Source organism: Bradyrhizobium sp. GW821-FHT13H06, from assembly GCF_058803975.1.
The window spans coordinates 224783-447598 of record NZ_JBXAPN010000002.1 but is presented as its reverse complement, the minus strand read 5'-3'; the positions used below and the strand labels follow the sequence as shown (position 1 = coordinate 447598).

General features: G+C 64.9%; 219 protein-coding genes and 1 tRNA gene (2 of these 220 only partly in view). 126 read left to right on the top strand and 94 right to left on the bottom strand.

Features of this window, described 5'->3' with window-relative positions; all coding sequences use genetic code 11:
- Positions 1-326: the beginning of an AsmA family protein gene (locus tag AC1RQP_RS08970; RefSeq protein ID WP_492937123.1), read on the bottom strand. Its footprint begins 1603 nt before the window's first position; the window shows 326 of its 1929 coding nt (coding positions 1-326); its start codon is at positions 324-326; its stop codon lies beyond the left edge, outside the window.
- 272 nt (positions 327-598) lie between these two features.
- On the opposite strand from AC1RQP_RS08970, the gene AC1RQP_RS08965 reads away from it, so the two are divergent.
- Both AC1RQP_RS08965 and AC1RQP_RS08960 read left to right on the top strand, forming a co-directional pair.
- A complete protein-coding gene (locus tag AC1RQP_RS08965; protein WP_028178645.1) occupies positions 599-1306 on the top strand; it encodes a CoA transferase subunit A in 708 nt (235 codons plus the stop codon).
- A 68-nt stretch (positions 1307-1374) separates the two neighbouring features.
- Positions 1375-2025 (top strand): CoA transferase subunit B, encoded by a 651-nt coding sequence (locus AC1RQP_RS08960; RefSeq protein WP_239627049.1) that lies wholly within the window; start codon positions 1375-1377, stop codon positions 2023-2025.
- Positions 2026-2156: 131 nt separating this feature from the next.
- Here AC1RQP_RS08960 and AC1RQP_RS08955 read toward each other — a convergent pair whose 3' ends face one another.
- From AC1RQP_RS08955 to AC1RQP_RS08935, 5 genes are all read right to left on the bottom strand, one after another.
- The gene (locus AC1RQP_RS08955; RefSeq protein ID WP_492936655.1) at positions 2157-3803 is read right to left on the bottom strand and encodes an ABC transporter permease; all 1647 of its coding nucleotides are present in this window, start codon (positions 3801-3803) and stop codon (positions 2157-2159) included.
- Between the two features lie 55 nt (positions 3804-3858).
- The gene (locus tag AC1RQP_RS08950) at positions 3859-4884 is read right to left on the bottom strand and encodes a Fe(3+) ABC transporter substrate-binding protein (protein ID WP_239627045.1); all 1026 of its coding nucleotides are present in this window, start codon (positions 4882-4884) and stop codon (positions 3859-3861) included.
- 91 nt (positions 4885-4975) lie between these two features.
- The gene (locus tag AC1RQP_RS08945) at positions 4976-5932 is read right to left on the bottom strand and encodes an SUMF1/EgtB/PvdO family nonheme iron enzyme (protein ID WP_492936654.1); all 957 of its coding nucleotides are present in this window, start codon (positions 5930-5932) and stop codon (positions 4976-4978) included.
- Between the two features lie 57 nt (positions 5933-5989).
- The gene (gene nirK / locus AC1RQP_RS08940; RefSeq protein WP_239627042.1) at positions 5990-7087 is read right to left on the bottom strand and encodes a copper-containing nitrite reductase; all 1098 of its coding nucleotides are present in this window, start codon (positions 7085-7087) and stop codon (positions 5990-5992) included.
- 392 nt (positions 7088-7479) lie between these two features.
- Entirely contained in the window at positions 7480-7680 is a 201-nt protein-coding gene (locus AC1RQP_RS08935) for a hypothetical protein (protein WP_239627041.1), read from the bottom strand.
- Positions 7681-7847: 167 nt separating this feature from the next.
- Here AC1RQP_RS08935 and hemN point away from each other — a divergent pair, with 167 nt between their 5' ends.
- Together hemN and AC1RQP_RS08925 are read left to right on the top strand one after the other, a co-directional pair.
- On the top strand, positions 7848-9200 hold the full coding sequence (gene hemN, locus AC1RQP_RS08930) for an oxygen-independent coproporphyrinogen III oxidase (RefSeq protein ID WP_492936653.1): 1353 nt from the start codon (positions 7848-7850) through the stop codon (positions 9198-9200).
- Positions 9201-9311: 111 nt separating this feature from the next.
- Complete coding sequence (locus tag AC1RQP_RS08925; RefSeq protein ID WP_131873994.1) at positions 9312-9509, top strand: DUF1858 domain-containing protein; 198 nt, start codon at positions 9312-9314, stop codon at positions 9507-9509.
- Between the two features lie 107 nt (positions 9510-9616).
- On the opposite strand, the gene AC1RQP_RS08920 is transcribed toward AC1RQP_RS08925, so the two are convergent.
- On the bottom strand, positions 9617-10327 hold the full coding sequence (locus AC1RQP_RS08920) for a Crp/Fnr family transcriptional regulator (protein ID WP_492936652.1): 711 nt from the start codon (positions 10325-10327) through the stop codon (positions 9617-9619).
- 130 nt (positions 10328-10457) lie between these two features.
- On the opposite strand from AC1RQP_RS08920, the gene AC1RQP_RS08915 reads away from it, so the two are divergent.
- On the top strand, positions 10458-11669 hold the full coding sequence (locus AC1RQP_RS08915; RefSeq protein ID WP_492936651.1) for an NnrS family protein: 1212 nt from the start codon (positions 10458-10460) through the stop codon (positions 11667-11669).
- Positions 11670-11671: 2 nt separating this feature from the next.
- Here the strand turns inward: AC1RQP_RS08915 and AC1RQP_RS08910 are convergent, their stop codons facing one another.
- A complete protein-coding gene (locus AC1RQP_RS08910) occupies positions 11672-12700 on the bottom strand; it encodes an AraC family transcriptional regulator (RefSeq protein WP_492936650.1) in 1029 nt (342 codons plus the stop codon).
- Positions 12701-12904: 204 nt separating this feature from the next.
- Between AC1RQP_RS08910 and AC1RQP_RS08905 the strand changes: the two genes are divergently transcribed.
- Positions 12905-13525 carry a response regulator transcription factor gene (locus AC1RQP_RS08905; protein ID WP_061880802.1) on the top strand — a complete coding sequence of 207 codons (621 nt, stop codon included), beginning with the start codon at positions 12905-12907 and terminating at the stop codon, positions 13523-13525.
- A 174-nt stretch (positions 13526-13699) separates the two neighbouring features.
- Positions 13700-15376: a mucoidy inhibitor MuiA family protein gene (locus AC1RQP_RS08900; protein WP_492936649.1), complete on the top strand. Its 1677-nt coding sequence runs from the start codon at positions 13700-13702 to the stop codon at positions 15374-15376.
- A gap of 157 nt (positions 15377-15533) precedes the next feature.
- Here the strand turns inward: AC1RQP_RS08900 and AC1RQP_RS08895 are convergent, their stop codons facing one another.
- The 4 genes from AC1RQP_RS08895 to AC1RQP_RS08880 are packed head-to-tail and all read right to left on the bottom strand — an operon-like array spanning position 15534 to position 18576.
- The gene (locus tag AC1RQP_RS08895) at positions 15534-16334 is read right to left on the bottom strand and encodes a heme ABC transporter ATP-binding protein (protein ID WP_492936648.1); all 801 of its coding nucleotides are present in this window, start codon (positions 16332-16334) and stop codon (positions 15534-15536) included.
- The gene (locus tag AC1RQP_RS08890) at positions 16331-17416 is read right to left on the bottom strand and encodes a FecCD family ABC transporter permease (RefSeq protein ID WP_492936647.1); all 1086 of its coding nucleotides are present in this window, start codon (positions 17414-17416) and stop codon (positions 16331-16333) included. Before AC1RQP_RS08890 ends, AC1RQP_RS08895 begins: the two co-directional genes overlap by 4 nt.
- Complete coding sequence (locus tag AC1RQP_RS08885; RefSeq protein WP_492936646.1) at positions 17413-18366, bottom strand: heme/hemin ABC transporter substrate-binding protein; 954 nt, start codon at positions 18364-18366, stop codon at positions 17413-17415. The genes AC1RQP_RS08890 and AC1RQP_RS08885 overlap by 4 nt, the downstream gene beginning before the upstream one ends.
- 6 nt (positions 18367-18372) lie before the next feature.
- On the bottom strand, positions 18373-18576 hold the full coding sequence (locus AC1RQP_RS08880) for a hemin uptake protein HemP (protein ID WP_492936645.1): 204 nt from the start codon (positions 18574-18576) through the stop codon (positions 18373-18375).
- A 263-nt stretch (positions 18577-18839) separates the two neighbouring features.
- On the opposite strand from AC1RQP_RS08880, the gene AC1RQP_RS08875 reads away from it, so the two are divergent.
- From AC1RQP_RS08875 to AC1RQP_RS08850, 6 genes are all read left to right on the top strand, one after another.
- Positions 18840-21191, top strand: a complete 2352-nt coding sequence (locus AC1RQP_RS08875; protein ID WP_492936644.1) for a TonB-dependent hemoglobin/transferrin/lactoferrin family receptor — start codon at positions 18840-18842, stop codon at positions 21189-21191.
- A gap of 98 nt (positions 21192-21289) precedes the next feature.
- Positions 21290-21625 (top strand): heme-degrading protein HmuQ, encoded by a 336-nt coding sequence (hmuQ, locus tag AC1RQP_RS08870; RefSeq protein ID WP_028182336.1) that lies wholly within the window; start codon positions 21290-21292, stop codon positions 21623-21625.
- 30 nt (positions 21626-21655) lie between these two features.
- Positions 21656-22162 carry a heme utilization cystosolic carrier protein HutX gene (gene hutX, locus AC1RQP_RS08865; RefSeq protein WP_492936643.1) on the top strand — a complete coding sequence of 169 codons (507 nt, stop codon included), beginning with the start codon at positions 21656-21658 and terminating at the stop codon, positions 22160-22162.
- Between the two features lie 27 nt (positions 22163-22189).
- Positions 22190-22954 carry a tonB-system energizer ExbB gene (exbB, locus tag AC1RQP_RS08860; RefSeq protein WP_492936642.1) on the top strand — a complete coding sequence of 255 codons (765 nt, stop codon included), beginning with the start codon at positions 22190-22192 and terminating at the stop codon, positions 22952-22954.
- 3 nt (positions 22955-22957) lie between these two features.
- Complete coding sequence (gene exbD / locus AC1RQP_RS08855; protein WP_492936641.1) at positions 22958-23404, top strand: TonB system transport protein ExbD; 447 nt, start codon at positions 22958-22960, stop codon at positions 23402-23404.
- On the top strand, positions 23404-24234 hold the full coding sequence (locus tag AC1RQP_RS08850) for an energy transducer TonB family protein (protein ID WP_492936640.1): 831 nt from the start codon (positions 23404-23406) through the stop codon (positions 24232-24234). The genes exbD and AC1RQP_RS08850 overlap by 1 nt, the downstream gene beginning before the upstream one ends.
- A gap of 189 nt (positions 24235-24423) precedes the next feature.
- On the opposite strand, the gene AC1RQP_RS08845 is transcribed toward AC1RQP_RS08850, so the two are convergent.
- Positions 24424-25779 carry an esterase-like activity of phytase family protein gene (locus AC1RQP_RS08845; protein ID WP_492936639.1) on the bottom strand — a complete coding sequence of 452 codons (1356 nt, stop codon included), beginning with the start codon at positions 25777-25779 and terminating at the stop codon, positions 24424-24426.
- Between the two features lie 149 nt (positions 25780-25928).
- Positions 25929-26933, bottom strand: coding sequence for an alpha/beta fold hydrolase (locus AC1RQP_RS08840; protein WP_492936638.1), 1005 nt, complete (start codon positions 26931-26933; stop codon positions 25929-25931).
- A gap of 359 nt (positions 26934-27292) precedes the next feature.
- Here AC1RQP_RS08840 and AC1RQP_RS08835 point away from each other — a divergent pair, with 359 nt between their 5' ends.
- A complete protein-coding gene (locus tag AC1RQP_RS08835) occupies positions 27293-28186 on the top strand; it encodes a LysR family transcriptional regulator (protein ID WP_492936637.1) in 894 nt (297 codons plus the stop codon).
- Here AC1RQP_RS08835 and AC1RQP_RS08830 read toward each other — a convergent pair whose 3' ends face one another.
- From AC1RQP_RS08830 to AC1RQP_RS08805, 6 genes are all read right to left on the bottom strand, one after another.
- Positions 28187-28369, bottom strand: a complete 183-nt coding sequence (locus AC1RQP_RS08830) for a hypothetical protein (RefSeq protein WP_492937153.1) — start codon at positions 28367-28369, stop codon at positions 28187-28189. It lies immediately after the preceding gene.
- A 90-nt stretch (positions 28370-28459) separates the two neighbouring features.
- Entirely contained in the window at positions 28460-29431 is a 972-nt protein-coding gene (locus tag AC1RQP_RS08825) for an MBL fold metallo-hydrolase (protein WP_492936636.1), read from the bottom strand.
- Between the two features lie 126 nt (positions 29432-29557).
- Positions 29558-30454, bottom strand: coding sequence for a carbohydrate ABC transporter permease (locus AC1RQP_RS08820; protein WP_061880788.1), 897 nt, complete (start codon positions 30452-30454; stop codon positions 29558-29560).
- On the bottom strand, positions 30447-31403 hold the full coding sequence (locus tag AC1RQP_RS08815) for a carbohydrate ABC transporter permease (protein WP_492936635.1): 957 nt from the start codon (positions 31401-31403) through the stop codon (positions 30447-30449). Before AC1RQP_RS08815 ends, AC1RQP_RS08820 begins: the two co-directional genes overlap by 8 nt.
- 175 nt (positions 31404-31578) lie before the next feature.
- The gene (locus AC1RQP_RS08810; RefSeq protein ID WP_492936634.1) at positions 31579-32931 is read right to left on the bottom strand and encodes an ABC transporter substrate-binding protein; all 1353 of its coding nucleotides are present in this window, start codon (positions 32929-32931) and stop codon (positions 31579-31581) included.
- An 86-nt stretch (positions 32932-33017) separates the two neighbouring features.
- Positions 33018-34061, bottom strand: coding sequence for a C-terminal binding protein (locus tag AC1RQP_RS08805; protein WP_239626983.1), 1044 nt, complete (start codon positions 34059-34061; stop codon positions 33018-33020).
- Between the two features lie 259 nt (positions 34062-34320).
- On the opposite strand from AC1RQP_RS08805, the gene AC1RQP_RS08800 reads away from it, so the two are divergent.
- Positions 34321-36006, top strand: coding sequence for a methyl-accepting chemotaxis protein (locus AC1RQP_RS08800; protein ID WP_492936633.1), 1686 nt, complete (start codon positions 34321-34323; stop codon positions 36004-36006).
- Positions 36007-36263: 257 nt separating this feature from the next.
- On the opposite strand, the gene AC1RQP_RS08795 is transcribed toward AC1RQP_RS08800, so the two are convergent.
- Entirely contained in the window at positions 36264-37241 is a 978-nt protein-coding gene (locus AC1RQP_RS08795; RefSeq protein WP_492936632.1) for a Bug family tripartite tricarboxylate transporter substrate binding protein, read from the bottom strand.
- A gap of 203 nt (positions 37242-37444) precedes the next feature.
- Entirely contained in the window at positions 37445-38380 is a 936-nt protein-coding gene (locus AC1RQP_RS08790; RefSeq protein ID WP_454643611.1) for a DMT family transporter, read from the bottom strand.
- A gap of 105 nt (positions 38381-38485) precedes the next feature.
- Here AC1RQP_RS08790 and AC1RQP_RS08785 point away from each other — a divergent pair, with 105 nt between their 5' ends.
- On the top strand, positions 38486-38875 hold the full coding sequence (locus AC1RQP_RS08785; protein WP_492936631.1) for a DUF1330 domain-containing protein: 390 nt from the start codon (positions 38486-38488) through the stop codon (positions 38873-38875).
- A 181-nt stretch (positions 38876-39056) separates the two neighbouring features.
- Here the strand turns inward: AC1RQP_RS08785 and AC1RQP_RS08780 are convergent, their stop codons facing one another.
- Complete coding sequence (locus AC1RQP_RS08780) at positions 39057-39989, bottom strand: DMT family transporter (RefSeq protein ID WP_239626974.1); 933 nt, start codon at positions 39987-39989, stop codon at positions 39057-39059.
- A gap of 425 nt (positions 39990-40414) precedes the next feature.
- Here AC1RQP_RS08780 and AC1RQP_RS08775 point away from each other — a divergent pair, with 425 nt between their 5' ends.
- Positions 40415-41707: an adenylosuccinate synthase gene (locus AC1RQP_RS08775; RefSeq protein WP_492936630.1), complete on the top strand. Its 1293-nt coding sequence runs from the start codon at positions 40415-40417 to the stop codon at positions 41705-41707.
- 37 nt (positions 41708-41744) lie between these two features.
- On the top strand, positions 41745-43340 hold the full coding sequence (locus AC1RQP_RS08770; protein ID WP_492936629.1) for a hypothetical protein: 1596 nt from the start codon (positions 41745-41747) through the stop codon (positions 43338-43340).
- A 208-nt stretch (positions 43341-43548) separates the two neighbouring features.
- Here the strand turns inward: AC1RQP_RS08770 and AC1RQP_RS08765 are convergent, their stop codons facing one another.
- The 3 genes from AC1RQP_RS08765 to AC1RQP_RS08755 form a co-directional block, all read right to left on the bottom strand.
- Positions 43549-43824 carry a hypothetical protein gene (locus AC1RQP_RS08765; protein ID WP_210343535.1) on the bottom strand — a complete coding sequence of 92 codons (276 nt, stop codon included), beginning with the start codon at positions 43822-43824 and terminating at the stop codon, positions 43549-43551.
- A gap of 248 nt (positions 43825-44072) precedes the next feature.
- Entirely contained in the window at positions 44073-44303 is a 231-nt protein-coding gene (locus tag AC1RQP_RS08760) for a hypothetical protein (protein WP_492936628.1), read from the bottom strand.
- Positions 44304-44339: 36 nt separating this feature from the next.
- The gene (locus AC1RQP_RS08755) at positions 44340-44585 is read right to left on the bottom strand and encodes a hypothetical protein (RefSeq protein WP_492936627.1); all 246 of its coding nucleotides are present in this window, start codon (positions 44583-44585) and stop codon (positions 44340-44342) included.
- Between the two features lie 149 nt (positions 44586-44734).
- Between AC1RQP_RS08755 and AC1RQP_RS08750 the strand changes: the two genes are divergently transcribed.
- Positions 44735-45160, top strand: coding sequence for a DUF5413 family protein (locus AC1RQP_RS08750; RefSeq protein ID WP_061880775.1), 426 nt, complete (start codon positions 44735-44737; stop codon positions 45158-45160).
- A 58-nt stretch (positions 45161-45218) separates the two neighbouring features.
- Positions 45219-45761, top strand: a complete 543-nt coding sequence (locus tag AC1RQP_RS08745; protein ID WP_492936626.1) for a DUF4112 domain-containing protein — start codon at positions 45219-45221, stop codon at positions 45759-45761.
- Between the two features lie 215 nt (positions 45762-45976).
- Here AC1RQP_RS08745 and AC1RQP_RS08740 read toward each other — a convergent pair whose 3' ends face one another.
- The 11 genes from AC1RQP_RS08740 to napE form a co-directional block, all read right to left on the bottom strand.
- On the bottom strand, positions 45977-46270 hold the full coding sequence (locus tag AC1RQP_RS08740) for a hypothetical protein (protein WP_027560969.1): 294 nt from the start codon (positions 46268-46270) through the stop codon (positions 45977-45979).
- Positions 46271-46479: 209 nt separating this feature from the next.
- Positions 46480-46644 (bottom strand): DUF3309 family protein, encoded by a 165-nt coding sequence (locus AC1RQP_RS08735; protein WP_239626961.1) that lies wholly within the window; start codon positions 46642-46644, stop codon positions 46480-46482.
- Between the two features lie 106 nt (positions 46645-46750).
- On the bottom strand, positions 46751-47170 hold the full coding sequence (gene msrB / locus AC1RQP_RS08730) for a peptide-methionine (R)-S-oxide reductase MsrB (protein ID WP_239626959.1): 420 nt from the start codon (positions 47168-47170) through the stop codon (positions 46751-46753).
- A gap of 24 nt (positions 47171-47194) precedes the next feature.
- Positions 47195-47899: a peptide-methionine (S)-S-oxide reductase MsrA gene (gene msrA, locus AC1RQP_RS08725; RefSeq protein ID WP_492936625.1), complete on the bottom strand. Its 705-nt coding sequence runs from the start codon at positions 47897-47899 to the stop codon at positions 47195-47197.
- 195 nt (positions 47900-48094) lie between these two features.
- Positions 48095-49450, bottom strand: coding sequence for a twin-arginine translocation signal domain-containing protein (locus tag AC1RQP_RS08720; protein ID WP_492936624.1), 1356 nt, complete (start codon positions 49448-49450; stop codon positions 48095-48097).
- 101 nt (positions 49451-49551) lie between these two features.
- Complete coding sequence (locus tag AC1RQP_RS08715) at positions 49552-50667, bottom strand: ATP-dependent DNA helicase (RefSeq protein ID WP_492936623.1); 1116 nt, start codon at positions 50665-50667, stop codon at positions 49552-49554.
- An 87-nt stretch (positions 50668-50754) separates the two neighbouring features.
- On the bottom strand, positions 50755-51396 hold the full coding sequence (locus AC1RQP_RS08710; protein ID WP_210337824.1) for a NapC/NirT family cytochrome c: 642 nt from the start codon (positions 51394-51396) through the stop codon (positions 50755-50757).
- Positions 51393-51863 carry a nitrate reductase cytochrome c-type subunit gene (locus AC1RQP_RS08705; protein ID WP_239626943.1) on the bottom strand — a complete coding sequence of 157 codons (471 nt, stop codon included), beginning with the start codon at positions 51861-51863 and terminating at the stop codon, positions 51393-51395. Before AC1RQP_RS08705 ends, AC1RQP_RS08710 begins: the two co-directional genes overlap by 4 nt.
- Positions 51860-54373 carry a nitrate reductase catalytic subunit NapA gene (napA, locus tag AC1RQP_RS08700; RefSeq protein WP_492936622.1) on the bottom strand — a complete coding sequence of 838 codons (2514 nt, stop codon included), beginning with the start codon at positions 54371-54373 and terminating at the stop codon, positions 51860-51862. Before napA ends, AC1RQP_RS08705 begins: the two co-directional genes overlap by 4 nt.
- A 16-nt stretch (positions 54374-54389) precedes the next feature.
- Complete coding sequence (locus tag AC1RQP_RS08695; RefSeq protein WP_239626941.1) at positions 54390-54719, bottom strand: chaperone NapD; 330 nt, start codon at positions 54717-54719, stop codon at positions 54390-54392.
- Positions 54720-54745: 26 nt separating this feature from the next.
- Positions 54746-54928 carry a periplasmic nitrate reductase, NapE protein gene (gene napE / locus AC1RQP_RS08690; RefSeq protein ID WP_239626939.1) on the bottom strand — a complete coding sequence of 61 codons (183 nt, stop codon included), beginning with the start codon at positions 54926-54928 and terminating at the stop codon, positions 54746-54748.
- Positions 54929-55187: 259 nt separating this feature from the next.
- On the opposite strand from napE, the gene AC1RQP_RS08685 reads away from it, so the two are divergent.
- Together AC1RQP_RS08685 and AC1RQP_RS08680 are read left to right on the top strand one after the other, a co-directional pair.
- Positions 55188-56393, top strand: a complete 1206-nt coding sequence (locus tag AC1RQP_RS08685; protein ID WP_492936621.1) for an LLM class flavin-dependent oxidoreductase — start codon at positions 55188-55190, stop codon at positions 56391-56393.
- 220 nt (positions 56394-56613) lie between these two features.
- Positions 56614-57396 carry a helix-turn-helix transcriptional regulator gene (locus tag AC1RQP_RS08680; protein WP_492936620.1) on the top strand — a complete coding sequence of 261 codons (783 nt, stop codon included), beginning with the start codon at positions 56614-56616 and terminating at the stop codon, positions 57394-57396.
- Between the two features lie 123 nt (positions 57397-57519).
- On the opposite strand, the gene AC1RQP_RS08675 is transcribed toward AC1RQP_RS08680, so the two are convergent.
- Positions 57520-57936 carry a RidA family protein gene (locus AC1RQP_RS08675; protein WP_492936619.1) on the bottom strand — a complete coding sequence of 139 codons (417 nt, stop codon included), beginning with the start codon at positions 57934-57936 and terminating at the stop codon, positions 57520-57522.
- 298 nt (positions 57937-58234) lie between these two features.
- On the opposite strand from AC1RQP_RS08675, the gene AC1RQP_RS08670 reads away from it, so the two are divergent.
- Positions 58235-59599, top strand: coding sequence for a metal-dependent hydrolase family protein (locus AC1RQP_RS08670; protein ID WP_492936618.1), 1365 nt, complete (start codon positions 58235-58237; stop codon positions 59597-59599).
- Between the two features lie 205 nt (positions 59600-59804).
- On the opposite strand, the gene AC1RQP_RS08665 is transcribed toward AC1RQP_RS08670, so the two are convergent.
- Positions 59805-62303 carry an autotransporter outer membrane beta-barrel domain-containing protein gene (locus AC1RQP_RS08665; protein WP_492936617.1) on the bottom strand — a complete coding sequence of 833 codons (2499 nt, stop codon included), beginning with the start codon at positions 62301-62303 and terminating at the stop codon, positions 59805-59807.
- A 620-nt stretch (positions 62304-62923) separates the two neighbouring features.
- Entirely contained in the window at positions 62924-63349 is a 426-nt protein-coding gene (locus AC1RQP_RS08660; protein ID WP_239626923.1) for a hypothetical protein, read from the bottom strand.
- 451 nt (positions 63350-63800) lie between these two features.
- Here AC1RQP_RS08660 and AC1RQP_RS08655 point away from each other — a divergent pair, with 451 nt between their 5' ends.
- The 10 genes from AC1RQP_RS08655 (at position 63801) to AC1RQP_RS08610 (ending at position 71828) form a co-directional block, all read left to right on the top strand.
- A complete protein-coding gene (locus tag AC1RQP_RS08655; RefSeq protein ID WP_239626922.1) occupies positions 63801-64205 on the top strand; it encodes a VOC family protein in 405 nt (134 codons plus the stop codon).
- Between the two features lie 368 nt (positions 64206-64573).
- Complete coding sequence (locus AC1RQP_RS08650) at positions 64574-65434, top strand: L,D-transpeptidase (RefSeq protein ID WP_239626920.1); 861 nt, start codon at positions 64574-64576, stop codon at positions 65432-65434.
- A gap of 91 nt (positions 65435-65525) precedes the next feature.
- Complete coding sequence (locus tag AC1RQP_RS08645; protein WP_492936616.1) at positions 65526-66692, top strand: cytochrome P450; 1167 nt, start codon at positions 65526-65528, stop codon at positions 66690-66692.
- A 360-nt stretch (positions 66693-67052) separates the two neighbouring features.
- Complete coding sequence (locus AC1RQP_RS08640) at positions 67053-68003, top strand: sulfonate ABC transporter substrate-binding protein (RefSeq protein ID WP_492936615.1); 951 nt, start codon at positions 67053-67055, stop codon at positions 68001-68003.
- Positions 68004-68005: 2 nt separating this feature from the next.
- A complete protein-coding gene (locus tag AC1RQP_RS08635; RefSeq protein WP_256439327.1) occupies positions 68006-68128 on the top strand; it encodes a hypothetical protein in 123 nt (40 codons plus the stop codon).
- A 10-nt stretch (positions 68129-68138) separates the two neighbouring features.
- The gene (gene ssuD / locus AC1RQP_RS08630) at positions 68139-69302 is read left to right on the top strand and encodes an FMNH2-dependent alkanesulfonate monooxygenase (protein WP_492936614.1); all 1164 of its coding nucleotides are present in this window, start codon (positions 68139-68141) and stop codon (positions 69300-69302) included.
- Positions 69299-70105 (top strand): aliphatic sulfonate ABC transporter permease SsuC, encoded by an 807-nt coding sequence (ssuC, locus tag AC1RQP_RS08625; RefSeq protein WP_239626913.1) that lies wholly within the window; start codon positions 69299-69301, stop codon positions 70103-70105. Before ssuD ends, ssuC begins: the two co-directional genes overlap by 4 nt.
- Positions 70106-70126: 21 nt before the next feature.
- Positions 70127-70963: an ATP-binding cassette domain-containing protein gene (locus AC1RQP_RS08620; protein ID WP_492936613.1), complete on the top strand. Its 837-nt coding sequence runs from the start codon at positions 70127-70129 to the stop codon at positions 70961-70963.
- A gap of 33 nt (positions 70964-70996) precedes the next feature.
- Positions 70997-71578, top strand: a complete 582-nt coding sequence (locus AC1RQP_RS08615) for a flavin reductase family protein (protein ID WP_028182092.1) — start codon at positions 70997-70999, stop codon at positions 71576-71578.
- Positions 71579-71672: 94 nt separating this feature from the next.
- Entirely contained in the window at positions 71673-71828 is a 156-nt protein-coding gene (locus AC1RQP_RS08610) for a hypothetical protein (protein WP_492936612.1), read from the top strand.
- Positions 71829-71945: 117 nt separating this feature from the next.
- Here the strand turns inward: AC1RQP_RS08610 and AC1RQP_RS08605 are convergent, their stop codons facing one another.
- From AC1RQP_RS08605 to AC1RQP_RS08565, 9 genes are all read right to left on the bottom strand, one after another.
- Complete coding sequence (locus tag AC1RQP_RS08605; RefSeq protein ID WP_492936611.1) at positions 71946-73094, bottom strand: M20 family metallopeptidase; 1149 nt, start codon at positions 73092-73094, stop codon at positions 71946-71948.
- A gap of 311 nt (positions 73095-73405) precedes the next feature.
- Entirely contained in the window at positions 73406-74791 is a 1386-nt protein-coding gene (flbD, locus tag AC1RQP_RS08600; RefSeq protein ID WP_492936610.1) for a sigma-54-dependent transcriptional regulator FlbD, read from the bottom strand.
- Between the two features lie 49 nt (positions 74792-74840).
- A complete protein-coding gene (gene fliN, locus AC1RQP_RS08595) occupies positions 74841-75191 on the bottom strand; it encodes a flagellar motor switch protein FliN (RefSeq protein ID WP_239626907.1) in 351 nt (116 codons plus the stop codon).
- A 3-nt stretch (positions 75192-75194) separates the two neighbouring features.
- Positions 75195-75818 carry a FliH/SctL family protein gene (locus AC1RQP_RS08590; protein WP_492936609.1) on the bottom strand — a complete coding sequence of 208 codons (624 nt, stop codon included), beginning with the start codon at positions 75816-75818 and terminating at the stop codon, positions 75195-75197.
- On the bottom strand, positions 75818-76909 hold the full coding sequence (gene fliG / locus AC1RQP_RS08585; RefSeq protein WP_239626903.1) for a flagellar motor switch protein FliG: 1092 nt from the start codon (positions 76907-76909) through the stop codon (positions 75818-75820). The genes AC1RQP_RS08590 and fliG overlap by 1 nt, the downstream gene beginning before the upstream one ends.
- A 45-nt stretch (positions 76910-76954) precedes the next feature.
- On the bottom strand, positions 76955-78571 hold the full coding sequence (fliF, locus tag AC1RQP_RS08580; RefSeq protein ID WP_239626902.1) for a flagellar basal-body MS-ring/collar protein FliF: 1617 nt from the start codon (positions 78569-78571) through the stop codon (positions 76955-76957).
- A 181-nt stretch (positions 78572-78752) separates the two neighbouring features.
- Complete coding sequence (sciP, locus tag AC1RQP_RS08575; protein ID WP_002714638.1) at positions 78753-79028, bottom strand: CtrA inhibitor SciP; 276 nt, start codon at positions 79026-79028, stop codon at positions 78753-78755.
- Between the two features lie 390 nt (positions 79029-79418).
- Entirely contained in the window at positions 79419-80126 is a 708-nt protein-coding gene (locus AC1RQP_RS08570; protein WP_028180686.1) for a flagellar hook assembly protein FlgD, read from the bottom strand.
- Positions 80127-80139: 13 nt separating this feature from the next.
- Positions 80140-81741, bottom strand: a complete 1602-nt coding sequence (locus AC1RQP_RS08565) for a flagellar hook-length control protein FliK (protein WP_492936608.1) — start codon at positions 81739-81741, stop codon at positions 80140-80142.
- Between the two features lie 350 nt (positions 81742-82091).
- Between AC1RQP_RS08565 and mnmA the strand changes: the two genes are divergently transcribed.
- From mnmA to AC1RQP_RS08545, 4 genes are all read left to right on the top strand, one after another.
- Positions 82092-83273 carry a tRNA 2-thiouridine(34) synthase MnmA gene (mnmA, locus tag AC1RQP_RS08560; protein ID WP_492936607.1) on the top strand — a complete coding sequence of 394 codons (1182 nt, stop codon included), beginning with the start codon at positions 82092-82094 and terminating at the stop codon, positions 83271-83273.
- Between the two features lie 131 nt (positions 83274-83404).
- Positions 83405-84043, top strand: coding sequence for a class I SAM-dependent methyltransferase (locus AC1RQP_RS08555; RefSeq protein ID WP_492936606.1), 639 nt, complete (start codon positions 83405-83407; stop codon positions 84041-84043).
- Positions 84044-84089: 46 nt separating this feature from the next.
- Positions 84090-84446, top strand: a complete 357-nt coding sequence (locus AC1RQP_RS08550) for a hypothetical protein (RefSeq protein ID WP_239626895.1) — start codon at positions 84090-84092, stop codon at positions 84444-84446.
- A 265-nt stretch (positions 84447-84711) separates the two neighbouring features.
- Positions 84712-84788 (top strand) — tRNA-Met (locus AC1RQP_RS08545).
- 148 nt (positions 84789-84936) lie between these two features.
- On the opposite strand, the gene AC1RQP_RS08540 is transcribed toward AC1RQP_RS08545, so the two are convergent.
- Together AC1RQP_RS08540 and AC1RQP_RS08535 are read right to left on the bottom strand one after the other, a co-directional pair.
- On the bottom strand, positions 84937-85659 hold the full coding sequence (locus AC1RQP_RS08540; RefSeq protein ID WP_492936605.1) for a response regulator: 723 nt from the start codon (positions 85657-85659) through the stop codon (positions 84937-84939).
- Between the two features lie 1217 nt (positions 85660-86876).
- Positions 86877-88223, bottom strand: a complete 1347-nt coding sequence (locus AC1RQP_RS08535; protein ID WP_492937122.1) for a glycosyltransferase — start codon at positions 88221-88223, stop codon at positions 86877-86879.
- 407 nt (positions 88224-88630) lie between these two features.
- Here AC1RQP_RS08535 and AC1RQP_RS08530 point away from each other — a divergent pair, with 407 nt between their 5' ends.
- From AC1RQP_RS08530 to AC1RQP_RS08520, 3 genes are all read left to right on the top strand, one after another.
- Complete coding sequence (locus AC1RQP_RS08530; RefSeq protein ID WP_492936604.1) at positions 88631-88765, top strand: winged helix-turn-helix domain-containing protein; 135 nt, start codon at positions 88631-88633, stop codon at positions 88763-88765.
- A gap of 180 nt (positions 88766-88945) precedes the next feature.
- On the top strand, positions 88946-89662 hold the full coding sequence (locus AC1RQP_RS08525; RefSeq protein WP_239626886.1) for an SDR family NAD(P)-dependent oxidoreductase: 717 nt from the start codon (positions 88946-88948) through the stop codon (positions 89660-89662).
- Between the two features lie 42 nt (positions 89663-89704).
- Positions 89705-90796, top strand: a complete 1092-nt coding sequence (locus AC1RQP_RS08520) for an NAD(P)H-dependent flavin oxidoreductase (protein WP_492936603.1) — start codon at positions 89705-89707, stop codon at positions 90794-90796.
- Here AC1RQP_RS08520 and AC1RQP_RS08515 read toward each other — a convergent pair.
- On the bottom strand, positions 90766-91059 hold the full coding sequence (locus AC1RQP_RS08515; RefSeq protein WP_492937121.1) for an aldo/keto reductase: 294 nt from the start codon (positions 91057-91059) through the stop codon (positions 90766-90768). The genes AC1RQP_RS08520 and AC1RQP_RS08515 overlap by 31 nt on opposite strands.
- A gap of 650 nt (positions 91060-91709) precedes the next feature.
- Here AC1RQP_RS08515 and AC1RQP_RS08510 point away from each other — a divergent pair.
- The 4 genes from AC1RQP_RS08510 to AC1RQP_RS08495 all read left to right on the top strand — a co-directional run bounded on the left by AC1RQP_RS08510 (position 91710) and on the right by AC1RQP_RS08495 (position 96793).
- Positions 91710-92474, top strand: coding sequence for a response regulator (locus tag AC1RQP_RS08510; protein ID WP_492937119.1), 765 nt, complete (start codon positions 91710-91712; stop codon positions 92472-92474).
- A gap of 169 nt (positions 92475-92643) precedes the next feature.
- The gene (locus AC1RQP_RS08505; RefSeq protein ID WP_492936602.1) at positions 92644-93345 is read left to right on the top strand and encodes a DUF1127 domain-containing protein; all 702 of its coding nucleotides are present in this window, start codon (positions 92644-92646) and stop codon (positions 93343-93345) included.
- A complete protein-coding gene (locus AC1RQP_RS08500) occupies positions 93342-94286 on the top strand; it encodes a cytochrome-c peroxidase (RefSeq protein WP_492936601.1) in 945 nt (314 codons plus the stop codon). The genes AC1RQP_RS08505 and AC1RQP_RS08500 overlap by 4 nt, the downstream gene beginning before the upstream one ends.
- Entirely contained in the window at positions 94283-96793 is a 2511-nt protein-coding gene (locus AC1RQP_RS08495; RefSeq protein WP_492936600.1) for a two-component system VirA-like sensor kinase, read from the top strand. Before AC1RQP_RS08500 ends, AC1RQP_RS08495 begins: the two co-directional genes overlap by 4 nt.
- Positions 96794-96898: 105 nt before the next feature.
- Here AC1RQP_RS08495 and AC1RQP_RS08490 read toward each other — a convergent pair whose 3' ends face one another.
- The 4 genes from AC1RQP_RS08490 to AC1RQP_RS08475 all read right to left on the bottom strand — a co-directional run bounded on the left by AC1RQP_RS08490 (position 96899) and on the right by AC1RQP_RS08475 (position 101896).
- Entirely contained in the window at positions 96899-97714 is an 816-nt protein-coding gene (locus tag AC1RQP_RS08490; RefSeq protein WP_492936599.1) for an IclR family transcriptional regulator, read from the bottom strand.
- Between the two features lie 113 nt (positions 97715-97827).
- On the bottom strand, positions 97828-98922 hold the full coding sequence (locus AC1RQP_RS08485) for an extracellular solute-binding protein (RefSeq protein ID WP_492936598.1): 1095 nt from the start codon (positions 98920-98922) through the stop codon (positions 97828-97830).
- Between the two features lie 26 nt (positions 98923-98948).
- Complete coding sequence (locus AC1RQP_RS08480) at positions 98949-100745, bottom strand: ABC transporter permease subunit (RefSeq protein ID WP_492936597.1); 1797 nt, start codon at positions 100743-100745, stop codon at positions 98949-98951.
- A complete protein-coding gene (locus AC1RQP_RS08475; RefSeq protein ID WP_492936596.1) occupies positions 100742-101896 on the bottom strand; it encodes an ABC transporter ATP-binding protein in 1155 nt (384 codons plus the stop codon). The genes AC1RQP_RS08480 and AC1RQP_RS08475 overlap by 4 nt, the downstream gene beginning before the upstream one ends.
- 242 nt (positions 101897-102138) lie before the next feature.
- On the opposite strand from AC1RQP_RS08475, the gene AC1RQP_RS08470 reads away from it, so the two are divergent.
- The 9 genes from AC1RQP_RS08470 to AC1RQP_RS08430 all read left to right on the top strand — a co-directional run bounded on the left by AC1RQP_RS08470 (position 102139) and on the right by AC1RQP_RS08430 (position 110511).
- Positions 102139-102951 (top strand): CoA transferase subunit A, encoded by an 813-nt coding sequence (locus AC1RQP_RS08470; RefSeq protein WP_492936595.1) that lies wholly within the window; start codon positions 102139-102141, stop codon positions 102949-102951.
- Entirely contained in the window at positions 102951-103709 is a 759-nt protein-coding gene (locus AC1RQP_RS08465) for a CoA-transferase (protein ID WP_492936594.1), read from the top strand. The genes AC1RQP_RS08470 and AC1RQP_RS08465 overlap by 1 nt, the downstream gene beginning before the upstream one ends.
- Positions 103706-106018, top strand: a complete 2313-nt coding sequence (locus tag AC1RQP_RS08460; RefSeq protein WP_492936593.1) for a molybdopterin-dependent oxidoreductase — start codon at positions 103706-103708, stop codon at positions 106016-106018. The genes AC1RQP_RS08465 and AC1RQP_RS08460 overlap by 4 nt, the downstream gene beginning before the upstream one ends.
- Positions 106019-106032: 14 nt before the next feature.
- On the top strand, positions 106033-106602 hold the full coding sequence (locus tag AC1RQP_RS08455) for a peroxidase-related enzyme (RefSeq protein ID WP_239626867.1): 570 nt from the start codon (positions 106033-106035) through the stop codon (positions 106600-106602).
- Between the two features lie 126 nt (positions 106603-106728).
- On the top strand, positions 106729-107385 hold the full coding sequence (locus AC1RQP_RS08450; RefSeq protein WP_492936592.1) for a hypothetical protein: 657 nt from the start codon (positions 106729-106731) through the stop codon (positions 107383-107385).
- Between the two features lie 23 nt (positions 107386-107408).
- Positions 107409-108101: an L-fuculose-phosphate aldolase gene (locus AC1RQP_RS08445; RefSeq protein ID WP_492936591.1), complete on the top strand. Its 693-nt coding sequence runs from the start codon at positions 107409-107411 to the stop codon at positions 108099-108101.
- Positions 108102-108132: 31 nt separating this feature from the next.
- Complete coding sequence (locus tag AC1RQP_RS08440; RefSeq protein WP_492936590.1) at positions 108133-109095, top strand: carbohydrate kinase family protein; 963 nt, start codon at positions 108133-108135, stop codon at positions 109093-109095.
- A gap of 52 nt (positions 109096-109147) precedes the next feature.
- Positions 109148-109894 carry an SDR family NAD(P)-dependent oxidoreductase gene (locus AC1RQP_RS08435; RefSeq protein WP_492936589.1) on the top strand — a complete coding sequence of 249 codons (747 nt, stop codon included), beginning with the start codon at positions 109148-109150 and terminating at the stop codon, positions 109892-109894.
- A gap of 455 nt (positions 109895-110349) precedes the next feature.
- Positions 110350-110511 (top strand): DUF2934 domain-containing protein, encoded by a 162-nt coding sequence (locus AC1RQP_RS08430; RefSeq protein WP_080659892.1) that lies wholly within the window; start codon positions 110350-110352, stop codon positions 110509-110511.
- Positions 110512-111089: 578 nt separating this feature from the next.
- On the opposite strand, the gene AC1RQP_RS08425 is transcribed toward AC1RQP_RS08430, so the two are convergent.
- Entirely contained in the window at positions 111090-112880 is a 1791-nt protein-coding gene (locus AC1RQP_RS08425; RefSeq protein ID WP_239626861.1) for a peptide ABC transporter substrate-binding protein, read from the bottom strand.
- Positions 112881-113338: 458 nt separating this feature from the next.
- Here AC1RQP_RS08425 and AC1RQP_RS08420 point away from each other — a divergent pair, with 458 nt between their 5' ends.
- From AC1RQP_RS08420 to AC1RQP_RS08380, 9 genes are all read left to right on the top strand, one after another.
- Complete coding sequence (locus AC1RQP_RS08420) at positions 113339-114121, top strand: MetQ/NlpA family ABC transporter substrate-binding protein (RefSeq protein ID WP_239626859.1); 783 nt, start codon at positions 113339-113341, stop codon at positions 114119-114121.
- A gap of 128 nt (positions 114122-114249) precedes the next feature.
- The gene (locus AC1RQP_RS08415) at positions 114250-115284 is read left to right on the top strand and encodes a putative FMN-dependent luciferase-like monooxygenase (RefSeq protein ID WP_492936588.1); all 1035 of its coding nucleotides are present in this window, start codon (positions 114250-114252) and stop codon (positions 115282-115284) included.
- Between the two features lie 38 nt (positions 115285-115322).
- On the top strand, positions 115323-115937 hold the full coding sequence (locus AC1RQP_RS08410; RefSeq protein WP_239626856.1) for a CMD domain protein: 615 nt from the start codon (positions 115323-115325) through the stop codon (positions 115935-115937).
- Positions 115934-116509: an alkylhydroperoxidase domain protein gene (locus AC1RQP_RS08405; protein WP_492936587.1), complete on the top strand. Its 576-nt coding sequence runs from the start codon at positions 115934-115936 to the stop codon at positions 116507-116509. The genes AC1RQP_RS08410 and AC1RQP_RS08405 overlap by 4 nt, the downstream gene beginning before the upstream one ends.
- A gap of 58 nt (positions 116510-116567) precedes the next feature.
- Positions 116568-117725, top strand: coding sequence for an ABC transporter substrate-binding protein (locus tag AC1RQP_RS08400; RefSeq protein ID WP_492936586.1), 1158 nt, complete (start codon positions 116568-116570; stop codon positions 117723-117725).
- A 56-nt stretch (positions 117726-117781) separates the two neighbouring features.
- Positions 117782-119605, top strand: a complete 1824-nt coding sequence (locus AC1RQP_RS08395) for an ABC transporter permease (RefSeq protein ID WP_492936585.1) — start codon at positions 117782-117784, stop codon at positions 119603-119605.
- Positions 119605-120453 carry an ABC transporter ATP-binding protein gene (locus AC1RQP_RS08390; protein WP_492936584.1) on the top strand — a complete coding sequence of 283 codons (849 nt, stop codon included), beginning with the start codon at positions 119605-119607 and terminating at the stop codon, positions 120451-120453. Before AC1RQP_RS08395 ends, AC1RQP_RS08390 begins: the two co-directional genes overlap by 1 nt.
- Positions 120450-121190 (top strand): ABC transporter ATP-binding protein, encoded by a 741-nt coding sequence (locus AC1RQP_RS08385; protein ID WP_492936583.1) that lies wholly within the window; start codon positions 120450-120452, stop codon positions 121188-121190. The genes AC1RQP_RS08390 and AC1RQP_RS08385 overlap by 4 nt, the downstream gene beginning before the upstream one ends.
- 130 nt (positions 121191-121320) lie before the next feature.
- On the top strand, positions 121321-122409 hold the full coding sequence (locus tag AC1RQP_RS08380; protein ID WP_492936582.1) for a HoxN/HupN/NixA family nickel/cobalt transporter: 1089 nt from the start codon (positions 121321-121323) through the stop codon (positions 122407-122409).
- Positions 122410-122419: 10 nt separating this feature from the next.
- On the opposite strand, the gene AC1RQP_RS08375 is transcribed toward AC1RQP_RS08380, so the two are convergent.
- Both AC1RQP_RS08375 and AC1RQP_RS08370 read right to left on the bottom strand, forming a co-directional pair.
- Entirely contained in the window at positions 122420-123934 is a 1515-nt protein-coding gene (locus tag AC1RQP_RS08375; protein WP_492936581.1) for a helicase HerA domain-containing protein, read from the bottom strand.
- Positions 123935-124039: 105 nt separating this feature from the next.
- Positions 124040-124858 carry a YkgJ family cysteine cluster protein gene (locus AC1RQP_RS08370; protein WP_492936580.1) on the bottom strand — a complete coding sequence of 273 codons (819 nt, stop codon included), beginning with the start codon at positions 124856-124858 and terminating at the stop codon, positions 124040-124042.
- Positions 124859-125324: 466 nt separating this feature from the next.
- Here AC1RQP_RS08370 and AC1RQP_RS08365 point away from each other — a divergent pair, with 466 nt between their 5' ends.
- Positions 125325-125909: a LysE family translocator gene (locus tag AC1RQP_RS08365; RefSeq protein WP_492936579.1), complete on the top strand. Its 585-nt coding sequence runs from the start codon at positions 125325-125327 to the stop codon at positions 125907-125909.
- Positions 125910-125935: 26 nt separating this feature from the next.
- Here the strand turns inward: AC1RQP_RS08365 and AC1RQP_RS08360 are convergent, their stop codons facing one another.
- On the bottom strand, positions 125936-127000 hold the full coding sequence (locus AC1RQP_RS08360) for a ketopantoate reductase family protein (protein ID WP_492936578.1): 1065 nt from the start codon (positions 126998-127000) through the stop codon (positions 125936-125938).
- Between the two features lie 576 nt (positions 127001-127576).
- Here AC1RQP_RS08360 and AC1RQP_RS08355 point away from each other — a divergent pair.
- Positions 127577-128818: an alpha/beta hydrolase family protein gene (locus tag AC1RQP_RS08355; protein ID WP_492936577.1), complete on the top strand. Its 1242-nt coding sequence runs from the start codon at positions 127577-127579 to the stop codon at positions 128816-128818.
- An 80-nt stretch (positions 128819-128898) separates the two neighbouring features.
- Here AC1RQP_RS08355 and AC1RQP_RS08350 read toward each other — a convergent pair whose 3' ends face one another.
- Positions 128899-129378, bottom strand: a complete 480-nt coding sequence (locus AC1RQP_RS08350) for a MarR family winged helix-turn-helix transcriptional regulator (protein WP_061877151.1) — start codon at positions 129376-129378, stop codon at positions 128899-128901.
- Between the two features lie 532 nt (positions 129379-129910).
- Here AC1RQP_RS08350 and AC1RQP_RS08345 point away from each other — a divergent pair.
- A complete protein-coding gene (locus tag AC1RQP_RS08345) occupies positions 129911-131452 on the top strand; it encodes a porin (protein ID WP_239626837.1) in 1542 nt (513 codons plus the stop codon).
- 1115 nt (positions 131453-132567) lie between these two features.
- Here the strand turns inward: AC1RQP_RS08345 and AC1RQP_RS08340 are convergent.
- The 4 genes from AC1RQP_RS08340 to AC1RQP_RS08325 form a co-directional block, all read right to left on the bottom strand.
- Entirely contained in the window at positions 132568-133203 is a 636-nt protein-coding gene (locus tag AC1RQP_RS08340) for a MarR family winged helix-turn-helix transcriptional regulator (RefSeq protein ID WP_239626836.1), read from the bottom strand.
- 809 nt (positions 133204-134012) lie between these two features.
- The gene (fliI, locus tag AC1RQP_RS08335; RefSeq protein ID WP_194392159.1) at positions 134013-135353 is read right to left on the bottom strand and encodes a flagellar protein export ATPase FliI; all 1341 of its coding nucleotides are present in this window, start codon (positions 135351-135353) and stop codon (positions 134013-134015) included.
- Between the two features lie 42 nt (positions 135354-135395).
- Positions 135396-136124: a flagellar basal-body rod protein FlgF gene (flgF, locus tag AC1RQP_RS08330; protein WP_239626833.1), complete on the bottom strand. Its 729-nt coding sequence runs from the start codon at positions 136122-136124 to the stop codon at positions 135396-135398.
- Between the two features lie 3 nt (positions 136125-136127).
- Positions 136128-136916, bottom strand: a complete 789-nt coding sequence (locus tag AC1RQP_RS08325) for a DUF1217 domain-containing protein (RefSeq protein ID WP_492936576.1) — start codon at positions 136914-136916, stop codon at positions 136128-136130.
- Positions 136917-137058: 142 nt separating this feature from the next.
- On the opposite strand from AC1RQP_RS08325, the gene motA reads away from it, so the two are divergent.
- The 37 genes from motA to AC1RQP_RS08140 all read left to right on the top strand — a co-directional run bounded on the left by motA (position 137059) and on the right by AC1RQP_RS08140 (position 167777).
- Positions 137059-137955, top strand: a complete 897-nt coding sequence (motA, locus tag AC1RQP_RS08320; RefSeq protein ID WP_239626830.1) for a flagellar motor stator protein MotA — start codon at positions 137059-137061, stop codon at positions 137953-137955.
- The gene (locus tag AC1RQP_RS08315; protein ID WP_061877144.1) at positions 137952-138893 is read left to right on the top strand and encodes a flagellar motor switch protein FliM; all 942 of its coding nucleotides are present in this window, start codon (positions 137952-137954) and stop codon (positions 138891-138893) included. The genes motA and AC1RQP_RS08315 overlap by 4 nt, the downstream gene beginning before the upstream one ends.
- The gene (locus AC1RQP_RS08310; protein ID WP_035670167.1) at positions 138874-139188 is read left to right on the top strand and encodes a hypothetical protein; all 315 of its coding nucleotides are present in this window, start codon (positions 138874-138876) and stop codon (positions 139186-139188) included. Before AC1RQP_RS08315 ends, AC1RQP_RS08310 begins: the two co-directional genes overlap by 20 nt.
- 76 nt (positions 139189-139264) lie before the next feature.
- Complete coding sequence (fliN, locus tag AC1RQP_RS08305; protein ID WP_061877142.1) at positions 139265-139639, top strand: flagellar motor switch protein FliN; 375 nt, start codon at positions 139265-139267, stop codon at positions 139637-139639.
- A gap of 2 nt (positions 139640-139641) precedes the next feature.
- Positions 139642-140682: a flagellar motor switch protein FliG gene (locus AC1RQP_RS08300; protein WP_035670173.1), complete on the top strand. Its 1041-nt coding sequence runs from the start codon at positions 139642-139644 to the stop codon at positions 140680-140682.
- Positions 140683-140695: 13 nt separating this feature from the next.
- Positions 140696-141781, top strand: a complete 1086-nt coding sequence (gene flhB, locus AC1RQP_RS08295; RefSeq protein ID WP_492936575.1) for a flagellar biosynthesis protein FlhB — start codon at positions 140696-140698, stop codon at positions 141779-141781.
- Positions 141782-141845: 64 nt separating this feature from the next.
- Positions 141846-142247 (top strand): flagellar basal body rod protein FlgB, encoded by a 402-nt coding sequence (gene flgB, locus AC1RQP_RS08290; RefSeq protein ID WP_492936574.1) that lies wholly within the window; start codon positions 141846-141848, stop codon positions 142245-142247.
- Positions 142248-142258: 11 nt separating this feature from the next.
- Positions 142259-142675: a flagellar basal body rod protein FlgC gene (gene flgC / locus AC1RQP_RS08285; protein WP_239626825.1), complete on the top strand. Its 417-nt coding sequence runs from the start codon at positions 142259-142261 to the stop codon at positions 142673-142675.
- Positions 142676-142677: 2 nt separating this feature from the next.
- The gene (gene fliE, locus AC1RQP_RS08280; RefSeq protein WP_061877139.1) at positions 142678-143007 is read left to right on the top strand and encodes a flagellar hook-basal body complex protein FliE; all 330 of its coding nucleotides are present in this window, start codon (positions 142678-142680) and stop codon (positions 143005-143007) included.
- 18 nt (positions 143008-143025) lie between these two features.
- Positions 143026-143814: a flagellar basal-body rod protein FlgG gene (gene flgG / locus AC1RQP_RS08275; protein WP_035670189.1), complete on the top strand. Its 789-nt coding sequence runs from the start codon at positions 143026-143028 to the stop codon at positions 143812-143814.
- 13 nt (positions 143815-143827) lie between these two features.
- On the top strand, positions 143828-144304 hold the full coding sequence (gene flgA, locus AC1RQP_RS08270) for a flagellar basal body P-ring formation chaperone FlgA (protein WP_492936573.1): 477 nt from the start codon (positions 143828-143830) through the stop codon (positions 144302-144304).
- Positions 144301-145431 (top strand): flagellar basal body P-ring protein FlgI, encoded by a 1131-nt coding sequence (gene flgI / locus AC1RQP_RS08265; protein WP_370120191.1) that lies wholly within the window; start codon positions 144301-144303, stop codon positions 145429-145431. The genes flgA and flgI overlap by 4 nt, the downstream gene beginning before the upstream one ends.
- Positions 145432-145498: 67 nt before the next feature.
- On the top strand, positions 145499-146269 hold the full coding sequence (locus AC1RQP_RS08260; protein WP_492936572.1) for a MotE family protein: 771 nt from the start codon (positions 145499-145501) through the stop codon (positions 146267-146269).
- A complete protein-coding gene (flgH, locus tag AC1RQP_RS08255) occupies positions 146270-146977 on the top strand; it encodes a flagellar basal body L-ring protein FlgH (RefSeq protein ID WP_239626819.1) in 708 nt (235 codons plus the stop codon). It begins immediately after the preceding gene.
- A 39-nt stretch (positions 146978-147016) separates the two neighbouring features.
- On the top strand, positions 147017-147460 hold the full coding sequence (locus AC1RQP_RS08250; RefSeq protein ID WP_194394079.1) for a flagellar basal body-associated FliL family protein: 444 nt from the start codon (positions 147017-147019) through the stop codon (positions 147458-147460).
- Positions 147457-148197 (top strand): flagellar type III secretion system pore protein FliP, encoded by a 741-nt coding sequence (gene fliP, locus AC1RQP_RS08245; RefSeq protein ID WP_239626817.1) that lies wholly within the window; start codon positions 147457-147459, stop codon positions 148195-148197. The genes AC1RQP_RS08250 and fliP overlap by 4 nt, the downstream gene beginning before the upstream one ends.
- A gap of 265 nt (positions 148198-148462) precedes the next feature.
- On the top strand, positions 148463-149371 hold the full coding sequence (locus AC1RQP_RS08240) for a flagellin N-terminal helical domain-containing protein (RefSeq protein ID WP_239626816.1): 909 nt from the start codon (positions 148463-148465) through the stop codon (positions 149369-149371).
- 277 nt (positions 149372-149648) lie between these two features.
- Positions 149649-150563: a flagellin N-terminal helical domain-containing protein gene (locus AC1RQP_RS08235; protein ID WP_239626814.1), complete on the top strand. Its 915-nt coding sequence runs from the start codon at positions 149649-149651 to the stop codon at positions 150561-150563.
- A 304-nt stretch (positions 150564-150867) separates the two neighbouring features.
- Complete coding sequence (gene fliF / locus AC1RQP_RS08230) at positions 150868-152493, top strand: flagellar basal-body MS-ring/collar protein FliF (RefSeq protein ID WP_239626812.1); 1626 nt, start codon at positions 150868-150870, stop codon at positions 152491-152493.
- Positions 152490-153188 carry a hypothetical protein gene (locus AC1RQP_RS08225; protein ID WP_492936571.1) on the top strand — a complete coding sequence of 233 codons (699 nt, stop codon included), beginning with the start codon at positions 152490-152492 and terminating at the stop codon, positions 153186-153188. Before fliF (AC1RQP_RS08230) ends, AC1RQP_RS08225 begins: the two co-directional genes overlap by 4 nt.
- A gap of 6 nt (positions 153189-153194) precedes the next feature.
- Positions 153195-154505, top strand: a complete 1311-nt coding sequence (locus tag AC1RQP_RS08220) for a MotB family protein (RefSeq protein WP_492936570.1) — start codon at positions 153195-153197, stop codon at positions 154503-154505.
- Positions 154502-155680 (top strand): chemotaxis protein, encoded by a 1179-nt coding sequence (locus AC1RQP_RS08215; RefSeq protein WP_492936569.1) that lies wholly within the window; start codon positions 154502-154504, stop codon positions 155678-155680. Before AC1RQP_RS08220 ends, AC1RQP_RS08215 begins: the two co-directional genes overlap by 4 nt.
- A complete protein-coding gene (fliK, locus tag AC1RQP_RS08210; protein ID WP_492936568.1) occupies positions 155677-157029 on the top strand; it encodes a flagellar hook-length control protein FliK in 1353 nt (450 codons plus the stop codon). The genes AC1RQP_RS08215 and fliK overlap by 4 nt, the downstream gene beginning before the upstream one ends.
- Entirely contained in the window at positions 156980-157561 is a 582-nt protein-coding gene (locus AC1RQP_RS08205; RefSeq protein ID WP_492936567.1) for a transglycosylase SLT domain-containing protein, read from the top strand. Before fliK ends, AC1RQP_RS08205 begins: the two co-directional genes overlap by 50 nt.
- 90 nt (positions 157562-157651) lie before the next feature.
- Positions 157652-158884, top strand: coding sequence for a flagellar hook protein FlgE (locus AC1RQP_RS08200; RefSeq protein WP_239626801.1), 1233 nt, complete (start codon positions 157652-157654; stop codon positions 158882-158884).
- A 34-nt stretch (positions 158885-158918) separates the two neighbouring features.
- Positions 158919-160394: a flagellar hook-associated protein FlgK gene (gene flgK, locus AC1RQP_RS08195; protein ID WP_492936566.1), complete on the top strand. Its 1476-nt coding sequence runs from the start codon at positions 158919-158921 to the stop codon at positions 160392-160394.
- Between the two features lie 3 nt (positions 160395-160397).
- Positions 160398-161444, top strand: coding sequence for a flagellar hook-associated family protein (locus AC1RQP_RS08190; protein WP_492936565.1), 1047 nt, complete (start codon positions 160398-160400; stop codon positions 161442-161444).
- A gap of 69 nt (positions 161445-161513) precedes the next feature.
- On the top strand, positions 161514-161858 hold the full coding sequence (flaF, locus tag AC1RQP_RS08185; protein ID WP_492936564.1) for a flagellar biosynthesis regulator FlaF: 345 nt from the start codon (positions 161514-161516) through the stop codon (positions 161856-161858).
- Positions 161858-162268 carry a flagellar biosynthesis repressor FlbT gene (gene flbT, locus AC1RQP_RS08180; RefSeq protein ID WP_492936563.1) on the top strand — a complete coding sequence of 137 codons (411 nt, stop codon included), beginning with the start codon at positions 161858-161860 and terminating at the stop codon, positions 162266-162268. The genes flaF and flbT overlap by 1 nt, the downstream gene beginning before the upstream one ends.
- Positions 162269-162283: 15 nt before the next feature.
- On the top strand, positions 162284-162706 hold the full coding sequence (gene flgD / locus AC1RQP_RS08175; RefSeq protein ID WP_492936562.1) for a flagellar hook assembly protein FlgD: 423 nt from the start codon (positions 162284-162286) through the stop codon (positions 162704-162706).
- Positions 162703-162969, top strand: coding sequence for a flagellar biosynthesis protein FliQ (fliQ, locus tag AC1RQP_RS08170; protein ID WP_027572776.1), 267 nt, complete (start codon positions 162703-162705; stop codon positions 162967-162969). Before flgD ends, fliQ begins: the two co-directional genes overlap by 4 nt.
- Before the next feature lie 76 nt (positions 162970-163045).
- A complete protein-coding gene (gene flhA / locus AC1RQP_RS08165; RefSeq protein WP_239626792.1) occupies positions 163046-165127 on the top strand; it encodes a flagellar biosynthesis protein FlhA in 2082 nt (693 codons plus the stop codon).
- Positions 165124-165876: a flagellar biosynthesis protein FliR gene (fliR, locus tag AC1RQP_RS08160; RefSeq protein WP_035670248.1), complete on the top strand. Its 753-nt coding sequence runs from the start codon at positions 165124-165126 to the stop codon at positions 165874-165876. Before flhA ends, fliR begins: the two co-directional genes overlap by 4 nt.
- A gap of 7 nt (positions 165877-165883) precedes the next feature.
- Positions 165884-166303, top strand: coding sequence for a hypothetical protein (locus AC1RQP_RS08155; protein ID WP_239626790.1), 420 nt, complete (start codon positions 165884-165886; stop codon positions 166301-166303).
- Positions 166300-166770, top strand: a complete 471-nt coding sequence (locus AC1RQP_RS08150; RefSeq protein WP_239626788.1) for a rod-binding protein — start codon at positions 166300-166302, stop codon at positions 166768-166770. The genes AC1RQP_RS08155 and AC1RQP_RS08150 overlap by 4 nt, the downstream gene beginning before the upstream one ends.
- Before the next feature lie 39 nt (positions 166771-166809).
- On the top strand, positions 166810-167322 hold the full coding sequence (locus AC1RQP_RS08145) for a flagellar biosynthesis protein FlgN (protein WP_239626786.1): 513 nt from the start codon (positions 166810-166812) through the stop codon (positions 167320-167322).
- Positions 167319-167777, top strand: a complete 459-nt coding sequence (locus tag AC1RQP_RS08140; RefSeq protein WP_035670256.1) for a hypothetical protein — start codon at positions 167319-167321, stop codon at positions 167775-167777. The genes AC1RQP_RS08145 and AC1RQP_RS08140 overlap by 4 nt, the downstream gene beginning before the upstream one ends.
- Before the next feature lie 185 nt (positions 167778-167962).
- Here AC1RQP_RS08140 and AC1RQP_RS08135 read toward each other — a convergent pair whose 3' ends face one another.
- Complete coding sequence (locus tag AC1RQP_RS08135) at positions 167963-168733, bottom strand: winged helix-turn-helix transcriptional regulator (RefSeq protein WP_492936561.1); 771 nt, start codon at positions 168731-168733, stop codon at positions 167963-167965.
- 819 nt (positions 168734-169552) lie between these two features.
- On the opposite strand from AC1RQP_RS08135, the gene AC1RQP_RS08130 reads away from it, so the two are divergent.
- Positions 169553-170515: a hypothetical protein gene (locus AC1RQP_RS08130; protein ID WP_492936560.1), complete on the top strand. Its 963-nt coding sequence runs from the start codon at positions 169553-169555 to the stop codon at positions 170513-170515.
- 8 nt (positions 170516-170523) lie between these two features.
- Here the strand turns inward: AC1RQP_RS08130 and AC1RQP_RS08125 are convergent, their stop codons facing one another.
- On the bottom strand, positions 170524-171102 hold the full coding sequence (locus AC1RQP_RS08125) for a MarR family winged helix-turn-helix transcriptional regulator (protein WP_124162937.1): 579 nt from the start codon (positions 171100-171102) through the stop codon (positions 170524-170526).
- A gap of 657 nt (positions 171103-171759) precedes the next feature.
- On the opposite strand from AC1RQP_RS08125, the gene AC1RQP_RS08120 reads away from it, so the two are divergent.
- Positions 171760-172647: a dienelactone hydrolase family protein gene (locus tag AC1RQP_RS08120; RefSeq protein ID WP_492936559.1), complete on the top strand. Its 888-nt coding sequence runs from the start codon at positions 171760-171762 to the stop codon at positions 172645-172647.
- 60 nt (positions 172648-172707) lie between these two features.
- Here the strand turns inward: AC1RQP_RS08120 and AC1RQP_RS08115 are convergent, their stop codons facing one another.
- Positions 172708-173973, bottom strand: coding sequence for a serine hydrolase domain-containing protein (locus tag AC1RQP_RS08115; protein WP_239626779.1), 1266 nt, complete (start codon positions 173971-173973; stop codon positions 172708-172710).
- Between the two features lie 119 nt (positions 173974-174092).
- Positions 174093-174941 (bottom strand): SDR family oxidoreductase, encoded by an 849-nt coding sequence (locus AC1RQP_RS08110; RefSeq protein WP_239626777.1) that lies wholly within the window; start codon positions 174939-174941, stop codon positions 174093-174095.
- A gap of 170 nt (positions 174942-175111) precedes the next feature.
- On the opposite strand from AC1RQP_RS08110, the gene AC1RQP_RS08105 reads away from it, so the two are divergent.
- Positions 175112-175846: an HAD family hydrolase gene (locus tag AC1RQP_RS08105; protein ID WP_492937118.1), complete on the top strand. Its 735-nt coding sequence runs from the start codon at positions 175112-175114 to the stop codon at positions 175844-175846.
- A gap of 46 nt (positions 175847-175892) precedes the next feature.
- On the opposite strand, the gene AC1RQP_RS08100 is transcribed toward AC1RQP_RS08105, so the two are convergent.
- Both AC1RQP_RS08100 and AC1RQP_RS08095 read right to left on the bottom strand, forming a co-directional pair.
- A complete protein-coding gene (locus AC1RQP_RS08100; protein WP_239626775.1) occupies positions 175893-176300 on the bottom strand; it encodes a nuclear transport factor 2 family protein in 408 nt (135 codons plus the stop codon).
- 128 nt (positions 176301-176428) lie between these two features.
- Positions 176429-177118 carry an aspartate/glutamate racemase family protein gene (locus tag AC1RQP_RS08095; protein WP_492936558.1) on the bottom strand — a complete coding sequence of 230 codons (690 nt, stop codon included), beginning with the start codon at positions 177116-177118 and terminating at the stop codon, positions 176429-176431.
- A 218-nt stretch (positions 177119-177336) separates the two neighbouring features.
- On the opposite strand from AC1RQP_RS08095, the gene AC1RQP_RS08090 reads away from it, so the two are divergent.
- Positions 177337-178083 (top strand): metallophosphoesterase family protein, encoded by a 747-nt coding sequence (locus AC1RQP_RS08090; protein WP_492936557.1) that lies wholly within the window; start codon positions 177337-177339, stop codon positions 178081-178083.
- Positions 178084-178095: 12 nt separating this feature from the next.
- On the opposite strand, the gene AC1RQP_RS08085 is transcribed toward AC1RQP_RS08090, so the two are convergent.
- Positions 178096-178218, bottom strand: coding sequence for a hypothetical protein (locus tag AC1RQP_RS08085; protein WP_492936556.1), 123 nt, complete (start codon positions 178216-178218; stop codon positions 178096-178098).
- Between the two features lie 124 nt (positions 178219-178342).
- Here AC1RQP_RS08085 and AC1RQP_RS08080 point away from each other — a divergent pair, with 124 nt between their 5' ends.
- From AC1RQP_RS08080 to AC1RQP_RS08065, 4 genes are read left to right on the top strand one after another with little or no spacing between them, the layout of a single operon-like run.
- Positions 178343-180004, top strand: a complete 1662-nt coding sequence (locus AC1RQP_RS08080) for a thiamine pyrophosphate-binding protein (protein ID WP_492936555.1) — start codon at positions 178343-178345, stop codon at positions 180002-180004.
- Between the two features lie 4 nt (positions 180005-180008).
- Positions 180009-181274, top strand: coding sequence for an NAD(P)/FAD-dependent oxidoreductase (locus AC1RQP_RS08075; protein ID WP_492936554.1), 1266 nt, complete (start codon positions 180009-180011; stop codon positions 181272-181274).
- 9 nt (positions 181275-181283) lie between these two features.
- A complete protein-coding gene (locus tag AC1RQP_RS08070) occupies positions 181284-182027 on the top strand; it encodes an aspartate/glutamate racemase family protein (RefSeq protein ID WP_492936553.1) in 744 nt (247 codons plus the stop codon).
- Positions 182028-182066: 39 nt separating this feature from the next.
- The gene (locus AC1RQP_RS08065) at positions 182067-182846 is read left to right on the top strand and encodes an SDR family NAD(P)-dependent oxidoreductase (RefSeq protein ID WP_492936552.1); all 780 of its coding nucleotides are present in this window, start codon (positions 182067-182069) and stop codon (positions 182844-182846) included.
- Between the two features lie 123 nt (positions 182847-182969).
- Here the strand turns inward: AC1RQP_RS08065 and AC1RQP_RS08060 are convergent, their stop codons facing one another.
- Genes AC1RQP_RS08060 through AC1RQP_RS08050 form a run of 3 tightly spaced genes read right to left on the bottom strand, consistent with a single transcriptional unit; the run spans position 182970 to position 186740 of the window.
- The gene (locus tag AC1RQP_RS08060; protein WP_239626764.1) at positions 182970-183764 is read right to left on the bottom strand and encodes an IclR family transcriptional regulator; all 795 of its coding nucleotides are present in this window, start codon (positions 183762-183764) and stop codon (positions 182970-182972) included.
- Positions 183765-183783: 19 nt separating this feature from the next.
- Positions 183784-185517 (bottom strand): FAD-dependent oxidoreductase, encoded by a 1734-nt coding sequence (locus AC1RQP_RS08055; protein ID WP_239626762.1) that lies wholly within the window; start codon positions 185515-185517, stop codon positions 183784-183786.
- Between the two features lie 8 nt (positions 185518-185525).
- Entirely contained in the window at positions 185526-186740 is a 1215-nt protein-coding gene (locus AC1RQP_RS08050) for an ABC transporter substrate-binding protein (RefSeq protein ID WP_239629384.1), read from the bottom strand.
- A gap of 371 nt (positions 186741-187111) precedes the next feature.
- Here AC1RQP_RS08050 and AC1RQP_RS08045 point away from each other — a divergent pair, with 371 nt between their 5' ends.
- From AC1RQP_RS08045 to AC1RQP_RS08025, 5 genes are all read left to right on the top strand, one after another.
- Entirely contained in the window at positions 187112-188413 is a 1302-nt protein-coding gene (locus tag AC1RQP_RS08045) for an MFS transporter (protein ID WP_492936551.1), read from the top strand.
- A gap of 220 nt (positions 188414-188633) precedes the next feature.
- Positions 188634-189095, top strand: coding sequence for an Hsp20 family protein (locus AC1RQP_RS08040; RefSeq protein ID WP_239626759.1), 462 nt, complete (start codon positions 188634-188636; stop codon positions 189093-189095).
- 77 nt (positions 189096-189172) lie between these two features.
- Positions 189173-189664 carry an Hsp20/alpha crystallin family protein gene (locus AC1RQP_RS08035; protein WP_492936550.1) on the top strand — a complete coding sequence of 164 codons (492 nt, stop codon included), beginning with the start codon at positions 189173-189175 and terminating at the stop codon, positions 189662-189664.
- Positions 189665-189750: 86 nt separating this feature from the next.
- The gene (locus AC1RQP_RS08030; RefSeq protein ID WP_492936549.1) at positions 189751-190086 is read left to right on the top strand and encodes a hypothetical protein; all 336 of its coding nucleotides are present in this window, start codon (positions 189751-189753) and stop codon (positions 190084-190086) included.
- Positions 190087-190250: 164 nt separating this feature from the next.
- Positions 190251-191357 carry a trypsin-like peptidase domain-containing protein gene (locus AC1RQP_RS08025; protein ID WP_492936548.1) on the top strand — a complete coding sequence of 369 codons (1107 nt, stop codon included), beginning with the start codon at positions 190251-190253 and terminating at the stop codon, positions 191355-191357.
- 240 nt (positions 191358-191597) lie between these two features.
- Here AC1RQP_RS08025 and AC1RQP_RS08020 read toward each other — a convergent pair whose 3' ends face one another.
- Entirely contained in the window at positions 191598-191774 is a 177-nt protein-coding gene (locus tag AC1RQP_RS08020; protein WP_492936547.1) for a hypothetical protein, read from the bottom strand.
- Positions 191771-191992, bottom strand: coding sequence for a hypothetical protein (locus tag AC1RQP_RS08015; protein ID WP_492936546.1), 222 nt, complete (start codon positions 191990-191992; stop codon positions 191771-191773). The genes AC1RQP_RS08020 and AC1RQP_RS08015 overlap by 4 nt, the downstream gene beginning before the upstream one ends.
- A 361-nt stretch (positions 191993-192353) precedes the next feature.
- On the opposite strand from AC1RQP_RS08015, the gene AC1RQP_RS08010 reads away from it, so the two are divergent.
- The gene (locus tag AC1RQP_RS08010) at positions 192354-192737 is read left to right on the top strand and encodes a hypothetical protein (RefSeq protein WP_492936545.1); all 384 of its coding nucleotides are present in this window, start codon (positions 192354-192356) and stop codon (positions 192735-192737) included.
- Positions 192738-192801: 64 nt separating this feature from the next.
- On the opposite strand, the gene AC1RQP_RS08005 is transcribed toward AC1RQP_RS08010, so the two are convergent.
- Both AC1RQP_RS08005 and AC1RQP_RS08000 read right to left on the bottom strand, forming a co-directional pair.
- Positions 192802-193653, bottom strand: coding sequence for an HpcH/HpaI aldolase/citrate lyase family protein (locus AC1RQP_RS08005; RefSeq protein WP_492936544.1), 852 nt, complete (start codon positions 193651-193653; stop codon positions 192802-192804).
- A complete protein-coding gene (locus AC1RQP_RS08000; RefSeq protein ID WP_492937117.1) occupies positions 193653-194156 on the bottom strand; it encodes a MaoC family dehydratase in 504 nt (167 codons plus the stop codon). The genes AC1RQP_RS08005 and AC1RQP_RS08000 overlap by 1 nt, the downstream gene beginning before the upstream one ends.
- A 176-nt stretch (positions 194157-194332) precedes the next feature.
- Between AC1RQP_RS08000 and AC1RQP_RS07995 the strand changes: the two genes are divergently transcribed.
- The gene (locus AC1RQP_RS07995) at positions 194333-195499 is read left to right on the top strand and encodes an acyl-CoA dehydrogenase family protein (RefSeq protein WP_061877093.1); all 1167 of its coding nucleotides are present in this window, start codon (positions 194333-194335) and stop codon (positions 195497-195499) included.
- Between the two features lie 33 nt (positions 195500-195532).
- On the opposite strand, the gene AC1RQP_RS07990 is transcribed toward AC1RQP_RS07995, so the two are convergent.
- From AC1RQP_RS07990 to AC1RQP_RS07980, 3 genes are all read right to left on the bottom strand, one after another.
- Positions 195533-197107 carry an AMP-binding protein gene (locus AC1RQP_RS07990; protein ID WP_492936543.1) on the bottom strand — a complete coding sequence of 525 codons (1575 nt, stop codon included), beginning with the start codon at positions 197105-197107 and terminating at the stop codon, positions 195533-195535.
- A gap of 33 nt (positions 197108-197140) precedes the next feature.
- On the bottom strand, positions 197141-197776 hold the full coding sequence (gene upp, locus AC1RQP_RS07985) for a uracil phosphoribosyltransferase (protein ID WP_061020773.1): 636 nt from the start codon (positions 197774-197776) through the stop codon (positions 197141-197143).
- 68 nt (positions 197777-197844) lie between these two features.
- Positions 197845-198585, bottom strand: a complete 741-nt coding sequence (locus AC1RQP_RS07980; protein WP_492936542.1) for a crotonase/enoyl-CoA hydratase family protein — start codon at positions 198583-198585, stop codon at positions 197845-197847.
- Positions 198586-198671: 86 nt separating this feature from the next.
- Between AC1RQP_RS07980 and AC1RQP_RS07975 the strand changes: the two genes are divergently transcribed.
- Complete coding sequence (locus tag AC1RQP_RS07975) at positions 198672-199253, top strand: TetR/AcrR family transcriptional regulator (protein WP_239626743.1); 582 nt, start codon at positions 198672-198674, stop codon at positions 199251-199253.
- Between the two features lie 324 nt (positions 199254-199577).
- Here AC1RQP_RS07975 and AC1RQP_RS07970 read toward each other — a convergent pair whose 3' ends face one another.
- The 7 genes from AC1RQP_RS07970 to AC1RQP_RS07940 form a co-directional block, all read right to left on the bottom strand.
- Entirely contained in the window at positions 199578-199955 is a 378-nt protein-coding gene (locus AC1RQP_RS07970) for a hypothetical protein (RefSeq protein ID WP_492936541.1), read from the bottom strand.
- 47 nt (positions 199956-200002) lie between these two features.
- Positions 200003-200191: a hypothetical protein gene (locus AC1RQP_RS07965; protein ID WP_492936540.1), complete on the bottom strand. Its 189-nt coding sequence runs from the start codon at positions 200189-200191 to the stop codon at positions 200003-200005.
- 112 nt (positions 200192-200303) lie between these two features.
- Positions 200304-200702: a hypothetical protein gene (locus AC1RQP_RS07960; protein ID WP_492936539.1), complete on the bottom strand. Its 399-nt coding sequence runs from the start codon at positions 200700-200702 to the stop codon at positions 200304-200306.
- A gap of 24 nt (positions 200703-200726) precedes the next feature.
- Positions 200727-201644 carry a 4-hydroxy-tetrahydrodipicolinate synthase gene (gene dapA / locus AC1RQP_RS07955; RefSeq protein ID WP_492936538.1) on the bottom strand — a complete coding sequence of 306 codons (918 nt, stop codon included), beginning with the start codon at positions 201642-201644 and terminating at the stop codon, positions 200727-200729.
- 24 nt (positions 201645-201668) lie between these two features.
- Positions 201669-201923, bottom strand: coding sequence for a hypothetical protein (locus AC1RQP_RS07950; RefSeq protein ID WP_454644033.1), 255 nt, complete (start codon positions 201921-201923; stop codon positions 201669-201671).
- A gap of 139 nt (positions 201924-202062) precedes the next feature.
- On the bottom strand, positions 202063-202341 hold the full coding sequence (locus tag AC1RQP_RS07945) for a hypothetical protein (protein ID WP_239626731.1): 279 nt from the start codon (positions 202339-202341) through the stop codon (positions 202063-202065).
- Positions 202342-202363: 22 nt separating this feature from the next.
- On the bottom strand, positions 202364-202831 hold the full coding sequence (locus AC1RQP_RS07940; protein WP_492936537.1) for a hypothetical protein: 468 nt from the start codon (positions 202829-202831) through the stop codon (positions 202364-202366).
- 616 nt (positions 202832-203447) lie between these two features.
- On the opposite strand from AC1RQP_RS07940, the gene AC1RQP_RS07935 reads away from it, so the two are divergent.
- From AC1RQP_RS07935 to AC1RQP_RS07910, 6 genes are all read left to right on the top strand, one after another.
- Positions 203448-203537: a K(+)-transporting ATPase subunit F gene (locus tag AC1RQP_RS07935; RefSeq protein WP_239626727.1), complete on the top strand. Its 90-nt coding sequence runs from the start codon at positions 203448-203450 to the stop codon at positions 203535-203537.
- Between the two features lie 113 nt (positions 203538-203650).
- Positions 203651-205354, top strand: a complete 1704-nt coding sequence (kdpA, locus tag AC1RQP_RS07930; RefSeq protein WP_492936536.1) for a potassium-transporting ATPase subunit KdpA — start codon at positions 203651-203653, stop codon at positions 205352-205354.
- Between the two features lie 24 nt (positions 205355-205378).
- The gene (gene kdpB / locus AC1RQP_RS07925; protein ID WP_492936535.1) at positions 205379-207496 is read left to right on the top strand and encodes a potassium-transporting ATPase subunit KdpB; all 2118 of its coding nucleotides are present in this window, start codon (positions 205379-205381) and stop codon (positions 207494-207496) included.
- A gap of 108 nt (positions 207497-207604) precedes the next feature.
- Positions 207605-208210: a K(+)-transporting ATPase subunit C gene (locus tag AC1RQP_RS07920; protein ID WP_492936534.1), complete on the top strand. Its 606-nt coding sequence runs from the start codon at positions 207605-207607 to the stop codon at positions 208208-208210.
- Positions 208211-208250: 40 nt separating this feature from the next.
- A complete protein-coding gene (locus AC1RQP_RS07915; protein WP_492936533.1) occupies positions 208251-210974 on the top strand; it encodes a DUF4118 domain-containing protein in 2724 nt (907 codons plus the stop codon).
- Entirely contained in the window at positions 210971-211660 is a 690-nt protein-coding gene (locus AC1RQP_RS07910; protein WP_239626719.1) for a response regulator, read from the top strand. The genes AC1RQP_RS07915 and AC1RQP_RS07910 overlap by 4 nt, the downstream gene beginning before the upstream one ends.
- Before the next feature lie 135 nt (positions 211661-211795).
- Here AC1RQP_RS07910 and ku read toward each other — a convergent pair whose 3' ends face one another.
- Complete coding sequence (gene ku / locus AC1RQP_RS07905) at positions 211796-212680, bottom strand: non-homologous end joining protein Ku (protein WP_061877081.1); 885 nt, start codon at positions 212678-212680, stop codon at positions 211796-211798.
- A gap of 117 nt (positions 212681-212797) precedes the next feature.
- On the opposite strand from ku, the gene ligD reads away from it, so the two are divergent.
- Positions 212798-215482, top strand: coding sequence for a DNA ligase D (gene ligD, locus AC1RQP_RS07900; protein WP_492937116.1), 2685 nt, complete (start codon positions 212798-212800; stop codon positions 215480-215482).
- A 100-nt stretch (positions 215483-215582) separates the two neighbouring features.
- Here ligD and AC1RQP_RS07895 read toward each other — a convergent pair whose 3' ends face one another.
- On the bottom strand, positions 215583-215747 hold the full coding sequence (locus AC1RQP_RS07895) for a DUF3309 family protein (RefSeq protein ID WP_074117325.1): 165 nt from the start codon (positions 215745-215747) through the stop codon (positions 215583-215585).
- A gap of 180 nt (positions 215748-215927) precedes the next feature.
- Between AC1RQP_RS07895 and AC1RQP_RS07890 the strand changes: the two genes are divergently transcribed.
- A complete protein-coding gene (locus AC1RQP_RS07890; protein WP_061877079.1) occupies positions 215928-216245 on the top strand; it encodes a polyhydroxyalkanoic acid system family protein in 318 nt (105 codons plus the stop codon).
- Between the two features lie 2 nt (positions 216246-216247).
- Here the strand turns inward: AC1RQP_RS07890 and treY are convergent, their stop codons facing one another.
- The 3 genes in view from treY to glgX are tightly spaced (at most 1 nt apart) and all read right to left on the bottom strand, a layout consistent with a single transcriptional unit that may run on beyond the window.
- Positions 216248-219034, bottom strand: coding sequence for a malto-oligosyltrehalose synthase (gene treY / locus AC1RQP_RS07885; protein ID WP_492936532.1), 2787 nt, complete (start codon positions 219032-219034; stop codon positions 216248-216250).
- Between the two features lies 1 nt (position 219035).
- The gene (gene treZ, locus AC1RQP_RS07880) at positions 219036-220784 is read right to left on the bottom strand and encodes a malto-oligosyltrehalose trehalohydrolase (protein ID WP_492936531.1); all 1749 of its coding nucleotides are present in this window, start codon (positions 220782-220784) and stop codon (positions 219036-219038) included.
- Positions 220781-222816, bottom strand: partial view of a glycogen debranching protein GlgX gene (glgX, locus tag AC1RQP_RS07875; RefSeq protein ID WP_492936530.1) — the 3' portion only. Its footprint extends 43 nt past the window's final position; 2036 of the gene's 2079 nt are visible here — the last part of the coding sequence; its start codon lies beyond the right edge, outside the window; the stop codon is at positions 220781-220783. The genes treZ and glgX overlap by 4 nt, the downstream gene beginning before the upstream one ends.

Below are 222816 nucleotides of genomic sequence, written 5' to 3'. Positions count from 1 at the left end.
ATCAGGTCGGCGATCTCGAACCGCTGCAGCAGCAGCGGCAGCAGCCGCAGATTTGCGGTGAGCACGTCGACCTGGAGCGCTGGCGTGCTGGTGCCGCCGCCCTTGAGGCCGACGTCGTGGAAGGAGATGTAGCTCGCCGGCAGCACCGAAATGTCGATGCTGCCTGCGACATTGAGCTCCAGCCCGGTGACGTCGCGGATCTGCGCTTCGACCGCCTTGCGCAGCGCGTCGCGGTTGATGAGCCAGGAGGTCGCGATCAGGGCGATCAGCGCGATGCCGAGCAGCGCCGCGATCGGCGTCCCGAGGCGCTTCATTCCTTGGGCCATGGTCAATGGCATGTCCTGATCGGGTTGGTCGTTGGAGCCAGAGGGCGGGCCGGGAAGCCTGCGCGCCCACACCCAACCCCCGCAACTTGATGGGTTTTCTTGACGCTTTCAAGGCCGCTGCACGGTTATGCCCACGGCGTGGGCAGCTTCTACCACCCAGCGGCGCAGCGGAGAACCCCGTATCATTGACGGCTTCGGACGATTTCGCCTAATAATCGCCGCCAATAAGGCGCGACGGCCAGCAAGCCGAAGGTTCAGTCGAGGTTTTTTGCATGAACAAGGTCTATCCCGACGCCAAGTCGGCGCTCGACGGCATTCTAAAAGACAACATGATGATCATGTCGGGTGGCTTCGGCCTCTGCGGCATTGCCGAGGAGCTGTCGGACGCGATCCGGGAGTCCGGTGTCAAGGGCCTGACGGTGGTCTCCAACAATGCCGGCGTCGACGGCATCGGCCTCAGCCGCCTTCTCGAAACCCGTCAGATCAAGAAGATGATCTCGTCCTATGTCGGCGAGAACAAGCTGTTCGCCCAGCAATTCCTCGCCGGGGAGCTGGAACTCGAATTCAATCCGCAGGGCACGCTGGCCGAGCGCATCCGCGCGGGCGGCGCCGGCATCCCGGCCTTCTACACCAAGACCGGCGTCGGCACGCTGATCGCCGAAGGCAAGGAAGTGAAGGAATTCGACGGCGAGAAGTACCTGATGGAGCGCGGCCTGTTCGCCGACCTCGCCATCGTGCACGCCTGGAAGGGCGACACCGCCGGCAACCTCATCTACCGCAAGACCGCGCGCAATTTTAACCCCATGATGGCGACCGCCGCGAAGATCACGGTGGCCGAGGTCGAGCATCTGGTTCCGGCCGGTGAACTCAATCCCGACCACATTCACACGCCCGGCATCTTCGTGAAGCGCATCGTCGAGGTCGGCACGGCCAAGAAGCGCATCGAATTCCGCAACACCCGCCCGCGCCCGAGCGCATGATCCGGAAAAGTGGACACCGGTTTTCCGATCAGATCATGCGCCGCTAAAGAATTGACAGGAGCACAACGATGGCCTGGACCCGTGAACAGATGGCCGCGCGCGCCGCGAAGGAGTTGCGCGACGGCTATTACGTCAATCTCGGCATCGGCATCCCGACGCTGGTCTCGAACTACATCCCGGACGGCATGGACGTCAGCCTGCAGAGCGAGAACGGCATGCTCGGCATGGGGCCGTTCCCGTATGAGGGCGAGGAAGACGCCGATCTCATCAACGCCGGCAAGCAGACCGTGAGCGAGCTGCCCTCGACCTCGTATTTCTCGAGCGCAGATTCCTTCGGCATGATCCGCGGCGGCCACATGGACCTGTCGATCCTCGGCGCCATGCAGGTGGCCCAGAACGGCGATCTCGCCAACTGGATGATCCCCGGCAAGATGGTCAAGGGCATGGGCGGTGCGATGGATCTCGTCGCCGGCGTCAAGCGCGTCATCGTGGTGATGGAGCATTCGGCCAAGGACGGCCCGAAGCTCTTGAAGAAGTGCAATCTGCCGCTGACCGGCGAGCGCGTGGTCGACATGGTCGTCACTGATTTGGCCGTCTTCACCATCGACAAGCATGGCAGCGGCGGCATGGCGCTGATCGAGCTCGCCGAGGGCGTCTCGCTCGACGAGGTCAAGTCCAAGACCGAAGCGGAATTCCGCGTCGCGCTGAAGAACACGTAAGCGGGAAACGCTGGGGGCGCGCAACACAATACGGTCTGCGCGTCCTTACGATTTTTGTTCAGCGATCAGGTCGGGCGACGACACTCGATTGGTCGAAGCACCACGGGTGCTCGGACGATGTGCCCATGCCTTCAAGCGGGGCCGCTCGGCACCTCGGAGAACCGGGTCAACCAGACAACCGGGCCGATGCTGGCGGCGATGATCAGCAGGGCCGCGAGCGCGCCGTCCTCGAAATTGCCGCGGCTTGCGAACTGGTAGATCGACGTCGACAGTGTTTCGACGTTGAGGGGCCGCAAGAGCAGCGTTGCCGGAAGCTCCTTGAGGCAGTCGACGAACATGATGATCACGGCGCCAAGCATCGCCGGCCTGAGCAACGGCAGATAGATCTGGCTCAACATGATCGCCTGGCCAGCGCCGACCGAGCGCGCGCTCTCGTCATAGTCGCGCGGAATGCTGTCGAACCCGGCCTTGATCATGCCGACCGGCACGGCCAGGAAACGAATCGTGTAGGCGATGACGACGGCCGTCCCGGAGCCGACCAGGATCAGCCCGGGCAGCGAACGTCCCGTCCAGGCCGCGACCGCGCTCAGCGCGTTGTCGACCGCCAGTACGGGGGTCAGCAGGCCGAGGGCAATCACGAGACCCGGCAGCGCGTAGCCGGTCTGCGCGATGCTCATCGCCACATATCGCAGAGGATCCGGCCGAAAGCGGTGCGCGATCGTCGTGGCGAGTGCAAGCATCAGCGCCATGAGCGTCGCGAGCGCTGCATAGGCAAACGAATGGAAGGTGTGGCGCCACAGGAGCGGGTCGAAATTTGCAAGCAGTCCGCGACCGAGAGCCTGATGCGCCAGATAGAACAGCGGCACGACGAAGCCGATCAGCACCGGCAGCACGCAGACCGCGAACGCGATCCACGCTCTTGCGCCCGAAAGCGGGGTTCGCTGCCTCACATGCGGGCTTTCGGCCGAGAATTCGGCGTTGGCGTTGCGACGGCCGTAACGTTCCATCGCGATAAGGCCGGCGACGATCGCAAGCATCAGGCATGCGAGTTGCGCCGCCCCGGCAAGGCTGCCGCGGTTGAGCCAGGTGGTGAAGATCGAGACCGTCAGCGTGCGGATGCCGAGATATTCGCTGGCGCCGATGTCGTTGAGCGTTTCCAGCGCGACCAGCGCCACGCCGACCGCGAGCGCCGGCCGCGCCATCGGCAGTGAAACCCGCCAGAAAACGGTCCATCGGCCGGCCCCCAGCGTCGTAGCCGCCTCGGCGAATTCGGCAGACTGAACCTGAAACGTCGCGCGCGCCGACAGATAGACGTACGGATAGAGCACGAGCCCGATCACGAAGATGGCGCCCGGCAGCGAGCGCAGGTTGGGCAGATGGCCGAGGGCATCGCGCAGCGGCAGCCAGATCGTCAGGGTGCGATGCACCAGGCCGAGCGGTTCGAACAGGTCGGCATAGACGTAAGCCGCAAGATAGGTCGGAATCGCCAGCGGCAGCGGCATCAGCCACAGGAGCATGCCCCGGCCGGGAAAATCGTGGCGCGATATCACCCATGCGGTGCCGGCGCCGATCAGAAGGGTGAGCGCGCCGACCCCAACGAGCAGAAGGGCGGTGTCCAGGAGGGCGGCCGGCAGCACGTAGTTGATCAGGTCGTGCCACACATCGGGCGCCGGCTGCAAAGCCAGCGAAACGATCGAGATCACTGGCGCCGCGACCAGGATCGCGGTTGCGATCGCGATTGCGGTCGCGGCGCGCCCGGCGTGGGCACGGCCTCTCAAACGAGGCCGTGCGCCCGAAGCTTCTGCCAGTTTGAGTGACGAGGGCCGCCAGAGATCAGTTGTCAAAGCCGACCTTGTCCACCAGCGAGGCCGCAGCCTTGCGGTTGGCGGCGATCTTTGCGATCGGCAACGGATCTGGGCCGAGCTTGCCGTAGCCCGCGATGGTAGAGTTGATGGCGACACCGTCCCGAACCGGATATTCGTAGTTCTGGTCGGCATACATCTGCTGCGCCTGCTCGCTAACGAGCCACTCGATCAGCTTGATGCCGTTGGCCTTGTTGGGCGCGTGCTTGGCGAGCAGCACGCCGGAGAGGTTGACGTGGGTGCCGCCGCCCTCGAAGGTCGGCAGGATGACGCGGGTCGCCTCCGCCCACGGTTTCTTCTCGGGATCGTTGTTGATCATCAGCGCCCAGTAATAGGTGTTGCCGATGCCGATGTCGCACTTGCCGGCGGCAACGTCACGGGCGGCTTCGCGATCGCCGCCCGACGGCTTCTGCGCGAGATTGGCCTTCACGCCGCGCAGCCATTCCTCGGCCTTGGCCTCGCCGTGCTTGGCCGTGTAGGCCGCGAACAGGGCGTTGTTGTAGATGTGCTGGCCCGAGCGAATGCAGATCTTGCCCTTCCACTTGGGATCGGCGAGCTCCTCATAGGTGATCTTGTCCTGCTTGACGCGATCCTTCGAGGCATAGATCACGCGCGCGCGCATGGAGATGCCGGCCCAGTGTCCGTCCGGATCGCGATACTGCGCCGGCACGACCTTGTCGACCACCTCCGACTTGATCGGCTGGGTGACGCCGGCCTGCACGGCCTCGTCGATGCGGCCGATGTCCACCGTCAGCAGCACGTCGGCCGGACTGTTGGCGCCTTCCGCCTTCATGCGCTGCTCCAGACCGGAGCTTGCGGAGACGACATTGACCTTGATGCCCGTATCCTTGCTGAAGGCGTCGAACAGCGGTTGGATCAGCTTGGTCTCGCGATAGGTATAGACGTTGACCTCGCCGTTAGCGGCTGCCTTCGACGCGAAGGACGAGGTCAGGCTCAACACCGCCGCGGACGCGACGAGGACGCGAAGATTGATCATAAGGGCTGCTCCAGGCGCGCGATTGAACGCCCGATTGAGTAGCGCAGGCGATGCGGCAACGTCAGCGACGCGATGTCGCGAGGGCCATGACTTAGAGGGATTCCAATATTGTCTTTAGATCGATTCTAATTAATGGATGGAGGCGTTGATTGGAAAATGATGCGCGCCGCTTTGATCTTGCCGGCCGCGTCTTGCTCAGGCGCTGCGACACGCTGACCAGCCATGATGTCTCCTCGCGCACCAGGCGGAAGCCGAGATTGGCGGGCGGCACGCCTTGGGCGCAGCCGCCGGCGCGGGCGTCGCGGATGAAATCGGTGACATAGGCGCGGTGGGCGCCTTCGGCGATACGCACCCCGCAGTTCACGGTCGGGCGGCCGGCATTTCCGGCGTCGTCGACGCGCGAGCGCACGAAACAGCTCGAGGTCCACTCCCAGACGTTGCCGGCGAGATCTTCGACGCCGTGCTCGTTCGGGCCGAATTTGCCGAACGGATAGGCCGTGGTGTCGGTGAGGCCGCGTTCGGATTCACGCTCATAGCGGCTGATCCAGCGCTTCGAAGGGTCGCTTGCATCGACCGGCACACCATCATCCCTGAACCTGGAGCCGGCGGCAAATGCCCATTCCTCGTCGCTTGGCAGGCGGTAGTGCCGGCCGGTCTTGCGCGACAGCCAGCCTGCATAGGCTTCGGCGTCGTGCCAGCTCACCTGCACCGCGGGGCGATCGGGGGCGATCGCCACGTCACGGTCGAGCGCACGGCAGGCGCCATCCTTCACGCAAAGCTGATAGTCGGATGAGGAGACCTGATTCCGCATGATGTGCAGCGGACGGTCGATCCGGATCGTGCGCAGCGGCGCTTCCGCCTGCTGCCCGCCGCGGGTGAAGTCGCCGGCCTCACGATATGAGAAGCTGCCGGGGACGACCTCGACCATGGCCGGCTCGCCTCCCGCATTATGCGTCGCCATCTCGGAAACCAGAGGCGCAACGGCCAGCGGCCCCGCAAGCCCGGCCGCGCAGGCGAGCACCAGTTTGAGCTTGAATGCGATCAGCATGATGATCCCCCCGAAGGAAGAAGGGGCCGGTGATCAATCACCGGCCCCTTGTCGCGTCTAGTTGGTGCTGGCAGGCGGTATTTCGGCAGGGGCCTTCACCTGGGTCATCAGATCGTCGTTCCACTTGCCTTCGACCTTGAAGTGCGCGGTGGCGCCGAGATTGGCCGCCTCGATCAGATTGTGCGTGACATAGGCGTAGATGCCGGGCTGCTGGAATTTGTACAGCGCAGCTCCCGCCGACCCGCCGCGGATGAACCAGGTCTCGAGCCCGACCTCCGGTGCATTGCCGAACTTGCCGGTCTCCCAGACATAGTCGCCATGGCCGCCGATCAGATGCGGACGGCTGTCGCGGTTGGCCTGCGAATGCACGATCAGCACGTTCTCCCCGACCTTGGCGGTGAGCGCGTTCTTGCCGGTGAGCGCGCCGACCTTGCCGTTGAAGACGACATGGGTGGGGATCAGCTTGTTCATCACCTCTTCGGTCTCGGTGAAGGCTTCGCCGGGCGATTCGTAGGACTTGAAGTTGCCCTTCTCGTCGCGCGGCACGTACATGTCCTGCTCGCCGATATAGTAGACCTTGTCGTATTTCAGCGCTCGGCCCTTGCCGTCGTTCAGCCCGTCGCGCGGCAGCACCATCACGGCACCGTTCATGCCGGAGACGACGTGCCAGGGGATCATCGGGCCGCCCGGTGCGCAGTGATAGACGAACACGCCGGTCTTGGTCGCCTTCCAGCGCAGCACGACCTGTTCGCCGGGGTTGATGAGCGTGAGTTCGCCGCCGCCGAGCGCGCCGGTCGCGGAATGGAAGTCGATGTTGTGCGGCATGGTGTTGGTGGCGGGATTGACCAGCGTCAGCTCGACATAGTCACCCTCGTGCACGACCATGAGCGGTCCCGGCATCGAGCCGTTGAACGTCATCGCCTGGAAGGTGGTGCCCTTGTCGTCGATGACGACCTTCTTCTCCTGGACCGTCAGCTTGAACTCGACGATCTTGGGCCCCTGCGTCGTGGCCTGCTCGTGCGCGTGCACGAAAGGCGGAGCGACCAGCTCTACCTTCTGACGCGGCAGCTTGAGATCGCTGGCGGCGAAAGCCGGGGTCGCCAGCATCAGGGCGGTTGCGGCGGCGCTGATCAATGCGGCTCTGCGGGTGAACATCGGAAGCATCCTTCATGAAAAGGTTTTGATGACGGAATGCAGTGTGCGCCGATCGCGGCAAGCGTGGTTGCGCTGCGACAAGCTCCCGCCGGATTCACCTCCGCAACAGTACTTAGGTGCTCAGCGGAGCAGGATCGGTGACGCCACACGGATTGGCGGGCGTGACCGCAACCGCATCGGAGCTCAGCGGCAACTCGTTCGCATCTTGTACGTGGATTGCGATCCCGGCGGGACCGGCGTGTCCGGGCAGGGATGTCGGGAGGACCGCACCGGCAAAGGCCTTCGCGAAGAGGCGGCTAAAGCATGACCCGGAAAAGTGCGCGGCGGTTTTCCGAAAAGATCATGCTTGAACAATAACCCAAAGCGCGATGACGGTTCATCCTAATCGCACTTTAGGGGAGATACATGGCAAGCCCGACCGTTCCCCAGATCGCCAGCGACAGCACGACGAAGACGGCGATTGCTGCGGCCAGGGCGCGCACCACGCCGCTGGCGGCTGGTGTAGCCGGGGCCGGCCGGAAGTCGTCGAAACGCGGGATATGGCCGCGGACGTCGAGCAGGGAGAGAATGAGTTCGAGTGCAAGAAGCCTCATGGCTAGCGCTCCGGATGGCGACGCGAATTTCTCAAATCATGGCCGGGAACCGGCCGCCGCGCTTTGCGCGAGCGCAAAGTCGTTTCCGCGCATCCGGGTTAATTAACACGCATTCCGTGATTTGCCGTGATGTCTGCGCGCGGCAGAAATTTACGAATGGATAAGACATGAGAGCTGATCTTGCGGCGGTCTACGGCGAGGAACGTCTGCCACGCTACACGAGCTATCCGACCGCACCGCACTTTTCGCCCGCGATCGGTCCAGATACCTATGCTCGGTGGCTGGCGGAACTGCCGGCGGGCGCCAGCGCGTCGCTTTATCTGCACGTGCCGTTCTGCCGGGAGATGTGCTGGTACTGCGGCTGCCATACCCAGATCGTCCGCCGCGACGATCTCGTCGCCGGCTATCAGCGGACGCTGCGCAGCGAGATCGCGCTAACCGCCGAAACCATCGGCCGCCGCATCAAGGTCGAGCACATCCATTTCGGTGGCGGTACGCCGACGATCATGGCGCCGGAGGCTTTCGCCGAGTTGATGGCGACGATGCGCCAGAAATTCTTCGTGCTGCCTTCGGCCGAGATCGCGGTCGAGATCGATCCTCGCACATTGTCCGGCGACATGGTCGAGGCCATGCGGCTCTCCGGCGTCAACCGCGCGAGCCTTGGCGTGCAGAGCTTCGATCCCGTGGTGCAGAGGGCGATCAACCGCGTGCAGAGCTTTGAGCAGACCTCGTCCGTGGTCAACATGCTTCGCGGCGCGGGCATCGAGGGAATCAATTTCGACCTGATCTACGGCTTGCCGCACCAGACTGTCGCCTCGTGCCTGGACACCGTGCGGCGCAGCCTCGCGCTCGCGCCCAACCGCTTCTCGGTGTTCGGCTATGCTCATGTGCCTGATTTCAAGAAGCACCAGCGCATGATCAACGAGGCCGTGCTGCCCGACGGCCTTGCGCGCCACGACCAGGCCTGCGCGATCGCGAATGCCCTGAAGGAGGCCGGTTACGTGCAGATCGGGCTCGATCATTTCGCACGGCCCGACGATTCCATGGCCGTGGCGCTCGAGCAGCGGACGTTGCGGCGCAATTTTCAAGGCTATACCACCGACAAGAGTGAAGTCCTGCTCGGCTTCGGCGCGAGCGCGATCGGACATCTGCCCCAGGGCTATGTCCAGAACGAGGTGCAGATCGGCGCCTATGCCCAGAGCATCGCCGCCGGCCGCTTCGCCACCGCGAAGGGCTATGGGCTCACCGACGACGACCGGCTGCGCGCCGACATCATCGAACGCATCATGTGCGAGTTCGGTGCCGATCTCGGCGACATCTGCGCCCGTCATGGCGCAGAGGCCGGCGCGATGCTGAAATCGGCGGCCCGTCTGAAGCCGCTGATCTCCGACGGCGTCGTGCGATTGGACGGCGACCGACTCGCAGTCGCCAAGGATTCGCGCTTCCTGGTCCGCAGCGTCGCCGCCGCATTCGATGCGCATCTGGATCCCGGCAAGCAACTGCACAGCCGGGCGGTTTAGTTGCGCGAACCGCGAGCCCCGGGATGATGGCGGCGGAACTGGCAACAGCTTGCGCTTCAACAAAGAGGCTTCCGCTAGCTCCGCTATCGTCAATTCGGAACGGAGTTGTCCATGCCCTTCGGATCCGACGATCTGGTCGATGACATCATGCGCACGGCGCCGCACACGATCCGCGTGTTTCTCGCCTTCAGGATGGCCTGCGTCGGCTGTCCGATCGCGACCTTCCACACCGTGGATGATGCCTGCCGCGAGCATGGCATCGAGCGCGACAAATTCCTCGCTGCATTGAGCGATTGCGTGCCGGCGTGAAACGGTCTGGAATCGCGCGGGCGCGCGCGTTCCCGGATGAGGGAGCGTTTTCGCCGTAAGCGGAAGCGCCCCTCATCCCTTCAGCGGAGGCATCCCGGCGTCGGCTCTCACGCCGCGCCGCCGTCGGCATTCCGCTCCGCCAGCACGACGATCTTGTGCGGCTCGCGCAGGATGATGCGCTGGCGGCCGCTCTCCACGAGGCCTTGGCTCTCCCAGCCGCTCAGGATGCGGCTGACGGTGTGCAGCGTGGTGCCGGTCATCTGCGCGATGTCCTGGCGGCTGATCGGGAAGTCGATCTCGATGCCGTGGTCGAGCTTCTTGCCGGACTGCTTGGCGAGGCGAAGCAGCGCGTGCGCGATGCGCTGCTCGACCTGCTGGGTCGACATTTCCAGAATGCGGGTGTGACTCTCCTGAAGCCGGGTGCCGACGGTCTGGAGCGTGTTGGCGGCAAGCGCCGGAAACCGCTCGATCAACCGAGGCCAGGCCGAGGTCGGCCAGATCAGCACCACGCTGTCGTCGACCGCCATCGCCGTCGCCGGATAACGCGCGGCTCCGATCGCCATCGCGAGCCCGAATGTTTCGCCGGGCGCGACATAGCGTACCACGATCTGCTCACCGGTCGGCGTGGTCTTGGCCGCGCGGACATGGCCGTGCAACAGCAGGAAGAAGGACTGCGCGTCGGCCCCCTGCTCGAAGATGGCACTGTTCTTGGAAAAGCGGGCCGAGCGGGCCTCACGCAGGATCTCGTCCAGAGCTTCCGGCGTCATCCCCGCAAACAGCGGCAAATGCGCAACCAGCGATGTGTCGACCTTGGCCATTCTGCCTCCTTGGCGCTCGGGAGTGTGATGGCACCTGCAATCGTCCTGGTGTTTGCGGTAACGCAAAACGGGCCGGGTCGGGCGGCGGTATTTTTCCAAACAACGATCTGAATTGATTGGAGTTGACGCCATGGCTGGCGCCCGATCCCGTAACTTTGCGGGCTGGCCGCTGTTCGCGAACAGCTTTCGGCCCTTTTTCCTGCTCGCCGCGATCCAGGCGGCGCTGTCGATCCTGGCCTGGCTGCCGATGTTCTATGGCGAATTGTCCGTGAGTTCCGCATTCGGGCCACGTGACTGGCACATCCACGAGATGCTCTATGGCTTCCTGCCGGCCGTCATCACCGGGTTCCTGTTCACGGCCATCCCGAACTGGACGGGGCGGCTGCCGATCCAGGGCATGCCGCTGGGGGCGCTGCTGATGGTCTGGCTCGCCGGGCGCATCGCCGTGACGATGTCGGCCGATATCGGCTGGGCGTTTGCGCTGATCGTCGATGCCGCCTTCCTGGCATTGGTCGTCGCGGCCGCGATGCGCGAGATCATCGCAGGCGGCAACTGGCGCAACCTGCCCGTGGTGGGGCTGGTGCTCGTTCTGCTCGCCGGCAACGTCGCTTTTCATGTCGAAACGCATGAGCAGGGCGCGGCCGATGTCAGCATCCGCGTCGGCATCAGCGTGGTCATTCTTCTGATTACGTTGATCGGCGGCCGCATCATCCCAAGCTTCACCCGTAACTGGCTGGTCAAGTTCAATCCCGGCCGACTGCCCGTGCCGTTCGGACGCTTCGACGGCGCCGTGATCGGATGTAGCGCGGTCGCGCTCGTCTCATGGATCGTGGCGCCGTCGAATGCCGTCACGGGTGTCCTGATGGCACTTGTCGGTGGGCTGCACTTGGTGCGGCTTGCACGCTGGGCCGGAGATCGCACCTTCCGCGAGCGGCTGCTCGTGATCCTGCATGCCGGCTACGTCTTCGTGCCGTTCGGTTTCATCCTGCATGCCCTCGCGGTTTTCGGTGTGCTGCCGCCAAGCGCCGGCATCCACGCCTGGATGGCAGGTGCGGCGGGAACCATGACGCTCGCGGTCATGACCCGCGCGAGTCTCGGCCACACCGGACAGGCGTTGACGGCTTCGCCGGCGATCCAGGGCATCTATGCTGCGATCATCATCGCGGCTCTGGCCCGGATCGCCGCCGTCGTGTTGCCCGCACATGGCGATGTGTTGTTGCACATCGCCGCCTGCGGCTGGATCGTCGCTTTCCTCGGATTTGCCATCGCGTTCGGCCCGCTGCTCGCCGGCAGCCGGTGGCGTGGCCTCGCCACGATGGGCGTGCCCGCTCCCGCACGCTGAACTCAAGCTGCAGTCGCCGTGGGCGCTGCCGTGACGGGCCGGACGCCCTTGCGCCACTCGGTGATGGTGCAGCCGAACCGGCTGCGGAACCAGCGCGCCATGGCGCTCTGCGCGGAGAAGCCAAGCTGCATCGCGATGTCAGCCAGCCGCCGGCCGGGAGCGTCGATCAACTGGATCACGAGATCGGCGCGTTGCGCGTCCAGGATGGCCGAGAAGCTGGTGCCCGATGCTGCGAGGCGGCGGTGGATGGTGCGGCGGGTGCAGGCGAGATGCTCGGCGACGCGCTCGATCGTGCAGTCGCCGCCGGCAAGGAGGAGACGTACGACCTCGTCGACCTTCTGCTCCCAGCTTGCGGGCCGTGTTTCGATCGCCTCGATCCGCTTGCGGAGATAGCTCGCAATCAGCGGATGCGCGCTCGGGATCCGACGTTCCATATCATGCGCGGACAAGACGATCGCGTCATCCCTCGCGTTGAAGATCACGCGGCAGCCGAAGAATTCGCGATAGCGCTTGCGATCGTGCGGCGGCGGATGATGCAGGTGCACCTCCCGCGGCCGCCAGTCATGCCCGAACAGCGACTGGATGGTGCGGTGGACGCTGCCGAGCGCCACGTCGATCGACTGCCGCGGCGCGCTCGGTTTCCGGCCGCGCAGATGCATCGTGATGGTCACGGTCTGCTTGCTGCGCGCAACGTCCAGCCGCATGCCATCGTGATGGATATGGATGAAGCGCGAGAACGCATCGATCGCCTCGCCGACGGTCGCTTGCTCGCGCACGATCAAGCCGACCGTGCCGAAATTGGTCAGGCCGCCGCGCTCGGCGAGACGCAAGCCGAAATCTTCGGCGCCGGACGCCTCCGCGGACGATTCGAGCAGACGGCGCAGGCCGGCGACGGCAATGGGCGTGTCGGGCTTGTCGAGGCAGGCTGGCGGCAGCCTGGCCTTGCGCATCATCTGCCTGGGGTCGAGCCCGACCGACCGGGCGACCTCCGGATAATAACTCAGGCTCGAGCTGCGAATGAGGTCGGTCATGCGAACCGTTCCTGCCAGCTGCTCCCGCAGATGTCCCGAAATGTAAAATTTCTGTCCCGGTCCGTCAAATCCAGGAACCCTGCGGAACATACATAGGGGAAACCGAAGCACGGGCGTGAATGCCGTGTTTACGACGGCGTGGCAGGGCGATGGAGCCCGCTACCGTCTCAGGCCTTTTGACCAAGACATTGCTGGATCGGGATCATGCCGGGAAACATGCTTTCCAAGGGTGAGATATTCGTCATCGACACCGACGCTGCCTCCCGCGAACAACTTTCGACCGCGCTCCAGCAGAACGCCTACGAGGTGATCTGTTTCGCCGACGGTGCATCCCTCTTGTCCGCCGCGAGGGCGCGGATGCCGGCCTGCGTGCTGCTGGAGCTGCCGCCCGATCGGTCCGGCCTCGACGTGCTCAAGCGGCTGCGCGGGGAGAACTGCATGGCGCCCGTGCTGGTGACGTCGGCGAACGGCAGCATTGCCATGGCCGTCGACGCCATCAAGAGCGGAGCGGCCGATTTCATCGAAAAGCCGTTCCGCACCCACGACATCGTCGGCCGGATCGATGCCGCCATCGACGAATTCGCGCAACCCGGCGCGAGCCGGCAACGCTGGCTGACAGGCTGCGAGCCCCTGACCGCGCGCGAGGGCGACGTGCTCGAGCATCTCGCCGCCGGCCTCACCAACAAGGAGATCGCCCGGCGGATGCATCTGAGCGCGCGGACGGTCGAGGGCTACCGCGCCAGCATCCTGAAGAAGGCCGGCGCCCGCAACGTGACCGATCTGCTCCGGCGCATCTTCGGCCAGGGTTCACCCACGCAGGCCTGAGGCTCCGCCGAGGCCGCGCGTCGATGCGTTCCGCGGCCATGCTGCTGCCGCGGCTGCGCCCCAAGGAAACCCCAATCGAACCAGTTCCTTCCCCGCCGCGTCTCATCACGATGGCGAGGCATTTCATCGCGCGCGTCCGGCTGGCGGCGCGGCGATACCGGCAGGAGGGACTTTATGCGCATCACCGCAAAATGGTTGGCAACCACGAGCCTGGTCCTGGTGACCACGGCCGTTGCATCGTCGTCATGGGCGGCCAACGTGGACGCCACGTCGGCGATCGATACGGTCACCGTCTATCCCGACGGCGCAACCGTCACCCGCGTCATTTCGTTGGATCTCGCCTCCGGGGACTCGACGCTGGTCGCCAGGGATTTTCCGCTCTCGCTCGATCCGTCGTCCCTCCGGGTCGAAGGCGAGGCGGGCACCAAGCTCACGATCGGCACGATCGACGCGCGGCCGCCAAGGGCGGCGCAGCCGGCCAACCTCCCCGAGCTCGACAAGCGCATCGAAGCACTGAGAGATCAGCGGGCCGATCTGCAAGGTGCGATCGACTCTGCCGACGCCCGGCGTAAATTTGCGCAGCATTTTGCTGAAGCCTCCCCGGCCGGCCTCGGCGAGAAGGGCGAGGCGCGGCCGATCACCGAATGGCGGGCGGCGTTTGCGGCGGTTGCCGAGGAGATTGCGACCGCTGACACCGCAATCCGCGATGCCACGCGAAAACAGCGCGAGATCGATCGACAGATCGCGCAACTGGAAGCCGAGCGCTCGGCCAAGCCGCCGAGCAAGCTGGAAGTGCGGATCGACGTCGCCTCGGCGGCTGCGACCAAAGCGACATTGCGGGTGACCTACGCCGTGCGCAACGCGCGCTGGGTGCCGCTCTACGACGCCCGGCTCGACACCGGCGCCAAGGATCGCAAGCCGCAGCTCGAGTTCGTCCGCCGCGCCGAGGTCACGCAGTCGACCGGCGAAGACTGGTCGAACGTGACGCTCGGCGTCTCCACGGTCCGCATCGGCCGCGGCGGCAGCGCGCCGGAGCTGAACTCGCTGGTCGCGCAATATCCGCAAGTGCCGAGGCCCCTTGCGCTCGGCAGCGCCTCGGACCTGGCGCGGCCCGCGCCAACCGCCCGCCAGCGTTCGGCACAGTTCGAGCCCATGTCCAAGGTCGCAGAGGCGACCGAGCGCGCCGACGAGCAACAGGCCGTCGCCGAGATCGGCGATTTCCAGGCCACCTTCAGAATTCCCGGCCGCGTCAGCCTCGGCGCCGCCGAGGGTGCCAAGAGCCTGCGCATTGCTTCCATGACCGTGCCCGCCGATCTCGCGGTTCGCGCGGCCCCGGTGATGGATCCGACCGCCTTCCTCGAAGCCAGCTTCAAGCAGACCGACGATGCCAGTCTCTTGCCGGGCAAGGTCGCGATCTACCGCGACGGCACCTTCGTCGGCCGCGGCAAGATCACGGCGTCCGCCAAGGACGACATCGTGCGGCTCGGCTTCGGCGCCGACGACAAGGTCAGAATCGAGCGCGCCGTGCTCAAGCGCAACGAGGGCTCGGCCGGCCTGCTCGTGACGACGTCGAAGACCGACGAGCGTTCGTTCAAGACCACGATCCGCAATGGCCATGATTTCCCGATCAAGGTCGCGATCGAGGATCAGCTGCCGGTCAGCGAGAACGAGGACATCGTCGTCGAGATGCTGCCCTCGAGCACCCAGCCGACCGCGAGCAACATCCGCGACAGGCGCGGCGTGCTGGAATGGTCGTTCGACGCCAGGCCCGGCGAGGTCAAGGACATCAACTTCGCCTGGCGCATCCGCTGGCCCAAGGACAAGAGCATGGTGATCGTGCCGGCGGGGTGAGGCGGAAGGACCGTGCCGCGGTCTCTCTTAACCTCTCCCGCCTGCGGGAGAGGTCGGCGCGAAGCGCCGGGTGAGGGTTCTCTCCTCTTGGGGCTTCTCGCGTGCGGAGACACCCTCTCCCCGGCCCTCCCCCGCAAGCGGGGGAGGGAGCGTACCTTCACCGCGAGGGCGAGCTCGCCCGCATCGACTGCGGCAATACAAATGGCACGCCATCGGCCTGATGGACGACGGCGTCGATCTCGAAAATATCGCGGATGATCTCGCGTGTGACGACCTCCGCGCGCGGCCCGTCGGCGACGAGCCGGCCGCCATTCAGCACGATCAGCCGGTCGGCGAAGCGGATCGCGAGATTGAGATCGTGCAGGATCGCGATGACGGCGGTGCCGGCCGCCGCGCGGCGGCGCGCCGCTTCGACGAGGTCGATCTGGTGACGCAGATCGAGGCTCGAGGTCGGCTCGTCCAGCAGCAAAAGCCCGGGGCCGTGCTCGGCCTCGCCGCAGGCGAGCTGCACCAGCACGCGGGCGAAATGGGCGCGCTGCTGCTCGCCGCCTGACAGCGTCGGCAATTGCCGTTCGCGGAAATGTGCGAGGCCGACCTCGTTCAGGGCGGAGTCGACGAGTGATCCAGTGTCGCGCAGGCTGCGCTCGCCTGCTCCCATCAGCACGATCTCCTCGACCGTGAACGGGAAGGTGACGTTGATGTGCTGGGACAGCATCGCACGGCGCGCGGCAAGCTCGCGCGGCGTGAAGCTGCCGATGTCGCGCTGCTTCAGGCGCACCTCGCCTGCGCTCGGGCGAAGATCGCCGGAGAGCAGCCGCAGCAGCGTCGACTTGCCGGCGCCGTTCGGGCCGATGACGGCGACCATCTCGCCCGCCGCAACCGTCAGGCCGACGCCATCGAGCAGCGTCGCGCGGCCGGCGCGCTTGCCCAGCGCTCGTGCCTCGATCACCGCGTTCATAGCGAGCCGAGCCCGCGCTGCCGCAACAGGATGAAGAGAAACACGGGTGCGCCGATGGCGGCGGTCAGGATGCCGATCGGCATCTCCGCCGGCGCCACGATGGTGCGCGCCAGCGTGTCGGCGCCGACCATCAGGATGGCGCCTGATAGCACCGAGGCCGGCAGCAGCAGGCGATGCGCCGGCCCGATCACGAGGCGGAGCAGATGCGGCACGACGATGCCGACGAAGCCGATGACGCCGCTGATCGACACCGCGACGCCGGTCATGGCGGAGACCATGACGATCGAGATCCGCTTCAGGCGCTCGACGTCGACCCCGCCGTGGAAGGCGTCGGCCTCGCCGAGCACCAGCAGATCGAGACCGCGCGCGATGAAGGCGCAGGCGGCCAGCCCGATGACGAGGATCGGCGCGAGGACGGCGGCCTTGGTCCAGGTCGCGCCGCTCATCGAGCCGAGCATCCAGAACGTGATGTCGCGCAGCTGGCGGTCGTCGGCGATGAACACCAGGAGGCCGATGCCCGCGTTGGCGATCGCGGTGATGGCGACGCCGGCGAGCAGGAAGATCGCAATCGAGGTCCGCCCCGATCGGCCGGAGATGCCGTAGAGGATTGCGGTGGTCGCCAGCGATCCCGCGAAGGCTGCGATCGGCAACAGTTCGGTCTGGAGAAAGCGCAGCGCCTCGCCGAAGCGTGAATCGGTGAAGACGATCGCGCTCGCGGCTGCGAGCGCGCCGCCGCTGGAGACGCCGACCAGGGCGGGATCGGCGAGCGGATTGCGAAACAGCCCCTGCATGATCGCGCCGGCCGCGGCAAGCAGGCCGCCGACCATCGCGGCTGCCGCGATCCGTGGAACGCGGATCGACCACAGAACGAGCTGGTCGCGAACCGTCATGGCAGTGCTTTCGCCGGCAAGGCCCAGCGCCGCAGGCAGGCGGGAGAGGGGGATACCCGCGGCGCCGACGGTCAGCGCGACGATCGCCGTCACCGCGAGCACCGCGATCAGGACAGGAATCGCGAAGGATGCAGACCGCCGTCTGGCGCTTCGTCGCGGGCTCCGTGCGTCGATCCGGACCGCCAAGCTCATTGCCGGCAGTTCGCCGCCGACAGGGCCGACGTGAACGCGCCGCCCTGGTCGGCCAACGCCGGATAGAGCTTGACGGACAGATCACGCGCTGCCGCCGCCGTCCGCGGCCCGAAGCCGAGCAGATAGAGCCCGTCCATGGTGATGAAGCTCTTGCTGGCCGCGACCGGCGTCAGCGCAAAACCGGGATGGGCATAGACCGCGTCGGCCTGAAGTGACTCCTTGCCGCGCTCGATCGACAGCACGAATTCGGGCCTGGCCGCCACGATCGCCTCGTCGCTGATGATCTTGTAGCCGTCGTAATCGTCCACCGCATTGGTCGCGCCCGCGAGCTGGATGATCTCGTCCGCCGCGGTCTTGCGGCCGGCCACCATCGCCCGCCCGTTCTGGAGCGACATCACGAACATCACGCGCACCGGCTTCGTCACCCTGGCGCGCAGTGCGCGGAGCTGCGCAAGGTCGGCGCCGACAGCTGCGCTCAGACATGCGGCACGCGCATCGACACCCATGGCGTGGCCGACCAGCTTGATTTTTTCGATCAGGCCTTCCTCGGAGAAGGTCTCAGGCACCAGCACCAGCGGCACCTTGGCCGTCTCCAGGATCTCCATGGTCTCGCGTGGACCCGATCCCTGGATCGCCAGGATCAGGGTGGGGTTGAGGCCCAGCACGCCTTCGGCCGAGATCTGGCGCATGTAGCCGACATTGGGTTTGTCGCGCAGCGCCGCCGGCGGATAGAGACTCGTCGTATCGACGCCGACCAGCCGGCTCTCCAGCCCGAGTGCATAGAGGATCTCGGTGATGGCGCCGCCGATCGAGACGGTGCGCGCGAAGTCGTTCACGGCGACCTCGCGATTGCGCGCATCATGTACGGTGATGCCGGCCTCGTGCGCGGCAGACGCGAGCGCGATCGTGCCGGCGAGCAGGACATGAGCGAAAGTGCGACAAAATGCCATTGCGCTTCACTTCGTCAGGATCAGCTTGTTCTGCGAGGTCAGGCGCAGGCGATAGCTGTCCTCGCCATGCGCGATGATGATCTCGCGCTCGGCCGCAAACAGCTCGCGGCTGTCGATCCGGCTCCCTCGCATGGTGAGGGTTCTCGTTGTTGCGGAAGGGCTTCCTGCCGGCCCTGCCGCGCCGCCGCTGTCTCCGGATGATGCTGACATTGTCGTCGTGGTGCGCTTTCGAAGTTTCAGATCTAGCTTGTCCTGTATAAGCGGCGCGAGGCGCATTCCAACGGCGGCAATTTACAATCGATATAAACTGCAATCAGTTGTCATTGACCGTCGGAGTGTTGCCACGTAACCAATTGTGGCAGCGGGGTGACGTCCCCGCGGTTTGAGAAGATCAGCCAGCCAGTCGTTCGCGTTGCGAACGCGCGCCAGCCAAGAGACTCCAAAATTAAAGCGAAGGGCAGGCTGGGGCTGATATGGCTGACGGGGCTAGGTATTCGCGCGCCCTGATTTTGGGCGCGTCGGTGGTTTCATTTGCAGCATTGGTGACGGAGAGCAGTCTCGCGCAGACCGCATCGCCGCAAGCCGAAAGCGCCTCGTCGGAGCGGCCGAAGCAGGCAAAGCGCAAGCTGGCCAAGCCGCAGGCGGCGCAGCAGGCAACGCCAGACGTCATGAATGCGCACGCGCAAGCGGGCGGTACTCCACCCGTGCAGACGCTCGATACCATCACGGTCGCCGCGACCAAGACCCCGGAGCGGGCGATCGATGCGCTCGCGCCCGTCAGCTCGATTTCGCTGGACAAGATCCAGGGACTCCAGCCGAACCGGCTGTCGGACATCTTCTACGCCATTCCCGGCGTGTCGTTTCAGGAGCGCGGCGACGATCCCGCGACCGTCATCAACATTCGCGGCTTGCAGGATTTCGGGCGCGTCGCAGTCGTCGTCGATGGCGCGCGGCAGAACTACCAGCGCACCGGCCACAACGCCAACGGCTCCTTCTTCCTCGATCCTGAATTGATCGGCGGGGTCGACGTCGTGCGCGGACCGACCGCCAACATCTACGGCTCCGGCGCGATCGGCGGCCTGGTCTCGTTCCGCACCAAGGACATCAACGATGTGCTGCGCCCCGGCGAGCGCTGGGGCGTCGATCTCTCGGGCTCCTACGGGTCCAACAACAATCGCGGCCTCGGCTCGGTGTTCGGCGGCGTGCGCGCCACGCCCGACGTCGATATCTTCGGCGGCGCTGTCTACCGCACGCAAGGCAATTACAAGGACGGCAACGGCACCGAGATCGGCAACACCGGCAACCAGGTCGAGGCCGGGTTGATGAAGCTCACGGTGCGGCCGGCCCTCGGTCACGAGGTCAAGTTCGGCGCCGTCTTCCAGGACTATCAATACGATATCGGCCAGTTCAACCGCGGTCCGGTGGTAACAGCGGCGCAGCGCGCGCTCTATCAGGGCTCGTCGGTCTACGCCTCCGATGCGAAGAACTACACCGGGACCATCACCTGGAACTATTCGCTGCCGAGCGACAATCTGTTCGACTGGCACATGTCGATCTACGGCAATCGCGTCGACAACGACCAGACCAAGACCTATCACTATTCCACGTCCGGCGGCGCCTATTGCGGGACGGGCAATTTCGGCAACAACATTTCGGGCTGTGTCGGCGACAAGCGCGGCTATGTCCTCGATACCTACGGCATCGACGTCAACAACACCACGCGCTTCAATGTGGGCGACTGGCGCAACGCAGTCACCTGGGGCATCGACGCCTTCCAGGACGACGTGATCACGACCGACAGCCGCGGCAATTCCAACATCACGACGCCGAGCGGCATACGCACCGTCTCGGGCGGTTTCCTTCAGCTGAAGCAGAACTACGGCACCTGGTTCGAGGCGGTGAGCGCGATCCGCTATGACCGCTACGACCTTGATTCCGGCAGGACCAGCGCCGGCGGCGACCGCTTCTCGCCGAAGATCACGCTCGGCGTCACGCCGGTTCCGGGCTTCCAGCCCTATGTCAGCTACGCCGAGGGCTATCGCGCGCCGTCGATCACCGAGACCGTGATCTCCGGCGCGCATGCGACGGGTGGCGGGCCGGCTTTCTTCCCCTGTCCTGACGGCACCGTCGGCCTGTTCTGCTTCCTGCCCAACCCGAACCTTCGTCCCGAGGTCGGCAAGAACAAGGAGGTCGGCTTCAACCTGAAGTACGACAACATCTTCAGCGCCAACGACTCGTTTCGCGGCAAGATCAATCTCTTCCGCAACGATGTCAGCGACTACATCGACCTCGTCGCTTCGGCGCCGGTCGCGGTGCCGCCGTTCGGATCGTTCAGCCAGTACTATCAGTACCAGAACATCGCCAATGCCCGCATCGAGGGCTTCGAGGCGGAGACGATGTACGATGCCGGCAGCTGGTTCATCGGCGTAGCGGGGCACTACATCAAGGGCAAGAACGTCCAGACCAATATCGGGCTCGCGACCATCACCCCGACCAAGGTCGTCACCACCGGCGGCGTCCGCCTGCTCGATCGCGCGCTGATCCTGTCGGCGCAGTGGGCGTCGTACGGCCCCAACAACGACGTGCCGGCCAACTATATCCGCTCGACCGGCTACGATCTCGTCAATTTGTACCTGACCTACAATGCGACCAGGGACATCGTGATCTCGGCCTCGATCGACAATCTCTTGAACCAGTACTACCGGCCTTACGCCATTCCCGGCAGCTCGACCGACGGCACGTCGCAGAACGACGTGCTGTGGTCGAGCCCGGGTCCGGGCAGAGTCTACAAGGCCGGAATGAAGATCCACTTTGGAGGTGCGTAAGCCGGCCGGCCCCGCAGCTCCACAACCTCCGCCGGGCTGCGCTGATGTTCCAGCGCGGCATCGGCGCGTTTTCGTCTTGATAGCAAGGAGAGACCTTTATGTTCATCGCTATGAATCGCTTTCAGGTGAAACCCGGCTCGGAAGCCGCGTTCGAAACCGTCTGGCGGACGCGCGAGTCCTATCTCGGCAGCATGGCGGGCTTCGTCGAATTCCATCTGCTCAAGGGGCCGGTCGCCGAGGACCACACGCTGTATTCCTCGCACACGGTGTGGATCGACAAGGCTGCCTTCGAGGCCTGGACGCGCTCGGAGGAATTCCGCCGCGCCCATGCGCGGGCCGACAACAAGACCGGCGAGAGCCTCTATCTCGGTCATCCCAAGTTCGAAGGGTTCGAGGTCATCATGACCGAGCGCAAGGCGAGCGCGGCCGCCTAGATCGCGGCCGATCACAAAAGGGAGCCGGACATGCCGAGCACCGATCTCAAGGCGTATATGGCCGACAATCCCGGCGCGGTGATCGAGGACGTCGCGCGCGAGCGCAAGGTCACCCCGCGCGCGGTGATCGAGGCGCTGCCGTCTGCCATGATGCGCATCGGGGGCGGCGAGCACTTTGCGGCCGTCATGCAGGACATCGCGGCATGGGGCGAGGTCACCCTCATCGTGCACACGGATGATGCGATCTTCGAGTTCACGGGCCCAATTCCCGCGGGGGAGATCGGCCGCGGCTATTTCAACCTGATGCAGCCGAAGGGATTGCACGGCCATCTCCGCCACGAGCGGTGCGCGGCCGTTGCTTTCGTCGAGCGCCCCTTCATGGGCAAGACGTCCGCCTTCGTCGCCTTCGTCAACGCCGATGGCGGCATCATGTTCAAGGTGTTTGTCGGCCGGGACGAGACCCGGGCGCTACGCGGAGACCAGTTGGCGCGGTTTCGGCAACTTGCGGACCGGATCGCGGCCGCCGCAGCGGCGTAGCTCGCCTCAATTCGTCGGGAGATCGGGATGCTGTGCAATTCCAGGCTTCGGCATGCAATCCTAGCCATCGCGCTGGCGCTAGCGCCGGCACCCGCCTTCGCGATCGAGCAGGCCCTGTTGCCGCGCAATCTGTCGCCCTGGGGCATGTTCGTCAGCGCCGACATCATCGTGAAGACGGTGATGGTCGGGCTCGCCATCGCCTCGCTGGTGACGTGGACGGTGTGGCTCGCCAAGACCATCGAGTTGCGCCGCAAGGGCTCGCTCGCCCTGCGGCGGACGCGCGGCCTCGAGGGCAACATGACGCTGGCCGAGGCATCCGCAAGAGCTGGCGACGCGCGCGACGCTGTTGCTCAGCTCATCCAGTCCTGCGCCAGGGAAGCGGAGCTCTCGGGCGACGGCCTGCAGGAGCGCGTCGCGCTGCGGCTGGAGCGGGTCGAGGCGGCGATGTCGCGGCAGATCGCGCGCGGCACCGGCGTGCTCGCGACCATCGGCGCCACCGCGCCGTTCGTCGGCCTGTTCGGCACTGTCTGGGGCATCATGAATTCCTTCATCGGCATCTCCGAGAGTCACACTACCAGCCTTGCAGTGGTCGCGCCGGGCATCGCGGAAGCGTTGCTCGCGACCGCGCTCGGTCTCGTCGCCGCTATCCCGGCGGTCGTGATCTACAATCATCTCGTCCGCGGCATTGCCAATTACCGCGCCCTGCTCGGCGACGCCTCGGCGCAGCTCATGCTGCTGGTCAGCCGCCAGCGCGACCACGGCCATCTCCGCCTGGCGCGGGCTGCGGAGTAGGCCATGGTCACCAAGCTCGGCGCACGTTCGCCATCGCTGCTCGCGCGCGGTGACTCGGGCGATCTCGACGTTACCCACGAGATCAATGTCACGCCGTTCATCGACGTGATGCTGGTGCTCCTGATCATCTTCATGGTGGCGGCTCCGCTTGCCACCGTCGACATCGGCGTCGATCTACCGGCCACCGCGGCCGAACCGGCGCCGCGGCCCGACAAGCCGGTCTTCGTCACCGTCAAGCCGGATCTTTCGATCGCGGTGGGTGAAGATATCGTGGGTCGCGACGCGCTCGGCAGCTCGCTCGATGCTGCCACCAAAGGCCGCAAGGACGAGCGCATTTATCTGCGCGCCGACAAGGCCGTTTCCTATGGCGACCTGATGGAGGTGATGAACGCCTTGCGCAATGCCGGCTATCTCAAGGTCGCGCTGGTCGGCCTCGACGGACGCAGCTGATGGCCGCGAACGCCTTCGCCCTGCACGAGCCGCTCGGCGAGCACGAGGGCGCGCGCTGGGGTGTCTCGGCGGCCGTGATCGTGGCGTTGCACGTGGCTGCCGCGCTGCTTGCGGCGAGCTGGCTCAAGTCGCAGCCCGAGCAGGGCGTCAGCCTGCCCGCGATCATGATCGACATGGCCCCGGTGACCTCGGCGCCGCAGCCGACGCAGGACGACCTCGCCCCGGGGCCGGTCATGCAAGAGGCCGACGCCTCACCGCCCGAACCCGTCCAGCAGCAGGCCGTCGAGGAGACGATCGCGCCGACGCCGCCGCAGGAGCAGCCGGATGTCGTGGCGCCGCCGGAGCGGAAGCTGGAGCCGACACCGGCCAGGCCCGAGCCGGCGAAGATCGTGCCGGTCGAAACGCCTGCCGCAGTGAAGCCGAAAGTGGTTCGCCGCGAGGCGAAGAAGCCGTCGGAGGCGACGCCCGCGCCGCGCAACAGTGCGCCGCCGCGCGCCGAGCGCGAGGCGCCGATGGCATCCGCCATGAGTGCGGGCGCAATGGCCTCCGCGATTGCATCCTACAATCAACGCGTCCGCGCGCACCTGATGCGCTTCCATCAATATCCGTCAGGTGGGGGCGGCCAGCGCGGCGTCGCGAGGCTGAGCTTCACCCTCAGCCGTAGCGGGCAAGTCACGTCCAGCCGCCTCGGCGGCTCGTCCGGCGTCGCCGCCTTCGACGCGCAGGCCATGGCGATGATCCGCCAGGCCTCGCCGTTCCCGCCGATCCCGGACGAGATCAAGAACGGTTCGATGAGTTTTACGATTCCGGTGGAGTTTACGGTGAGGTGACGTGCCATCCCCGCAAACTCAGCCGTCGTCCCGGACAAGCGTCAGCGCAGATCCGGGACCCATGGCACGGGGCGTAAATTGACGAAGATCGGAGACTCCGATCTCGTGCGGCAACTGCTCCCTGTGGCTGGGTCCCGGCTTTCGCCGGGACGACAGCGGGCTTGTTGCGTCTGAAGAGCAAGCGATCTGCTACTTCGCCTTCAGGAAATCCGCGACCTCGAGCAGCACGAACTCGTTGTCGTCGGCCTTGTTGGGATCGCGGCTGGAGGAGAACGGCAGGTTGTTGTCGTTGCCGACGATGATATGGGTGTCGTCGACGCGATCGACGTTCTCGATGGTGAAGAACGGGAAGGTGTAGACGCCGTCGTTGAGCGGCTTCCGCGCCTTCTTGTCGGGATCCCTGATCTTCATCAGGTCGATATAGCCGATCTTGCGCACGGGCTTGCCGACATTGGCGTCGGAGAGCTCGATCTTGTAGACGCGCTTGAACTTGGCGAGGTCAGGGAAGCAATTCTCGCCGCGGGTGCCTTGCGGGCAGGCCTTGTCGGCCGTGCCTTCGCCATTGTCGCGCTCGATGATGAGGCCAGAGGCCTGATCGATCATGTTGAAGTCGCCGATGGCGTTACCGTTCTGCTCGAACACATACTGCCAGTAGCGGCCGGTGAACTTCTCCGCGGCGACGTCGAACTCGAGGATGCGGGCGGCCTCCTTGCCGTCGACCTTCTCCCAGTCCTTCTTCTCGGCATCCCACAGCGGTCCTTCGAGCAGGCCGTAGAGGAACTTGCCGTCTTTCGACGAGGCGAAGCCCTCATAGCCCTTGGAGCGGCGGAGATTGACGTTGGTGTAGGTCGCGCCCGGCGCACCCGGCGTCGCGACGGCCCAATTGTCCGGCGAGCGCACCGGCTTGCCGTCGGCAACCGTATCGAACACGCCGAGGATCTTGCCCGACTTGTCGGCCTTCAGGATATAGGGGCCGAACTCGTCGCCGATCCAGAAGGTGTCGCCGACGATCTGGAAGCCTTCGGTGTCGAAATCGGAGCCGGTGAGATAGCGCTTCTGGCTATCCTCATGCACGATGCGGAAGGGCACCTTCTTGTCGGGATCGTGCAGGAAGATGGTCTCCTGTCGCTCGATCTTGCCGCTCGCCCAATCCATCTTGTAGCGGTTCAGGTACAGCATCGAATCCGGCGAGTTGGCGCGCGCGCCCATGCCGTTGTCGGTGATGACCCAGAAGCTACCGTCGGGCATGGTCTTGATGCCCGAATTCCCCTGGAGCGGCTGGCCCTTGAACGGCAGCGACACGCCGGTCGGTCGCTCGTAGGATTTGCCCATGACGGTGCCAAGCGCGTCGACCCGCTTGCCGGTGGTATATTTGCCCGGGGTCTTGAGATCGGCGGGTGCGTCGGCCGGCGCGTCGATGAACGACTCGGCCGGCATCACCACGTGGCCGGCGAGCTTGGCCGGGAATTCGCCTTCGCCCTGCGCCATCGCAGAACTGGCGGTGAGAATGATCGTTGCGACGGTGCTGAGAAAAGTCGCGCGCATGTGCGTCTCCTGTTGGTGGACGCACGCCTTATGCGGACGGCACGTTGCAGTTTTGTGAAGCCGGGCCAAAGGCCGCAGGCCCGGCTACTGCTTGGCGGCGAGGAGATCGGAATCGGGTTCGGTGACACGTGATCCGATCTCGTTGCGCCTCAGGCCATCTTGCGAGCGAGGAAATCGCGGATCAGGGGCGTTACCTCGTCGAACCTGTCCTCGAGCAGGAAGTGGCCGGAGTTGATGAGATGAAACTCCACCTGGGGAAGGTCGCGCTTGTAAGGATGGGCGCCGTCGGCCGGAAAGATGAAATCATTCTTGCCCCACACGATCAGCGTCGGCGGCTTGTGCTTGCGGAAGTAGGCCTGCACTGCCGGGTATAGCGGCAGATTGGTCCGGTAGTCGTAGAACATGTCCAGTTGGATCTCGTTGTTGCCGGGCCGGTCCAGCAGCGCCTGGTCGTGGACCCAGTTGTCGGGCGAGATGCGGCTTACGTCGGACATGCCGTCGGTGTACTGGAATTTGGTCGTCTCCAGCGTCAGCAGCTTCATCAGCGCCTGACGGCTGCTGTCTGACCCGTCGGCCCAGTATTGCTTGATCGGATTCCAGAACTCCTTCAGTCCTTCGTCGTAGGCGTTGCCGTTCTGGACGATGAGGCCGCTGATGCGCTCGGGATGTTTGAGCGCCAGCCGCCAGCCGACTGGCGCGCCGTAGTCCATGACGTACATTGCGTAGCGCTTGACGCCAAGCTGGTCGAGCAGACCATCGACGAGCTCGCCGAAACGATCGAACGTATACTTGAATGTCGCGCGCGGCGGCATGTCGCTTTGCCCGTAGCCCGGGTAGTCGGGCGCGATCACGTGGTACCGGTCGGCCAGCGCCGGAATCAGGTTGCGGAACATGTGCGACGAAGTCGGAAAGCCGTGCAGCAGCAGCACCACGGGTGCATCCTTCGGCCCTGCCTCCCTGTAGAAGATCTTGATCCCGTCGACGGTCCTGGTCCGATGGTACGTGACCGGATAGCCCGCGGCTCCGGCGTGATCGCGTTGCGGTTTCGCCGCGGCAGCCGGCGTAGCCGCGGCCACGGCAACTCCGGACAAGCCAAGGACGAGGTGTCGGCGATCGAGGCCGGCTGATGGGCGTGTGATGTTCTCGGTACTCATGTCGATCTCCCAGTCAAAATCGGTGATGATTGTATTCGTCGGTATCCGCAGGCCCGGCGCAGCATTCTGCGATGACGTCGTCAAAGCGGCCGGCGGACTTGTGCTCGGCGGCTTGTGGCTGGTGCGCCGGAGGATACCGAAGGCAGATCCAAATCCACGCTGTCTTCGCGCGTGAGGCCGAGATGCCGGAATTGCGAGCAGCCGAATGATGTCCGGCGTTCGTCGAATGATCGTTTTCCAGGCACCTTCCAGCCGTCCATTCCAAAGTCCGCAGCAAGCTTCGGGTAGCCGATTGCGACCGCCGGGATCAGTCCATATGATCGAGAAGCAACTTCTCAGGTTACGGAAAGACGCGTCTGATGGACCGGCTGGAGGCGATGTCGGTGATCATCGCCGTCAATGAAACAGGAAGCTTTTCGGCAGCCTCCCGGCGTCTCAGGATGCCGGTCGCAACGGTCAGCCGGACGGTTGCCGAGCTGGAGGCGCGGCTGAACGCCCAGCTGTTTCAGAGGTCGTCGCGCCAGATGACGCTGACCGATGCGGGACGATCCTATATCGAGGCCTGCAAGCGGATCATCGAGCAGGTGGACGATGCCGAGAGGGAGGTCTCCGGCGAGTACAGAAGTCCGAGGGGCGATCTCGCGGTGACGGCGCCGTGGGGACTGGGCCACATGCACCTTCTGCCGATCGCGCTCGAGTTCATGGAGGCTTATCCCGAGATCGCGCTGCGGCTCGTCCTTACCGATCGCATCGTCAACACCGTCCACGAGAATATCGATGTGTCGATTCGTATCGGCAGTCTGCCGGACAGCAACCTGATCGCGACGCGGGTCGGCTCGGTCCGGTTCGTGCTCTGCGCCAGTCCCGGATATCTCGCGAAGCGGGGGCACCCGAGCGAGCCCGCCGATCTCGCGTCGCACGATTGTATCGGCGTCGACAGCCATGCGGCGCAGAAGAGCTGGAAGTTCGTCAAGGACGGCAGCGAAGTCACGGTGCCGATACGGTCGAGATTGACGGTGAGCGACTCGGAAGCGGCGGTCGAAGCTGCCGTCGCAGGTGCCGGCGTCACGCGCGTGATGTCCTACAAGATGGAGGCTGCGCGACGTTCCGGCAAGCTCGTCCTCATGCTGGAGGAATTCGAGCAGGCGCCCTGGCCGGTGCATATCATCTACGCGGAGCGAAAGCCCGCTCCGCTCAAGCTCCGCGCCTTTCTGGATTGGGCCACGCCGCGCCTCAAGGCGCGGCTGGCCTAGTTATTCCTTCACCGCGCTTGGGGCCTTGAGATCGGCTGGCGCGTCAGCCGGCGCGTCGATGAACGACTCGGCCGGCATCACCACGTGGCCGGCGAGCTTGGCCGGGAATTCGCCCTCGCTCTGCGCCTGCGCAGAACTGCGGTGAGAATGATCGTTGCGACGGTGCTGAGAAAAGTCCCGCATGTGCGTCCGCCTCTTGGCGGACGCACGCCTTCGGACGGCACGTTGCAGTTTTGTGAAGCCGGGCCAAAGGCCGCAGCTGCCCGCAGCACGTCACACGCCTTCGTAGACCAGCCTGGTGAAATAGCCGGGATCGACGACGAACTGCCCCCATTTCGCGTCGAACGCTGCGGTCGGCTTGGCAGCAACGGCCTCGTCCCTCGTCTTTCCCTGCTTCTTGAGGTTGCCGACATTGTCGCGGATGGCAACGAGCATGTCGCGGAATTCTTGGAGTTCGGCCTTGTTGCTGACGGGCTTGCCGTGGCCAGGAATGATGATGGTATCGCTCTTGGCCGCGGCGAGATTGGCGTCGGACGCCGAGATCATGCCATCGATGCTGCCGCCGGTGGAATAGTCGATGAAGGGATAGATGCCGTTCCAGTAGGTATCGCCCGCATGCAGGATATTGGCCTCGGCGAACGAGACGGAAACGTCGCTATCGGTATGTGCGGGTCCATAGTGCTTTAGCGAAATCGATGCGCCGTTGAGCTTCAGCCTGTGCTCCTGGGCGAAGACCTCGGCCGGCAGGGCCCCGGCGGGAGCGGGGAGGAAATTGTAGTCCCAGTCCTCGACTCGCTGGATGCCAGAGAGATGCTTGCGGGTGTTCTCGTGCGCTACGATCTTCGCACCCGCCGCATGCAGCCACTCATTGCCGTCGGCATGGTCGAAGTGCCAGTGCGTGTTGATCAGATGCGTGACCGGCTCGCCGCCGAGTTCGGCCAGCGCCTTGCTCAGCTGCGGCCGTGATACGCCGATTCCGGCATCGATCAGCACCTTGCCGTCTGGCCCGGTCAGGACGGCAATGTTGCCCCCGGACCCCTCAAGCACGCTGATGTTGTTGCGCAGCTTGTAGGTCGTGATGGGCGCTGTTGCCGCGCTGTCCTTGATCAGGCTGACGATGCCTCGGGCCTCGGCATAGGCCTGGCGCGGTGTGAGCCAGCCCGCGGTGGCCGCGAACGCTGCGCCGCCGACGCAACACAAGCAGAAGCCTCGTCGGGACAACGAATCGAGTCTTGGCGATGCCATGCAATTCTCGCTTTCGCGCGATCATCGACGGCGCCAACGATCGACCCCGCCTTCCGCGTGGCAGGTGGGGCCGAAACAGTGGAGCGGTCTATCACGATCGCACGATCGCTCGCGCGAAGCCGCCGTCTATTCCTTCACCGCACCGGTCAGCGACGAGACGTAGTAATCCACGAACAGCGAGTAGAAGATCGCGACCGGCAGCGAGCCGAGCAGCGATCCCGCCATCAGCGCGCCCCACTGGTAGACGTCGCCGGTGACGAGCTCGGTCAGGATCGCGACCGGAACGGTCTTGTTGGCGCCGCTCTGGATGAAGGCGAGCGCGTAGATGAACTCGTTCCAGGACAGCGTGAAGGAGAAGATGCCGGCCGAGATCAGGCCGGGCACCGCGAGCGGGAGCGTGATCCGCCGCAGGATCTGGAGCCGTGTCGCGCCGTCCACCAGCGCGCATTCCTCGAGCTCGTAGGGGATCGACTTGAAATAGCCGATCAGGAGCCAGGTGCAGAACGGCACCAGGAAGGTCGGATAGACCAGGATCAGGGCAAGCGGCGAGTCGAACAGGCCGAACTGCACCACGACGGTGGCGAGCGGAATGAACAGGATCGACGGCGGCACCAGATAGGCGAGATAGATGCCGAGGCCGACATAGGGGCTGCCGCGGAAGCGCAGCCGTTCGATGGCGTAGGCGGCCAGCGTGCTCGCGATCAGCGATAGCGTGGTCGAGCCGACCGCGACCAGCATCGTCGTCGTCAGCCAGCGCGGATAGGCGGTGTTGAACAGCAGGTGCTTGATGTGGGCGAGCGTCGGCGAGGAGATCCAGAACGGGTTGTTGTCCTTGTAGTTCATCAGCTCCGCGTTCGGCTTGAACGAGGTGATCGCCATCCAGTAGAACGGAAACAAGAGGATCAGCACGAAGCAGCCGAGCGGCAGGTAGATCATCATCAGCCGCCGCAGCCCGGAATCCCAGGCCATGGTGTCGGGCGCGGCTTTGGCGTCCGCGGTCGGTTGCGCGACGGTGTCAGTCATTGGCCTCTCCCTGCTGCCATTTGCGGCGCGCCAGGCCGAAATAGGAGAACAGCGTCGCGAACACCAGGAACGGGATCATCGAAACCGCGATCGCCGCGCCTTCGCCGAGCTCGCCGCCGGCGATGCCGCGCTGGAAGGCCAGCGTCGCCAGCAGATGCGTCGAGTTCACCGGGCCGCCGCGGGTGATGGCGTAGACCAGCTGGAAGTCGGTGAAGGTGAAGATGATCGAGAAGGTCATGACGATGGCGAGGATCGGCATCATCATCGGGAAGGTGATGTAGCGGAAGCGCTGCCAGGCGCTGGCTCCGTCGAGCATCGCGGCCTCGTAGAGCGAGGGCGAGATGGTCTGCAGGCCCGCCAGCAGCGAGATCGCGACGAAGGGAATGCCGCGCCAGATGTTGGCGGCGATCAGCGAGAAGCGCGCCGGCCAGGGCGAGCCGAGGAAGTCGATATTGCTCGACCGCCAGTGCAGCACGTCGACCAAAAGATACGAAATGATCGAGAACTGCGGATCGTAGATCCACCAGAACGCCAGCGCCGAGAGCACCGTCGGCACGATCCACGGCAGCAGGATGATCGCACGCAAGAGGCTCTTGAACGGAAAATGGTTGTTGAGCAGGAGCGCCAGCCAGAAGCCGAGCGCGAACTTCCCGAAGGTCGCGACTCCCGTATAGAGCACGCTGTAGAACACTGCGTTCCACCACAAGGGATCGGTGAGCAGATACTGGAAGTTTTCCAGGCCGACATAGGTGCCGCGCCGGCCGATCGTGGTGTCGGTGAAGGCGAGCCAGATGCCGAGTCCGAGCGGATAGGTCAGGAACACGGTGAGCAGCCCGATCGCGGGCGCGAGGCACATCACGATCAGGAACGGCTTGTAGTCGAACAATCGCACGATCCAGTTCGGCTGCCGGGCCAGCGCGCTGTGCGTTGAAAGAGCGGTTACGGACATCGGACCTTTGTCTCTTCAGGGCTCCAAGCTCATTCCGGGGCGATGCGCAGCATCGAACCCGGAATCTCGAGATTTCCCGGTGCGCATTTGCGCACCTGAGGTCTGGTGCTTGCGCACCATCCCGGAATGACGGCTCGTCATTGCTCCTCGCAATGACGGCCGCATTATCGGGACGTTACTTCGCGGCTTGCCGCCGGAAGTACCGCTTGCAGCGCTGCTCGGCCTCTGCTGCGGCGGCCTCCGGAGTGGCAGCGCCGGTTGCGACGGACGCGAACATCTGGATCAGCACGTAGTCGGCGCTGACGGCACCCGTCGCCGTCGAGATCGGGCCCTTGTAGCCGTCGTAATAGGTGCTGTTCATGGTGTCCTTGAACAGCTTCACCTTGGGATCCTGCGACCACACGGCAGCCTCGGCATAGGCGGCCAGCGGCTGGGACCAGTAGCCGGAGTTGGCATTGAGCCACGGCTCGTACTGGTCCTTTTCCAGCATGTATTGCAGGAAGGCTTTGGCGGCGTTGGGGTACTGGCTGTGCTTGAACGCCATGGCGTTCAGGGTCAGGCCGGCCATGGGCGAGATCTTTGCAACCCCCTTGGGCAGCAGCTGATGCTCGCTGTCCTCGGCAATCGCCTTGGTTGCCGGGTCGTTCTTCAGCGAGAAATACAGCGAGACGCCGTTGGCGGTCAGCGAGATCTCCTGCGAGGAGTAGGCGCGGTTGTTGCTGACGTCGTTCCACGACGGCGTGCCGGCGATGAAGGTCGGATAGAGCTGCTTGACCCAGTTCAGCGCGGCGATCGTCTCCTTGCTGTTGATGACGACGTTGCCTTCCTCGTCGAGCAGGGAGCCGTTGTGCGACCATAGCGCCCAGTTTGCGAAGCCGTTGCCGTCGCCCTTGGCGTTGCCGAGCGCGAAGCCGGCCGGTTTGCCGGCCTTGTGCAGCTTCTGGCACAGGTCGAGAATCCCGGCATGGTCTTCCGGCACCTTGTCGAAGCCGACCGATTGCAGGATCGACTTGCGGTAGATCAGGGGGCCCGCGGTGGCACCGAACGGTAGTCCGATCCAGGCGTCGCTCTTGTTCTTCTTGCCATAGCGTTGCGCCAGCGGCAGCCAGCCGCCATACCGCTTGCCGACATAGTCGGCGACGTCGGTCAGCTCGATCAGCTTGTCGATGTAGATGTGCGGCGCATCCGAGAAGCCGATGATGATGTCGGGACCGGCGCCGGAATTGGCGGTCACGGCGGTCTGCTGGTTGATGTCTTCCCAGCCGACGAAGTCGACCTTGACCTCGACCCCGGTCTCCTTGGTGAACTTCGCCGCGTTGGCGCGGAACACGTCCTCGTCGGCCTGGACGAAGCGTACCGGGCGCAGCATGCGCAAGGATGCGCCCTTTTCGATGTCGCGCTTGGGTGCCGGCACGTCGGCGGCCTTGATCGTCGACGACTGTGTTTGCGCTGCAGCACCGGTGGCTGCGAGCGTTGCAGCGGACAGGCCCAGCGCCAAGGCGTCACGACGTGTGATGTCGTTCCTCATCGGTTCCTCCCTATGATGTCTCCCTTCCCGGCGTTGATCGCCGGTGAAGGGCCGTTTCGGTCGTCGGCGCGTTCTACGCCGCCCGCCTAGCTGTTCGGTCCCCGGTCCATGCTGACGGGCTGCCAGCGGCGGAGCGCGGTGTTCTGCAGCACCGACGGATTGACGCAGCTTACCGGCCACATGCCCTGAAGCACCAGTGACAATTCGTAGCCCACGCGGCGCTTGCGTGCCTCGTCAAACCGTGCCGAGGCCGACGCCACATGGGCGGTCAGGGTCACGTTCTCCATGCCGAGCAGCGGATTGTTGTGCGAGGGCGGTTCCTTCTCCAGAACGTCGAGGGCGGCGTGCGCGATCCAGCCCTCTTGCAATGCCTTGATCAGGCTCTCCTCGTCCACGGTGGCGCCGCGACCCGTGTTGATGAAGATCGAACCCTTCTTCATCTGCCGAAAATGCTTCTCCGTCAGCATGTGATGCACCTCGGGGCGGGCCGGTGCGTGCATCGACACAAAGTCGGATTGCGACAACACCTCGTTCAGCGTCGCCGGGATCACGCCGTGGTCGTACATCAGGGTTTCCTGGATGAACGGATCATAGGCCATCATGCGCAGGCCGAACGGCGCCGCGCGCTTCGCAACTGCACGCGCCACGCGGCCGAACGAGATGAAGCCGAGCGTCTGGCCCATCAGCCTCGGGATCTTGAGCAGCGCCGGCCGGCCCTCGGCCCAGCGGCCGCTGCGCACCATCCTGTCCTGCTCGACCAGGCGACGGAAGCCCGCGAGCAGCAGCATCATGGCGTGGTCGGCGACCTCCTCGATGAAGGTGTCGGGGATGTTGGTGACGGGAATGCCGCGCGCGGTGGCGGCCTTGACGTCGACACTGTCGACGCCGACCGAGCCGAGGGTGATGACCTTGCAGCTCTCGAGCGTGTCGATGATCGACTTGGTGATCGGGATGCCCTTGGCGTAGATGGCGTCGGCATTCTTCGCGGCGGCGATGAACCCGGCCTCGTCGGCGGGCGCCTCGACGATCTCGGCATCGATCGGATCGAGCGCCTCGCGCTCATAGGAGTAATCGCTGCCCGCGACGGTGAAGCTCGCACCCTTCGGCGTCACCACCCTGTATTTCGGCATTTTCCGCTCCCGATTTGGTTTGTCGGTTCTTGTTGTGACCCGCCTCCGCGGGCAGGCCTGTGCGTCTTTTACGCGAAATCGATGCCGTCGCGTACAATTCACGGTTGTCGGGGGAGATAAATCTGCCGTTTCCGGCGACTGCGTCAGGGTTTCTACGGAGGCACGTAAGTAAGTTGCTAAGGGCTCCCGCACTAAAAGTTGATTCGATTTTAGTCGTTCTCGTCGCGCGCCCGTATCCCATCATTGCCGGAGCCAAACCGTGAAATTGAGTAATCTGAAGATCGCCCCGAAGCTCGGCATTCTCGTCGGCGTCACGCTGTTGGGGCTCTGCTTCTCCGGCGTCCTCGCCGGCTACCTGATGAAGCAGGAGATGGTGAGCGCACGCATCGACCAAGCCAAGGCGATCGTGGAGATGGCGCGCAACTATGCTGCCGCGCTCAAGAAGCGCGTCGACGCCGGCGAGATGACGAAGGACGCGGCGATGGCCGAGCTTCGCCGCTACGGCAACGCGATGACCTACGACAACGGCGCCGGCTACCTGTTCGGCACCTCATACGACGGCATCACCCAGCTCGCGCCCGATCCGAAGGTGATCGGCGCGAACCGCATGGACGTCATGACCAACGGCCGCAGGCTGTCCGTCGAGCTGATGGACGGCGTCAAGGCCAACGGGTCGATCCTGCTGCATTATGAATATATGAAGCCCGGTCAGGAGAAGCCGATCCGCAAGATCGGTTACGCGGTCGCGGTGCCTGGTCTCGACATGTATCTCGGCACCGGCGCCTATCTCGACGACATCGATGCCAAGATGGGGCCGGTCTACTGGATGCTCGGCATTGCAATGCTCGGCATCGTCATCGTTGCCGGCGGCGTCGCCTGGCTGATCGGTCGCGGCATCAGCAGCCCGCTGGCGCTGCTCGGCGCCCGCATGAAGGACCTCGCCGACGGCAAGCTCGAGGGCGACATTCCGGGCGTCGGCCGCGGCGACGAGGTCGGCGCGATGGCCTCGACCGTGCAGATCTTCAAGGACAACGCGGTTCGCATCCGCGCCCTCGAGAAGACCGAGGCCGATGCCAAGGAGCGCGCCGCGGCGGAACGTCGCAGCGCGATGGAGGAGATCGCCAACGACTTCGAACGCAGCGTCAACGGCATCGTCCGCTCGGTCTCCTCGGCCGCCGCCGGCATGCAGACGACGGCGCAGTCGATGACGGCAACCGCCAGCGACGCCTCCTCGCGTGCCGCGACGGTCGGCGCTGCCTCGCAAAAGGCCTCCGGCAATGTCGGCACGGTCGCGGCGGCCGCCGAAGAGCTGTCGAGCTCGGTTGCGGAAATCTCCCGCCAGGTCACCCGCTCGACCGAGGTCGCGAGCCGCGCCGTCAGCGACGCCGAGCGCACCAACGCCACCGTGCAGGTGCTCTCGACCGGCGCCGAGAAGATCGGCGAAGTCGTCAAGCTGATCCATTCGATCGCCGCGCAGACCAACCTGCTCGCGCTTAATGCCACCATCGAGGCGGCACGTGCCGGTGATTCCGGCCGCGGATTCGCGGTCGTCGCCTCCGAAGTCAAGGCGCTCGCCAACCAGACGGCGAAGGCGACCGAGGAGATCTCCGCGCAGGTCGCGGCGATGCAGACCTCGACCAGCGACGCGGTCACGGCCATCTCCGGCATCACCCAGACCATCGCCGAGATGAGCGAGATCACCGCGGGCATTTCCGCATCGATCGAGCAGCAGGGCGAGGCGACCCGCGAAATCGCCCGCAACATCCAGTCGGTCGCGGCCGGATCGAACGAGATCAACGCCAATATCGGCAGCGTCACCTCGGCTGCGGAAGCAACCGGCACGGCGGCAACCGACGTGCTCACCAACGCCCGCGAGCTGGACAGCCAGTCCGGCGCGCTGCGCAGCGCGGTGGACGGCTTCCTCGCCAAGGTGCGCACGGCGTAAGCTCAACACGAGAGCCTTGCCATCAACTCCGACGTCATGCCCGGGCTTGTCCCGGGCATCCACGTTCTCGGGCACCGCGCGCGGATATCCGTGGATGGCCGGGACAAGCCCGGCCATGACGGAGAATGCGGAGTACGCTGAACTCGTACGGTGGGCAAAGACGCGAAGCGTCGTGCCCACCTCTTCTTTTTGAGCTCGTCGAGATGTCGGTGGGCACGCTACGCTTTGCCCACCCTGCGAGAGCCGTGCCGTGGACTCTACTGCTTCTCGATCTTCGCGTTCGTGATCAGCTTCTCCCACAGCACGAGCTGCTCGTTCACGAACGTGCCGAGCTGTTCCGGCGTCCCCGAGAACGCGTCCATGCCGAGCGTGGCGAGCTTGGCCTTGATCTCCGGATTCTCGACGATCTTCCTGATCTCGGTGTTGAGCCGGGTCACGATCTCCTTCGGCATGCCGGCCGGCCCGAAATAGCCCTGCCAGGACGAGATGTCGAAGTCGGGCACGCCGGCCTCCTGCATCGAAGGCAGGTGCGGCACCAGCGGCGAGCGATCCTTGGTGGTGACGGCGAGCGCGCGCAGGGCGTTGCCGTTGACGTGGGGCAGGCCGGTCAGGATGTCCACGAACATCATCGAGACGCGACCGCCCATGACGTCGTTGAGCGCCGGCGGCGAGCTCTTGTAGGGCACGTGCAGGAGGTCGAGCCCGGCATTGTGCGCGAAGGTCGCGCCCGAAACGATCGCCGACGACGAGCCCGAAGCGTAGCTCAGCTTGCCCGGATTGGCCTTGCCGTAGGCGACGAGCTCGGCGACGGACTTGGCCGGCACTTCCGGATTGATGACCAGCATGAACGGCAGGTCGCCGGTGCGCGCGATCGGGGTGAAATCCTTGACCGGATCGTAGGTGAGGCTCTTGAGCAGATAGGGATTGGCGGAATGCGTGGTGTTGGTCGTCACCAGCAGCGTGTAGCCGTCGGGAGCGGCCTTCGCGACATAGGTCGCCGCGAGCATGCCGTTGGCGCCGGCCTTGTTCTCGATCACGATGCCGACGCCGAGCGCCTGCGACAGATGCTGCGAGATCAGACGCGTCGTGGTGTCGGTGCCGCTGCCGGCCGCGAACGGCAGCACCAGCGTGATGTTGCGGCTCGGATAGTTGTCGGCCTGAGCCGCGGATGTTGCGGCGAGGCAAAGTACGGCCGCGCCGACGGTCCGCAGGTTTCGAATCAACGCTGAAATCATATTTGGTCGTTCCCTCTTTTTCGTTGGCGGGGAACCTAGCGTCTCTACGTTGAAATCGGAAGACGGGAGTTTGTCTCGTGCCCCGGACGCTGCGCAGCACGAAGTGATGCGCTGCAGAGCCGGGCCATGCTGCGGCGAACTGGGTCCCGGGTCTGCGCTTCGCTTGTCCGGGACGCGAGAGCGCTCACGTCCGTCACGCGGAATTACTTCACTGCCGAGCCCTGGCGCGATGCGATCACGACGCCGGCGAGCACCAGCACGTAGCCGATCAGGTGAAACGCTTGCAGCTTTTCGCCCAGCAGCAGGATCGCCATCGCCGAGCCGAACACCGGCACCAGATGGAAGAACGGCGCCGCCCGGTTCGGCCCGATCAGCGCCACCCCGCGGTTGAAGAAGAGGTAGGCGAGGGTGGAGGGAAAGATCAGGATGTAGCCCAGCGTCGCCAGCGTGATCAGGTCGAATTGCAGCACGCGGCCGCTGGCGGCCTCCCAGATCGCCGTCGGCAGCAGCATCGTCGCGCCGCAGCAGGTGGTGAAGGACAGGAAGGAGAGCTGATGGATCTTCGGCCGCCGCGGGATGAAGGCGGAGTAGATGCCGAACGCCACCAGCGACGAGGCGAACATGATGTCGCCCCTGTTGAAGCTGATGCTCTTGAGCGCGGCGAGATCGCCGCGGAGGATGATGATCAGCACGCCGAGAAGCGAGATCGCGATGCCGCCGAGCTGCGCGCCCGTCAGCCGCACGCCGAACAGCACCAGCGACCACAGCGCCACGAACAGGGGGCCTGCCGACTGGATCAAGAGCGCGTTCAGCGCCTCGGTGTATTGCATCGCCCAGTACGAGATCGCGTTGTTGAAGGCAAAGCCCACCAGCGACAGGAACAGCATCAGCGGCAGGCTCCTGCGCAGGGCGGGCCAGTCGCGCTTCAGATGCGGCCAGGCGAACGGCAACAGGATCAGGAACACACCGTACCAGCGGATCGTGGTCACCGTCAGCGGCGGCACATGCGCGCCGACATGGCGTGCGAGCACGATGTTGCCGGCCCAGAACAGCGAGGTCAGGCTGAGCAGCAGATAAGGCTGGTTGTTGAGCCAGCTGGCCGGATTCGAGGCCGGTGGCGCGGGCGAAGCGGTCGTCATTGGCGTTGCATGCGAGCTTGCGCCGGTTTGTCGTTGTGACACAAGTCACAGAGCCGCAATGCTACAATGCAGGCATGACCCGAGGAGGTGCCATTGGCGGTCAATATGTTGAACATTGAGGGCCTGGAGCAACTCGATGCGCAGGCGCCGGTGGTGATGCTGAACCTGATGCGTTTCCATGCGCGTTCGCGCGACGGCGACGGGTCCGGCTGGGATGCTTATCTTCGCTACAGCGCGATCACGGTGCCGATGATCAGGGCACGCGGCGGCACGCTGCTCTGGACCGGCGAGGCCAAGACGGTCGCGCTCGGTCCGCACGACGGCAACGAATGGGACTTTGTGGCGCTGGTCTATTATCCGACGGTCGCGGCCTTCCTCGACATGATGACGTCGGAGGCTTACGAGCGCGAGGCCGATCCGCATCGCGTCAACGGCTGCGCCGAGCATGTCATCATCGCCACCAGCGAAGCCTACAGCAAGTTCAAGGTGAGGTAGGCTGTCCGTCGCGCGGCGCGCTTCTTCCCCACTCCCCTTGTGGGAGAGGGTGGCTCGCCGCGAAGCGGCGAGACGGGTGAGGGGTTTCTCTGTGCGAGTCCAACTCTCATTGGAATGTGCGTGTGGATACCCCTCATCCGGCGCTTCGCGCCACCTTCTCCCACAAGGGGAGAAGGAAGAGCTATGTCGCCTGCTTCCTTGACGCTGCGAACACGCCCGCCAGCACCAGGGCGAAGCCGATGAAGTGGAACGCCTGCGGGTGTTCGCCCAGAAACGCCATTGCCATGATCGAACCGAACACGGGCACGACATGGAAGAACGGCGCGGCGCGGTTGGCGCCGATCAGGCGCACGCCGCGATTGAAGCAGAGATAGGCGAGCGCCGAGGGGAAAACGGCGACGTAGAACAGGGTCAGCAGGTTCGGCCCGTCGAGCTTCATGACCGGGCGTGCGGACAGTTCCCAGATCTCCAGCGGAATGAGACAGGCGGCGCCGCAGCCGAAGGTGAAGGCGAGGAACGAGAGGCCGTGCATCGGCGGCCGCTTCAGCGTCAGCACCGAATAGAGCGCGAAGATCAGGAGCGCGAGGAGGAAGATCAGGTCGCCCTTGTTGAAGTCGATGTTCGACAGCGTGGTGAAATCGCCATGGAGCAGGATGGTCAGCACGCCGCACATCGACAGCAGCACACCGAAGGCCTGCGCCGCGGTGAGCCGGATGCCGAGAATGACCAGCGACCACAGCGCCACGAGCAGCGGCGCGGCCGATTGCAGCAGCAGCGTATTGAGCGCCTGGGTATGCTCCAGCGCCCAATATTGCAGCGTGTTGAAGGCGCCGATGCCGGTGACCGAGAGCGTGATCATCAGGCCGAGCTTGCCGCGGATCGCCGGCCAGTCCTGCACGAGGTGCTTGAAGGCAAACGGCAGGACCAGCAGGAAGGCGAAGAACCAGCGCAGGAACGACAGCGTGACCGGCGGAATGTGGCCGGCGGCGAGCCGTCCGACGATGGCGTTGCCGGCCCAGCACAGCGCGGTAATGCTGAGCAGCAGATAAGGCTGGTTGGCGATCCAGCTGTGTCCGGATGTTTCCGCGCTCGTGGTGTGGCCGGTGGCGGACATGTGGCTGTTGGGGCCCCGCGTGGAATACGCCGAAGCCTCCGGCCCGGCGAGACCCGGGCCGGCTGATCACCCGGCGCTGTCCAAAGACACGGAAATCGAGGTTGCATCAATGGGGCGCGGACGCATCGCGACCATGCAGCGGCGAAGGCGGCCTCTCGCGCTTTGGTCGAAGCCATCGCGCCGGCCCGGAAGGTTTCTGGATTTTCGGGGGATATCAAAGGCTTGGAGTGCGCGTTGAGCCTGAAAAAAGCCCCGTTCTTGCTTGCCTAGAGGGGCTGCTTCCTTTATCCGGTTGGGCTGCCTCGCGTGCGAACGGCCTCGGCCGGGAATTGGGCTGGGCGCAGGCATGATCCCGGAAAAGTGGATCCCGGTTTTCCGTTCGGATCATGCCACTTACAGAGAAATCTTCGAAGGATTACCCGCGCATGGCCAATGTTGTCGTCGTCGGCGCCCAGTGGGGCGACGAAGGGAAGGGCAAGATCGTCGACTGGTTGTCGGAGCAGGCGGATATCGTCGTCCGCTTCCAGGGCGGTCATAACGCCGGCCACACGCTGGTGATCAACGGCAAGACCTACAAGCTCGCGCTGCTGCCCTCCGGCGTGCTGCGCGAGGGCAAGCTGTCGGTGATCGGCAACGGCGTGGTGTTCGATCCCTCCGCCTTCCTCGACGAGGTCACCAAGCTCAGGGCGCAGGGCGTTGCGGTCTCTCCGGACAATCTGCGCGTCGCCGAGAACGTCACGCTGATCCTGCCGCTGCACCGCGAACTCGATGCGCACCGCGAATCCGCCAGCGCCGCGACAGCGATCGGCACCACCCGTCGCGGCATCGGGCCTGCCTATGAGGACAAGGTCGGTCGCCGCGCCATCCGCCTGATGGACCTCGCCGACCTCGACACGCTCCCGCACAAGATCGACCGGCTTCTTGCCCACCACAACGCATTGCGCCGCGGGCTCAATCTGCCGGAGTTCGACGGCAAGGAGATCCTGACGGAACTGACCGCGCTGGCGCCGCAGCTGCTGCCCTATGCCGAGACGGTGTGGCGGCTGCTCGACATCAAGCGGCGCGAAGGCAAGCGCATGCTGTTCGAGGGCGCACAAGGCGCGCTGCTCGACGTCGACCACGGCACCTATCCTTACGTCACCTCGTCCAACACGGTGGCGGCGCAGGCCGCGACCGGCGCCGGCCTCGGGCCGGGCGCGGTCGGCTACGTGCTCGGCCTGTGCAAGGCCTACACGACCCGCGTCGGGCAGGGCCCGTTCCCGACCGAGCAGGACAACGAGATCGGCCGCAAGATCGGCGAACGCGGCCGCGAGTTCGGCACCAATACCGGCCGTCCGCGCCGCTGCGGCTGGTTCGACGCCGTGCTGGTCCGCCAGGCGGTCCGGACCTGCGGCATCAACGGCCTCGCGCTGACCAAGCTCGACATCCTCGACGGCTTCGATTCGATCGAGGTCTGCACCGGCTACAGGCTCGACGGCAAGGAGATCGACCATTTCCCGGCCGGCGAGGGCGCCCAGGCCCGGGTCGAGCCGATCTACGAGACCATCGAGGGCTGGAAGGAGCCGACCGCCAGCGCGCGGTCCTGGGCCGACCTGCCCGCTCAGGCCATCAAATATGTCCGGCGGATCGAGGAATTGGTGGGGTGCCCGGTCGCGCTGCTTTCCACCAGCCCCGAACGCGAAGATACTATCCTCGTGCAAAATCCGTTTGAGGCTTAACGATATCTTACCGGGACGCGCGTATAGTTGAGTAGAAATGGCTGATTACTATCCGCTGATCGCCCGTGCTATTGCCGCCTTGGACCCCAACGCTCCCGGCGAAAGCCGTCGCGCGCTCTATGAGAGGGCACGCACGGCCCTGATCGCGCAGCTGCGGAGCGTGCAGCCGCCGCTTTCCGAATCCGAGATCACGCGCGAACGGCTGTCGCTGGAAGAGGCCGTTCGCAAGGTCGAATCGGAGGCCGCCCAGCGTGCCCGCGAGGCCTCTCGCCCGGGTGGTGGTGCCCGTAGCAGCGGTGATGCCTTCCGCCGGGCCAGCGCCCGCGCCGGCGAGGGTAACGCTCCCGCATCTCAGCCGGCTCCGCCGCGCACGCGACCGGCCCCGACGCCGCCGCGGGCCGACCGCCCGTCAATCAGCGTCGATGAGCAGGGCGAGGCCCCGCGCCCGCCCCGCGCTCCCCGTTTCGACGCCCCGCGCCCGCCGGGACCGTCCGCCCCCCCGCCGCCGCCGGAGCCGCCGCCCGCCGGGCGCGATCGCGCGGGGGCGCGCCGTCCGCCCGACGTCGGACCCCCGCCGCCGCTGCCGCCAGCACCGGGCGTGCGCGGCTTCCGCGACATCACGGCCGATGCCAACGATCTCGGCGGCGCAGCCGCGCAGGCCAGCCGCGCCGCGCGCCGCACCTATGCCAACGTGCCCTCGCCCTCGCCGGAATTCGACCGGCTGGAGCCGAGCCTGGAAAACCGCACCGCCGAGTCCGAGGCGCCCTATTCCTACGATGAAGCGATCGAGGAGGCCGAGCGCTACGCGCCGCCGTCGCCGCGTCCGCGCGCCGCGCCCGAGCGCGAGGCCAAGAAGCGCGTCCGCACCGGCTCGGCATTTCCGTTCAAGAGCGCGATCGCCGTTGGCATCGTTCTGATCCTGGTCGGCGCCGGCATCCTTTGGGGCAAGCAGGCCGTTCAGATCGTCAACGGCTTTCTCAAACCGTCCGCGACTCAGGTCGCGGAGACGCCGAGCCCGGCGCAACCGCAGAGCAAGCCGAAGATTCCGGATCGCGTCGGCCAGCCCTCGGCCAGCGACCAGCCTGTCGCGCCGGTGGCGCAGAAGGTCGTGCTCTATGACGAGGATCCGTCCGATCCGAAGGGCAAGCAATATGTCGGCTCGGTGGTCTGGCGGCTCGAGCCGATCAAGGCCTCGGGCAACCAGAAGGCCGACGTCGCCGTGCGCGCCGACATCGAGATCCCCGACCGCAAGTTCAAGATGACGATGTCGTTCCGCCGCAACACCGACTCCTCGCTGCCGGCGAGCCACACCGCGGAGCTGACCTTCATCCTGCCGCCGGATTTTCCGGGCGGCAGCGTCTCCAACGTGCCCGGCATCCTGATGAAGTCGAACGAGCAGGCGCGCGGCACGCCGCTCGCAGGCCTCGCGGTCAAGGTCACCGACGGCTTCTTCCTGGTCGGCCTCTCCAACGTCGATGCCGATCGCGCCCGCAACGTCCAGCTCCTGAAGGAGCGCTCCTGGTTCGACGTGCCCCTGGTCTACGCGAACCAGCGCCGCGCCATCATCGCCATCGAGAAGGGCGCCCCCGGCGAGCGCGCCTTCAACGACGCCTTCGCGCAATGGGGCGACTGAGCTCTTCACCTCTCCCCAACGGGGAGAGGTCGGATTGCCTCGGCGATGCGAAGCATCGTCCGGTGCAATCCGGGTGAGGGGCCGCATCATCTTGTGAGACCGCAACCCCTCACCCGGATCGCATCTATCGATGCGCTCCGACCTCTCCCTACGGGAGAGGTGAAGCAAGCCGTCTCGCGGTCAGTGACCTAGTCGAAATTGAACCGTTTTACCGCGCCGCCGCTTCGCGCTTGCGCGATGCCGCGGCGGCGGCGTGCTCGCGGTCCATTACGGCGCGGCAGCCGGGGCTGACCTGCGACTTGTTCCTTACCATGCAGGCGGTGATCCGTGGAATGTCCGGGATCTCGCTGGAGCACAGCCGCATCGCGTCGCCCGAGCACATCTGCTGTGCTTCGGACGAGAAGGCGAGGCCAGGTGATGTCTGGAGTGCGAGGCTGGTGACGGCGAAAGCAAAGAGCGAAGCGATCGTCTGATGGCGTGTCATGCGGATGGGTCCCCGATTTCCCTAGGGCTTGAGCCACTTGGTTCTTGGGGCGCCGCACGCGGCTTGATCTGCCGTACGTCACAGCCTTCACGCCGGGAACTCTGGTCCCGCATGTGGTCGCTCGATTTCTTGATGCTCGAATCGAAAGTGCTGCGCCGCCCGAGCGAAGTATGCGCCATTGGCACGCGGCTGCAATGGCCGGCGCAAAGGAATTCGCAATTGTTGCGCGCGAGTCACGTCGCGCGCGATCAGATCAGCCGATCGGAGGATGCGCCCGTTTGTTCCGCATCGCTCACGCCGAGAGCGGCAGCGTGTTCCTCGACGGCGGTGACGCCCTTCGCCGTGAGCTCGAACAGATCGCCGTCCTTCATCACGTAGCCGTCGGCGATCAATTGCCCGACCTTGCCCTGCCGCTCGTCGGCAAAGGCAACGGATTGGCTGATGTCCCGCAGGATCGAGAGTTGTTCGTCGCGCAACATGGCATCACTCTCCGTTCGCGGGATGGGTTCCGATCCTCACATGCCGTGGCTCTGAAAGACCTTGCTGCAAGCGCGCGACAGCTTGGCGCGGTTGGCCTGCAGGCAGCCCTGCACGGCCATGTCGTTGCCGAGCTCCTTGCGGCAGAAGCGCGATGCATCCCGCGAGCAGGCCTTCTGCTCCTGCGGCGTGCCCATGTGGCCTTGGGCGAATGCGGGGACACTTGAGAGGCCGCCCAGGGCTGCCAGCAGCATGATTGTCGCCAGAACGAGTTGAGGGGACATCGGCGGCTCCAATCTGCCAGGGTCAAGTTCAGGTCCAGCATGAACTCGTCGCCTTGCCACTTGTTCCGCTCGGGTGAGGACCCCGGGCGCCCCGCTGTTCAAGGTTCCCGCTGCGCTGCTATAATATTGGCGAAGGATGAGGGTATTTGATGAAACGCTATCTGGTGTTTGCGCTGGTCGGCCCGTTCGTGGGCGGGTTCCTGCTGCTGCTGACGACGACCTATCAGTCCGGCTATTGGGCCCAGACCAGCCTCGGCGAGGTCGGCAAGCTGTTCGCGGTGTTCTTCAAGACCCTGCAATACAGCTATCTGTTCGGCTTCCTGCCCGCGCTGATGATCGGCGCGGTCGACGACATCCTGATCCATATCCGCCGGATCGGTCCGGGCCTGCGGATGCTCCTGGTCGGCCTGTTCGCCTTCGTCCTGGCGTCGCTCACCTACAGCTCGCGCGGGCCGGATTCGGGCGCGGTGCAGTTCATCCTGTATGGCCTCGTCGGATTCGTGCCGGCGGCGATTTCATCCTGGCTCGTGCATCGCTATGTCGAGGAGCCGCAGGCAGCGGCGGCGCCGACCTGACGCGCGGCATTCGATCGCGGCGGCAACCTCCGTCGCCGCGGCGCGTTGTCCAGAGACCATGACCATGTCCGACGATGACATCCTTGCTCCTCGCAGATCCCGTACGGGGAGCAGCTCGCGTGCGCCCTTTTCCGGCAAGGAGGCGCGCGGGCCGATCATCGACCAGGAAGGCCACGAGATCAGGCCCGAGAGCCTGGAGCAGGGATTTCGCGAGTTTCGCTTCGAGTTCGGGCAAGGGAGTCCGTTCGGCAACCTGACGCGCGAGCAGCGGATCGCGCGTATCGAGGCGATCGCGAAGCTGCTCGACGTCGCCTTCGTCCTGCCCGGCACCAACATCCGCTACGGCATCGACGGGCTGATCGGCCTGATCCCCGTCGTCGGCGACATCATCACGACCGCGATTTCGTTGTGGCTGGTGCGCGAGGCCCGCGCGCTGGGCGCGCCCTGGTACATCACCGGGCGCATGCTCGGCAATGTCGCGCTCGACGGCGTGGTCGGCCTGGTGCCGTTCGCGGGCGACGCCTTCGACGTGATGTTCCGTGCCAACATGCGCAACGTGCGCCTGCTCCGCCGCTGGCTGGAGAAGCAGCCGCGGATGTAGGATCGCTCCTCTCCGCAATTGATGCATATGCTCGAACGGTCGTCATGCCCGGGCTTGTCCCGGGCATCCACGTTCTTTGTGCCGCGGCGCGAGGCGTGGATGGCCGGGACAAGCCCGGCCATGACGCTGTGGAAGCATGAAAGCCCCAAACGCAAAAAGCGCGACGGCCTTTCGGCCATCGCGCTTTCTGCGCACATCGGAGGCTTGCGAAAAGCTTACGCCGCGTCGGCGTCGGTCTCCGCGGCCGGCGCGGGCTTGGGCCGACGGGGCAGCGGGAAGGCTTCGCTCTCGTACAGCGAGCGGATGCCGTTCTGGTCGAAGCGGGCTTCCTCGACCTGGAGATAGGCGCCGTTCAGCGAATCCGTCGGCAACTGCTCCATAGCGAACTGCACGGCCTCGGCCGCGGTGCCGAACCGGCGATAGGTGAAACCTGCGCGCTTCTTCTTGCGGATCGCGGCGGGAAAGAGTTCGGCGGAGGTGTTGAAGTTGAACGGACGCAGTGGACGCATGGTCAAAGACCTCGTGATCTTCTCTGGGGCTTTAAGCGCGTGGGGTTGGGGAGGGCAGGAGCCGCCAGGCGGGCCCGCCGCATGTCATTCTCGTCCACTAATATAGGCCGATTTGACAGAAATGCGACCCCTGCGACGCGAGATGATGAATCCACGCATGGCAGCTCCGCGAGCGAAATAAATTGAATTATTTCAATAACTTAGATGGTTTACATCTTGCCAAGAAGCAGCAGCACGACCAGTACCACCAGCACGACCCCGCCGATGCCCATGCCGGAATGGCCCAGACCATAGCCGTAGCCGCCGAACCGGCCGGACAGGCCGCCGAGCAGATAGATGATCACCAGGATGATCAGGATGGTCCCAAGCGTCATGGCATCCTCCCTGGCGGCCGCCGAATGCGCTGATCGGCCGCACCGCCAAGGAAGAAAAGCACATCACACCGCCGGGTTCCACCGGGGAACCCGGCAGCGCCCAAGGTTATTTGGGCTCGAGCTTCAGCGCCGCGGAATTGATGCAATAGCGCAAGCCGGTCGGCCCGGGGCCGTCGGGGAAGACATGGCCGAGATGACCGCTGCATTTGGAGCAGAGCACCTCGGTGCGGATCATGCCGTGACTCGTATCCCGCTCCTCGTCGATATGGCTCTCGACCGCGGGCTGGGTGAAGCTCGGCCAGCCACAGCCGGAATCGAACTTGGCGTCGGACGCGAACAGCACATTGCCGCAGCCGGCGCAGACATAGGTGCCGGCGCGCTCGTCGTGCTCATATTCGCCCGAGAAGGGACGCTCGGTCGCCTTCTCACGCAGCACCGCGTACTGCATCGGCGTCAATTCGCGCCGCCACTGCTCTTCGCTCTTGATGACCTTGTCGTCCGTGATCTTCGTCTTGGTGTCGGGCATGGGTCTCCCGTTTCTCTCTTGCGATCAGTTGGTGGCCTTGCTGGCATTCACCAGCGTCGGCTTCTCAATGTAGTTGTCCGCGAACAGCTTTTTCAGGTTCTCGACCTTCGGGATGTCGTTATAGGCGATGTAGGGCTGGTTCGGGTGCAGCGTCAGATAGTCCTGGTGATAGGCCTCCGCCGGATAGAACGCCTCGAGCGCGCCGAGCTTGGTCACGATCGGCTTTTTGAAGACCTTGGTCGCGTTGAGCTGGGCGATGTAGGCCTCGGCCACCTTCTTCTGCTCGTCGGAGGTGGTGAAGATCGCCGAGCGATATTGCGGGCCGACGTCCGGGCCCTGGCGGTTGAGCTGGGTCGGGTCGTGCACCACCGAGAAGTAGATCTGAAGGATCTTGCCGTAGGAGATCTTCCTCGGGTCGTACTTGATCTCGACCGACTCGGCGTGGTCGGTGCGCCCGCTCGAGACGGTCTGGTAGTCGGCGGTCGCCTTGGTGCCGCCGGCATAGCCGGAGACCGCGTTGACGACGCCCGCGGTGTGCTGGAAGACGCCCTGCACGCCCCAGAAGCAGCCGCCGGCGAGGACGGCGGTCTGGATGCCGTTCGCGGGCGCAGCGTCTACGGTGGGGGCGGGGATCACGACCGCATCCTCCGCGGCCCGGGACGGCATCGTGAAAGCCAGCGTCAGGGCGGTGGTTGCGGCGAGCAGGGAGGCGATGGCGGTTCGGCGCATGGCAATCCTCTTTCGGAAGGGCTGACAGTCTAGGGCGGCCGGCAGCAGGCGAACAGCCCGCTCGGCCGCGTTTTCGTATCATCCGAGATACGGACGCAGCCGCCGATTGTTACGCCGGGGCGGACACGAGATCGTGACGGCGCGATCGCCCGGCGGCGCGGGCGACGTCAGCACGCCACGCTTGCTCGCGCCCGCTCACGCCAGCGAATTGAACCAGTCGAACGCGGTCGACCGTCCGCTCAGGACGTCCGCCTCGCCATAGAGGCTCGACAGGAACGTGTCGCGATGGCTTGCGCCCTTGACCGGAACGCCCTCCGCGAAATGTCCGCCGGCGGCGATTGCGGGCCGCACCAGGCGTGGATGCAAAGCCTCGTCGGCCAGCCCGTAATAGAATCTGATCGGGGAATCATAATCCCAGAAGGTCGCGCTGTTGGCGCCGAGGCGGCGCTGGAGGGCGCTGTTCGCATCGCTGGTGAAGCGATCGAAGAAGCCATCGACGAGGAAATCGCCGGCGGGAGGAATCCTCTTCGCGATCTCGCCTTCGAGGCTGTAGTCGGACCAGTACGTCTCCGCGAACGCCTGATACTGCGGCTTGATCGCCGTCTTGAACAAGCCGTTCAGCCCGTAATAGCGCCGATAGCTGCCGAGCAGGACGATCATGCAGGGCGTGATCCAGGCCGGCGGCATCGGATACGAGCTGTCCGAAGCCGGAATAAAAGCGGCGGGGTTCGCCCAGTAGTGAAAGCTCTCGGCGAGATTGTTGAACGGACTCTGTGTCGCGGTCGCACGCACCTTGATGCCGCGGCGCTGCATCTCCTGCTTCAGCCACTGCGTGTTCAGGGCGCCCTGCGACCAACCGTTCAGGAACAGGGAGGACTGGCGCAGGCCCAGTATCCGCAGCTCGAGCAGCCCCGCCTTCAAGATGTCGAGGCAGCATTGCACGGTCGCGCCCTTCACGGCATAGGCTTCGCTCCGGCCATTGCGATAGGGGCCCTTGCCGACATAATCGGCCGCGACGACCGCGTAGCCGTTGCCGGCGAAGCGCTGCACGTTGAACAAGGTCTCGATCGAATCGACGTTGTCGCGCAGCTCGTATGTCTCGTCCTCCAGCCGCAGCAGGTTCGAGGGGACCTGGTCGAACGACAGGATCGTGCCGTGCTGCCATGACAACACCGGAACAGCGCCGCGCGCGCCGGCCGGGACGGCAAGCAGGCCGCTGACCTTGACGCGTTCTCCCGTCTCCGGGATGCGCGTGAAGGTGACGATGCGCCTCAGCTCCACGTCATGGCGCGCCGCATATTTGTCGGCAAAGCTCGCCGGCAGAATATTGCCTTCGTTGAAGACGGCATAGAATTTTGCCGCCAGCGTATTGAGCCGCTCCTTCGAGATTCGCACCGATCCGCCGGACGCCGCAAGGGCAATCCCTGGAGCAGTGATCGACAGCGCGAGCGAACCGGCTGCCGCGCTCGCCGATTTCAGGAAGTCCCGACGGCTCGCCGTGAGACCATCGAGATCGGTATGGGGATGCTCAGGCCTTGTTGCGCGCGCCATCTTCGCTCCACTGCAATGCGGTTTTCGTACGGATACATCGCAAAGCCTAGCGGGCAGTGAATGCATCTCGGTGAAGCCGCTCACCCGGAGATCGGCGAGTTCTACACCACCACGCTGAGCCGCTTCGCCGCCCGCGTGATGCCGGTATAGAGCCACCGGGCCCTGGACTCCTGAAACGCAAAGCTCTCGTCGAACAGCACGACGTCGTCCCATTGCGAGCCCTGCGACTTGTGCACGGTCAGCACGTAGCCGTAGTCGAACTCGTCATAGGGTTTGCGCTGCTCCCAGGCGATCTGCTCGATGCCGCCCTCGAAGCAATCGGCACGCACCGAGACCTTCGTCACCTTGTGGCCGAAATCCTCGTCGGGCGAGAGCCGCATGCTGAGGATGCGCGATTTCGAGCGCGAGGTATTGCGCGACTTCACGCGCCACAGGCCGCCGTTGAACAGGCCCTTCTTGCGGTTGTTGCGCAGGCACACCAGCTTGTCGCCGGCGACGGGAAAGGCGTCCTCGATGTTCTGGCGCTGGCGCACCCGCATGTTGTAGGCGCGCCTTGTGTTGTTGCGGCCGACCAGCACCTGGTCGGCGCCCATGACGCGATCGGGATCGAGCTCTTTCCGCGACACCACCTCGCTCTCGCCATAACGGCCGATATCGAGCTCGCGTCCCTCGCGGACGTCCATCGACATCCGCACGATCGGGTCGTCCTGGGCCTGGCGGTGCACCTCGGTCAGCATCGCATCCGGTGTGGTGTTGGTGAAGAAGCCGCCGCCCTGGATCGGCGGCAGCTGCGCGGGATCGCCCAGCACCAGGAGCGGGCAGTCGAACGACATCAGGTCGCGCCCCAATTCGGCATCGACCATCGAGCATTCGTCGATCACGATCAGCTTCGCCTTCGATGCCGGCGCGTCGTCCCACAATTCGAAGCTCGGTTGCTCCTCGCCGGATTCGCGGGCGCGGTAGATCAGCGAGTGGATGGTGGACGCGTCGTCGCAGCCCTTGTTGCGCATCACCAGCGCGGCCTTGCCGGTGAAGGCGGCGAACTTCACCTCGCCATCGACGCCGTCGGCGATGTGCCGCGCCAGCGTGGTCTTGCCGGTGCCGGCAAAGCCGAACAGGCGGAACACGGGCGGCGTGCCGTTGCGGCCCGGCTTGGCCTTGAGCCAGTCGCCGACGGCCTTGAGCGCGGCATCCTGATGCGGGGTGAAAGTGGCCATGTCTGTCTTGAGGAGGGGCGAAAGAGGCGATTCGCCATCCCCCAAAACTAACCATTCGCCCCGCCGGTTCAAGCGGGACTGCCGGTCCTACTGCCAGCCGGGAACGCCGCGCATGTCGGGCAGCTGGTGGGCGATGCCCTTGTGGCAGTCGATGCAGGTCTTTTCCTTGGTGAACAGGAAGCGCTGGTGCGCGACCGATGCCCGCGGCGATTGCTTGGTGATGTCCATGGAATCGGCGCTGTGGCAGTTGCGGCATTCCAGCGAATCGTTGGCCTTGAAGCGCGCCCATTCGTGCGCCGCCAATTCGAGGCGGTGATCCTGGAATTTCTCCCTCGTGTCGATCGTGCCGAAGATCTTGCCCCAGACCTCCTTGGAGGCCTGCATCTTGCGTGCGATCTTGTCGGTCCAGTTGTGCGGCACGTGGCAGTCCGGGCAGGTCGCGCGCACGCCGGAGCGGTTAGAGAAGTGGATGGTCGACTTCAACTCGGCGTAGACGTTGTCCTTCATCTCGTGACAGCCGGTGCAGAACTTCTCGGTATTGGTCAATTCCAGCGCGGTGTTGAAGCCGCCCCAGAAGATCACGCCGGCGACGAACCCGGCCAGCACCAGGGTGCCGAGAGCGAACACGGAGCTCGGCCGGGTCAGCACCTGCCAGAGCTCGCGGGCGAAAACCCAGCACCGCGCGATGAAGCCGCGTTTGACTTCGGGCTCGTCAGCGGTCGTCGTCATCGGCGGCCACCCGGGCTTGCGCGCGACAGCAGCGTGTCGATGTCGATGAAGTCGTTGCTGACCGGCGGATTGGCGGTGTTCTGCGGCACGTGGCACTCCGTGCAGAAGAAGCGTCGCGGCGAGACCGAGCCCAGGAACTGGCCGTCGCGGTCCATGAAATGCGTGATCGACACCATGGGTGCCTGCGATTCAGCGGTGCGCGCCCGCGCATGGCAGGACAGGCATTTGTTGCCGTTGAGGTCGACCTGGTAGCCGTCGATACTGTGCGGGATGACAGGCGGCTGCTCCGGATAGTTGCGCACCTCCCTCTCGGAGGTGTTGCGGTTCGGCAGCATCGGCGGCGCCGGGCCCTCGTCGTTGAGCGGGGTCGGGCCGCGCAGGCCCGACGTCACCGTCTGCGCGGTGAGCGAGCTCGCGCCGGCTGCGATCGCGAAGGCGAGCAGGGCGATTGCGGATCGTTTCATCATGACATGTTCACCCGCTCGATGCGCACGGCGCATTTCTTGAAATCGGTTTGCAGCGAGATGGGATCGGTGGCGTCCAGCGTCACCTTGTTGATCAGCTTGGATTCGTCGAACCACGGCACGAAGACGAGGCCGCGCGGCGGCCGGTCGCGGCCGCGGGTCTCGACACGGGCGCGGATGAAGCCGCGGCGGGAGACCACCTTCACCTCATCCCCGCGGCGGAGCTTGGCTTCCTGGGCATCGTCCGGATGCATGAAGCAGACGGCCTCGGGGAAGGCCTTGTAGAGCTCGGGCACGCGGCGCGTCATGGTGCCGGAATGCCAGTGCTCCAGCACGCGGCCGGTCGAGAGCCAGTAGGGATATTCGTTGTCGGGCGATTCCGCCGGCGGCTCGTAAGGCAGCGCGAAGATGCGCGCCTTGCCGTCGGGATGGCCGTAGAACTGCACGTCGGTGCCCTGCTTGACGTAGGGATCGCTGCCCTCGCGGAAACGCCACCTTGTCTCCTGGCCGTTGACCACCGGCCAGCGCAGGCCGCGCTCGCGGTGATAGGTGTCGAACGGCGCGAGGTCGTGGCCATGGCCGCGGCCGAACTGGGCATATTCCTCGAACAGGCCCTTGTGCACGTAGAAGTCGAACGCCTTGGACTCGTCGTTGAGATAGCCCGGCTCGATGTCGGTGACAGGGAATTTGTCGACTTGGCCGTTCCGGTAGAGCACGTCGAACAGCGTCTTGCCGCGAACGTCGGGCTTCTTGGCGATCAGCTCCTCGGGCCAGACCTCCTCGATCTTGAAGCGCTTGGAGAATTCCATGAGCTGCCAGAGGTCGGATTTCGATTCACCGGGCGCGGAGACGAGCTGATGCCAGAACTGGGTGCGCCGTTCGGCATTGCCATAGGCACCTTCCTTCTCCACCCACATCGCGGTGGGCAGGATCAGATCGGCGGCGAGCGCGGTGACCGAGGGATAGGCGTCCGAGACCACGATGAAATTGTCGGGGTTGCGGAAGCCCGGATAGATTTCCTCGTTGATGTTGGGGCCGGCCTGCAGGTTGTTGTTGACCTGCACCCAATAGGCGTTGATCAGGCCGTCCTTCAGCATCCGGCTCTGCAGCACGGCGTGGGCGCCGTTCTTGTCGGGAATGGTGCCTTCGGGCAGCTGCCAGATGTGCTCGGCGTGATCGCGATGCGCCTTGTTGGTGACGACCATGTCGGCGGGCAGGCGGTGCGAGAAGGTGCCGACCTCGCGCGCGGTGCCGCAGGCCGAGGGCTGGCCGGTCAGCGAGAACGGGCTGTTGCCGGGCGCGGAGATCTTCCCGGTCAGCAGGTGGATGTTATAGACGAGGTTGTTGCACCAGACGCCGCGGGTGTGCTGGTTGAAGCCCATGGTCCAGAACGAGACCACTTTCGTCTTGGGATCGGCGTAGAGCTCGGCGAGCGCTTCGAGACGGTTGAGCGGCACGCCCGACATTTCGGCGGCCTTCTCCAGCGTGTACTCGGAGACGAACTTGACGAACTCGTCATAGCTCATGTCGGTGGCGTCGTTGGGCTTCGCTGCGCCCGTCGCCTTCTTCTGCAGCGGATGCTCGGGCCGCAGGCCGTAGCCGATGTCGGTCTGGCCGCGCTTGAACACGGTATGCTTGGCGACGAAGTCCTTGTTGACGCGCCCGGTCTTGATGATGTGGTTGGCGATGGCGTTGAGGATGTAGAGATCGGTCTGCGGCTTGAACACCATGCCGATGTCGGCGAGGTCGAACGAGCGATGCTCGAAGGTCGAGAGCACGGCGACGCGGACATGCGGCGCAGAGAGCCGGCGGTCGGCCAGGCGCGTCCACAGGATCGGATGCATCTCCGCCATGTTGGAGCCCCACAGCACGAAGGCGTCGGTGGCCTCGATGTCATCGTAGCAGCCCGGGGGCTCGTCGATGCCGAAAGTGCGCATCATGCCGGCAACCGCCGAGGCCATGCAGTGGCGGGCATTGGGATCGATGTTGTTGGTGCGGAAGCCGGCCTTGAACAGTTTGGAGGCGGCATAGCCTTCCCAGATCGTCCACTGGCCGGAGCCGAACATGGCGACGCCGTTCGGTCCGCGCTTCTTGATCGCCTCCTTCCACTTCAGTTCCATGATGTCGAAGGCTTCGGTCCAGGTGACGGGCGTGAACTCGCCGTTCTTGTCGTACTTGCCGTTCGTCTTGCGCAGCAGCGGCTGCATCAGGCGGTCGTGGCCGTACATGATCTTGGAGAGGAAGTAGCCCTTGACGCAGTTGAGGCCGCGATTGACCTCGGACTTGGTGTCGCCATGGGTGGCGACGACGCGGTTCTCCTTGGTCGCGACCATCACCGAGCAGCCGGTGCCGCAGAAGCGGCAGGCGGCCTTGTCCCACTTCATTTCGCTGATGTTCCGCTCGGCGACGAGATTGGCGGCGAGCGCCGGAGCGGGCATGCCGGCGGCGGCCGCCGCGATCGCGGCCGCCTCCAACTTCAGCATCTGGCGGCGGTCGAGCTTGGGCGATGTCATGATGGCTCTTCCTGACTCAGGCGGTTTCGATGGCGTGGAAGACCAGCGCCGCCGAATAGACGTTTGGCAGCGACTGGATGGTGTTGAGCAGGGTGCCGAGGCTGCCGGAGTCGGGCGCTTCGGTCACGACGACGAGCTTGCCGCGCGCGTCGCGGCCGTAAATCTCGCAGCCGGGCAGCGCGGTGATCTCGGCTTCGAGCTCGGCGAGACGTTCGGGACGCGCCTGCACCAGGATGCTGGCGATCTCGGCGCCCGGGGGCGGGATGATGCGATCGGCGCTGAGCACCCGGCCGGTGATCAAGGCTCGTCGGTTGAGTGTGGCTCTGTGGGGGGCGGCTTGGGCCATGATGCCTGTCTTTCGCTTCGGGGGAATCAATGTCGGGACGGCGGGCCGGGAGGGCCGGCAAACATCTGGTAGATCCAGACCCCGAGCCCGTAGCTGCCGACGGTTCCGACCGCGAGGGCGGGCATCACGACCGCGGTCAGGAACAGGAAGGCGAAAATCTCCATGCGCTTGCGGCGCACGCGCGAAGTCGCGTCGTCTGGGGCCGACATATTCGGTCTCATCTGAAATGTGGGGATTGGGACGGCATCCGGGCCGTTGCCTTGCTGCACTTCTGATGCAATCGGGCCTTCGCGGCGTTGATCTGGATCAATCCGCCGGTTTGCGCGGATGTCGCAGCGCTGCGTCGCGGCGGTGCGATATGCCATGCACGGGTGTGGGATCGTTCTCCCGCACGACGGAATTGCCGCTCCGTAGACAGCGCCGCCTCACCCACTAAGATGCGATCAATAACAATAAACGGGAGGCGTCATGAAGTTCGGCATCTTCTACGAGCTGCAACTGCCACGGCCCTGGGTGCCCGGCGACGAGCTCAGGCTCTACCAGAACGCGCTCTCGCAGATGGAGCTCGCCGACAGTCTCGGCTACGACCACGCCTGGGTCGTCGAGCATCACTTCCTCGAGGAATATTCGCACTCGCCCTCGCCGGAATCGTTCCTGGCCGCAGCGAGCCAGCGCACGAAGAACATCAGGCTCGGCCACGGCATCCTGCAGCTCACCACCAACCATCCGGCGCGTGTCGCCGAACGCGTCGCGGTGCTCGACCTGCTCTCGAACGGCCGCTGCGAATTCGGCATGGGCGAGAGCGCGTCCATCACCGAGCTGACGCCGTTCGGACGCGACATGGAGACCAAGAAGGAGGTGTTCGAGGAGGCGGTCGCCGCGATCTTCCCGATGTTCAGGGATGCGGGCAGCGAGCACCACGGCAAGTATTTCGACATCCCCTTGCGCAACGTGGTGCCGAAGCCGGTGCAGAAGCCGCACCCGCCCTTGTGGATGGCGTGCTCGCAGCTGCCGACGATCGAGCGCGCCGGCCGCCACGGCTTCGGCGCGCTCGGTTTCCAGTTCGTCAGCGCCGATGCCGCGCACGCCTGGGTGCACGCCTATTACAACGCGATGACCAAGCGGCTGCACAAGCTGGCCGATTACGAGATCAATCCGAACATGGCGCTGGTCTCGTTCTTCATGTGCGCCAAGACCGACGAGGAGGCGCGTTTGCGCGCCGAGGGGGCCACCTTCTTCCAGTTCGCGCTGCGCTTCTACGGCGCCTCGCAGAACCGCCAGCGTCCCGCGCCCTACACCGTCAACATGTGGGACGAATACAACAAGTGGAAGCGCGACAATCCGGAAGCTCAGGAGGCGAGCTTGCGCGGCGGCCTGATCGGCTCGCCCGAGACCATCCGCAGGAAGCTGAAGCGCTTCCAGTCCTCGCACATCGACCAGGTCATCCTGCTCAACCAGGCCGGCAAGAACAGCCACGAGCACATCTGCGAATCGCTGGAGCTGTTCGGCCGCGAGGTGATGCCGGAGTTCCAGAACGATCCGGCACAGGCCGAATGGAAACGAGGCGTGATGAGCGGCGAGATCGAGCTGGAGGAGATCGACACGGAGGCTTTTACGGACCGCTACGGCAAGCTCGCGATCAACGTCGCGCCGGCGAAGGCTGCGGCGGGGTAGGGCTCGCACCTGGCCGCATGGGCCCCGGCTCAGCAGCGCATCGTTGCACGCTGCGCTGCGTCCGGGGCACGAGACTGTCGATCGACTCGCTCCTCTCGTGTCCCGGACGCGCTGCAGCGCGGAGCCGGGACCCGGAGGCGTCGTGAACCGCCGTCTCCGGCTTTCGGCAACATCCCGCGCCTGCTATCCTCCGCTAAAAGAACTTCGGTGGAGGAAACCAATGCGGCCCCAAGGGATGGTCTCAAATCCTGCGGCCGGCGATGTCACGCCGGCGGTGCTCGCCATCGGCCGGCCTGACTTTCCGAACATCCTCATCGACACGCTGCGCCGGCAGGCCGGGGTCGGTCATTGCATGGTGTTTGCGCTGACGCGTGCGGGCGCGGCCCGTTGTTTGCTGGACGCCGGCAACATCCCGATCGGCGGCGATCTCGGCGCCGCCTATGCCGGCCAGTTCCACGAATCCGATCCGAACCGCGATGCGCTGTTCGAGGCCGGGGGCGATGCGCCGATCATGCTCCCGGCGTTCGCCCCGCGCATGTATGGCGCGCGCTATCGCAAGATCTTCTTCAACGATTCCGGCATCGTCGACAAATGCGCCACCGCGATCTGGACCGGCGACACCTGCTTCTATGTCAACTTCTACCGCATCGCGGCGCAGGGCCGCTTCGGCGACGAGCAGCGCCGACGGCTCGAGGCCATCGCACCGGCGATCGCGGCGAGTGTCGCCCGCCATTTCCAGGCAAACGCAACGCCGGACCAGACCCTCGCCGCGCTGTTCGCGACGCGCGCGCCGCTCGCCGATCTCACGCCGCGCGAGCAGGACGTTTGCCGGCGTATCTTGTCCGGCTTCAGCTCCGAAGCGATCTCGCAAGCACTCGGCATCAGCCTGCATTCGACACTGACCTATCGCAAGCGCGCCTATGAGCGGCTCGGCATCTCCTCGCAGAGCGAGCTGTTCGCGATCGCGCTCCGCTTGCTCTCGGGACCTCACAGCCTGAACTGAGGGACACTGGGTTCGCGATATCTGCTTCCGGGAGCTAAGCGGACACGCAGTCTGGCCGCCATGATCGTCGCCTTTTGGACCCGGAGCTGACGTTGTCGGGCAATGCGCGTGACGTTTAATCATCTAGGCTTTTGCAAGATAAACTACAGATGGTTCCACCTCGACAAGAAATTCATCGTTCGCGAGGCTTGGCACTGCAATCCATGTAGCACACGGCGGATCGTCACCGAACGTTGCTCTGAGTGCGCCACTGATGGCCTCGCCCTCGTGCATATGGCTTTGCTTTATGTAGAGCCGCAATGCACCGACCTGATCAAGTTTTGCGCCTACCGATGCAAGTGCGACAGCGAGGTTCTCCAAGCTCTTTCGGAGTTGGCGCCCGATATCTCCCGCGCCAACGACCTTTCGATCGGCGTCCCAGGCGACTTGACCGGACACGTGCACGGTGTCACCGAAGGGCGTCGGGACAACCACCACTTGCGCGAATCCATAATGTAGGCTGTCAAAGATTCCGGTCGGAGAATGTACCCGTCGGCTCATGGGCGCTCCTTAGTCAGGGTGGCCCAATCAGCGACGCCACCGCTCTGCAAATAGACCACATGAATATATAAGGGAAACTTCGGCTTTTGACCCTTCGCTGCCGTTAAAGCGGTGCCGCTACATGACGGTTCAGAGGGTAGACCGGAAGTCTGCAGCCGAGCGCTGGACTGACGCTTTGACCCATTTTGGACATCAGCTGCAAACCCACGCCCAGCCTCGTTGAAACGTGCTGGCCGAGCTTGTATGCTCAACGCAAAATTGTGAAGGCTCGGAGACATCGGTCGGGAGGGCGCGCAAAATGAATCCAATCTCCCGAAGGATTATTGTCGCCACGCTTCCGCTTGTAGCAATTGGGCTTGCGGCCGCCGCTCGCGCGCAAGGCAGCCCGTCAGCCAATACTGGTGCGACGTTGTTCCAGAATGTGCGCATCTTCGACGGCAAGGGCGCTTCACTCTCCGCATCGTCCAATGTGTTGGTCAGAGGCAATATCATCGAGCGCATCTCGACGGAGCCGATCGCCGCAGACCCAGGCGTATCTGTGATCACCGGGAACGGACGAACCCTTATGCCCGGCCTGGTCGACGCCCACTGGCATGCGATGCTGATCCGGCCAAATCCTGCCCAGGCGATAGCCGGTGACGTCGGATACAACAATATTGCCGCAGCCGTCGAGGCGACCGACACGCTGATGCGTGGTTTCACCACCGTCCGCGACGTAGGCGGTCCCGTATTTGGACTGAAAGCCGCCATCGATGCGGGATTGGTGGCAGGGCCCCGCATCTATCCCTCGGGGGCAATGATCACGGTGACCAGTGGACACGGGGATTTTCGCCAGTTGTCGGAGCTGCCGCGAACGATCGGCGGCATGCTCAGCCGCATGGAGCAGATTGGCGGCAGCGTGGTCGCCGACAGCCCCGACGAAGTCCGCGTCCGCGTCCGCGAGCAACTCATGCAAGGTGCCTCGCAGATCAAGCTGACGGCCGGCGGCGGTGTTTCCTCGCCGTTCAGTCCCATCGACGTTTCGACTTTCACGGAACTGGAACTGCGGGCGGCCGTTGAAGCGGCCGACAATTGGGGCACTTACGTCACTGTCCACGCGTTCACGCCTGCAGCAATCCAGCGGGCGATTGCTGCCGGCGTGAAGTGCATCGAACACGGCTTCCTCATGGATGATGCCACCGCCAAACTGATTGCCGAAAAAGGTATATGGCTCAGTACGCAACCTCTCCCGGAGGAATTGAGGGAAGGCTTTCCGCCAGGCTCCGTCCAGCGAGCCAAGGCGGATGAGGTCTGGCCCGGCATAGCCAGATCCTACGAGCTGGCGAGGAAGTACAAGATCAAGACGGCGTGGGGCACCGACGTCCTGTTCTCTGCAGCGCTGGCGCGCCAACAAGGGGCCATCCTGGCCTCACTCGCTCGCTGGTACACGCCCGCCGAAGCGCTGACCATGGCGACATCGACAAACGCCGAACTGCTGGCGCTGTCGGGCAAGCGGGATCCTTATCCCGGCAAGCTCGGCGTCGTGGAACAGGGCGCACTCGCGGATCTGCTGCTCGTCGACGGAAATCCCCTGGACAATATCGGCCTTCTTGCCGACCCCGCCAAGAATTTCAAGATCATCATGAAAGATGGAATCATCTACAAGGATGCGCTTGCCCGTTAGCAGCAACGTCATCGCGCTGTTCGATGGACAAGGTCGCGCTCGATTCCAGGGCAAGTACCAACCGGGCCGGGCAATTCGGCTTGTAGCCCGTTCGAGACATCCAGCGATATCCGCTCTGTGGCCGCTATCGGGGGAAAGCGGAAGTCCCCCGGCGCGCGCAATTTTGGGCGCAGACTGGCACGGCTATCCAGTTGCCGCGGGTCGGTTACCGGCTTCTCGCACGAGCGTTCGCGCGCCATCGCTCGGGGAGGCTCTGCGGCGAGGCGGCCGGTTTCCACTGCAGGGACACGACCCAGTTGTCGAAGACCGTGTTGAAACTCCCGGACTGGTACGAGAAGTTCTCGCCCGCCGGCCAAAAGTAGCCGGCATCGGCTGCGTAGGTAAAGAGCGTCCAGGTATGGGGCTTCTTCCAGAACGCGTTGCCGCCGTCCGGGTCCCCGTCGAGGGCGCTGAAGTCGAGGAAGAGCCAGAGAGGTGCATTCTTGGTGCCGAGGTTCGTATCCGGCGAGTTGAACTGCAGCGCGTTCCAGTAGATCCCAGGTCCGGCTCCGGGATCAGCATCGTCCACGAGCTTCTGCAGCCGCCAATAGAAGCTCGCGTCGCCGGTCATAGTGGTCTCGCCGGTGAACGTGATCAGGCCAGCCTGCGGGCCTGACTGGATGATGCCGCTGATGGAGGTGGTCCCGCTGATTGTTCCGCTCCCTTGCAATATGCCGCCGGGAGCAGGCGTATCGGTGCCGGTCGCTGCAATGGTGACCGGGCCCGAGACCGTCCCACCGTTCATGAACAGTGTGCCCGACTCGCCGACAACAACCGCGCCGGTCACCGTGCCGGCGACCTCCAGCGTCGCCGCGTAGGATACCAGCACCTCGCCGGCACCCGTTGCTGATCCACCGGTACCGCCGGCAATCAGCGTACCCCCATTGACCCTGATCAGACCGGAAAGCGTGCCGCTGCTGTCTGCACTCAGGGTCAGCGTGCCGGGACCGAAGATCGTCAGGCCCGCCGATCCCTCGATGGCGGCTGCGATCTGCGAACTACCGCCGCTGGCATTGGTGTAGATCAGGCCTTCTGCCGCGCCGAACGAAAGGCTCGCAGTAGCGATGCTGCCGCCGTTCATGATGAGGCCCGCGGCGTCGCCGCTCGCCTGGCTTCCGACCAGAATGCTCGCATCGCCGCCCGAAATCGCCCCGCCGTTCACTTCGAGCGCCGCCACCTGCGGCACACCGCCGCTCTCGACCGCCTGGCTGTCGACGACCTCGTAGACGGCATCGGCGGGAACGTCGTTGATGCTGACATCCGTCGACGACACGGTCGCCGCGCTCGCGAAGCCCTCGGAGGGCGAATAGGTCAGGAACTTGCCCGAACTGGCCGCGTCGTCGTCCTCTCCGAGAATGTAGGGAGCGACGATCCCGTTCGTGATGATGGGCAGGTTTGCTCCCGTTCCTGCCACGAACACCTGTTGCGTCAGCCCAAGCTGGGCCATGCCGCCGCCCGGCACGATAACAAGAGTTCCGCCGGAGTTGCGGACAATGTTCGTCAGGGTACCGTCGTCATTGCCCCCGATTACGACGCGATAGTTGCCGCTTCCGGAAAGCTGCAAGGCGCCTCCTGTAGAGCCGATGACGAACGTCGCCAGAGATCCCGAGGCGATCTGCACATCGACCGTCGCGCCGTCCGAACGAAGCTCGAGTATTCCGCCGTTCGTCACCATCACCCTGAAGCTGCCAAATGGTGTGCCGGATGTCCGGGTACTTGCCAGCGTCCCAGCGCCTACGGTGTTGTGTCCCATCAGCTGGTTCGTGTTGGTGAGCAGGAGCGTGCCTTCGCCGTATTTGTGGAGGCCGCCCAGCCCGGAGATCGGCGCGACGACGGTCAGCGTGCCGCCGTTCGTGTTGATGACCTTAGGCTGGTTGATCGTCCACGTGCTGGGTTCATATCCGGATGTCGAGGGCAGCGCCGACGGCGAGATCGCCCAGGCTTGCCCCTGCCAGAGCACGGCGTAGACGCCCCACCCGGTGAGCGCGTCGGTGACGACCTGGCTGTAGTCTTCGGAGGGTAGCGGCAGATTTTCCAGCGTCCATCCGCTGGGCATCTGCGCGATCTGGACGGTCTGCGGATTGCTGGACGGGAGGTTGGGTACGTTCTCGAACGAGGCGGGGAAAGCGTTGTTGATGGTGATCGTGCCGCCCGTCAGGTTCACCGTGAGCGGCGCGAGGACATGGCCGCCGTTATTTTCCATGTATCCCTTCGTCGTCTGGGAAACGGAATACCAGCCAACCGCGAAATTGGCCAAGACGATCGTCTGCGGACTCTCGGACACGTTCGGGGCCAACTGATCGGCGAGCCACGCGAGGTCCGGATTGGAAGTGCTCGTCAAATGATAGAGATCAGGCCCGATTCCGCAGGCCGACAGATAGTCGGCCATCCCGCTGGTCATGCCGTCCACGAAGCTGCCGCTCTCGCTCGACGTCCGCATCAAGCCTGCGACCACCCTTTCCAGGTTGATCGCCACGGGGTCGTCCTCGCCGTTGTAGACCGCAGGAGCAACCTGCGTGAAGCCGTTTGCCGACAGCCAGTAAAGGCCCATGACCATCGACGTCGGGCCGCAATAGGCTTCACCGTCCCCCGGCAGGCTCTGCCCGAAGGGCCCGAAATCGGTCTGGATGATCGAAGGCGTGCTCTTGATGGGGTCTTTCCACATGGGGCTGGTCCACTCCTGTCCGACAAGGCCACGGTACGCGCTTGAGCCGCAGGTTAATGTCCCGTCAATTGCGGGACACAACTTGTGGATACTTTAGTTGGTCGATACCGTCTAAGAGTGTAGAGCGGAATCTTGAAAGTAGGCAAGCTGGGTCTCCAGCTTGGCCGGGCAGGGACGGCTCAGGAGTTCAAGCGCGGGCCGCCGAGCGGCAGCATGTTCGTCGTGAGTGGCGCATATCTGCCACCAGCGGCGATGTCCTGCGGCAGGGCCTGATAACAGGTGGTGTCGCGGCCGTCCGCGTAACGCGAACGTCTACTTCTGAGGCGTGCTGCGAATCCTGGAAGTGGCACCTTTGAGATATGGCGACCGGCTCTGAAGATGTCCGTTCATTGGGGCAGACCGGACGTATCCGACTGACTGCTCAAACGGCGCCTTTGACCCGAAGCCGACCTTTTCGGTTGAACTCCTCAGAGGTCAATCAGATATTCAATGAGGGCAGAACCAACGACGGCCCGGTATTCGGAACCAAGGAAGCAGCCCCCTCTCGGTGTTCTTAGATCAGGGCGGTCACGGGGGTAGGCAGGCCCGAGTAAGCTTCGCGCAAGCTGCGAGGCTGGCGGCTAGATTACGAACGTCGTGCTAAGGTTGAGGACCGCCTTTATCACCCACTGGCCCCTGATCGTAAAGGTCATCGGATCGGGGTTGGGTATCTCGAAATTGAAAAAGACGCTTCCATTCTTGTTAAGTGCCACGCCCGACAGCGCATTTGGCAAAAATGACACGTTTTGAGTGACGTCGCCACGATGTCCCTTTATGTCCTTCAATGACCATGGACCGCTGAAATTGCGCACAAGTTGGCTATCTAATTGGAAGTCTGTGTCCGAAACACCGGATCCAGAAATTGCTCCGGAGCAGCCTAATAATGCTGCGATGTTGGCTATTCTGCTGCCAATCTTAAACGATATCGAAGCGGCACCCGATTCCGTGCGTATCCTTAGTACGTGCGCAGCAATAAACCAATCGTCTGCTTTTGTGTCTACCGCCAACACTGCCTCCCCAGGTTTACAGCCTTGATGTTAGTGCAATACGCATGTGAGGAGGTTCATGCTCGCTTGCGGGCCGTAGGGTGCCCAGCTGTGCAGCGGCATTGAGCAGAGGTGCAATAGCGATGGCACACCAGCGGCACCTCCCCCCGACCTTCGGACACGCATTCGGCATTCCTGCTCCGGTCGTATCTCCCAGCGAAAATGATATTCTGATCAGGAAGCCAAGCAGGGAATGTCTGTATTTGGCCGTGCCTGACCTTGGCCCAAAGCGCCGCAAGGTCCGCTTCCTTTAGCTGACCCGAACAGCGCGATGCGAGCGGGCAAAGGCGGACCCACTACGGTCATTGTTGTGAGCAAAAGTGGAACTTCCATCGAACCAGGCGGTGTCGTCGATCCCTAGTATCAATGTGTATGGAGACGACCGCGCCTAAGACTTGGGAGGAGAGCGGGCATGCTAATAAACGCCAAGGTGGCAGCCAGGCTTCCCGCCCGGGACCTGAATCGGGCGCGGGCGTTCTATTCGGAAAAACTTGGGCTTGATCCGGTCGAACAGCGTGAGGGTGGGCTCCGCTACGTCTGTGCGGGCGGTGAGTTTGCGATCTTCGTCTCGGCTGGAATGCAATCCGGCACGCACACGCAGATGGCCTGGGAAGTCGAGGACATCGAGACAACCGTGCGCGAGCTTCGTGCCCGGGGAGTTGAGTTCGAGGAGTATGACCTGCCAGGACTGAAGACCGTTGATGGGATCGCAGAAATTACCGGGAATTATCCCAGCAAGGGTATCGGTGAGAGGGGCGCTTGGTTCCGCGACAGCGAAGGCAACGTGCTGGGAATCGGGCAGCCAATCCGATCATAAGGTACGCTCCGCACGTCTGCAGTGGGCCCGAAGGCGAAGATTGTGATGGCGTCTGGCCGCGTCAGCGGTCGAGGTTAGATCGGACTTGGCAGAACCCAAGCCAAATCGACGCGATTGGCCCCGAAGCCGCGGTTCATGAAGGGCGGCGTGTCCGCTCCGCCGGGCGATTCAAATCTCGACTCGTTCCACGACGAGAAGCGCGCGTTCATGCCGCGGCCTGAATAGCAGACGGTACTCCCGGTTCCTGTGTTGCCGAACAGGAGTTCAGCGTTAACCACAGCTAACGGTTCCGGTCTGAGCGAAATCGCTTGGAAGTTTCTTAAATTTTGCTGGGTACCTCTCTTGGGCATGGTGACCTGGGGAGAGACGTGAGCAAGCGGGCCAAACGTGGAAAGGCGGAGACGCTCGCGCTGCCGATGGCCGCGAGAGTTGCCATGGGCGCGGTGGCCGTCGCCGCATTGGGCTACGGTTTGCTGTCCCGTCCGGCGAGCGTGCAGCAGGCGAAGAAGCCGTCCGCACCACAAGCCCAGGCATCGTCAACGCCCGTTTACGTGGCTACCCCGGTTCATGCATCAGCGCCGGCTCCGGCTCCTGCTCCGATTCCGGCCCCGGCGCCTCTGGTCGAACCGCCAAAAGCCGCTGAAGGTCCCGGAGCATTCGTTCGGCAGGTGGTCGACTATGCCAGCCGCCAGCCGCCGGGCACCGTGATCATCGATACCAAGAACACATTCCTTTATTTCGTTCTGAACGACGCGCAGGCGATGCGTTATGGCATCGGTGTCGGCCGCGAAGGTTTCACATGGTCCGGTGAGCAGACTGTGGCCCGCAAGGCCGAATGGCCGGATTGGCATCCGCCTGCGGAGATGGTGTCACGTCAGCCTTATCTGCCGCGGTTCATGGCAGGTGGCCCCGGCAATCCGCTCGGCGCCCGGGCGATGTATCTGGGCGAGACCGAATATCGAATTCACGGCACCAACAATCCCGCGACGATTGGTAAGAAGGTGTCGTCTGGCTGCATCCGGCTGACCAACGAGGACGTCACGGATCTCTACGAGCGGGTGAAGGTCGGAGCGAAAGTGATCGTGCTTCCGGCGACCGCTGCCCGTCGTCCGGGAACGCCGCCCGATGCCGCGTTCCGATTGCCGGATCCGGCATCGCCGTCGAAGCGGCCCCTGGCGGCCAACGCGCAGATGCCGTCATCCGGACCGAAGATCGCCGAGGCCCGGTAGCTCCAAATGCCGCCCGTCCCTATCGTTAGGGACAGACGCCGGCGTCGGACCTCGCTAGTCTCCTGGAAACGAGACTCCAGGAGGGACCGCCTTGAGCACCGCGCCGCGCATCGACATCGACCCGGCCGCCTTCTGGGCCGATCCCTATCCGATGCTCGCGAAGAGGAGGCGAGAGGCGCCGATCGCGTTCGTGCCGCAGCTCGGCTCGACGCTGCTGACGAGCCGCGACGACATCTCGATCTCCGAGAAGCAGATCGACGTGTTCTCCTCGCACCAGCCCGCCGGCCTGATGAACCGGCTGATGGGCCACAACATGATGCGCAAGGACGGCGAGGCGCACCAGGTCGAGCGCCGCGCGATGTTTCCGACGGTCTCGCCGAAGACGGTGAAGGCGCACTGGACCGCGCTGTTCCAGGCCCATGCCGACCGCATCATCGACGCAATCGAACCTGGCCGGATCGACTTCATGCGCGACTTCGCGCTGCCCTTCTCCGGCGAGTGCCTGAAGTCGATCACCGGCCTCACCAATATCGGCTTCGAGGCCATGGATGCGTGGTCGCAAGGCATGATCGAGGGCATCGCCAACTATGCCGGCGACCCCGAGGTCGAGGCGCGCTGCCATGCCGCGACGTCGGGCATCGATGCCGCGATCGACGACATGCTGCCGGTGATGCGCAAGCATCCCGACCAGAGCATTCTCGGCGTGCTCCTCGCCTCGGGCATGCCGATGGAGAGCGTGCGTGCCAACGTCAAGCTCGCGATCTCGGGTGGCCAGAACGAGCCGCGCAAGGCGATCGCCGGCACGGTGTGGGCGCTGCTCACCCATCCCGAGCAACTCGATCTCGTGCGCAAGGGCGAGGTGTCCTGGCTGCAGGCCTTCGAGGAATATGCCCGCTGGATCTCGCCCATCGGCATGTCGCCGCGGCGGATCGCAAAGCCCTGGAGCATCCACGACGTCACCTTCGAAACCGACGAGCGCGTGTTCCTGATGTTCGGCTCCGCCAACCGCGACGAGAAGCACTTCGAGCGCGCAGATGCGTTCGACGTGAGACGAGACGCCTCCAAGAGCGTCGCCTTCGGCGCCGGCCCGCATTTCTGCGCCGGCGCCTTCGCCTCCCGCGCCATGATCGCCGACGTCGCGCTGCCGACCGTGTTCGCCCGCGCCAAACGGCTCGAATTGGCCGATGACGAGGAAGTGCGGATCGGCGGCTGGGCATTTCGTGGGCTGCTCAATCTGCCCGTGAGATGGCAGCACTAGCTGCCGAGGGCCTGCCTGCTCCTCCTGCCGCACGATGACATTCTGCCACTGTATTGCCCGACGGGTCAAGCGGATTTCGCTAAATGCGAAATTCGTTTCGTGACAAGACCTTGGCTACTGTGCATGGGGTTGTTTTCGCATTTTCATGGTGCTGGGGCGCCGTGCGTTCCGATTGTCACATTCGCGTGCGGAAAAATTCGCTCTGCATTCGCTCCGCGGATTGAAAGATTAATCATGCCCCGCGCCTCGCGCGCAGTGCGCGCATCGCTATTTTTCCGCACGTCTCGACACCTGCCATAAGCCGCACCATCATTCGGGCAACGCGAATGAATGGCGGCCGCATGCGGCCGGGAGTGTGGAATGCGGCGTCGAGACTTTCTGAGACTTTCGGTCGGAACTGCGGCCGTCGCCGCGTTCGCCTCGCGCGTCAACGCGCAAGGCGCGGTGAAGGAAATTCGTATCGGCTACCAGAAGAACGGCGTGCTGGTCGTCGCGCGCCAGCAGGCCGCCCTGGAAAAACATTTCGCGCCCCAAGGCATCGAGGTGAAATGGGTCGAATTCTCCTCGGGGCCTCCGATGATGGAGGCGATGAACGTCGGCAGCGTCGACTACGGCGCGGTCGGCGATTCCCCGCCGGTGTTCGCCCAGGCCGCGGGCGCCGCGATCGTCTATGCCGCCGGCCAGCCCATCACCAACGGCCAGGGCATCCTGGTGCCGAAGGAGTCGCCGATCCGCACCATCGCCGAATTGAAAGGCAAGCGCATCGGCTTCACCAAGGGCTCCAGCGCGCACAACATCGTGGTGCAGACGCTGGAGAAGGCCGGCCTCACCTATGCCGACATCACGCCGGTCTACCTGACGCCACCTGACGCCGGCCCTGCCTTCGCCAATGGCAGCATCGAGGCCTGGGCAATCTGGGATCCTTACTTCGCGATCGGCGAGACCAGGCAGAGCGGCCGCATCCTGATCAATGCGCGCGAGGTCACCAAGACCAATTCGTTCTACATCGCCAACCGCGACTTCGCGAAGAACCACGGCGCGATCCTGCAACAGATCGTCGACGTCACCACCGCGACCGCCAGATGGGCCGAGCAGCACCGCGACGAGGTCGCGAAATCGCTCGCTGCGGTCACCGGCATTCCCCTCGAAATCCAGACCATCGCCGCGAACCGCTCGTCATTCGTGGTCGGCCCCGTCACCGACGACATCGTCGCGACCCAGCAGGGCGTCGCCGACCGCTTCCACAAGCTCGGCCTGATCCCGAAGCCGATCGTGATTCGCGACATCGTCTGGCGCAACCCGGCAGCCTGATCGTGCCGACCGGCCTTCCCATCCACAAGGGTTTGAACATGAGACGTATCATTCAGCGTCTGATCGCGGCCATCGTGCTCTCGATCGGCATCGTCGCCGCCGCGGTCGGCACGACCTACGGTTAGGAGCACATCCATGAGCCAATCCAAGAGCAATATCCTCTGGTTCCTGCCGACCCATGGCGACGGGCGCTATCTCGGCACCGGCATCGGCGGCCGCGAGGTCGACTTCAACTATCTGCGCCAGATCGCGCAGGCCGCCGACCAGCTCGGCTATTTCGGCGTGCTGATCCCGACCGGTCGGTCGTGCGAGGATTCCTGGATCGTCGCCTCGAGCGTGGCGCCGTTCACCGAGCGGCTGCGCTATCTGGTGGCGGTCCGTCCCGGCCTGCAATCGCCGAGCGTGGCGGCGCGCATGACGGCGACGCTCGATCGCATCTCGAACGGCCGGCTTCTCGTCAACGTCGTCACCGGCGGCGATCCGGTCGAGAACAAGGGCGACGGCGTCTTCCTCGGCCATGACGAGCGCTACGAGGTCACCCGCGAGTTCCTGGGCGTCTACAGCGACCTGCTCGCCGGCAAGACCGTCAATGTCGAAGGCAAGCACATCCGTGTCGAGGGCGGCAGGCTGCTGTTTCCTCCGGTGCAGTCGCCGCGGCCGCCGCTCTATTTCGGCGGATCGTCCGGTGCCGGCATCGACGTCGCCGTGGACACCGTCGAAAAATATCTCACCTGGGGCGAGCCGCCGGCGCAGGTCGCCGAGAAGATCGCGAAGGTGAGGGAGGTCGCCGCCGCGCGCGGCAGGAAACTCTCCTTCGGCATTCGCCTTCATGTGATCGTCCGCGAGACCAATGAAGAGGCCTGGAGCGCCGCGAACGAGCTGATCAAGCATGTCAGCGACGAGACCATCGCGCTGGCGCAGAAGAACTTCGCCCGCATGGATTCCGTGGGCCAGCAGCGCATGGCGCAGCTTCATGGCGGCAGGCGCGACAAGCTCGAGATCGCACCGAACCTGTGGGCCGGTGTCGGCCTCGTGCGCGGCGGCGCCGGCACGGCGCTGGTCGGCGACGCCCGGACCGTCGCGGCCCGCATCAGGGAGTATCAGGATCTCGGCATCGATACCTTCATCATGTCGGGCTATCCGCATCTGGAGGAAGCCTATCGCTTCGCCGAGCTGGTGTTCCCGCTGCTCTCGCTGGAGCAGCCGAGCAACGTGACGAAGCTCCATTTCAACGGCGGTCCGTTCGGCGAGACGGTCGGCAGCGATCTCCGTCCGCAGCACCGGGTGTCGCAGTTATGAGCCTGATCGACAGCGTTTCGCTTCCGCGCAGCCTGCGCCTGCCGCGCCTCGACGGCCTGATCCAGTGGATCGTGCCGCTCGCCATCATCGCGATCTGGCAGGTCGCGAGCGTCACCGGCTTCGTGCCGACCCGCGTGCTGCCGGCGCCGAGCGACGTCGTGCTGGCCGGCTGGAAGCTGCTGCTCTCCGGCGAGCTCGTCCGCAACATCTGGGTCTCGTTCTGGCGCGCCTCGATCGGTTTTCTGATCGGCGGCAGCATCGGTTTTGCGTTCGGCCTCGCCAACGGCCTGTCGCAGCTCTCGGCAAGGCTCACCGACACCACGCTGCAGATGGTGCGCAACGTGCCGCATCTGGCGCTTATCCCGCTCGTCATCCTCTGGTTCGGCATCGACGAGAGCGCAAAGCTGTTCCTGGTGGCGCTCGGCGTCTTCTTCCCGATCTATCTCAACACGCTGCACGGCATCCGCACGGTCGATCCCCAGCTGATCGAGATGGGGCGCATCTACGGCATGACCGACGGCGAATTGTTCCGCCGCGTGATCTTCCCTGGCGCGCTGCCCTCGATCTTCGTCGGCATCCGCTTCGCGCTCGGCATCATGTGGCTGACCCTGATCGTCGCCGAGACCATCGCGGCCTCCTCGGGCCTCGGCTACATGGCGATGCAGGCGCGCGAGTTCATGCTGATCGACGTCGTCGTGCTCTCGATCCTGATCTACGCCCTGCTCGGCAAGCTCGCCGACAGCGCCTCCCGCGTGCTGGAGCGCCTGACGCTCTCCTGGCACCCCGCCTTCCAGAAACGTTGAGCAAGAAATACTGGGAATCACATGCAGACAGCGCTTCGTACCTCTCTTCCCGAGACCGAGCTTGCCAGCCGCGCCAATTTCGTCCCTCATGCGCGTGTCGTGCACGAGGAGCGTCCGGTTCACACCGGCGGCCGGCCGCTCAGCATCCGCGGCTTGCGCAAATCCTTCGGCGCCAACGAGGTGCTGCGCGGCATCGATCTGCACATCCCGGCCGGCCAGTTCGTCGCGATCGTCGGCAAGAGCGGCTGCGGCAAGAGCACGCTGCTGCGTCTGATCGCCGGCCTGGACGAGATCGACGCCGGCAGCATCAGCTTCGGCGGTGACGTCCAGCCCGAAGACATCCGCGTGATGTTCCAGGAGCCGCGGCTGCTGCCCTGGGCCCGCGTTCTCGCCAATGTCGAGGTCGGCCTCGGCCGCGATCGTGCCTCCAGCGATGCGCATGCGCGTGCCGAGAAAGCCCTGGGCGAGGTCGGTCTCGCCGACAAGCGCGACCAATGGCCCTCGGTGCTGTCGGGCGGCCAGAAGCAGCGCGTCGCGCTCGGCCGCGCATTGGTCTCGCGCCCGCGCGTGCTCGCCTTCGACGAGCCGCTTGGCGCACTGGACGCACTGACCCGCATCTCGATGCAGCGGCTCCTGGAACGCGTCTGGCGCGACCAGGGCTTTACCGCGATCCTGGTGACCCACGACGTCTCGGAAGCCGTCGCCTTGGCGGACCGGGTGCTGGTGATCGAGGAGGGCCGGATCGCCCATGACGTCACGGTCAACGCGGCCCGGCCGCGCCAGCGCGGCTCGGCCGAGCTCGCAAGCCTTGAAGGCTCGATCCTGAGCCACCTTTTGTCGGCGGACGATCGTACCTAAATAAGAGGGATCCCCGCTTCGGGGAGCAATGCCATGAATGTAGTGCCCCGCGATCTCATGACCGAAATCCCCGTCTCGTCCGCCGATTTTCGCGGCGCCATGCGCCATCTCACCGGCGGCGTCAGCGTCATCACCGCCGGGCGGGGCAAGGATATTACGGGCATGACGGTGACCTCGGTCACCTCGCTGTCGGTCGAGCCGCCGACGCTGCTCGTCAGCATCAACCGCGATGCATCGTCCTTTCCGCTGATCAAGCGCCACGGCGCCTTCGGCGTGAACATCCTCAATGCCGACCAGCTCGAGATTGCCGAGCGCTTTTCCGGCAAGGGCGGGTTGAAGGGCGCCGATCGCTTCGCAGGCGCCAAATGGGTGACGGCGGTCTCGGGCGTTCCCCTGCTGTTCGGCGCATTGTCCGCCTTCGATTGCGAGGTCGAGGAGATCGTCGAACGCCACTCGCACGGCATCGTCATCGGCCGTGTCAGGGACATCAGGAGCTCGGCCCGCACTGCGGCTCTTGCCTATTGGCACGGCCAGTATGTGGCGGTCGACCAGGACGAGGACGCGGCCAGGCTTGCGGATGTCAGCCTTCCCGCGCGCGGCCGGCGCGGCATTTGATCGCCGCGCGTGTCGGCGCGGAAGGCTGGCCTTTTCCCCGTCGTCGCTCTAGAAGCGCCTGAACCCCCATGCGGGACGGCAATGGAGCGGATCGATGAAACGCGTTGCGACCTGGGCCTTCTACGCCGTCGGCGTGCTTGCGATCACCTATCTCGCGCTCTACGCCTATGCGATGTTCTCAGGCTCTCCGATCGTGCCGGGCGATCCCATCCACATCTTCCGCAAGCCCGACGCGCCGAGTTATTCGTAGAACTTGGTCGGTCTCGTAGAGTGGGCAAAGGCGCCCTTGCGCCGTGCCCACCATCTTTCCCGCAGGTGACGGAAGTGGTGGGCACGCTTCGCTTTGCCCACCCTACGGCAGCTGCATTCACCCCCGCAAGATCGCCAATGCCAGCGCCTGCGCGCGCGGCACGATGCTGTCGAGCTCGAGATATTCCTCCGGCGTGTGCGCGAGCCCGCCGACCGGGCCGAGGCCGCAGATGGTCGGCGTGCCGACCGCGGCCGTGAAGCCGGAATCGGCACAGCCGCCGGAGAATTCGCCCTGGAGCGTGGTGAGGCCGACCTGTCTTGCGGCGGCCTGATAATTTTCGAACAGCGCTTTCGAATCCGGGCTCTGCACCACCGGCACGAACTCGCCCTTGATCGTCAGCGTTGCACTCGTGCCCGGCACGTAGGAGGTCGCGACAATCGTCTCGATTGCGGCCATCACCCTCGCGCGATGCGCCGGATCGACGTAACGCAGGTCGATCTGGCCCTCGGCGTAGGGCGCCGTGGTGTTGACGGACTGGCCGCCCGAGACGAGGCCGACATTCAGCGTGATGCCCTTGTCGAGATCGGTCAGCGCATGGATCTGCACGATCTTGTGTGCGAGCTCGCCGATCGCGCTGATGCCGGCGGCGAAATTGGCGCCGGAATGGGCGGCCTTGCCGGTGATGCCGAGATGCATGAAGATGCCGCCCTTGCGGCCGGTGACGATATTGCCGGTGGGGCGGCCCGGCTCGGAATTGAACACCGCGCGCGCGGCGCGTCCTTCACGTTCGATCACCGGGCGCGAGGAGGGCGAGCCGATCTCCTCGTCCGAGGTGATCAATACCTTGATCGGGTGCGGTGAGCCGCCGAATTTGTGGAAGGCGGTTGCCACGAACACGTTCATGACGAGGCCGGACTTCATGTCGGCGACACCCGGTCCATAGGCGCGGCCATCTCTGATCGTGAACGGACGCCGTCCGGCTTCGCCCTTGCCGAACACGGTGTCGCGATGCCCCATCAACAGCACGGGCTTCTCGTTGCTGCCGGGCTTTGCCACCTCGGCATGAATCGCATCGCCGAAAGTGGCGTTGGCCTCGCGCCGGAACGGAATGCCGTGCTCGGCAAAGTGCCGCTCGAACCGCGCACCGACCGCATCGACGCCTTCCTTGTCGTAGGACCCGGAATCGATGTTCACGACGTCGCGGAGCAGTTCGATCATCGCCTGCCGCTGCGACGCCAGCCAATCCGTGATTTGAGCTTCAGACATGTGGTCCCTCGCGTGGTTTTCGGGCGTGGTTATAGGGCGTTGTGCGGGCTTGACCTAGTCGCCGAATGCGGCTCCCCTTTGCATTCGAAGCAGCCGAAGTTCTCTCACCGTCACCCTGAGGTGGCCGCTTCTTCAGCGGCCCTCGAAGGGCGACGGCCCGGCTGTGGCCGTTCATCCTTCGAGGCTCCGCACGCGATGCGTTCGCATCGCGCTTCGCACCTCAGGATGACGGGGTGAGTATTGGTGCGCGCCAAACAAAAATGCCCGGGACTGAGCCCGGGCATTTGCATCCTCGATGTTCGGCAGGAGCGCTACGCCCCCATCATCGGCATGCGCGGATACTCGCCCGGCGTTCCCGCGGGCGGGATCGGGATGCCGCCGTCGGCATATTCGTTGAGCTTGTTGCGCAGCGTGCGGATCGAGATGCCGAGGATGTTGGCGGCATGGGTCCGGTTGCCGAGGCAGTGCTTCAGCGTCTCCAGGATGAGGTCGCGCTCGACATCGGCCACGGTGCGCCCCACCAGCGCCCGCGTCACCTGCTCGGCGGCCATGGTGGCATGCGCCACCGCCGGCGGCGTCCTGGCGAGGTCGAGGCGGTCGCCGTCCGGCGTGATGATGGCGTCGGGTCCGATCTCGTCGCCGTGCGCCATCAGCACCGCGCGGTGCATGGTGTTTTCGAGCTCGCGGACGTTGCCCTGCCAGCGGTTGCCGGAGAGCACGCGGCGGGCTTCCGCCGAGATCGGGCGCAGCGGCACGCCGTTGGCCTCCGCATACTTCTTCACGAAATGCTGGGCGAGCTCCAGGATGTCGGCAGGGCGCTCGCGCAGCGGCGGGATCTTCAGATTGACGACGTTGAGGCGGAACAGCAGGTCCTCGCGGAACGTGCCCTCGCGCACGGCTTCGACGAGGTTGCGGTTCGAGGTGGCGATGATGCGGATGTCCACCGGCACCGGCTTGGTGCCACCGACGCGGTCAATCACGCGCTCCTGGATGGCGCGCAGCAGTTTCGATTGCAGGCGGACGTCCATCTCCGAGATTTCGTCGAGCAGCAGCGTGCCGCCGGTCGCTTCCTCGAACTTGCCGATCCGGCGCGCGACTGCGCCGGTGAAGGCGCCCTTCTCGTGGCCGAACAGCTCGGACTCCAGGAGGTGTTCGGGGATCGCGGCGCAGTTGATGGAGATGAACGGGCGTTTGGCGCGCGCCGAGCGGGTATGGACGTAACGGGCCAGCACCTCCTTGCCCGTGCCGGATTCCCCCGTGATCATCACCGATGCGTCGGAGCCGGCGATCTGCTGGGCAAGCTTGATCACCTTCGCCATCGCCTCGTCGCGATAGACCAGCTCGCGGGAATCGTTGGCGACCGCGGCGAGCACCGCGGCGATCAGTTCCGGGTCCGGCGGCAGCGGGATGTATTCCTTGGCACCGGCGTGGATCGCGGCGACCGCGGCGCGGGCGTCGTTGGTGATGCCGCAGGCGACGATCGGGGCGTGGATGTGCTCGGCCTCCAGCCGCAGCACGAGGTCGCGGATGTCGAGGGCGACGTCGACCAGCAGGAGGTCGGCGCCCTTGCCGCCGCGCAGCACGCGCATCGCCTGCTCGTGATCCTCGGCATGGGTCACGGTGGCGCCGTTCTCCATCGCGATCTTGGTAGCGGTGGTGAGCTGGCCCTTCAATGTGCCAACGATGAGAAGCCGCATGTCAGTCTCCTGTCCGTCTGTTCGCGCTGCCGCGCGTCATGTCCTTGTGCTAGCCGCGTTCGGCCTTGATGATTTCCGTCATGGTGACGCCGAGCTTGTCCTCGACCAGGACGACCTCGCCGCGGGCGACCAGCTTGTTGTTGACGTAGATGTCGATGGCTTCGCCGACGCGCCGGTCGAGCTCGAGCACGGTGCCTGGTCCGAGCTTCAGGAGCTCGCCGACGTCCATCTTGGAGCGGCCGAGCACGGCCGAGACCTGCACCGGCACGTCGAACACCGCTTCGAGGTCGGCGGCGGCACGCGCCGCATATTCGTCCTCGCTGTAGCCGACGTCGGTGCCGGTCGGCGGCATCGGGCCGTTGAGATCGGGCAGCGGGACCTGTCCGTCTGTTTCGCTCATGGCTTAATTCCCCCTGCGGGACGCGATATAGCGCCCGACCATTTCGTCGATCTTGGCCGCGATGGCGCCGCGCTCCAGCACGACGCCGCCATCGGCCCATTCGATCCGGCAGTCGCCGGTGGCGATTTCCGGCTCGGCCAGGATCACCAGGCGGCCCTCGAAGCCGCTCTGCTTGGCGAGCCGCTCGATCTTCTCTCGCGCGGCATCGTAAAGCGCATCGTTGATGCGGACGACGAGATGCGGCGTCGCGACCAGATGCGAGAAGCAGTCCTTGACCAGCGCTATGACCTCGCCGAGCGGCTCGGCGGCGACGAGATCAGCGCACAGCTTGCGCGCCACCGCGACCGCGACCTCGACAGCCTCGGTCTCCATCCTGGTCTCGATGTTGCCGATGCCGGAGGCGACGCCCCGAATTGCGATGTTGATCTCCTCCATGGCGAGCGCGACGCGGCGGTCGCTCTCGGCCTTGGCCTCGTGCTGGCCGGCGGCAAAGCCCTGCTGGTAGGCGCGCGCCTCGGCTTCCGCGATCTTCTGGGCGATCTCGGCTGCGGTCGCGGCCTTCTCGCGCGTCGTCCGCTCGGGCGCCGCGAAGTCGGTATCGAACAGGAATTTTGCCGGAGCGGCCATCAGTACACCAGCTCGTCGTCGGCGCGGTTCTTGGTCAGCATGATCTCGCCCTTGGCGGCGAGATCCTTGGCGAGATTGACCAGAAGCGCCTGCGCTTCGTCGACGTCGCGCAGGCGCACCGGGCCCATCGCCGCCATGTCGTCCTGGAGCATCTTGGCCGCGCGCGAGGACATGTTGCCGAAGAAGAAGTTGCGGACGTCCTCGTTCGCGCTCTTCAGCGCGACGCCGAGCTTGTCCTTGTCGACGTTGCGCATCAGGGTCTGGGCGGAGCCGGAATCGAGCTTCACGAGGTCGTCGAAGGTGAACATCAGCGCCTTGATGCGCTCGGCCGATTCGCGGTTGTCCTCTTCCAGCGAGGTGATGAAGCGGGTTTCGGTCTGGCGGTCGAAATTGTTGAAGATCTCCGCCATCACCTCATGGGCGTCGCGGCGGCGGGTCTGCGACAGGTTGGACATGAATTCGGTGCGCAGCGTCTTCTCCACGCTCTCGATCACCTCCTTCTGCACCGCCTCCATCTTCAGCATGCGGTTGACGACGTCGAGCGCGAGTTCCTCGGGCAGGATGCCGAGCACGCGCGCCGCATGCTCGGACTTCAGCTTCGACAGCACCACGGCGATGGTCTGCGGATATTCGTTCTTGAGGTAGTTGGCGAGGACCTCTTCCTGCACGTTGGAGAGCTTCTCCCACATGTTGCGTCCCGCGGGGCCGCGGATCTCATCCATGATGCCGTTGACGCGCTCCGGCGGCAGATATTGCTGGAGCAGGCGCTCGGTGGCGTCGAAATTGCCCATCAGTGCGCCGGAAGCCGACATGCGCGAGACGAATTCGAGCAGCATGTCCTCGACGGTTTCGACCTCGACGGTGCCAAGCGTCGACATCTCCAGCGAGAGCTGGCGCACCTCGTCGTCGTCGAGCAGGCTCCAGATCTTGCCGCCATATTGCTCGCCCAGCGCCAGCATCAGGATCGCAGCACGCTTCGGCCCGGCCAGCGCCTCGGACTTGCTGCCCCCGCGGCTGCCGGCGCGCTGGCCCAGCGTGGAGATCACGCTGGTGATGTCATTCGAATTGGCGTTTTGCAGGGAGGCGGCCATGTCAGATCACTTCTTGATGCACTTGGCAGAGTTGCGTGGCTTGGGTTATTTCGCGGGTTCGGTAAGCCATTGGCGGATGATGGCGACGGTTTCGTTGGGGTTGCGCTCGGCGAGCTCGCCGACGCGATGAACGGACTGGGCGTGGACCTGGCCCTGGATGGTGGCGACGTCGATGGCGCTGGCGGCGCCGCTCGGCAGCAGCGGCTGGCCGGAGGCCGGCGCGGCCTCTTCCGACGCGGCGGGGCCCGTCAGCACGCCGGAGATGGCGGCGGCGACCTCGTCGGAGGCGAGGATGCGCTTGACCAGCGGGCGGATCACCAGGAACAGCACGACCAGGCCGAGCAGCATCATTACGCCGAGCTCGACGAAGTACATGACGTCGTCCTTGGTGAACTGGAGCATGCCGAGGAAGCCTGAGGACTCGCCGACCGGCGCGGTTGAGGGCGCGTCGGCAAAGCGCAGATTCACGACCTCGACCTGGTCGCCGCGCTTCTGGTCGAAGCCGATCGCCGAGCGCACCAGGGTGGCGATGCTGTCGAGCTGCTCCTTGGTGCGGTCCTGATAGGCCAGCTCGCCCTTGTCGTTCTTGCTGTAGATGCCGTCGACCAGCACCGCGACCGAGATGCGGTTGACCCGGCCGGCTTCGGTCACCTCGGTCTTGGTGGTGCGGGAGATCTCGTAATTGTTGGTCTCTTCGGACTTCTTGCTCTGGTCCTTGGCGACGGCGGCGGCGTTGTTCTGCTGGTTGCCGGGCAGCTCGTTGTTGACGGTGACCTGGCCGTTGTTGTCGGCGGTCATGCTCTGCTCTTCGCGGGTCTGGCTCGAGCGCAGCACGCGGCCTTCGGGGTCGAACTTGTCCGAGGTCTGGGTGATCTTGTTGAAGTCGAAATCAGCGGAGAGCTGCACGCGGGCGCGGCCCGAGCCGACCACGGAGGACACGATGTCCTCGACCTGCTTGCGCATGCGCTTTTCGAAGGCGATGCGGCGCTCGTCTCCGACCGTCTGCTCCGGATCGGTCGCCGCGCCGTCGGCGAGCAGCTGGCCGGCCTCGTCGACGATCGAGACCCGCTGCGGCTTCAGCCCGTTGACGGCGGAGGCGACCAGATGGCGGATGGCGCGGATCTGCTGGGCTTCCAGCGAGCCGCGGACGCGGACCACGATCGAGGCCGACGGCTCCGGCGCCTCGCGCGCAAACAGCGGGCGCTCGGGCAGCACCAGATGGACGCGCGCGGCCTGGATGCGGTCGATGGCGCGGATGGTGCGGGCGAGCTCGCCCTCCAGCGCGCGGAGATGATTGATGTTCTGGACGAAGGAGGTGGTGCCGAGTGCGTCCGACTTGTCGAACACCTCGTAGCCGACGCCGCCACCCTTGGGCAGGCCGCCCTCGGCGAGCTTCATCCGCAGCCGCGTGACCTTGTCCTTGGGCACCATGATGATGGAGCCCTCATTGCGGATCTCGAACTGGATGCCCTGGCGTTCCAGGTCCTTGATGATGCTCGAGGAATCCTCGACGCTGAGGTCCGTGAACAGCGTCGTCATCTGCGGCGTGGTGACGCGCATGATGACGAAGGCGAAGAAGCCGATGAGCGCGGCAGTGACCGCGATCATCGCCCCGAACCGGGCGGCACCGATACTCTTCAGAAAGTCCGCAAGCCCTTGCAAGCAACCGCCCCAACAGATTCGGCCGCTTTCACCGGAAAGGCCGAGTGGGCAATTATTGCCTAGGTGATGGTTTCGATATGGTTAACGAGAGTTAAGAGGTCGGACAAAACTGCATCATCAAAAAAATCGGCCTCGCAGGGCGAGGCCGATTTTCGTCAAAAGCAGCAGATTTCCGGATCGCCTACTGGCGATATTGCTGGATGCGGGTGGTGCGAAGACCCGCCAGACCGTGCTGGTCGATGGAAAACTGCCAGGAGAGGAATTCGTCGACCGTCAGGGTGTAACGGCTGCAGGCCTCCTCGAGCGAGAGAAGTCCACCACGGACAGCGGCGACGACTTCGGCCTTGCGGCGGATGACCCAGCGTTTGGTGCCCGGAGCAGGCAGATCCGCGATCGTCAACGGACTGCCGTCCGGCCCGATGACGTATTTTACCCTCGGGCGATGGGGTTCTGTCATGGCGTACTCACAAACTCTCAACCACTGAACTCACGCCAGTAACCCTACGCCCCGCGGCTTAAAAATCCGCTAAGCCTAAGGCTTCAATACAATTCTCGTTGAAACTTGCGGGAACACGGCCGTCTCGACCGGCGGGAGACGCGATTCCGGCGGGCCAAGCGGGGTAGAAGGTAAATACTTTACTAACGAACCGGACCCGAGCGCGGTGCCGCCGACGCCCCAACCGTCGTCCCGGGGGGGCGCGTAGCGCGAGCCCGGGACACCCATAACCCTAGGGAGTAGTTCTTACGAAGACTCGGGGTTACTGCCTCACGCGAAAACGACTTCCTGGGGTTATGGATCCCCGCTTTCGCGGGGATGACACTGAATTTGTCGTTGCAGCGTTTCCCCTCAATAGGCGCTTGTCGCGATGATGCTCTTGACCTGGCTCAGCGTGTAGCTGGCACCGTCGATGGTGAGCAGCGGCGGCGACTGGGTCAGGTCGACCGACGACACCACGCCCTGCACCTGCGCGGCGATGCCGACATTGTTGTTCGCGACGTCCTTGCCCGTGGCCGAGATCGTGTACTTGCCGTCGGGCCATTGCGTGCCGTCATTGCCCATGCCGTTCCAGGTGAAGGGAATGTCGGTGCCGGCGGAGGAGCTGTATTTGCCGGTGAACACGGTCTGGCCGCTGGAATTGGCGATGGAGATCTCGACGGTGGAGTCCGTCGGCACGTTGAGATGCCAAATCGCCGCCGAGTTCGTCATGCTCGTCGTCGAGCCGTCGACCAGCGCGGTCTTGCCGACGAAGCCCAGCGCCTGGGTCGCCTGCGTGGTCTGCTGGAGGGTGACGAGCTGGGCCAGCGAATCGTTGGTCTTGAGCTGCTGCTCGACGCCGGCGAACTGCACCAGCTGCTGGGTGAACTGGTTGGTGTCGAGCGGATCCAGCGGGTTTTGGTTCTGGAGCTGCGTCGTCAGCAGTGTCAGGAAGGTCTGGAAGTTGCCGGCGAGCGTCGACCCCGTGGTCGAGCTCATCGAGTTCGACGAGGAGGATTTCGGGATGTCGGTCGTCCCGGAGACGACGGAAGGGGCGGTGGCGGCATTCGTGGTGGCCATTTTCGAATACTCCTCACACTCTGATGTCGACGCCGCTGCTCGATCCGAGCATGCGGCCGTAGCCGCGTCCGACGGGCGCAGCGGCAACGGTTTCGTCCTCGCTGATGATCAGCCGGCGGGCATTGCCGCCATTCTCGTGATTCTGCCCGGAATTCTGGCCCGATGAATTCTGGTCGCGCAGGCTGAAGGACAGCCCGTTGCTGCCGGTCTTGAAGCCTGCATCGTCGAGCGCGCGCTGCAATTGCGGTGCGTCCTGCTTGAGCATCGAGAGCGTCTCCGGCTTCTCCACCGTGAGATGCGAGGTGACCTGGCCGTTGCGGTCGACATTGATGCGGACGTCGATGCGGCCGAGCTCGGCCGGGTCGAGGCTGATGTCGAACCGGGACTTGCCGGCGCGAATGGCAGCCGCGATCTCGATCGGCACGCCGCTGATCGGCACGGTCGCATGGCTTGCCGCGGTCGCGGTGAGCGTCGCGGTCGATGCTGTGGCGGCCGAGGTCGTATTGGTCAGCGGCGCCTGCACGGCGGAAGCGGCCTGCGCGCCGGTATCCGTCGGGGCGATGGTGGCTTGCGTGCCCGCATGCGCGTGCGTGGCTGGCGCGCCTTGTGCCGGGTCGGCGGCGCGGTCGGCGAGGGCTGCCTTGGCCTCGGCCGCTCCGCCATCTGCCTGCGGCTTTGCGGCTTGCGGATGCGCGACCGTCGCGGTCGCCGGAGCCTGCGCGGCGTTCGTCTTGCCGGTGTCCTGGCCGATATTCGAGACGTCGGTCTGGGCCTGCGCGGTTGCGGCGTCCTTGAACGAGGTCTTCGGCGTGCCCTGGCTGACGGCGGCGATCAGTCCGCCATTGGCCTTTGCATCGGTCGCGGTCGCCTCGCTCGCGCCGGTCGCGGTCTCGCCGAGCGTCGTCGTGGTCTCGGCATCGATCTCGGCGCCTGCGGCCTTGGCGCTCTTGTCGCCGGCGGCATCGGTCTTGTTGCCGGCGATCTGCGCCGCAGTGGAGGCACTGGCGGCAAGACCTGCTGCGGCGATCGTCAGCGGCGAGGCGGCGGCATCGCCGGCCTGGCTCGTAGCCGCATTCGGATCGGCCGGCACAACGGGCGCTGCAACGACAATCGCGTTCGGATCGGGCAGGGCGGGCTGCGTCGCATCGGTCGGCGCGGCGGCAGCCGCGTCGACAGTGGTGGTGAGGGCGTCGGTGCCGTCGGTCTTGTCGCCCTTGGTCTCGTCGGATTCGTCCGCCGATTTGGCGTCCGATGTCTCGGACTTGTCCTTGATCTTGCCGGCGTCCTTGGCGGGATCACTGGCCGCGTCGCTCTTGTCGTTCTTCGCCGGCGCAGACGTCTCGGTATCGTCGCTCGCCCTGCTCTGCGAAGACTGCTCCGTGGAAGAGGTGTCGCGGGGACTCCGGTCGGATGCCGTGGAGGATGACGTCGAATCGCTCCGGCGCGCCGTATCCTGCGCCTGCGCCTTGTTGCTGATTGCCTGGGTATTGCTGTCGACCAGGGAGCCGAAAGCGTCGCTCGCGGGCGTGGCCTTCGAGGCTTGCGACCGGGCAGGCTTTTGCTGCGCGCTCTGGACTTGCACGCTTGCCACGACATCTGACGTACGACCAACCACAGGCGACCCCTTGGAAGCAACTTCGGACAAGGGGTAGCAAGGAGCGGGCCAGCGTCTCTCCATGTAGATTTATACAACAAAATCAATGTGTTGATTGTTTATGTCGCCGCCCGGCAGCGCGCCGCGCCCCCGCCATTTCTGCCGCCCCCGGCAAGAATTGCCCTAAGCTGGCTGCCCGCGTGATTGCTTCACCGGAACGCCGCCTATATTAAAGGGGTCACTCTCAGCCGCTTTCGACTTGGGCAGCCGTGCCCTTCGGGAACTAGAGTTCCGGGGGATCGCCGATGCCCCGCGAGAAGGCACAGGAATCGCGGATCGCGCTACGCCGCCGTCACAACGCTTTAAGGCCCATGCTGAACAGTCTGGATCTCGAAGGCCGTCCCGAAGACACCAGGGTCGTCGTCGCCATGTCGGGCGGCGTCGATTCTTCGACGACGGCTGCGCTGCTGAAGGCGGAGGGCTACGACGTCGTCGGCATCACGCTGCAGCTCTACGACCATGGCGCGGCGACCCACCGCAAGGGCGCCTGCTGCGCGGGCCAGGACATCCACGATGCCCGCGATGTCGCGGCCAAGCTCGGCATTCCCCATTACGTGCTCGACTACGAGGACCGCTTTCGCGAGTCCGTCATCGACAACTTTGCCGACTCTTACGCGCTCGGCGAGACGCCGGTGCCTTGCGTCGAGTGCAACCGCTCGGTCAAGTTCCGCGATCTCCTGAAGACCGCGCGTGAGCTCGGCGCGCAGGCGCTCGCGACAGGCCATTATGTTGCCTCCCGCCGCCTGCCCGATGGCTCGCGGGCGCTGGTCTGCGCCGCCGATGCCGACCGCGACCAGAGCTATTTCCTGTTCGCGACCACGCGCGAGCAGCTCGATTTCCTGCGCTTTCCGCTCGGCGACATGACCAAGCCGCAGACCCGCGAGCTGGCGCGCCGCTTTGGGCTCGCGGTCGCCGACAAGCACGACAGCCAGGACATCTGCTTCGTGCCGACGGGCCGCTACACCGACATCATCACGCGCCTGCGTCCGAACGCGATGGACCCCGGCGACATCGTCGATCTCGACGGACGCGTGCTCGGCCGGCACAACGGCATCGCCAATTTCACCGTCGGCCAGCGCCGCGGCCTCGGCATCGCATCCGGTTCGCCGCTGTTCGTGGTGCGGCTGGATGCAGCGCACCGCCGCGTCGTCGTTGGTCCGCGCGATGCGCTGAAGATGCACCGCATCGTGCTCCGCGACGTCAACTGGATCGGCGATGGCGACATCGACAGCGCGATTGGCGGCGGCCTCGAGATGTTCGTGCGCGTGCGCTCCACCCGCAGCCCCCAGCCGGCGTGGCTGCGCGGCGGCAATGGCCAATACGAGGTCGAACTCGTCGCCGGCGAGGAGGGCGTCTCGCCCGGCCAGGCCTGCGTGTTCTACGATGCAGCCAGCGGCCAGGCCCGCGTGCTCGGCGGCGGCTTCATCCAGAGCGCCGCGGCGAAGGTCGGCGCGGCCACCTCGCGCCCGCTGGCGGAAGCGGTCCGCGGCTGAGCAGCATGATTCGGAAAAGTGTGAGCGGTTTTCCGACAAGATCATGCGCAAGACAACGACGACATTCTGCGCAGCTGGTCGGGCTGGGGTCACCTCTCCCCGTCGGGGAGAGGTGAAGTAAGGGCAGGGGCATGGCAGCAGACATCTCGCGGGCCGGGGTCGAGAAGGCCTATGGCCGCTGGGCGCCGGTCTATGATCTCGTGTTCGGCAAGGTGTTCGACGCCGGAAGGCAGTCGACCATCGCGGAGGCCGACCGCATCGGCGGCCGCATTCTCGACGTCGGCGTCGGCACCGGGCTTTCGCTCTCCGACTACGCGCGCACGACGAAGGTATGCGGCGTCGACATTTCCGAGCCGATGTTGCGCAAGGCGCAGGCGCGCGTGCGCGCGCTTCGCTTGAGCAACGTCGAAGTGCTCTCGGTGATGGATGCGAAGAACCTCGCCTTCCCCGACAACGTCTTCGACGCGGTGGTCGCGCAATATGTCATCACTGCCGTGCCCGATCCCGAAGGCACGCTCGACGAGTTCGTCCGCGTGCTCAAGCCCGGCGGCGAGCTGATCCTCGTCAACCACATCGGCGCCGAGAGCGGCCCCCGAAAGCTGTTCGAACTCGCCTTTGCTCCCATCGCCCGCCGCCTCGGCTGGCGCCCGGAATTCCCGTGGGCTCGCCTCGTCAACTGGGCCGCCAGGCACGGCGGCATCACCCTCACCGAGCGCCGCCCCATGCCGCCGATGGGCCATTTCTCGCTGATCCGCTACCGCAAATCGTGATTGCATGACATGGGAACAGGGGACGCCGCGCGGGCGTTTCCTTTCCATGCGCACGACATCACACATCATTCTGGCCGGCCTCCTGATCGCCGCTTCAGGCAGCGCGATCGCGCAGGCCCCGCCCGCCCCGGCGACGCCGCCGCAACAGACCGCGCCGCCGTCCCCGCAACACGCGGTGAACTGCACGCCGCAGGACCGTCCGAATCGTCAGGCCGACGGCACTACCACCGGCCAGTCCCGGGAACCGCTCGGCGATAGGCTGGCCAAATCCGACGGCGTGCTCTGCCCGCCCTCAGGCATCGACCCCGAGATGCACGCGCCGGCCCCCGACACCGGCGGCAACACCCCCGTGATCCCGCCCCCCGGCAGCCCCGGCGGCGATCCGAATGTGAGGCCGAAATAGGCCTTTAGTCCCCCAGAATCTCGTCGTGCCCGAACTTGTCCCAGGCATCCACGTTCCTGGGCTGCGAATGACGGCGTGGATGGCCGGACAAGCCCGGCGATGCCGAACGCATTGAAAAAGGGGCCGTATTCGCAAGGCGGCTTGTCCCGACGTAGCCTCGGCGAGGCCGGAAAAAGGCGGCCCACTTTGCTTGACTTCCCGCCGCCCCCTTCTTTATATGCCGCGCGTTCGCGAGATCGGCCTCAGTCGCCGCCGCGATCCCTGTGGCGGGGTAGCTCAGCTGGTTAGAGCACGGGAATCATAATCCTGGGGTCGGGGGTTCGAGTCCCTCCCCCGCTACCAATCGTTCGATTTTGCCCGCTAAACTACGATTTCCTGCGATCTCATCCGCCGACGGTAGGAAGCCGAGCCGCTGCGTGAATTGCGTCGGCTGAAAGGGCCGCGCATACGGTCGGGAAACCCCGTTCCCGGCACACATCCGCATCGCGCTTCAGAACGGATCTACGGGAACCGCGAAGATATAGCCGACGCCGCGTTCGGTTTGAATGACGCGCGGCGCACTCGGATCGACCTCCAGCTTGCGCCGCAGCCGCAGCACCTGAACGTCGATGCTGCGGTCGAAAATGTCTTCATGAATGCGCGTCGCCTGAAGCAGATGCTCGCGGGTCAGGGGACGCTGTGGCGCCTCGAGGAACGCTAGCAACAAGGCATATTCTCCCTTGCTGAGCGGGACATGCGCTTGACTGGGATCGATGAGCTTTCGGCCACGCCGTTCCAGCTTCCACCCATTGAAGCGATAGCCTCCGCGCTCGGGATCGCGGCCGCGCGCGGCTCGGCCTATCTCCTGCCGCCGCAACACCGCCCGAACGCGTGCCAGCAGTTCGCGCAGCGAGAACGGCTTGACGATGTAGTCGTCGGCGCCGAGCTCGAGCCCGACGATGCGATCGATTTCGTCTGGGCGGTGGCCCGTCGTGATGATGACAGGCACATCGGAATGAGAACGGATCTCCCGCAGCACATCCAGACCATCGTCCTGACCAAGGCGAAGGTCGAGAATGATCAGGCTGGGCCGGCCGGCCTCGAAATGATGCTTGAGTTCGGACCTGTTGCACGCCGCCCTGGTCGGGACATTGTGCTCCTCCAGATATTTCATCACCATCTGTCGCAAGGCGGGATCGTCATCGACAACTACGACGTGGCCAACTGCATGCATACTTCACTCAAAAATCCGCTATCTCATCCTGATCCCTGAGGATACCAGGGTCGAATCCAAACGAGCGCAATTCCCCCGGCAAGCCGTCGGCGAGATCCTGGCCGTGACATTCACGACCATCATCATGGAACAAGAGGCACTTGCCATCGCGTAGCGATCTCGCCCTTCCTCAACCCGCACGATCAGAGCAGCGTGATGTCTCGGTCATCAATTGCCGCTTCCGACCAAAATCGCCGCCGTATCTCTGCGGCGCGCCGAACGGCGCTCTTCCGACTACGAGTGCAGAATTACCGTCCCGTTTCAGGCCCGGCAGCCTGCGTTACAATCGTAATCCAAGTGCGTCATTGCGGCTTGCGTGGTGCGGCTCGCCATCAATCTCCCCGGCAATGAGCCCACGCTCGAGGGGAGAGACTTCTCCACACCATCGGCGAGCCGCGTGCTTCGTGTCGCCTCCGCGCAGGCGTGACTATGGCGGGTCCGAACGATCAGGCGGTTTCAGCGGTAGCGCGATATCGCGTACGCGAAGTCCTGATGTAGCGCGCACGTCCTATCCATGACAGGCGGTCGTTCGCAACCGGACGATCGACGTGAATCGAGATAGGGGAATGCCGATGTACAAACGATTTGTGCGGCGGACGGCGGTCGCCGCTTCGTTGCTGTTCAACTGGGTGCCCGCCCTTGCGGCCGATGCAAACACGACCAGTGCGGTCCACGGGATCGCAGCCTGCTCGCTTGGCCAGGATCAAGCGCCTCGGAGCATGCCGGCACGTTCCGCCAGGCTCCCATAGGTCACCGGCAGCCGCGTCCAGGCGACATTCCTGAGGGGATGCGTCTGTCGCCGCTTGAACTGGAGCTCAGACAGATCGATGAGGAGGTCGATCGCAGACTGATCATCTGCCGCGGCTGTTGAACCCCAAGCCGTCCAGGGCGGACACGGCGCTCGAGCGCCTCGATGGGCAATGCGCCAACTGCGTCAAGAATTTACGCTATCGAACTCGATGCCTCACGCTTGACTGCGTGGAGGTGACAGCGCCCGTTCGTGTGGCACTCGTGTCCATTCCGAGCCGAAGGATTTCCCTTGGCCGCAGAACGAGACAAGGCGCCCGCCGGAAGCGGGCGCCTTGAGGGAATGGTTCACCAGGGGCCATTCGATCGGGTTTCTCTCCTATGCGATAGCCCGGACAAGAGAGGGGATCGTTTCCCAACCCAGGGCTATGTCACCTTGCTGCTCGGCGGGAGCGGGCGGGCTTCATGGTGGCGGCGCGCGGCTGCGCGCGTCGTTGGCTTTCCAGACGGCGGATGGTCCGGACAACCTCCGAGCGCGTGTCGATGCTGGCGAATTCGTCGGCCATTTGGGTGGCGCGCATGCGGTAGGAAGGACGATCGAGCACTGTTCGCGTTGCCTCTCGCAGTGCTTCAGATGTCGGTGCGTTGGTCGCCAGGTTGATCCCGACGCCCGACCACGCCACGCGTGCGTTGACGTCGGCCTTGTCCTCGATCAGGCCCGCCGTAACCAGAGGGATTCCGAAGCTCAGTGCCTGGTTGACGGTGCCATAGCCTCCGTTGGTGACGAGTGCATCCACGCGGGGGAGCAGCCATTCGAACGGCAGATAGCTGGCAAGCCGCGCATTGGAGGGTATGGGTCCGGGAATCGTTTCAATCGGTCGGCCGCCGGCGGTGGCGACAACCAGCAAGTCGGGCTCGTTGGCGAGAGCCGCGAGTGTTGGCGCGAGCAGGAGCCCGAAATTGTGGTTGGTCACGGTGCCCTGCGTGACCAGGACGACCTTGCGTGAACCGTCCAGCTCGTCCGCCCAAGGCGGCAACGGGGCCTGATTTCGGATGATGGGCGGCGTTCCGACGAAATGCACCGTGGGTGGAAGCTCGCGCGGGAATTCGAAGCCCGGCACTGACAGCTGCAAGTAGGCATCGGCCAGGCTGACGACGGAATGGAAGAGCGGCACCGACACCGGTCCCACGCCGTAGGTCTTCAGCACCTCGTTCAGTTTGCGCAGGACGGGCTGGTCGACATTGGCGTCGCGCTCTCCCGCCAGGACGGCGTATTGCTCGCGCTGTTCCTTCGTCGTCGCAGGTGGCAGGCCAACGAAATCCGGTGCGCCGTCATCGCGCTTCCAGTGCAAGAACGATGTGCCGCACAGCACGATCGGCGGCTTCATCTCGCGCGGTCCGAGCAGCATCGGCAGGACGCCGAACAGCAGGTCATCGCCGACGATGACGTCGGCTTGAAAGTGCTTCAGCGCCTCGCGAAGGCCTTGGTCCTGGGCAGGGATGGCATCGACGAAGAGGCGTTCGCAGACGATGCGCAGCCACTGGGATCCCGGTGGGATATCCTTCAGTTCGGGAATCGGCGAGGGCAGATCCCGCCCGTCGAAATCGGCGTCGGCCGGAAGAGGAAGGAATTGCGCGCCGCTGGCTTCGATGCGATCGCGAAATGCGGTCCCGGTCAGGAAGGCGATCTCGTGGTCGTCGTCGAGAAGTATCCGCGTGATCGCGAGCATCGGACTGATGTGGCCCGCCGCAAGCGTCGAAGCGATGAGAATCTTCATTGTTGGCCTCTGATTGTCGAACCTCGACCGTGGCTGGTCGACTAGCAGAGGGAGGGTGCTAAGCCGACTGTTACGGCCAAGCTTCGGCGCGGCCTCCAATTGGTTACGGCGGCAACGCAGCAAGGCCAATTCGGGACGCAGCCCAGCTTGGCTGCACGTCCCAGTGCGCGGCGGCTACCAACTCAACGGCGGGAAGCTGCGATTCGCAGCGGCAGGCTCGCAGCGGTGCCGTTCGGAACGCTCCGAAACGTACGGCACAATGCCAGCCGCCCCAGTCGACAGGCGACAATGTGGCCAAAAGAGACTGCCGATGTTGCAGCCGCAGCGTGACTTTGCCGATCTGCAATGATGCGGACATCGCGGTGATTCTCTGAAACCGCGCAAGGCGCGCAAACCGCTTCGGGCATGTGTTCGATCGGAGCATCGATGTGCGGGTCTGGCGTCTCAGACGCAAGCTCGAGATCGATCCGCGCGCGCCCGAGATCATCAAGACCCAACGCGCGGTCGGCTATCTGTTCACTCCCCCGGTTGAGGCATTCTAACCGGCGAAGCGTGGGCTTTGTTCGGTCGCAGCGTCCCGCAAGCATCACGGAAGCGCGCCGAGAGGTGAGCGATTTACGTCTGTCACGTAAACCTGACGCAGCCGTCCGAAACTGCCAAGACGGATATCGCCGATCTTGTCACGCTGGTCCGGGTGCGATTGTCTCGATGAGAGAGGAACGATGAGCAATTCGGAGAAAGTGGCTGTGGTGACCGGGGCATCCCAGGGCATCGGCGCCGGAATAGTCGAGAAACTCCTCGACAACGGCTACCGCGTCGTCGCCTGCTCGCGAAACATCACCAGCAGCGGCCGGCCAGATCTTGTCGAGGTGGCCGGCGACGTCGCACGGCCCGAGACCGCCAGGCTCGTGATCCAGGCGGCAAGAGAGCGCTTCGGCCGCCTCGATACCCTTGTCAACAATGCCGGTGCCTTCCTGTCGAAGCCCTTCACCGAGTACACGGAAAGCGAGTTTGCGAACCTCGTCCAGGTCAATATGGGAGGTTTCTTTCACATCTCGCAGCTGGCCATTGCCCAGATGCTTCGTCAGGCGAGCGGCCACATCATCAACATTACGTCCAGTCTCCTGGCCGAGCAGCCGGTGAAAGGATTGCCCGCGGCTTTGACGGCAATCACCAAGGGTGGCGTCAACGCGGCGACACGGTCGCTTGCGATCGAATACGCGGATAAGGGCATCCGCGTGAATGCGGTAGCTCCCGGCGCGGTTCGCACGCCGATGCATGCCCCCGAGAGCCATGGGTTTCTAGCGACGATGCACCCGATCGGGCGCATTGGAGAAATTGAAGATATCGTCGACGCGGTCCTCTATCTCGACAATGCATCCTTCGTGACCGGGGAGATATTGCACGTCGATGGCGGCGCCAACGCCGGTCGTTGGTGACCGCCGGAGGGATCTCCGGGTGTCAGGATACGGGAGAGAGCGTTGAGCGTTTATCCTCGACCCATACTCGACTTGTTCGGAATTGATCTGCCGATCATCCAGGCTCCGATGCTCGGCATGGTGACAACCGACATGGTCATTGGAGTTGCCGAAGCAGGCGGGCTCGGCTCGCTTCCTGCGTCCGGACTCAATGCGGAACAGACCCGTAGCATCGTCCGCGAAATACGGCGGCGCACGCCGAGGCCGCTCAACCTGAACTTTCTTTGCCATGAGGCGCCCACACGGGACCGGCGGCGTGAGGAGGCCTGGTTGCAGCGTCTGACGCGGTACTATCGCGAGCTCGGGCTGACCTCCGAGCAGTTCGCCTCCGGCTCTCCCGTTCCGGTCTTCGAGAGCGCACATTGCGATCTGCTGGAGGAGATCTCGCCGGAGGTTGTCAGCTTTCACTTCGGTCTTCCGCCGAAGTACCTGCTCGAGCGAGTGCGCAGGACGGGTGCGAAGATCGTGTCGTCGGCGACCATCGTCGAAGAGGCGTTGTGGCTCGAGGATTCCGGTTGTGATGCGATCATTGCCCAGGGATTTGAAGCCGGTGGGCATCGAGGCACGTTTCTGCACCGGGATCCCACCCGGCAGGTCGGTCTCGTGGCCCTCGTTCCGCAAATCGTCGATGCAGTACGGGTGCCCGTCATAGCAGCCGGGGGCATCGCCGATCCCAGGGGAGTTGCTGCAGCATTCGCCCTCGGAGCTTCGGGCGTCCAGGTCGGTACCGCCTTTCTGTTTTGCGAGGAAGCGAACGTCTCCCCTCTGTATCAAGAGGCGGCGCGCTCGACGCCGCCCGAGCAAACGGTGATCACCAACATCTTCACCGGACGGCCTGCGCGCGTATGCGACACGCGGGTCGTTCGAGAGCTTGGCCCGATCGGGATCGACATGCCCGAGTTCCCCATTCCGGCGGCTCCACTGGCGCCGTTGCGTGCTGCATCCGAAGGTCAAGGGCGCACGGATTTCACCCCGCTGTGGTGCGGTCAGTCAGCGCGCCTGGGCCGCGCGCTCTCAGCTGCCGCGTTGACGAGATGGCTGTCGGATGCCCGCGAGCACGGATCTCAACCATCGGTGACGAGAGCCGGCGATTGAGCTTCCGTGTGGGCGCCGACGACCAGCGATACGGCGACATCCGGTGCCGACGAGAACTGCAGCGCGGCCGTGCGAAGATCAACGCCAAACTGGTTGGCGATGGCACGCAGCTTGTCCCGCTTGACGATGTGCTCCGTCGGGATCTTCCAGCTGTTCTGGCCGTAATTGTATCGCGAACGACCAGAGATGAAGCCGGCATTGAGGGATGATCCCACGACGAAGCTCACGTTCTTTTGCCGTGCGACTGGGAAGAGATTGTTCAGCGCATTGGCGTGATCGATCAGGGAGTACTGCGAGGCGAGCAGGCACGTCAGGGTCCGCCTCCTGCATGACGCGCAGGATCGGTTCCGGCGTGTTTACCCCGATCCCCCACGCCTTGATGATGCCCTCCTCCCGCATCCGGGACAGCGTGGGGAAGGCCCCCTTCATCGCGATCGCGAACTCCTCCTGTGTTTTGCGCGATTGGCCATGGTTCTGTCTCCGTGAGGGGGCTGCTGTGCGGCAGTTGCCAGCGACGGCGCCAGGATGGTCCCAGCTGCGGCGGCTCCGGCGATTGTCAGGAAATCACGACGGCTGTTGGTTTTGTCAGGCACGAGACTCCTGCTTCGCGAGTGATATGGTTCGGCTAACAATCGAAAGAAGGTTGCGTTCGTTGAGCTGTGCTCAATGCCGCCTTGATATCGGCGTGATCGGTTGTGATCCCAATGCTCATGCGCGAAGCGCCTTGTTACCATTGTAATCGTCGCGAGCTGGGGCGCTTCGCTGCGAGCGGAGGCCAGATGCGTTCTGATCGCAACTCTCAAAAACGTGTGCTGCAGTTCGGGGGGCCTTCCTATATCTTCGGGGCAGCCGCGACATGGAACACCCAAAGGACTACCAGACCGACCGCGCTTGCCACCCATCCTCGGAATTGATGCGGTCGGATCGTCCATCGCCCCCAAGCGACACCTCGAAGCGCCGGGTGCCACTCTGTCTTGTCGTCGAGGACGACATGACCATGCGGCATCTGGTGACCAACTATCTCGAAGACCATGACATTCGGACTCTCTCTGCTTCGCGACGAGAGGAGGTCCCGGCTCTTCTTCTCCGCAATTCACCGGACCTCGTGGTGCTCGATCTTCGCCTCGGTCAGGAGGACGGTCTGGACCTGCTGCGCGAGATACGCGCGCAATCGGATGTGCCGGTCATCATCACGACGGGGCATCGGCGCGACGAGATCGATCGCGTGATCGGGCTCGAGTTGGGCGCGGACGACTATTTGACGAAGCCCTTCGGTCTGAGGGAACTCGTCGCCCGCATCAAAGCCGTTCTCAGGCGGCGAGAGGCCGCACCGTCCCTGGCCCAGCAGCGTGATGCCGAGAACGGCCGCTGGCGCTTTGGTAGCTGGCAGGTCGATCGGCGCCTGCGTCGGCTGACGAATTCGCACGGCGAACCAGTCGGCCTCACGAAAGGCGAATATGCGCTGCTGATGGCCTTCCTCGATGCGCCGCAAAAGCCGCTGTCCCGTGAGCATCTCTTGCAGGCGACGCGTCTGCACGAGGATGTATACGACCGGAGCATCGACGTGCAGGTGCTCCGGCTGCGCCGCAAGCTGGAAACAGATCCGAGTGTGCCGTCCATCATCCGGACCGAACGCGGCATTGGCTATGTCTTCACGCTATCGGTGGAGCGGCTTTGACGGTCGGAGCGGTGAGGGGCCGCCCATTCGGCGGCGGGCTGGTAACATGGCGCGCCGCTTCGAATGTGCCGGAATTCGTATTACAGATGTAGTCGTTTTGGCCCGCGTTGGAATGTCCCGGAAACGTGACGGCAGCAGAGTCTCCCATGCAAACGACATGGAGACGATCATGCTGATGGTCAAGAAGACAACATGCGATGGTCCACGAAGCGCGATCCAGGAGCGACCTGACGAACGTGTGCGCCACGAACGATCTCTGCCCGGAATAAGGCCCTCATCCTGGCCCGCGCGAATCGATGAAGGTGCGCTTCAACCGAAGGTGACGAGGCGCTTCACGAATGTCGTCGCACGATCGGCGATGGTCCCGGCCAAGGCGCTTGTCGATTTCACGGTGACCGTTGGCTCCTTGCTGACTGCCGAGTTCCTTGCTGGTTGTGCCGCCTACGCTTGTGCGATGTATCCATACCATGCTCTGCCGGAAGAACGCGAAGCGGAAGTCGAGATCGAGCCCGCTTCCGATCAGGCGAAGAGCGATCGGGCGCACAGGGGTCGGGGAAACCTGCGCTTGATCGCGCGTCAGGTCAGCCTGCCGGTCGAGGACGTGGAATCGCATCGGCCGCTGCCGCTGCCGGATGCGCAGCCGTTCATGTCCGATGTTCCGCTCGTCAGTCGCCCCGCGCAATCGTCCCCAGCCTGGTATGCATCGATCGGCGCGGCGGCGCTGGCGCTGGGCAGATCGATCGGCGAACGCAGGGCCGTGCGGCGCGCCGTGGCCGAACTGCGCCAGCTCGATGATCGGCTCCTGCGAGACATGGGGCTTTGTCGTCTCGATATTGAAAACGCAGTCAAAGGTGAAATCGATCTGAGATGAAATCGATTGTGGCAGCCGTCTGCGCAACAGTGTTACTTGCAGGAACGTTTGCCGGCCTCGGGCCGTCGACGGTATCGTCTTCGACGGCCCCGACCGAAGCCGATGGCGAGCCGATCACGCCGATCCCGCCGCCGCCGCCGGCTGATCCCCGAAAACTCGCTCTGGGCGAGCGCCTGTTTGGCGATACGCGGCTGTCCGCCGACGGGAGGTTTGCCTGCTCATCCTGCCACGACCTCCGCACCAATGGAGCGGATGGAGGCAGGAGCCGGAATCCGGCATCAGGAGGGCAGCTCGACACGCTCACCGTGTTCAATGCAGCTCTGAGCTTTCGTCTGACGTGGGAAGGCCGTTTTCGCAGTTTTTCCGATCAGACGGAAGATTCGATCAGCAGCCCGACCAGCATGCGCAGCACCGTTGCCGACGCCGTGCTGAAGTTGAAGGCCGATGCGGCCCTGAACAAGCAGTTTCGTGCTGCCTACGGCCGCGACGTCGATCGCGACAGCCTGCTCGATGCCATCTCGACATTCGAGCGATCCCTGCTCACGCCGGACAGCCGCTTCGATCGGTGGCTCGCAGGCGATGCATCCGCGCTCTCTCCGGCCGAACTCGAAGGCTACAAGACCTTCAAGGCTTTCGGCTGCAGCGCGTGCCATCAAGGCGTCAATATCGGCGGCAATCTGATCGCTCGTCAGGGCATTTTCCGTCCCCTGGTTGCACGCGGGCCGTTCCGGGTTCGTGTGCCGAGCCTGCGCAATGTCGCCGTCACCGCACCCTATTTCCACGACGGAAGCGGCGCCACCCTCGAAGACGCGGTGCGCCGGATGGCGGCTGCGCAGCTCGATCGGACGTTGAACGATGATCAGGTTGCCTCGCTGGTAGCCTTCCTCGGAACCTTGACGGGCAATTACCGTGGCAAACCCGTGACCGGAGCGGCGCCATGAGGGCCGTGCGATGGGCGGCGGTCGTGATCGGGCTGTCGGTTCTGCTGACCTGGTTCTCATGGCGCGCGGTGAATCCGGAGGCGGAGCTTTATGATCGTGCGCTGATCGAGATCGATCGTTTCGGCTTGATCGAGGATGCGCTGTACCGTGACCTCTTCACCGCCCGCGCGGGCCTGTTACTCAACTATGATCCATTGGTCAGCGAAATCGATGGGCTGCACGAGGCCATCGCCCGCTTGCGCGCAACCGTCGAGGTCGACGGCCGGACCGCCGACATGGTCAATCGGCTCGCCGCCTCGGTGGACCGCCAGGAGGAACTGGTCGAGTATTTCAAGAGCCAGAACGCGGTCATGCACAACTCGCTGTCCTTCTTCGCGCGTTTCGCAACGAATTCGGACCGCCGCGATCTGGACCTCGCCATCAGGTCGGCGGGGACGGCCATCCTCCACCTGACGCTGGACACGTCGTCGACTGCGGTCAAGGAAGCCGAAGAGCGCCTGGACGAACTGGACGGGCAGGCGGCCGGATCCGGGCAGGTGGTCCTGATCGAGCCCTTCCTCGCTCATGGCCGTTTGCTGCATCGGCTGCTGCCTTCGGTCGACAACATCCTGAAGAAGATGTTGACGCTGCGACACAAGCAGGATCAGGCGGCCTTGCGCGCGACTATCCTGGACCTGCAGGTCACGTCGCGAAATTCGGCCCGCTTCTATCGCGCAATGCTCTACGGCTCCTCGATCGCGCTGATCGCATTCCTGATCTATCTCGGTCTCCGGTTGAGATCACGCGCCAACGCGCTGCATCGCCGCGCGGCGCTGGAACACATTATTGCGGACATATCGATGAATTTCATCAATGCGACTCCGCAAGGCATCGAAGCGGAAATCCAGCGAGCCATCGCTTCGTTCGGAACTTTTGCAGGATCTGACCGCGTCTATGTCGTCGTGTCCGGCGCGACGACACGGTCGTATGTCTGGCATCAGCCGGGCAGGGAGTTCCCGCCCGGCTGGCCTGAAGCCGCGGTCGATCTGGCCTGCCGGATGGTCGACGGCGAAGGAGTCGTCCACGTGCCCGACGTGCGCCGCATGCCCGTGGGCGACAACAAGCTCTTCCTGGAGGGCATGGGTCTCGGGGGATGGGCATGTGCGATCAATAGCGATCGTCAAGGCCGCATGGTCGCGTTCGGCTTCGATGCCGTCGGTTGCAAGTGTCGCGTTTCTCACGCCGGCGAACTCGTTCTCCTGCGTATGGCCTTGGACACTTTCATCCATGCAGTCGAGCGGCGAAGTGTCGACGAGGAGCGAAATCGCCTGCAGAAGCGCTTGCAGCAGGCGCGCCGCATGGAGAGGATCGGCACTTTCACCAGCGGCATCGCTCACAACTTCAATAACATCCTGGGAGGGATCCTCGGCTATGCCGAAGTGATGGAAGAGCACGCTCGCTCCAGCCCCGCGCTGGTGCGCTATCTCGCCGGGATACGGCGAAGCGCAGACCGGGCCCGCGATCTCGTCAGTCAAATCCTCATGTTCGGCCGTCGCTCCGACATTCGTCGCGACTCCGTCAGCATCGGTGCGCTCGTCGCCGAAACGGTCTCGCTGTTGCGCGTTGCGCTGCCGCCCCGGATTGAAATGGTGGTCAGACAGCATCCGGCCGGATTGATCGTCATTGGCGAGAGCGTGCAGCTGCAACAGGTCATCATGAACCTGTGCAACAACGCGGCGAACGCGATACCGGAGTCAGGACGAATTGAGATCGAGATCGAGCTGCATGAGGTGCTCGATCCGATCTGCCTCAGCCACGACAAGATCGAGCCTGGCCAGTACGTGCGAATTTCGGTTTCGGACACGGGGGCGGGCATGGACGGACCGACATTGGACCGGATATTCGAGCCGTTCTTCACGACGAGGTCCAGCGGAAACGGATTGGGACTCGCAACGGTGAAGGAGATCGTTCTCGACCACGGGGGAGGGATCAATGTGCGCAGTTGTCCGGGCGAGGGCAGCCATTTCGACGTCTGGTTGCCGCGGGCCACGGCGGCGGCCTTGCCGGAGCAGCGCCCGCCTGAGCATATGACAGGACAGGGCAAGGTCGTGATGCTCGTAGCCGGCGACATTCACCGCCTTCGTGGTGACGAGGAAATGATTGCTGCGCTCGGCTTCGAAGCCGTGGGCTTCGCCACGGCTGAGGCTGCACGTTCCGCGTCCAAAGCAGCTCCCGACCGGTTCGATTTCGTGGTCGTCGGTCCGGTCGGCTCGCTCGGGCAATCCCTTGAACTGGCGACCGTGCTGCATCACGAGCTTCCGTCGGTTCCGATCGTCCTTGCGACGAGGACGGCATTCGAGATCGGTGCCGATGCGTTGTTGGGGGCTGGTATTTCTGACGTCGTGCGATGGCCCATTGTTGCCGAGGAGATTGCGATTGTCCTGTCGCAGATCTCCCGCGTCGGCAGGCGCGAGGTCTCGAGGCGACTGATATCGGAGGCGTCAGCGACACTTCCGGCGCTATCGTGATGCGGAGAAATTGGCGAGACGGAAGGACCGGCGGACTTTCCCATCACCTGACGCTTTTTCAGCGCGCAAGGGTCCGAGCCAGGATGCCCTCCAAAGGAAACAGGATCAACGGGCGCGTCGTAATTGATGTGACGGTGTAGAATCGCCTCTCACGACAGCGTACGCCGCCGGCCTGCTGGAATAGCCGAGGGCGGCGCCGATGGTCCGGGCCGCCTCCATGACGTGAACCGAATACTCCTTGATCTGCTTGCGCCTCACGCGGGTGTCGGGGCCGGACATGCCGATCGCTCCCACCAGTTCGCCGGAGCGGCCGAGGATCGCGCAAGCGCAGGCCGCGATGCCCTCGCGCCACTCGCCATGCAGCACGGAGGAGTAGCCCTGCGCGCGTGCCAGCTCGATGTCCTCCCGCAGCTCCTCGATCGTCGTTCGCGTCGTTTCCGTGTAGCGCCTCAGATGCGGCCGGAATCGTTCCAGGTAGTCATCAGGCATATGTGCGAGCATCGCCTTCCCCGTCGCCATGGTGAAAGCGGGTGCGCGCATGCCCACGCTCGTATGGGCGCGGATATGGTGAGCGCTTTCGATCTTGTCGACGTAGACGACGTCGGTGTCTTCGAGCACGGACAGGTGAATGGTCTCGCCGGTGATCTCGGCAAGCTTCATCATTGCCGGTCGCGCGACGTTGATGAGATCCATCCGGTGGATGACATGGCTGCCGAGCGCCCAGATCTTGGTCGTGAGCTCGTAGGTGCTGTGCGGGGGGATCTGGCGCACATAGCCTTGGGACTGCAAAGTCATCAGCAGCCGATGCACGTTGCTCTTGGTGAGCTTCAGCTCGCTCGCGAGGTCCGTGACCCCGCGGGGCCGCTCGCTCAGAGCAAGTGCTTCCAGGAGACGCAGTCCCTTGGTAAAAGCCTTATCCATCCACCAGCCAAAATAGAATGATCTTTCACTCGATCTAGCATGGCCGCGCGAACGGCAATAGCCCGGGTGTGGGATCGGCCCCGATCCTTTCGGATCGGGGCCGATCAGCCTGCCTACTGGGCCAGCAAGGCGTTGAGCTTCTCCTGCCCGTACTCTTCATTGGTGGAATTTCCGGCCGGCGAAGCCGCGCCCCAATAATCCGGACTCCATTCGATTGCTTTCGAGATGTTGTCCGGGTTGTTGGCCCAGTAACGGGCGAGCTTCTTGTCGGTCGCCGCCTCGAACACGACCCGGGAGGGGAGGGCTACCGGGAAGGTCGAGGTGAGCTGCGCCGCGCGCTTGGGCTCGAGCCGCCAGGACAGCAGTTTCAGTGCGTTGTCGTAGTTCGGCGCTCCCTTGGGGATCGAGAAGAAGTCGTAGTAGACGAAGCCCTGGTTGAAGGTCAGGTCGATCGGCGCGCCCTCCAGGGCGAGCTTGCTCATCGAGCCGGTATAGGCCATGCACATGTCGGCCTCGCCGTCGAGCAGGAGTTGCGGCGGCTGTGCCGACGTCGTCCACCATTTGGCGATGTGCGGCTTGATCTCCTTGACCTTCTTCAGCGCCCGCTCCATGTCGATCGGGTAGAGCTTGCTCTTCTCGACGCCGTCGGCCATCAGCGCCGCTTCGAACACGAAGCGCGGCCAGGCGGGCATGCAGCGCCGGCCGGGGAATTTCTTCACGTCCCAGAAGTCGGCCCAACTCGTCGGTACGTTTTCTCCCTTGTACTTGTCCTTGTTGTAGACGAGGCCGACGCCGATCACCTGCAAGGCTACGCCCTTCTTGCGCTTCAGATTGTCCGGCATCGCCGCCAGCGTTTGCTTCGCCCCGTCCGACAGCTTGGAATAGTCGATATCGGCCAGGCAGCAGTCGCCGAGCAGCTTCGTCTCCTGGTCGAAGATAAACGTCAGGTCCCATTGCGCTTTGCCGGCTTCGGCCTGAGCCTTGATGCGCGGGCCGCTACGGGCTTCCTGGACGGTGACCACCTTGATGCCGGTCTCCTTCTCGAACGGGTCGTACATGACCTTGCGCAATGCATCGCCATACCCGCCGCCCGGATCCTGCATGATCACGACGTTGCTCTGCGCTTGAGCCAGACCCGTCCCCATCGCGATGCACAGGGCCGAGGCCAATACGGAAGCCGATAGCCGCCAGTGTTTCATTCCCAGCATTTTCTCTTTCCTCCTGTTGAAATCGGTCATTGTGACGTCGCTTTCCGCGACGTCGCGAGAACGGGGCGTGCAAGGGCGAGCCCGGCGACCACCAGGAGCACCTCCAGCGTCGAGACCACAGCCAGCACCGGGTTGAGCCGATAGTTGACGTCGCCCCACAGCATGAGCGGAAGCGTCTTCAGCTCCGCGCTCGACAGGAATAGCGTCAGCACCAGTTCGTCGAACGAATGCAGGAACGCGAAGAACGTCGCTGCGGCGAGGCCCGGCATGATGGCCGGCAGCGTCACCAGGCGGAACACAGTCAGGGAAGACGCGCCATGGACGGCAGCCGCCTGTTCGAGCCTGGTATCGACGCCTTGAAGCGATGCGGACAGGATCACCACGACGAGGGGAAGGCCGCCGATCGCATGCGCCGCGGCAAGGCCGAAGACGGAGCCGACGAGATCGAAACGCAGGAACAGGCTGTAGAGCGACAGGCCGAGCACGACCGGAGGGACGATGATCGGACTGACGAGAAGCAGCATGATGGCGGATTTGCCGCGAATGCTGCTCCTGACGATGCCGAGGGCAGCCGACGCGCCCAGCACGATCGCGATTCCGGCGGACATCGCCGCGACGACCAGGGATGTCCAGAACGCCCGCATCCAGTTCGAATCGGAAAAGAACTGCTCATACCAGCGCAGCGAGAAGCCCGGTGGCGGGAAGGTCAGATAGCTTGCGCTGCTGAAGGAAATGATCATCACCACGATGATCGGCAGGATGAGAATGGCAATGACCAGGCCGCCCATGATGCGAACGGTCCAGGTCCCGCAGCTCGCCGGCAGGCGCCCGAACAGCCTCAGAAGCGGCCAGCCGATCACGTCGGCAGCTGAGGCGCCGAGACTGCGGCGGCCGACATCGGCGGCGTGGCGGTCTGTCGTCCTCGGTGTGGCCTCCGTCAGCTTGCGGCCGCCCCAGATGAACTCGAATCCGAGGAACCGTCCGGCCACCGCGACCACCGCCAATGTGATCGTCAGCAGCACCACGCCCAAGGCCTGCAGGAACCCCTCCGAGGTGACCGAGTCCGCCTGCTGGGTGATATGCATGGCAAACATCTGGTCCCCGGGTCCGCCGAGCAGGGTTGGCGTAATGAAGAAGCCGATCGCGGCGACGAAGACGAGCAGGAAGCCGGCGCCCATGCCGGGCAAGGTCAGTGGCAGCATCACGCGCCAGAAAGCCGCAATGGGCCCGGCGCCGCTGGCCAGCGCCGCGCGCGTCAGGCTTTGATCAAGCCGCGCCACGCTGGAATAGATCGTCAGCACCATCAACGGCAGAAGCACCGCGGTCATGCCGAGAAGCACCGTGCCGCGATTGAAGAGCAGCTGCACAGGCTCGCTCAATATGCCGATCGAAACCAGCATCTTGTTGACCGGCCCGTTGCGGCCGAGCAGGACCATCCAGGCGTAGGTCCGGATCAGGATGGCGATGAAATAGGGCAGCACGATCGCGGTCGCGATCAGGACCTGGGCAATGCCGCGACTGCGGTGAATGAGCAGCGCGGTCGGATATCCGAACAGCAGGCACAGGCCCGCAACGGTGACCGAGATCTGCATCGTGCGGACGAGCGAATCCCAATAGAGCGGTATCGCGAATACCCGCTCGAAGTAGGACGTCCATGATGGCCCGCTCAGGCTGATACGGATGAGGTCGATCAGCGGCAGCAGGTAGATGAAGGCCAGGAAGGCGAGCGCAGGCACGAGCAGCAGCGCGGGATCCCTCAGCCTCCTGACGAGATCAAGATCCGCGGGACGGTCTGTCTGGAGGCCGATCGATGCCGAGGTCATGCAAGCACCCAGCAGTCCGCGGCGCCCCAGCTCACGTGCAGACGATCCCCGACGGTCGGCAGGGGCCGGTCGGCCATGTCGGTGCACCTGATGAGGAGCGGCTCTCCGCCGTCCATCTGGGCCTCGATCCGCAGGATCTCCCCGAGGAAGATCGCAGACGTGACGCTGACGGGCGCGGAATTCGCAGTCGGTTCGTTCGACACGGCGATGCGTTCCGGACGCACGAGCACCGTTGCGCGCCCAACGTCGATCGTGTCCCGGCTTTCGGCGTTGAACACGTATCCTGCGCGGCTCTTCATCGTCAGTGTCGATCCGCGCTTCTGCAGAATCTCAGCCTCGATCAGATTGCTCTCGCCGACGAACGAGGCGACGAAGCGATCGATCGGATGCCGATAGATGTCCAGCGGGCGGCCGATTTGAACGATCTTGCCGGCGTTGAGTACCGCGATGCGGTCGCTCATCGTCAGGGCTTCGCCCTGGTCATGGGTGACGAACAGGATCGTGCTGCCGATGGTCCGGTGAAGGTCGCGGATCTCGATCTGGATCGACTCGCGCAACCGCCGGTCCAGGGCGCTGAGGGGTTCGTCCATCAGCACGACCTTGGGCCTCCTGACGATCGCGCGGGCGATCGCGACGCGCTGCTGCTGCCCGCCCGACATTTGCGAAGGAGACTTCGTCGCATGCTCCGTCAGCCGCATGATCTCCAGCGTTTCGGCGACGCGCCGCTCCGCAGTTGCCCGGTCGACACCGGCCATGCGAAGTGGAAACGCGACGTTCTGGCTGACCGTCATGTTCGGAAACAGCGCGTAGCTCTGGAACACCATGCCGAAGCCGCGCTTGTGCGTCGGGACGTTGTGAACAGGCTTGCCGTCGACGAGGATTTCGCCGCTGTCGAGGCTCTGGAATCCGGCCACGAGGTTGAGCAGCGTCGTCTTTCCGCTGCCGGAAGGGCCAAGAAGCGTGATGAATTCGCCCGGCTCGATGTCGATGCTGATGCGGTCGACCGCGTGGAAGCTGCCGTACCTTTTCACCGCGTCGCGGACGGCGATGCTCGATCCGATGGCGTCGCGTTCCCGGAGGCGGCCGGTCGGCGAGGTCCCAACGTTCGCGTCGCCGGCGCGCATTGCGCGCAGAGCCGCTGGCTCAGCCATTCTCTCCTCCCAAATTGTTCTATATTGTAGAACACTATTCCAATTATTGTTGGCCTAGCGCGCCGTCTTGTCAAGTCGAGACACCCGATCGCGGCGCGATGGCGCGCTGCTGCGATCCATGCGGAGGCCGGATCCCCTGCAAACAAAGGCTCCATTCGTGAAGCCAGATTGACAGTGTCATCCCGATCCGCCTAACATAAACTTGGAATAGCGTTCTACAATATAGAACATGTCGAGGGAGGATGAAGGTGTTGAGCGAGCCTCGCGCAATGGCGAAGCACATCGAGCCGGGCATGCGCGTGGCGCTGCCGGTCGACTACGCCGGCGTCTCCATGGCCATGACGCGGCCCATCATCGAGCATGGCGCGGGCAATCTCGATCTCGTCTGCGTGCCAACCGGCGGATTGCAGGTCGACCAGCTTGTCGGCGCGGGTCTTGTCCGGACCGTGGAGACCAGCGCCGTCTCGCTGGGTGAAGCCGGTGCCGCGCCCCGGTTCAACGCTGCGGTCAAGGAGGGCGCCGTTCGATTGAAGGACGCAACGTGTCCTGCCATCCATGCCGGCCTGATGGCGGCGCAGAAGGGCAGTCCCTTCATGCCGCTCCGGGGGCTGATCGGAACGGATCTGCTCCGCCATCGCGACGATTGGCGCGTCGTCGACAATCCGCTGGCGGATGGAGGCGATCCGATCGTGCTGATTCCCGCCATCAAGCCCGACGTCACGATCTTCCACGTGCCCATGGCTGATCGCTTCGGCAATGTCTGGATCGGCCGTCGACGCGAGCTTGCCGCCATGGCCTACGCTTCGCGCACCGTTCTGGTCACGGTGGAGCGAATCGTCGATGAAAATCTGCTCGCCGACGAGATGAGCGCTGCCGGCGTGTTGCCGGCACTCTACGTCACGGCAGTCGCGCGCGCTCCGAAGGGGGCGTGGCCCTACGGTCTGTGGGGTGAATATCCGGCCGATAGCACAGAGATCGCGCGTTACGCGAAGGCCGCGCGAACGGCCGACGGCTTCTCTGCCTACATGGCGCAGGCGCAGATGGAGCCCGCGTGATGGCCGAAGTTCTCCCTCGCGAAGTGCTGATTTGCACGATCGCGCGGCTGCTCGACGGGGTCAGGCACGTCGCCGTAGGCGCCTCCTCTCCGATTCCTGCCGCCGGCGCGATGCTGCTGCGCGCGATGAAGGAAGCGGGCGGCGCCGTCGGGCCACGCATCTCCATTCTCGGTTCTGTCGAGCATAATTTCTTCACCAACGGTTCGGCGGAGCTGTTCGATTGTGCCGGTCAGGGCCGGATCGACGCGTTCTTCCTCGGCGGGGGCCAGATCGACGGCTTCGGCAACGTGAACCTCGTCGGGACCGGTGATTATCCGCGCTCCAGCGTGCGCTGGCCCGGCTCGTTCGGGTCGGCCTATCTCTACTTTGTCGTGCCGCGGGTCATCCTCTTCCGCGAGGAGCACACGCCCCGCGTCTTCGTCGAGCACGTGGACTTCATCAGTGCGCCGGGCGTCAGTCCTGAAGGTGTCTTCCGGAGCGGCGGCCCCATTGCCCTCCTGACCGGCAAGGGGCTCTTTCGATTCGACAAAACGCGGCCGGGGTTCGACCTGGAGAGCATCCATCCCGGGCACGATCTTGCGGAGATCAAGCAAGCGACCGGTTTCCGGTTTGGCCATGATGCCGAGCCGAGGCAGACCCCGCTGCCCGATCGATCGACGCTCGACCTGCTCCGCGGCCGTGTCTTCGACGAGCTCGCCGAGACCTATCCCGAATTCGCCGCGCAGATGCGGCGCGATCTTGTGGCGGTCGACGCATGAGCAGGATCAAGCGGGTCCGGCATTGCAGCCATTGGGGTGCGTACACGATCCTCGTCGAGGACGATCGCATCGTCGGCGTCGAGCCGTTCGAGCACGATCCGGCGCCTTCCCCGATCATTCATTCCATTGCCGAATGGGCCAACCCCGAGCGGCGCGTGCTGCGACCGATGGTCCGCTCGGGCTGGCTCGACAAGCGCGAGAAAAGCGATCGCCGGGGCCGCGGCCGCGAGAAATTCGTGCCGGTGAGCTGGGACGAGGTGACGACGCTGGTCGCCGACGAAGTGCGCCGCGTGGCGGGCACGTTCGGCAACGCGTCGATCTTCGCGGGCTCTTATGGTTGGACCAACTCCGGCCGCCTGCATCATGCTTCTTCGCTTCTGAAGCGCATGCTCAATCTGGTTGGCGGCTTCACCAGGCACGTCGACACCTATTCGATCGCGGCAGGTCCCGTGATCCTGCGCCACACGCTGGGCAGCGACGACGCATGTGGCGGCCGCGCCAATACGCTCGACACGATCGCGCAGCACACCGAGACGCTGGTGGTGTTCGGTGCTCTCTCGCCGCGAACCGCGCAAAACGAGGCTGGAGGAATTGGCAGCCATCGCCTTGAGACCTATCTCAGGAAGATCGTCGAGCGCGGCGTCAAGGTCATCCACGTCTCGCCGCTGCAGGACGATCTGCCTGATTGGGTCGATGCCGAATGGTGGCCGATTCGACCGAACACGGATGCTGCGCTGATGCTCGGGCTTGCCGGCGAGATCGTGAAGGCGGGCCGGCACGACAGGGATTTCCTCGCGCGCTGCACCAGCGGCGCGGATCGCCTTCTTCGCTATCTCGAGGGCCAGGCGGATGGCGGATACAAGGATGCGGCGTGGGCCGCCGGCATCTGCGGGCTCGACGAGGGCCGGATTGCCGAGCTCGCGAGGCGCCTTGTCGACACGCGGAGCATGCTGACGGTGAGCTGGAGCCTGCAGCGTGCCCATCACGGCGAACAGCCGTTCTGGGCCGCGCTCGGACTTGCATCGGTTGTCGGCCAGATCGGGTTGCCGGGCGGCGGTGTCGGCTACGGCTACGCCTCGCTGGGGGGCGTGGGGGCACCGCTCAATCTGGGCCGCTCTCCTGCCATTTCACAGCTGACGAGGCCGATCGACAGCTTCATCCCGGTGGCGCGGATCAGCGACATGCTGCTCAATCCCGGCAGGCCGTTCAGCTACGAAGGCGAGATCCGCACCTACCCGGATACGAGGCTGGTCTATTGGGCGGGCGGCAATCCCTACCATCATCACCAGGACCTCAATCGCCTGTCGGAAGCCTGGACGAGGCCCGAAACGATCATCGTGCAGGACCCGATGTTCACGGCGACAGCCCAGCGTGCCGACATCGTGCTGCCGGCAACCACGTCGATCGAGCGCAACGATCTTGCCGGCAACAGGCGCTCCGACTTCATCCTGGCGATGAAGAAGGCGATCGAGCCGCTTGGCGAATCCCGCTCCGACTTCGAGATATTCAACGCGATCGCAGGCGAGCTCGGGGTGGCCGATCGGTTCAACGAGGGCCGGGACGAAATGGGCTGGGTCCGCCATCTCTACGAAGCCTGCCGCAGCGATGCCTCGCAGCGCCTCGGCTTCGCGATGCCGGATTTCGCTGCGTTCTGGGAAGCCGGCTATGCCCGCTGCCCGGTCAAGGCAGGGCATACGTTCCTGTCCGACTTCCGCAACGAGCCGGAGGCGCATCCGCTCGGGACCGAAAGCGGAAAGATCGTGCTCGGCAGCGAGACTCTGGCGAGGCTGGACTATGCCGACTGCCGCCCGCATCCGGCGTGGATCGAGCCGGCTGAATGGCTCGGCAATGCCGCCGAGGCCGGCCAGATGCACCTCATCTCGCACCAGCCGGCCGGCCGTCTTCACAGCCAGCTCGAAACCGGCGCATCGAGCCGGAGCATGAAACGCAATGGCCGTGAACAGGCCCGCCTTCATCCTGACGACGCAGCTGCTCTCGGCATCGCCGACGGCCGGACGATCCGCATCTGGAACGACCGCGGGGAGTGCCTCGCGACGGCAGAGGTCACCGACAAGGTCCGTCAGGGCGTACTGGTGCTTCCGACCGGTGCCTGGTTCACGCCGACCGGCAATAGCGGCCTGGAGATCGCGGGCAATCCGAACGTGCTCACGCTCGATATCGGCACGTCTCAATTCGGCCAGGGCTGCTCGGCCCATACCTGCCTCGTGCGAGTCGAGCCGTACGCCGCCGATCGGCGCGATGCGTTCGAGGCCTATCAGGAAACGCTCGTCGCGCTCGCGGCAGTCTAACAGGAGCTTGGAACATGTCTGCGCCCGCCATCAGCCGCTTTCCCGTCCCCGATATCGCGACACTCCCCGAGGATATCCGCTCGCGGATCGAGGCAGTTCAGGAGAAGTCCGGCTTCGTCCCCAACGTCTTCCTGACACTCGCGCATCGTCCTGACGAGTTCCGGGCGTTCTTCGCCTATCACGACGCTCTGATGGACAAGCCGGGGCCGATCACCAAGGCCGAGCGCGAGATGATCGTTGTCGCGACCAGCAGCGCCAATCAATGCCAGTATTGCGTCGTCGCACATGGCGCCATCCTGCGCGTGCGCGCGAAGAATCCGCTGATCGCGGACCAGGTCGCCGTCAACTACCGCAAGGCCGATATCACCGCCCGCCAGAGGGCGATGCTCGATTTCGCGATGAAGGTCTCGGCGCGCGCCTATGAGGTGGACGACTCCGACATCGTCGATCTCAAGGGACACGGCTTCACCGAGGAGGACGTCTGGGACATTGCCGCCATCGCTGCCTTCTTCGGCATGTCGAACCGCCTCGCCAACGTCACCAGCATGCGTCCGAACGACGAGTTCTTCGCGATGGGACGCTGAACGCCGCGGACGAAAACTGAAATGGTATCGTTGGTCATCGACAGGCGCTTCCGGGGCCCGCCCAATTCCGGCAACGGAGGCTACGTTTGCGGATGTCTCGCAAGGCACGTCGCCGGAGACGCCGAAGTGACGTTGCGCGCCCCGCCGCCGCTGGAGCGGCCGCTCGACGTGCTGACGAAGGCCGACGGCGGGATCGAGTTGCGCGAAAAAGACGGGCTGCTCGCGACGGCGCGTGCAGCAGGCATCGATGTATCGGACATTCCCAGGGTGAGCTACGCGGCGGCCGAAGAAGCGGTCGGCAGAACACCCTACGACGAGCAGACCCACAACCTTCCGGGATGCTTCGTCTGCGGCCCCGCACGGGGCCATGGCGACGGTCTCCGGATCTTCGCAGGTCCGCTGCAGGCGGGGGCAGTTCCGGGCAAGCCCGTCGTGTTCGCGGCCTCTTGGGTGCCTGACGGCAGTCTGTCCGGCGAGGACGGTCATGTCGCGCCCGAATTCGTCTGGGCCGCTCTCGATTGCCCGACCGGCTATTGCAGCGTGGGCGCCCGTCACCTGGGATTGAACGGTGACGAGACGGTCCTGCTCGGACGCATGGCTGCACGGATCGATCGCCGGCCGCGTCCCGGGGATCGATGCGTGGTGGTGGCGTGGCCGACGGGGCGGGAAGGCCGCAAGCTCTTTGCCGAGAGCGCCCTGCTTGATGCGAAGCAGGAGGTGCTGGCGACCGCGCGCGCCACCTGGCTGTTGGTCGACCGGCAGGTCCAGCTCGGAGCAAGTTAATGAACGCGAATGGGAAACAGGGCATGAGCGGTTGCGATACGGAGCTCGAACTTCGTCAATCCATCATCGACGCGTGTCGCGAGATGGCGGCGCAAGGCATCAACCAGGGAACGTCCGGAAACATCAGCGTCCGAACCGACGACGGCATCCTGCTCACGCCGTCCGGTCTTCCATACGACCGCATGAAGCCCGAAGACATCGTGGCCATGAAGTGGGACGGCTCGTGGACCGCCTCGGCCGGCAACGTTCCGTCGACGGAATGGCGTTTTCACCTCGATATCCTGAGGTCGAAGCCGGAGGTTGGCGCCGTGGTTCACGCCCATCCGATCTTCTGCACGATCATCGCGATCATGAATCGCTCGATCCCCGCGATTCACTACATGATCGCCGCTGCCGGCGGAAACGACATTCCCTGTGCGCCCTATGCCCAATACGGCACGGCCGAGCTGTCGCAGGCCGCCCTGGACGCACTTCGCTATCGCCGCGCCTGCCTGCTCGCGCATCACGGGCTGATCGCCATCGGTCCCAACCTGCGCAAGGCCATGTGGCTCGCGGTGGAGGTCGAGGTGCTCGCCAAGCAGTATCACGGCTGTCTTCAGCTTGGCTCTCCTCCGCTGCTGCCGGACGAGGAAATCGACAGCATCCTGAAGCGATGGGGGCAGTACGGCCTGCGCGATAACGACGGCGCGCCCAAGATTCCCCAGCGTTCGAGCTAGATCACGATCAAACCACTGTCTGCGAGAAATCATGGCTCACTCTCACGACGTCAGCGTCTGCGGTACTTATATTCTGGATATTCTGGGGGTCCCGGTGACCGAGATTCCGCCGGGTGGCGGCCGCTTGCTGATCGAAGAAATTCGGCTCGCGGTCGCGGGCACCGCCGGCGGAACGGTCGTCCCTTGCGCGCGCCTCGGTCTGAAGGCGCTCGCGGTCGGCGCCGTCGGCTCCGACGAGAAGGCCGACTGGATGCTGAACGCGCTGGAGCGTGAAGGCATCGACATCTCTCTCATGGAGCGGATGGCCGGCAGTCCGACCTCGGCCACGATCCTGCCGATCCGGCCCGACGGCTCGCGTCCGGTCATGCACGCAAGGGGCGCCTCCGCCCGCTGGCGTATCGCACCAGACACGCAAGAGGCCGCTTGCCGGAGCAAGATTCTGCATCTCGGCGGGGTTGGTTCCTTGCTCGCGATGGATGGAGCGCCTTCCGTCGCATTGCTGCGCGACGCGAAGGCGGCCGGTTGCACGACGACGCTCGATCTCATCCAGGCGCGGCGTGAAACGCTGGCGCTGGTCGAGCCGCTGCTGCCCTATGTCGACTTCTTCATGCCGAGCATCGATGAAACCAGTGCCATGGTCGGAACCGACGATCCCGCCGCGTGTGCGCGGTTCTTCATCGACAAGGGCGCGGGGGCCTGCGCCATTTCTCTCGCTGCCGATGGTTCGTTCGTGATGACACGCGACGGCCGTCAGTTCACGGTGCCGGCGTTCGAGGTCGCGGTCCGCGATACCTCGGGATGCGGCGATTCCTACACGGGCGGCTTCATCGCGGGTCTCGCCCGCGACTGGGACCTGCTCGACTGCGCCAGGCTCGCGACCGCGACGGCCGCGATCGTCGCGACCGGGCTGGGTTCGGGCGCCAATCTCGTCTCGTTCGAGGAGACCGTGAAGGCCATGAACACCCTCCCGGTCCGCAAGGCCGCTCGCGCCTGATCCATTCACATCGGCAGAAACTATTCATCCGAACAACAGGGGAGAACGCAACATGGCCCGACATGCGATCGTGACGGGAGCAAGCCGCGGAATTGGCCGCGCGATAGCCATCGGCCTTGCAAGGCGCGGCTACGATTTCGCGCTGACCGACATCGCTGCCCAGGAGAAGGTCCTTCTCGAGACCGTTGCAGAGGTCAGGGAGCTTGGCGGCCGATGCATCCCGGTGCTGGGCGATGTGAGCGATGTCGGCGATTGCAGGCGGGCGGTGGCTGAAGCCATCCAGGGACTTGGGCACATTGATGTCCTCGTCAATAATGCGGGAATCCTCAGGCTGGCGACCATCGACGAGCTGACGACCGATACGTGGGATCAGACGTTCGCCGTCAACACGCGCGGCGTGTTCCAGATGACCCAGGCCGTGGTGGCCCATATGAAGGAGCGCAAATACGGACGGATCGTCAACATCGCCTCGCTCGCCGCCCGAACGGGCGGTCCGGGACAGTCCCACTACGCTGCATCGAAGTCGGCCGTGGTCGGCTTCACGCGCGTCTCGTCCATGGAGTTCGGAGGCCACGGCATCACCGTCAATGCCGTATGTCCAGGCATCATCGTGACGGAGATGGGGCTCAACAATCTCCGCGATCCCGAGCGAGTTGCCTATTTCGAGAAGGTCACCGACCTCCACCGGCTCGGCCAACCGGAGGACGTCGTCGGTCCAGTAGCGTTCTTTGCGTCGGATGATTCCGCGTTCGTAACCGGCCAGGCCCTCAACGTCGACGGAGGCATCTTCTACAGCTAGCAGCTGGGTCGTGCGCCGCCAGCAAGTTTCTGGCTCCGGGAGCACGGCATAGCCGTGCAACCATCGCGCAGGGAGGGCCGAGTGATTGGCACGACCTGTATGCTGCTGTGCGGTCTCCTTGGCGCTATTTCGCGCAGCAGACCGCGGGTGCGAGGTCAGCTCCTGGCCTTCCCTGCGCCTCCTGGCTTTAGAGGGTGGAGCGATCAAGCAAAGCTTGGGCGGATTGCGCCGCGAGAGCGCGAAGCCGCAGCCGCCATTTGATAGCCGGGGCCAGCCGCAATTTCGCCGGTCAGGGATTCCGCCCGGCGTGGACGGGTGCGCAGGAACTCTTGCACATGGTCGAAGCTTGACTCCGCGGGCCAGCGTCGCCGCCGATGGCTGGCCTGCACGGCCCCGCCTCCAAGCCCCCCAGGACCCCCAAGGGTGGGGCCGTGCTTCCAAAGCAGGAGGTGCAATTGTCCGAGCCGACCGAGCAAGAGATCAGAGAACGCGCGCATCGCTTGTGGGAGCAAGCCGGCAGGCCTGAAGGCCGCGAGGAAGAGTTTTGGCACGCCGCCGAGCAGGAGCTGCGCAACGAGGACAAGTCGAACACGTTGCGGACGCCGGATACGCTGTGACCGACAAGACCTGCCCCTCCTGCCACGGACTGGGATGGGTCCGCGAAAACCATCCGTTCCGGGTCTGGAGTGAGAAGCTGGCCGGCTGCCGCTGAGGCGAGGGCATGCCCTGCATCTGCAACACGGCCGAAGATCCCGAAGTCAGGGTGGTGATCGTCGAAGCGGACGCGACGTGGCACTAAGGCGCGATGCGATTGCGATGAATCGTCATCGCGCTTTGGGGCGTTGATGGGCTTCGCTTGCCCTGCCGTTCCTGAGAGCTTGATTGCCCGTACCTCTCGCAAGAAGGAGAAAAGCCGCCGGGTTCCTCGCCCTGGCGGCTTTCGAAAGTCCGTAGCTGTCGATCATCTCCGCAGCTCGTGCGTACCGCCGTTACCTTGTTTGCGGCCATGCCTGGTCTTTGTAGGGGAAGGCGCGTGCTTCTGCTGTGATCTGGAGCACACAATGGAAGGGATTCGGTCCATGTCGCCTTCCGGATCCCGGCGCTGCACCGCGATACACGCATTCACGCGCGTCTTCGACACGCGATCTGTGTTGCAGCTTTGTCCGGGACCCGAGAGATTTCGGCGAGCTCCCCCTCAGCTCCGATACCACGCTGCCAGGTTCCATGTGATGGTGTCCCACCCGGAGATGTCGGTCATGAGGCTGTTGACGCTCGCGTTGACGATGTGGCGCGAGAGCAGCGGCAGGAACACGTTGGCCCCGCAGAAGATCTCGTCGACCTTCATCAGCAGCGCGGCGCGCTTGACCGGGTCGAGCTCGTTCTGGGCGGCCTTGTAGGCCTTGTCGGCTTCGGGATCGGAATAGCGCGAGTTGTTGCGGCCCAGCCACTTGTTGTCCTTGGTGGCGATCTCCCAGGAGACACACTGGTTCAGCAAGCGCTCCGGATCGGGCTGCGGCTGCGTCGTGTTGTACATCTCCATGTCGGCATAGAATTTCGAGTAGGTGTCGGGGTTGCCGACGTCGGAGGAGAAGAACACCGATGCGGTCACGGCCTTGATCTCGATCTCGATGCCGGCCTTCTGGCAGGCCTGCTTGATGATGGCCTGGGTCTTCTGGCGCGGGGCGTTGGTCGAGGTCTGGAAGACGTATTTGAGCTTCTTGCCGTCCTTCTCGCGGATGCCGTCCGCGCCCCTGGTCCAGCCGGCCTCGTCGAGGATCTTGTTGGCCTTGTCGATGTCGAACTCGTATTTCAGCCTGGGGGACTTGAACTGCTTGGGCGCGTTGACGAAGCTCGCGGTTGCGAGGGCGCCGCGCCCGTAGATGAATTTCTGAATCGAATCGCGGTCGATCAGGAGATTGATCGCCCGACGAACCGCGGGATCGGACAGTGTCGGGTGCTTGGTCTTGACGCTCGAACGCTCGCCGTCGACCTCGGTCCAGGGGTCCGTCGTGTTGAGGATGATGAACTCGACATTGCCCGAAGGCGTGATGTCGAGCTTGCCTTTGCCGCCCGCCTCCATGCGCTTGAGGACCTCTTCCTCTACCTGCATGTTCCAGGCAAAGTCGTATTCGCCAGTTTGCAGCACCGCGCGCGCCGCAGACACCGCGTCGCCGCCGCCCTTGACCTCGAGCGTGTCGAAATGCGGCTGGTTCTTGACGTGATAGTCGGGGTTGCGTTCGGCGCGGATCAGGTCACCGGGCTTGAACTCGACGAATTTGTAGGGGCCGGTGCCGACCGGTTTCAGATTGGCCGGCGCCTCGCGCGACTTGGCGCCGACATAGTCGCCGAAATGATGCTTTGGCAGGATTTGTCCGACCGAGCCGCCGACGAACGGGTCGGCCCAGAACGGCGTCGGCGCCTTGAAGAGCACCTTGACGGCGTAGTCGTCGATCTTCTCGACCTTGATGTCCTTGTAGGAGCCCGTGGTGTAGGCCGCGGTCGCGAGGTCCGCGGCGTACTGCCAGGTGAAGACGACGTCGTCGGCGGTGAAGGGCTTGCCGTCGTGCCAGTTGACGCCCCGCTTCAGCTTCCAGATCACGCTCATGCCGTCCGCGGCAAGGCCGCCGTTCGCCTTGGTCGGCACCTCGGCGGCCAGGCAGGGAATGAGATTGCCGTCTTTGTCCCAGCCGGCGAGCGGCTCGAAGAAGATGCGCGTGGCGATCTGGTCCTTGGTGCCGATCGCGAAATGCGGATTGAGCAGGGTGGGTGCCTGCCAGAGCAGGATCTTGAGCGTGCCGCCGCCGCCGGCCTTGGTCGGCTTGTACTGCAGCCTGGCGTCCGCCATCGCCACGTCGTGCCAAACCAGGATCTGGCTCGCGACCGGTGCCGCGATCCCGATCGCGGCGACTTTCCGGATGAACGAGCGTCGCGACAGCCTGCCTTGCTTGACCTCGGCGATCAAACCGCGAATTTCGTTCTCGTTCATCGGATGTCCTCCACCTGCGCAACTCGTCGCCAAGCAGCCATCATGTTTCATGACGGCCGGGGCGGCAATGCCGGCAAGGCGGGGATGCGACGAAATGACGATGCGGAGAGTGCCCCGGTCGGGGCGCGGACCCGGATCGCCTGCCTGAGAGACCCAGGTGGCGATCCGGTGCGATCTAGGTGAACTTGGGGAAGTTCTAAGGCCGCACCGAAACGCTAACCCGGCGGGCGCAGATCCATCAAGTTTCGGAGTGTTGCGCTGGCGAAAGAATCATTGCCGCGGCCGGGAAATCGCCACACATGACGGATGCCCGGCGTGATTTCTTTTCCGTTTGATGTCGAATGGAGAACGTGCGTCCGCGGGGGCCTGCCAATATGGTTTTCCATTTCATTGATTTCGCGCGGCGGGGAAGCGAATACGGTTCCATATTTGTCTGTCGCAGACCTACGGAGACCAAGATGTCGTTTCGCCTCCCTTTGATACTCTCGACCGTGCTCGCCGTCTGGTCCGCCGCAGCAACCGCCGAGACGATCAAGATCGGGGTGACGCCGGGTCCGCATGCGCAGATCCTCGAGGCCGTGAAGCCGATCGCCGCCAGGCAGGGGCTCGACATCCAGCTCCTCGAGTTCTCCGATTACGTGGTGCCGAACGCCGCGCTCGACGCCGGCGAGATCCAGGCCAATTCGTTCCAGAATCAGCCCTACCTGGACAACCAGAAGGCCGATCGCGGCTACAAGATCGAGGCCGTCGGCCTGACCGTGAATTTCCCGATCGGCGTCTATTCGAAGAAGCACAAGGCCTTCGCCGACCTCCCCGAGGGCGGCAAGGTCTCGATCCCGAACGATCCGACCAATGGCGGCCGCGTGCTGCTGCTGCTGCGCGACAAGGGCGTGATCAAGCTGAAGGACGGTGTCGGCTTCAAGCCGACGGTGCTCGACATCACCGAGAATCCCAGGAAGCTGAAGTTCATCGAGGTGGACGCGGCGCAGGCGCCACGCGCGCTCGACGACGTCGACGCCGCCGCGATCAACACCAATTATGCAACCCAGGCCGGCCTCGATCCGGTCAAGGATCCGATCCTGCGCGAGGATCCGAAGGGCCCCTACGTCAACCTGATTGCCGTCCGCACGGCCGACAAGGACAAGCCCTGGGTCAAGATCCTCGTGGACAGCTATCACACCCCGGAGGTCAAGGAGTTCGTGCTGACCAAGTTCAAGGGCGCCGTGCTGCCGAGCTGGTAGGCAATCTGCCTGCGTAAAGTCCAAGTAACGGCGATCCGGCGGGCAGCCTTGCGCAATGCCCCGCTTGTCTGGAGCTGCGGCAACCGACATCATCGGGGGCGTGGCAATCCTCGCCCGACAGGGGTCGTATGAAACGCTTCGCAAACCTGAAACGTCTGGGCTTGTTCACGCGGTTGCTCGACGAGGCGCCGCCGGCGGACCGCTATCGCTTCGCGGCCGAGCAGATTGTGCACGCCGAGAAGGCCGGGCTCGATTCCGCATGGATCGCGCAGCATCATTTTCACGAGCGCGAGGGCGGCCTGCCGTCGCCCTTCACGTTCCTCGGCTACGTCGCCGCGCAAACCTCGCGCATCCGCCTCGGCACCGGCATCGTCACGCTGCCGCTGGAGAATGCGGTCAGGGTTGCGGAGAACGCCGCGGTGCTCGATCTTCTCTGCAACGGCCGCTTCGAGCTCGGCGTCGGCACCGGCGGCAATCCCTCGGCCTTTGCCGCTTTCGGCCTCGACAGCGCGCAGCGCAACGAGATCTTTGCGCGCAATCTCGAAATCGTTCGCACGGCCTTGGTCGGCCAGCCGCTCGACGGCGGCGACACGCTCTATCCGCTGCGGCCGCAACTGGACAAGCGCATCTGGCAGGCGACATTCTCGGTCGCGGGCGGTGCCCGGGCCGGCAAGGCCGGCGATGGTCTGTTGTTGTCGCGCACCCAGCCACGGGCCAAGGAGGCGCCGAAAGCCACGCTCGCCGAGATCCAGAACCCGATCATCGATGCCTATCTCGCAGCGCTGCCGCCGGGATGCGAGCCCCGCATCATGGCCTCGCGCAGCGTCTTCGTCGCCGACGACCATCGCGAGGCGATGCGCCTCGCAGACATCGGACTGCGTCGCGCCCTGCCGCAGTTCCTCAAGGGAGGCCACGCCAGGCCGGGCGAGACGCTGGAGGAAATGATCACCGCGTTCGACACCCATGTCGGCGGCGCCGATGAGGTGATCGCCTCGCTCCGCACGGATGCCACGCTCGAGCGGGTGACCGATCTCGTCTTCCAGGTGCATTCGGTCGATGCGCCACATCCTTATGTGCTGCGATCGATCGAGCTCGTCGCCGACAAGGTCGCGCCGGCGCTAGGCTGGACCCGGACGGCACCCGAAGTGGCGCTGGCGGGCTAGCCGGAATGAAACATGTTCGCGCTGCACGAGGCTGACTGATGGGTACACTGGACATCATCGACACGCTCGCCGGGATCGAGCCGGGATCGGCTCTCGACGCCATCCGCGCGCGTCGTCCGCAGGCGCGCGAGAACGCGCAGAAGAGCTATCTCGCCCTGTTCGACCCGATCGATTCGAGCGAATTCTCGCTTTCCGAGCGCGCAGCCGTGGCGGCTTTCGTGACCGGGCTTCATGGCGAGTCCCCCGTCGCCGCCTTCTATCGCGAGAAGCTTGCCACGAGCGCGGATGGAGCGCCCTTGCTCGAAGCGATCAAGGCCGAGATCGCGCGCGGCAGGACGTCCGGGCCGTACGGCGCCTATCCGGCCGGTCCGTTGTCGATCGAGAACAAGGCCGGGCTGATCTATCGCGTCAGCGCGGAGCGGAAGACTGTCCTCGGCGCCCGGCTGGCCGCGGCACTGGAGCACGCGCATCTCCTGGTGTTCCACCCGCGCGATGCTGTGTCCGCCGACATGAAGGCGCTGCTGACGGCCGGCTGGTCGAGCACCGGCATCGTGACGTTCTCCCAGCTCGTTGCGTTCCTGTCGTTCCAGGTGCGCGTCGTCAGCGGCTTGCGCACGCTCGCAGCGGCAAGCGCGCAGGAGGTCGCATCATGAACGCCGTCAATCCGCCCGTCGTCTTCACTCAGGACGAACTCGGCTGGGTCTCGTGGATCGATCCGCTGCCCGAGACCGAGCTGACCGAACGGCACTTCGCCGGTCTGGTCGACCGCGCCCGCGCCAAATCGGAATATTTCCGGCTCCTGGTGCGCGATCCCGAGGTGCTGGAAGCCCGCACCAAGACCGACAAGGACATCTTCTACAACGTTGCTGACGGCCTGCCGCGCGCCGAGCGCGAGCTCGCGGCGGCTGCGACCTCGCGCTACAACGGCTGCATCTACTGCGCCTCCGTGCATGCGCGGTTCGCGAGCACCTACTCCAAGCGCCGCGACGACGTGCAGCGCCTGCTCGACGAAGGCGTTGGAGCCGAACTCGGCGAACGCTGGAATGCCGTGGTCAAGGCGTCCGTGGCATTGGCCGCGACGCCGATCGCGTTCGGTCCCGACAATATCGAGGAGCTGCGCCGTGCGGGCCTCGACGATGCCGAGATCGTCGACGTCATCAACGGCGCCTCGTTCTTCAACTGGGCGAACCGGCTGATGCTGTCGCTCGGCGAGCCCTCGAAATAGGCAATCTCACCGGCACGAGAATTGCTGCTGTTTCAACATTGAATGGATGGAGCCGTGCATGAGCAACATCGATCGCCGCACCCTGGTCAGGGGCTCACTCGCCGCCATGATGGCGGGAGCGGCCTTTTCGCGCGCCGCCCTTGCGCAATCCGCCGAACCGATCCTGCTCGGCGTCAGCGGCCCCTTGACCGGGCCCAATGCGCAATATGGCGCCCAGTGGAAGCAGGGCTTTGATCTCGCGCTTGACGAGATTCACGCCGCCGGCGGGATCAACGGACGCAAGCTGGCCTACCAGTTCGAGGACAGCCAGAGCGATCCGCGCCAGTCGGTGGCGATCGCCCAGAAATTCGTCTCCGATCCCCGCATCGTGATGGAACTCGGCGATTTCTCCAGTCCCGCCTCGATGGCGGCCTCGCCGATCTATCAGCGCGGCGGCCTCGTGCAATTCGGCTTCACCAACTCACACCCCGATTTCACCAAGGGCGGCGACTTCATGTGGAGCACGTCCGTCAGCCAGGCCGACGAGCAGCCGCTGCTGGCGTCCTATGCCGTCAGGCGCCTTGGCCTGAAGAAGCTCGCGGTGCTGCACCTCAACACCGACTGGGGCCGCACCAGCCGCGACCATTTCGTCAAGGCGGCGAAGGAGTACGGCGCCGAGGTCGCGGTGACCGAGGGCTACATCGCGGAGGAGCGCGACTTCCGCTCGACGCTGGTGCGCGTGCGCGACGCCAGTCCGGACGGGCTGATCCTGATCTCCTATTATTCCGACGGTGCGCTGATCGCCCGCCAGGCACGCCAGGTCGGCCTGAAGCAGACGATCTGCGCGGCAAGCTCGGTGTACTCGCCGAAATTCCTGGAGCTCGGCGGCGAAGCGGTCGAGGACGTCCATCTCGGCACGCGTTATTTCCCGGAAGATCCGCGGCCCGAGGTGAAGAAGTTCATCGCGGGCTTCAAGGCCAAGTACAACGGACAGGAGCCCGACGCCTTCAACGCCTATTCCTATGACGCGATGAACATGGCCGCTGCCGTGGTGAAGATCGGCGGCAACGACCGCCGGGCCATCCGCGACGCCTTCTCCAAGGTAAAGGACGTCTCCAGCGTCATCTACGGCCAGGCGACGTTCGACGTCGAGAGCCGCCGCGTCAAGGGTGCCATGAACGCCGAGCTCGTCGTGCGCAAGGGCCAGTTCACGCTGTGGGACGGCAAGCCGACCTGACCTGATGGCCGGAGCGGGCGCTCCGGGCGCGCTTCTCTTTTCGCGGGGATCATCGCTTGTCTTCCTGGCTCGACTACACGATCAACGGGCTGATCGTCGGCAATGTCTACGCCCTCGTTGCGGTCGGGCTCGCGCTGATCTTCGGCGTCAGCCGGCTGATCAACTTCGCGCAAGGATCGATCTATCTGGTCGGGGCCTATATCGGCTGGGTCGCGGTGGTGAAGCTGCATACACCGCTGCCGCTGACCATCATCGTGGTGGCGGTGGTCGCGGCGATGGTCGGCTTGATCATCGAGCGGTTCGGCCTGCGTCCGCTTCAGAACTCGGTGCGGATCGCGCCGCTGCTCGCGACCATCGGCATCAGCTTCGTGCTCGATCAATTGGTGATGCTGACCTTCTCGCCCAATCCGCGCGCGCTGCCGAGCCAGCTGCCTGACGTTCGCTTTCAGCTCGGTGGCGGCACCATCGGACCGCTCGATCTTCTGATCGCCGGCGTCGGCATCACCAGCGCGCTGTTGCTGTTCGTATTCCTGCGCTACAGCAAGCTCGGCTGGGCGGTGCGTGCCACCGCGCAGGATCGCGATGCCGCCATGCAGATGGGCGTCGACGTCAACCGCGTCAATCAGGCGGTGTTCGGCATCGCGTCCGCGCTCGGCGGCGTCTCCGGCATGCTGGTTGGCATGTACTACAACCAGATCGACACTGCGATGAGCCTGCAGGCGACGCTCAAAGGCGTCGTCGCGGAAGTGGTCGGCGGCGCCGGCAACGTGCCCGGCGCGGTGATCGGCAGCCTGTTGCTCGGACTGGTGGAGAGCTACGGCGTCGCCGTGTTCGGCACCAGCTACCGCAATCTGTTCGCGTTCCTGCTGCTGGTCGTCGTGCTCGTGCTGCGCCCGAACGGCCTGTTCGCAAGCGCGCGGCAGGCCCCGCCCGAGCCGCTCACCGGCACCTTCATCGCGCCGAGCCGTCCGGTCCGCATTCCGCGCTGGGCCCTGTTGGTCGCGGCTGCTGCCTTCGCGGTGCTGCCGTTCTTCCCGGTGTCCTCCTACGTGCTCCAGACCCTGATCAACGCCTGGCTGCTCGGCATGCTCGCGCTCAGCCTGACGCTGGTCGCGGGCACGATCGGCCAGGTCTCGCTCGGTCACGCCGCGCTGCTCGCGATCGGCGCCTACACCTCGGCGCTGCTGTCACTGACGCTGGCCGTTCCGGTCGGCCTTGCCGTCATCGGCGGCGGCCTGATGAGTGCTGCGCTCGGCACGCTGTTGATCTCTCCGTCGTTCCGCCTGCGCGGGCACTATGTGTCGATTGCGACACTCGCGATCGGCGAAATCGTCTCGCTGGTGATCCTCAATTGGGAGAGCGTCACCCGCGGTCCGATCGGCATCTCAGGCATCCCGCCGTTGTCGCTGTTCGGCTATGACCTGATCAGCCCGTTCTCGGTCTACTGGTTCAGCTTCGCGGTGATGCTCGTGCTGGCCCTGCTGCAAGGACGGCTGCTCGGTTCGCATCTCGGCCGCAGCTTTCGCGCCATCCGCGACGATGACATCGCCGCACGTGCCTATGGCCTCAGCCTGAACCGCTACAAGTCGCTGGCCTTCATCTTCGGCGGTTTCGCCGCCGGCGTCAGCGGCGGCATCGCCGCGCATCTTTATTCCTATATCAACCACGAGACCTTCAACACGCAGCAATCCATCCTGGCGCTGACGGTCGTGATCCTCGGCGGCCTCGGCAACGTGGTCGGCGCGATCGTCGGATCTGTCGCATTGGTCGGCTTGCCCGAACTCTTCCGCATCGCGGCCGAGTACCGCATCCTGATCTATGGCATCGTGCTGCTGCTGCTCGTGCGGTTCCGGCCGCAGGGCCTGTTGGGGACGATCTGATGGCGGATCAGCACGCGCCCATGTTGTCCCTGCGCGGCCTGACGCGTCGCTTCGGCGGCCTCACCGCGGTCGATGCGATCGATCTCGACCTCGCCAGGGGCGAGCTCATCAGCATCATCGGCCCGAACGGCGCCGGCAAGACGACGCTGTTCAATCTCGTGACCGGGCTCGACCGGCCCGATGGCGGCGCCGTACGCTTCGAAGGCCAGGACATCACCGGTCTCTCGCCGGAACGGCTCGCGGCCGAAGGCATCGCCCGCACCTTCCAGCTCGGGCGCGTGTTCGGCAATCTCAGCGTCATGGACAACGTCCTGATCGGCGCGCATACGCGACTGCGTGCCGTGAAGCCGACGGTGCCGGTGATCGGCCCGCTGCTGGAGTTGGGCCTTGCGCTGCTGCGACCCGCCAGCGTCAGGGCCGAAGAGGAGCGGCTGCGCGAGGAGGTGAAGGCCATTCTCGCCCGCTTCGGCGAGCGGCTGCTGCCGCGGATCGACCAGCCGGCCTATAGCCTTTCCTACGCCAACCGCCGCCGCGTCGAGATCGCGCGTGCGCTCGCCTTGAGGCCGCGCCTCTTGCTGCTCGACGAACCCACAGCCGGCATGAACCCGACCGAGACCGCGGAGATGCAGGGCCTCGTCGCCGAGCTGAAGGCGGAAGGGCTGACCATCCTCCTGATCGAGCACAAGCTGGAGATGGTGATGCGCCTGTCCGACCGCGTCATTGTCATGGACGAGGGTAAGAAGATCGCGGAAGGGCCGGGCGAAGAGGTGCGTGGTGATCCCAAGGTGATCGAGGCCTATCTCGGCCACGGCCTATCGGGCACGACGGAGCAGGAGAGTGCGGCATGACGAATCCTTCGCCCGAACCGCTGCTGGCCCTGTTCAACGTCAATACCTTCTATGGCCAGGCCCAGGTGCATTTCGACCTGTCGATCACAGTCGCGCGCGGCCACATCGTGTGCCTGCTCGGCGGCAATGCCAGCGGCAAGTCGACGACGATGAAGATCATTCTCGGTCTGGTCAAACCGCGCTCGGGCGAGGTGACGTTCGACGGCGCCTCACTGATCGGCCTCTCCACGCCGCAGATCGTCCGCCGCGGCATCGCCTCGGTGCCGGAGGCGCGGCGGCTGTTCGCGGACATGAGCGTGCGCGAGAACATCCTGATGGGCGCCTTCGTGCGCAACGACCGTGAGGCGGTGGCGCTGGATCTCGACAGGATGCTGACGCTGTTCCCGAAGCTCGGCCAGCGGCTGTCGCAGCGCGCCGGCTCCTTGTCCGGCGGCGAGCAGCAGATGGTGGCGATGGCGCGCGCTCTGATGAGCCGGCCGCGCATGATCGTGATGGACGAGCCGACCATGGGCCTGTCGCCGCTCTATGTCGATCGCGTGCTGGAGTTGATCCGCTCCATCAACCAGGCGGGCGTCTCGGTGTTCATGGTCGAGCAGAACGCCAGCCTCGCGCTCGAGATCGCACATGAAGCCTATGTGCTGCAGACCGGCAGGATCGTGCTATCAGGCCCGGCGCGGGCGCTGAAGGATGATCCGCGGGTGCGCGATGCCTATCTCGGCGGCTCCGAGGCAGCGTAGCAATTCAGGTGCGATGACGCGCCCGCAGGCGGGACAACGCGGCATGACGAACCCTCTCCGGGACTAGCCAGTGTGACCAATCTATGAAAAAATCATACCGTTGGCGCGACAGGGTGTGCGGCGGGACGGAATGAACTTCGTGACGAGATTGGTGCGGGCGGCCGAGCCCGGAACGGTGGTGCTGCTCGGCGGGCTCGTCGCCGCCAACGTCGCCGCATGGGCCTGGGCCTTCTCGCTGTTCGGCGACCGGCCGACGGTGATGGCAACGGCGCTGCTGGCCTGGGTCTTCGGCCTCCGCCACGCCGTCGATGCCGATCACATCGCCGCCATCGACAATGTCGTGCGCAAGCTGATGCAGGCGGGCGGCGCGCCGCGCAGCGTCGGTCTTTATTTCGCGCTCGGCCATTCCACCGTGGTCGTGGTCGCGACCATGCTGCTGGCGCTCGGCGTCGTGAGTCTTGGCGGTGACAGCCTGCTCAAGGAGATCGGCGGTCTGATCGGCACGTCCGTGTCGGCGCTGTTCCTGCTGGTGATCGCAGCCATCAATCTCGCCATCTTCGCCGGCCTGTGGCGGACGTTTCGCATGGCGCGAGAGCAGGGCGTTCACGATGCCGCAGGCCTCGATGCGCTTATCGCCCGTCGCGGCGTCCTGGCGCGGCTGCTCGGTCCGCTGTTCCGTCTGGTGACGAAGCCGTGGCACATGTATCCGCTCGGGTTCCTGTTCGGCCTCGGCTTCGACACCGCGACGGAGATCGGTCTGCTCAGCATCTCCGCCAGCGAAGCCGCGCGCGGCGCCTCGCTCGCCGATGTCCTGGTCTTCCCGGCGCTGTTCGCCGCCGGTATGGCGCTGGTCGACACCGCCGATTCGGCGCTGATGGTCAGCGCCTATCGCTGGGCCTTCGTCGATCCCCTGCGCAAGCTCTGGTACAATCTCACGATCACGGGCGCTTCCGTCGCGGTCGCGCTGTTCATCGGCGGCATCGAAGCGCTCGGCCTGATCAGCGATCGGCTCGGCCTCTCCGGCGGCATGTGGACGCTGGTCGACGGCCTGAACGAGTCGCTGGCGAATGTCGGCTTCGCGGTGATCGCGCTGTTCGCGATCGCATGGCTCGCCTCGATTGTGCTCTATCGCCGCATGTTCTCGGATGACGGGCGAGGTTCGGCGGACGCGGTAGAAGACTTCGATGCGACCGAGGCCGTCGTGGTGAGACGGCCCTGATTCCACCGGTTCAGAGCGAAGCCGCGCTCTGGACCTGTTCCACCGGCAAGTCATCGGCGTTGGGGTCGCCCGGCGCCGTCGCCCAGGCGAGCTCCACCAGGGTCACGATCCGGCGTCCGCCGCCGTCAAGCTGGCAGACGATCAGGCCCTGCTCCTCCATATAGCCGAGCAGCCGCTGCGCGCGGCGCAGCGAATGCGAGCCGTAGGCGCGGGCGATCGCAGCATCGCCGGGACAAGGCCAGCCTTCCTTGGCCGCGCGCGCGATCATCATGAACACGCCCTGCATGTCGTCGGGCAGGATCGAGGCGCGCAGCGTGACGTCCTGCCAGGCGTCGTCATCGGCGAGATCAGTCCCGAGCCCGGCGCGCGCATGCGTCAGCATGCGGCGGAATTCGTTGAGGTCCGGCACCGCCGCGCCGAGGCCCTCGATGCGGCAGCGGACCACGAACTCCTGATAGAGCACGCCGATGGCGCGGAAGCCGGCATCGGGCTCCGCCAGCACGGCGCGCAAGGTGCGGGCGACGCGTTCGCGCCGCTCGGCGAGTTCCTCTGCGCTGACCGGCACCTCGGCCACTTCGGTCCGGATCTCCGGCGCGGCGGCCGCCTTCGCTGCGCGAAGCTGCTCCAGCAGATCCGGCGCAGGCCGGCGCTGCGGCCGGCTGGCATCGGGCGGTGGCGCCGCCAGGATCACGGCACGCGCATCCTCCAGGGTTGCCTCCGGCAGCGGCATCAGCCGCGGCGTCGAATTGCGCGGACTTGTATCGGTCGGGCCGATGTTCAGGCGCAGCGGACGGCGCGACAGCGCAGGTCCCAGCGCCATGAACTGTCCGCGCTCGAGGTCGCGAAAGGCTTCGGCCTGCCGCCGCTCCATGCCGAGCAGATCGGCGGCGCGCGCCATGTCGATGTCGAGGAAGGTCCGGCCCATCAGGAAGTTGGAGGCTTCCGCCGCGACGTTCTTGGCGAGCTTCGCCAGCCGCTGGGTCGCGATGATGCCGGCGAGCCCGCGCTTGCGGCCGCGGCACATCAGATTGGTCATGGCGCCGAGCGACAGTTTTCGCGCCTCGTCGGAGACTTCGCCGGCAACGGCCGGCGCGAACAGCTGCGCCTCGTCCACCACGACCAGCATCGGATACCAATGGTCGCGGTCGACGTCGAACAGACCGCCGAGGAAGGCCGCGGCGCGTCGCATCTGGTTCTCGGCGTCGAGCCCTTCGAGATTGAGCACGGTGGAGACGCGATGCAGCCGGGCACGCTCGCCCGCGACCTGAAGGCCGCGCTCGGTGTGGTCCTCGGCCTCGATCACGAGATGGCCGAAGCGCTCGGCCAGCGTCACGAAGTCGCCTTCGGGATCGATGATGGCCTGCTGCACCCAGGGCGCGCTCTGTTCCAGGAGCCGCCGCAGCAGGTGCGATTTGCCGGAGCCCGAATTGCCCTGCACCAGGAGGCGGGTCGCCAGCAGTTCCTCGAGGTCCATGGCGGCCGCGGCGCCTGCCGTGGTCTGCCCCATCTCGATCGCAACCGTCATGTCCCCGACTCAAGTCCCCATCATTCGCGGACAGGGGCTTATCAATCCCGTCGCGGCGCGTCGAGCGGTGCAGGGCGAATCATGCCGCGTTGCCCACGACGGGGTTCAGGCGTGCCCCGACAACCGTAGAAGCGCGGGCCGATAGGGGGCTTGCGGATCATCGTCCCCGGTCTCGGGGATCGCGCAGGAGCCGAATTCCTGCCTGATCCGCTCGATCTCGGCGATTCGCTCGTGCAGCCGCTGCAAATGCTCCGGCGATGTCGCCTTCCAGAATTGGAAAGTGTCGGCCGTGAGCGGCAGGAAGGCGGTGCCGAACGGCGTCGGCTCGGGAACGATGGTGCGTCCAAGCAGCAGGAAGCGCTCGGTGGCGGAGACGACGAGGGTGGCATAGCCGCGGTTTCCGATCCGCCTGATGCCGTTCAGCGACCATTCGGCGAGCTTGCTGAAATATGGCTCCCCGCGCCAGCGATCCGGGCAGTCGTCGTCGACGGTGACATTGACGGCGTCCTGGCTGAAATGCACGACGAGGCCGGCCGTCTCGGGAAACCAGTCGTCGTTGAGATGGCCCTGCAGCCAGGCGCACGCGAATGAGCGGCACATTTGCGGGCGGCGGTCATAGATCGTGCACCCCGTGCCGGTCTGCCAATGCCGGCACAGCTGGTTCACCGGCTTGTCGACCGCGGCCACTTCGAGGATATCGCAGCAGGCGTTGCACGATCCGCATTGCCGGGCCGGCCGGGTCGTCTTCGGCAGGCCGGTCGCGCGAAAGCCCTGTGCGTCGCGGACCAGCAGCTTCTGCTTCTCCAGCGCATTCAACGCACGTTCGATCTTGAGACGGGATAGTCCGGTGGCGTCGATCACGCCCTTCATCGTCGTCGCGCCCGCCTCCACGGCGCGGACGACGCTCAGCATCGCCTGATCCATTCTTGTTGTTCTTGTCTGGCTAACTCAGTAGTGCATAGCGATCGCGCCGGAACAAACGGACCGGCTAACAGGTTGCGAAAACCTGACCTAGAAACGTATCTTGCTCATCTCCCCGTGGCGGAGCAAGACGCCGTGCCCGTCCTGCGTGCATGCAACGTTTGCGCGAATGAAGGACCTGCGCGTGTGCGAGCTGATTCCGCGTGGAATCGGCTCGCTTTGCCCACGAAGCGCCGGGTTATGACGAGCGGCATGCGGTCGTCTCACGCAGTCGTGATATCAGCGGTCCGCGCGCAGGCGCGGCCAATCGTGTGGCCGATGAGGCGCAAGAATTGTCGTTGAGTTTGTGCAACACCGGGAACAGCGTCGCGCCGAAGCTGGGCGAGCGGCAATGCAAGAGGCGATCCCGCGCTCGCCACGGAATGAGGCAGATCAAGATCCGTGAGCCCCAGGCCTGTTATTTGGCCGTATGACTTTTCTGACCTTCATCACGTCGGCCTATTTCCTGCTGGCGGTGCCGGGGCCGACCAACACCTTGCTCGCGACATCAGGCGCGGGGGCTGGTATCTCGCGCTCCCTTCATCTGCTCGCGGCGGAGCTGTGCGGCTACCTGCTGGCGATCGCAGTGCTGCGGCTGGCGCTTGGTCCCGTCATCAGCGACATCCCGATTGCGGCGGTCGTGCTCCGCGTCGCCGTGACCATCTACATCCTGTGCCTCGCCGTCATGCTCTGGCGCGTCAACACGCGCGAGCTGCGCGAGGGGGCTGCGGTGACGTTCGGCCAGGTGCTGCTGACGACCCTGTTGAACCCGAAAGCGCTGGTCTTCGCGTTCCTGCTCCTGCCCCTTGGGGCCGGGCCGCTTGAAATGTTGCCCTGGCTCGGCGTGATCGCGCTTCAGATCGTCACTGCTGGAGCCGCGTGGATCATTCTGGGCGCAACGCTCGGCCGCGGCGCCCGCCACCTCGGGCATCCCGACCTGATCGCGCGCACCGGCGCGGTCACGTTGGTCGCCGTGACCGGCCTGATCTGGCTTCAATCGTTCCTGATCGCCTGAGCGCCGACATCGCTGGAAACGGCGCGTTATTGCGCGCCCGATCCACCCTGCACGATCCTCTCGTTCAGCTTCTGGTCCACGGTGTCGACGGTGCGGTCGATCTCGGCGTTCGGGACGCCGAGCTGATGCGAGATCAGTTTCACCAGGAGGTCGACGCGCTCGATGAAGGGCGCGCCGCTCGCGACCGCGCGCGCGGCCGAAGACGGCTTGAGCAGGCTTTCTGCTGCCTTGGCGTATTTCGCGAACGGCACCTGGTCCTGCGGATCGGCGCCGAGCCGGCGGGCGATCGCGTCGACGTGGTCGTAGATCGTCTGCGAGCGCTTGAGATCGCCGTGCACGGCGTCGCGGATCGACTGCGGCTCGCTGGGCGTGATGCAGCGGTAATTGCCGGTGAGCAGCATCGACCATTTCGCCAGCGGCACGAACAGCGAGTCGAACACTTTCAGCTTCACCGGCACGTCGTGGCCGTCGAGCGTCACGGCGTCGATGTCGGCCTCGAGCTCGCGCAGCAGCTTGTTGTGCTTCTCGTCGGCAAAGACCGATGCCTTGAAGTTGGTCGGCAGGCCGACATGAAGCACGTTGGCGGCTTCTTCCGGCGGACGGAATGCCTGCGGGTCGGGCGAGCACAGCGTCACCAGCCCCGGCTCGAACCGCTCCCACACCTGCGCATTGGTGTAGGCCTCCTCGAGATCCAGGCCTGCGAGTGCCGGGATCCGCTTCAGATAGGGCAGCGGCGGCATGTTCATGATCGACAGGCACGGCAGTTTCGCCGCGGCGATCTTGACCATGAGAACGCGCACGGTGTGGTTGGTGTATTGCGGCTCCTGCATCGCAAGGCCGACCAGATCGTAACGGGAGAGGTCGACATTGGCCGGCGTGACCGCATCGAGCTTGCCGGGCAGGTCGCGCGAGAAGATCGCACGGTGCACCGCCTCGTCGCGCAACTTGATGCGCACCTCGGTACCATCCCGGTTGATCAGCTCCGCGGTCTTGGCGCGGCAGACCAGGGTTACGTTATGCCCTGCCATCAGCAGCTTCGTGCCCAGCAGCGAGCCGTAAGAAGCCCCCAGAATCAATATGTTGCGCGCCATGCTCCGTCCCTTTGAATGTGTGCAATTTTCAGCCCTGCCCTTTCTCTGCGGGCGAGTTGGCGGCATGTAAGGCGAACTGCGGGAAGTTGGCAACTGGGATAATGCATACAAGGAGGCGCCACTGCCCCCGAGGCCGAGGCTCGGACCTTGTTCCTTCAAGGCGATTGAGCTTCCCGGATTGGGTTGGCGTTTCGGCTATTCCACTCCCTCGCGGGCGCGACCGTCGTCGTCACGCGCCCTTCGCGAAAGACTGTCACAATGGAAGATCTTGGCGTCTTCCTACGGGCTTGGCACACGATGGTAGTGCGCTGCACCCTTCACCACATCGTGCTTTCACAATCGGGGCTTACACAGGCATGTCTCTTGTGTCGGCACGAATGGTTTTGACTCGCCGATCGCAACAAGAAACGACAAAGCCCGCTGCGTAAACCTCGCAGGTTGCGTGGCGCTAGACTGTGTATCAGCGACGGAGCTGAAACGTGACGATTGGGGTGAGCCGGCCGGGATTTTGTGCCCAAGCCCGCTCGTTTGGAATGCGGATCGCTTCGCGCAGCAGCTTTGCTGCGCGGCGTCGAGATGGCGACGAAGACCATCACCGCGTCAGGCAGCATTCTGGGGCGCAGACGCAATCAGGCGCGCCCGCGATCGGGCGTGTGTGGCCCCGCGCAGAGCACGACGCCGGCGAGTCTGGACGCAGGTCCGCGCAATCGTTGGCGGCGGCGTTCGGGGGCCGACATGGAAGGTGAAACTTCGCCTCACCGTTCGTGCGACGGCGCCGGACGAAATCTGGCTCATTTGCGGGATCGAGCCTCCCAGTTTTTCGAAAGCCTGTCCGTCATGGAGCTTGCGCACGAGTCGCACCGGCATCTGTGGATTTCGGACTGGTTGAGCGTCGCCGACGACTACCGGACATTGGCCGAATCTGCGCGCGAGACGCGTTCGGCTCAGATTGCCGGGGAAGCGTGGCTGTGCTCGCTGACGGCCCTCGAAGTCGTCAGAAGTCTGAGTAGTCCAGGAGATGTCGAGAGTGCCGACCTCGCAGACGAGGTCGTCACCGGCCTGAGAGGCCTCGAGACAGAGGCTGGTCTGCCGATCGAGCGCGTCAAGATCGACTGCTTCGATCAAGGCGCCCTGGCTGGCTTCTTCCTGCCCGCGCTTCGTCGCGGCTCTGCCGCGCCGGCGGTGATCTGCGTCAGCGACGACGATGCCACCTTGGGCTCGATGATGAGCAGGCTGCTGCCCGCCTCGCTCTGCGGGACCATGTCGCTGCTGCTCGTTGACTCCGGCAATTCGACCGTTCATCGCTCCTTCAAGCCGGAGCACAGGCTTCAGTTCTGGTTGGACTACCTGGAAGCCCGCCCCGATGTCGACCCGCTGCGGATCGGAATCTACGGCGAAGGGGCGGGCGCCGCTCATGCCTCCCGCCTTGCGCTCTCGGATCGCAGGATCGCGGCCGCCGTGTGCGACGGCGGGCTTGTGAGGCCGGTCATGTGCCAGGCGTCACTTCGCTGGATGACCGGCTTCGGGCAGGCCGTCCCTGACGAGGTCTCCAGAGAGACAATGCTGCCGCCGCGTCGAGTCCCGTGCCCGCTGCTCATGGTCGTCGGGAGTCGCTCCATGGTATGGGAGCAGGATGCTCTCGAGCTGCAAGCCGACTACCGGCGGATTGGAGCCGATTGCTCGGTCGTCGTGCCCAACAACTTCCCGCACCCGCTCGGCGAGGTCGAGAATTTCGTCGCCGTTGACGACTTCATTGTCGAGTGGCTCGACAGCAAGCTTGGAACTGCCCGCAAGCTCGACCCGGTGACCCACCTCTAGCCTGGTCCGGCGGAATTGCAGGTCCCCGCGGCGCGACGACAGCAGCGTCCGGCTTGCATTCTGCGCCCGGCATCGGCCGATCAGGACGCATCGATAGCCAGCAATCGCGCAGCCAGCCGGGCGTTCTTGGCGATCATTGCGAGCGAAGCGTTCAATTCAGCCAAGGTCTTTTCGTCCAAATCGTTGAACATCGTCGAATTCAGGGCGAGCTTTCGCTTCGATAATTTCTCGATCTCGGTCGTCGCCTTCGCCGTGAGCGACATCAGGACGAAGCGGGCATCGTCCGCCGCCGGTCGTCGTGACAGAAAGCCGCCTTTTTCGAGGGTCTTGGTTTGGTTGGTCACGAAAGCCGGGTGGACCCGCAGCTTGTTGGCGATGTCGATCCCGGCGACGCCGCGCCCCTCGTCCAGTTCGGTGATCGCCATCAGGATCAGCCATTGCGGCTGGGTAATGCCCAGCAGTCCGGCCCAGCTGGTGTGAATGTTCTCCAGCTGCGAGTGAATTTCGACGACGTTCCAGACGAAGTCCATGATCGCCCTGTCGAGTTTCTTCTCGATCATCCAGCTGCCCCATTCTGCTCTGATCGTTCTTCTTGTTGTGCCCTGGAGCAGTGTTTTAGCCGGATATTGCGGAGCCGTCTCGGACTTCGCGTAAAGATGGAACGGTAGACACCGCATCGCAAAAACAAACCAGCGCTTCGATGCTTGCAAAAAACAATTAATTAGATTACGTCTCCTCGCACTCAGAATTTGCTGCTCTTGACCGTTGCGATAGGCAGCGATGTGAGACCTCCAAGAAAGCCCTCGGGATGCCCCCTGGGGGCTTTTTCTTTTATTTCAAGCCGTTTCTTAGGTGCGTTGGGGCCGCCTGTTGCGCTCGGGCAACATCCCCAATGGAAGTTTCAATTCACTGGATCAATAAATTGAGGCAATGAATTTTATAAACTATACGTGAGGTACGACGGAGGGGGGGCACCTCGCTGTCGTTTCAGTCCGGACCTTCAGTGCGGATCTGAATTGAACGGAAATTAAAGTGGGTAAAGCGGCCTCCGCCGAGGAGCCGAGCCCCCTGAACCGACGTGGAGGTTTACCAATGAAGTTGACGAAGACGCTCTTTCTCGGCTCGGCAGCCGGCCTGATGGCCGTCTCCGGTGCGTTCGCAGCCGATCTTCCCGTGAAGGCCAAGGCCGTCGAATACGTGAAGATCTGCTCGCTGTACGGCGCCGGCTTCTACTACATCCCGGGCACCGACACCTGCATCAAGCTGGGTGGTTACCTGCGCGCCGAAGTCGCGTTCAACACCAACAGCAACTACGGCATCTCGAACGGCGCTCCGGCCGGTGCACACAACCGTCTGAGCAACTACTACTCGATGCGCGCTCGTCAGGATCTCAACATCGACACGCGCACCGCGACCGAATATGGCGTCGTCCGCACCTACTTCGACGCGGTCTTCACCTGGACGACCGGTGGCTACGTCGGCACCGGCTCGGGTACGGGCACGACCGGTTACACAGCCACGACGGCTGGTACCACCACCATCAACTCGACCGACGGCGGCACCTCGGGCGGTTCGCTCGGCGTGTACTACGCCTTCATCCAGTTCGCCGGCTTCACCATGGGTAAGGCCGTGTCGCAGTTCGACGCGCCCTGGACCAACTATCCCGGCAACAACATCGACAGCCTCGTCGGCGGCAGCGGCACGGTCACTGGTGTCAACCAGTTCACCTACACCGCTGACTTCGGTCAGGGCATCACGGCAGCCTTCTCGGCCGAAGATGCGACGGCCTACTACCAGGCCGGCAACCTCAACTTGAACGGCGCGACTGCCGCTGGCATGGTTGGCGGTTCGTATGGCTCGAATGCCATTGGCGGCTCGCGTTCGCCGAACCTCGTCGGTATGGTCCGTGTCGACCAGGCTTGGGGTCTGTTCCAGGCGTCGGTTGCCGCGCATGACAACCACGTCGCCTATTACGGCGCGACCGAGACCTCTGGCCACCCCGACGACAAGTGGGGTTGGGCGGTTCAGCTCGCTCTGTCGATCAAGAACATCCCGACCGGCGCGGGTGACACGATCAACATCCAGGGCGTCTACACCGACGGTGCGACCCGCTACAACTTCCAGAACCTGGCGGGCAGCTCCTACCAGATGTACGGCAGCTCGGGCAATGCGTACCAGAGCGTCGGCTTCGCCAATGCTCCGGATACGGTGTTCGTGACCGGCGGCTCGCAGGAGACCGTCAAGACCTGGGGCTTCCGTGGTGCTTACACCCACAACTGGGATCCCTACTGGAACACCGCGCTTTACGGTGCTTACGCTCAGGCCCAGTTCGGCACGCTCGCCAAGACCACGCTCTGCGGCGCCAACGGTGCAGGCGGCGTGTTCGGCGGTCTCGCCGGTGTCACGGGTTGTAACCCTGACTTCGCCGTCGGCCAGATCGGTATCATCACCCGCTGGACCCCGGTCAAGAACCTCACCTTCTCGGGCGACTTCAACTGGACCCGTCTCGACCAGAAGTACTCGGGCACTGCCGTGCTCAGCCCGGCTGCCAACACGGCCAAGCCGACTGCTGTGTACGAGCTGAAGGACCAGGACAGCTTCACGCTGCTGCTCCGCGCCCAGCGCAACTGGTAAGATCTGTCGAAGCATTTCGACGAGCACCCGGCGGGAAACCGCCGGGTGCTTTTTTGTTGTACGGTATGCGCCATGAAACTGGATCGGTTGTCCGATCGTGCGCTGCGAACATCCGGTCGTCCGCGCCTGAGACGCGATTGTCGGATGGCGTTGCGCGCCATCCGGGGGCGAGGGGGCTTTGCTGTGTCGCCCTCTGTCAACCCGGTGTCGCGAAAATATTTCGCTTTACCGAAATTCGGATTTATCGTATGTGTCGCCCATCCCGGCTCATCCTTGAGGGGCGATCGTGTGGTCGTCATTGTCGCGAGCCGGGCTTGCGGTGGACGCGGCAGCGTCGGGCGCGAGTTGCCGGGGCAGGGCGGATTGCTCTCCGTGAGCCCTGAGGCTTCGCGCGGACGAACGGCGCTGTCAGGTTCGTCTCGTCTGTAAGTTTCCAGCTCCGTCGACAGGGCCGGGAAAACTGCGGCGAAATGGCGGGCCGTGCGTACGGCAAAACCGTGTGGTCCTGGCCGTCGTTGCTACGGTCAAGCTCTTGCGGAGGCGGCAGTCGCGTCAACCGGCGCGGTGCCGGTGAATTTCGCGAGAGTCAGGGAGGCCAGAACGAACTCGGCTCCCGGGAGAGCACGGCATAAGCCGTCCGACCATCGCGCAGGGAAGGCCGTGTGTTGGGCCTCACCTGTATGCTGCTGTGCGGTTCTTCCTGCGTGTGCATTTCGCGCAGCGGACCGCGGGTGCCGGCCGGCACCCGGCCTTCCCTGTGCCCTCTTGGCTCAAGAGGGTGGAGCGACGAGCAAAGCTCGGGCGAGTTCAGCCGCGAGAACGCGGAGGCATGTCTTGCAAGTTGAAATGCGTGTTGGGACTGCGATGACGCCTCTGCTCCGCAATTGCGAGTCGGAACCAGGCTTGAGGAGCAGACGCGCGCTGAATGAAACTTTGGAATCCCTCCAGGGAAACACACCGGATTTGCTTCGCTGCGCTCGCAATGCCGACGTGCTCGCGGGAGGGACACGTGCGCATCTCGAAGAGATTCTTCCGCTGCGAGATCTTCCGCACGCATCTTCCGCAAGTCTTGGGTCGTCATCCCAGGCTGTACGGCTGCGGTCGAGCCGTCCGCCTCACCCCCGGCTCGCCGCGCGCGCGGGGTCGAGATGCTGCTCGATCTTGGGGCGGTCGCGCGTGCGCTCGAAACTGGTGCAGAGCAGCTCGGTCTCCTCGAGGGAGACCGGCGCACGATAGAGCCGGCACATGAATTCGGCGGTTGCACGTCCCTTGCCGGTGCCCGGACCGCGCTCTGCGAGAAACATGCAGTCCCGGCAGATACTGGCATTGAGCCGCTGATGGGCAGCATCGAGGTGATTGAGGATCTCGCGGAGAGAGTCGCGCAACCTGATGCACTCGTCGGTCCCGAGCGAAGTGACCGCATTCACCACGTGATTGATCGGGTCGTGCTGGCTCAGGCATTTCTCGCCCTGGGCGGTGACGTGCAGGACGACAGAACGCTTGTCCTCATGCGACGGCTTTCGCACCAGAAAGGACTTGCCCTCCAGAGTCTTCACGATCTGCGATGCAGTCGCTCGGGTGGCGCCGATGAAGCCGGCCAGCGCGGACGGGGTGCGCGAAAATCTGTTGGCGCGGCCGAGAAAGCGCAGCGCCATCCACTCCCGATCGCGCAATCCATGCTGATCGCCTTCGAAATACCAAGCCCTCGCCGCCTGAACCAGCAGCTCGACGGCTTCTCGCGCCAACGGCATGGAATCTACCTCGTCCCCGGAACTTTGTCTGCGGCGCCCCGGAGCCGCTCTGCGCCCTGAGTGTGCGACGAGCCTGTCGTGCCGAACTCTCGTTCAAAGGCACGGACCACAACGCGCCGCACCTTGGCCGTTGCGGAACGCGTCGTCCGGAACGAGAGGCTGCGTCGATGGCATGCCAGCAGCGTCGTCGTCGCGCGGGAGCCCGGGTTGCCGTCACCGGCAGACGGTGGATCGGAGTGGTTCAACCGAAGCCCCCAAAAGTTCAAGTCACAGGCAGACGTTTCTTATACTCGAGCGAAACGATGAATGAGCTTCTCAACAAAATCAAGTCAAGACGCTCGCTGAGACTGGATGTCGTCGTAAGCGACTGTAACGTTCAAGACAATCGCGCTCTTCGGGACACATGATGGTGAACGCAATGCGCTACTCGACGAGCAACATGCGCCCGACTTTGCGAGCGGCTGATTGCGCGGCATGTTGTTGTCTGTCGTCGACGCAAATTGACCGAAGCTTGTGCACGACGATGATGTGTGTCGGCACGTCATCCACAACTTGTGCGTTCCGGCGGGAATCGCCCAAGGGAACTCACAGGAATTACACGTGGCGGTTGTCGTCGCCGTGCTCGCAGAATCGTCGCGCTCGATCGCTTGCACCGCGGCGGCGCGCGGTGCACACCCGAATGGTGACGGGCTCATGACCGAAATCGGTGGCGGATACGGGAACGCATGCGCCGGAAGCGTAACACCATGCGCAATCGCCTGTCGAAAACCACGACCAGGACGGGCGGCAGGCGCCTCTCATACGCCGCCTCACCCTTCCGTTCGCTGGTCGCCCTTGAGCATGTCCCGGAGCTCGCGGAACGGATCGGCGCTCGGCGGAGCCGAAGCGCCCTGCCGCATCGCGTTGTAGATTCTCGGAACCATGTCGACCGCCTGATCGAGACCCGAATCACGTCCCGATTGGTATCCGCCCATCAAGCGAAGATCGCGCGTGTCCTCGTATTGCGCGATCATGGCGCGCAGCTTGCTCACCAGTTCGCGCTCCTCGGGGTCCCAGACGTTATGGGCGAGGCGTGAGACCGACGCCAGAACATCGACGGCCGGATAGCGCGCCTGGTCGGCGATGTGCCTGGAGAGCACGATGTGCCCATCAAGCGTGCTGCGGATGGTGTCGGCGATCGGCTCGTTGTGATCGTCGCCGTCGACCAGCACGGAGAAAATCCCGGTAATCGTGCCGGATCCCTCCTCGCCTGGACCGGCGCGCTCCAGGAGACGCGGCAAATCGGTGAAGACCGTCGGCGCGTAGCCGCGCGCGACCGCGGGCTCCCCGGCGGCGAGCGCGACCTCGCGAGCGGCGTGGGCGAAACGGGTGATCGAATCGACCATCAGCAGCACCGATTCGCCGCGATCGCGGAAATATTCGGCGACCGCCATGGCCGTCTTCGGCGCCAGCCGCCGCATCATCGGGCTTTCGTCCCCGGTCGACACGATGGTGACGGCGCGGTGACGGTCGCTGCCCAGCACGTCCTCGATGAACTCGCGCACCTCGCGGCCGCGCTCGCCGACGAGCGCCAGGACGACGGTGTCAAAACCCTGGCTGCGTGCAAGCATCGCAAGCAGCGTCGATTTGCCGACGCCGGAGCCGGCGAAGATGCCGACGCGCTGGCCGGCGCAGATCGGCGAAAACAGGTCGATGACGCGCACGCCGGTGCGCAGCGGCTTGTGCACGCGAGCGCGCTTCATGGCCGACGGCGCCTCCGCTTCCGCCGAGACCGCCTGGGGGCCCTGGATGAGGGGGCCCTGTCCGTCCAGCGGTGCGCCGAGGGCATTGATGACGCGGCCCTTCCAGCTCGGATCGGGCGCGAAGGACAGAGGCGGCATCCGGTAGGCGACCGAGCCGAGCCCGCCGGCAAATTGCCGGTCGAACGGCTTGGCAACGATGCCGTCGCTGTCGATCCGCACCACCTCGCCGATCTGGCGCTTTCCGGCCGAATTGACGCCGATGAGCTCGCCGAGCCTGACGAAGCGCGACAGGCCGGAGACACGGAAATGCGTCGGCGCGATCTCGGAGATCGCGCCGCTGACGCTTGCCAGGGGAGTGCTCTGCTGAAGCTCCAGCAGCGCCCACTCGAGTTGCCGAAGAGCGTTCAAGGAAACCGTCCAACCTCAATCTCAACGCGCGCGAGGCGCAGTCTACTTGCCGGGTTCGCCGAGTGTCCGGATCGCGTTCTGAAGCGAGCTCTCGGTGCCCTCGATCATCGAATTGGTGCCGTCGAAGGCGCGCGAGGCCGCGATCAGCTTGGTCAATTCCATCATGGGATTGGCCCCGGAGCCCTCGACATAGCCCTGCTTGAAGCCGTCGCGCGAGAAATCGGCGATGGCGGTCGCGGGCCGGTCGGGCGTCACGCCGGAATTGCCGTAGCGTTCGAGATTGGCATCAGCGGGGATGTTGAACAGGCCGATGGTGCCGATCTCGTTGTTGTCCTGGGTGATCGCGCCGCTGCGCGCGATCGAGATCGGTCCGCCGTTCGGGTCCAGCGTGATCTGCGCGCCGCCGGAATCGACGACGGGGAAGCCGCTCACGGTCTGAAGATCGCCGTTGGGAGCGATCTGGAGGCGGCCGTCGCGCGTGTAGACCGTGCCGTTCGGACCGGCGAAGGCGATCCAGCCCTGTCCGACCACGGCGACGTCGAGCGGGTTGCCGCTCTCGGTGATGCTGCCCATCTCGCGGGAGATGATGTTGTCGCCGGGCGAGGAGAACGCCACCGGCGTCGGGCCCGCCTTGGAGAGCACGGTCTCGAACTTCACCACGTCGGTGCGGAACGCCGCCGTGTTGACGTTGGCGACGTTGTTGGCGATCGTCTGGAGGCGCTTTTCGAGGGCGACCTGCGCCGACAATCCCACATAGAGAGCCGATTGCATGGCTTACCTGTTGAACTTGATGTTCTGAAGTGTCGCGAGCAGGTTGGTATCCATGCTAATCGACGTCGCGGCGCCGGCGATCAGGACCAGCGCGGGGTTGGTCGAGGTGTCGTTCTGGGCCTGGGTCGCGTCCCACATCGCCGCGAAACGCTGCACGAACTTGGTGACCTTGGCCGGGTCCTGGAAATCGGCGAGATCGATCTTGCTCGCGATCAGCTTGGCCTGCGCGTCGATGTCGGCCGAGCTGATCGTCGACGGCAGGCCGAGCGCGGTCTGAACCACCTGCGTCAACGCCTTGTCGGCGAGGATCTGGTAGGGGGTCGTGATCGTGGAAGCCTTGCGGGTGAAATACAGCGCCAGGCGCAGGCCTTCGTTCTGATTGCCGGCCTTCTCCTCCATCGTCTGCGTGACGTATTGGGTCGCGGTGCCGGTCGTGGCTGCTGTGGTCTGCGTTGCCTTGTCGCCGAGGGCAGCGAAATTGAACGCGGTCGCGAATTGCCGGTAGCGGGTGTCGGTCAGCTTGTTGGCGAAGGCGTCCTTGCTCGCAACGCCCTCGGTTAGCACCTTGCGCATGAACGCCTTGGCATAGGTCATGTCGCTGAGGCCGTAGGCCTTCATGGCGTAAGAATAGAGACGATAGTCCTTCAGGAAATCGTCGATGGTCTTCACGTTGCCGATATGGCTGAGGAAGTAGTCGGTCTCGCGGCTGACGTCCGGTTGCTGTGCGACCTGCGTCAGCGACTTGCCCATGTCCTTGGTCAGTCGGGTGTAGTCCGCGATGGTGGATAGCATGACGCGCGCCCCTCTGGCCGCTGTTGCGGCTTCGCCTCAAACTGCCGCGAATTGCTTGCGCGAGGCTGGCGACGAAGAAGCCAGCCTCGCGCAAGCGTGGCCGACTAGATATTCCCGATGGGATCGGCGATGGAGCGGCGCGTTGGGCAGTTTCGTGGGGATTTTCATCACGGTAGCGGCACTGCTCGGCGGCTTTGCAGCCATGGGCGGGCATCTGGCCGTGCTCATGCAGCCGTGGGAATTCGTGATCATCGTGGGCACGGCGGTCGGCACCTTCATCGTGGCCAATCCTTGGAAGACGGTCGTGGACACCGGCGTTGCCTGCATGCAGGCCATCACCGGCGCGGTGCCGGGGCAGCGCTATTATCTCGACCTGCTCGGGGCCCTGCATGCCCTGATGCGTGAGCTGCGGGGCAAGGGCCGCAACGAGGTCGAGGCGCATATCGACGATCCCTCGTCCTCCGAGATCTTCAAGGCGTTTCCGAGCGTGCTCGGCGATCCTTCGCTGCTCCAGTTCATCTGCGACTACGTCCGCCTCATCATCATGGGCAACGCGCGCACCCACGAGATCGAGGCGCTGATGGACGAGGAGATCCATACCATCGTGAAAGGCAAGCTGGCGCCCTATCATGCGCTGGTGACGGTGTCCGAGGCGCTGCCGGCGCTCGGTATCGTCGCCGCCGTGCTCGGCGTCATCAAGGCCATGGGCGCGCTCGACCAATCGCCGAAGCTGCTGGGCGGCTTCATCGGCGCTGCCCTGGTCGGCACCTTCGCCGGCATCTTCCTGTCCTATGGCGTGCTTTCGCCCTTCGCGATCAAGATCAAGATGACGCGCGAGAAGAAGTGCCGTCCCTACATCATCGTCAAGCAGACGCTGCTGGCGTTCATGAACGGCGCCATGCCGCAGATCGCGGTCGAGCACGGCCGCAAGATGATCGCAAGCACGGAGCGGCCGTCGATCGACGTCGTCGAGAACGAGACCATCGCAGGTCCCAAGCCGGTCGTGGCCGAAGCCGAACCCAAGGCGGCGCGCGCATGATGATGGAAGACGCCGAAGTGGATCAGCGCAAGCAGCTGCCGAACTACCTGCTGGACGCAGCCGGCATATCGATCGATCGTATGCCGATGCTCAATGTGATCTTCGATCGCATGGCGGCATCGTGCACCGACAGTCTCCAGCCGATGGCTGGAACACCCTGCTATTTCTCGGTCAACGGCATCACCAACGACCGCGTCGGCGACATCATCAAGGACTACGAGGCCAACGCGGTCGCGGCGGTGCTCTATGCCGAGCAGTGGGACTCCCGCATCATCATCATGCTCGATCGTGACTTCGTGTTCACGATGGTCGAGGCGATGTTCGGCTCCGACGGCGCCGAGCCGCCGCTCGACGTCGAGCGCTCTTTCTCCAACATCGAGCTCCGCCTGGTGCAGGCACTGTTCGAGCGGTTCGCCAAGGCGCTGCAATCCGCCTTCGCCGGCACTTCGAACGTCACCTTTCGCGTGGAGCGGGTCGAGACGGCGATGGCTTCGCTGGCGATCGGGCGAAGCGGCAACATGTCGATCTGCGCGAACATCATGCTGCAGGCGCTCTATCGCGGCGGCCAGATGTTCCTCATCATTCCTCACTCCGCGCTCAATCCGCTCCGGCAGAAGCTTGCTCATGTCGTGGTCAGCGACGGTCGCGCGGCCGACCCACGCTGGCGCGAGCAGATGGAGAGCGAGGTCCACCGGACCGAGGTGACGCTCAGCGCGGTGCTCGACGAGAAGACGGTGTCTCTCGGCGACGTCGTGAAGTTCCAGGTCGGGCAGGTGCTCGAGCTTGAGGCCACGCCGCGCACGCTGGCCCGTCTCGAAAGCAACAATCAGGTGCTGTTCTGGTGTCAGATCGGCCAGCTTGACGGCTATTACGCCATGCAGGTGGCAGATCCGGTCGACCAGAAACGGGAGTTCGTCGATGATATCCTATCTCGTTGATGCCGTGCTGCTGATCGCGCTCGCCTTCACCAGCATGCGGGTGACAAGGATGCACCGCGAGCTGGCGCGGCTGCGCAGCTATCAGGGCGAATTCTCGACCATCGTGCACGAGACGGCGGGCGCCTTCGACACGGTCATCACGGCGGCGCACGATTCCACCGCAAATCTCGGACGGCTCGCCAACGTGCTGAGCACGAAGATCGATCAGGCCCACGAGGCGATCGCGGCGCTCGATGCCAGAAGCGGCCTCGCACCGGCCGCGACCGCAGGCGGCGCCGACTTGAACAAGCATTGAAGCCGAAGCCGGCAGGACGACTACGATCGGAACGCCACGGCGCTCCGGCAGCGGACATACCAAGAGGCGATACCAGATGGCGCAATCCTTCGACTATGAATCTGCACCCGCATCGGCAGAAGCCGAAACGTCTCCTCTTGAGCGGCTGGCGGAGATCGCCCAGCGCACGGCCGAGGAGACCGGCAAGTTCGCCAATATCGACGCCATCCTGCGGATTCCCGTCACCATGCAAGTGGTGCTCGGCTCGGCGACCATTCCGGTGGCGAACCTGATGAAGCTCGGCCGCGGCGCCGTGGTTCCGCTCGATCACCGGGTCGGAGAGCCCGTCGACGTCGTCGTCAACGGCCGCATCGTCGCCCGCGGCGAGGTGGTCGTCGTCGAAGAGGACAATTCCCGCTTCGGCGTCTCGCTCACGGAGATCGTTGGTCCGCTGGGCCAGGGTGATACCTGATCATGGCGGCACCGGTCGGCATCGCGCCAGCCAAGCAGCGAGGTGTTACCACGCTGGGCGGCACGGAAAAGGTTGCCGCGCTCCTGCTGGCGATGGGCCGGCAGGCGGCGGCGAGCGTGCTGCAGCAGTTCGAGCCGCAGGAGATCCGCATCGTTACGAAGGCGGCGGCGGAGCTGCGGCCGATCACCGCGCAGGAGCTCGAGGGAATCGTCGAGGAGTTCGCCCAGCAGTTCTCGATGGGCGCGAACATCCTCGGCACCCTCGGCGGCCTGGAAGCCGTGCTCGGCGACGTGCTTCCGGCCGACCAGGTCTCGCAGATTATGTCGGATCTGCTCGGCAATTCGAGCCGGTCGGTGTGGGACCGCGTCTCGTCGGTGTCTGAGAACTCGCTCGCGAGCTATCTGTCCAAGGAGCATCCGCAGACGGCGGCGCTGATCCTCTCCAAGGTCAAGCCAGCCTGCGCCGCCAAGGTGATGAGCCAGCTGCCCTCGAGCCTGCGCAACGAACTGATGCGGCGCGTTCTGAGCCTCAAGCCGATCGTCGACGATGCCATGCGCATCATCGAGAAGACGCTGCACGAAGACCTGACGCTGAACTTCGCCCGCAACCTCGGTGCCGACACCTACGCCCGCGTCGCCGACATCATCAACAAGATGGAACGCGGTCATATCGAGGACATGCTGAAGAGCCTGTCGGAGAAGCGGCCGAAGTCGGCCGAAGTGCTGAAGGAGCTGCTGTTCACCTTCGACGACGTGGTCAACCTGACGCCGAAGGCGCGCACCATGATCTTCGACCAGGTGCCGACCGATCGCATCGTCGTCGCGCTGAAGGGCACCGACAAGCATTTCCGCGAGCTGATCCTGTCCTCGGTCGCCTCGCGCGTCCGCCGCGTGGTCGAGCACGAGCTCGCCATCGGCGAGCCGTCGAACCAGCGCGACGTGCTGGAGGCGCGACGCGTGATCACCGATCTTGCGCTCGAGCTGGCGGAGAAGGGCGAAATCGAGCTCAACCCCGAGCAGGAGGATGAGCTGGTCTTCCGCTGACCGCTGAACGGGCATGGCAGAAACATCCGATCCGGAGAGCAAGACAGAAGAGCCGACCGAGAAGAAAGTCCGTGATGCGCTCGAGCAGGGCAAGATTCCGGTCTCTCGGGAGGCCTCCATATTCGCCTCGATGGCCGCGCTGATGGTGATCCAGGCCTTCCTGATCGGCCAGGGCGTGCAGCAATTGACGCCGACGCTGAAGAGCCTCCTCGACGATCCCGAGGGCTTCCCGCTCAGCACGGGCGCAGACGCGCAGAACCTGCTCACCGTGGTCGGACTTCAGGCGCTCCGGTTCCTGGTGCCGCTGGTCGTCATCCTGGTGATGTTCGGGCTCGCCGCCTCGCTGCTGCAAAACGCCCCGCGCGTGGTGCTCGCGCGCATCAAGCCGGACTTGAACCGGATCTCCCCGATCAGCGGGTGGAGCCGGTTGTTCGGGACGCAGGGCCTGATCGAGTTCGCCAAGTCGCTGTTCAAGCTTGGCGCGGTGAGCGCCGTCGTCGCCTTCGTACTGCGCTCGTCCGAAGCGAGGGCGTTCGAGGCGATGTACACCGATCCGGTCGCGCTGCCGGAGATGATTCTCAACATCGCGATGCGGATCGTCTCGGCGATCTGCATCGCGACCATCGTCCTGGTGGCGATCGATCTCGCCTGGGCGCGCTTTCACTGGCGGCGCGAGCTGCGCATGACCAAGCAGGAGATCAAGGACGAGCACAAGCAGGCGGAAGGCGATCCGCTGATCAAGGCGCGCCTGCGCTCGCTGGCGCGCGACCGTTCGCGCCAGCGCATGATCGCCTCGGCCTCGCGCGCGACGCTGGTGATCGCGAACCCGACGCATTTCGCGATCGCGCTGCGCTACAAGCGCGAGGAAAATGCCGCGCCGCTCGTCGTGGCCAAGGGCATGGACGTGATCGCGCTGAAGATCCGCGAGGTTGCCGAGCAGAACCGAATCCCCGTCATCGAGAACAAGGCGCTGGCGCGCGCGCTCTACGAGGCGGTCCAGGTCGATCAGGTGATTCCGGCCGAATTCTTCCGGCCCGTCGCCGAGATCATCTACTTCCTCCAATCCAAGCAGACGCCGCGGCCGGAGAAGGTCCAGTAGAATTTCGGAGGATGCGTCTGCCTCATCAGCCTGACGAAAGCTTGACGCCCTAAGCTTCCCTCGAATGGACCAGAATGGGGCTATCGTGGGACCGCTTTATCTCTTCGAACTCGCATCGTCGCAGGCGCGGTACCTCGAACTCCGCCAGTCGACCATCGCCACGAACGTCGCCAACGCCAACACGCCGGGCTTTCGGGCGCGCGACGTCGAGCCGTTCAACAAGGTGCTCGACGGCATGCCGGTCAGGCTTGCGACGACGTCGCCGTCGCACATGCAATTGTCCGCAACCGAGACCGACACGCGGGCGACCGCGAAGAAGGACAGCTGGGAGGTGGTTCACTCCGGCAACTCCGTCAGCCTCGAGCAGGAAATGATCAAGGGCAGCGACGTCAATCGCGACTATTCGATGAACTCGGCGATCGTGCGGTCGTTCCACCGCATGGTTCTGTCGAGCGCAAAAGCCTGAGGTGAACTGACATGCTGGACTCACTGCAATCTTCGTTGACGGTCGCGAGCTCCGGGCTCGAAGCGCAGTCGACGCGCATGCGCATCGTCTCGGAGAATCTCGCGAACGCCACCTCGACCGGGCGCATTGCCGGCGCCGATCCGTATCAGCGCAAGACCATCACCTTCGATGCCGCGATGGACCGGGCCTCGGGCGCGCAGCTCGCGAAGGTCAAGGAGATCGGGGTCGACACCACGCCGTATCGCGTGGAGTACGATCCGGGACATCCCGCTGCCGACAAGGCCGGCTACGTCAAGCTGCCGAACGTCAACATGATGATCGAAATGGCCGATATGCGGGAAGTCAACCGGTCCTATGAAGCCAATCTCCAGGTCGTCAAGCAGGTGAGATCGATGCTCGGCATGACCATCGATCTTCTGAGGAACTGACAATGCTAGAGGCGATTTCATCCACGGCGATATCCGCTGGCCAGGCGGCGACCCGCGCGACCGAGACGCAGGCCGTCTCGCCCGCGGCGACCACGGCGATCCAGACCGGTGACGATTTCGGCTTCGAATCCGTGATGAAGCAGGTGACGACCGACGCGATCGGGACGCTGAAGGCGGGCGAGGCGGCGTCGATCTCGGCGATGCAGGGCAAAGAATCGACGCGTCGCGTCGTGGAGGCGCTGATGTCGGCCGAGCAGGCCCTGCAGACGGCGGTCGCGGTTCGCGACAAGGTCGTGCAGGCCTACCAAGAAGTCGTTCGGATGTCGATCTGATCTGAAGGAATGAAATAAGTGAAATCGCTCGCCATTGCGGCCACGGGCATGAACGCCCAGCAGACCAACATCGAAGTCATCGCGAACAACATCGCCAACATCAACTCGACCTCGTACAAGCGGGCGCGCGCGGAGTTCACCGATCTATTCTACCAGATGGACCGCATGCAGGGCGTGGCCAACGTCAACGGCTCCTCGCCGATCCCGGAAGGCGCCAATCTCGGCCTCGGCGTCAAGTCGGCGGCGATCCGCAAGCTGCACATCCAGGGCGCGCTGACCCAGACCGGCAACCCCTACGACCTCGCGATCAACGGTCGCGGCTGGTTTCAGGTGCTCGGCCCCAACAACGAGGTGCAGTACACCCGCGCGGGCTCGTTCAACACCAATGCCAACGCTCAGCTCGTCACGATCGACGGCTATCTCCTGGATCCCGCGATCACCGTGCCGCAGGGAACGGTCGAGGTCACGGTCAACGCCACCGGCCAGGTGTTTGCCAAGCTGGATACGGAAGTGAACCCGCGGCAGATCGGTCAGCTCAACCTCGCCAACTTCGCCAATGAAGCGGGCCTGGAGCCGCTGGGCGGAAATCTCTATCGCGAGACCACGGCGTCCGGCACGCCGGTCGTCGGGCTGCCCGGCGATGCCGGCTACGGCAAGATCAACCAGAAATGGCTCGAAGCCTCCAACGTCGATCCGGTCAAGGAAATCACCGAGTTGATCTCGGCGCAGCGCGCCTACGAAATGAATGCCAAGGTCATCCAGGCCTCGGATGAAATGGCCCAGACGGTCTCGAAGGGCATGCGCTAGTTCCGGTGTCTCGATGTTGAACAGGGTGGGCCTGATCATGCGCGGGTTGGCCGCCGTGCTGCTGGTTCTCGTCGCGGCGCGCGGCGCTGCGGCCGAGGAGAAGCGGCTTCCCGTGCCGGCCGTCTCGATCCGCGCCGGCGAGCTGATCCGGGAGGAGATGATCACCGAACGCGCCTTCGCGCCGAGCCTGCTCGGCGTCGCCATGTTCATCGAGGGCCGTCAGGTCCTGGTCGGCCGCATGGCGCGGCGCGCTCTGTTTCCGGGCCAGCCCATTCCGAACAATGCGGTGGAAGACCCCTGGACCGTCGCCCGCGGCGCCACGGTCAAGGTCGTGGTCGAAGATAGTGGCCTGTCGATCGTCACCTACGGTTCGGCGATGCAGTCGGGTGCGGCCGGCGCGCTCATCCCGGTACGCAATACGGATACCGGAGTGATCATCAGGGGCGTCGTCCAGCCGGACGGCACCGTCAAGGTCGTGGACGGGTCATGACAAGACTCCTGCTTGCGCTCGTCCTGCTCATGTCGGTCGTCAGCGCCCAGGCCGCCGTCCGCGTCAAGGACATTGCGGACATCAAGGGTTTGCGCGAGAACCAGATCGTCGGTTACGGCCTCGTCATCGGCCTGAACGGTACCGGCGACACGCTTCGCAACGCGCCGTTCACGGAACAGTCCCTGCAATCGATGCTCGAGAACATGGGCATCAACGTCAGGAACGAGACCACGAGCACCAACAACCCCCCGCGTCCGACGACGCTGCGCACGCGCAACGTCGCGGCGGTGATGGTGACCGCGGACCTGCCGCCATCGATCGGGCCCGGCGAGCGCATGGACGTCACCGTGTCGTCGCTCGGCGATGCGACGTCGCTGCTCGGCGGCACGCTGGTCATGACGTCGCTGCGCGCCGCGGACGGCGCCGTCTACGCGGTGGCGCAGGGCGCGATCACGGTCGCCGGCTACAGCGTCGGGGGCCAGGCGCAGAACGTCAGCCAGGGCACGCCGACGGCCGGGCGCATCCCGAACGGTGCGCTGGTCGAGCGCGAGGTGCAAGGAAGTCTCCGCGAGATGGAGTTCCTGGTGCTGGAGCTGAAGAACCCCGACTTCGTCACCGCGACACGCATCCTCGACGCCATCAACCGATACGCCGGCGGACGCTACCGCGCACAGATCGCCTTCGAGCGCGACTACCGCACCATCGTGCTGTCGAAGCCGCGTCACATCGGCCCTGTCCGTTTCCTCGCCGAGATCGGCGAACTGACGGTCGAGCCAGATACGCCGGCGCGGGTCGTGATCAACGAGCGTACCGGCACGGTTGTGATCGGGCGCGACGTGCGGATATCGACCGTTGCCGTGACCCACGGCAATCTGACCGTTCGTGTCACGGAGATGCCGGTCGTGTCGCAGCCGGCGCCGTTCTCGCGAGGGCAGACGGTGGTCGTCCCGCAGACGGTGGTCGAGGCCAACGAGGCGGGAGCGCAGGTGGCGATCCTGAGCGGGGTCGACCTCCAGCGCCTGGTGCGCGGGCTGAACCAGATCGGCTTGAAGCCATCGGGGATCATCGCGATCCTCCAGGCGATCAAGACGGCAGGCGCGCTCCAGGCCGACGTCATCGTGCAATGATGCATAAGCGTCGTGCAAGCTTGGTCGCTCAATGCTCAAGTCTCGACCGAGAATCGCACGCGGCCCGATGCTGAAGCTGGATCACAAAGCCAAACTCCTCCTGCTGGCCGCGGCCTCAATGCTCGCGAGCGCATCGCCCGTGCTGGCGCTGGACGAGGCCAGGCCGTCGAGGCCGCTCAACCTGCTCTCCTTCGCGCGCGCCCGCGCGGCGGGACCGCAGAAGCCGCAGGTGCCGGCCGCCCCGAATTCCGGCGAGAGTGCTTCGATCCGGGCGACGGCATGGGCAGCCGAAGAGTCAGGACCCGCGGTCACCGGGGCGATGCCGGCTTCGGAGACCCCGACACCCGCGCCTGCGCCCGCACCGGTCCGTCCGGCCAAGCCCGGCAGCGTCACGGCGCCGCCGAAGCCTGCGCCGCCGCAGGCTGCGCCGGCCCCTGACAACGAGATCGCCCTGTTCTGCAGCAACGTCGCCGATCCCGCCGTCGACGCAAGGCTGGCCTGGCAGCTCAAGGAGCTGGAGAAGGCCGAGAGCCAGCTGCGCGAGCGCATTGCCGAAGTCGAGGCCAAGCGCGCCGAATACGAGAAGTGGATGGCGCTGCGCGACGACTTCCTGAAGAAGGCCGAGGCGAGCATGGTCGAGATCTATTCGCGCATGAAGCCCGAGGCCGCGGCGACCCAGATCGCCGGCATGAGCGACGAGACCGCCGCCGCGGTGCTCGCCAAGCTCAGCCCGAGGAGTTCGAGCGCGATCTTCAATGAGATGGATACGGCTCGCGCGGCCCACCTCGCCGACCTGCTCGGCGGTATGCGTCGCGTGGATGACGGAAAGACCAAATAGATGAACAAGCCGATCCTCATCCCTTCGCTCCTGCTGGCGTCCGTGGTTCTGGCGGGATGCTTCCATGATCCGGCCGAAGTCCTGACCGGTCCGCAAATGTCGCCCGTCGGCAGCGGCCTGAGGATGCAGGCCGATCCGATCCCGGTGACGCCGCGCATGCGCACGCCTGTCAGCTATCGCTCGACCTGGGACGACGGCACCGATCTCTACCGCGATCCCCGGGCCCGGCGCACCGGTGACGTCGTGACGGTGATCATCTCGATGCAGGACAAGGCCAAGCTCGACAACAAGACCGACCGCTCCCGCGATTCCCAGGTCAAGTTCGGGCTCGACTGGCTGATGGACGTCGCAGGCTGGAGCGACACCGGCCAAGCCAACGCCAACCTCAACACAAATACCCAGATCAAGGGCAACGGCCAGATTGATCGCACCGAGGACATCAAGCTGTCGATCGCGGCCATCGTCACCGACGTGCTGCCGAACGGCAACATGATGATCAGCGGCTCGCAGGAATTTCGCGTCAACACGGAGATGCGCGTGCTCAACGTCGGCGGCATCGTACGTCCGCGCGACATCTCGCGAACCAACACGATCTCCTACGACAAGATCGCCGAGGCGCGCGTATCCTATGGCGGGCGCGGAAATCTGTCGGACGTGCAGCAGCCTGGATGGGGACACCGGATCTATGATGCCGTGGCACCATTCTGAGGCTTGCGGACGGGTCGCGCCGCGATGGCAGGGGGCGTTATGCGCCTGATTGCCGCCATCGTCGTGCTGACCTTGATCGCGATCGGCGCGGGCGCCCTTGCCGGCCTGCATCTGATCGCGACCGCCGAGCGCGTTGCCGATGCGAAGAAGAGCGCCACGCCGCCGCCGATCGCCTCGAGCTACGCCGGCAGCGCGCGGCTCAGGAAACTGTCTCCGATCGTGACCAATCTCGCCGCGCCGGCCAACAACTGGGCGCGCATCGAAGCCTCCATGGTGACTGACAGCATGAGCGACGAGGATGCCGGCATTCTGGCCGCCCACATCAGCGAGGACATCGTGACCTACCTGCGGTCGGCGACCGTTGCGCAGTTCGAGGGATCGCGTGGGCTCCAGCATCTGCGTGACGACCTGACCGAGCGCGCCAACATCCGCTCGTCGGGCAAGGTCCGCGAACTGATCATCGAGACGCTGGTGATCCAGTGAGAGTGAAAGTCCTGCTGCTCGCGTTTGTCCTGGTCGTGCTGCCCGAAGCGGCGCTGGCCCAGATTCCGGACCTGAATTCCCTGTTGCCGCCGGGAAACGGCTCGACCAGCGGCCGCATCATCCAGCTGATGGCGCTGATCACGGTGTTGTCGGTGGCGCCGGGGCTGCTCATCATGGTGACGAGCTTCACGCGATTTGCGGTGGCGTTGTCGTTCCTGCGCGCCGGTCTCGGCCTGCAGACCACGCCTGCGAACCTCGTACTGATCAGTCTCGCGTTGTTCATGACCTTCTACGTCATGGCACCGACCTTCGACAGGGCCTGGGAGACCGGCGTCCAGCCGCTGATGAAGAACGAGATCTCCGAAGAGCAAGCCTATCTGAAGATCACCGATCCGTTCCGCGAGTTCATGCTGGCCCATGTCCGCGACAAGGATCTCCAGACCTTCGAAGCGCTCGCCGCGGAAAGCTTCCGCAAGAAGTTCGACGACAAGCGCGTTGATCTGCGCGTCATCATTCCGGCCTTCATGATCTCCGAGCTCAGGCGCTCGTTCGAGATCGGATTCCTCATCATCCTGCCGTTCCTGGTGATCGACATGATCGTGGCGACGCTGACCATGTCGATGGGCATGATGATGATGCCGCCGACGATCCTCGCGCTGCCGTTCAAGATGCTGTTCTTCGTGCTGATCGACGGCTGGAACCTGCTGGCCTCCGGACTGGTGCGCTCGTTCTCGTAAGAGCCGAGATCGCTGACCGGATGGATATGGTTAAGCGATCGGCGCGGGATATGGTTAGCGGCTGGTAATGTTAACCATATGATTTTACAGCGAAATTCAGGTCGGCCTTAATCTGGAGGCAAGATTCGGCGTGCTAGCAATGCGGCACGGCGGGTTGGACCCCACCCACATCAGTCCAAAGGCATGATGCCGTCCCTCCGTACCGGTGAAAGCCCGGTATGTCCCCTCGTGAAAATGTATCGCGTACAAAAAAGGGACATTCGCAATGTCAAGCCTGCTTACGAACTCGACTGCCATGACCGCCCTCCAGACCCTGCGGTCTGTGAGTTCGCAACTCTCCACCACGCAGAACCGGATCTCCACCGGCCAGCGCGTGGCCACCGCTTCGGACAACGCCGCCTATTGGTCGATCGCGACGTCGATGCGCGCCGACAACGCCACGCTCTCCGCCGTCTCCGACTCGCTCGGTCTGTCGGCCGCGACCGTCGACACCGAATATACCGCTCTGACCTCGGTGATCGGCGACAAGGACTCGGGTCTGACCAAGCTCCAGGCGCTGCTGGTCCAATCCAAGACCGCCGGTATCGATCGCACCAAGATCCAGGCCGACATCACCCAGATCCAGCAGGATATGAAGCTCAAGGCCAACTCGGCCACCTTCAACGGCATCAACTGGCTGAGCACGACGACCGGTACCACCCCGACGAGCTTCAATCTCGTATCGTCGTATTCGCGTGTCGGCGGCACGCCCACCATCGGCTCCATCACGGTGACGACCGCCAACTACACGCTGTACTCGACCACGCAGACCGGCATTCTGGACACGGTGAGCGGCAGCGCGTCGGTCGACACGATCAACATCTCCGCGCTGACCGACTCGGCGGCTGACCAGACCACGCTCGATGGCTACATCGCGCAGGTCACCACTGCGATCAACTCGGTGGCCTCGGCTGCCGCCAATCTCGGTGCCGTCAAGAACCGTATCTCGACCAACACTAACTTCGTGAAGTCGCTGATGGACTCGGTTGACCGCGGTGTCGGCCAGCTCGTCGACGCGGACATGAATGCGGAATCCACCCGCCTGGCCGCCCTTCAGGTTCAGCAGCAGCTCGGCGTTCAGGCGCTCTCGATCGCCAACAACAGCAGCCAGAGCATCCTGTCGCTGTTCCGCTAAGACTCAAGTCATCGGAGGAGGGCCGCGCTTCTCGCGAAGCGCGGCCCTTTCGTTGGGGCGTGACGCCACGCGCACGCCGTCATTTCGGCTCCCTGTTGCCGCTGGAGCACAGCGCCACAAGCCTCGCACAAGCTTCGCTCGCTAACCTCGCCGTTACGACAGATTGGGCCCTGAATCCGCGTTTGCGGGAAGCCCAAAGGCATGACGCCGCCCTGTCGTACCGGTGCAAGCCCGGTATGTCCCCCAAGCTCGATTCAATCTTCAAAGGGACATCAAAATGGGTTCTAGTCTCCTCACCAACTCCTCCGCCATGACCGCGCTCCAGACCTTGCGGTCTGTCAGCGCGCAACTCGCCACCACCCAGAACCGGATCTCCACCGGCCAGCGTGTGGCCACCGCTTCGGACAACGCCGCCTACTGGTCGATCGCGACGTCGATGCGCTCCGACAACGCCGCGCTCTCCGCCGTCTCCGACTCGCTCGGTCTGTCGGCCGCGACCGTCGACACCGAATATACCGCTCTGACCTCGGTGATCGGTGACAAGGAATCCGGCCTGACCAAGCTGCAGGCGCTGCTGGTCGAAGCCAAGACCGCGGGTATCGACCGCACCAAGATCCAGGCCGACATCACCCAGATCCAGCAGGATATGAAGCTCAAGGCCAATTCGGCCACCTTCAACGGCATCAACTGGCTGAGCACGACGACCGGTACCACCCCGACGAGCTTCAATCTCGTATCGTCGTATTCGCGTGTCGGCGGCACGCCCACCATCGGCTCCATCACGGTGACGACCGCCAACTACACGCTGTACTCGACCACGCAGACCGGCATCCTGGACACGGTGAGCGGCAGCGCGTCGGTCGACACGATCAACATCTCCGCGCTGACCGACTCGGCGGCTGACCAGACCACGCTCGATGCCTACATCGCGCAGGTCACCGCTGCGATCAACTCGGTGAGCTCGGCCGCTGCCGATCTCGGTGCGGTCAAGAACCGCATCTCGACCAACTCGGAGTTCGTGAAGACCCTGATGGACTCCGTGGACCGCGGTGTCGGCCAGCTCGTCGACGCGGACATGAACGCGGAATCGACCCGCCTCCAGGCTCTGCAGACCCAGCAGCAGCTCGGCGTTCAGGCGCTCTCGATCGCCAACCAGAACAGCCAGAGCATCCTGTCGCTGTTCCGCGGCTAAGCGGCGCTTTCGAAATGACCGTGCTCCCTCAGGGAGCACGGTCCCCGCCATGATCGGCGGATGCGACGGCACACGACACGCCGGCATCGACCTTCCGACGCCAGACTTCATGCAATACGCCGCAGCCGGTAGCGCTGCCATGCGCCCGAGCGTCGGCTTGTGGCCGCCGAACCGATTGCGTCGTGCTGGCTTCTTGCAAAATTGCAACGCCTCGCCAGCGAACTGACACATTCGCGGCCTCGCGCAACCTTCAGACAAGGTTGGCAGCTGAGTGTCCTGTACGTTCGCATTGGTACGAGGTCATATGCTCAGTCGTGCGCAGGTACAGCAACTGCTCAACAATCTGCTGGAGCTTGGGCCGCGACGCCTGATGGCCTTGGGACTGATCGGCTTTGCCGTTCTCGTCACCGTCGTCGGCGGTACCTATTATCTCAGCCGCCCCGAGTTCGAAACGCTCTATACCGGCCTCACCCGCGAAGACGTGACGCGCATAGGCGCGGCGCTGCGCGAGCAGAACATCACCTTCGACGTCAATTCCGCCGGCGATGCGGTCTCGGTGCGCCCGAGCCAGACCATGCAGGCGCGGATGCTGCTTGCCGAGAAGGGGCTGCCGACCAGCGCCAATTCCGGTTACGAGCTGTTCGACAAGATCGGCTCGCTCGGCCTGACGTCGTTCATGCAGGAGGTCACCAAGCTCCGCGCACTGGAGGGCGAGATTGCGCGCACGGTGCAACTGATGAAGGGCGTGAAGGCGGCGCGGGTGCATATCGTGCTGCCGGTCCGCGGCTCGTTCCGCGCGACGCAGCAGCCGCCATCGGCCTCGGTCGTGCTGCGCACCGACGGCGCGATCGAGGCGCGCACGGCGCAGTCGATCCGTCATCTCGTCGCCGCCGCCATCCCCGGCATGAGCCGCGACAAGGTGACGGTGCTGGACGCCGACGGATCGATGCTGCTCGCCGAAGAGGACGAGGCGAGCGCCGCGCCGACCAAGATGGCGAGCCTTCAGAAGACGGTCGGCGGCATGGTGCAGGAGAACATCCGCAAGGCGCTGACGCCGTATCTCGGCCTCGACAATTTCGAGGTGAGCGTTGCGCCGCAGCTCTCCACCGACAAGCGGCAGATCAACGAGACGGTCTATGATCCCGAGAGCCGCGCCGAACGTTCGGTCCGGAACGTGCGCGAGAAGGAATCGTCGCAGAACGCCGACCGCTCGACGCCGACCACGGTGCAGCAGAATCTTCCCGACCAGCAGGTGAATGCCGGCGGCGGCAAGAACTCCAGCGAGGACAAGAGTCGCCGCGAGGACGTCACCAACTTCGAGGTCTCGTCCAAGACCACGACGACGGTAAGCGACGGCTATTCGGTCAAGAAGCTCTTCATCGCCGTCTTGGTCAACCGTGCGCGGCTGGTCGCCGATCTCGGCGACAAGAGCAACCAGGCCATCGTCGACAGCAAGCTTGCAGAGATCAGTCAGCTCGCGGCGACGGCGGGCGGACTGGACAAGACGCGCGGCGACCAGATCCAGGTGACGGCCGTCGACTTCATCGAGGGCTCACGTGAGCTGGCGCCGGTGCCTCCGATCAGCTTCGTCGAGATGATCAACAAGCAGCTCGGCAGCGTCATCAACGCAGTGACGATCCTGGCGGTTGCTGCGATGCTGGTCTGGTTCGGGCTTCGGCCCGCGGTCAACGGCATTCTGACCCATCGCGCGGAGCAGGAGCAGGCCGAGGCGGCTGAGGCCGCCCAAATCGAGGCTGCGGCGGCCCTTGCGTTGCCCGACAGCGAGGAGGCCGAGCTCAACCTCGTCGAAGACCTCGAAGGCAAGATGCAGCGAACGCCGCAGAAGCGGCTGGAGCAGATCGTCCGGCTCGATCAGATGCAGGCGGCAGCGATCCTTAAAGACTGGATGCGACGTGAGGAGGCGGCATGAACGCGGCAATCGGAAAACTCCTGACGCAGTTCGACGCGAATGGCCGGGTCAAGTCGTCGCCGCCTCCGTCGCCGAAAATCCAGGACGTGCTGACGAGGTCGAAGGAAGCCCGGCGCGAGCCTCAACCTCATCCGCAGCCCCAGACCCAAACCCAGCCGCAGCTTCAGGCGCCGCCTCCTGCGCCCGCGCCGGAAGCTCCGCCCGCCAACCTCCTGGACGATGCCTATCGGCGAGGCCATGCCGCCGGCGTCGCGGAGGGCGAGGCCAAGCTGGCGGAGGAGCGCGTCCGCAGTGCGATCCGGCTCGGAGAGGAGCGGGCAAAATGGTCCGACCAGCAGGCGGTCGCGATCGTTGGCGGCTTCGAGGCGGCCTGCCGGGAGATCGAGAGCAACATCGCAAGCTCCGTTGCGCGGATATTGCTCCCGTTCCTCACCGAGGCGGTGCGCAACAAGGCCATTGGGTCACTGGTCGAGCAGATTGCGGTGCTGACCGGCGGTTCACCGGTGCCGGTCTTCAAGGTCACCGGCCCGAGCGAGCTGCTCGACCTCGTGAAGACGCAGCTCGAGGCTTCCAGGCGAACCGGCATCGAGTATGAGGCCGCCGACACCTTCGAGGTCCGCGTCGTGGCCGACCAGACCGTGATCGAGACGCAGATCTCCGCCTGGAGTGACAGCCTCAGGGAAGCACGCCGGTAGTCCGCCATGGAAGAGGTCAAGCATGAGATCGTGATCGTCCGCCGGCGCAGCGCCTTCGCCGAGGAGGCGCATCACGGCGGCGTCTGGAAGATCGCCTATGCGGACTTCATGACCGCGATGATGGCGTTCTTCCTGGTCATGTGGCTGCTCAACGCGCTCAACCAGGACCAGAAGCAGGTGGTCGCGAGCTATTTCAATCCGATCAAGCTCGCGGAGAACGCACCTGCTCCAAAAGGTCTCAAGGATCTCTCCAAGAAGGAGCCGTCCTCGTTCGAAGGCCAGGACGGCAAGCGGCAGCCGGCCGGGCCGAACGAAGAACGTCGCGGTGACTCTCCGACGGCCGAGAAGCCGGCCTCCTTCGAGGAGAAGGTCCTGTTCCGCGATCCCTATGCGACGCTCGCGGAGATCGCCAACAGCGCGAACCAGTCCACGGGTCAGCGGCGTGCGGGCGCTCTGACGTCGGTCGAAGAGGATGGCCTCAAGGGCGGCGACGCCTACCGCGATCCTTTCGATCCCGGCTATTGGAAGCTGGCGCCGCAGGCGTCCAAGGACGCCGATCGTTTCATCGAGAGCGAGCCCAAGCCGAATGCCTCCGCGCGCGACGGTGCAGCCGGACCAAACCCGGGCGAGCCGCAGGCACGCCGTGCCAAGGCGGAAGAGGCCGGCGGAAGCGTGGCTCCGAACGCAGATAGTCCGTCCGCAAGCCTGTCGCCCCTTCTGCCGCCGGGCCCCGCACCCACGCAATCCTCGCGCGAGAGCGCCCAGCCTGGCGCTCAAGCCAATGTCGCCCCCCAGGCGCGTCCCAACGACACGGCAAAGGAGTCCGAACCGCGCGATGCGGCGCAAACTCAGCAGCCGACCCTCAAGCAGCTTCAGTCCGCGATCGCGGACGCGCTGTCGGATATCAAAGCGGGGGCGGGACCGGCGGCCGAGGTGCGTCAGGTCGAGGAAGGTCTCCTGGTCAGCCTGACCGACGATGCGAGCTTCGGCATGTTCGCGGTCGGCTCGGCCGAGCCGCGGCCCGAGCTGATCCGCGTGATCGACAAGATCGGGCCGCTGCTGACGAAACGCCAGGGCACGATCATCGTCCGCGGCCATACCGACAATCGGCCATATCGTTCGGAAACCTACGACAACTGGCGGCTGTCGACCGCTCGTGCGCAAATGGCATATTACATGCTGGTTCGCTCCGGCGTCGATGCGCGGCGGATCGAGCATATCGAAGGCTACGCCGACCGTCGGCCGAAGCTTCCGAACGATCCGGCGGCCGCACAGAACCGCCGGATCGAGATCCTGATCCGGGAGAAACGCCCTTGATCAGGCTGCTGCGCCGCGCCGCCCTGCTGCTGCTGCCGTTCACGGCGGCGAGCGCGCTTGCCCAGCCTGCGCCCCAGTCCGGCGAGCCCTATGAGCTCGTTCGTGCGCTACAGGCGGTGCAGGACGGCATCGCCAACGGCGACACCGCCGCGCATAGCAGCCACATCGCGCTGATCCGGCAGATCGGCGAGAAGTTTCTCGCGGCCGATCCCGCCGTGTGGAGCAATCCGCAGAACAGCCAGGCTGTGGTCATCTACCTGCTCAGCGGCGGTGCGCCGCAGGTCGTCCGCAAGCTGCCGCGCGACAGGATGAACGTCGACGAGCGGCTGTTCAATGGTGCGCTCGCCTATGTCGAGGGTCGTCAGGACGACGCGCGGGAGCTGCTCAAGGACGTCAAGCCGCGGACGATTCCCTCGGGTCTGGGCGGACAGGTCGCGCTGGTCCAGGGCGCGCTGTTCGCGCGCGCAGAGGCATCGCTCGCGATCGAGCGTCTGGACGATGCGCGCCTGCTGTTGCCCGGCACGCTCGTCGAGGAAGCGGCGCTGCGGCGCGAGATCCTGCTGGTGGGTCAGGCGGAGGATTTCGAGAAGTTCGAGTTCCTGACGCTGGCCTATATCCGCCATTACCGCAACTCGATCTATGCCGGCGATTTCTGGCAGCGATTCTCCGCGGGGCTGACGCAATCGAGCCTGGCGCTCGACGAGCGCCGCTTTGCGCGGATCACGGCCCTGTTGGAGCAGATCGATCGTGCGAGCCGCCTCAAGCTGTACTTCGTGATCGCGCGCGCCGCGATGGTGCGCGGACGGCTGGCGGTGACCCGGCTTGCCGGCGAGCGGGCGCTGGCGCTCAGCGCCGACGCCTCGGCGGAACGCGAGCGTGCCCATTTCTTCCGCGGCGCCTCGCGGGTGCTCACCGACGAATATGACGGCGGTCTCGCCGAGCTGAAGGCGCTCGACCGGTCGAAGCTGCCCGAGCGCGACGTCCCCCTTCTGAATGCCACGGTGCAGCTCGCGCTCGACGTCCGCAAGCCGTTCGCGGGCGGATCCGTTGCGGCTGCCGACAAGCCTCCGGCAACGCCGGCGCGGCTCGATCTGTCCTCATCGACCGTGACGCTCGCGCGCGCGCAGAAGCAGCTCGGCGAGCTCGAACTCCTTACCAGGGACCGCCGTCCATGACCAAGCTCAGTGGAACCTCCGGACAACTCTTCTCGGGTCTCGCCGAGAGCCTGAACGTGCGCGGGACGTCACGATCCGCAAAGAGCGCCGGGACCCGACCGCAGGCAAACTCGTCGTTCAACGATCTGCTCCACACCGTCTCGAATCTCGCGAAGCAGGCACTGAGCGATGGTGCCAGCGACACGACCGCGAAGGCCGGAACGCTGCGCACGCGTCTGGCCCATTCCAGCGAGCAGGAGAAGCCGAAGGACGCGGCGGTGCGCGAGCGCATCGCGGCGTCCGAGGGACCAGAGGCCACAGAGGAGTCCTCCGACGACAAGGCCGACAGGTCGTCGGAGAAACTACGTCCGGTGGATCAAGCCGCCGGGGCAGACGTCCAGGGTCAATCGGGCATTGCCGTGGCGGTTGGGCAGGAGATCGCTGCCGCGCCTGCCGTGAAGACGCAGCTGCAATTGCTGTCCGCCGACAAGGACGGACCCGCCCGCGACGAGCGGTCTTCCACGACGAAGCGCGAGGCTTCCGGCACGGGCGCGGCGAAGGTGGCGACGGTCGACACCGCCCCATCCGGTGTCGCTCCCACCGCCGCGCGCTCGCAGGCTGCGGCTTCGCAAGCGACGGGCGCGGAGCAGTCGGCACCGACGCAAGGCACGGAGGCTTCGAGCGCAATGCCCGCGTCAGCGGGCTTCGAGGCGGTCACGGCCAATGTCGAGCGCGCCGCCAAGGCCTCGGCGCGCGCCGCACTGCCCGAGACGACCAAGGTCACCGTGGTCCAGCAGGAGACCCATCTGCCGCCGGCGCAGTTCAACGCCCCGCAACAGATCGCCAATGCAGTCGTCGCCGAGCTGAAGGAGTCCCCGGCACCGGCGGCGTCGGCGGCGCCGGACCTTGCGGCTTCCCAGACCAATGCGCCGGATCAGCCGCTCAAGATCCTGACCGTCAATCTCGAGCCGCCGGCGCTCGGCAACGTCACCGTGCGCCTGCGTCTCGTCGGTACCGAAGTGTCCGTCCAGCTTGCGGCCGAGCGCAAGGACACGAGCCAGATGCTCGACCAGCAGCGCGACCAGATCCGCGATCTCATGCAGTCGGCGGGCTACGTCGCCGACGTCGCGCCGGTCCAGCACGGCTCGCTGGACGGATTCCAAAGCGGCTCCGGCCAATCTCAGCCGCAGCTCTCGGGCCAGCACCAGCCCTCGTCGCAGTCGCAAGGCACGTTCGGCGGTGCCGGCACGTCGTCGGGGCAATCCGACGGCGGTGCGAAGCAGGCCCGGCAGGAGCGCGAGTTCAACCAGGAGACGCGTCATGATCAGGACGTGGCGCCGCATCATCGTCGCGGCCCTGTTTATCTCTAGTGCGAGCGCTGCCCAGGCGGCCGCCGAAATTGCGCGCCCCTGCGAGCGCGAGATGGCGCGCGCGGCTCGGCAGCATGGGATTCCGCTCGGCATTCTTTACGCCGTCGGCCTCACCGAGACCGGTCGGCGCGGCGCGCTGCATCCCTACGCCCTCGGTGCCGACGGCCAGACCGTGTTCGCCAAGGACATGACTGACGCAATCGCAAATTTCGAGACGATGCGCAGCAAGGGGATCAAGCTCATCGACCTCGGTTGCATGCAGATCAACCACTATTATCACGGCGACAAGTTCGCTTCGGTACGGGCGATGTTCGATCCCGCCAGGAACGTCGACTACGCCGCGCGCTTCCTGAAGGAGCTGAAGCAGCGCGAAGGCAGCTGGACCATGGCAGTCGCGCGCTACAATGCCGGTCCCAACAACCAGCCGGCGCAGAAGCGCTACGTCTGTCACATCGTCGCTCATCTCGTCTCGAGCGGGTTCGGCGCGTGGACCGACAAGGCGCGCTCGTTCTGCCAACCGAAAACGACATGACAACATGAAGTTGTGCATCGCTTCCAATCATCAGCCCCGCGCAAGCAAGACCCCCCATTGTAGCTGCAACCTACCAAAGGAGCCCAATTCATGAGCCTGTATGGTGTTATGCGCACCGGCGTTTCCGGTATGTCTGCGCAGTCCAACAAGCTGTCGACGGTCTCGGACAACATCGCCAACGTCAACACGACCGGCTACAAGCGGGCTTCCACGGAGTTCTCCTCGCTGATCCTGAAGAGCGGCTCCGGCAATTACGATTCCGGCGCCGTCGAGACTACGGTCCGCTACGCCATCACCGATCCCGGGCATACGCAGTTCACCACGTCGAGCACGGACCTCGCCGTTCAGGGCAATGGCTTCTTCGTGGTGTCGAACGCAAACAACACGCAGCAGTATCTGACGCGCGCCGGCTCCTTCGTGCCGGACAGTCAGGGCAATCTGGTCAACGCGGCCGGCTACTATCTTCTGGGGCAGCCCGGTCTCGTGACCAACTTCTCGCAGAACAGCCTGTCCGGCTTGCAGATCGTCAACGTTGCCCAGGTTCCCCAGGTGCCTGTGCCGTCGACGGCGGCAACGCTCACGACCGGAAATCTGGATCCGAAGGCGGCTGTTATCGCCGGTCCGCCCGGCCCGGCGTCATACTCATCGAAGAGCTCGATCGTGGCCTACAACAATATCGGCCAGGCTGTTACGCTCGACGTCTATATGTCCCACACGGCGACGGCTGCCGGCTCGGATACCTGGCAGATTCAGGTCTATGACTCCGCGACGGGCACCTCGCTCGGCGCCGCCACCACGTTCACCTTCGACACCACGGCGGCCGGCAGGGGCGCGCTGGACGCGGCGAGCCCGACCGGTCTCACCGTGACCGTCCCCGGCGGTGCGGCGCTGACCATGGACCTGTCGAACATGACGCAGGTCGGAACCGACTTCAGCTTCAAGGCGACCGTCAATGGCAGCGTTCCCTCGGCTATCGACAAGGTCGACGTCGACGATGCGGGCCACGTGACGGCGATTCTCAAGAACGGGCAGCAGCTGACGCTCTACACGATCATGCTCGCCGACGTCGCGAGTCCCGACAATCTGACGCCCGAGCCGGGCAACGTCTATTCGACCAACATGGATTCCGGCAACGCGCAGGCGGGAAATGCCGGCACCGGCGGGCTCGGCACGATCCAGTCCGGCGCCCTGGAAGCCTCCAACGTCGACCTCGCGGACGAACTCACCGGGATGATCGAGGCCCAACGCGGCTTCACCGCGAACTCGAAATCGTTCCAGACCGGTGCCGACCTGCTCGACGTCGTCGTCAACTTGAAGCGCTGAATTCTTCAGCGCCCATTCCGGGCAAGAGCAACCCATGTCCCTGACCTCCGCTCTCGACTCCGCGCGCGCTTCGCTCATGGCGTCGGGCATTCAGTCCTCGACGATCTCGCGCAACATCGCCGGTGCCAGCGCTGCCGGCTATTCGCGCAAGATCGCCGTGCTGGACAATCTGCCAAATGCCGGCGTCTATGTCGCGGCGATCCAGCGCGCCGCGAGCGGCGGCCTGTTCACCAACGTCCTGACCGCGACCTCGGCGTCCGCCAAGCAAAGCGTGATCTATGACGGTCTCCAGAAGATCGCGGCATCGACCGTGGATGATCCCGAGCTAGATCAATCGCCGACGGCGCAGCTCAATGAGCTGAAGCAGGCGCTGCAGAAATATGCCAATGCCCCGGACAACACCACGTTGGCGCAGGCGGCGGTCGCGTCCGCCAAGGACATGGCCACCGCGCTGAACCAGGCGACCCGGACCGTGCAGTCGGTCCGCGAGGGCGCCGATGCCGACATGAGGACGTCGGTCCAGAACATCAACCAGTTGCTCTCCCAGTTCGAGACCGTGAACACCGCGATCGTGAAGGGCACGATCTCCGGCGACGACATCACCGATTACCTCGACCAGCGCGACAACATCGTCTCGCAGCTGTCGCAGGAGGTCGGCGTCACGATGTCGATCCGTCCCAACGGCGACGCTGCGCTCTACGCCGACAGCGGCGTCGTGCTGTTCGACAAGATGGCGCGGACCGTGAGCTTTGCGCCGACGAATGCCTACACCGCCGGCACCACGGGCAATGCCGTCTACATCGACGGCGTACCCGTGACCGGGGCCAATTCGGTGATGCCGCTGAAGTCGGGCAAGCTCGCGGGCCTCGCCCGGCTGCGTGACCAGGACGCCGTCACCTATCAGAGCCAGCTCGACGAAATCGCGCGCGGCCTGATCAACACTTTCAGGGAAAGCGATCAGACCGCCGCCGCGCTGCCCGACGTCCCCGGTCTGTTCACCTATCCCGGCGCGCCGGCCATGCCCGCGAGTGCCACCGTCTCGGTGGGCCTCGCCGGCACGATCTCGGTCGCCGCATCGGTCGATCCGGCTCAGGGCGGCAACCCGAATCTGCTGCGCGACGGCGCGATCAGCGGCAACCCCGCCTACCAATACAACACCGCGGGCAACGGCGGCTACTCGACCCGGCTGCAGCAGCTCATCGACGGCATGGATGCGTCGCAGCCGTTCGATCCAACGACGCAAGGCAAGCCGAGCGGCAACCTGATCGACTTCGCATCGTCGTCGACGAGCTGGATCGAGAACCAGCGCAAGACCGCCAACGACAACTCCGAGTACCAGAACACGCTGCTCAACCGCAGCATCACGGCGTTGTCGAACGTCAACGGCGTCAACATGGACGACGAGATGGCGTTGATGCTCCAGGTCGAGCGAACCTATTCGGCTTCGTCAAAGATCATTTCGACCGTCGATGAAATGCTGCAGAGCCTGCTGGCCGCCGTGGGGAACTAAGCCATGATGAGCGCGAACTACGTCTCGACCTTGATGCTGTCCTCGTCCTTGAGGTCCTCGATCACGAATAACCAGGCTGCGCTGAGCAGGGCCTCGACGGAGGCGACCACCGGCCGCTTCTACGACGTCGGCCTCGAGCTTGGCGCCACGACGGGAAGCGACCTCACGCTGCGGGCTGACTTCAGCTTCGCCGATCAGCTCGTCGATACCAACGGGCTCGTCGCGGGACGCCTGGACGTGACGCAGAACCGCATCACCCAGCTCAGCAAGACGGCGACGGACTTCCTCAAGGACCTGATCGCGGCCCGCAGCACCGACGGCGGCGGGCGGGTCATTCTGCCGCCTGCGGCCTCCAATCTCCAGGATCTGATCGGGGCGCTGAACGTCTCCTACAACGGCTCGTATCTGTTCTCGGGCATCAACACGCAGAGCACGCCCATCACGGCTTACACCGCCGGCTCGGCCAGCAAGAATCAGGTCGACGCGGATTTCCTCGCGACCTTCGGCTTCTCGCAATCTTCGCCCGCCGTGGGCACCATTACCCCGGCCCAGATGCAGACCTTCCTCGACACCACGTTCGATGCCGAGTTCGCGAGCCCGGCCTGGAATACCAACTGGTCATCGGCCACCGACCAGACCATGCAAAGCCGCATCTCGACGACCGAGATCGCCGATACGTCCGTCAGCGCCAACGAGGCCGGCTTCCGCAAGCTCGCCGAGGCCTACACCATGATGGCCGATCTCGGGAATGTAAACCTGAGCCAGGAGACCTTCCAGGTCGTCGTGGACAAGGCCATCGGCCTCGTCGGCAACGCCATCACGGACCTCGCTGCGCTCGGCGGCAGCGTCGGCACGGTTCAGCAGCGGATCACCACCGCAACCGCCAAGCTCAAGACGCAGCAGGACATTCTGAACAATCAGATCGTCGGTATGGAGAAGGTCGACCCGACCGAAGCCTCGGTCCGTGTCAACACCCTGCAGACCCAGATCCAGACCGCCCTGGCGCTCACCTCGCAGCTCCAGAAGATCAGCCTCATCAATTATCTCTGAGCCAAGGCTGCCCCTGGAAGCCTCGTAACCCTTGTCGAGTTGTTCGGTCTCCTGCGAAGAGTGGTCCTGATGACGTTTGAAGCCTATGAAGCGGTCGTTGACGAAAGTGGCTATGAGGCGCGAAACCGGGAACGGCAGGCGCTCACTCTCGGAATCGACCGGCTCGAGCGGATCCAGAAGGGTCGCTTCAGCGCCGAGGACCTGGTCGAGAGCCTGCTCTATGTGCGGCGGCTGTGGACGATCTTCATCGAAGATCTCGCGCACCCGGAAAACGGGCTGCCGGAGAAGCTGCGCGCCGACATCATCTCGATCGGCCTATGGGTCGTCAAGGAAGCCGACCGTCTTCGCGAGCAGAGGTCGAACGACGTGGTGCAACTCATCGAGATCAACCGCCTGATCAGAGACGCGCTCTAATGAAGATTTCCCTGCGGGCGGGCGAGCGGATCTACATCAACGGCGCGGTGCTTCGCGTGGACCGCAAGGTCTCCGTCGAGCTCGTCAACGACGTGATGTTCCTGCTCGAAGGGCAGATCATGCAGGCTTCCGACGCCACCACGGCGCTGCGGCAGCTCTATTTCATCGTCCAGCTCATGCTGATGAACCCGACCGACGTCCGCGACGCTGCGGCGCTCTACGCGCAGCATCACGCCGCCCTGTCTGCTGTATGCGAGAATCGCGAGATGCTGGACGGACTCGGCGCGATCGACGAACTGGTCGAGTCGACCCGCTACTTCGAGGCGCTCAAGCGAATTCGGGCGCTGTTCCCGGTGGAGCAGGCCATCCTGGCCGGCGCCGCCACCGTTTCCCCATTCGAGGCTGCCTGACAGCGGAGAGGCCAGATGAACGTCACCAGCGCGACCGATACGACCGGAAATGGCTCCGGTTCGAACAGCACCAACTCGCCGACCTCGAGCAACAGCGTGGATTACAACACGTTTCTTCAGCTCCTCATCGCCGAGATGAAGAATCAGGATCCGACCAATCCGATGGATACGTCGGAATATATGAGCCAGTTCGCCCAGCTCTCGACGGTCGAGCAGGCGATGCAGACGAATTCGAAGCTGGACGCGCTGCTGTCCTCGCAGTCCTTGTCGCAGGCCAACGGGCTGATCGGGAAGACGGTCAGCTTCACCGATTCGACCGGTGCCAGTTTCAGCGGCAAGGTCGTTTCGGTCTCCATCAACAGCGACGGCTCCATCGCGACGCTCGCGGACGGCACGAAGGTCGCCGTCGGGCCCGGACTCACGATCAGCCAGTCATGAACGAGCGGGACGCTCTCGATATCGTCCAGGCCGCGATCTGGACCATCATCGTCGCCTCTGGTCCCGCGGTCGGCGCCGCGATGCTGGTCGGCACCGTCATCGCGTTGATCCAGGCCCTGACCCAGATCCAGGAGGTGACGCTGACCTTCGTTCCGAAGATCATCGTCATTCTCCTCGTCGTTGCCGTCTCGGGCTCCTTCATCGGTGCGCATCTGTCGACTTTCACCGAGATGGTCTATTCGCGGATCGAACACGGCTTCTGATCCGGACAGCCCCGGCACCACCCTCGCGTAAGCTTTGCGCGGCAGATTGCGAACCGGACCCTTCTGCCGGTGACCCATGGCCGATACGTTAGCTGCCAGCCTGCCCAGCCCGCGCCGCCTCGGAGCGGACGCCTTCTTCGCGGCCGGCATCGTGACCATGCTCACGATCCTGTTCCTGCCGATTCCTCCGATCCTGATCGATCTCGGCCTCGCATTCTCGATCGCGCTGTCGGCGCTGATTCTGATGGTCGCGCTATGGATTCAGCGGCCGCTCGACTTCTCGGCCTTCCCGACCGTGCTGCTGATCGCGACGATCCTGCGCCTGGCGCTGAACATCGCGACGACGCGCCTGATCCTGTCGCGGGGCGGGGAGGGCGAACAGGCCGCAGGCCATGTCGTCGCCGGCTTCTCGAAGTTCGTCATGGGCGGCGACTTCGTCATCGGCCTTATCATCTTCGCGATCCTTGTCACCGTGAATTTCGTCGTGATCACCAAGGGTGCGACGCGTATCGCCGAGGTCGGCGCCCGTTTCACCCTGGACGCCATTCCCGGCAAGCAGATGGCGATCGACGCGGATCTTTCCGCAGGCCTGATCGACGACAAGGAAGCCCAGCGCCGTCGGCGCGAGCTCGAAGAGGAGAGCGCGTTCTTCGGCGCCATGGACGGCGCCTCGAAGTTCGTCCGCGGCGACGCCATCGCCGGCCTCATCATTACGGCGATCAACATCTTCGGCGGCATCGTCATCGGCGTCACCCATCACGGATTGACTCTCTCCCGCGCCGCCGACGTCTACACCAAGCTTTCCGTCGGCGACGGTCTGGTATCGCAGATGCCGGCGCTGATCGTGTCGCTGTCCGCGGGCCTCCTGGTCTCCAAGGGCGGCACCAGGGGCTCGGCCGAGCAGGCTGTGCTGCGGCAGCTCGGCGGCTATCCGCGCGCGGTGTCGGCTGCCGCGCTGATGATGTTCGTGCTCGCCCTGATGCCGGGGCTGCCGATGGCGCCGTTCGTGCTGCTTGGGGGTGTCATGGCCTTCGTCGGCTATTCGCTGCCGAGGCGGCAGGCGGCGCGGGAGCGCAAGGAGGCTGCATCCAAGGCCGACGAGCGCGCCCAGGCCGAGGCCAAGGAATCGGTGAAGGAGCAGCTCAAGACCGCCGAGATCGAGCTGGCGCTCGGCGGCCACCTTTCGGTCCATCTCCTGGGCTCGCGCACCGAGCTCGCCCACCGCGTGGCCAAGATCCGCAAGAAGTTTGCCAAGCAGTACGGCTTCGTCATTCCCGAGATCAAGCTCACCGACAATCTGTCGATTGATCCCAAGAGCTACCAGATCCGGATCCACGACACGCGCGTTGCCCATGGTGAGCTCAGGCTCGGCGAGGTGCTGGTGCTGGTCGACAAGGACGGCAAGCCCGACGTGCCGGGCGACGAGGTGATCGAGCCTGCCTTCGGCATGAAGGCGCTGTGGGTGACGGAAGCCTTCACCGACGAGGTCAAGCGGCAGGGCTGCAAGCCGGTCGACAATCTGTCGGTGCTGCTCACCCATTTGAGCGAAGTGATCAGGGCAAACCTCGCCCAGCTCCTGTCCTACAAGGACATGCGGGGCCTGCTCGACCGGCTCGATCCCGAATACAAGCGCCTTGTCGAGGATCTCTGCCCCTCGCAGATCTCCTATTCGGGCCTGCTGGCGATCCTCAAGATCCTGCTGGCCGAGCGCGTGTCGATCCGCAACCTCCATCTGATCCTCGAGGCGATCGCCGAGATCGCGCCCCATGTGCGGCGCTCCGAGCAGGTCGCAGAGCACGTGCGGACGCGGCTTGCCCAGCAGATCTGCGGCGACCTCTCCGACAATGGCGTGCTCAACGTGGTCCGTCTCGGCAACCGCTGGGACCTGGCGTTCCACCAGAGCCTGAAGCGCGATGGCAAGGGCGACGTCGTCGAGTTCGACGCCGATCCGCGCCTGATCGAGCAGTTCGCGACCGAAGCCAGCGCCGCGATCCGCAAGTTCACCGAGAACGGCACCAGCGTGGTGCTGGCGGTGACTCCCGAAGCCCGTCCCTATGTCCGGATGATCCTGGAGCGGGTGTTCCCGACCCTGCCGATCCTGTCGCACGTCGAAGTCGCGCGCAGTGCCGAGATCAGGGCGCTCGGAGCCGTATCGTGATCAGCGGCCTCGCCGACAGCGTACTGGTGACGTTCATCGTGTTCTGCCGCATCGGCGCCTGCCTGATGCTGGTGCCCGGCTATTCCAGCGTCAACGTTCCGCCCCAGGTGCGCCTGTTCGTCGCGCTGGTCACGACGTTTGCGCTGACGCCGATCCTGATCGCGGTCCTGAAGCCGCTCACGGACAACGCGGCACCGCTGACGCTGGCGCTCCTGATCTGCTCGGAGCTCGTGGTCGGCAGCGTCATCGGGCTCGGCGGGCGCGTGTTCTTCCTCGCGCTCCAGACCATGGCGACCATGATGGCGAGTGCGATCGGGCTCAGCAACATCCCGGGCACCCCGGTCGGCGACACCGATCCGGCGCCGGCCCTGGTGCCTCTGATCATGGCGGCCGTCACCACGCTGTTCTTCATGACCGACCAGCATTGGCAGGTGCTGCGCGGGCTGATGAACTCCTACGACGTCTGGCAGCCCGGCAGCAAGCTTGGTGGCAGCATGGCGCTCGACCTGCTCGTCGGTCGCCTCTCGGAAGCGTTCGTTCTGACGCTGCGGATCACCAGTCCCTTCATCGTCTATTCGGTGATCGTCAACCTGGCGGTCGGCCTGATCAACAAGCTGACGCCGGCGATCCCGGTCTATTTCATCTCGGTGCCCTTCGTGCTGTTCGGCGGCTTCCTGCTGCTCTATCTCACCAGCGACGAACTGCTGACGCAATTCATGCTCGGCGTCTCGTCGTGGCTGGCGGAGTGACCCGGTCATGACGTCGCGCGCGCACAAGCTCGGCCGGATGGTCTCGCTGGTGAAGCTCCAGCTCCGGCTGTCCGAATGGCAGCTCGCGCAACTGCGGCAGCAGGAGCGCAGCCTGCAGGACGAGCAGGAATGGCTGGTCGGAGCCCTGAACGACGGCAGGCCGCCCGCTGGATCGTCGAGCGAATCGATCGCGCGGCGCCTGAACAGGACGAGCGTCGGCGCACGCGCGGTGCGGGCGCAGGCCGCGCAGCAGCTCGACCATGTTCGCGCGGAAAGCCGCCGCGTGAGGCAGCTCGAGGAGGTGGCGAAGGCCGCGCTCGCCGACAAGCTCCGTGACGCGGAGAAGCGCGCGCTCGAGGAGATGACGGGAACAAGCCCTGCCGTGCGCGCGTGGATGCCACGGCCAGCCAACCGGGACAAGATATGATCGTGACCGCGACACCCGACCTCGTTCTCGATGTCCTCGAAGCCGCCGATCCCGTGTCGCAGCGCGCGGCGACCGCGAAGCTCGACGCGTTGAAATCCGCCGATGCCGACTTCGCCGCCACGATGGACGCGGAGATCGGCAAGGCTGCGGCCGATCAATCCGCGAAGGTTTCGGAAGCGCAGCCGGGTGCAGTGAACGGTTCGCCGGTGCAGGTGATCAAGGCGCCGGCATCCGGCGATGTTTATCGCAAGTTTGAAGCGTTCATCCTCCAGACCTTCGTCGAGACGATGTTGCCGAAGGAGTCGGAGGAGGTGTTTGGCAAGGGCACGGCTGGCGGCGTCTGGAAGTCGATGCTTGCGGAGCAGCTTGGCAACCAGCTGGCAAAGGGCAAGGGCATTGGCATTGCCAGGCAGCTCGCCGCCGCACATCCGGCCGGACCGGACGCGGCGGGGAAGGCTGGATCATGATCTGCGAACGGGTGACAGAAGTTGAGGGGTGAATTTCCGATGCAGGCACAAGAAGGCGCGGCGGCCATGGCGATGGACCAGGCGGTCGCGGACAGCGAAATGATGACGACGGAAGCAGCAGCAAGCGATGCGCTGCTGCCCGTCCTGCTGCCGATCGCGGGCGGCGAGGCGGTGGTCGAGGCCGCGGACGCGGTGAGATCGGACGAGGTGCGCGGCCTCTTAGCCGCAATCCGCCGGCTCGCGAGTATCGTCGAGGAGGAGACGGCCGCGCTCGCGACGGGTCGGAAGATCGATTTCGACGACTTCAGCGCGCGGAAGAGCCGGAGCATGCTCGAATTCGTCCGCCTGATGCGGGCGCGGATGCACCTCGGCAGTGAAGTCGAGATCACCGAGGAGATCCAGCGGCTGCGCGAGAAGCTCGAGCGGAATCGTTCCATTCTGGAAATGCACTACGATGCGGTGCGTGAGGTCGCGAGCATCATCGTCACGGCGATCAAGGAAGCCGAATCGGACGGCACTTATACCGGTCGCGCAACGCAGGACGGAAAATGATCAGGCTGGTGCTGGCCGGACTGTGGGTATGCATCCTCACCGCGGGCACGAGCTATGCCGTCGCCTATTGGAAGGAGAACGGCAGCCTGCTGCCGGCGAAGGACGAATATCTCGACGGGCTGCAATATCAGAAGACGCGGGCACTCAGCGTGCCCATGGTCGAGAACGGCAATGTGCAGGGCTACATCGTCGCGCGCTTCGTCTACACCGTCGAGGGTCGGACCATGCACCAGCTGAACGTTCCGCCGGAACCGTTCGTCGTCGACGAGGCCTTTCGCAGGATCTATGCCGACGAGCGTCTCGATTTCAGGAAGCTCGCCCGTTACGACCTCTCCATCCTGACCACGGCCATCAAGCAGCGTGTCAACGAGCGGATGCAGGCTGAAATCGTCCAGGACGTCCTGGTGGAGGACTTCAACTACGTGTCCAAGGAAGAATTCCAGCAGAAGCCGTAGAGCAAGCCATCCCGGACGGCGTTTCCGGGAGGATCGTGCCCCAAATGGCCAGCTGACGCCGGCGCCACGACAGTCGCGCGCGAATGCAGGCATCTGTCCTGCCGCCTCTGCCGCTGAAAGCACAACGGCCTCTGCGAAGTTGCTCGCAGAGGCCGTTGCAGGTCTGGCGGCAGCCTCCTGCCGCGTCAGTTTCCGGCCGGATAGGCCGCGGGGGCGGCATGGGCTCTGTTCAGGAGGATCCCGACCTCGTCGAGCTCCTGCACCGGCTCGTCGAGGGTCTCGCCGGCAGGAATGTTAAGGCGGTATCCGACGTAGCGTCGGGCCACGATCGCGTCGAAGCCGAGGCGGTCGCGGAGCTTCTTGCGCAGCTTGCTGACGTGACTCTCGATCACGCTCTCGTCGAAGGTGGACTCGAAGATGCCGTAGACCGCGTTGAAGATCTGCGTCTTGGTGATCCACTTGCCGTGGTTGGCGACCATATATTCGAGAATGCGCAGTTCGCGGCGGGGCAGGGTGAGGGCGTGGCCCGCGATCTCGGGGTCACGGCCGTTGAAGAAGACCTGAATCCTGCTCTCGCAGGGCCTCGGCAGCTCGCCTACCCGGCGCCGCGCGATCGCGGCCGTTCGGGCGAGGATCTCCCGCAAGTGAACCGGCACGTGCACGACGTCGTCGACGCCCGATTCGAACAGCTCCAGCGTGTTCTTGAGCATCTTCTGGCCGCTCACGGCGATGATGGGCGCCGAGGAACGCTTGCGCATCGCCCGTGGCAGACTTCCGCGTGCATCGCAATCCCCGAGGAGAAAGGCGTCCACCGCTGCCAAATCCGATTCATTCGCGGATTGCAGCCAGTCCCAGAATTCTCCGGAAGAGAAGCCGATCGACGATACACCTTCGCGAACGAGCCCTCCGACGTAGCTGTTCGCGACGCTCTCGCGATCATCAACGATAATATACATCAGTCTTTCGCCCCTGTTTCGCACTTGTTGCGGCCGGCTGGTTGTTGTGATGCTCCGGCTCGGCAACGATGCTGTTTGACGACATTCCTTCCCGCGAACCGTTGTTATGGTTTCGATATTCGCGGGCAGCCCTACGCATTCAGTGCCTGCGTCACGCAGGCCTGCTACATCAACTCGATACTGAACGCTTACTGGCGTGAGGCTCGGCGGGTGCCTTGCGGATCACCTCGCGGAGCGGATTGAGAAACGACCTAGATCAGGTGCGCCAAGTTGCTCATCGCTTCCGAACACTGCTGAACTGTGTCGATCTCCTCGCCAACTGGCGAGAATCACTTGAGTAGGACCGTAACAATTGCCGGTTTCCGATCAAGCGTGCGCAACAAAGCGGTTGCTACACGTGCTTGATGCTGTTGATTCGTTTCCGGTTGTTTCTTGGTGTATTCAATCGCATCAGTTGATTTGGATACCAAACTAGTTTTGCACCGCAGCGGATATAAAGTTCCGCATCCCCGTACAATTGCAGCTGTTTTGAGTACCGCAACGGTCTTGCAAATCGATCCGTCTTCAACCCCGGATTGACTCCGGCGCTTGTTTTTCCACCTGCGACAAGTCGACTCACTTGTGGCGACACGATGCTAGCTTGGTGAAATCTTGGCGAGTGTGTGTCTTTCGAGTCGCACTATCGCCGCGTGTATGACGCGATCCGACTCTTGCAGCGCCAGATCGCGCGCTATGGAAAGTTTTCGATGCACACGTTTCAGACAAGCTTCGGCAAATAGCGTCACCGTTCGACAGATCGAACGAACGGAGCATTTTCACATGTTGTCCGATGGACAAGCTCGTCCCAACGCGACCGCGGATGCTTCCGCGGCGGCGAAGCCGGCTCCGGAGGCGCGCGATACAAAGGACAGTGCGACGCGAGGGGACAAGCCCGTTGCGGGCGCAAAGCGTGTATCGGCCGCGGCGAGCGACGAAGTTCTCGCGAAGGAAGCTCTCGAGGGGCTGAAGCGCATTCGTGCCAAGGCGCGCCTCGACAAGATGGCGATCCCGAAACCTGCGCCGGCCGTGATCAAGCCGGCCGTGATCGTGGCCAAGCCACCGCCGCCCCGTCCGACATGGGTCGCACCGCTCGCAACTCTGGCAGTCGCTGCCATGCTGGTGGTCTGCGCCTGCACCGGCGTGATCGCCTATCTCACCACCCAGCCCGCTCAGAACAACGTTGCGACCAATACCGAGATCAGGAATCTGCGCGAGACCGTGGCGCAACTGCGCAGGCAGGTGTCGGGCGTGTCCGAAAATCTCGATGGCTTGCGTACTGCGGTCGATCAATCGAGCAAGGCGACGAATGATCGCTTCGGCAGATTTGCCGAGAACCTGGACCGGATCGAGCGGGTGAGCTCGTCCTCGACGGCGAAGCTCGACAAGCTTGCCCAGGCACAGGTTCAGGCGCAGGCCCAGGCTCCGGCGCCGGCAATGGTGCAATCGCAGCCGGCGTCGCAGCAAGGACCGGTGATGGCTTCGGTCGCGGCGCCCGAATTCACGGGCTCGGTGCCTGCGTCCGAGCGTACGTCGGTGCCGCGCAAGATGATCAAGGGCTGGTCGGTCCGCCAGGCCTATGAGGGGATTGCGATTCTGCAAGGCCCGAACGGGGTCATCGAGGCCGTGCTGGGACAACAAGTGCCCGGCCTCGGTCGCATCGAAGAGATCAGAAACGAGAACGGGCGCCTGGTGGTGGAATCCAGCGGCGGCGTCATCTATTCGTCACGCAAGGCGACGCCTTGAGCAGCCTTCTATTGACGGTGATGCTCGAAGCTGGTGCATAGCAGATCGACCTCTGTCTCCGCGATCGGTGCACGAAACAGGCGGCAGCTGAACTCGACCGTCGTCTTGCTGTCCGTGGTGGTGCGATCTTCCCGCAGGAAGATGCATCGCTTGCAAACGTCGGTGTGATGCCGCTGCTCGGCTGCGTCGGACTGATCCAGCACGTGCCGGAACGTGTCGCGGAAGCGGATCTTGACGTCGTCGTCGAGAACGGCAATCGCCTCGACGAGAACGTTGACGGGGTCGCGCACCAGGAACTTCTTGCCCTGCTGGGTCACGCTCAACATCACCGACCGCTTGTCCGTGGCCGAACGTTTTCGTTCGAGGTAGCCGAGCCGCTCGAGTTCGCCGATGATGAACGAGGCGGTGCCCCGCGTGGTGCCGACGTAGCTCGCCAGCGCCGACGGCGTTCGGGAAAACCGGTTGGCCCGGGAGAGGAAGCGCAGCGCCATCCATTCGCGGTCGCGCAAGCCGTGCTTGGTGCCTTCGAACCACAGGATGCGCGCGGCCTGCTCCAACAATTCAATCGATTCGCGAGCCAAATTCATTTCAGTTCCAGGTCGTATAAACGTCTATTCAATTGAGCCTTGGGTAGCGCAATCCGGGTGACGAGAATGAAGCCCGCAGGCGCTCCTTCGTCCGTTGATGGGCGGCGGATCACGCTTGGGGGAAGAAGCCTCTCCGTTTCGGAGATGGAACTTCCGGCCGTGGACTAGTGCGTCACAAAGAAAGTTCGAGTAAATCGCGCGGCTCGGATCCTCGGAAAATTTCAATCAAATGACGACGGTTCGCCCGCGAATTGGCGATGATGTGCGATGCGCGAGCAACATGATGTGTCATTGCCGCCGCTGCAGTGGCCATTTGTTGCGGCTGAGCATGTCGAGCGTGCGAACAAGGGCATCCTTCGCGACCTCTCGCAGCGTGGCCGGCCGGGAAGGAACCATATTTTTCGGTTAATGGATGTTGCGATGCAATGTAGCCAGACGGTTAAGTCCGGTACACGCGCAATCCAGGGACCGGGTGTCCTTGCGAGATGGACAGGCAGGCGAGGTTCGACGTCGAAACGTGCCGCCTTCGTGGCCACGATCGGCAGCATCCTCGAATTCGTCGCCTCGTGCTCGCAGGCTGGTGATTTGCGTTTCGCCGGCAACTATTGGCGAATGCGTCGCGCCAGGGGATAGCAGGCAGCAGGAAGGGATGGACCGATGAGCTTCGAAACCACCATGACATCTGACGTCGTCGGGCTGACCAAAAGCGCCCCGGTCTCACGTCGCGGATTCATGAGTGCCACCGCGGCCGTGGCGGCGGGCTATACGCTTGCGGCCGGGCCCGTGCGCGCCGAGGTGGTCACGACCGACACCAATGGTCTTGAGGCCGGCGATGCCAAGATCAAGGCCGGCTCCGAGGAGATGCCGGTCTATTTCGCCCGCCCGGCCGGCAATGCCAAGGCGCCGGTGGTCGTCGTGGCGATGGAGATTTTCGGCCTGCACGAATACATCAGGGACGTGACGCGGCGCCTGGCCAAGCTCGGCGCGTTCGCGGTCGCGCCCGACTATTACTTCCGCAAGGGCGTCGACTTGACCAAGGCGTCGGACATCAAGGACCTGCTGGCTGTGGTGAATGCCAAGCCGGACGCCGAGATGATGTCAGATCTCGATGCGACGGCGGCGTGGGCGGGATCGCAGGGCGGTGACACCGCCAGGCTCGGCATCATCGGCTTCTGCCGGGGCGGCCGCACGGTCTGGGAGTACGCCGCCCATAGCGGCGCTCTCAAGGCGGGCGTCGCCTTCTATGGCACGCTGGTCGATCCTGCCAATCCGGCGTGGCCGAAGAGCCCGATGCAGGTCGCGCCCGAGATGAAGGCGCCGGTGCTCGGCCTTTACGGCGGCGCCGATACCGGCATTCCCGTCGCCCAGGTCGAGCAGATGAAGGCAGCCCTCGAGCAGAACAAGAAGACGGCCGAGTTCAAGATCTACCCCGAAGCGCCGCACGGCTTCCATGCCGACTATCGCAGCAGCTACCGCAAGGACGCCGCAGAAGACGCCTGGAAGCAGGCGCAGGCCTGGTTCAAGAAATACGGCGTGTTGAGCTGATGCTGGGCATCAAGAGAGCGGCCAAAACGGCCGCCCTCTCTCTATCAATGCGTACCGGTCTCACTTCGTCATCGCGCCGTAGACGATGTCCTGAACCTGCTCGCGGTAATATTTCCTGAGCTCGCCGGGCGCGGCCGTTCCCACCACGACGACGAGACGCTCCTTGGGGTCGCAGAAGAACTGCGTTCCAAAGGCACCATTCCAGGTGAACTCGCCGGGATTGCCGGGGACTGAAGACAATCCTTCGCTGGTCCGGACCGCAACCGAAAGGCCGAAGCCGAAGCCGCCGCGATGCGGCTCGACATTGGCCACCTTGTTCCTGATCCCGGGGCCAAGGTGATTGGACGTCATGTGATGCACGGTCTTCGGACCGAGGATGCGCTGGCCGTCGAGTTCGCCGCCGTTGAGCAGCATCTGTCCGAAGCGGATGTAGTCGCCGACCGTCGCGAACGAGCACGCGCCGCCACAATCGAACTTGGTCGGGGTATCCAGGAGCTTGATGGCCTGCGGCTTGCCGGTCAGCGGATCGTTCGTGAACGGGCGGGCAAGGCGAGGGCGCTGGGCGTCGGTCGGGTGGAAGGTCGCATCCTTCATGCCGAGCGGCTGCCAGACGTTGGCGGCGAGATAGTCGCCGAGCTTCTGCTCGCTCACCTTCTCGACGACCGCGCCGAGCACGTCGATCGAGAAACCATATTCGAACTCGGTCGAGGGCTGATGCGCCAGCGGCAGCTTGGTGATGCGGTCGATGAAGGCCTGGGTGTCGCCTTCGATCGCCGGCGCGACGCCGTCGGGATATTGCCGCGCCACCGGGCTCGATGAGTCCGGGCGGCCGCCATACATCAATCCCGACGTATGCCGGTAGAGATCGTGGATGAAGATCGGCGAGGCCTGCGGCTCGAGCTTGAGCGAACCGTCGGCCTGGGGAACACCGACCTTCATGTCGGCGAAGCCCGGATAGTAATCGGACAGCTTGGCCTGGAGCGGCAGACGTCCCTGCTCCATCAGGGTCAGGCCGGCGACCGCGGCCATCGGCTTGGTCATCGAGGCCAGCGCAAAGATCGCATCGATCGGCATCGGCGTGCTCTTGGCGGGATCGAGCAGGCCATAGGCCTTGTAGTGGACGAGCTTGCCGTCGCGCGCGATGGCGACGACTGCGCCGGGTACGCGCTTGGCCGCGATCTCGCGCGCGAAGAAGCTATCGAGGCGTGCAAGGCCTTGTTTCGAAAAACCGACGTCGTCGGGATTGGCTTCGGGCAGCGGGGCGGCACGCGCCGCACCGAGCGCGATGACGGCAGTCGCAGCGATCATGGCGATCGTCTTGTTCATTGCATTCTCCCAAGAGGCGAGCTCGTTGTGTGGTGGCTCGCTCGATGGCTAGATCACGACCGCACCGGGATGAAGTCAAGCGCGGGCAAGGCATGTCAGGGAGGCGTTGGAGTGCAGGCCTATCGTCCTTCGCCTGTCCGCCACAGCGCGTCGAGGCCGTGCCGATAGGTGGGGCAGGCCAGCGAGACGCCGAGCTCGCGCTTCAGTTTCGCATTGGAGACACGGGCGCTGCTGGCATAGAAGCTGCGGGCCATTGCCGACATGTCGGCGGTCGCGAACGCCTCTTCTGGCGGCGGCGCCACGCCCATCAGCTTCGCCGCATAGGCGATCACGTCCTGCGGCGGCGCGGGCTCGTCATCGCAGACGTTCCAGGTGCCGCCGTTCGGGTAACGAATAGCGGCCATGATCGCGCTCGCGATGTCGTCGACGTGGATGCGGTTGAACACCTGTCCCGGCTTGATGATGCGCCTCGCCGTTCCCGCGCGCAGCGTCACGAGCGCGTTGCGACCGGGACCGTAGATGCCCGCGAGCCGCAGGATCGCCGCATCGCCGCGCGCCGCGTCCGTCCAGGCCTGCTCCGCAGCAACCCGCATGCGCGTGCGGTCGAGGACGGCCTGCGGCGGCGTGCTCTCGTCGACCCACGCGCCGCCGTGATCACCGTACACGCCGATGGTGGAGAGATAGACGACCTTGCGGCGGCCTTCCTGTAGCACGTCGCCGAACGCCGTGATCGCGGGATCGCCGGCGCTGCCGGGCGGGATCGATACCAGGAGGACATCGGCATCGCGAACCTGTTGAACCGTCTGTTGCGACGGACGGCTGCCGGAAAACGGATGCACCTCCAGGCGGCCGAGGTCGTTCCGTTGCGCGGGGTCGCGCACGGTGCCAGCGACATGCGAGAAGCTGCTGCCGTGTTGGCGAACGAAGTGCCGGGCACTGTAGCCGAGGCCGAGGATGAAGAGCCGCATGCGTCTCCTGTGCAGGTCGGAGTTCCCGCTCGCGCCGTGGCGCCTCTCGCTCATAAGAGATTTTTGGGTCCGGCAAAAGATATTGCGATTTGTCACGCCCGCCACTGCGGGCAATGCTCGCATGTCACAGGCAGCTCGGGAGGGAGGCGTCGTTGGCGACCGGGTCGATCATTCAGGCGGAGGCGCCCGCGGCAGTGCGATGCGATGCCAGCGAGCTGATCCGGCGCGCGGCGGCGCTGATCTTCGACGTCGACGGCACCCTCGCCGAGACCGAGGAGCTGCATCGGCAGGCCTTCAACTTCGCCTTCGTCCGCCACGGTCTCGACTGGCGGTGGGACCGTGCCGTCTACAAGGACCTGTTGCGCGTGACGGGCGGCAAGGAGCGCATGCGCGCCTACCACACGAGGCTGGGGGCCGCTCCGCCATTGTCGGACAGGGACATGGCAGAGCTGCACCGCATCAAGACCGCGCACTATGCCGAGCTGATCGAAACGGGCTGCTGTCCCTTGAGGCCTGGCGTGACGGATCTGCTCGCTGCGGCCCGGGCGCGCGGCCAGCGGCTTGCCATTGCGACCACTACCTCCCACGGAAACATCGATGCGCTGCTCTCGCAGGTGCTGGGCAAGCGCTGGGCCGCGGATTTCGAGGCGATCGTCGCCGGCGATGACGTGCGGCACAAGAAGCCTGCGCCGGACGTCTATCTCGAGATCCTGGCGCGGCTGAAGCTGGGCGCGCCCGACTGCGTCGCGATCGAGGATTCCGCCAACGGCCTGATTGCGGCCTCGCGTGCCGGCATCCCGGTTCTGATCACGCGCAGCATGTTCTTTGGGGACGATGACTTCACCGCGGCGCGGGTGGTGCTGGACGACTTGTCGGAACTCGGTTGCCGCCAAACAAAAAACTGAAGAACAACCTCATGCACAGTAGATCACGCCCACGTGATCGCTGCGGTCAGTGGACGCGGTGGCTCGTTCTATCATCCTCAGCCTGTTCGACAATCTGCGCGATCGGGCTGGACTGATGGTGCACCAGGCGCCAGTCGTCGCCGACGCGGCGAAAATGGTTCGCGGCGGCCAAGGCGGTGCCGTCGACGATCTCGATGCAGAGCACCCGCGCGCTGTCGCCATCGACGATCGCCTGTGGCTCGGCGCAGACGATCTGCGGCCGCTCCGGGTTTTGCAGGATGTCGCGCCAGCTTCCGATCACGGTGGCGCGCCCGATGATGGCCGGCCAGCCGGGATGGATGCAGGAGATGGCGTCGTCATCCGCCCACATCCGCTGCATTTCGTCGAAATCGCCGGCCGAAAAGGCGGCGTAGAAGGCCGCGTTGGCGGCGATGACCTTGCTGTCCTTTGCCATGCCTCCGGGGTGGGGCAAGGAAAGGCAAAAATCAAGCGCGACTTCCGTCGATTTTGGCCGCAGTGCAGCATTCAAGATCGCGCCTGCTCTGTGGGCGATCGACGCGGGGGAAAGCGGGCGAGGACGCATCATCCGATCGCAAAATCGGCTGCCGTCTCCGCGTGAATGGCCGTCGTGTCGAACGTCTCGACCGAGGTATCGTCCTGGCCGACCAGCATCGTGATCTCGGTGCAGCCGAGGATCATGCACTCGGCGCCGCGGGCGACGAGGGCCGCCATCACCGCCTGATAGCGACGGCGCGAGGGAGCGGCGACGTTCCCGAGGCACAGCTCGTCGTAGATGATGCGGTTCACGTCGGCGCGCTCGTCGGCCGGAGGAATCAGCACATCGAGATCATGCGCGCGCAACCGATCGATGTAGAAATCCTGCTCCATCGTGAACTTGGTGCCGAGCAGCCCGACCCGCCGGTATCCCTTGGCCCGAATCCGCTGCGCCGTCGCGTCGCCGATGTCGATGAACGGAACGGTCACGCTGGCCGTGATCTCGGGCGCCAGTTTATGCATCGTGTTCGTGCAGAGCACGATCGCACGCGCCCCGGCGCTTTCGAGCCGCCGTGCGACCTCCGCCAGGCTGGCCGCCGCCTCCTGCCAGCGGCCGGCGTACTGCATCTGTTTGATCTCCTCGAAATCGTAGGAATACATCAACAAGGGTGCCGAATGCAGCTTGCCCATGCGATCGCGGACCCGCTCGTTGATCAGCTTGTAGTAGAGCGCGGTGCTCTCCCAACTCATGCCGCCGATCAGGCCGATGGTTTGCATTCCAGTGCTCCCAGCAGTGATTCAATCGGATCGTAGACGAAGATGCCGAAGCTCGGTAGCCGTCCCTTGATTGCGGCGCCTTCGTTGTGTCATTGTTCCCCCGCGCCGATTTGATCCTCAGCTTGCGGGCGCTTCTACAAATGCAGCTAAAGAGAACCGCTATCCCTGCATCGTCCCGCATTGCGTGAATCGTCGGCCATCTCGACTGGGAGGGTCAAATGAAATTTGCTGCGATCGCGGATGTGCACGGGAATCGTCCGGCGCTGGACGCTGTTCTTGCGGACATTGCCGCGCTCGGTATCGACGACGTCGTAAATCTTGGAGACCACGTCAGCGGACCCCTCGAGGCGGCAAGAACCGCAGACCTGCTCATCGAGCGGGGCTTTCCGTCGGTTCGGGGCGATCAGGATCGAATCCTGCTGGAGCTCCGGCAGGCGGGTACTTCGGCGCGCAGCGATTTCCAGCAACTCGCGCGCAAGCATTTCGACTGGATGGCGAGCATGCCGCCCACGCTGATGTACAGAGACCGCGTGTTCCTGTGCCATGCGTCACTCAGGAACGATGCCGCCTTTTGGCTCGATCAGATAGCCGATGACGGCGGCGTGCGTGCCAGTCCGATCGAGGCGATCGAGTCCGAAGCCGCGGGGATCACTGCTCAGGTCATCCTGTGCGGGCACACTCACATTCCGAGGGTCGTTCGTCTGAGGGATGGGCGACTGGTCGTAAACCCCGGCAGCGTCGGACTGCCTGGCAACGACGGGAAGTTGCCTGTGCCCTACGTGGTTGAGGTCGGCACGCCCCACGCGTGCTATGCCCTGCTGGAGCATGCCGGAGGAGCCTGGACCGCGACGATCCGCTACGTGCCCTACGATAGCGCGGCCATGGTCGCACTGGCGCGCAGCAAGGGCATGCTCACCTGGGCGAGCGCGATTGCAACCGGTTGGATTCGGCCGGAGCGGAGTTAGGCCGGCACCGGGTCAGAACGGCACGCCGCGCTCCTCGCTGAAGCCGCGGAGCTCCAAGCCCTTCAGTATCTGCTCACGGATCTGGTCCTGGGTGGCCGCGATACGGGCGGTCGTGCAAACGGCAGGGACGGGCATGCCGCCTGCGCAGGCTGCGAAAAGCCTTTCGATCTTGCGCGTCCTGTCGGCCTGTCCTACGCCACGTCCGAACGCAATTTTGCGAGGCGGTGAGGGGCATCGCCGAAGTCTCGAGGGAGCCGACATGACCATTCGCAACACCCGCACCGGGGGCCAGATCCTGATCGATCAGCTCGTCGCCCAAGGCGTCGAGCGCGTCACCTGCGTGCCGGGCGAGAGCTATCTGGCGGCGCTCGACGCACTGCATGACAGCCCGATCGACGTCATGATCTGCCGGGCCGAAGGCGGCGCGGCGATGATGGCGGAGGCCTATGGCAAGCTCACCGGTCGGCCGGGTGTCTGCTTCGTCACCCGCGGCCCCGGCGCCACCAATGCCAGCCACGGCGTCCACATCGCGATGCAGGATTCGACGCCGATGATCCTGTTCGTCGGCCAGGTCGATACCGGCATGCGCGAGCGCGAGGCGTTCCAGGAGCTCGACTACAAGGCGGTGTTCGGCTCCATGGCGAAATGGGCGGTCGAGATCGATCGCCCCGACCGCATTCCGGAGCTGGTGGCGCGCGCCTTCCGCGTCGCCATGCAGGGCCGGCCCGGGCCCGTGGTGATCGCGCTGCCGGAGAACATGCTGACCGAGACCGCCGCCGTTGCCGATGCCATGCGCATCGAGCCTGCCGTGAGCTGGCCGGCGCCTGCCGATATCGAACGCGTCGGTGCGATGCTTGCGAGCGCCAAGGCGCCGCTCGTCATTCTCGGCGGCACGCGCTGGACCGATGAGGCGACTAAGAGCACTGCGCGCTTTGCCGAGCGGTTCGACCTGCCGGTCGCGACCTCGTTCCGCAGGGCTTCGCTGATCGATGCCGACCATTCACACTATGCCGGCGATCTCGGCATCGGGCCGAGCCCGGGCCTGAAGGCGCGCATCGAGGGCGCCGATGTCATTCTGCTCATCGGGGGCCGCATGTCGGAGATGCCGTCCTCGTCCTATACGCTGCTCGACATTCCGACCCCGCAACAGAAGCTGATCCATGTGCATCCGGGCGCTGAAGAGCTCGGCCGGGTCTATCAGCCGGCGCTTGCGATCCAGGCAACGCCGGCCGCATTCGCTGCCGCCGTCGAGACGCTGAAGCCATCAGGCACGGTGGCCTGGAAGGGCGAGGCCGCCAAGGCGCACGCCGATTATCTCGCCTGGACCGAAAAGGCGCGCGAGCTGCCGGGCTCGTTCCAGTACGGCCAGGTGATGACCTGGCTGCGCGACCGCCTGCCGAAGGACGCCATCGTCTGCAACGGCGCCGGCAACTATGCCGGCTGGATCCATCGTCATCACCGCTTCCACAGCTTTGCTGCCCAGCTCGCGCCGACCTCGGGCTCGATGGGCTACGGCGTGCCGGCCGGCGTGCTCGCCAAACGGCAGTATCCGGATCGCGTCGTCGTCGCGTTCGCTGGTGACGGCTGCTTCTTGATGAACGGCCAGGAATTCGCGACGGCCGTGCAGTATGACGCGCCGCTGATCGTCGTCGTCATCGACAATTCGCAATACGGCACCATCCGCATGCACCAGGAGCGCGACTATCCCGGCCGTGTCGTCGGCACCCAGCTCAAGAATCCGGACTTTGCGATGTATGCGAAGGCGTTCGGCGGCCATGGCGAGCGCGTCGAGCGCACCGAAGAGTTCGCTCCGGCCTTCGAGCGCGCGCTGGCCTCAGGAAAGCCGTCCATCCTCCACTGCATCATCGATCCGCGCGCGATCTCGGTCGGCAAGGATTTTGTGCCCGCTGTGAAGGCTTAAAGCGATGTCGGCCGGCCGCCACGTCGCCATCATCGGTGCCGGCGCGATCGGCGTGATCAGCGCGATCGAGGTGCTGCGCGAGGGTCATCGCGTCACGCTGATCGATCCGGGCGAGCCCGGCGGCGAACAGGCGGCGAGCTACGGTAATGCCGGCTGGCTGTCGTCGCATTCGGTGATCCCGCCGGCGGAGCCTGGCATCTGGAGGAAGGTGCCGGGCTATCTGATGGACCCGCTTGGGCCGCTCGCGATCCGCTGGTCCTATTTGCCGAAGGCGCTGCCCTGGCTGGTCAAGTACCTGCTCTCGGGCTGGACCGCGGCGCGCGTCGAGAGGACGGCGTTCGCGTTGCGTGATCTCCTGAAGGACGCGCCGTTGCTGCACCGGAAGCTCGCGGAAGAGGCCGGCGTGCCTGAACTGATCGAGCGCAACGGCGTGATGCATGTCTTCCCCTCGCGCGGCAATTTCGACAATGACCTCGGCTGGCGCCTGCGCAGGAAGGTCGGCGTCCAATGGCTCGAGCTCAACGCGGACGAGATGCGGCAGCGCGAGCCCGATCTGCATCCGCGCTACACCTTTGGCGTGGTGGTGGAGGAGGCCGGCCGCTGCCGCGATCCCGGCGCCTATGTCGCCGCTCTCGCCGCACATGCACTGGCGAGCGGTGCCAGGCTGGTGCGCGCCAAGGCGACGGGACTCAAGCTCTCCGGCAACAAGCTCGTCGCCGTCATCACCGAGACCGGCGAGATTGCCTGCGATGCCGCGGTGATCGCCGCCGGCGCGCGATCCAGGCAGCTCACCGCGTCGGTCGGAGATCCCCTGCCGCTCGAGACCGAGCGCGGCTATCACGTCGTGATCGAGAATCCGGAATCGGGCCCGCGCAGCTCGATGATGGCGTCCGACGCCAAGATGGTGGTGAACTGGACCAACAAGGGCCTGCGCGCCGCAGGCACGGTGGAGATCGCCGGCTTGGAGGCCGCGCCGAACTGGAAGCGCGCCGAGATCCTGCGCAGCCACCTCCTCAGCATGTTCCCGAAATTGCCGAAGGACATCCCGGCCTCGCGCATCAAAACGTGGTTCGGCCATCGCCCGAGCATGCCGGACGGGCGTCCCTGTATCGGCTACGCGCGCGCCTCGCGCGACATCGTCTATGCCTTCGGCCACGGCCATGTCGGCCTGGTCGGCTCGGCCCGCACCGGCCGTCTTGTCGCCCAGCTTGTGAGCGGCAAGGCGCCGGAGATTCCACTCGCGCCGTTCGCGCCCGATCGTTTCCTCTGAGAGCGCACCATGACCGTCTCAGCCAGCCCGTCCTCCCGCTTCGCCCGTGGTGGCAAGGCCATCTATGGCGCGCCGCTCGGCATCCTGATGCTGGAGGCGCGCTTCCCCCGGATTCCCGGCGACATGGGCAACGGCACGACCTGGCCGTTCCCCGTGCTCTATCGTGTGGTGAGCGGCGCCTCGCCGGAGAAGGTGGTGCTGAAGGGCGCGGCCGGGCTGCTGCCTGACTTCATCGACGCGGCCAAGGATCTGGTGCGGCTCGGGGCCGAGGCCATCACCACCAATTGCGGCTTCCTCTCGCTGTTCCAGAAGGAGATTGCGGCGGCCGTCGGCGTTCCCGTCGCGACCTCGTCGCTGATGCAGGTGCCCTGGGTGCAGGCGACGTTGCCGCCGGGCAAGCGCGTCGGCCTCGTCACGGTGTCGGGCTCGACCCTGACGCCGGCCCATCTCGAAGGCGCCGGCGTACCGCTCGACACGCCGCTGGTCGGCACCGAGAACGGCAAGGAGTTCTTCCGTGTCCTGATCAAGGCCGAGAAGGACGACATGGACGTCGCGCAAGCCGAGCGCGACGTGGTCGAGGCCGGCAAGGCGCTCGTCGCCAGGAATCCCGATGTCGGCGCCATCGTGCTCGAATGCACCAACATGCCGCCTTATGCCGCAGCGCTTCAGGCCGAAGTCGGGCTGCCGGTCTACGACATCTATTCCATGATCACCTGGTTTCACGCCGGACTGCGCCCGCGCGTCTTTGCGTGAACGCGTCCGCGAGATCGTCACAAGTCCTGGAGCGAACCCATGAAACTATCCGGCAAGGTCGTGGCCATCACCGGCGCGGCGCGCGGCATCGGCAAGGCCTGCGCGAAGAGATTCCTGGACGATGGCGTCAAGGTCGTCATCTCCGATGTCGATGCCGAGAGCCTCGCCGGGACGGCTGCCGAGTTGGGGCGGCCGGATGCCTTGCGCACCGTGGTCGGCAATGTCGCCAAGCGTGCCGATGTTGATCAGCTCGTCGCGACCGCCGTGAAGGAGTTCGGCCGGCTCGACATCATGGTCAACAATGCCGGCGTCGCCCGCAACCGGGACATCCTCGACATCACCGAAGAGGAGTTCGACGAGATCATCGGCATCAACCTGAAAGGCGCGTTCTTCGGCGTGCAGGCGGCGGCGAGGCAAATGATCGCGCAAGGCGGTGGTGGCGTCATCATCAACATGTCCTCGGTGAATGCGCTGCTCGCGATCCCGTCACTTGCGACCTACGCGATGTCCAAGGGCGGCATGAAGCAGCTCACCTCGGTCGCGGCGGTGGCGCTGGCGCCGCACAACATCCGCGTGGTTGCCGTCGGGCCGGGCACGATCCTGACCGACATGGTGGCCTCGTCCATCTACACCTCGGAGGATGCCCGCAAGACCGTGATGTCACGCACGCCGGCCGGCCGCGGCGGCGAGCCGAGCGAGGTGGCATCGGTCGTGGCGTTCCTTGCCAGCGACGATGCGTCGTATATTACGGGCCAGACGATCTATCCGGATGGTGGAAGGCTGATCCTGAACTACACCGTGCCGGTGAAGGAGAAGTAGGCCTCGCTGTATCTCAGTCGTCATGCCCGGGTTTGTCCCGGGCATCCACGGCTTTCGGCAATCACGGTGCTGCGTGGATGGCCGGGACAAGCCCGGCCATGACGGCAGGGAGGCCACGACGCCTCACTCCGCCGCAACATTGATCCCGTAACCCAGCCGTTTCGAAATGCCCCCCGCGCAGTCGCGCAGCGCATGGGCGATCGGGCTGTCCCAGCGCGCATCGAAAGTGCCTTCCGGCCCCATCGCGGTGATGACCAGCGCGACATGGCCGGAATGGTCGAACACCGGCGCCGAGAATGCGTTGACGCCGGGCAGGGGATCGCCGAGCGCACGGGCAAGGCCGTGCTTGCGGACCTCGGCGAGTATCTCGGCGACCTTCGCGCCCTTCACCGCGCGCTTCGGATTGTAGCCGACGCCGCGACGATCGAGCCCGCTTTCGAGCGCGGCGGCGATCGTCTTCTCCGGCAGGAACGCCGCAAAGGCGCGGCCCGTCGCGGTTTCCAGCAGTGCCATCACCGAACCGGCCCGCATCACGATGTGGACGGGCTGGGCCGGCTCTTCGAGCTGCACCACGGTTGGACCGTGCGTGCCCCAGACGGCGAGCGAGACTGCATGTCCGATCTGGTTCGCGAGCGCCGCGATCCTGGGACGCGCGATGCGCACGCCCGAGAGCCGGCGCAGGCTGATCAGGCCGAGCTCGAGCGCCAGCGCGCCGATCTCGTAGCGGCCGGTGGTTTCGTCCTGCTCGATCAGGCCGATGCGGGAGAAGCTCGCGAGATAGGGATGCGCCTTGGCCGGCGTCATGCCGGCTTCGCGTGCGAGATCGCGCAGCATCATCGGCTCGCCGCATCTTGCGAGCGCGCGGAGCAATTCTCCGCCGACCTCGATCGACTGGATGCCGCGGCTTTCTCTCTTCATGCGCCTCCTGGCGGGTGGCCTACGCTGCGTCGCGCTTGGCGGCGCTGTCGGCAAGATGCCGTCCGGCAATGTAGCCGAAGGTCAGCGCCGGCCCAAGCGTGATGCCGGCGCCTGGATAATTGCCGCCCATGATGCTCGCCATGTCGTTGCCGGCGGCATAAAGGCCGGGAATCACCCGGCCCTCGGCGTCGAGCGCCCGCGCGTTCTCGTCGGTGACGATGCCGGCATAGGTGCCGAGATCGCCGATCACCATCTTGATGGCGTAGAACGGTCCGTCCTCGATCGGCGCGACGCAGGGGTTCGGGCCGTGCAGTGCGTCGCCCTGGTAGCGGTTGTAGGCTTTCGAGCCCTTGCCGAAGGCGGCATCGTGACCGAGTGGGGCGGTCGCATTGAACTGCCTGACCGTTTCGGCGAACGCCTTGGCATCGATCCCGGCCTTCGCCGCCAGCGCCTCCAGCGTGTCGCCGCGCATGAGATAGCCGGACTTCAGGTGATGGCCCAGCGGCATCGGGAAGGGCGGCACGCAGCCGAGGCCGTATTTGCGCAACGTCTTGTGGTCGCAGACGAGGAGCGCGGCGATCTCCTCGCCCGGCTTGGCCGCCTTGACCATGGCCTGGACGAAGTCGTGATAGGAATTGCCTTCATTGGCAAAGCGCTTGCCGTCGCGCATCACCGCGATCACGCCGGGCTTGGCGCGGTCGATGAAATGCGGCATCACTCCCTTGGAGCCGTCCTTGCGCGTGGTCAGCGACACCGGCACCCAGGCTGCCGCGTTCGGCAGGCGGTCCTCGACATGCCCGCCGGCGGCTTCCGCCAGACGTAGTCCATCCCCGGTATTGCCGGTCGGCCCCGGCGAAAAATGCTCGTTGCCGGTCGGTGCATGCGGAAACATCCTCTTGCGCCGTTCCACATCATGCGGAAAGCCGCCGCAGGCGAGCACGACGCCCTGGCGTGCCCGGATGCGCACGTTGCGTCCTTCGCGCGAGACGATCGCGCCGGTGACGGCGCCATTCTCGACCGTCAGCTCGCGCACCGGCGAGGACAGCCACATCGGAATCTTCAGATCCAGCGCGGATTTTGCGAGGCGCCCCGCCAGCGCATTGCCGTTCGTGAGCGTCATGCCGCGGCCGTAGCGCAGCACGTCCATCAGATGCCGCGACAGGCGCTTGGCGACGTAGACCGCGGAGGTCAGCGACTTCGTCACCCGCATGAAATGGATGATCTCCTTGCCGGAGCCAAGCATCATGCCGAACACGGTCAGCTCGGGCAGCGGCATGCCCAGCGTCTTGATCTGATCACCGAGCTCGCGCCCGTCGAACGGCCGCGTCACCATGGAGCGGCCGCCCTGGGCGCCACCGGGGGCCTCCGCGTGATAATCCGGAAACACCAGCGGCATGTCGAAGCGCAACGCGGTCCTGGTCGTGAAGAAATCGACCGCCTCGGGGCCGGCGCTCAGGAAGGCATCGACGCGCGCGGCATCGTAGTTGTTGCCGGCTTCGTGGCGAAGATAGGTGCGGGCCTGTTCCGGCGTCTCCTCGATGCCGTAGGCTTTCGCCAGCGACGTCCCGGGAATCCAGAGCCAGCCGCCGGAGCGCGCGGTGGTGCCGCCGAAGCGCGGCTCCTTCTCGACGATCAGCACATCGAGGCCACGGGAGCGCGCGGTGATCGCGGCCGACATGCCGGAGCAGCCCGATCCGGCCACGAGCACATCGCACTCGTAAGTCTCAATGGCGCCATGCTCGTTGCCGGTCATGCCTCACCTCATTTCTTCAGGAGCGGACATTTGGATTCGGAGACGGGGCGGAAGGCGTCCTCGCCCTTCACGGTCTTGACGATATCCAGATAGTCCCACGGCTCCTTCGATTGCTCGGGCGTCTTCACCTTGGCGAGATACATGTCGCGGATGACGCGGCCGTCCTCGCGCAATTTGCCGCCGTGAACGAAGATATCCTCGATCGGCAGCTCGCGCATCCTGGCCATCACCTTGGCGGAATCGTCGGTGCCGGCGGCCTTGATGGCCTTCAGATAATGCAGAACCGCGCCGTAGACCCCGGTCTGGATCATGGTCGGCATCACCTTGGTGCGCTCGTAGAACTTCTTGGACCAGGCGCGCGTCGCCTCGTCCATGTTCCAGTAGGAAGCCGTGGTCATGTAGGTGCCCTGCGCAGCCTTCAGGCCGATCGCGTGCACGTCGGTGTCGAACATCAGGAGGCCGACCAGCTTCTGGCCGCCCTGGACCAGGCCGAACTCGCCGGACTGCTTGATGGCGTTGTCGGTGTCCTGGCCGGCATTGGCGAAGGCGACCACGTCGGATTTCGAGCTCTGCGCCTGGAGCGCGAAGGAGGAGAAGTCGGCGGTGTTGGTCGGATGCTTCACGCCGCCGAGCACCTTGCCGCCCATCTCGTTGATGAAGCGGGTTGCGTCCTTCTCGAGCTGCTGGCCGAAGGCGTAGTCGGCGGTGATGAAGTACCAGGACTTGCCGCCTTCCTTGATGACGGCCGAGGCCGTCACCTTCGACAGCGCGTAGGTGTCATAAGTGAAGTGCACGGTGTTCGGGCTGCACAGCTCGTCCGTCAGCGAGCTCGCGCCGGGACCGGACAGCAGCGCGATCTTGCCCCGCTCGCGCACCATGTTGTGCACGGCGATCGCGATGCCGGAATTGGGGATGTCGACGACGGCGTCGACCTTGCCGTTGTCGAACCAGCCGCGCACGATCTGCACGCCGACGTCGGTCTTCATCTGATGGTCGGCGCCGATAATCTCGATCGGCTTGCCGAGCACGGTCGGCCCGAACTCCTCCACCGCCATCTTCGCCGCTTCCACCGAGCCCGGCCCGCTATTGTCGCGGCCCCAGCTGGACAGATCCGTCAGCACGCCAATCCGCACCACGTCGTCGGAGACTTGTGCGGTGGCCGCTGTGGTCATGGCGGCCGAAGTCATCGCCGCGAGCATGGCGCAGGCCAGAAGCCCTCTCATCATCGTTCCCTCTCTTGATCGGCCGCCTGGCGCGGCAGGTTGTTCTGGAGGTAAATTAGATAATAGCGAATAAGTTTGTCAATGGCGAATAAAAGCGGGGTGGGGTTCCACGATCGCCCGGCGATGCAATTGCCTCACCACCATCATCGCGAGCGGCTTGTCCGCCGAAGCGAAAGCGGAAGCGGAAGCGAGGCAATCCAGATCTTCCCGCGGAGGCATTCTGGATTGGTTCGTCGCAAGGGCTCCCTGCAATGACTGATGTGGCAGTCGTGCGCCAAAATCTCGCGCCGTATCGTGCGAGAGCGGCGCCTCCGCAGGTTGCAACGGCCGCTGCGATTGGCCATGATGCCAACGGAATCTCTGGGCAGGGCATGACGGCAGCAGTAGGGGCCTCCGCTTCGGCGGAGAGATCGACGACGGCGCATGTGGTGTGGGCGAGCGCGCTCGGCACCGCCATCGAGTGGTACGATTTCCTGATCTATGGCACGGCGGCAGCGCTGGTCTTCAACAAGCTGTTCTTTCCGAGCTTCGATCCCTTCGTCGGCACGCTGGCGGCGTTCTCGACCTATGCGGTCGGCTTCGTGGCGCGGCCGATCGGCGGCGCCATCATCGGGCACTACGGAGACCGGCTCGGCCGCAAGACCATGCTGGTCGCGACCATGATCGCGATGGGACTCGGCACCTTCCTGATCGGCTGCCTGCCGACCTACAGCCAGATCGGCCTCTGGGCCCCGGTCCTGCTCGTGATCCTCCGTTTCGTTCAGGGCATCGGGCTCGGGGGCGAGTGGAGCGGCGCGGTGGTGATGGTGATCGAGCACGCCGGCAATCGCCGCGGCTTCTACGGCAGCCTGGTGCAGATCGGCTTTCCCGTCGGGGTCGCCGCCTCCACGGGCATCTTCGCTCTGATGACGAAGCTGCCCGAGGCGGACTTCCTCAGCTGGGGCTGGCGCGTGCCGTTCCTGATCAGCATTCTGCTCGTCGGCGTCGGCTTCATCGTGCGCCTCAAGCTCGCGGAGACACCTCACTTCAAGGAGATCGTCGAACGCAAGGAGGTGCTGGCGCAGCCGGCCCTCGAGGTGCTGCGCCGCGACTGGCGCAGCTTCCTGCTGGCGATCGGCATCACGGTGTCGGAGGTCGGGCTCGCTTATCTCCTGACCGTCTTCACCGTGGTTTATGCCACGACAAGGCTCGGCCTGCCGCGGCAGGTGATCCTGGATGCGGTGGTCTATGCCGCCATCGTCGAGTTCGCGACGCTGCCGCTGGCCGGCTGGCTCTCCGACATCTTCGGCCGCAAGGCGCTGTATCTGGCCGGCGGCGTCTTCTCGGTGGCGCTGGCCTTTCCGCTGTTCTGGTTCCTGGACACCAGGGAGCCGGCGCTGATCACGCTCGCGCTCGTTGTCACGATGACGCTGACCCATGCGCTGCTGTTCGGCCCGAAGGCCGCGTTCATGCCGGAGCTGTTCCGCACCCAGGTGCGCTACAGCGGTGCCTCGCTCGGCGCCAACGTCGCGGCAGCGCTGAGCGGCGGCTTCTCGCCGCTGATCGCGGCTGGGCTGCTGGCATGGGCCGGCTCGTACTGGGCGGTGTCCGTCTACATCATCGCGCTGTCGATCGTCACGATCATCGCCACGCTGCTGGCGCCGGAGACGGCGCGGGGCCCGCTGAGATCCTGAAGGTCAGCCCCCCGCCAGGGGGCGCCGCGGCCCCCGAAATTTTTCTCCGCCCCCCTCTTGAAAGCGGTCTCGGATTTTCTAAGTCGTTTTTCGCCGCGAGAGCGGTGTGCCGGATGCCAGAATCGGGTCCGGCACGGGCGCCGGGCTGGTCTTTTCAGACCCGTCTGAATCCCCGCCTTGCGCTCCTTCGTATCCATCTTGCTCTCAGGAGGACTTGGTTATGAGGACCAGTTTTGATTTCGCGCCCCTGTGGCGCTCCACCATCGGCTTCGATCACCTGGCCGACCTCGTCGACAGCACGCTGCGCCAGGCGACCGAGGACAACTATCCCCCCTACAACATCGAGCGTTCCGGCGAAGACCATTACCGGATCAGCCTTGCGGTGGCAGGCTTCGGCGCCAGCGACATCACCGTGACGGCCGAGCAGAACGCGCTCACCATCGAGGGCAAGAAGCCCGAGACCGCCGCGCGCGAATACCTGTACCAGGGCATCGCCGCGCGACCGTTCCGGCGCGTGTTCAATCTCGCCGACTACGTCCAGGTGAAGCAGGCCTCGTTCCAGGACGGGCTCCTGATCATCGACCTCGTCCGCGAGGTTCCGGAAGCGATGAAGCCGCGCCGGATCGCGATCACGAACGGCGCTCCTGCGGCATCGCAGATCGAGCAGAAGAAAGCAGCCTAAAGCGCTCGATCGATTAAATGGCGGAACGCGGCGCGCGGATGCGCGGGCCGCGCTCCCGATGCATGAAGGAGAGAACCATGGCTTTTCGTGATCTCATTCCCTGGTCGAGAAACCAGGAGCTTGCGCCCGCGCGCGACAATTTCGATCCGTTCCTGACGCTTCACCGCGAGATGAACCGTCTGTTCGACGACGTCTTCCGTGGCTTCGGCGGGACCGGCCCGTCGCCGCTGATGGAAGGCCGGTTCGGCTGGCCGAAGGTCGAGCTCAGCGAGACCGACAAGACGCTGACGGTCTCGGCCGAGCTTCCCGGCCTCACCGAGAAGGACGTGCAGGTCGAGATCGCCAATGGCGTCCTGACCGTCCGCGGCGAGAAGAAGGCGGAGCGCAACGGCGAAGGCAGGTACTTCACCGAGCGCTATTACGGCGCCTTCGAGCGGCAGATCCCGCTGGAGGGCGTCGAGGAGGACAAGGCCGAGGCGTCGTTCAAGAACGGCGTCCTGACCGTGTCGCTGCCGAAATCGGAGAAGGCGCGCGAAGGCGTCAAGCGCATCGCGATCAACACGCATTGATGTCAAGCGGGACGGCGACGGTTGGCGCCGCCGTCCCGTCGTCAACAAAACCGTCCCCCGGAAAGGAGCATGAGGGAGACACACCGATGACCAACGTGAATACCAATCCCGGCACTCTCAATCCGCTGTTTCATCCTGCGGCCCACTACGAGTCGCCCGCCGACGTTCTGAATGCGCCGGAGCTCTCTTCGCCGGAGAAGCGCATCATCCTGTCGTCCTGGGCATCCGACATGTACGCGGTCGAATCCTGTCCCGCCTTGCGCGAGATTCCCGGCATGAGCCACACGGTCCGGCTCGCCGACATTCTGGCCGCCTTGCGCAAGCTCGACGGCGACAACGACAATGACGACCCGCCGCGGGGCGGCGGCGTGCCGATGCGGCTGCGGCGGCCATGGGCCGCCGCAGAAGAGCGGGCTGCATGATGTTCACGCCCGCCGTTCTCGGGCTCGTGCTGCTCGGCCAGTCCGCGGCCGCCTGGGCCGTTCCGTTTTTGGCCCTGCAGGGCTGGATCGTCGCCTCACGCGACGAAGGCTGACGTCACGAAGGTCCCCGAGTATCCACACAACACAAGCGGCAGGTGACGATGATGAATGCTGTGCGTCTGCTTTTCCTGGCCTTGCTGGGGCTGACGCTCACGGCGTCGCAGCCTGCCGCCGGCCAGATTCCGGATCTGAAGACCGGCGGCTCGGTGCCGACCCTGGCGCCGCTGGTGCGCCAGGTGACGCCCGCCGTGGTCAACATTTCCGTGCACGGCCGCGTGCGCGAGGACAACCCGCTCTATCGCGACCCGCTCTTCCGCGAATTCTTCGACGTTCCCAGGCAGATCGAGAAGGAGGTCAATGCGACCGGCTCCGGGGTCATCGTCGACGCCCAGCGCGGCTATGTGCTGACCAACAATCACGTGGTCGAAGGCACCGCCGCCGTTCAGATCACGACCAAGGACGGCCGCCAGTTTTCCGCCAGGGTCATCGGCCGCGATCCGCCCACGGATGTCGCGGTGCTCCAGGTCCAGAACCCGGCCGGGCTCAAAGCGCTTCCCTTCGGCGACAGCGACGGGCTCGAGGTCGGTGATTTCGTGCTTGCGATCGGCAATCCCTTCGGCCTCGGCCAGACCGTGACGTCAGGGCTCGTCAGCGCGCTGGGCCGCACCGGCCTCGGCAAGCAGGGCTATGAGGATTTCATCCAGACCGATGCGGCGATCAATCCCGGCAATTCCGGCGGGGCGCTGGTCAGCCTGCGCGGCGAACTCGTCGGCATCAACTCTGCGATCATCTCGCCGGCGGGTGGCAATGTCGGCATCGGCTTTGCCATTCCGGTCAACATGGCGCGCAAGGTGATGGAGCAGATCATCGCCAACGGCCGCGTCGAGCGCGGCCGCATCGGCGTTTCGCTGAAGGACCTGCATCCCTCGATCAACAAGGGATTGAATCAAGGTGCCGTCATCGCCGAGATCGCTGCGGATTCGCCCGCAGAGAAGGCCGGCTTGCGCAAGGGCGATATCGTGACCGGAGCCGACGACCGCCCGATACGCACCGCCGCCCAGCTCCGCAACACGATCGGCCTTGCGCGGATCGGCGAGGACGTGAAACTCACTCTGCTGCGCAAGGGTGCGCCGCTCACCGCTACCGTGAGAGTGGCGCCGGCGACTGAGCCCAGCAGCGCGCTCGCAGGCCCCAATCGCCTCGTCCGCTGAAACGAATGCGGGGACGAACCGCGCAAGCAGGTCGTCCCCTGCGATGGCAGGGCTATCGCATATGAGATGTCGCTATGGGCACCGGCTGTCTCCACAGCGTCATGGCCGGGCTTGTCCCGGCCATCCACGCCTTTCCACGCGGCACAAGAACGTGGATGCCCGGGACAAGCCCGGGCATGACGACCTCTGCAAAATTCAAATGCGATTGCCCTGGGGTGACGGGGCGTGTGATCTCCCAGCTCAGGCGGCGCGGTGATCCAGCCCGCCTTGCAGGTCCCGGATCAGCCGCCGCTCGCGTTCGATGCGTTGGCGATAGAGCTCGCGCTCGTGCTCGGTCTTGGCGCTTGCAAGAAGCAGCTCGTAATGGCCGATGACCTTCTCGCTGCCTCGAACGAGCAGGTCTCGCTGGCTGTTCATTGCGCCATCCCCGTCGCATTGGCCGGTGCTCCCGAGGTGCGGAAGCTGACAGGGAAGGTCGCCGCGGTCAGGCCATCGAGCGCCGATTGCTCTTCCGCGAGGCGTCTCTCCACGAACTGGCGCTCCAGCTGCGACAGCCTGGTCTTCAGCAGACGCCGGTAGCGGTGGATGTTGTTGCGGTGCGCACGAATGCGGGCCAGATTCTCATCGAGCATCATCGTCTCTCCAGACGGTCTTCAGGTCCTTTGATTGTCGAGGGGCGAGAAGTTTTTCTCGGCGAAAAAATAAGCAACTGAAGATCGGTGTCAAGACGTGCGAAGCCGGTGCCGCTGTCGTCCTCGCGATCTCGAGAAAGACATGGCGGTAGAAGCGCTCGGAGATTGAACTTCGACCACGCCGCGTGCTCGGCCCGATCCACTCGGCCAGGAAGCCGCGTGCGCTCCGCACGTTTGGCGCTGATGGTCCGGTCTGACGCGGGTTGCCCGAGTTCCATTTGGCCATTGCCTCTTGTTGGCCGGCAAGCGAACCTCGTGCGGCCATATTTCGGCAGGAGTGATTTCCCGAGAGGGAGGCGCTCCGATGACCAAAGCTCTGATCACCGCTGCTGCAATACTGGCGTGCGTGCCGGCGAGCGCGATTGCGCAGGAGCGCGCGGGCGATGCGGCGCTCGGCGCGGTGTCGGGCGCGGTCGTGCTGGGCCCGGTCGGTGCGGTCGCCGGAGCCTTGATCGGCTACACTGCCGGACCTTCGATCGCCCGCTCCTGGGGCCTGAGAGGTTCGCGGCCGGCAACACAGCGGCAGCCGCCTCCCCGCACGGCCGCGACCCGCGCCGCACCGCGCACGCGAGAGGCGATGGCTGCCAACGGCCAGATGCGAGCTGCGGGTAATCCGGCCCCACCGGTTCAAGCCGCGCCTGCCGTTCCGGCGCCAACCTCGGCGCCGCCCGTTCAGGGGTTCGACTGAGGCCGGGACCTCAAGTCGCAGCTTCGGGCGCAACTGATCGAGCTGGCGAGGCTTGCGCCCTGGTCTAGGGTTGGCCGAGAATCTTCTTCGCGGCGCGAAGGTGCGGCTTGTCGATCATCTGGCCGTCGAGACGCAGCGTGCCGGAATCGGGATTGCTCGCGAACGCCGCGATCACCTTCTCCGCCCATTTGCGCTCCGTGTCGGTCGGCTCGAAGGCCGCGTTGACGATGTCGACGTGCTTGGGATGGATCAGCGCCTTGGCCGAGAAGCCGTCGCGCCGCGCCGCGCGCGTCTCGGCTTCGAGGCCCGCGAGATTGTCGATGTCGGTGTAGACCGTGTCGATCGGCGCGACCTCGGCCGCCGCCGCGGCCATCAGGCAGAGATCGCGCGCGAGGCGATAGGGGCTGTGGAAGACGCCGCCGCTCGCTTTCTCGGTCGCGCCGAGCGAGGCGGAGAGATCCTCCGCGCCCCACATCAGGCCGGCAAGGCGAGGGGAGCAGCCCTTGTAGCTGCCGAGCCCGAAGATCGAGCCGGCGGTCTCCGTCGCGACGCAGACGATACGAGTCGTGCCGATCTCGATGCCGGCTGCTGCTTCCAGGGCTTCGAGCCAGGTCGCGACGTGCCGCACGTCGTCGCCGCCCTGCGATTTCGGCAGCACGATGCCGTCCGGCCTGCCCGGCATCACCGCGGCGAGATCGGCCAGCGTCATGCCGGTGTCGAGCGCATTGACCCGGACGTAGAGCTGATGTGGCTTGCTGCGACCCTTCAGCATCGCAAGCGTCAGCCCGCGTGCCTCCGCTTTCTTCTCGGTGACGACGGAGTCCTCGAGATCGATGATCAGCGCGTCGGCCTTGCCTTCGCTCGCCTTCTCGAATTTGCGCGGGGAATCGCCCGGCACGAACAGCATCGAACGCATCAGACCGGCCTCTTGTGCATCATCGCCATGCGGCGGCATTTGCCGACGATCTCGTCGTTCTGGTTCAAGGCATGGTGCTCGAACTCGACGATGCCGGCCTTGGGCCGCGATTTGGAGTCCCGCACCGAGAGCACCTTTGTCGTGGCCCGCAACGTGTCGCCATGGAAGACCGGCTTTGGAAAGGTGACGTCGGTCATGCCGAGATTGGCGACGGTGGTCCCCATGGTCGTATCATAGACCGTCATGCCGATCATGATGCCGAGGGTGTAAAGGCTGTTGAAAATGCGCTGGCCGAACTCGGTCTTCTCGGCGAAATGCGCGTCGATGTGGAGCGGCTGCGGGTTGAGCGTCAGCAGGCTGAACATGGTGTTGTCCATCTCCGTGACGGTCCGGGTCAAAGGATGCCTGAACTCCTGGCCCACGGAAAAGTCTTCAAAATAAAGTCCGGCCATCGCGGTTTCCTCCCTGCGAAATAACAGCGCGCGCATACCTTCGCGCCGCATGACGCCATGCATGGTAGACACAGTTGATCGCCAATTTCACGTATCTGTACCCGGTTTTTCAAGCTAAAGAACGCAGGCGAGGCGTCAGGGCGCAGCAAGCGGCCACGGCCTTTGCGTGGGGAACGCGAAAGAAGGGAGATGGCGCGGTCGCGGCTCCCAAGAAGGAGATCACGGATATGGATTTCGCGCTCACCGATCAGCAGGAAGCCATTCGCGACGCCGTCGCCAAGATCTGCGAGGGCTTTCCCGACGCATACTGGCTGAAGAAGGATCACGACGGCGGCTTCCCGCACGACTTCCACAAGGCGCTGGCGGACGCCGGCTGGCTCGGTATCTGCGTGCCGGAAGAATATGGCGGCTCCGGGCTCGGCATCACCGAAGCCGCGGTCATGATGCGCACCATCGCGGAGTCGGGGGCCGGCATGTCCGGCGCCTCCGCGGTGCACATCAACGTGTTCGGCCTCAATCCCGTCGTCGTGTTCGGCACCGAGGAGCAGCGCAGGCGCATGCTGCCGCCGATGGTCGAGGGCCGCGAGAAGGCCTGCTTTGCCGTGACCGAGCCCAACACCGGTCTCAACACCACGCAGCTCAAGACCCGTGCGGTCGCCAAGAATGACCGCTACATCGTCAACGGCCAGAAGGTGTGGATCTCGACCGCGCAGGTCGCGCACAAGATCCTGCTGCTGGCGCGCACCACGCCGCTGGAAGAGGTGCGCTCGCCCACCCACGGCCTCAGCCTGTTCTATACCGATTTCGACCGCAACAGGATCAAGGTCCACGAGATCGAGAAGATGGGCCGCAAGATCGTCGACTCCAACGAGCTGTTCTTCGAGGACTTTGAAATTCCGATGGAGGATCGGATCGGCGAAGAGGGCAAGGGCTTCGAGTACATCCTCGAAGGCATGAACCCCGAGCGCATCCTGATTGCCGCGGAGGCGGTCGGCCTCGGCAAGCTCGCGCTGTCGCGCGCCACCGAATACGCCAAGACCCGCGTCGTGTTCAATCGCCCGATCGGCAAGAACCAGGGCATCCAGCATCCGCTCGCAGTGAACTGGGTCGAGCTCGAGGCCGCCTGGCTGATGGTGATGTCGGCGGCCTGGCAGTACGACAAGGGCATGCCGTGCGGCGCTGCGGCCAATGCCGCGAAATATCTCGCCGGCGAAGCGGGCTTCTCGGCCTGCGAGCAGGCGGTGATGACCCATGGCGGCTTCGGCTATGCCAAGGAATTCCACGTCGAGCGCTACCTGCGCGAAGTGCTGATCCCGCGCATTGCGCCGGTCAGCCCGCAGCTCGCGCTCAGCTTCATCGCGGAAAAGGTGCTGGGGCTCGCGAAGTCGTACTGAACGAGTCTTGTTGGCGCAAACCAGAGAGGCGGCCTATTCGGCAGCGATCCGCTCCATCGCCATGGCACGGAGCCTGGCGCGCTGGATCTTGACGCCGTTGGCGCTGTCGGTGACGGGGAAAGCGTCCACGACATAGATCCGCGCCGGCATCTTGTAGGCGGCGAGCCGCTCGCGCAGGCGTGCCGCGAGCGCATCCTGCTGCGGCGGCTCCCCTGCCGGGATCACGAAGGCGACGCAGCGCGCCTGGCCCTTCAGATCAACTGCAACCACCTGGGCGTCGGCCACGCCGGTGCACGATTTGAGCTCGTCCTCGATCTCGCCCGGCCCGACCAGGAAGCCGCCGAGCCGCATCGCATCGCCGGCGCGCGTCTCGTAGACGAAGGAGCCATCGCCGCGCAGCCGGCCGATGTCGCCGGTGCGGAAGAACCCGTCGGCGGTGATCGCCTCGCGCGTCGCCTCGGGATTGTTGAAATAGCCGAGGAAGCGTGATGGTGCGCTGATCTCGATCTCCCCGGAGACGCCCTGAGCCGCAAGCTCGCCGGTCTCGAGGTCGCGGATGCGGACTTTCGCATTGGGCGACATTGGCCAGCCGCCGCCCTCGATGCGGTCGGCGAAGGCATCGCCAGTGCGGGCGATCGAGAACAGCGCCTGCACCTCGCTCGAGCCGTAGAGGCCGAACAACGGCATGCCGCGCGTCTCGGCCTCCGCGGCAAGCTCGCGCCAGCCGGGCTGAAACGCGGCGAAGCCGCAGACCTCGAGATTTGGAAACGGGCGTGGCGCATCGGTGAGGGCGAGGATGCGGCGGAACATCTCGTCCGAGCCGAAGGAGTGCGTGATTCCGTGCTCGCCAAGGATCTTCAGGGCCGGCGCGGCCTCGAAGGCGTCGAGTACATGGATGGTGGCGCCGGCTGCGATGAAACCGAGCAGGCTGGTCATGCCGAAGGTGCCGCAGAACGGCAGCATGGCCAGCAGCGAGTGACGCTGGTGATCGAGCCGGAGCGCGTGGGCGACGGAGGCGGCGTGCGTCGCCAGCGTCCGCTGCGAATGTGCGACGAGCTTCGGCCCCTTGGTCGTGCCTGACGTCGTGTAGAGCAGCACCGGCAGGTCGACGTCGCCTTGAACAGGCGGAGCCGGCGGATAGGACTTGTCGAAGGCATCGAACCGCACGCAGGGCCAGTGTGCCGGGATCGCATCCGCGCCGACCACGGCGAGATTTTGCAGCGCGGGCACCTCGGCCTCGGCGATATCGGCGAGGATGGCGGCAAAGTCGATCGAGCGGAATGCGGATTCGACCACCATCAGCCTGGCAGCGGACACCTTGAGCAGGTGCGCGACTTCCGCGCTGCGGTAGCGCGTGTTGACGGCGGCGACGACCGCGCCGAGCCGTGCGGCGGCGAACAGCAGTGCCAGCCACTCGATCCGGTTGACCAGCCAGACCGCGACGACGTCGCCCTTGCCGATGCCCTGGGCCGCAAGCCAGGCGGCGGTCTGCTCGACCTTCGTCGAGAATTCCGCGCGAGAGACGGGTGTGCCGCCAAATACCAGGGCGGGATCGGCGGCGGTCTCGATACGGATCAGCGATTGCAGTGAAAAATCGTTGGCGCTCATGGCAATCGGAGTAACCCGATCGCGCCAAGCTGTCTACTTGGTGCCGAACATCCGGTCGCCGGCATCGCCCAGGCCCGGCACGATGTAGCCGTGGTCGTTGAGCCGCTCGTCGATCGCGGCGGTCCAGATCGGCACGTCGGGATGCTCGCTCTCGAACTGCGCGATGCCCTCGGGCGCGGCCAGAAGACAGACGAAACGGATGTCGCGGGCGCCGCGCGCCTTGAGCAGGGAGGCGCCGGCGCAGGCCGAGTTGCCGGTCGCCAGCATCGGGTCCATCAGGATCACGGTGCGGTCGGACAGGTCCTGCGGCGCCTTGAAGTAATATTCCACGGCCTGCAACGTCTCGGGGTCGCGGTAGAGCCCGATATGGGCGATGCGCGCCGAAGGCATCAAGGCGAGCATGCCGTCGAGGAAGCCGACGCCGGCGCGCAGGATCGGCGCCAGCGTGAGCTTCTTGCCGGCGATCTTCGGCGCCCGCATCGGCGCGATCGGCGTCTCGATCTCGACCAGCTCCAGCGGCAGGTCGCGCGTCACCTCGTAGCAGAGCAGCATCCCGATCTCGTTCAGGATCTCGCGAAAGCTCTTGGTCGAGCGGTCCTTCTCCCGCATCAGGGAGAGCTTGTGCTGGACCAGGGGGTGGGCGACGACGTTGACGTTGCTGGCGCTCATGAAACCGCTCTACACCGTTCCATGAAATTGCGCCAGATCGGCCGGGTCTTTTCCGTGGGAGACGCGGCCTAACGGGGCATCGCGACCGCGCTGCGGGCGCGGTTGCTCGCCTCGTAGGCAGCCATGGTCAGCTCGCGGTCGATCGCCATGCGCATGGCGTCCATGGCCGGCTGGCGCAGGCGCCTCTTCGCGGTCGCATGCGATGGCTTGTGGATGGCGCGCAAGCCAGCGATGATCTTCTCGAGCGTGATGTCGACCATCTCCGGCGCGACCACGCGATCGAGAAGGCCGGCGGTCAACGCCTCCTCCGGCTCGTACATCTCGCCCAGCGTGGCGGTACGGCTGAGCCAGGCCGGATGCAGGCGGCTGCGCGCGAGCTCGATGGCAAAGCTGGGTGGCGCGATGCCGATCCCGACCTCGTTCAACCCCATGCGGTGCGGTCCGCGTGCGCCGAGCCTGACGTCGCAGGCGAGCAGCAGGAACGTCCCCATCGGATAAGCATGGCCCTCCATCACGCCGATGGTCGGATGCGGAAACGACATCAGCCGCAGCGCAAGCTCCGCGCCGGCCCGGACCATCTCGAGGCTCCTGGCGGCATCGCCCGAGGCGAACACTTTCAGGTCGAAGCCGGCGGAAAAGACGCCCGGCCGCGCCGAGCGCAGCACCACGATCTCCGCTTCCGTCTCGGCACGGTCGAAGGCGGCTGCGATCTCGCCCAGCATCGCGGCCGACATCGCATTGACCTTGCCGTCGTCGAGCCCGATCCGCGCCACGCCGTCTCTGAGTTCGTAGGTCACTCCCTTGGGCATCTGCCTCTCCCTGTCATGGTCATGTCTTGACTGTCGGAGGCTGATGTAGACCAATCAATATAATTTCTTGACCGGAGGAGAGTGCCATGCCGGCCGTGCCAAAGCACCGTCAGCCCATCATCAATGCCGCGGTGACCCTGTTCCGCCGGCAGGGATTTGCCCGCACCGGCCTCAACGACATCGTCGACGTCAGCGGCGCGCCGAAGGGCTCGCTCTACCATTACTTTCCGGACGGAAAATCCTCGATCGCGGTGGCAGCGGTGGAGGAGGCGGGGCGCCGCGTCGCGGCGACGGTCGCCAGGCTCGCGGCGGAGTGCGGCTCGACCGGCGAGCTGTTGCGCGCGCACGCAAGGTTGCTGGCAGGCTGGATGCAGGGCTCCGGCTTCCGCAACGGCTGCCCGATCACGACCGTGCTGCTCGAGCTCGCGCCGCGCGAACGGGCCGTGTCGGAGGCCGGTCGCAAGGCCTATGCGGCGCGTCTGGCGATCCTGCGCGACAAGCTGGTCGCCGACGGCTTCGCCAGGCCGCGGGCGGAGGCGCTGGCCGTGCTCTGCACGTCGGCGCTGCAGGGCGCGTTGATCCAGGCCCGCGTCGAGCGTAGCCGCCGGCCGATCGAGGTCACCGCGGGCGAGCTGGCACGGCTGATCGAAGCGGAGCGGATGAGCTAAAGCATGATCCGGAAAAGTGCGCGGCGGTTTTCCGAAAAGATCATGCTTAAACAACAACCTAAAGCGCGATGACGATTCATCCTAATCGCATCGCGCTTTAGACTCCAAGCCCGCGCGCCACCAGCGTGATCACGAGCGTCAGGATGCCGCCCCAGACCAGGCTCAGCGTCATCGTCAGAATGGTCATGGTGACTGCCTGCTCCAGAGTTCCCCTGAAGGGCTGCATACTAGCCGTCCGAGGTCGGGTTCGCGGTGGCGCGCATGCCAAGCAGCAACGCGCCCATCAATGCGACCAGGATGACGATCTTGAGCTCGACCATGTCGTTACCTCGCAAGGCGCGCCAGGCGCCGCTTCGCCCCGCTCAGCCATCGTGCAGCCAGCGCGCCCAGCGGACTGCCCTGGTTCGCGACGTCGAGCTCGAACGTCTCGGCCGGAAACACCAGCGCGCATCGTGCCGGTGCGCTCTGCCGGTTGGCGAAATCGATCGCGGAGCTCCTGAACAGGAAGAGGCCGCCGACGCGCCCGTTGGCCTCGCGGGCCACCCAGAGCCCGGCACGGTTACGTCCGATGAAGAAGGCGGGAATGGCGGTACTGACGACATCAGGGTCGAGTGGCTTCAGTGCCGTCGTCGCGCCGATTACAGGCGCCGTCGTTCGCGACTCCGGCAGGCGGTGCACGGCTTGAAGGGCGATCGCGGCCATGGCGGCCTCCTCACAGATCTGCAAGGTCATGACGTCTGCCGCGCCGGTCAGGCGGGGAGATGCCAGACATGGATTGCGATTCTCAGCGCGATCAGCGCGGTGAGCACGCTGCCCATCGAGAGCAGGCCGAACGCCTGGAGCGCGATACGCTCGAGCCGGGCCTTGCGCGCTTCGGAGATGCGCGCCGTGCGTTCGGCTCCGAAGGGCCGGTCGAAACCATGTGTCAGGATCGACATCGTGGAAGTCCTTGTCCTTGGCGCAGCGAGACGGCCGCTCCAATCTGCCGCTCATGATGTCCATCGTTGCGTAGGATTGCGAGATGAGCGCCGGCGCATCCGCATATGAATGTCATAAAGATGCCGATCCTCGCGCCGGCAGCCCTCTGAAGAGATCGGGGTTCCGCTTCGGTCGGGGGGCCTGAGACGGCGCGGGATCCGAATGCGTGATCCCGACCGCCGCGGCAAAGGCGAGGCGCAGCCGCGGCTCCTCGATCTGCCTGCAGAACCGGTCCAGGATGTCCGCCGCGTTCTGTGACTGCCCGCTGATCGCCGCGCAGAGCTGGGAGCTGGTTCGCCGGAAGAAGTGGAACGTCTCGTCGGCGGTGCGCCGTCCCCCGAGGCGATCGAGCTCCGCCGCGAGTGCTGCAACGTTGAGCCTGTCGGCTTCATCCCGTGTCACGGCAAGGCGCAGCAGCGCCAGCTTCCAGGCGTGGAGCAGCCTGTCAGATCCATCGAGCGGGTTGAGCATGCAATTCCGGACGGCCTCGCCGCGTCAGGCTCCGACGCTGTCGATCAATTCTTCGTCGGCGATCGCAGCGAATGCGCGCACCACGTCTCTCTGCGCGGCTGCGTCCAGCGGCACGATCGGAAGCCTGGTGGCGGCGGACATCAGGCCAAGGAGGTTGAGACCGTATTTGAGCGCGGCCGGACTTTCCCTGGACAGGCAGGCGATGAGCGGGATCAGGCGCTTGTGCAGATAGCGGGCGGATTGCAGCCGGCCCTGCCTGACGTGCGAGAAGATCGTGCGACAGAGATCCGGCGCGATGTTGGCGACTTCCGAGATCGCGCCATCGCCGCCGTCCGCGATGAAGCCGAATGTGGTGGTGTCGTCGCCGGAGAGAAAGCGAAAACTTGCCGGCAAGTTGCGGGACAGCCGCATCGGACGGGTGATGTCACCGCTCCCATCGCGGAGGCCGACGAACTGGCGCGACTCGACCAGACGCAGAAGCGTCTCGTCGGCGAGCGGGCGCAGCGTGCGGGAGGGATTGTCGTGCAGGATCACGGGCAGCCCGATCGCACCGGCGATGGTGCGGAAATGCGCGAGCATGCCTTCCTGCATCGGCTTGTTGTAGGCGGGCACGACCGACATGACGGCATCGGCGCCGGCCGCCTCCGCGCGCCGCGCAAGCTCGATGGCGTGGCTGGTTGCGTTGGATACCGCGCCTGCGATGACCCGCACGCGGCCGCGAGCGACGTCGACCGCGGTGCGAATGACGAGCTCCTGCTCGGCCGACGAGAGCGTCGGCGCTTCCCCGGCCGTCTCGCAGACCACGATGGCCGGCACGCCGGCCGCGACCTGTCGCTCGCACAGTGCGGCGAATGCCTCGAGATCGATCGCATCTGCCCCGTCGAACGGGGTCGGCAGGTCGGGAATGAATCCGGTGAACCAGGCGGCGGGAGGGATGAGCATTGGTTTTCCCCTGTTGGCGCTGGCTCAGGCGGCGCGCCGCGCGACGGTGGTGTTGGGGCGCTTGCCCATGTCGAGCTCGATCTCGCGCGGCAGCTCGACGATGGTTTCGGGATGCTGTCCGTTCTCGAACAGCGCATATTTGATCGCCTGGGCGCGGCTGACGAACAGGCCGCCATAGAGGCCGTTCTGCTCCTGAGCGACCCATTGCCCCCGGCGATTGCGGCCGATGAAGACGATGGTCGAGGGCGAGCTGCACGAGGGAGGTTCGACGAGTTTCACGGGTTTGATCCTTCTGAACGACGCCGGCTTCGGACGCAGGTTCTTGCCGGCGTGCTCAATATCCTCAGTCGCGAATATGATTTCGAGGGCGGGTGAGCCGCGATCTCATAGGAAGATCATAAAGCCGGAGCCGTGCCGTTCAGGCCGGATCGATGACGACGTGGACCAGCGCGAACAGCGCGCCGAACGCGACAGCCTCGTCCCAATGATTGAGCGCAGCTCCGAACAGCGGCTCCCGCCTGACGAGGCTGGCGAGCGCGCACAGGACGATCGACATCCAGAGCAGGACGGCGAGGCTCCGGCCGAAGCCGACGCTGCCGAATGCGGCAAAGCCCATGAGCAGCACGAGGCGGACGGCGAATCGCGCGATCACGCGCGCCGGGCTCAGCATGCGCGGCATGTCCGGAGCTTGCGGCATGGCCTCGATCCGTCGGGCGTGTCTAGGCGAAGTTGTCGCAGACGACCGGCTCGTAGAACGGATCCGGCACGGGACGGACGGAAGGAACGCTCGGCCGCGATACGTCAACCGCCAGCGCCCGGACGTCGAGGAACGCCGACAGCAGCGCAAGCGCGAGGTCGGCATGGCGCGCCTCGACCGCGGCGTCCAGCCAGTCCGGCAGCTCTCGCTCGCGCGAGAGCGCGCAATGCCACTCGCCCTCGTCATAGGCGATGCGGCGGACCTGCCACATCGGCAGCTCCAGCTCCATCAGCACCAGCGCCGCGTCGGCCCATGCCTCGGCGTCGATCAGGCGTGTGAGGCGTTCGGTGCGGCCGTTCTGGCCGAGCGAGGGGATGCGCCGGCAGGCCGTTTCGATGATCTCGATCATCAACGGTCGCGTCATCGCCTGCGCATTGCTCAAGCGGTCGCCGAGTGATGGCGGATCGTAGCGTCGGAGAGCAGCGGTCATGTCAGGCCTCCTGGAGTTGGCGTCGGTCAGTCGGCCGGCCTCTCCAAGATGGCCCGGAGGGCATTTGAAAACGAGATAGGGATCGGGCGAGAGATATAGGGATTTCATAAGTGTACGGAGTCTTCCGTCCAGGCGCGCCGGATCTTCGACTGTCATCTCCGCCGAAGGTGGGGGCTTATAGAAGAAGGGCTTTTTGAAAAGACCTTGGCCACGGCTTGCTGTAACCACGATTGCGAGGGCGATGGTGGGCCGCGCCGCTGCGCTGCCGACCCGGAACGACCGCCTGGAATGCATTGCCGGCGTCACGTCGCCGCCGGTCATGGCGAGCCGGCCTTTATGAGATTCCTATAACGTCGCCATAGGCTCCATCTCGAAAACCTATGTGCGCGGTGGCAAGTCAGTGCAGTGAAAGTTCCAGGCGGGCGCCGCGGGACATGCGCTGTGCTTGATCAATCGCAAGCTGCCTGCCGGAATCAGAGACATGGTTGCGCCAGAGGCAGAGCGCAACGAGGAGCACTTCGATGATGGACATTCTCATGCTGGCGCTGGGCTTCGGCTTCTTCGCGCTCGCGATCGGTTACACCTACGCCTGCGAACGGCTGTGAGGGAGCGGACCATGATCTTCGACTATACGCTCGCCGGCGCCGTCTCGTTCGGCCTCCTGGTCTATCTCACCTACGCACTGCTGCGGCCCGAACGGTTCTGACGCCGTGCTGCTGCTCGTCGAATTGCTGCTGGCCGACGCTGCGCTCGTCGCGGGCCTGCTTGCGCTGCTCCTGCCGCTATTGCGCCGGACCCGAAGCCTGAAGGGTTAATGCCATGACTGTCATCGGTTGGTTCCAGATCATTCTTTATTGTGCGATCGTCGTCGCGCTGACCATGCCGCTCGGCTGGTACATGACGCGCGTGTTCAACGGCGAGCGCACATTCCTGTCGCCCGTCCTGCGCCCGATCGAGGCCGGCATCTATTGGATCTCCGGTGTCGACGAGAGGCGGGAGCAGCACTGGCTGACCTACACGGTCGCCATGCTGTTGTTTCATGTCGGCGGCTTCCTCATCATCTACGGCCTGATGCGGCTCCAGGCCATGCTGCCCTTCAATCCGGCCGGGCAGTCCGCGGTCGCCGAAGACCTGTCGTTCAACACCGCGATTTCCTTCATCACCAACACCAACTGGCAGAACTACGGCGGCGAGAGCACGCTGTCCTATCTGACCCAGATGGTCGGCCTCACGCACCAGAACTTCCTGTCGGCGGCGACCGGCATCGTGCTCGCGGTCGCGCTGATCCGCGGCTTTGCCCGCGCCTCGATGCGCACCGTCGGCAATTTCTGGGTCGATGTGACCCGCTGCACCCTTTATGTCCTGCTGCCGATCTGCATCGTCTTCACGTTGTTCCTGGTCTGGCAGGGCATGCCGCAGACGCTCGGGGCCTATGTCGAGGCGACCACGCTCGAAGGCGCCAAGCAGACCATCGCGGTCGGCCCGGTCGCTTCGCAGGTCGCGATCAAGATGCTCGGCACCAATGGCGGCGGCTTCTTCAATGCCAACGCCGCGCACCCCTTCGAGAATCCGACCGCGCTGTCGAACTTCGTGCAGATGCTGTCGATCTTCGTGCTTGGCGCTGCGCTGACCAACGTGTTCGGCCGCATGGTCGGCAACCAGCGCCAGGGCTGGGCGATCCTCGCCGTGATGGGCGTGCTGTTCGTCGCCGGCGTCGGCGTCTGCTATTGGGCGGAAGCCAACGGCACCTCGACCATGCATGCGCTGGGCCTGACCGGCGGCAACATGGAAGGTAAGGAGGTCCGCTTCGGCATCGTCGCGTCCTCGCTGTTCGCCGTGATCACTACGGCCGCCTCCTGCGGCGCCGTCAATGCCATGCACGACAGCTTCACCGCGCTCGGCGGCATGATCCCGCTGATCAACATGCAGCTCGGAGAGATCATCGTCGGCGGCGTCGGCGCCGGCATGTACGGCATGCTGCTGTTCGTCATCCTCGCGATCTTCGTCGCGGGCCTGATGGTCGGCCGCACGCCGGAATATGTCGGCAAGAAGATCGAGGCGCGCGAGGTCAAGATGGCGATGCTCGCCATTCTCGTCCTGCCGCTGATGATTCTCGGTTGGACCGCCGTCGGCGTGGTCTATCCGGCGGCGGTCGCCTCCATGGCGAATGCCGGGCCGCATGGCTTCACCGAAGTGCTGTACGCCTTCACCTCGGGGACCGCCAACAACGGCTCGGCCTTCGCGGGCCTCACCGGCAACACCTTCTTCTACAATCTCACGCTCGCCAGCGCGATGTTCGTCGGCCGCTTCTTCATGATCGTGCCGGCGATGGCGATCGCGGGATCGCTGGCGGCGAAGAAATCGATCCCGCCGTCGATGGGCACGTTCCCGACCACCGGTGGCCTGTTCGTCGGTCTCGTCGTCGGCGTCATCCTGATCATGGGCGGCCTGACGTTCTTCCCGGCGCTCGCCCTCGGCCCCATCGTCGAACAACTCGCGATGAACGCCGGCAACCTGTTCTGATCCAGCTCTTTCGGAGTGACCTCCATGGAACCCGTCCATAAACCCAACAAGCGCATGCCGGTGTCGGCGATGCTGGATCCCAGGATCGTGATGCCGGCGATCGGCGCGGCTTTCGCCAAGCTCGATCCGCGCGCCATGATCAAGAACCCCGTCATGTTCGTGGTCGAGATCGTCGCTGCGCTCACCACCGTGATCTTCCTGCGCGATCTCCTGACCGGCGGGGAAAATCTCGGATTCACCTTCCAGATCATCCTCTGGCTGTGGTTCACCGTGCTGTTCGCCAACCTTGCCGAAGCAGTGGCCGAGGGCCGAGGCAAGGCGCAGGCCGAGACGCTGCGCAAGACCCGCACCGAGAGCCAGGCCAAGCTCCTGAGGGGCGCGAGCCGCGATTACAAGCTCGTATCAGGCACGAGCCTGAAGGTCGGCGATCTCGTGCTGGTCGAGGCGGGCGACACGATCCCCTCGGACGGTGAGGTGATCGAGGGCGTCGCCTCCGTCAACGAGGCCGCCATCACCGGCGAGTCGGCGCCCGTGATCCGCGAATCCGGCGGCGACCGTTCGGCGGTGACCGGCGGCACGCAGGTGCTGTCGGACTGGATCCGCGTCCGCATCACGGCAGCCCAGGGCTCGACCTTCATCGACCGCATGATCAAGCTGGTCGAGGGCGCCGAGCGGCAGAAGACGCCGAACGAGATCGCGCTCAACATTCTGCTCGCCGGTCTCACCATCATCTTCGTGTTCGCCACCGTGACGATCCCGAGCTATGCGGCCTATGCCGGCGGCTCGATCTCGGTGATCGTGCTGGTTGCGCTGTTCGTGACGCTGATCCCGACCACCATCGGCGCGCTGCTGTCGGCGATCGGCATCGCCGGCATGGACCGCCTGGTCCGCTTCAACGTGCTGGCGATGTCGGGCCGTGCGGTCGAAGCCGCCGGAGACGTCGACACGCTGTTGCTCGACAAGACCGGCACCATCACGCTCGGCAACCGGCAGGCGACCGCGTTCCGTCCCGTGCGCGGTGTGACCGAGCAGGAATTGGCCGACGCCGCCCAACTCGCCTCGCTGGCGGACGAGACGCCGGAAGGTCGCTCCATCGTCGTGCTGGCGAAGGAGAAGTACGGCATCCGCGGCCGCGACATGGCGGAGCTCGGCGCCACCTTCGTTCCGTTCACGGCGCAGACCCGCATGAGCGGTGTCGATGCCGGCGGCTCGTCGGTGCGCAAGGGTGCGGTCGATGCCATCCTCAACTATGTCAACGGCGGCGCGCCGACGGCGGTCGCCTCGGGCAACGCGGCGCGGGCCATCCAGCCCGCGGCGCTCTCCGACGTTGCGCGCGAGATCAGCGCCATCGCCGACGAGATCTCGAAGTCCGGCGGCACGCCGCTCGCGGTGGCCAGGGACGGCCGCCTGCTCGGGATCGTCCAGCTCAAGGACATCGTCAAGGGCGGCATTCGCGAGCGCTTCGCAGAGCTGCGTCGCATGGGCATCCGCACCATCATGATCACCGGCGACAATCCGATGACGGCCGCCGCCATCGCCGCGGAAGCCGGCGTCGACGACTTCCTGGCGCAGGCAACTCCCGAGGACAAGCTCAAGCTGATCCGCGACGAGCAGGCCAAGGGCAAGCTGGTCGCCATGTGCGGCGACGGCACCAACGACGCGCCGGCGCTCGCCCAGGCCGACGTCGGTGTCGCCATGAACACCGGCACCCAGGCCGCCCGCGAGGCCGGCAACATGGTCGACCTCGACTCCAACCCGACCAAGCTCATCGAGGTGGTCGAGATCGGCAAGCAGCTCTTGATGACGCGCGGCGCGCTGACGACGTTCTCGATCGCCAACGACGTGGCCAAGTACTTCGCGATCATCCCCGCGATGTTCCTGGCGTTCTACCCCCAGCTCAACGTGCTCAACGTCATGAACCTGTCGAGCCCGCAGAGCGCCATCCTGTCGGCGATCATCTTCAACGCGTTGATCATCATTGCGCTGATCCCGCTCGCGCTGAAGGGCGTCGCCTATCGCGCGGTCGGTGCCGGTGCGTTGCTCCGGCGTAACCTCTTGATCTACGGCCTGGGCGGAATCGTCATTCCCTTCATCGGCATCAAGGCGATCGACCTCGTGGTGACCGCCTTGCACTTGGCATAACGCCGTCATTGCGAGGAGCGAAGCGACGAAGCAATCCAGACTGCCTCCCAAGAACGCCCCTGGATTGCTTCGCTTCGCTCGCAATGACGAAAGAAAGGAAAACTTCAAATGCTCAGAGAAATCCGCCCCGCCATCGTCCTCTTGCTGGCGCTCACCGCCATCACCGGCCTTGCCTATCCGCTCGCGATGACCGCGATTGCCGGCACGTTGTTTCCCGTGCAGGCGCAGGGCAGCCTCATCGAGAGGGACGGCAAGGTGATCGGCTCCGCCCTGATCGGGCAGGAATTCAAGGACGACAAGTACTTCCATGGCCGTCCCTCGGCGACGCTTGCGCCGGACCCGAATGATTCGACCAAGACGGTGTCGGCCCCCTACAACGCCGCCAATTCGGGCGGCTCCAACCTCGGCCCGACCAGCAAGGCGCTGGCCGACCGGCTCAAGGAAGATGTCGACAAGCTCAGGCGCGAGAATCCGAACGCGGCCGTGCCGGTCGACCTGGTGACGACGTCGGCCAGCGGCCTCGACCCGAACATCTCGCCGGAAGCGGCGCAATTCCAGGTGCCGCGCGTGGCAAAGGTGCGGAATCTGCCTGAGGATCAGGTCAAGCAGCTCGTGACCGCCAACACCGAAGGCCGTCTGCTCGGCCTGCTCGGCGAACCCAGGGTTAACGTTCTGGCGCTGAATCTCGCGCTCGATCGCATGGCCGCGAAGTAGCAGTCTAGGCTCGCGGCACGCAGATGATTATATTGGCGAGATGGTCCGAGAGCGCCGCGATCCCGAACAACGTCCCTCTCCCGAAGCGCTGCTGGAAGCCGCGCGCCGGGAGGAGAGTGCCAGCGGCAAGCTGAAGATCTTCGTCGGCGCCGCTCCCGGCGTCGGCAAGACCTACGAGATGCTGCAAAGCGCCCATGCCAAGCGCAAGGCCGGCATCGATGTCGTGGTCGGGTTCGTCGAAACCCATGGCCGCGCCGAGACCGAGGCGCTGGTGCGCGGCCTCGAAGTGGTCCCGCGCAAGAGGCTGGAGTACCGCGGCCAGATTGTCGAGGAGATGGATCTCGATGCGGTGATCGCGCGCCGGCCGCAGATTGCTTTGGTCGATGAGCTCGCCCACACCAACGCGCCCCTTTGCCGCCATCCCAAGCGCTATCTCGACGTCGAGGAGCTGCTCTCCCACGGCATCGACGTCTACACCGCCGTCAACATCCAGCACATCGAGAGCCTGAACGACGTCGTTGCCCAGATCACCCATGTCAGGGTCCGCGAGACCGTGCCGGATTCGGTCTTCGACCGCGCCGATGCGATCGAGCTGATCGACCTGACGCCGGACGATCTGATCCAGCGGCTGAAGGAGGGCAAGGTCTATGTGCCCAAGCAGGCCGAGCGGGCGCTGGAGCATTATTTCTCGCCGGGCAATCTCACCGCGCTCCGTGAGCTCGCACTGCGGCGCACCGCCGAGCGGGTCGACGAGCAGCTGCTCACCCACATGCAGGCCAATGCCATCGCCGGGCCCTGGGCCGCGGGTGAGCGCATCCTGGTCTGCGTCAGCGAGGATCCACGCGCCGCCGGCCTCGTGCGCTACACCAAGCGGCTGGCCGACCGGCTGCATGCGCCGTTCACCGCGATCTCGATCGAGACGCGGAGATCCCTGCAATTGTCGGACGAGGAGCGCGATCGGCTGGCCGACACGTTGCGGCTGGCGGAAGCTCTCGGCGGCGAAGCGCTGACCATTCCCGCCGTCGGCCGCCGTATCGCCGATGACGTCGTCAATTTCGCGCAAGGCAACAACGTCACCCAGATCGTGATCGGCAAGTCGACGCGCTCGCGCTGGTTCGAGATGACGCGCGGCTCCGTCGTGCACGACCTGGTGCGCCGCGCCGGCAACATCACCGTCCACGTCATCGCCGGTGACGAGATGCCCGGCGAGGCCGCGCCCAAGACCGCGGTGCAGACCGCTGCGCGGTCGGAGCCGTTCAATCCGCTGCCCTATCTGAAGGCGCTCGGGATCGTGCTGATCGGCCTCGGCGTCGCGGAGCTGATCCAGCCCCGCTTCGGCATCGAGAACGTCGACCTCGTGCTGCTGACGGCGGTGGTCGTGGTTGCCGTGCGCTATGGCCTATGGCCGTCGCTGCTGGCGACCGTCGCCGCCTCGCTGTCCTACAATTTCTTCTTCCTGCCGCCGATCTACACTTTCACGATCACCGACCCGACCAACGTCGCCGCCTTCGTGCTGTTCATGGTGGTGGCGATGATCGTCTCCAATGTCGCGGCGCGCGTGCGCATCCAGGCCGACACCGCGATCGGCCGGATCAGGATGACCGAGCAGCTCTATGCCTTCAGCCGCAAGCTCGCCGGCACCGCCACGCTCGACGACGTGCTGTGGGCGACCGCCTACCAGATCGCGTTGATGCTGAAGGTGCGCGTGGTGCTGCTGCTGCCGGACGAGGGCCTGCTCACGGTGAAGTCCGGCTATCCGCCCGAAGACGAGCTCGACCAGGCCGATCTTGCCGCCGCCAATTGGGCCTGGAGCAACGATCGCCCCGCCGGCCGCGGCTCGGACACGTTGCCGGGCGCAAAGCGGCTGTTCCTGCCGATGCGCACCGGGCGCGGCCTGATCGGCGTCATCGGCATCGACAATGACCGCACCGGCCCGCTGCTGACGCCGGACCAGCGCCGGCTGCTCGATGCGCTGGTCGACCAGGGCGCGCTCGCGATCGAGCGCGTGCTGCTGGTCGAGGACATGGACCGCGTCAAGCGCACGGTCGAATCCGAGCGGCTGCGCTCGGCGCTGTTGACCTCGATCTCGCATGATCTGAAGACGCCGCTCGCCTCCGTGTTGGGAGCGGCCTCCACCATGCGCGATCTCGCCGGCGCCCTCTCCGACACCGAGAAGCGCGACCTGCTGGCCACCGTGATTGACGAATCCGAGCGGCTCAACCGCTTCATTGCCAATCTGCTCGACATGACCAAGCTCGAATCCGGCGCTATCGTGCCCAATACGGCGCTGCACGATCTCGGCGAGATCGTGGGCAGCGCGCTGCGGCGCGCCAGCAAGATCCTCAACCGACACAAGGTCGAGCTGGTGCTGGCCGCCGATCTGCCGATGCTCCAGCTCGATGCCGTGCTGTTCGAGCAGGTGCTGTTCAATCTGCTCGACAATGCCGCAAAATATTCGCCGCCAGAGACCACGATCTCGATTCGCGGCCGGCGCGAGAGCGGTCATGTCGTGCTCGATATCGCCGACGAGGGGGCCGGCATTCCGCCTGACGAGCTCGAGAGCGTGTTCGACAAGTTCTATCGCGCGCAGAAAGGCGATCACGTCCGGCCCGGCACCGGGCTCGGGCTCGCCATCTCCCGCGGCTTCGTCGAGGCGATGCGCGGCACGATCTCGGCCGCCAATCGCAGCGAGCGGAGCGGCGCCGTCCTCACCATTCGCCTGCCCGTTCCGGCAGAGAGCCACGCATTGGATACCGCCGCATGAGCGCTGCTCCGATCAAGGTCCTGGTCATCGACGACGAGCCGCCGATCCGCAAATTGCTGCGGATGGGGCTGACGACGCAAGGCTACGAGATCCTGGAGGCGTCGAACGGCAAGGCTGCACTGGAGAAGCTTGACGAAGGGCCGGCGCTGATCATCCTCGATCTCGGCCTGCCCGACGTTCAGGGGCATGATCTGCTCCGCACCATGCGCGCCCGCAACGAAGGCGTGCCGATCGTGGTGCTGTCGAGCCGCGGCGACGAAGCCGGCAAGGTGCAGGCGCTCGATCTCGGCGCCGACGATTATCTGACCAAGCCGTTCGGCATGGAGGAGCTTTTGGCGCGCCTGCGCGCCGCGCTGCGCCACCAGCTTCAGGTCAAGGGCGAGCGCCCTGTGTTCCGCACCGGCGATCTCTCCGTCGATCTGGTCCGCCGCATCGTCAAGGTCGGCGAGCGCGAAGTGAAGCTCTCGCCGAAGGAGTATGACCTGTTGCGCGTGCTGGTGCAGCATGCCGGCAAGGTGCTCACCCATCGCTTCCTGCTGAAGGAGCTCTGGGACGAGCTGACGGATGCGCAATATCTGCGTGTCTATGTCCGCCAGCTCCGGCAGAAGATCGAAGCAGATCCGGAACGGCCGCAATACGTGCTGACGGAAACCGGGATCGGGTACCGGCTGAAGGCGGGGGATTAGCACCGTCGAGCGAGCCGTCATGGCCGGGCTTGTCCCGGCCATCCACGTGCATCAGCGCACGGGATAGACGTGGATGCCCGGGTCAAGCCCGGGCATGACGACGGAGGTTGAGGCGCGAGCTCACGTCGAGCCGGATTAGCCCGCCTTCCGATGCCTCGTCGTCGACCGGTGCGCCTTCTTCGCGGCGCGATGCCGTCCGGTCGCACGCCGCGCATGGGACTTCGTCGCCGTCTTCTTCCCGCCGCGTCCCTTCAGGCTCTGCTTCAGCGCATCCATCAGGCTGACGACGTTGCTCGGTCGCTCCTCGGGCTCCGGCAGCTCGATCTTCTTGCCGCTGGCCTTGCGCTTCACCAGCGCCTTCAGCGCGTCCTCGTACTCGTCCTTGAACTTGCCGGGGTCGAAATGCGCCGCCTTGGTGCGCAGGATATGGCCGGCGAGCTCGACCATGTCCTTGGTGATCTTCGGGCTCTTGATGTCGTCGAAGAACTGGTCCTCCTCGCGCAGCTCGTATGGGAAACGCAGCGTGGTGCCGAGCAGGCCCTTGCCGAGCGGCTCGATCGCCATCACGTGCTCGCGGTTGGTCAGCACGATCTTGGCGAGCGCGACGCGTTCCTCGTCCTTCATGGCGTCGCGGATCACGGCGAAGGCGTCGACCGCGGCCTTGCCGTCGGGTGCGATGTAATAGGGATGGTTGAGATAGCGCTGGTCGATCTCATCGCGCGGCACGAAGCTCTCGATGTCGATGGTGTGATTGCTCTCGATCTGGACCGCTTCGAGCTCCTCCGGCTCGATCTCGACATATTTGCCCTTGCGCAGCTCGTAGCCGCGGCCCTTCTGGTCGCTCTCGACGACGTCGCCGGTCTCGGAATCGATCATCTGCTGCTTGAGCCGGTTCCCGGTCTCGCGGTTGATCAGGTGAAACCGCGTCTTCTCGGCCGCAGTGGTCGCCGGGTAGAGCACGACCGGGCAACTGACCAGCGACAGCTTCAACGTTCCCTTCCAATAGGCGCGCGGGGCCATTCCGTTCTCCAGCGTGTTCAAGGCGTTTTGGAACCCCAACCGTCCCATGGGGTTTTGGTTCCGGGCGGGACTTTCGCCGTGATAGGCTTGGATGCCGAAAGAGAAGCGGGACCGGTCGTGCTGCAAAAACTCTCCACTTACCGACGGAAGCGGGATTTCGAAAAGACGCCCGAGCCATCGGGCAAGAGCGCAGTGGCGCCGTCGAAGCAGCGGCGCTTCGTCATCCAGAAGCACGACGCTAGCCGCCTGCACTACGATCTGCGACTCGAATTCGACGGCGTGTTCAAGTCCTGGGCGGTGACGAAGGGACCCTCGCTCGATCCGCACGACAAGCGGCTGGCAGTCGAGGTGGAAGACCATCCGCTCGACTATGGCGATTTCGAAGGCACGATTCCGGAAGGACAATATGGCGGCGGCACGGTGATGCTGTGGGACCGCGGCACCTGGGAATCGGATGATCCGGAAGCCGGCTTCAAGAAGGGCGATCTGAAGTTCACCCTGCACGGCGAGAAGCTGCATGGAAGCTGGGTCCTGGTGCGCATGCGCAACGACCGTACCGGCGGCAAGCGTACCAACTGGCTCCTGATCAAGCATCGTGACGAATATGTCCGCGAAGGCGCGGACAACGATGTTCTCGACCAGGACAGATCCGTCGCCTCCGGCCGCGCGATGGAGCAGATCGCCGAAGGCAAGGGCCGCGCGCCAAAGCCGTTCATGCTGGCCAAGGGCCCTAAGGGTCCCAGGGGCAGGGCCGATGCAGTCTGGCAATCCAACCGTGCCGAGGAGACGAAAGGGCGCACGGTCAAGCCGGCGCCGCGCACCGCGCTGAAGGGCGGCAGAGCGGCGAAGAAGAGAGCCACGACAGCGACGAGCGCCAGCAAGGTCGCGGAGATGCCGGATTTCGTCGCGCCGCAGCTCTGTACGCTGGTGGAGCGGCCGCCGGCCGACCAGGGTTGGTGCCACGAGATCAAGTTCGACGGCTATCGCGTCCAGCTCCGGGTCGAGGACGGCGAGGCCACACTGAAGACGCGCAAGGGTCTCGACTGGACCGGCAAGTTCGCCTCCATTGCCAAGGAAGCGGCTGCGCTGCCCGACGTGATCATCGACGGAGAGATCGTCGCGCTCGACCATAACGGCGCGCCGAACTTCTCCTCGCTGCAGGCTGCGTTGTCCGACGGCAAGACCGACGAGCTGATCTTCTTTGCCTTCGACCTGCTCTTCGCCGAGGGCGAGGATGACCGCCGCCTGCCGCTCGGCGAACGCAAGGTCCGGCTGAAGGAGCTGCTGGAGTCCCGCAAGCGGAAATCGAGCCAACTCCGCTATGTCGAGCATTTCGAGAGCGGCGGCGATGCCGTGCTGCAATCGGCCTGCAAGCTCGAGCTCGAGGGCGTGGTCTCGAAGAAGCTGAACGCGCCCTATCGTTCCGGCCGCACCGAGAGCTGGGTCAAGTCGAAATGTCGCGCTGGCCACGAGGTGGTGATCGGAGGTTACAAGACCACGAGCGGCAAGTTCCGCTCGCTGATGGCGGGCGTGCAGCGCGGTGATCATCTCGCCTTTGTCGGCATGGTCGGCACCGGCTTCGGCGCGGACAAGGTCAAGCGCATCATGCCTGCGCTGAAAGCCATGGCGGCCAAGGACAGCCCCTTCGGCGGCAAGAATGCGCCGAGGAAGACCCGCGACGTGCACTGGCTGAAGCCGGAGCTCGTCGCCGAGATCGAGTTCGCGGGCTTCACCGCCGACGGCAACATTCGCCAGGCGGCGTTCAAGGGACTGCGGCAGGACAAGCCTGCCGAGGAGGTCGAGGCGGAGACGCCCGTCGACACCGAGCTCGCCGAGCCCTCCGCCACGAAGGCGGCGCGCACCAAGGCCGGGCGGCAGTCGAAGCAGACCGCTCAAAATGCCGAGGTCATGGGTGTCGTCATCTCCAAGCCGGACAAAGAGCTGTGGCCCGACGACGGCGATGGCGGCGTCGTCACGAAGCTGGACCTTGCCCGCTATCTCGAAGCCGTCGGCGAATGGATGATCGTGCACCTCAAGGGCCGGCCGTGTTCGCTGATCCGCGCGCCGGATGGCATCAAGGGCGAATGCTTCTTCCAGCGCCATGCGATGCAGGGGACGTCGAACCTTCTGGAGCTCGCAAGAGTCTCCGGCGACCGCAAGCCCTACCTTCAGATCGATCGGATCGAGGGGCTCGCCGCCGTGGCGCAGATCGGCGGCGTCGAGCTGCATCCCTGGAATTGCGCGCCTTATGCCTACGACACGCCGGGCCGGCTGGTGTTCGATCTCGATCCCGCGCCCGACGTCGACTTCGCTGACGTCGTCGAGGCGGCCAAGGAGATGCGGCAGCGCCTTTCCGACATCGGCATGGACAGCTTCTGCAAGACCACGGGCGGCAAGGGCCTGCACGTCGTGGTGCCGCTGCTTCACGGAGCGCGCGACAAGGTGAGCTGGAAGGAGGCCAAGGCCTTCGCGCAGGGCGTCTGCCAGTGGATGGCCGACGACGATCCCGAACGCTACCTGATCAACATGTCGAAGAAGCTGCGCAAGGGAAAGATCTTCCTGGATTATCTGCGCAACGACCGCATGTCGACGGCGGTGGCCCCCTTGTCGCCGCGGGCGCGCGCCGGGGCCACGGTATCGATGCCGCTGACCTGGACGCAAGTGAAGAGCGATCTCGATCCCAAGCGCTACACGCTGCGTTCCGTGCCGGGCCTGTTGCCGCGATCGAAGGCGTGGGAGGGCTATGACGATGCGGCGACATCGATCAAGGCCGCGATCAAGAAGCTGTCGGGGAAGAAGTAGGGTGGGCAAAGCGAAGCGTGCCCACGATCTCTTTCGTTACGACGAAGAGGTGGGCACGGCGCTGTGCGCCTTTGCCCACCCTACGACATCGTGGATGCCGCTAGATCCGTCCCATCAGCAGCAGGATCAGCAGGATGATGATGACGAGCCCGAGGCCGCCGCCACCATAATAGCCGGTGCCGTAGAACGGTCCGCCGCCGATGCCGCTGAAGCCGCCAAGCAGGGCGATGATCAGAATGATCAGAATGATCGTGCCGATTGACATGCGAGTCTCCTCCAGCCCTTTGTCGAAAGGGTCGTTGCACCTGTCCCGTCGTCCGGGGGCAACTTGCCGCAGGTTGTAAAGTTCCCGCGTTGAAACAATCCCGAGGGTCCAACTTGCATGGAACCTTTGCAGGTGCAGCGGGCATGACTATGTGGGGAGAGCCATCACCGGACGGGAACCATGTCAGCACCGCTTGTCGTTTCAATCCCGCATCGTCTCGGCCGCGAGGAGGCGGTGCGCCGGCTCAAGACAGGGCTTGGCCGCGCCGCGGCAAGCATTCCGGTGATGCAGGTCGAGGAGGAACGCTGGACCGGCGACAGCATGAATTTCCGCATCCGCGCGCTCGGGCAGATCGCGACCGGCCAGGTCGACGTCGCCGACGACCAGGTCCGGGTCGAGGTGGTGCTGCCTTGGCTGTTGCAGCGCTTTGCCGAGATGGCGCAGGCGACGATCAGGAAGCGGGGCCAGTTGCTGCTGACCAAGGACGGCGGCAAGTAGCCTCAGCCGCGCACGCGCTGGCGCATCGGCTTCACCGCGTTCGCAGTCCGCGCCTCGATGACGGCTACGGGAAGATCGCGCCAGGCCTGCGCGAGCGGTACTTCGGTCCCCGCAAGGCCTGTCGCGGTGTAGCCGGCGATGTCGACGGTCGCATCGATGCCTTGCATCGCGGGCCATTCCCGGCCGCCTTGCGTGAACGGCGCGAAATGACGCCCGACCACGACGATCGCTGCCGCGCGGCCATGACGGCGCGCAAAGGCGATCACGTGGTCGGCATGTGCGCCGCGCACCTCGAGCGGCTGATAGTCACCCTGGGCGAATACGTCGGCGAGTCCATTGCGCAGCTTGAGAAGATGCCGCGTCCAGGCCAGCTTGAGCTGGCCGTCCGGCCAGCTCTTGCTCAGGCCGCGCCAATCCGGATCCTCCAGCGAGCCCAGTGCCGCGTGGCGTGCGGCAAAGTCCACCGGGCGGCGGTTGTCGGGATCGACCAGCGACAAATCCCAGAACTCGGTGCCCTGATAGAAGTCCGGCACGCCAGGCAGCGTCGCCTTGAGCGTGAGCTGGCTCAGCGAGTTCAACGTGCCGAGCAGTGCGACGCGGCGAGCCAGCGTTTGCAATGCCTCCAGGAATTCTGCGGACAGGGCGGGATCGAGGATCTTCCCGACGAAGTCCCGTATGCCGTCCTCATAGGTTTCATGCGGGTTGAGCCAGCTCGTCTCCTCCTTGCCCTCGCGCGCGGCCTTGAGCGCATAGGCCTGGATGCGCTCGACGAAAGCGGCATCGGCCGGCTCCTCGAGCGGCCAGGCGCCGAGCAAGGTCTGGTAGAGCATGTATTCGAACGTCGCCGACGGCGCGCGGAAACTGCCATGGTGCGTCAGATGCGGCGCGTTCAACACCTTCCAGCGCGCCACCGCGCTGGTCCATTCGCCGGGAATCTCGCTGAGCGCGGCGATGCGCGTGCGGGCATCCTCGCCGCGTTTGGTGTCGTGCGTGGCGGTCGCGGTCATGCCTTGCGGCCATTCCCTGGCGCGGGCCTGCATGACCTGATGGAAGGCGGGAACGGTGAGGCCGGTGCTCGCGGGATCGCCGCCGACCTCGTTCAGCGCAAGCAGCCGGTGGAATTGATAGAACGCGGTGTCCTCCAGCGACTTCGCCATCATCGGCCCGGTGAATTGCTGCACCTTCAGCGCGAAGCGGCGCACGCGCGTGGCGCTGTGCGGGGGACGGCCGGGCTTGAGCAGGTCCATGGTGAGGGCATCGCGCAGGAAGTCGAAGATGCCCTCGTCGGCGGCAAACCACTCCCCGCGCGCGCGCTCGATGGTGTCCTCGATCAGCTTGCGGTCCGGTGCCGTCGGGCCGCTGTGCGTCAGGTAGGTGCGATAGACCGGGAAATGCAGCACATAAAGCTCGAGCGCCTGTCGCAGGCTGTCGGCCGAGAAGTCCCTTGTCGAGTAATGCCCGTTGGCGATGCGCGCGAGCAGACGCGACAGCACGGTGAATTCGCTGGCGAGCAACGTCTCCAGGACCCGCCGCTTGGCGTCCTTGACGTAAGGCGCAAGCCGCGGCGGCCGGTTGCTGATCTGCCGCCAGGTCTCGTCCAGCGCTTCGAGGCCTTTGGGATCGACCAGCACATGGGTGATGACGTTCATCCATTCATAGCCCGTGGTGCCCTGGACGCCGGCGAACTTCTGCAGGCGCTCGTGCTCGCACAGGATCTTTTCGATCACGGTATAGAAAGGCTTCGTGTTGCCCTGGGCGTCGCGCACCAAGCGGCGCAATCGCTGGCAATATTGTGCGGGGTCACGCAGGCCGTCGATGTGATCGAGCCGGATTCCCTGTAGTTTGCCGTCGGCGATGAGTTGCTTCACCAGCCGGTGCGTGGCGGCAAATGTGCCGGGATCCTCGACGCGCAAGCCGGCGAGGCCGTTGACGTCGAAGAAGCGGCGATAGTTGATGTCGCTGGAGGCGAGCCGCCAGTGCCCGAGCTTGTAGTGCTGGCGCTCCAGCAGATGATGCAGCGTCAGCGTCTGCGCCGGGCGGTCCTTGCCGGCGCGATAGACGGCAAGGCCGCGGCCGATGATGTCGGCGGCGCCCGCGATCTCCTTGAGCTCGGTCTTGAAGCCGGGAGCTTCCTTGCGATTGGGACGGCGCAGCCCCGTGTAGCGGGTCGCGAGGGACAGCAGGCGCTTGCCGGGCTCCGTTTCCGCCGCATCCGCCTCCTTGACGATCACGCGCAGAATTTCGCCATAGCGCTCCGGTGCGATCGGCAGGCGATGCTCGAAATACCAGGCGGAGAAACTTCCCTCGTCGGGATCGTAGCGCAGCTCGATCTCGCCGCGCTCCAGTGCCTCGCCGTAGGACAGGCCGAGGATGGGCAGCAGCACGCCGCCGCGGGCGCGGAAGGCCAGTTGATCCCAGTCGATGTCGAAGGAGGCGGCGTGCGGCGAGGCCTGGCCCCATTCCAGCACGTCGAGCCACCAGGGGTTGTCGGCGAAATGCACGCCGACATGGTTGGGCACGAAATCGATGATGAGCCCGAGATCGTGCGCCTCGAGCGCCTCGCTCAGTCGTGCGAAGCCGGCCTCGCCGCCGAGCTCGGGATTGAACTGGCTGTGATCGACGGTGTCGTAGCCATGGGTCGAGCCCTTGCGGGCCTTCATCACCGGCGAAGCATAGAGGTGCGTGATGCCCAGCGCCTTGAGATAAGGGACGACCGCGGCGGCCTTGTCGAAGTCGAAATCCGCGGTGAGCTGAAGCCGGTAGGTCGCGAGAGGAATGGCAGGAGGCATGTCAACCTCCGAGACGCCAGACCACCGACCAAGGCGGGAGCCGCTCGCTGGCGCCGCCCCAGATCGGCGTGCCCGCGCTGGGGGTGGAGGTGATCTCGTGATCCGACAGATTGGCGACGAGGCGCAACGTCGTGCCGTCGCCCATCCGCCAATGCGCGGTGAGCAGGCCGTTGTCGGCCGCCTCGGCGTCGCCGAAGCTTGCGCCCTCGAGCCGGGGCACGATCTCCTTGCGACGCAGCGCGAGCAGGTCTTTCACCAGCGCGAGCCGCGCGTCCTGTTGCGGCGTGCGGCCGGTCCAGTCGAGCACTGCGGATTGCAGCGTTGCCGGATCGAGCGGGTCGGGCACTTCGTCGCCGTATTTTTCGTAAGCCCAGGCATATTCCTGCTTGCGCCCCTTGCGCACGGCCTCGGCGAGTCCGCCGTGGAAATCGCAGAAGAACGGGAAGGGGACTGTCGAGCCCCATTCCTCGCCCTGAAACAGCATCGGCACCATCGGCGCGAGCAGGGTGACTGCGAGGGCGGCCTCGATCTGTTCCGGCGATGCCAGGCTTTCCAGCCGCTCGCCAAGCGGACGGTTGCCGATCTGGTCGTGGTTCTGCAGGAAATTGACGAAGGTCGCCGGCGGCAGCTCACCGCTCGGCTCGCCGCGCGGCCTCTTGCCCCAGAATTCCGAGATCTCGCCCTGATAGACGAAGCCCGAGGCCAGCGCGCGCGCGAGGTCCATGCGCGGCGTCTGGTAGTCGGCGTAGTAACCGGCGAGCTCGCCGGTCAGCATCACATGCCAGACGTGATGATAATCATCGTTCCACTGGCCGCGATATTTGCCGTTCGGCGGCTCTTGCGCGGCGTCGAGCAGGCTGGCGCGATTGTCGCCGTTCTCCAGCACGAGATGGATGTGGCGTCCCGTGGCCTTGGCGAGCTCGCCGGCGGCCACGCTCAGGTCCTGCAGCATCGATTGCTCGCCGGGAATCGCCATGATGTGGTTGGCGGCATCCAGCCTCAGGCCGTCGAAGCGGTAGTCGCCGAGCCAGGACAGCGCGTTCTCGACGGCGAAGGCTCGCGCCTGCGGCACGCGATAATCGATCGCACTGCCCCACGGCGTGTGCGCATCGGTGAAGAAGGTCGGCGCATAGCGGCCGAGGTAGTTTCCTTCCGGGCCGAAATGATTGTAGACCACGTCGAGAAACACCATCAGCCCGCGCAGATGGGCCTCGTCGATCAGCGTCTTCAGGTCTTCGGGCCGGCCATAGGCGCTGTCGGGCGCATACCACAGCACGCCGTCATAGCCCCAGCCGCGGCGTCCGGCGAAATCGGCCAGCGGCATCAATTCGAGCGCGGTGATGCCGGTCGCCGCCAGATGATCGAGCTTGTCGATCATGGCGCGGTAGGTGCCCTCCGGCGTGAAGGTTCCGACATGAGTCTCGATCAGCACCGTCTCTTCCCAGGGGCGGCCGCGCCATTCGCGCGCGCGCCACACGAAGGCGTCGTGATCGATCACCTCGCTCGGGCCGAACACGTCCTCGGGCTGGAAGGCCGAAGCAGGATCCGGCACGTCGATCTCGTCGTCGATCCTGAACTTGTAGGGACTGCCGGCCGTGAGGCCGGCAATCTCGGCGACGTACCAGCCATCCTGCCGGCGCTGCATCGCGTGCCCGCGGTCGAGCAGGAGGTCGACGCGGCGCGCGGCGGGCGCCCATAGTCGGAACGACACGCCGTCCTTCGTCGGCTTCGCCCCGAAGGACGGTCTCATAGCGCCCCCGCGAAGGCGAGCACGGAACGCGGCGGCGCCTTGCTGTCGCTCCCGGGCAGGAAGTCGATCGTATTCAGCATGGCATCGGTCGTGTTCAGGATCTGCTGCCAGCTCTTGTATTCGGTCATTTGCGGCAATTTGAATGCGATCTCTTCGGGAGCGGCGTTCAGTACGATAAAGATCGCAGCACCGCCCGGTTCCATCGGCCCCATCACATAGGAGAGGAACCGGCCTTCCGGGAATTTCCAGTCGCTCTCCGTCATCTCGTGGCCGGCGGGGGTCAGCCATAGCGCACCGTACGACACGCCGTCCTTGGGACGGCCATCGAGCCAGCGATGGCTGCGGAGCTGCGAGAACCGGCGGCGGATGTCGGCGAGATGGGCGACGAAGTCGACCATGTCGTCGCCCTCCTTGCCGAGATTGTCCCAGCCGACCCAGCCGACTTCGTTGTCCTGGCAATAGGCGTTGTTGTTGCCGGATTGCGAGTTGCCGACCTCGTCGCCGGCGAGGATCAGCGGAACGCCCTGCGCCAGCATCAGGCAGGCCAGCACGTTCTTGCGCAGTTGCCGGCGCAGGCTGATGATGTTCGGATCGTCAGTTGGACCCTCGACACCGCAATTGTTGCTGTGATTGTCGTTGGAGCCGTCGCGATTGTCCTCGCCATTGGCCTCGTTGTGCTTCTCGTTGTAGCTGAAGAGGTCGGCGAGCGTGAAGCCGTCGTGGACAGTGATGTGGTTGATGCTGGCGCGCGGTCGCCGTCCGTCGTGGTTGAAGAGGTCGGACGATGCGGTCATGCGGCTGGAAATGTCGCCGATCAGGCTGCCTTCGCCGCTCCAGTAGCGGCGCATGGCGCTGCGATAGCGGTCGTTCCATTCCGACCATTGCGAGGGGAAGGCGCCGACCTGGTAGCCGCCGAGGCCAAGGTCCCATGGCTCGGCGACGAGCTTGACCGTCGCCAGCACCGGGTCCTGCCGGACCGCGGTCAGGAACGAGCTGCCGCGATCGAAGCCGTTCGGCCCGCGTGCCAGCGTGGTGGCGAGGTCGAAGCGGAAGCCGTCGACGTGGCAGACCTCGACCCAGTAGCGCAAGGAATCCATCACCATCTGCAGCACGCGCGGATGGGTGAGGTTCACCGACGAGCCGCAGCCGGTGAAGTCGTCGTAATAGCGCGGGTTCTCGCGGTTCAGCCAGTAGTAGGAGGCGTTGTCGATGCCACGATAGCACAGCGTCGGGCCGAGATGGTTGCCCTCGGCGGTGTGATTGTAGACGACGTCGAGCATCACCTCGATGCCGGCATCGTGCAGCCGCGCCACCGTGGTGCGGAAGGAATCCAGGGCATTGTCCTGGGCGTAGCGCGGCTCGGGCGCGAAGAAGGACAGCGTGTTGTAGCCCCAGTAATTGGCGAGCTTCTTTTCCACGAGGATGCGGTCGTCGACGAAGCTGTGGATCGGCAACAGCTCGACCGTGGTGACGCCGAGCTTCTTCAGGTGCTCGATCATCGCCGGCGAGGACAGGCCGCCATAGGTGCCGCGCAGATTCGGCGGCACGTCGTCGCGCTTCTGGGTCAGGCCCTTGACGTGGGCCTCGTAGATGATGGTGTCTTCCCAGGGGATGTTGGGGCGGATCTCGCGGCGGCCCCAGTTGAAGGTCTCGTCGACCACGACGGCCTTCGGCATGCCCCGCGCATTGTCGCGCCGGTCGAAGGACAGGTCCTCGCGCGGGCTCCCGGTGCGGTAGGCAAAATGCGCATCGCTCCAGACCAGCCGCCCGGCAAGCCGCTTGGCATAGGGGTCGAGCACCAGCTTGTTGGCGTTGAAGCGGTGACCGTGCTCGGGCTCGTAAGGGCCGTGCACGCGGTAGCCGTAGAGCTGGCCGGGCGAAACGTCGTTGAGATAGCCGTGCCAGACATCCTCGGTCCTCTCAGGCAGCTCGATGCGCTCGAGCTCGCGGCGGCCTTGCGCGTCGAACAGGCAGAGCTCGACCTTCTGCGCGTTGGCGGAGAACAGCGCGAAATTGGTGCCGCGTCCGTCCC

Excerpts from the sequence above, each read along its gene's own strand:
- AC1RQP_RS08965 (WP_028178645.1), top strand. The coding sequence starts at position 599 with ATGAACAAGGTCTATCCCGACGCCAAGTCGGCGCTCGACGGCATTCTA.
- AC1RQP_RS08960 (WP_239627049.1), top strand. The coding sequence starts at position 1,375 with ATGGCCTGGACCCGTGAACAGATGGCCGCGCGCGCCGCGAAGGAGTTG.
- AC1RQP_RS08950 (WP_239627045.1), bottom strand. The coding sequence starts at position 4,884 with ATGATCAATCTTCGCGTCCTCGTCGCGTCCGCGGCGGTGTTGAGCCTG.
- AC1RQP_RS08945 (WP_492936654.1), bottom strand. The coding sequence starts at position 5,932 with ATGCTGATCGCATTCAAGCTCAAACTGGTGCTCGCCTGCGCGGCCGGG.
- nirK (WP_239627042.1), bottom strand. The coding sequence starts at position 7,087 with ATGTTCACCCGCAGAGCCGCATTGATCAGCGCCGCCGCAACCGCCCTG.
- AC1RQP_RS08935 (WP_239627041.1), bottom strand. The coding sequence starts at position 7,680 with ATGAGGCTTCTTGCACTCGAACTCATTCTCTCCCTGCTCGACGTCCGC.
- hemN (WP_492936653.1), top strand. The coding sequence starts at position 7,848 with ATGAGAGCTGATCTTGCGGCGGTCTACGGCGAGGAACGTCTGCCACGC.
- AC1RQP_RS08925 (WP_131873994.1), top strand. The coding sequence starts at position 9,312 with ATGCCCTTCGGATCCGACGATCTGGTCGATGACATCATGCGCACGGCG.
- AC1RQP_RS08920 (WP_492936652.1), bottom strand. The coding sequence starts at position 10,327 with ATGGCCAAGGTCGACACATCGCTGGTTGCGCATTTGCCGCTGTTTGCG.
- AC1RQP_RS08915 (WP_492936651.1), top strand. The coding sequence starts at position 10,458 with ATGGCTGGCGCCCGATCCCGTAACTTTGCGGGCTGGCCGCTGTTCGCG.
- AC1RQP_RS08910 (WP_492936650.1), bottom strand. The coding sequence starts at position 12,700 with ATGACCGACCTCATTCGCAGCTCGAGCCTGAGTTATTATCCGGAGGTC.
- AC1RQP_RS08905 (WP_061880802.1), top strand. The coding sequence starts at position 12,905 with ATGCCGGGAAACATGCTTTCCAAGGGTGAGATATTCGTCATCGACACC.
- AC1RQP_RS08900 (WP_492936649.1), top strand. The coding sequence starts at position 13,700 with ATGCGCATCACCGCAAAATGGTTGGCAACCACGAGCCTGGTCCTGGTG.
- AC1RQP_RS08895 (WP_492936648.1), bottom strand. The coding sequence starts at position 16,334 with ATGAACGCGGTGATCGAGGCACGAGCGCTGGGCAAGCGCGCCGGCCGC.
- AC1RQP_RS08890 (WP_492936647.1), bottom strand. The coding sequence starts at position 17,416 with ATGAGCTTGGCGGTCCGGATCGACGCACGGAGCCCGCGACGAAGCGCC.
- AC1RQP_RS08885 (WP_492936646.1), bottom strand. The coding sequence starts at position 18,366 with ATGGCATTTTGTCGCACTTTCGCTCATGTCCTGCTCGCCGGCACGATC.
- AC1RQP_RS08880 (WP_492936645.1), bottom strand. The coding sequence starts at position 18,576 with ATGTCAGCATCATCCGGAGACAGCGGCGGCGCGGCAGGGCCGGCAGGA.
- AC1RQP_RS08875 (WP_492936644.1), top strand. The coding sequence starts at position 18,840 with ATGGCTGACGGGGCTAGGTATTCGCGCGCCCTGATTTTGGGCGCGTCG.
- hmuQ (WP_028182336.1), top strand. The coding sequence starts at position 21,290 with ATGTTCATCGCTATGAATCGCTTTCAGGTGAAACCCGGCTCGGAAGCC.
- hutX (WP_492936643.1), top strand. The coding sequence starts at position 21,656 with ATGCCGAGCACCGATCTCAAGGCGTATATGGCCGACAATCCCGGCGCG.
- exbB (WP_492936642.1), top strand. The coding sequence starts at position 22,190 with ATGCTGTGCAATTCCAGGCTTCGGCATGCAATCCTAGCCATCGCGCTG.
- exbD (WP_492936641.1), top strand. The coding sequence starts at position 22,958 with ATGGTCACCAAGCTCGGCGCACGTTCGCCATCGCTGCTCGCGCGCGGT.
- AC1RQP_RS08850 (WP_492936640.1), top strand. The coding sequence starts at position 23,404 with ATGGCCGCGAACGCCTTCGCCCTGCACGAGCCGCTCGGCGAGCACGAG.
- AC1RQP_RS08845 (WP_492936639.1), bottom strand. The coding sequence starts at position 25,779 with ATGCGCGCGACTTTTCTCAGCACCGTCGCAACGATCATTCTCACCGCC.
- AC1RQP_RS08840 (WP_492936638.1), bottom strand. The coding sequence starts at position 26,933 with ATGAGTACCGAGAACATCACACGCCCATCAGCCGGCCTCGATCGCCGA.
- AC1RQP_RS08835 (WP_492936637.1), top strand. The coding sequence starts at position 27,293 with ATGGACCGGCTGGAGGCGATGTCGGTGATCATCGCCGTCAATGAAACA.
- AC1RQP_RS08830 (WP_492937153.1), bottom strand. The coding sequence starts at position 28,369 with ATGCGGGACTTTTCTCAGCACCGTCGCAACGATCATTCTCACCGCAGT.
- AC1RQP_RS08825 (WP_492936636.1), bottom strand. The coding sequence starts at position 29,431 with ATGGCATCGCCAAGACTCGATTCGTTGTCCCGACGAGGCTTCTGCTTG.
- AC1RQP_RS08820 (WP_061880788.1), bottom strand. The coding sequence starts at position 30,454 with ATGACTGACACCGTCGCGCAACCGACCGCGGACGCCAAAGCCGCGCCC.
- AC1RQP_RS08815 (WP_492936635.1), bottom strand. The coding sequence starts at position 31,403 with ATGTCCGTAACCGCTCTTTCAACGCACAGCGCGCTGGCCCGGCAGCCG.
- AC1RQP_RS08810 (WP_492936634.1), bottom strand. The coding sequence starts at position 32,931 with ATGAGGAACGACATCACACGTCGTGACGCCTTGGCGCTGGGCCTGTCC.
- AC1RQP_RS08805 (WP_239626983.1), bottom strand. The coding sequence starts at position 34,061 with ATGCCGAAATACAGGGTGGTGACGCCGAAGGGTGCGAGCTTCACCGTC.
- AC1RQP_RS08795 (WP_492936632.1), bottom strand. The coding sequence starts at position 37,241 with ATGATTTCAGCGTTGATTCGAAACCTGCGGACCGTCGGCGCGGCCGTA.
- AC1RQP_RS08790 (WP_454643611.1), bottom strand. The coding sequence starts at position 38,380 with ATGACGACCGCTTCGCCCGCGCCACCGGCCTCGAATCCGGCCAGCTGG.
- AC1RQP_RS08785 (WP_492936631.1), top strand. The coding sequence starts at position 38,486 with ATGTTGAACATTGAGGGCCTGGAGCAACTCGATGCGCAGGCGCCGGTG.
- AC1RQP_RS08780 (WP_239626974.1), bottom strand. The coding sequence starts at position 39,989 with ATGTCCGCCACCGGCCACACCACGAGCGCGGAAACATCCGGACACAGC.
- AC1RQP_RS08775 (WP_492936630.1), top strand. The coding sequence starts at position 40,415 with ATGGCCAATGTTGTCGTCGTCGGCGCCCAGTGGGGCGACGAAGGGAAG.
- AC1RQP_RS08770 (WP_492936629.1), top strand. The coding sequence starts at position 41,745 with ATGGCTGATTACTATCCGCTGATCGCCCGTGCTATTGCCGCCTTGGAC.
- AC1RQP_RS08765 (WP_210343535.1), bottom strand. The coding sequence starts at position 43,824 with ATGACACGCCATCAGACGATCGCTTCGCTCTTTGCTTTCGCCGTCACC.
- AC1RQP_RS08760 (WP_492936628.1), bottom strand. The coding sequence starts at position 44,303 with ATGTTGCGCGACGAACAACTCTCGATCCTGCGGGACATCAGCCAATCC.
- AC1RQP_RS08755 (WP_492936627.1), bottom strand. The coding sequence starts at position 44,585 with ATGTCCCCTCAACTCGTTCTGGCGACAATCATGCTGCTGGCAGCCCTG.
- AC1RQP_RS08750 (WP_061880775.1), top strand. The coding sequence starts at position 44,735 with ATGAAACGCTATCTGGTGTTTGCGCTGGTCGGCCCGTTCGTGGGCGGG.
- AC1RQP_RS08745 (WP_492936626.1), top strand. The coding sequence starts at position 45,219 with ATGACCATGTCCGACGATGACATCCTTGCTCCTCGCAGATCCCGTACG.
- AC1RQP_RS08740 (WP_027560969.1), bottom strand. The coding sequence starts at position 46,270 with ATGCGTCCACTGCGTCCGTTCAACTTCAACACCTCCGCCGAACTCTTT.
- AC1RQP_RS08735 (WP_239626961.1), bottom strand. The coding sequence starts at position 46,644 with ATGACGCTTGGGACCATCCTGATCATCCTGGTGATCATCTATCTGCTC.
- msrB (WP_239626959.1), bottom strand. The coding sequence starts at position 47,170 with ATGCCCGACACCAAGACGAAGATCACGGACGACAAGGTCATCAAGAGC.
- msrA (WP_492936625.1), bottom strand. The coding sequence starts at position 47,899 with ATGCGCCGAACCGCCATCGCCTCCCTGCTCGCCGCAACCACCGCCCTG.
- AC1RQP_RS08720 (WP_492936624.1), bottom strand. The coding sequence starts at position 49,450 with ATGGCGCGCGCAACAAGGCCTGAGCATCCCCATACCGATCTCGATGGT.
- AC1RQP_RS08715 (WP_492936623.1), bottom strand. The coding sequence starts at position 50,667 with ATGGCCACTTTCACCCCGCATCAGGATGCCGCGCTCAAGGCCGTCGGC.
- AC1RQP_RS08710 (WP_210337824.1), bottom strand. The coding sequence starts at position 51,396 with ATGACGACGACCGCTGACGAGCCCGAAGTCAAACGCGGCTTCATCGCG.
- AC1RQP_RS08705 (WP_239626943.1), bottom strand. The coding sequence starts at position 51,863 with ATGATGAAACGATCCGCAATCGCCCTGCTCGCCTTCGCGATCGCAGCC.
- napA (WP_492936622.1), bottom strand. The coding sequence starts at position 54,373 with ATGACATCGCCCAAGCTCGACCGCCGCCAGATGCTGAAGTTGGAGGCG.
- AC1RQP_RS08695 (WP_239626941.1), bottom strand. The coding sequence starts at position 54,719 with ATGGCCCAAGCCGCCCCCCACAGAGCCACACTCAACCGACGAGCCTTG.
- napE (WP_239626939.1), bottom strand. The coding sequence starts at position 54,928 with ATGTCGGCCCCAGACGACGCGACTTCGCGCGTGCGCCGCAAGCGCATG.
- AC1RQP_RS08685 (WP_492936621.1), top strand. The coding sequence starts at position 55,188 with ATGAAGTTCGGCATCTTCTACGAGCTGCAACTGCCACGGCCCTGGGTG.
- AC1RQP_RS08680 (WP_492936620.1), top strand. The coding sequence starts at position 56,614 with ATGCGGCCCCAAGGGATGGTCTCAAATCCTGCGGCCGGCGATGTCACG.
- AC1RQP_RS08675 (WP_492936619.1), bottom strand. The coding sequence starts at position 57,936 with ATGAGCCGACGGGTACATTCTCCGACCGGAATCTTTGACAGCCTACAT.
- AC1RQP_RS08670 (WP_492936618.1), top strand. The coding sequence starts at position 58,235 with ATGAATCCAATCTCCCGAAGGATTATTGTCGCCACGCTTCCGCTTGTA.
- AC1RQP_RS08665 (WP_492936617.1), bottom strand. The coding sequence starts at position 62,303 with ATGTGGAAAGACCCCATCAAGAGCACGCCTTCGATCATCCAGACCGAT.
- AC1RQP_RS08655 (WP_239626922.1), top strand. The coding sequence starts at position 63,801 with ATGCTAATAAACGCCAAGGTGGCAGCCAGGCTTCCCGCCCGGGACCTG.
- AC1RQP_RS08640 (WP_492936615.1), top strand. The coding sequence starts at position 67,053 with ATGCGGCGTCGAGACTTTCTGAGACTTTCGGTCGGAACTGCGGCCGTC.
- ssuD (WP_492936614.1), top strand. The coding sequence starts at position 68,139 with ATGAGCCAATCCAAGAGCAATATCCTCTGGTTCCTGCCGACCCATGGC.
- ssuC (WP_239626913.1), top strand. The coding sequence starts at position 69,299 with ATGAGCCTGATCGACAGCGTTTCGCTTCCGCGCAGCCTGCGCCTGCCG.
- AC1RQP_RS08620 (WP_492936613.1), top strand. The coding sequence starts at position 70,127 with ATGCAGACAGCGCTTCGTACCTCTCTTCCCGAGACCGAGCTTGCCAGC.
- AC1RQP_RS08615 (WP_028182092.1), top strand. The coding sequence starts at position 70,997 with ATGAATGTAGTGCCCCGCGATCTCATGACCGAAATCCCCGTCTCGTCC.
- AC1RQP_RS08610 (WP_492936612.1), top strand. The coding sequence starts at position 71,673 with ATGAAACGCGTTGCGACCTGGGCCTTCTACGCCGTCGGCGTGCTTGCG.
- AC1RQP_RS08605 (WP_492936611.1), bottom strand. The coding sequence starts at position 73,094 with ATGTCTGAAGCTCAAATCACGGATTGGCTGGCGTCGCAGCGGCAGGCG.
- flbD (WP_492936610.1), bottom strand. The coding sequence starts at position 74,791 with ATGCGGCTTCTCATCGTTGGCACATTGAAGGGCCAGCTCACCACCGCT.
- fliN (WP_239626907.1), bottom strand. The coding sequence starts at position 75,191 with ATGAGCGAAACAGACGGACAGGTCCCGCTGCCCGATCTCAACGGCCCG.
- AC1RQP_RS08590 (WP_492936609.1), bottom strand. The coding sequence starts at position 75,818 with ATGGCCGCTCCGGCAAAATTCCTGTTCGATACCGACTTCGCGGCGCCC.
- fliG (WP_239626903.1), bottom strand. The coding sequence starts at position 76,909 with ATGGCCGCCTCCCTGCAAAACGCCAATTCGAATGACATCACCAGCGTG.
- sciP (WP_002714638.1), bottom strand. The coding sequence starts at position 79,028 with ATGACAGAACCCCATCGCCCGAGGGTAAAATACGTCATCGGGCCGGAC.
- AC1RQP_RS08570 (WP_028180686.1), bottom strand. The coding sequence starts at position 80,126 with ATGGCCACCACGAATGCCGCCACCGCCCCTTCCGTCGTCTCCGGGACG.
- mnmA (WP_492936607.1), top strand. The coding sequence starts at position 82,092 with ATGCTGAACAGTCTGGATCTCGAAGGCCGTCCCGAAGACACCAGGGTC.
- AC1RQP_RS08555 (WP_492936606.1), top strand. The coding sequence starts at position 83,405 with ATGGCAGCAGACATCTCGCGGGCCGGGGTCGAGAAGGCCTATGGCCGC.
- AC1RQP_RS08550 (WP_239626895.1), top strand. The coding sequence starts at position 84,090 with ATGCGCACGACATCACACATCATTCTGGCCGGCCTCCTGATCGCCGCT.
- AC1RQP_RS08540 (WP_492936605.1), bottom strand. The coding sequence starts at position 85,659 with ATGCATGCAGTTGGCCACGTCGTAGTTGTCGATGACGATCCCGCCTTG.
- AC1RQP_RS08535 (WP_492937122.1), bottom strand. The coding sequence starts at position 88,223 with ATGAAGATTCTCATCGCTTCGACGCTTGCGGCGGGCCACATCAGTCCG.
- AC1RQP_RS08525 (WP_239626886.1), top strand. The coding sequence starts at position 88,946 with ATGAGCAATTCGGAGAAAGTGGCTGTGGTGACCGGGGCATCCCAGGGC.
- AC1RQP_RS08510 (WP_492937119.1), top strand. The coding sequence starts at position 91,710 with ATGCGGTCGGATCGTCCATCGCCCCCAAGCGACACCTCGAAGCGCCGG.
- AC1RQP_RS08505 (WP_492936602.1), top strand. The coding sequence starts at position 92,644 with ATGCTGATGGTCAAGAAGACAACATGCGATGGTCCACGAAGCGCGATC.
- AC1RQP_RS08500 (WP_492936601.1), top strand. The coding sequence starts at position 93,342 with ATGAAATCGATTGTGGCAGCCGTCTGCGCAACAGTGTTACTTGCAGGA.
- AC1RQP_RS08495 (WP_492936600.1), top strand. The coding sequence starts at position 94,283 with ATGAGGGCCGTGCGATGGGCGGCGGTCGTGATCGGGCTGTCGGTTCTG.
- AC1RQP_RS08490 (WP_492936599.1), bottom strand. The coding sequence starts at position 97,714 with ATGGATAAGGCTTTTACCAAGGGACTGCGTCTCCTGGAAGCACTTGCT.
- AC1RQP_RS08485 (WP_492936598.1), bottom strand. The coding sequence starts at position 98,922 with ATGCTGGGAATGAAACACTGGCGGCTATCGGCTTCCGTATTGGCCTCG.
- AC1RQP_RS08480 (WP_492936597.1), bottom strand. The coding sequence starts at position 100,745 with ATGACCTCGGCATCGATCGGCCTCCAGACAGACCGTCCCGCGGATCTT.
- AC1RQP_RS08475 (WP_492936596.1), bottom strand. The coding sequence starts at position 101,896 with ATGGCTGAGCCAGCGGCTCTGCGCGCAATGCGCGCCGGCGACGCGAAC.
- AC1RQP_RS08470 (WP_492936595.1), top strand. The coding sequence starts at position 102,139 with ATGAAGGTGTTGAGCGAGCCTCGCGCAATGGCGAAGCACATCGAGCCG.
- AC1RQP_RS08465 (WP_492936594.1), top strand. The coding sequence starts at position 102,951 with ATGGCCGAAGTTCTCCCTCGCGAAGTGCTGATTTGCACGATCGCGCGG.
- AC1RQP_RS08460 (WP_492936593.1), top strand. The coding sequence starts at position 103,706 with ATGAGCAGGATCAAGCGGGTCCGGCATTGCAGCCATTGGGGTGCGTAC.
- AC1RQP_RS08455 (WP_239626867.1), top strand. The coding sequence starts at position 106,033 with ATGTCTGCGCCCGCCATCAGCCGCTTTCCCGTCCCCGATATCGCGACA.
- AC1RQP_RS08445 (WP_492936591.1), top strand. The coding sequence starts at position 107,409 with ATGAGCGGTTGCGATACGGAGCTCGAACTTCGTCAATCCATCATCGAC.
- AC1RQP_RS08440 (WP_492936590.1), top strand. The coding sequence starts at position 108,133 with ATGGCTCACTCTCACGACGTCAGCGTCTGCGGTACTTATATTCTGGAT.
- AC1RQP_RS08435 (WP_492936589.1), top strand. The coding sequence starts at position 109,148 with ATGGCCCGACATGCGATCGTGACGGGAGCAAGCCGCGGAATTGGCCGC.
- AC1RQP_RS08425 (WP_239626861.1), bottom strand. The coding sequence starts at position 112,880 with ATGAACGAGAACGAAATTCGCGGTTTGATCGCCGAGGTCAAGCAAGGC.
- AC1RQP_RS08420 (WP_239626859.1), top strand. The coding sequence starts at position 113,339 with ATGTCGTTTCGCCTCCCTTTGATACTCTCGACCGTGCTCGCCGTCTGG.
- AC1RQP_RS08415 (WP_492936588.1), top strand. The coding sequence starts at position 114,250 with ATGAAACGCTTCGCAAACCTGAAACGTCTGGGCTTGTTCACGCGGTTG.
- AC1RQP_RS08410 (WP_239626856.1), top strand. The coding sequence starts at position 115,323 with ATGGGTACACTGGACATCATCGACACGCTCGCCGGGATCGAGCCGGGA.
- AC1RQP_RS08405 (WP_492936587.1), top strand. The coding sequence starts at position 115,934 with ATGAACGCCGTCAATCCGCCCGTCGTCTTCACTCAGGACGAACTCGGC.
- AC1RQP_RS08400 (WP_492936586.1), top strand. The coding sequence starts at position 116,568 with ATGAGCAACATCGATCGCCGCACCCTGGTCAGGGGCTCACTCGCCGCC.
- AC1RQP_RS08390 (WP_492936584.1), top strand. The coding sequence starts at position 119,605 with ATGGCGGATCAGCACGCGCCCATGTTGTCCCTGCGCGGCCTGACGCGT.
- AC1RQP_RS08385 (WP_492936583.1), top strand. The coding sequence starts at position 120,450 with ATGACGAATCCTTCGCCCGAACCGCTGCTGGCCCTGTTCAACGTCAAT.
- AC1RQP_RS08380 (WP_492936582.1), top strand. The coding sequence starts at position 121,321 with ATGAACTTCGTGACGAGATTGGTGCGGGCGGCCGAGCCCGGAACGGTG.
- AC1RQP_RS08375 (WP_492936581.1), bottom strand. The coding sequence starts at position 123,934 with ATGACGGTTGCGATCGAGATGGGGCAGACCACGGCAGGCGCCGCGGCC.
- AC1RQP_RS08370 (WP_492936580.1), bottom strand. The coding sequence starts at position 124,858 with ATGGATCAGGCGATGCTGAGCGTCGTCCGCGCCGTGGAGGCGGGCGCG.
- AC1RQP_RS08365 (WP_492936579.1), top strand. The coding sequence starts at position 125,325 with ATGACTTTTCTGACCTTCATCACGTCGGCCTATTTCCTGCTGGCGGTG.
- AC1RQP_RS08360 (WP_492936578.1), bottom strand. The coding sequence starts at position 127,000 with ATGGCGCGCAACATATTGATTCTGGGGGCTTCTTACGGCTCGCTGCTG.
- AC1RQP_RS08355 (WP_492936577.1), top strand. The coding sequence starts at position 127,577 with ATGGCGACGAAGACCATCACCGCGTCAGGCAGCATTCTGGGGCGCAGA.
- AC1RQP_RS08350 (WP_061877151.1), bottom strand. The coding sequence starts at position 129,378 with ATGATCGAGAAGAAACTCGACAGGGCGATCATGGACTTCGTCTGGAAC.
- AC1RQP_RS08345 (WP_239626837.1), top strand. The coding sequence starts at position 129,911 with ATGAAGTTGACGAAGACGCTCTTTCTCGGCTCGGCAGCCGGCCTGATG.
- AC1RQP_RS08340 (WP_239626836.1), bottom strand. The coding sequence starts at position 133,203 with ATGCCGTTGGCGCGAGAAGCCGTCGAGCTGCTGGTTCAGGCGGCGAGG.
- flgF (WP_239626833.1), bottom strand. The coding sequence starts at position 136,124 with ATGCAATCGGCTCTCTATGTGGGATTGTCGGCGCAGGTCGCCCTCGAA.
- AC1RQP_RS08325 (WP_492936576.1), bottom strand. The coding sequence starts at position 136,916 with ATGCTATCCACCATCGCGGACTACACCCGACTGACCAAGGACATGGGC.
- AC1RQP_RS08315 (WP_061877144.1), top strand. The coding sequence starts at position 137,952 with ATGATGATGGAAGACGCCGAAGTGGATCAGCGCAAGCAGCTGCCGAAC.
- AC1RQP_RS08310 (WP_035670167.1), top strand. The coding sequence starts at position 138,874 with ATGATATCCTATCTCGTTGATGCCGTGCTGCTGATCGCGCTCGCCTTC.
- fliN (WP_061877142.1), top strand. The coding sequence starts at position 139,265 with ATGGCGCAATCCTTCGACTATGAATCTGCACCCGCATCGGCAGAAGCC.
- AC1RQP_RS08300 (WP_035670173.1), top strand. The coding sequence starts at position 139,642 with ATGGCGGCACCGGTCGGCATCGCGCCAGCCAAGCAGCGAGGTGTTACC.
- flhB (WP_492936575.1), top strand. The coding sequence starts at position 140,696 with ATGGCAGAAACATCCGATCCGGAGAGCAAGACAGAAGAGCCGACCGAG.
- flgB (WP_492936574.1), top strand. The coding sequence starts at position 141,846 with ATGGACCAGAATGGGGCTATCGTGGGACCGCTTTATCTCTTCGAACTC.
- flgC (WP_239626825.1), top strand. The coding sequence starts at position 142,259 with ATGCTGGACTCACTGCAATCTTCGTTGACGGTCGCGAGCTCCGGGCTC.
- fliE (WP_061877139.1), top strand. The coding sequence starts at position 142,678 with ATGCTAGAGGCGATTTCATCCACGGCGATATCCGCTGGCCAGGCGGCG.
- flgA (WP_492936573.1), top strand. The coding sequence starts at position 143,828 with ATGTTGAACAGGGTGGGCCTGATCATGCGCGGGTTGGCCGCCGTGCTG.
- flgI (WP_370120191.1), top strand. The coding sequence starts at position 144,301 with ATGACAAGACTCCTGCTTGCGCTCGTCCTGCTCATGTCGGTCGTCAGC.
- AC1RQP_RS08260 (WP_492936572.1), top strand. The coding sequence starts at position 145,499 with ATGCTGAAGCTGGATCACAAAGCCAAACTCCTCCTGCTGGCCGCGGCC.
- flgH (WP_239626819.1), top strand. The coding sequence starts at position 146,270 with ATGAACAAGCCGATCCTCATCCCTTCGCTCCTGCTGGCGTCCGTGGTT.
- AC1RQP_RS08250 (WP_194394079.1), top strand. The coding sequence starts at position 147,017 with ATGCGCCTGATTGCCGCCATCGTCGTGCTGACCTTGATCGCGATCGGC.
- AC1RQP_RS08240 (WP_239626816.1), top strand. The coding sequence starts at position 148,463 with ATGTCAAGCCTGCTTACGAACTCGACTGCCATGACCGCCCTCCAGACC.
- AC1RQP_RS08235 (WP_239626814.1), top strand. The coding sequence starts at position 149,649 with ATGGGTTCTAGTCTCCTCACCAACTCCTCCGCCATGACCGCGCTCCAG.
- fliF (WP_239626812.1), top strand. The coding sequence starts at position 150,868 with ATGCTCAGTCGTGCGCAGGTACAGCAACTGCTCAACAATCTGCTGGAG.
- AC1RQP_RS08225 (WP_492936571.1), top strand. The coding sequence starts at position 152,490 with ATGAACGCGGCAATCGGAAAACTCCTGACGCAGTTCGACGCGAATGGC.
- AC1RQP_RS08220 (WP_492936570.1), top strand. The coding sequence starts at position 153,195 with ATGGAAGAGGTCAAGCATGAGATCGTGATCGTCCGCCGGCGCAGCGCC.
- fliK (WP_492936568.1), top strand. The coding sequence starts at position 155,677 with ATGACCAAGCTCAGTGGAACCTCCGGACAACTCTTCTCGGGTCTCGCC.
- AC1RQP_RS08205 (WP_492936567.1), top strand. The coding sequence starts at position 156,980 with ATGATCAGGACGTGGCGCCGCATCATCGTCGCGGCCCTGTTTATCTCT.
- AC1RQP_RS08200 (WP_239626801.1), top strand. The coding sequence starts at position 157,652 with ATGAGCCTGTATGGTGTTATGCGCACCGGCGTTTCCGGTATGTCTGCG.
- flgK (WP_492936566.1), top strand. The coding sequence starts at position 158,919 with ATGTCCCTGACCTCCGCTCTCGACTCCGCGCGCGCTTCGCTCATGGCG.
- AC1RQP_RS08190 (WP_492936565.1), top strand. The coding sequence starts at position 160,398 with ATGATGAGCGCGAACTACGTCTCGACCTTGATGCTGTCCTCGTCCTTG.
- flaF (WP_492936564.1), top strand. The coding sequence starts at position 161,514 with ATGACGTTTGAAGCCTATGAAGCGGTCGTTGACGAAAGTGGCTATGAG.
- flbT (WP_492936563.1), top strand. The coding sequence starts at position 161,858 with ATGAAGATTTCCCTGCGGGCGGGCGAGCGGATCTACATCAACGGCGCG.
- flgD (WP_492936562.1), top strand. The coding sequence starts at position 162,284 with ATGAACGTCACCAGCGCGACCGATACGACCGGAAATGGCTCCGGTTCG.
- fliQ (WP_027572776.1), top strand. The coding sequence starts at position 162,703 with ATGAACGAGCGGGACGCTCTCGATATCGTCCAGGCCGCGATCTGGACC.
- flhA (WP_239626792.1), top strand. The coding sequence starts at position 163,046 with ATGGCCGATACGTTAGCTGCCAGCCTGCCCAGCCCGCGCCGCCTCGGA.
- AC1RQP_RS08155 (WP_239626790.1), top strand. The coding sequence starts at position 165,884 with ATGACGTCGCGCGCGCACAAGCTCGGCCGGATGGTCTCGCTGGTGAAG.
- AC1RQP_RS08150 (WP_239626788.1), top strand. The coding sequence starts at position 166,300 with ATGATCGTGACCGCGACACCCGACCTCGTTCTCGATGTCCTCGAAGCC.
- AC1RQP_RS08145 (WP_239626786.1), top strand. The coding sequence starts at position 166,810 with ATGCAGGCACAAGAAGGCGCGGCGGCCATGGCGATGGACCAGGCGGTC.
- AC1RQP_RS08140 (WP_035670256.1), top strand. The coding sequence starts at position 167,319 with ATGATCAGGCTGGTGCTGGCCGGACTGTGGGTATGCATCCTCACCGCG.
- AC1RQP_RS08135 (WP_492936561.1), bottom strand. The coding sequence starts at position 168,733 with ATGTATATTATCGTTGATGATCGCGAGAGCGTCGCGAACAGCTACGTC.
- AC1RQP_RS08130 (WP_492936560.1), top strand. The coding sequence starts at position 169,553 with ATGTTGTCCGATGGACAAGCTCGTCCCAACGCGACCGCGGATGCTTCC.
- AC1RQP_RS08125 (WP_124162937.1), bottom strand. The coding sequence starts at position 171,102 with ATGAATTTGGCTCGCGAATCGATTGAATTGTTGGAGCAGGCCGCGCGC.
- AC1RQP_RS08120 (WP_492936559.1), top strand. The coding sequence starts at position 171,760 with ATGAGCTTCGAAACCACCATGACATCTGACGTCGTCGGGCTGACCAAA.
- AC1RQP_RS08115 (WP_239626779.1), bottom strand. The coding sequence starts at position 173,973 with ATGAACAAGACGATCGCCATGATCGCTGCGACTGCCGTCATCGCGCTC.
- AC1RQP_RS08110 (WP_239626777.1), bottom strand. The coding sequence starts at position 174,941 with ATGCGGCTCTTCATCCTCGGCCTCGGCTACAGTGCCCGGCACTTCGTT.
- AC1RQP_RS08100 (WP_239626775.1), bottom strand. The coding sequence starts at position 176,300 with ATGGCAAAGGACAGCAAGGTCATCGCCGCCAACGCGGCCTTCTACGCC.
- AC1RQP_RS08095 (WP_492936558.1), bottom strand. The coding sequence starts at position 177,118 with ATGCAAACCATCGGCCTGATCGGCGGCATGAGTTGGGAGAGCACCGCG.
- AC1RQP_RS08090 (WP_492936557.1), top strand. The coding sequence starts at position 177,337 with ATGAAATTTGCTGCGATCGCGGATGTGCACGGGAATCGTCCGGCGCTG.
- AC1RQP_RS08085 (WP_492936556.1), bottom strand. The coding sequence starts at position 178,218 with ATGCCCGTCCCTGCCGTTTGCACGACCGCCCGTATCGCGGCCACCCAG.
- AC1RQP_RS08080 (WP_492936555.1), top strand. The coding sequence starts at position 178,343 with ATGACCATTCGCAACACCCGCACCGGGGGCCAGATCCTGATCGATCAG.
- AC1RQP_RS08075 (WP_492936554.1), top strand. The coding sequence starts at position 180,009 with ATGTCGGCCGGCCGCCACGTCGCCATCATCGGTGCCGGCGCGATCGGC.
- AC1RQP_RS08070 (WP_492936553.1), top strand. The coding sequence starts at position 181,284 with ATGACCGTCTCAGCCAGCCCGTCCTCCCGCTTCGCCCGTGGTGGCAAG.
- AC1RQP_RS08065 (WP_492936552.1), top strand. The coding sequence starts at position 182,067 with ATGAAACTATCCGGCAAGGTCGTGGCCATCACCGGCGCGGCGCGCGGC.
- AC1RQP_RS08060 (WP_239626764.1), bottom strand. The coding sequence starts at position 183,764 with ATGAAGAGAGAAAGCCGCGGCATCCAGTCGATCGAGGTCGGCGGAGAA.
- AC1RQP_RS08055 (WP_239626762.1), bottom strand. The coding sequence starts at position 185,517 with ATGACCGGCAACGAGCATGGCGCCATTGAGACTTACGAGTGCGATGTG.
- AC1RQP_RS08050 (WP_239629384.1), bottom strand. The coding sequence starts at position 186,740 with ATGAGAGGGCTTCTGGCCTGCGCCATGCTCGCGGCGATGACTTCGGCC.
- AC1RQP_RS08045 (WP_492936551.1), top strand. The coding sequence starts at position 187,112 with ATGACGGCAGCAGTAGGGGCCTCCGCTTCGGCGGAGAGATCGACGACG.
- AC1RQP_RS08040 (WP_239626759.1), top strand. The coding sequence starts at position 188,634 with ATGAGGACCAGTTTTGATTTCGCGCCCCTGTGGCGCTCCACCATCGGC.
- AC1RQP_RS08035 (WP_492936550.1), top strand. The coding sequence starts at position 189,173 with ATGGCTTTTCGTGATCTCATTCCCTGGTCGAGAAACCAGGAGCTTGCG.
- AC1RQP_RS08030 (WP_492936549.1), top strand. The coding sequence starts at position 189,751 with ATGACCAACGTGAATACCAATCCCGGCACTCTCAATCCGCTGTTTCAT.
- AC1RQP_RS08025 (WP_492936548.1), top strand. The coding sequence starts at position 190,251 with ATGAATGCTGTGCGTCTGCTTTTCCTGGCCTTGCTGGGGCTGACGCTC.
- AC1RQP_RS08020 (WP_492936547.1), bottom strand. The coding sequence starts at position 191,774 with ATGAACAGCCAGCGAGACCTGCTCGTTCGAGGCAGCGAGAAGGTCATC.
- AC1RQP_RS08015 (WP_492936546.1), bottom strand. The coding sequence starts at position 191,992 with ATGATGCTCGATGAGAATCTGGCCCGCATTCGTGCGCACCGCAACAAC.
- AC1RQP_RS08010 (WP_492936545.1), top strand. The coding sequence starts at position 192,354 with ATGACCAAAGCTCTGATCACCGCTGCTGCAATACTGGCGTGCGTGCCG.
- AC1RQP_RS08005 (WP_492936544.1), bottom strand. The coding sequence starts at position 193,653 with ATGCGTTCGATGCTGTTCGTGCCGGGCGATTCCCCGCGCAAATTCGAG.
- AC1RQP_RS08000 (WP_492937117.1), bottom strand. The coding sequence starts at position 194,156 with ATGCGGCGCGAAGGTATGCGCGCGCTGTTATTTCGCAGGGAGGAAACC.
- AC1RQP_RS07995 (WP_061877093.1), top strand. The coding sequence starts at position 194,333 with ATGGATTTCGCGCTCACCGATCAGCAGGAAGCCATTCGCGACGCCGTC.
- AC1RQP_RS07990 (WP_492936543.1), bottom strand. The coding sequence starts at position 197,107 with ATGAGCGCCAACGATTTTTCACTGCAATCGCTGATCCGTATCGAGACC.
- upp (WP_061020773.1), bottom strand. The coding sequence starts at position 197,776 with ATGAGCGCCAGCAACGTCAACGTCGTCGCCCACCCCCTGGTCCAGCAC.
- AC1RQP_RS07980 (WP_492936542.1), bottom strand. The coding sequence starts at position 198,585 with ATGCCCAAGGGAGTGACCTACGAACTCAGAGACGGCGTGGCGCGGATC.
- AC1RQP_RS07975 (WP_239626743.1), top strand. The coding sequence starts at position 198,672 with ATGCCGGCCGTGCCAAAGCACCGTCAGCCCATCATCAATGCCGCGGTG.
- AC1RQP_RS07970 (WP_492936541.1), bottom strand. The coding sequence starts at position 199,955 with ATGGCCGCGATCGCCCTTCAAGCCGTGCACCGCCTGCCGGAGTCGCGA.
- AC1RQP_RS07965 (WP_492936540.1), bottom strand. The coding sequence starts at position 200,191 with ATGTCGATCCTGACACATGGTTTCGACCGGCCCTTCGGAGCCGAACGC.
- AC1RQP_RS07960 (WP_492936539.1), bottom strand. The coding sequence starts at position 200,702 with ATGCTCAACCCGCTCGATGGATCTGACAGGCTGCTCCACGCCTGGAAG.
- dapA (WP_492936538.1), bottom strand. The coding sequence starts at position 201,644 with ATGCTCATCCCTCCCGCCGCCTGGTTCACCGGATTCATTCCCGACCTG.
- AC1RQP_RS07945 (WP_239626731.1), bottom strand. The coding sequence starts at position 202,341 with ATGCCGCAAGCTCCGGACATGCCGCGCATGCTGAGCCCGGCGCGCGTG.
- AC1RQP_RS07940 (WP_492936537.1), bottom strand. The coding sequence starts at position 202,831 with ATGACCGCTGCTCTCCGACGCTACGATCCGCCATCACTCGGCGACCGC.
- AC1RQP_RS07935 (WP_239626727.1), top strand. The coding sequence starts at position 203,448 with ATGATCTTCGACTATACGCTCGCCGGCGCCGTCTCGTTCGGCCTCCTG.
- kdpA (WP_492936536.1), top strand. The coding sequence starts at position 203,651 with ATGACTGTCATCGGTTGGTTCCAGATCATTCTTTATTGTGCGATCGTC.
- kdpB (WP_492936535.1), top strand. The coding sequence starts at position 205,379 with ATGGAACCCGTCCATAAACCCAACAAGCGCATGCCGGTGTCGGCGATG.
- AC1RQP_RS07920 (WP_492936534.1), top strand. The coding sequence starts at position 207,605 with ATGCTCAGAGAAATCCGCCCCGCCATCGTCCTCTTGCTGGCGCTCACC.
- AC1RQP_RS07915 (WP_492936533.1), top strand. The coding sequence starts at position 208,251 with ATGGTCCGAGAGCGCCGCGATCCCGAACAACGTCCCTCTCCCGAAGCG.
- AC1RQP_RS07910 (WP_239626719.1), top strand. The coding sequence starts at position 210,971 with ATGAGCGCTGCTCCGATCAAGGTCCTGGTCATCGACGACGAGCCGCCG.
- ku (WP_061877081.1), bottom strand. The coding sequence starts at position 212,680 with ATGGCCCCGCGCGCCTATTGGAAGGGAACGTTGAAGCTGTCGCTGGTC.
- AC1RQP_RS07895 (WP_074117325.1), bottom strand. The coding sequence starts at position 215,747 with ATGTCAATCGGCACGATCATTCTGATCATTCTGATCATCGCCCTGCTT.
- AC1RQP_RS07890 (WP_061877079.1), top strand. The coding sequence starts at position 215,928 with ATGTCAGCACCGCTTGTCGTTTCAATCCCGCATCGTCTCGGCCGCGAG.
- treY (WP_492936532.1), bottom strand. The coding sequence starts at position 219,034 with ATGCCTCCTGCCATTCCTCTCGCGACCTACCGGCTTCAGCTCACCGCG.
- treZ (WP_492936531.1), bottom strand. The coding sequence starts at position 220,784 with ATGAGACCGTCCTTCGGGGCGAAGCCGACGAAGGACGGCGTGTCGTTC.